We start from the raw sequence: 226,970 nt of genomic DNA, 5'->3' as shown, positions 1-226,970 counted from the left end.
GCAGCGCGCGCCGCAGAATCTTGCCGACGTTGGTCTTCGGCAGTTCGGTGCGGAACTCGACGATCCTGGGGCGCTTGTAGCCCGTCAGTTGCTCCTTGCAGAACGCGAAAACGTCCGCTTCGGTCAGCGCCGGATCTTTCTTCACGACGTAGAGCTTCACCACCTCGCCCGACTCCGCATCCGGCACGCCGAGCGCCACCACTTCGAATACGCCCGGATGCTTCGCGACCACGTCTTCCACTTCGTTCGGATAGACGTTGAAGCCCGACACCAGAATCATGTCCTTCTTGCGATCGACGATCTTCACGAAACCCGCTTCGGTCATCACGCCGATGTCGCCCGATTTGAAGAAGCCGTCGGGCGTCATCACTTTCGCGGTCTCGTCCGGACGGTTCCAGTAACCGGCCATCACTTGCGGGCCGCGAATGCAGATCTCGCCGCGCTCGCCGAGCGGCACTTCGTTGCCGGCGTCGTCGCGAATCGAAATGTCGGTGGACGGCAACGGCAAACCGACCGTGCCGGTGAAGGTGGTGGAAGTCGGCAGATTGGTGGTGGCGCACGGCGAGGTTTCCGACAGCCCGTAGCCTTCGACGATCGGCACGCCGGTCAGCGCCTGCCAGCGTTGCGCGACCGCTTGCTGCACGGCCATGCCGCCGCCGGTCGATTGCACCAGCTTCGAGAAGTCGAGGGTTCTGAAATCCGGTTCGTTCAACAGCGCGTTGTACATCGTATTGACGGCGGGGAACGAGTTGATCGCATAGCCTTGTAATGCCTTGATGAGGCCGGGCAGATCGCGCGGATTCGGAATCAGGATACCCATGCCGCCGCAACGCATCGTCAGCAAGCCGCAGACCGTCAGTCCGAAGATGTGGTACAGCGGCAGCGCGACGACCGTGATGTATTGCCTGATATCGGAACGCCCGCGATATGCCGGCTCGCGCCACAACTCCGATTGCAGGATATTGGCGATCAGATTGCTATGCAAAAGCGTCGCGCCTTTCGACACGCCGGTCGTGCCGCCGGTGTATTGCAGCGCCGCGATGTCGTCGCCGGTCAAGGCAACGGGCGTAAAAACCGCTGTCGCGCCGCGCGAAATCGCATCGTTCAACGCGATGCGCGACGACGGCGCGTCATCCGCAATCTCAGGGCTGCCCGCGCCCAGCATTTCACTGACGGACGTCAGCACGACATGCTTGATCGAGGTGTGCGCCTGCACGGCATCGAGCGTTTTGGCGAAGGTATCGAGCAACACGATCGCTTCGGCGCCGCTGTCGTTCAACTGATGTTCGAGTTCGCGCGGTGTGTACAGCGGATTGACGTTCACCACGACATAACCCGCACGCAGAATGGCGGCCATCGTCACCGGGTATTGCAGCACGTTCGGCAACATCACCGCGATGCGCGCCCCGCGCATCAAGCCTTGCGACTGAAACCACGCTGCCAGATGACGCGAGCGCGTATCGAGTTCGCCATAGGTCAACTCGCGTCCCATGCAAACGAACGCGCGCTCTGCCGCGTACTTCTGAAAACTCTGCTCCAGCAAATCCGCTACGGAGCTGAACTGCGCCGTATCGATCTCGGCCGGCACACCCGGCGGATACGACTTCAACCAGATTTTTTCCATGTCCCCTCCCTTGGTTTCGCATCTCGATGCGCTAGTGCATGACGTGCCGATGCGCCGGTGCGCCGACGCGCCACTGCAACCTCAATGCTTCTAGCGCACAGCCCGCGCGGGCCGGTCAAAGCATTCGAAGAATGTACGCAACTGATCGGCCGTGCCGAATGTCTCCTTGAAAAATCCGGTTGCGCCTCGCGAAAGCGCGCCGTCTGTCATTCATCCGAATAATCGGAAGCAGAATTCTCGTTCCGTTTTTTTGAGTAAAAAAATCAGCCATCCGGCAACCCGAGGCAGCGCCGCAGCCGGATTTTCAACCATGACGGCAGTTGCCGGCTGGAGAGCGACAAAGGACCCGGATCGTTCAGCACGCTATTGACCAGCATGCCCAGGATCATTTGCAGCGTTGCGCGCACTTCGAATTCGAGCGACCGGCGGGTATTTTCATCGGCCTTGACGCCGCGCGCTTGTGCCAATGCGCTGACGAAGCGCGGCACGATCAGCGCCAACACCTCGTGATTGGTGGCCTTCGCGGCGTCCCAGTTGGCTTTGCGCTGCGACGCGCGCAACAGCGACGCGTGATACAGCCCGCGATTGCGCCGAAACGTCTGCACATAGAACGAAATGACCGCATCGGCGAGCGTGGCCGCATCGTTCGAACGCCACGCCGGGTCGCGCTCGACCGTCTCACACACTTGCTCGAGCCCCTGCTTCATCGCCGCGTCCTGGACGACTTCGAAGAAGCTGTCCTTGTTATCGAAGCGCCGATAGAAAGCGCCGATCGAGGTGCCCGCCCGCTCGACGATATCGTTGATCGACAGATCGTCGAGATTGCCGCTCGCTTCGATCAACTCGCGCCCGGCTTGCAGCATGCGCGCGAGGCCCTGCTGGCTGCGCGTCTGACGCGGCGCCGCGATGCTGCTCGGCAACGGTTCGCGGCTGCGCGTTGAAATCGTCATACGGTGTTCAATCTCGGTTCGCTGCTCAGGATAAGTTGCAGATTCACCCAAAACCGGAATCTGGATTCCGGATCGTCGGCGATCAGAATCGCGTTGTCAATCGGACCCAGGGTAATTACCGGGCCACCTGTTTGACCACTCATCCGACCCGCTTAGCGGGCCGATGTAGCGGGATGCAGCAAACCGTGCGCGGTGCGATTGGCGTCTTCTATAACCCACTCGGCGAGCCCCAGCGCCGAATGCGCGGCCGGCGACGGCGTGTGCCCGGCCAGATACACCAGCGCGAATTCGAGACCGGGCGCGTTGGAGCGGGTGATCAAAACTGATGCCGCACGCCCGCCATCAGGCCGATCTGCGTTCCCTTCTGCGCAAGTCCGATGCCGTTGACGCCTTGCAGCTGAGCGCCGATCAGATCGCCCCGGTAAAGCGAGTAGTCGCCTTCCAGATAAACATCGGTGCGCCTGGACAGGTTGTAGTCGGCGACCAGCTGGTACTGCCATGCTGAGCCGTCCTGAACGGCTTTCTTGCCGTCTTGCAGCGTACGCCACACATTCGCGGCGAAGTGCCACGCGTTGCCGACCTGCTGCGTGATGCCGCCCATGATCATGCGACGCCGCGAAAAGTCGGTGTACTTGAGCGCGGCCAGCGCGGGCGCGGTGAACGGTCCGTTGGCGAAATTCGAAAAACCGGCGTCGTTCTGATTGACGATGTAACCGGCCGCGAAGCGCGTCTTGTCCCACGTGTACGAACCGCCGAAGCTCCACGCCTTCGAGGCTGCGCCGTTGACCGAGTCTTTCGACTCTTCGTACGCGCCGCCAATGGTGAACGGACCGCCGGTCGGCGCATACGCCGCGGCGGCGCCGATCTGGCTACCGTATGAATTTCCCGCGTTGCCGCCGAACGCGTAGCCGGCGGCGAACATCAAGCCGTTGTAGTGCGCCTGATACTGCACCTGGTTGCTAGTCCAGATGCCGCCGGTCATCGTCACTTCCGGCTGGAAGCTGAAATCGTATGGAATCCAGGGATTGCTGCCGTAGCCGCCGATCGTGACACCTTCGATCATCACGTTGTACTGACGGCCCAGGATCACCTGGCCATAAGAATTCGAGCGCACCCCCACTTGCGCTTCATTGAAGAACGGCAAGGTGGGATCGCTTTGTCCGCTATTGATGTAAATACGGTTTTCGAGCTTGAAGAACGTGGACCAGCCGCCGCCCAGATCCTCGACGCCCTTCAGTCCCCAACGGCTTTCGGTCATGCCGCCACTGCCGAGGCCAACCGATGAATCGCCGGCTTTGTTCGCGTGGGTCAGGTACCGCACGCTCTCGTCGACCACGCCGTACAGCGTCACGCTCGATTGCGCGTGCCCCATCTGACAGGCCAATGCCGCGAGCACCATCGCCACCGCCCACTTGCTCACGTTCTTCATAATGGCTCCTCATATGGGTTCCGCCTGTCGCGGATATGGGTCGTCGGCTTCGCTCTTCGGGCACGCATCAGTCAGGCTTTCAGGCGGGCGGCCCACCGCATGACGCGTAGGCATCCTGTCTTTTTAGCCGCCGTCTCGTGACGTCGACGCCGCCCGCCTGAAATAAAGTACCAGCGCCGCACAGGTTGGAACCCACGCCAATGGCCTGACGAAATATGCGTGAGTGGAACCATATCCTGAAATGGGCATGGCAAGAAAATAGACTGTGTCGGTGTTGCGCAGGTGTTGCGCCGGTACTGTTAAGTCAGCCAACTACTTGCAGTGCGTCAGAAGCACGCGTAGGCGGTGGGGTCATCGCATCGCAGCATGGACGGTTTTGTTATCGTATGACTTATGACTGCCGCGCTGTTAGCTTGCCGGCTTCGCCATTGGATTAGCCATCCGGCCGGCCATCGCCATGCGCGCACACGTCCGATACTGACCTGCATTTCGTCACTCCCACCACTCGTTCTCACAACCCCATCCGCCCATGAGCACCACTGCCCTGCCCACGCGCCGCGCCCCAGATAGCTTCGCCATCCTGTTGATGATCGGCTTGTGCGCGATCTGGGGTCTCCAGCAAGTCGCGATCAAGAGCACCAATGCGGCGCTGCCACCCGTATTCCAGGCGGGCTTGCGTTCGGCGATTGCGGCCTTGCTGGTATGGGGTTGGGCGCGCTCACGCGGCACGCCGCTGTTTCGCGACGACGGCACCCTGGGCGCCGGCTTGCTCGCGGGCGTGCTGTTCGCGGCCGAGTTCGTGTGTATTTTTCTCGGCCTGACGCTCACCAGCGCGTCGCGGATGGCGGTCTTCCTGTACACCGCGCCGTGCTTTACGGCGCTCGGCCTGCACTGGTTCGTGGATGGCGAGCGGATGCGGCGCATCCAGTGGCTCGGCATCCTGGTGGCGTTTGCGGGCATGGCGCTGGCGTTCGCGGACGGCTTCCTGCATCGCGGTGCAGCACACAGTTCGACGCTCGCGGGCGTCGCCGGCGACACGCTCGGCGTGCTCGCCGGCATCGCGTGGGCCGCGACCACCGTGGTGGTTCGCGGCACGCGGCTTGCCCATTCGAGCGCCAGCAAGACGCTGTTCTATCAGTTGACGGTGTCGGCGGTGGCGCTGCTCGCGCTGGCGCTGGGGCTCGGTCAGGCGCGGCTGGAAACCGTCACGCCGCTGGCGGTGATCAGCCTCGGGTATCAGGCGGTGATCGTCGCGTTCGTCAGCTATCTGGTGTGGTTCTGGCTGCTGACGCGTTACATTGCGTCGCGCCTGTCGGTGTTCTCGTTCCTGACGCCGTTGTTCGGCGTGACCTTCGGCGTGCTGCTGCTCGGCGAGTCGTTCAGCCTGCGTTTCCTGATGGCCGCGGTGCTGGTGCTGGCCGGCATTGCACTGGTCAATGCGCCGGCGAAGCGGGTTGCCGTTCAGCCAAGGTGATTTTCAAGCGCGCCGCAGGACGCAGCGCGCTTCCTTCAACGCTTAAGCCGTGAAACTCAGGCGTCGTTGCTCTTAGCGGCCGCGGCGCCGCGCGACGGCAACGCCGCCACGACCTGCGCCACGCGCACATATTCGGCGACCGGCACGTCTTCGGCGCGGCGTTGCAGATCGAAGCCGAGCGCGTCGAAATCCACCGAGTCACGATAGGCTGCCAACGTATTGCGCAGCATCTTGCGCCGTTGCGAGAACGCCGCCGTCACCACTTCGCCGAGTACGCGCTCGTCCACCGGCGGCAATTCGTGCAGCTCGTACGGGATCATCCGCACAATCGCCGAATCGACCTTCGGCGGCGGCTGGAATGCTTCGGGCGGCACGTCGAGTTGCTTGTCGATCACGTAGCGATATTGCAGCATCACCGAGAGCCGGCTGAACGCCTTGGTGCCAGGCTCCGCCACCATGCGCTCGACCACTTCGTTCTGCAGCATGAAGTGCTGATCGATCACGCGATGCGCGAACGACGTCAGATGAAACAGCAGCGGACTCGAAATGTTGTACGGCAGATTGCCGACAATGCGCAGCGACGCCTTGTCGCCCGGCGCCGCAAGCGAGCCGAAGTCGAACGCAAGTGCGTCGCCCGCATGCAGCTCGAGCAGGTCGCCGAATTTCTTCTTGAGCCGGCCGATCAGATCGCGATCCAGTTCGACCGCGTGCAGCGGCGCTTCCGGCGTCGCCAGACGTTCGATCAGCGGTTCGGTGAGCGCGCCCAGCCCCGGCCCGATCTCGACCATGCGCTCGCCGCGCTGCGGCCGGATCACGTCGACGATCGAATCGATCACGCCCATATCGACCAGAAAATTCTGGCCGAAACGCTTGCGTGCGGTATGACCCTGATGCTGGGCTCGTTGCTGTCTGCTGGTGGACATCGAAGAAACGCTAGGAAGAGAACTGCTTAAAAAAGGAAACGCCGGAAACGCGGGTAAAGCGATGCGGGTGAAACGCTGCTGGTGAAACGATAAGCAGCGTGAATCAGCCCCCGCGGCGATGCCGCGCCATCGACACAGCCGTATCGATCGCGGCGATCAGGCTGCCGGAATCGGCGCGGCCGGTGCCGGCCAGATCGAGTGCGGTGCCGTGATCGACCGAGGTGCGGATGATCGGCAAGCCGAGCGTGATATTGATGCCTTCGCCAAAAGTCGCGTACTTCAACACCGGCAGCCCCTGATCGTGGAACATCGCGAGCACGCAGTTGGCTTCGTTCAGATAACGCGGCTGGAACAGCGTGTCGGCCGGATAGGGACCGCGCGCGTCGATGCCCTGCTCGTTCGCGAGCTTCAGCGCCGGCGAAATCACGTCGATTTCTTCACGGCCCAAGTAGCCGTTTTCGCCCGCATGCGGGTTCAAACCGGTCACGAGGATGCGTGGCGCCGGCAGCCCGAAATGGTGGCGCAGATCGTGATCGATGATGCGCAGCGTCTCGCCGATGCCGTCGATCGACAACGCCGCCGACACGTCTTTCAGCGGCAGATGCGTGGTGGCGAGCGCGACGCGCAATGGGCGCTTGCCGGTGCCGGCCAGCATCATCACCACGCGCGGCGTGTGCGTGCGTTCGGCCAGGTATTCGGTGTGGCCGGTGAACGGCACACCGGCATCGTTGATCGTGCTTTTTTGCAGTGGCGCGGTGACGATTGCGTCGAACGTACCGGCCACCGCGCCGTCGATCGCGCTGTCGAGCAGATCGAGCACGTAACGGCCGTTCGCGGCGTCGAGCTTGCCTGCCTGGGACGGCGCGCCGAGCGGCCGGTGTTGCACCCGCACGCGCTTGCCGTCAGCCATCAGCGCGGTCCAGTCGACGCCCACCGCGCGGGCGCGTTCGGCGAGCAAGCCCGCATCGCCCAGCACGGTGAATTGCGCGCCGGGCCAATGCGCCGCCGCCCCGGCCAGCGCCTGCGCCGTCAACTCGGGGCCGACGCCGGCCGGTTCGCCGGTCGTGATTGCGATTTGCAACGGGGCGCTGGCGAACTGGGCGGCGGTTGTCATGACGTTTATGGCAAGCTTGCTTGAGCGGGTTTCACTTCGACATACGCAGTGTCGCGCAATTCACGCAGCCAGTCAGCGTAGGCCTGTTCCGCCTTGCGCTGACCGATTGCCTGACGCGCCAGATCCATCTGCTGCGAGACCGAGCCTTCCGATTCGCGGCGGCCCAGCACCTGGATCAGGTGATAGCCGTATTCGCTGCGCACCGGGTCGCTGATCTGACCGTCCTGCAGGCTGTTCATCGACCGCTCGAATTCCGGCACCGTCTCGCCCGGGCTAATCCAGCCCAGGTCGCCGCCTTGCGACGACGAACCGTCTTGCGAGTAGGTGTGGGCGAACTTCGCGAAGTCGCCGCCGGCGGCAATCTGGTTCTTGATTTCGAGCAGCTTCTGGCGTGCTTGCGGCTCCGACATGCCGTCGCCGACGCGCAACAGAATGTGGCGCACGTGCGTCTGCACAAGCTTTGTCGCATCTGCCGAACTCGCGCCTTGGCCCGCGCGACGATCGACGAGGCGCACGATTTCGAAGCCGTCGTTGGTGCGGACCAGATCCGGGTTGACCTGACCGGGGCGCAATGCTGCGGCGGCCTTGACGAACTCAGGCGGCAGTTTGGACGGCGGCACGAAACCCGTATCGCCGCCCTTCGAGGCATCCGGCGCTTGCGAATTCGACTTCGCGAGCTTTTCGAAGTTGGCGCCGCCCTTGGCTTCCGTCAGCAGCGCCTGGGCCTTTTTCTGTGCCGCTTCGATGTCGGTTTCCGACGCGTTCAGCGGCGCCTTCAGGAAAATGTGCTGGAAGTGCAGATCGCTCGTCAGGCCGGCGTTCGGGCCACGCTGACTGGCGATGTAGTTCGCGACTTCCGCGTCCGACACCGTGACCTTGCTGTCCACTTCCTTCTCGCGCAGACGCGAGAGCGTCAGTTCGGTACGGGCGTCGCTCGTGAACGTGCTCCAGGGCACGCCTTGCGCCTCGATCCGCGCGCGGTACATGTCGAGCGTCATGTTGTTCGCTTGCGCGAGCCGTTCGAGCGTTTTTTGCACGGCGGCGTCGTCGACATTGATGCCGTCTTCTTTCGCCTTCTGCAACTGGATGCGTTCCAGCACCATCTGGTTGAGCACCTGCTGGCGCAACTGGTCCATCGGCGGGACCGGCGCGTTCTGCTGGTTCAGCCGGCGGGTAATCAGGCTCATGCGCTCGTCGAGCTCGCGCCGCGTGATGACGCCGTTATTGACCACCGCGGCGATGGTGTCGACCGTCTGGCCGCTATTGCCGCGCAGCGCCTGCGCCTGAACCGGCGCGACCGACAGGAAAGACGCCACGGCGGCGAGACCGGCCGCAAGCGTTGCCAAGCGAAGCTTTTTCATGATTGCCACAGATACTCCAATGATGTCGGGCGCGCCTGGCCCGTCTTTTCGCATTCTATAAATGATCGGACGAGCGTCATTCGTAATTGGTGAAACGCGCTTCCGGCGGCGGTGGCGGCGGCAACGGCGTGTAGCCGGCCACACTGGTGCGGAACGCGGAGATCAGCCCGTTGTCGACGCTCGACAAGCCCTTGAACGTCAACTGCGCGAGAAACCGCGTGCTCGACTGATGCTGCCCCGATGTATTCAGACCGTTCGCATAACGCTGGATCCCGGCGCCGAGCGTCCAGCAGTCGGCGTCGTATTGCAGGCCGACCAGACCGTCGACAATCCGGTGCCCGCCCAGGTCGTAATTGAAACGGCCGACCCCGTACACGCGATGCGACAGCGGCCACTGCCCCGACACCAGCACCTGATTGATCGGCTGGTTGTCCAGCGTGGTGTTCGCGCGGGTGTAGCGATACGCGACATTGATCACTCTGCTGGTGCCCGGACTGAACCCGAAACCGACGCTCGTTTTCACCAACTGGTTGTTGTCGGCATTATATTGGAACGCCGTTTCCGAAGCGAAACCGGCCCCGAGCTTGATCGACGCACCCGCGATCAGGTCCGAATGGGTGGCTTGCGTGCTCGTCTGGGTAGGCAGCAGCGTGACACGCTGATCCTGGAAGTAGTACTGCTGCGCGAGCACGAAGCGCGCGCGCTCGTCGCCGGTAGCCGGATTGATGAAGCGCGTGGTGATGGCCGCGGTCAGCCGGTTCGCGTCGGCGATCCGGTCGTTGCCGACGAACGTGTTCGGCGTGAAGATTTCCGCCAGCCCGAAGTCGGAGTCGGCTGTATCGAACAGCGGCGCGGACGCCTGGTTCCGAAACGGCGTGTACACGTAGTAAAGCCGCGGCTCCAGCGTCTGGATGTAATCCTCGCCGAAGATGCGCACCGAACGGTCGAAAATCAACCCGGTGTCGAAGCTGAGCGTCGGGATCGATTCGGTGAAATTCTTCGGCGTGCCGACCGGCACATCGTTGCTGATATTGCGCAGGTTGTACGACGCAAAGTGCCACTGCACCTTCGGCGTGACGAAGTAGCCCGGCCCGACCACCGAATACGAGATGTACGGGTTGAACATCAGCCGCTGACCTTCGGTCTTGTCCGCGGTCGTGATGCGGAAATCCGTGTAGTCGGCTTCCGCGCCGAAGTCGAAGCCGCCGACGTTGTACTTTGCGTACTTCACGTTCAACTGCGGCTCGCGACCGTACGGCGCCACTGACGGCGTCAGCGTCTGCCAGTGCTGTTCGCGCGCGAGCACCGACCACGGCCCGTTGTTGTAGGTCAACCCTGCTTCCTGTTGATACAGGAGCTGGGTGCCGTTCATAAACTGACTGACCGACGACGACAGGTCTTCCGGATACGTGTTGTCCGAAACCTTGTTGTAGTAGATGTAGCCGCCGAACCCGTTGCCGAAGTTCTGGTTGTGCTGGATGTACAGCGCGTAGCGGTTGGTCTTCGTCAGGCGATCGTTCGGCAGGAACTCGCCGGTGATCGAGCCGGAATAGGTCGGCGACAGATAGCGGAAGGTCGACTGCAACTGCACGCCGCGCTTCGAGATCACCCGCGGCGTGACCGTCAGATCGCGATTCGGCGCGATGTTGAAGTAATACGGCACCGACAGTTCGAAGCCGTTGCCCGAACTGAGCGAGAACGTGGGCGGCAGCAGGCCGCTACGCCGTTCGCCCGACAGCGGGAACGACAGCCACGGCGAAGCGAACACCGGCACGCCCTGGAAGAACAGCACGCCGTTGTGCGCGATACCTTCGTCCGCGCCGGTGTCGAAGTCGAACTCGCTGCCTTTGATGTACCACGCCGGATCGTCCGCGCACGCGCAGGCCGTGTAGGTGCCGTGCGTGAAAACCGACCGCTCGTTGTCGAGCAGATCGACGCGTTCCGCGCTGCCCGAGCCTCCCGTCAGGTTGAAGCGGTACTTCGGCGAGGTCATGAAGCCTTCGCTCGAATCCACGCGCATATGCGCTTCGGGGCCGACGAACGTATTGCCGTTGTTGATCACGTGGACCTGGCCGTAGGCGTCGGCCATGTCCGTGTCCTGATCGTAATGCAACGCGTAGGCCTTGATCGCGACCGTATTGCGACGCACCTCGGCCGAGCCTTTGGCGGCCATGTCCTGATCGGTGGTGCCGCTGGTGGTGTCGCCGAGCACGAAGGTGGCCGGCTTCTGGCCAGGCTTCAACGGATGCTCTTCGAGTTGTGGGGCGAGTTGCATGCCCCAGGGGGCGTCGATAGGCTGCGGCTGCGCGGCTTCCCCCGTCAACTGGGCGTGCGCAAGCGCGGGCATCAGGCCCGGAACGGCGATCAACGCCGCGACGAGCCGCCTTTTGCGCGGCACAACAGCACAAGAGGGAGTCGTTTGGGAAAGCTGTCTAGGCGGCATGTATCGTTTGGCGAATCGGCTCGTCCGTCAGCTTCAGCAGTCACGGTCCACCGCCTGCACACCCCGACCGTGACAGTCGGCTGCACATCAATATTTACAATCTGTCGAACGATGAGGCGGGCGGTAAAGCGCAATACGCGAAAGCTGGCGTAAGTCGCGTCAAAAAAGTCGTGGGGTATTATATGGCAAGACGTTGCCCCTCTGAATTTGCCGCCGGTTTTCATGACGCTGCCCCCTTCCCAAGACACAACCGATACCCGCCTCGACCTGCTCACCGCCTGGCTGAACGGCCACGCAGCGCGCTACGCGCTCGAGCTCGCCACCCTTGCACCGGCCTCCTCCGACGCCAGTTTTCGCCGCTATTTCCGGCTCGCCGGTAAGGCGGCGGAAGGCGAAAGCATCGGCACGGTAATCGCCGTCGACGCCCCGCCGCCCGAAAAGTGCCGCGAATTTGTGCAGATCGCACAGTTGCTCGACGCAGCCGGCGTGCATGTGCCACGTGTGCTGGAGGTCGATTTCGACGCGGGTTTCATGCTCGTCACCGATCTGGGCACCGAGTCGTACCTCGGCGCGCTGAACGAAGCACAGAAGGACGACAAGCCCCGCGAGGCCCGCACGCTGATGCGCGACGCGCTCGACGCGTTGATCCGCTGGCAGCTTACTTCGCGCGAAGACATGTTGCCGCCGTTCGACGAAGCCTTCCTGCGCCGCGAGATGGAATTGATGCCGGAGTGGTTCATCGGCCGGCATCTGGGCCGCGAGGTCGACGACAAGACCCGCGGGCTGCTCGATCGCACCTTCGCGCTGCTGATCGCAAGCGCCCGGGCGCAGCCGCAAGTGTTCATGCTGCGCGATTTCATGCCGCGCAACCTGCTGATCGCCGCAGCGCCCAACCCCGCGAACCCCGGTGTGCTCGACTTCCAGGACGCGGTGTACGGCCCGATCACCTACGACGTCGCTTCGCTGCTGCGCGATGCGTTCCTCAGCTGGGACGAAGAGTTCGAGCTGGATTGCTTCGTGTACTACTGGGAGCGCGCGAAAAAAGCCGGCCTGCCGGTCGACCCGGACTTCGGCGAGTTCTACCGCCAACTCGAATGGATGGGTCTGCAACGACACATCAAGGTGCTGGGTCTGTTCTGCCGGATCAACTATCGCGACGGCAAACCGCATTACATGAAGGATCTGCCGCGCTTCATCGGCTACGCGCGCAAGGTCGCTGAACGCTACGCGCCACTGCGCCCGTTCGCGAAGCTGCTCGACGATCTCGAAGGCCGCGCGAATGAAGTCGGCTACACCTTCTGACCGATGACAATGTCCCTGAAGAGAGCGATGATTTTCGCCGCGGGCCGCGGCGAACGCATGCGTCCGTTGACCGACACGCGCCCGAAGCCCTTGCTCGAAGCGGGCGGCAAGCCGCTGATCGTGTGGCAGATCGAACGGCTTGCGCGCGCCGGCTTTCAAACCATTGTGATCAATCATGCCTGGCTAGGCGAGCAGATCGAAGCCGCGCTCGGCGACGGTTCGCGCTGGGGCGTGCGACTGCGCTACTCGACCGAGCACGAAGCGTTGGAAACGGCAGGCGGTATCGTGCAGGCGCTGCCGCTGCTGGAAGACGCCGGCCGCAGCGAGGTGTTCGTCGCGGTCAGCGGTGATGTTTACGCGGAGTTCGATTACGCGGCGCTGAATGCTCACGCCGGCAAGCTCTCGACACTGCCCGAGCCGGGCATGCATCTGGTGATGGTGCCGAACCCGGCGTTTCACCCGGACGGCGATTTTGCCTTGATCGACGGCGTACTGTCGCTCGACGCGCAACCTCGCTTCACGTTCGGCAATATCGGGCTGTACGACACGCGGATGTTTCGCGATCTGCCGCGCGGCACGCGGCGTGCGCTCAAGCCGTACTACCGCGACACGATTGCGCGCGGCCTTGCGAGCGGCGAGCTATACGAAGGTGTGTGGGAAAACGTCGGCACGCCGGCGCAATTACAGGCGCTGGATCAACGCCTGAGCGCACGCTAAGCGTCGAACGTGCATCGAACGTCCGCCGTGTTGGCAGACGCCGTGCGGTAACTCGCCGTTCAACGCTCAACGGGTCATACAACAGGCAAACGCGGCGCATTCCGCCGCCGCTTGCTTACTATCGCCCGCCGGCTCCACCCTCTCCACCATCGCCCGCGCCCACCGTTTCGGCGGCCTCGGGCGCCTCTGCCGCGCGTTGCTGCTGCAACGCCCACATCTGCGCGAACAGCCCGTTCGCGCTCAGCAATTCGGCGTGGGTACCGCGCTCGACGATGCGTCCTTTGTCCATCACGATGATCTGCTGAGCGTGCACCACGGTCGAAAGCCGGTGCGCGATGATCAGCGTCGTGCGCTCGCGAGCGATCTGATCGAGTTCGTGCTGGATCGCGCGCTCCGAACGCGAATCGAGCGCTGAGGTCGCTTCGTCGAACAGCAGGATCGGCGGATTCTTCAGGATGGTCCGCGCAATCGCGACGCGCTGCTTTTCACCGCCGGATAACTTCAAGCCACGCTCGCCGACAGGCGTGTCGTAACCCTTCGGCAAACCTTCGATGAAGTCGTGAATATGCGCGGCGCGCGCCGCCGCGATCACCTCGTCACGCGTGGCCGACGGCCGGCCATAAGCAATGTTGTAGTAGATCGAATCGTTGAACAGCACCGTGTCCTGCGGCACGATGCCGATCGACGCGCGCAGCGAATCCTGCGTGACATCGCGAATATCCTGGCCGTCGATAGTGATCGCGCCGCCGCTCGCCCGATCCAGATCGTAGAAGCGGAACATCAGCCGCGCAAGCGTCGATTTGCCCGAGCCGCTGTGGCCGACCACCGCCGTCGTGGTGCCCGCCGGAATCGTGAAACTCACATCGTGCAGAATCTTCCGCGCCGGTTCGTACGCGAAGTTCACGTGTTCGAAGCGGACCTGCGCGCCGCTCACTTGCAACGCGGGCGCATCCGGCACATCCGGCACTTCCTGCGACGCGCCGAGCAGCGTGAACATGCGGTCCATGTCGGTGAGACTCTGTTTCAACTCGCGATACACGACGCCGAGAAAATTCAGCGGAATGTAGAGCTGCAACATGAAGGTGTTGATCAGCACCAGATCGCCGAGCGTAAGGCGCCCGGCCATCACACCTTCTGTGGCGCGCCACAGAATGAACACCAGCCCCGTGCCGATGATCGCCTGCTGACCGAAATTCAGCGCCGACAACGAGCGCTGCGATTTGATCGCCGCCGTGCGATAGCGCTTGAGATTCTCGTCGTAGCGCTGCGCTTCCCACTCCTCGTTGCCGAAGTACTTGACGGTCTCGTAGTTGAGCAGCGAATCGATCGCGCGTGAGTTCGCCCGCGAGTCGAGATCGTTCATCGTGCGGCGAAAATGCGTGCGCCATTCGGTCACTTTGACGGTGAACGTGATGTACACGGCCAGCGCGATAAACGTGACGATCGCGTAATACGCTTCGTATTTGACGACGAAAAAGCCGAGTACGAGACCGACTTCGACGAGCGTCGGCAGAATGCTGTACAGCGAATACGAAATGAGCTGCGTGATGCCGCGCGTGCCGCGTTCGATATCGCGCGACATGCCGCCCGTCTGCCGCTCGAGGTGAAAGCGCAACGACAGCGCATGCAAATGGCGGAACACTTTCAACGCGAGTTGCCGCACCGCGCTCTCGGTCACTTTCGAAAACAGAATCTCGCGCAACTCGGTGAACAGCGACGTGGACAGCCGCACCACCGCATACGCAACCACCAGCAAACCAACGCCGCCCAGCAGCACGATGCCCGGCGAATCTTGCGCGCGGCCGAGCGCCGTCAGATGCTGCACGGCGGCGAGGTTGTCGACGATCCGCTTCATCACGACCGGCACGCCGAGGTTGGCGATCTTCGCGCCGATCAGGCAGCTCAGCGCGAAGACGACGCGCCATTTGTAGGTGGCGAGGTAGGGCAGCAACGACAGGATCGTCTGCCAGTCGTTGCGCGGCTGGGTCGAGATCGGCGAAGGTTCGGAGGCGGGCGTGCGGCGCATGGGATCGGCTGGGGGAGAGTGTGGAAGCGACGGAGTTCGCAGCGGCGCCGACAGGCAGTTGGCAAACTGCTTTTTGTCGCGCGACCCGGCTGGGCGCTTTCCCGTACAATTCCTGATCTTTGTATTGTCGCAGAAGCCGGCTGGCGCCGCTTTTCATGGGCTGTGCGGCCGTCGGCGACGCGCGTCGGTTACACGTGGCTTACACGCCGGTTACGCGCAGGTCATGCCGCTGTGCCGTGCAGTTGTCGTGAAATCGCCCGCCTGCCGGTCGAGCCGACCGAGCCAATACGTTTCTCAAGGGTGCCCCGATGACCAATCTTCTTCAACTCCCGCAAAAGTCATGTGCGCTGCGCGTCGTGCCGCAGCCGTCGGACGCGAACGTCCACGGCGATGTGTTCGGCGGCTGGATCATGGCGCAAGTGGATATCGCCGGCTCGATTCCGGCGAGCCGCCGCGCCAACGGGCGGGTGGCGACCATTGCGGTCAATTCGTTCGTCTTCAAGCAGCCGGTGTTCGTCGGCGATCTGCTGAGCTTTTACGCGGATATCGTGAAGACGGGCAACACCTCGGTGACGGTGTCGGTCGAGGTGTACGCGCAGCGCATGAGCCTGACCGAAGAAGTCGTGAAGGTGACCGAGGCGATCCTGACCTACGTCGCGACCGATAGCGACCGGCGCCCGCGGGCATTGCCGGTGCTGGACTGACCGGCAGCCACGCTCAACCATCGCCGCGCAAATATTCGTCGACCTGCGCTTCGATCCATTGCGCGAAGTGCGCCTGCTTCGCATTGAGGCTCTCGCGTTGAGGCCACACGAGCCAGTAGGAATACCGATACGGCACCCGGATATCGGTGATCTGCATCAATTCTCCTTTCGCCAACGCACGCGCGACCAGACTGCGCCGCTCGAGCGCAACACCCTGCCCGAGCAATACCGCGCCCAGCACGATGTTCGAATCGTTCGCCGACATGACGATGCCCTGGGCGGGCGGCTCCGCCACCTGCGCCGCCTGGCACCATTCGCTCAACGGTGTGTTCGGACTGGAGATCAGCGGGCACGCCACCACGTCTTCGGCGGTCACCGGAAAGCGGCCGTGAGGGCCGCCCGTGAAATGCGGCGCCGCGACCATCAGCATTTCGTCGTCGAACAGTTTCTGTTGCGCGACATCGGGCCAATGGCCCTGCCCCATGCGGATGCCGATGTCGCTCGCACCATGGCGCAAATCCTCGACCTGCAGCGTCGTCAGCAAACGGATCCGATAGTACGGATGCGCGTCGCGGAAGCTGGCAAGGCGCGGCACGAGCCAATGCTGCGCGAACGACGGCACGGTCGCGATGACCAGTTCGCTCTCGTGCGGGCGCGCCTGCGCACGGCGCGTTGCGTGCGTGATGTCGCGCAGCGCCGCCCGTATTTCAAGTGCGTAGAGCCGCCCGTCCTCGGTGAGCCGCAAACCGCGCGCTTCGCGCATAAATAGCGCGACGCCCATCGAATCTTCCAGCACCTTGATCTGCTGACTGACCGCCGAATGGGTCACATGCAACTCGCGCGCGGCCCGCGTCACGCCGCCGAGCCGGGCGACGGCTTCGAAGCAGCGGAGAGCGGCGAATGGCGGGATGGGCTTCATGTAAGAAATTCTGACGTAAATCGTCGATTAATGTCGCTTTTTTTGCTGTCGCGAGATGCTTAATCTATCGGTTGAATGCAATTGGAACACGCCCCGGCGAGCTTGAGCGCGCCATGATAGATCTTCTAACGGAAAAGCGATGAAACTGATTGGAATGCTCGACTCGCCCTATGTGCGCCGCGTCGCCATCTGCCTCAAGTTGCTGAAGCTCGACTTCGAGCACGAATCGATCTCCGTATTCAGCACCTACGACGAGTTCAAGAAGATCAACCCGGTCGTCAAGGCGCCCACGCTGGTGCTCGACGACGGCCAACGCGTGATGGACTCGACGGTGATCCTTCAATACGTTGCGACGCTCGCCGGCGCGGACGAGCGGATCTTCCCGTCGCAGCCGGCGCATTGGAAGCGCGCGGCGCGCCTGACGGGGCTGGCGCTGGCTGCTTACGAGAAGTCGGTGCAGATCGTCTACGAACGCAATCTGCGTCCGGCCGACAAGCAGCATGAGCCGTGGGTCGATCGCGTGAGCGAACAGTTGCTTGCCGCCTATCGCGAACTTGAACAGGACCTCGCGGCGGCACCGCTGCCGATCGAGCCGGACCACTTCGGCGCGGCGGACGTCACCGTGGCGGTCGCGTGGAATTTCACGCAGATGTTCGTGCCGGAGATCGTCGCGAAGGCGGCGCATCCCCATCTGCAGGCTTTTTCCGAGTCGGCCGAACAGTTGCCGGTTTTCGTCAGCACGCCGGCTGTTTGAGGCTGCGCGTCGCGGGACGGAGCGCGGCGAGAGCCCTCGCTAGCGCTCAGACTGTGGCGACCTCCCGGCCCACTCCGCCCTGGAACAACGCGGAGATCGCGTCCGTCGACAACGGTTTGGCGAAGTAAAAGCCTTGCATCTCGTCGCACGCGCGCTCTTTCAGGAAGTCGAGTTGAGCTGAGGTCTCCACGCCTTCTGCGATCACCTGCAACTTCAGCGAATGCGCGAGCGCGATGATCGCCGAGGTGATCGTTTCGTCGTCGCCGCAAACGCCGATATCCGACACGAACGAGCGGTCGATCTTCAGGCGGTCCACCGGGAAGCGTTTCAGATAGCTGAGGCTCGAATAGCCGGTGCCGAAGTCGTCGATGGCGAGACCGATACCCAGCGCGTGCAGTTCGTTGAGCATCGACACCGCTTCTTCGGCGTTGCGCATGATCGTGCTTTCGGTCAGTTCGAGTTCGAGGTATTGCGGCTCGAGGCCCGTCTCATCGAGCACCTGCATCACCAGCCTGGCAATATCGCGCTGCTGGAACACCCGCGCCGACAGATTCACCGACACCCGCGCCGGCGGCAAGCCCTGATCCTGCCAGGCCTTGTTCTGCCGGCACGCTTCGCGCAACACCCACTCCGACAGCGGCCCGATCAAGCCGCTTTCTTCCGCGACCGGAATGAACGACGACGGCGGGACCAAGCCGACTTCCGGATCGCGCCAGCGCACCAGCGCCTCGGTGCCGACAATCTGCCCGCTCTCGATATCCACCTGCGGCTGGTAGTGCAGCAGGAATTCGTTGTCGCGCAACGCACGGCGCAAACGCCGTTCGAGATTCAACCGCGCGCCCGCGCTCGCGTTCATCTCCGGCTGATAAAACTGGAACGTGTTGCGGCCCATGTCCTTCGCGCGATACATCGCGAGGTCGGCTTTTTTCATCAGCGTTTCCGCGTCGTCGCCGTCCTGCGGGAACAGGCTCGCGCCCATGCTGCAGCCGACATACAGCTCGGTACCGTCGAGCCACACCGGCTCGGAAATCGACGCGCGCACGCGCTCCATCCACGCGATCAGCGACTGTTCGTCGACGGTGTCGGTCATCACGATCACAAACTCGTCGCCACCATGACGGGCCACCGTGTCGCTGGTGCGCGTGCAGCGAGCGAGCCGCTCGGCGACCACGCTTAACAGACGGTCGCCGACGCTATGACCGAGACTGTCATTGACGTTCTTGAAGCCGTCCAGATCGATGAACACCACCGCGACGCCCTTGTGATGCCGCTGCGCGACGATCAGCGCATGCTGCAGGCGGTCACGCAGCAGGTTGCGATTGGGCAGCCGCGTCAGGCTGTCATAGTTGGCCTGATATTCGAGCTGCTCCTGATAGCGGATCAGATCGGTCACATCGTTGACGACGCCGATGTGATGCGTGATGACGCCCTCCGCGTTCGGCACCGGTGCGATGAAAAGTTGATTCCAGAACAGCGCGCCGTCCTTGCGATAGTTGCGCACCACGGCGCTGACCTCGCGGTTCGCCGCGAGCGCCTGACGAATCGCGGCGACGCCTTCCTGATCGCGGTCGTCGCGTTGCAGCACGCGGCAATCGTGGCCGATCAATTCGGCCGGATCGTAGCCGGTGATGCGCTTGAACGCAGGGTTCACGTATTCGATCAGATTGCCCGACGGCGACGGCGCGGTAATCAGAATCGCGTTGACGCTCGCATCGAGCGCGCGGCTTTGCAAACGCAAGGCCAGATCGGCGCGCTTGCGTTCGGTGATGTCCGTATAGGAACCGAGCACGCCGATGACGCGGCCGTCGCTATCGGTGAACGGCAGCTTGCTGGTGACCGTCGTACGGTGCACGCCGTCGATGACCATGTCGACTTCGAAGTTCATCTTCGGCACGCCGGTGCTCAACACCTCTTCGTCGTGCCCGCGCAGCTGGTCGGCGAACGCGCGCCACGGCATATCGGCATCGCTCTTGCCCACCACCTGCTCCGGATAAGCGAGCCCCGCGTCGCGCGCGAACGCCATGTTGCAGCCGAGATAGCGCGATTCCTGGTCCTTCCAGAAAATGCGCTGCGGAATGTTGTCGATCACCGTCTCGAGCATCTGGTTCGAGCGCTGCGCTTCGGCTTCGGCATTGATCTGCTCGGTGACATCGTCGGCCAGCACGAAGAAGGCGGCGCGCCCCATGAAGTTCAGCGCATGGTACGAAATATCCGCGCTGATGGTCGAGCCGTCCTTGCGCCGGTGATGCCAGACGCCTGCCATCGTGCGGCCGCGCGGCACCGCGTCGCTACGCTGCAGGTGCGATTCGAGGCGCCCGATCTCGGAATTTGGCCGGATCGCGCGGATCGTCATGCCGAGAAATTCGCTCTCCGTATAACCGTATTGCTGAACGGCGGCCGCGTTGACGGCCAGAAAGCGCAGCGTCTCGCGATCGAAGATATACATCGGCACCGGATGGTCGTCGAACAGGCCGCGAAAGCGGTCGTCGTGGCGGCCCAGCGCGCGAACCATGCGCAATTTCTCGCGAGCGCTGTTTTCGCGCGCGCCGAACGTATAGATCAGCAGCGCGCTGCCGGCCAGCATCGTCAGGATCAGGAACAGCATGGCATGGCGGGTTTCACGCGTGGAGGCCGCGAGCGACGCCTGCAACGCATGATTCTCCTGTGCCCGCAGCGCCGCGAGTCCGGCTTCGACGCGGTCCTGTCTCATGCCGAGACGCGTGTAGGCCGATGACGCCCAGCCGCGCGACTCGTTCAGCGTGGCGTTCGCGCCGCGCAACAGCGCAGCGTCGATGTCGCGTTGCAACGCGTGGCTATCCGCGCTCAGCTTGCCGAGCGCATCGAGCATGGCCGGCTCGCCGGCCAGATCGCTGCGCAACTCGCGCTCCAGCCGGGCCAGCGAAGCCGCCACGGTGGCAGTCTCATTGGCAGGCGGGGCCTCGCCCGACGCTTCGAAACGGCCGAGCGCGGCGAGGCCGCCGTCGAGCGCCATCTGGTAGGCGTCGAGGTCCTCACGCACGCTTGTCGAACGCAGCATGCGCGCGTCGGTGTCGCGCTGGCCGCAAATCTGCGTATAGGCGACGAACGCGTTCGCGCCGACCGCCGCCGCGACGACCGCCAGATTGATCAGCAGCCGCTTCGATAAAAAAGGAGTCATGGGTTCCGAACGTTTATCGTTCTGGGGGCGGGAGCGCGAGCTCGCGTCAATGCGAGTCTTTTTACGCGCCAACCCATGGATAACGGCAGGGTTCGGAACAGCTTGAGGGTATCGGGAGAAAAAATTAGCCGGCCGCACCTAGCCGGCCGCGCCAAATTCCTTCATCGCGGGGACGAAATCATGGTTCGCTTCCGGCTTGCGCGACAATTTGGCGAGCACGTAGCGCTTGAACGGCGCCAGATTGGCCCACTGGGCGACGTCAGGCGTGGGCAGGCCGGCGAGCCCCGCCTGGTGCGTGACGTCCTCCGGTACGCTATCCGTGCGGCGCCAGACAGGCGCTTCGTCGGGCGTGAACCACTCCGGTTCGACGTTCGCGTGGGTGCGCAGCATTTCGAACAGCGCGTGATCGAAATTCGGCTCGATTTCCGTGTCTTCCTCGACCGGAAAACGCGCCAGCAGCTTGCGGTCTTCGAGCGGCAGCGACTGCCACTGCGCAAGCGAGATACGCAGCCCGAAACGGTCCAGATTGAAGCGCACGGACATTGGAATGAAGGTGAAATTCTCCGAAGACTCGACTTCGAAGTTGAACAGAAGCGGTGCTTCGTTGAGTCCCATGACAGTATCCCTCTTTGACGACGGGCAACGCGCAAACCCGCCTTGGGGTATTTTAGAACCTTATTCGCGTCATAGCGGCGCGGACTGGGGCCGCTTTTCGGCGCCAGGCAAGGCTTGAAGCCGCTCGCGCGCAGCATGGCAAAGGAGTGAAGCAACTTGAACGAACTGGAAACGGCAGGACAGCCGGGCGCCGTGGCGCGCCAAGTGCACCGGCACCGCGGCGCGGCGGTCGAAACCGTCACCGATCACGTCGGTCAGGAGTGGCCGGTCGCGCTCGTCTTCAACGGCATTTCGCACGCGGTGATGATGTGCACGCCGCGCGATCTGGAAGCGTTCGCGGTAGGTTTTGCGATTTCGGAAGGGATCGTGGAGCGCGGCAGCGACATTCAGGACATCGAGGTCGAACTGCATGACGACGGCGAATTGCCGCATGCCGAAGTGCAATTGCAAGTGGTGCAACAGGCTTTCGTCGCGCTGAAGGAAAAGCGCCGCGCACTCGCCGGGCGTACCGGCTGCGGCGTATGCGGGATCGAAAGCATCGATCTGCTGGATCTGGAACCGGAACGCGTGCCGGACACCGGTTTTCTGCAACGGCTCGCGCCGGATGCGATCGCTCGGGCCGCGCGCGAATTGCCCGAGCACCAGGCGCTAACGCGCCTGACCGGCGGGTTGCACGCTGCCGCGTGGTGCGATGCGGCAGGCGCGATCCGCTACGCGTTCGAGGATGTCGGCCGTCACAACGCGCTCGACAAGCTGATCGGCCAACTGGTGCTCGATCGCGCCGATACCAAAGAGGGTTTTGTGTTTCTGTCGAGCCGCGCCAGCTACGAGCTGGTGCGCAAGGCGGCGCGCGTCGACGTGCCGATGGTCGCCACCATTTCGGCACCGTCGTCGCTGGCGATTGCGATTGCGCGCAAGGCCGGCGTGCGGCTCGTCAGCTTCTGCCGCGAAACCAGCTACGTCGACTACGATACGCTGCAGCCGACGCAGCCTTGAACGTCTGAACGCTGTTGATCAATCGAATTGCCGGAAGTCCGGCTTGCGCTTCTCGAAGAACGCCTTGAACGCCTCGCGCGCTTCGGGCGCGATCAGCATCTTGCCGAAGTGCACCGCTTCCTCGGTCATCTGCGTTTGCAACTCATGCTGACTCGCGCGCTTCATCAGACTCTTCGTCACACGCAACGATGAGGCCGGCAGCGCCGCCAGCCTGGCCGCTTGCGCTGCCGCGAACGCGTCGACTTCAGCCGCGGGCAGCACGCGATTCACGAAGCCCATGCGTTGCGCTTCGCGCGCGTCGAACGCTTCGCCGAGCAGCAGCTTTTCGGCCGCTGCCTGATAACCGGCGACGCGCTGCAACAAGAGGCTCGAGGCCGCTTCCGGGCACAACCCAAGCTGTGCAAACGGCAGCGAGAAGGTGGCTGTGTCGGCGGCGTAGACCAGATCGCAATGCAGCAGCAGCGTCGTGCCGATGCCGACAGCCGGGCCTGCCACCGACGCCACCACCGGCTTTTCCGCCGAGCTGATCGCACGCAGGAACTGGAATACCGGCGAATTTTCGTCGCCTGGCGGCTTCTTCATGAAGTCTTCGAGATCGTTGCCGGCGCTGAAAATGCCGACGCTGCCACGAATCAGGATCGCCCGGACCGACGCGTCGCTGTGCGCTTGAACCAGCGCATCGGCCATCGTCTGATACATCGCGGCCGTAATCGCGTTCTTCTTGTCCGGCCGGTTGAAGGCAATCGTCAGCACGCCGTCCGCGCGCTCGACCAGAATATCCATTGTCATCTCCTCACACTGCTGAATGGAAAAACGGTTCGCGAGCCAGTCGGCCTGCGAACCGTTCATGCGGTCCTTAAGGGATCATTGCGGGGATCACTGCGGAGACCAGAGCGAACACGCTTACAGACGTTCGATGATGCCCGCTGCGCCCATGCCAGTGCCGACGCACATCGTCACCATGCCGTACTTGTAGTTACGGCGGCGCAAGCCGTGCACCACTGTCGACGCACGGATCGCGCCGGTCGCACCCAGCGGGTGGCCGAGTGCGATCGCGCCGCCGAGCGGGTTGATCTTCGACGGATCGAGGCCGAGGTCCTGAATCACCGCCAGCGATTGCGCGGCGAACGCTTCGTTCAGTTCGATCCAGTCGAGGTCGTCCTGCTTCAGGCCAGCGGCCTTCAGCGCAGCCGGAATCGCTTCCTTCGGACCGATACCCATGATTTCCGGCGGCACGCCGCGCACGGCAAAGCTGACGAAACGCGCGAGCGGCGTCAGGTTGAACTGCTTGAGCATCTTCTCCGACACGACGATCAACGCGCCCGCGCCGTCCGACGTCTGCGAGCTGTTGCCCGCCGTTACCGAACCCTTGTTCGCGAACACCGCGCGCAGCTTGGCGAGGCCTTCCATCGACGTGTCCGCACGCGGACCTTCGTCGAGCGCGACCTCGCGCGTCTTGACCCGCACTTCACCGGTGGCGAGATCGGGGAAACGCTCGGTGATCGTGTACGCGGCGATTTCGTCGTTGAATTCGCCGGCTTGCTGCGCGGCGATGGCGCGGCGATGCGACTCGACCGAGAACTGGTCTTGTGCTTCGCGGCTGATCTTCCAGCGCTCGGCGACCTTCTCGGCCGTCAGGCCCATGCCGTAAGCGATGCCGATATCTTCATTACGATCGAAGATGTGCGGCGACATCGACGGCTTGTTGCCCATCATCGGCACCATGCTCATCGATTCGCAGCCGCCCGCGATCATCGCGTCCGATTCGCCGACGCGAATGCGGTCAGCGGCCATCGCCAGCGCGGTCAGGCCCGATGCGCAGAAGCGGTTCACCGTGACGCCGCCGACCGTGTTCGGCAGGCCGGCCAGCAGCGCGCCCATCCGCGCCACGTTCAGCCCTTGTTCGGCTTCCGGAATCGCACAGCCGATGATCGCGTCTTCGATCACCTTGGTGTCGAGACCCGGCACTTGCGCCACGGCCGACTTGATCGCGTGGACCAGCAGTTCGTCCGGGCGCGTGTTCCTGAACATCCCGCGCGGCGCCTTGCCGATCGGCGTGCGGCTCGCGGCGACGATGTATGCGTCTTGCAATTGCTTTGTCATTTAAAGCTCCTTTGTCGACCAGAGTTGGCGCTTCAGCGCCTTACTCTGGTCCCATGCAATGTTTGCGGTCGACCAGAGTTGGCGCTTTAGCGCTTACTCTGGTCCCGTGCATAGGGTTGCGGTCCGCTCGTCGCGCGTTAGTTACGCACCGGCTTGCCGGTTTGCAGCATGCCCATGATCCGTTCCTGCGTCTTTTGCGTGCCGAGCAGATCGACGAACGCGCGACGCTCGAGTTGCAGCAGCCATTCTTCGTCGACCAGGCTGCCCGCTTCGACATCGCCACCGCACACCGCTTCAGCAATGCGGCCGGCGATCAGGTAGTCGTGCTCGCTGATGAAGCGGCCATCGCGCATGTTGACGAGCGATGCCTTGATGGTCGCAATCGCCGAGCGGCCCGCGACCGGTACTTGCGTCACGCGCAGCGGCGGACGGTAACCCGCTGCGGACAGCGCACGCGCTTCCTTCTTCGCGACGTCGAGCAGTTCGAACACGTTGAAGACGATCGTGTCGGACGGCTTCAGATAGCCCATCGCGCGGGCGTCGAGTGCGGAGGCCGACACCTTCGCCGTCGCCGCGTTTTCGAACGACTTCTGCACGAACTTCAGCAGGTCGTTGGTCGCGCCGGCTTGCGTCGCGGCTTCCGCTGCGCGCAGTGCGGCTTCCTTCAGACCGCCGCCTGCGGGCACGAGACCCACGCCGACTTCAACCAGACCGATATAGCTTTCGATGTGCGCGACACGCTTCGCGCTATGCAGCGCCAGCTCGCAACCACCGCCAAGCGCAATACCCGACACCGCCGAGATGACCGGCACGCTCGCGTACTTCACGCGCAGCATCCCTTGCTGGAACTTCTTCACGAATGGCTCGATACCCTTCGCGCCGCCCATCATGAACGCCGGCATCGCTTCTTCGAGGTTCGCGCCCGCGGAGAACGGGCCACCCGGCGTGCCGAGTTTCAGCGACGTCGGCTGCCACACGACCAGACCCTTGTAGTCTTTTTCGGCCAGTTCGATGGCTTGCGTCAGGCCGTCGATCACCGACGGTCCGATCGTGTTCATCTTGCTCTTGAACGACACAATCAGGACGTCGTTCTCGCCTGCACGGTCGTCGACCCATGCGCGCACGGCGTCGGTTTCGAACAGCGTCCTGCCGTAGGTCTTCGGATCGGCTGCCGTTTCGCCGACCAGCGGCGCACGGAACACCTGTTTGTCGTAGACGCCAAGGGACGAGCGCGGCACGAACGTCTTCGAAGCCGGCGACCACGAACCTTCGTTCGTATGCACGCCGCCCTTCTCGGCGACGGGACCATCAAGGACCCACGACGGCAGCGGTGCATTCGACAGCGCCTTGCCTGCCGCGATGTCTTCCTGCACCCACTCGGCGACCTGCTTCCAGCCGGCCGTCTGCCAGCCTTCGAACGGACCTTCGTTCCAGCCGAAGCCCCAACGGATGGCCAGATCGACGTCGCGCGCGTTGTCGGCGATCGACTCCAGATGCACGCCGATGTAGTGGAACACGTCGCGGAAGATCGACCACAGGAACTGCGCCTGGCGGTGTTCCGATTCGCGCAGCAGCTTCAGACGCTCTGCCGGCGGGCGCTTCAGAATGCGGCCGACCAGTTCGTCCGCCTTCACGCCGCCGTCGACGTACTCGCCCGTCTTCGGGTCGAGCACCTTGATCGCCTTGCCTTCCTTCTTGTAGAAACCGCCGCCGGTCTTCTGGCCGAGCGCGCCCTTCTTCACCAGTTCGGCGAGCACGGCCGGCGTTTCGTAGACCGGGAAGAACGGATCGTCCTTCAGGTTGTCCTGCATCGTCTTGATGACGTGCGCCATCGTGTCGAGACCGACCACATCCGCGGTACGGAACGTCGCCGATTTCGCGCGGCCGAGGCGGCTGCCGGTCAGGTCGTCCACTTCGTCGAAACGCAGGCCGAACTTCGCGGCTTCGGCAATGACGGCGAGGATCGAGAAAATACCGACGCGGTTCGCGATGAAGTTCGGCGTATCTTTCGCCCGCACAACGCCCTTGCCGACCACGCTCGTCAGGAACGACTCGAGTTGATCGAGGATTTCCGGACGCGTCGTTGCGGTCGGAATCAGTTCGACCAGATGCATGTAGCGCGGCGGATTGAAGAAGTGCACGCCGCAAAAGCGCGACTTCAATTCATCCGGGAAACCATTCGACAGTTCGGTAATCGACAGACCCGACGTGTTGGTCGCGAAGATCGCGTTCGGCGCGATGTGCGGCGACACCTTCTTGTACAGGTCGTGCTTCCAGTCCATGCGCTCGGCGATCGCTTCGATCACCAGATCGCATTCCGCGAGCTTTTCGATATCGTCGTCGTAGTTGGCCGGCTGGATGTATTGCGCGTCGTCCTTGACGCCGAACGGTGCCGGCGACAGCTTCTTCAGATTCTCGATCGCCTTCAGCGCGATCGCGTTCTTCGGGCCTTCCTTGGCGGGCAGGTCGAACAGCAGCACGGGCACCTTGGCGTTGATCAGGTGCGCGGCGATCTGCGCGCCCATCACGCCGGCGCCGAGCACGGCTACCTTGCGAATGATCAGATTGCTCACGTCGTTCCTCCGGGGAGTTATGCGGGGGGTCGCGAATGTTTCATCAACTTTTCGCGATGTGTGTGGCTGGCGGAGCGCCACGCTCTTTTGTGAGCGTGGCGCTTGCCTTGATGTGTGTTTAGAACAGCGCTTCGTCGACTTCCATCAGTGACTTCGAACCAGCGCGTGCCTGACGGATCGTCATCGCCGTTTCCGGCAGCAGCTTCGCAAAGTAGAAACGTGCGGTGGCCAGCTTCGCCTTGTAGAACGCGTCGCCCGATGCTTCCTTGTCGAGCGCGATACGTGCCATGCGCGCCCAGAAGTACGAGAACACCAGGTGGCCGACGGTACGCAGATACGGCACAGACGCGGCGCCGACTTCGTCCGGGTTCTGCATCGCCTTCATGCCGATTTCCATCGTCAGCTTCTGCACCTTTTCACCAATGTCGGCAAGCGGGTTGATGAACTCCTGCATTTCCGGCTTCACGCCTTCGGCTTCGACGAAGTCCGACACCAGCTTGCCGAACTTCTTCATCTTCGCGCCCATGTCGCCGAGGATCTTGCGGCCCAGCAGGTCGAGCGCCTGAATCGCGTTGGTGCCTTCGTAGATCATGTTGATGCGCGCGTCGCGCACGTATTGCTCCATGCCCCATTCGGCGATGAAGCCGTGGCCGCCGTAGATCTGCATCGCGTGGTTGGTGCCTTCGAACGCGTTGTCCGACAGGAAGGCCTTCAGGATAGGCGTGAGCAGCGCGACCAGATCGGCGGCTTCTTTACGCACCGATTCGTCGGCGTGCGACAGTTCCTTGTCGATGTGCAGCGCGGACCAGTACGAGAAAGCGCGCGCGCCTTCGGCGTAGGCCTTTTGCGTGAGCAACATGCGGCGCACGTCCGGGTGCACGATGATCGGATCGGCGGCTTTTTCCGGCGCCTTCGGGCCGGTCAGCGAGCGCATTTGCAGACGCTCTTTCGCGTACGTCAGCGAGTTCTGGTAGGCGATTTCGGTCAGGCCCAGGCTCTGCATGCCGACGCCCAGACGCGCGGCGTTCATCATCACGAACATCGCGTTGAGGCCCTTGTTCGGCTCACCGACCAGCCAGCCCTTCGCGTTGTCGAGATTGATCACGGCGGTCGCATTGCCATGGATGCCCATCTTGTGTTCGATCGAGCCGCACTTCACTGTATTGCGTGCGCCCGGTTCACCCGCGTCGTTCGGCACGAATTTCGGCACGATGAAGAGCGAAATGCCTTTGGTGCCCATCGGCGCATCCGGCAGACGCGCGAGTACCAGGTGAACGATGTTCTCCGACAGGTCGTGTTCGCCGCTGGAGATGAAGATCTTCGTGCCGCTGATCGCGTACGAGCCATCGCCGTTCGGCTCGGCCTTCGTGCGCAGAATGCCGAGATCGGTGCCGCAGTGCGGCTCGGTCAGACACATCGTGCCCGTCCATACGCCCGACACGAGCTTCGGCAGATAGGTTTTCTGCTGCTCCGGCGTGCCGTGTGCATGCAGACATTCATACGCGCCGTGCGACAGCCCCGGATACATCGTCCAGGCCTGGTTCGCCGAGTTCAGCATTTCGTACAGCGCGTTGTTGACGAACGCGGGCAGGCCCTGGCCGCCGTATTCCGGATCGCAGCCGAGCGCGGGCCAGCCGGCTTCGACGTACTGTCGATACGCTTCCTTGAAGCCCTTCGGCGTGGTCACGACGCCGTCGCCGACGTACGTGCAGCCTTCCTGGTCGCCGCTCTGATTCAGCGGGAACAGGACTTCGGAGCAGAACTTGCCGGCTTCTTCGAGCACCTGGTTGATCGTGTCGGCATCGAGATCCGCATGCTTCGGCATCTGCTTGATCTCGGCTTCGACGTTAAGCAGCTCGTGCAACACGAATTGCATGTCGCGCAGCGGCGCGGCGTACTGTCCCATGACTCTCTCCAAAGTTTGACAAGAAGCCAGGCTGTCAGCTGGGTCCGTGGAAACGGACTTTCAGCGCCGCTGAATCTGCTTAAGTTCGGCGGCCCTGCTAACGGCTTTCGCTCTGATACGAAATAATCAATTTTTCCAGCGCGGCCCACGTGAGGCGCACCGCATCCGGCAAGTGCAGGAAGCGCGCGTCGTGATGCAGGCCGAGCGTGAAGCTGTACAGTTCGAACAGCATCAGCTGCGGATCGGTATCGGCACGCAGATGCCCTTCTTCCATCGCCTGCGAAATCGCGCGAGTGAGCGCCGCACGCCAGATCGTCACGCTCGACACCAGTTGCTCGCGCACCGGGTTGTCCGCGCGGTCGTCATACTCGACCGCGCCGCTGATATAGATGCACCCAGTGGTGACTTCCTGAATGCGCTTCTCGATCCAGCGGGAGATCATTGCGCGCAGACGCGGCAAGCCGCGGGGCTCGCGCAAACTCGGGAAAAACACCTCGTCTTCAAAACGACGGTGATATTCGCGCACGACTTCGACCTGCAAATCCTCGCGCGATCCGAAATGCGCAAACACCCCGCTTTTGCTCATCTGCATGCGCTCGGCCAGCAGCCCAATCGTCAGACCTTCCAGTCCGTCGCGGCTTGCCAGATCAAGTGCGGCTTCGAGAATCGCGGCTCGCGTTTGTTCGCCTTTTCGCATAGCTTTTTTACCGTTCTAATGTGACCGAAAGAAAATCGAACGGCCGTACTATTATTGAGTGCCGCCGTCCGCGAAACAAGGACTTTATTAGAAACCGGTTTCTAACCCGGTTTCAATTCTGCTGCATCCGTCATTCGGAGGAGGGAGATTTTTTAGAGGCGTTTGCCTCCTTTTTTTTCCTTACCTTGACGCCGCGCCCTTGCGCTTATGTGAGAGAGGAGGATGCGCTAGTCATAGCCGCCCACCGTCAGTAGCTTCATCACGGCCCGATAGGTCGTGTAAGCGAGCCAGTTGAGGAAGCGCTCGCCGGCCGGACGGGCATCGTAACGCGCCTCGTCGATCCGCCGTGAATCCTTGAACGCCACGAGGATCGCTTCGCGCAGCCCATTGATCTGTGGGTCGTTCACCAGCACCACGTTGGCTTCGTTGTTGAGCACGAGGCTAAGCGCGTCGAGGTTCGATGAGCCAACGGTGGCCCAGTTCGAATCCACCACCGCGACTTTGCCGTGCAGCATGGTTTTCTCGTACTCGGCGATCTCCACGCCTGCTTTGAGCAGCGCACGATACAGGAACGGCACCGCGTAATCGAGCGCGGCAAACTCCTTGCGCCCGATGATCAGCTTTACATCGACGCCGCGCCGGGCCGCAAACACCAGCGCACGCCGCAGCTTGCGGCCCGGCATGAAGTAGGGATTGGCCAGCAGCACTTCGCTGCGCGCCTGGCCAATCGCGGTCAAATAGGCTTTTTCGATGGCGCGCCGGTTGATCAGGTTGTCGCGCGCGACGAAGGCCACGCATGGCTGTCCGCCGGCCCATAGCTCCTCGTTGCGGTTGCGGCGGCGCCGCCGCAGGGTGCCGAGCGACTCGCCGGTCTTCGGCCCAGGATAGGACTCCATTGACTCCAGGGGCCGATGGCCAAGGCGAATCCGCTGCCATTGCAGTTCGAATGCCTGGCGGATATCGCCGACCACCGGCCCGTGCAACTCGACTGCGAAATCCCAGCGCCGGTACGGCAGCTTCTCACCGTTGTTCTCGTAATCGTCGACGATATTGATGCCACCGCAATACGCGAACCGATCGTCCACCACCGCCAGTTTGCGGTGCGTGCGCGAGAAGCCGAAGCGGCCGAACAGATGCGGGTTGTAGATGCGGTGCTCGATGCCGGCGAGTGTCCATTCGTTGAACAACGGCAGGCGCGCGGTGCCGATGCCGTCGGTGATCACGCGCACCTTCACGCCGCGCGCGACGGCGCGCAGCAGCGCCGCGCTAACGGCATGGCCGGCGCTGTCGTCGCAGAAGATATAGGTTTCGAGAACGACGTCGGTCTGCGCCGCGTCGATACGCCCGGTCAGCGCCTCGAAGAACTCGTCGCCGGAACGCAGCAGCTTGACGTCATTGCCGCTGGTAAAGCGGTAGCGCTGCAAATAGCGGCGGCCAAGCAGCGATTGACGGAGTCGCGCGAAACGGCGCGCGCCACCGACGCTCACCGGGCACGCTCCTTCAGGCGCTCATCGAGCCGCCCATTCAGCCTCCTGGGTAACTGCAAGATCGCATCGGCATTCGACGACGAAAAGCAGCGCGACGCCGCCTCTTCATACGGCAGCCACAGGAACGCGGTGTGCTCACGCGGCGCGAGCGTCACCTCGATCTGCTCGGGCACTTGCAGGCTGAACCAATGCTCGGTGTTATGGATCACGCCCTCGGCATAGCGATGGCGAAACTCCGGGTAAATCTCATACTCGATCTCGTATTGCCAATCGAATAGCGCGCTCTGCGGCACCAGCGTACTGCCGACCACGATGCCGGTTTCTTCCGCGACTTCGCGCGCGGCCGTTTCGGCGAGCGGCTCGTCGAGATGGTCTTTGGAACCTGTCACCGACTGCCAGAAGCCTTCATGGTCGGCGCGCTCGATCAGCAGCACCTCGAACGCGGGCGTATGGATGATGACGAGTACGGATTGTGGGATCTTCGGCGGTTTCGGCATGGCGTTAAAACTGGGCGCAACGCTCGCGCGGTACATGTCGGTGATCGGTCCTATGAGCGGTCGAGACCGGTTGCTTCGACTGTAACGCAAAAAACGAAAAAGGCGCATCACGCGCCTTTTTCGTTTGCTTCTTACCGTCGTTTTCAGATAGCTTTGGCTTAACCCGCTTCCGGTTACACCTTCGGTTCCGGCGTACGCAGACGGATGTGCAACTCGCGCAACTGGCGCTCGTCCACTTCGCTCGGCGCCTGCGTGAGCAGACACTGCGCGCGTTGCGTCTTCGGGAACGCGATCACGTCGCGGATCGAATCGGCGCCGGCCATCATCGTGACGATGCGGTCCAGACCGAAGGCGATACCACCGTGCGGCGGCGCGCCGTATTGCAGCGCGTCGAGCAGGAAGCCGAACTTGGCTTGCGCTTCTTCCGCGTTGATCTTCAGCGCGCGGAACACCTTGCTCTGCACTTCTTCACGGTGGATACGCACCGAACCGCCGCCGATTTCCCAGCCGTTCAGCACCATGTCGTAAGCCTTCGCGAGGCAGCGCGCCGGATCCGTTTCCAGATACTCGAGGTGCTCGTCCTTCGGGCTCGTGAACGGGTGATGCGCGGCGACATAGCGATTGTCTTCCTCGTCGTATTCGAACATCGGGAAGTCGACCACCCACAGCGGCTTCCAGCCGGACTCGACCAGACCGTTGGCCTTGCCGAATTCCGAATGACCGATCTTCAGACGCAGTGCGCCCAAGCTGTCGTTCACCACCTTCGCGCGATCCGCTGCGAAGAAAATGATGTCGCCGTCTTGCGCGCCGGTGCGCTCGATGATCGCCTTGACCGCTTCGTCGTGCAGGTTCTTGACGATCGGGCTTTGCAGACCGTCACGGCCCTTCGCGACTTCGTTGACCTTGATCCACGCCAGGCCCTTCGCGCCGTAGATGCGCACGAATTCCGTGTAGCTGTCGATGTCGCCACGCGAAAGCTCGCCGCCCTTCGGCACGCGGATTGCCGCGACGCGGCCGTCTTTCGTATTGGCCGGCGTGCTGAACACCTTGAAGTCGACGTCCTTCACTGCATCCGTCAGGTCCGTGAATTCGAGCTTCACGCGCAGGTCAGGCTTGTCCGACCCGAAGCGGCGCATCGCTTCCGAATACAGCATGACCGGGAATTTCTCGTCCAGCGAAACGCCGATCGTTTCCTTGAAGACGTGACGGATCATCGCTTCGAACAGATCGCGGATTTCCTGTTCCGACAGGAACGAGGTTTCGCAGTCGATCTGCGTGAATTCCGGCTGACGGTCGGCGCGCAGGTCTTCGTCGCGGAAGCACTTGACGATCTGGTAGTAGCGATCGAAGTTCGCCACCATCAGCAGTTGCTTGAACAGCTGCGGCGATTGCGGCAGCGCGAAGAACTGGCCCGCGTTGGTGCGCGACGGCACGAGGTAATCGCGCGCGCCTTCCGGCGTGCTCTTGGTGAGCATCGGCGTTTCGATGTCGATGAAGCCTTGCGCGTCCAGATACTTGCGCACTTCGATCGCGACGCGGTAACGCAGACGCAGGTTGTGCTGCATCTGCGGACGGCGCAGGTCGAGCACACGGTGCGTGAGACGCGTGGTTTCCGACAGGTTGTCGTCGTCGAGCTGGAACGGCGGCGTGATCGATGCGTTCAGCACGATCAGCTCATGGCACAGCACTTCGATCTTGCCGCTCTTCAGCGCGGCGTTCGTCGTGCCTTCCGGCCGGCTGCGCACCACGCCCTTGATCTGCAGGCAGAACTCGTTGCGCACGCCTTCGGCGGCTTTGAACATCTCCGCGCGATCCGGATCGCAGACGACCTGAACGAGGCCTTCGCGGTCGCGCAGGTCGATGAAGATGACGCCGCCATGGTCGCGGCGGCGGCTTACCCAGCCGCACAGCGAGACGGTTTGGCCCAGCAGTTCTTCGGTCACCAGACCGCAGTATTCAGATCTCATCGACATGATGTTTGTCTTTCGTTTTGCATTGGTTGAACGGCGCGCCGCAATGAAACACTGCGTGAAACGCTGCGCGCCGGAATTACAGCGGAGGCTCGACTGTCGTGCGGCGCACCGGCGCCGGCGGCGCGGACGGCGCCACGACGCCCATCGAGACGATGTACTTGAGCGCAGCGTCGACCGTCATGTCGAGCTCGATCACTTCGCTCCTGGGCACCATCAGGAAGAAGCCGGAGGTCGGATTCGGCGTAGTCGGCACATACACGCTGACGTAATCTTCTTTCAGGTGATTGACCACGTCGCCGCCCGGGATGCCGGTCAGAAACGCAATCGTATAGGAGCCGCGGCGCGGGTACTCGATCAGCAGCGCCTTGCGGAACGCATTGCCGCTGCTGGAGAGCAAGGTGTCCGACACCTGCTTGACGCTGGTGTAGATCGGGCCGACCACAGGAATGTGCGCGACCACGACTTCCCACCACTTCACGAGCTTCTGCCCGATGAAGTTCTGCGTCAACAGCCCGACGACAAAGATGAACGCCAGCGTCAGCACCGCGCCGAGGCCCGGCAGACGGAAGCCGAGCGCGCGCTCCGGCTGCCATGCGCTCGGCAGCAGCAACAGCGTCTGGTCCATCGTGCCGATGATCAGGCCGAGCACCCACAGTGTGATGGCCAGAGGCACCAGCACCAGCAGGCCAGTCAGGAACACCGATTTGAGCGTCGTTTTTTTCGTCGTCATGTGTACCGCCAGAAAGCCGCGCGAGCCAAGGCTCTAGACGCGGTGTGTGCGCCGCCCCAAGGGCGGCAGTCCTGCTAGGCGCTGCCCGAACCGCTCGATGTTGCTGAAGCGGCCGGTGCGGCTGAGGGCGCGGCCGGCGTTGCGGCTGCGCTCGAAGTACTGGCTGCGGCCGTGCTGCTGGCCGAACCGGAGTCTGATTTCGCGGCGCCGTTATTCGCGGACGCGCCGTTCTCGTCCGAGTTCGCATTTGAACCGGCATTCGCGTCGGGCTTCGCCGGCGCGCTCGTGCCGCCATTACCACCGCGAAAATCGGTGACGTACCAGCCGGAGCCCTTCAGCTGGAAGCCGGCGGCAGTCACCTGTTTGCGAAAGGTGTCTTTCCCGCATTCGGGACACTGCGTCAACGGGGAGTCGCTCATCTTCTGAAGCACATCCTTCCCGAAGCCGCACGATTCGCAACGATAAGCGTAGATCGGCATGATCTTTTCCCTACTGAAATCTTGTAAACGCTTGCAAAGCCTTGAATTATAGCCGCAAACGGCACCCCACCCCCGGATTTCCGGGACAAGCGCCCGACGCAGCCGCCGTCGCTCTAAATGAGGGCGGCCGATATCGAATCAAGTGCTATTTCAGCGGCGGCGCCAGGTCAGCCAGCGCTCGCGTCCGGCGAAGACAGCAATCGAATCGTTCACGGCTTCGTCCTCGATCAGATCGAAGTGTGGCGTGAGCAGCACGTCGAGTTCGGCGCGCTCGATACCGAACGGCGGCCCTTTGGGCGTCGCGCCGAGGAAGAAAACCCCCGCCAGCAGAGCGCCGCCGGGCAACAGTTCGGCCATCCGTTGCGCGTAGTCCGCGCGGCGTGCTATCGGCAGCGCGCAGAGGAACGCGCGCTCATAGACCCATGCGGGCGCAAACGGCGGCTGGTACGTAAAAAAGTCCGCCTGCTCGACCAGATCCGTATGCTGCGCACCCAATTGCTCACGTGCTGCGGCTACGGCGTTCGGTGAAAAGTCGATCGCACGGACCGGATTGCCGTGCTCGGCCAGCCAAAGCGCCTCGTAAGCACTGCCGCAGCCCGGAATCAGCACGGCCGCGCCGCTATGCCGCTCGGCGAACGACCGGAACGCCGCCGGCACCCCGGCCTGATCCCACGGCGTGTAATGGCGTTCGAAGCGCTCGTCCCAGAAGTCCGGAGTGTTCGGATCGCTGCTGGCGAAGTCAGGTGCGGAAGGTTCGTTCGGGTCGCTCATTGGATGCCTCGTGTGTATCAACCGCTGTAAGCGAACGCCAGGAACGCTCGCGCCAGCACCGCGCCGACACCGACCGCCACGCCGAACAGCAGCAGCCCTTGCAGCAACCGGTTGGTACGTCTTTGCTCGAGCAGGATCTGGTGAATCATGTCGTCGTTCGCGCCGCGGGTGTTGTCGTGACGCTCGGCCAGCACGTGATGGATCAGGCGCGGCAACTGCGGCAGCGTCTTGCTCCACTGCGGCGCCTCGATCTTCAGCCGCTCGTACCAGCCGCGCACACCGATCTGCTCGTTCATCCAGCGTTCGAGATACGGCTTGGCGGTCTTCCACAGATCCAGTTCAGGATCGAGCGAGCGGCCGAGCCCCTCCACGTTCAGCATGGTTTTTTGCAACAGCACCAGTTGCGGCTGGATCTCGACGTTAAAGCGGCGTGACGTCGAGAAAAGGCGCATCAGCACCTGCCCGAGCGAAATATCCTTCAGCGCGCGGTCGAAATACGGCTCGCAGACCGCGCGAATCGCGCTTTCCAGTTCTTCGACGCGGGTGGTCGGCGGCACCCAGCCGGACTCCAGATGCAGCGTGGCGACGCGATGATAGTCGCGCTTGAAGAACGCAAGGAAGTTTTGCGCGAGGTAGTTCTTATCGAAGTCCGACAGCGCGCCGATGATGCCGAAGTCAAGCGCGATATAGCGGCCGAAGTGCGCCGGATCGAGGCTCACCTGAATGTTGCCCGGGTGCATGTCGGCATGGAAAAAGCCGTCGCGGAACACCTGGGTGAAGAAGATCTCGACGCCTTCGCGCGCCAGCTTCGGGATATCGACGCCCGCCGCGCGCAGCGTGTCCATCTGGCTGATCGGCACGCCGACCATGCGCTCCATCACTAGCACGGTGGGTGTGCAGAACTCCCAGTACATTTCCGGCACCAGCAGCAGATCGAGGCCGGCGAAGTTACGGCGCAACTGGCTACCGTTGGCCGCCTCGCGCATCAGGTCGAGCTCGTCGTGCAGGTATTTGTCGAACTCGGCGACCACCTCGCGCGGCTTCAGACGCTTGCCGTCCGCCCACAGCCGCTCGGCCCACACGGCGATGTCGCGCAGCAGCGCCAGATCGGAATCGATCACCGGCAACATGTTCGGCCGCAGCACCTTCACCGCGACGTCCTTGCCCGCGTGCTGGCCGGCCTTCACCTTCGCAAAATGCACCTGCGCGATCGACGCGCTCGCCACCGGCACCCGCTCGAAGTCGTCGAACAGCACGTCGACCGGTGCGCCGAGCGACTTCTCGACCAGGCCGATCGCTACTGCCGAATCGAACGGCGGCACCTGATCCTGGAGCTTGGCAAGCTCGTTGGCGATATCGACCGGCAGCAGATCGCGCCGGGTGGACAGCACCTGGCCGAACTTGACGAAGATCGGCCCGAGGCTTTCGAGCGCGAGCCGCAGCCGCACGCCCGGCGGTTGTTCGAACTTGCGGCCGATGGTGGTGATACGCAGCAGCAAACGCACGCGCCGGTCGTTGACGCGGCTGAGCATCATCTCATCGAGACCGAAGCGGATGACCGTGAAAAAAATCTTGAGGAAACGCAGAAAACGCATAGTTGAGCCCGGTGACTAGCGCGTGCCGCGCAACGTGGCGGCGCCGCCCGACGCATCGGCGCCGCGGGCTTCGACCTTCTGTTCAAGACGTTCGAGACGCTTTTCAACGCGCGCCAAAGCATCGCGGGCACGTGCCAGTTCGACGTTGAAATCGTCGAGCGCGGCACGCCGCACCAACTGCGGATTCTCATCGAGCAGATATTCGGCGGCCGTATCGAGCAGATTGCGGCCGGTGCGCCGCGCATGTTCGCCGACCGTGCGCACGACCGACGCAACCCGCCATGCCGGACCATCGCCGATCAGTTTCGCCAGGTCCTCTTCCGGCTCCCATCGCAGATGCTCGGCGAGCTTCGCGATCACAGTGGCGAACTCGGCGTCGCCTTCGATCTTCACGTGCTTCATCACGCCGGCCTGGCCGCCTTGCACGAAGGCCGGCAGCGCGTCGGACGGCACCGCGATGGTCACATCGAACTGTTGCGCCTCGGTTTCGCCGACCGCGCTCAGGTAGCCATCGGGTTGCACCAGCAGCATCAGCACCACCGGCGGACATGACAGTCTGGCGGTTTTGCCCGCGTACGGGGCGAGGCGCTCACGAGCCCACGATTCGCGGGCGAGCAGGTGATTGACGGCAGCAGCGAAGGGCTTGGCGGCGAGGGTCATTGAAAGTGGCAAGAAAAAACCCGCGCGGGCGAGGTGCCCACGCGGGTTCCTATTGTAACGTCCGTTCGCTTCGCGGCTTGCTATGCCGAACGGCCAATGCTTTGTGCGAAGTCAGAACGAGCGGTGCTGCCTTAGCGTTGTCTTAGTGCTGTGCCACCTGCTGAATGCCGGCCAGCAGCCAGCCTTCGCCGGCGCGGTTCGACTTCGACAGGTTCCAGACTTCGACGAACGGCTCAGCCGCCGCACCCGCCGATTCGCGGATCAAACCGGAGAAGCGCACGCTGGCGAAGTACTCGTTCGCACGCTCTTCGACGCCCAGCAGCTCGGCGTTCAGTTGCACCACGTCCGTCTGATTCGACTCCGCACCGCGCGAGCTCAGGTCGACCTTCACTTCGGCGAACATTTCCGGCGTCGTGAATTCGCGGATGTCTTCCATGTTGCCGACGTCCCATGCGGCTTGCAACCGCACGAAGTACACCTTGGCGTTACGCAGGAACGCTTCCGAATCGAAGCCGGCCGGCACAGGGGGCGCGGTGTTGATGGACGGCGTGGTCAGCGGGTTGCCTTGCGGTTCGAGGTACGAGCCGGTGGGCGGCGCGCTGTAGCGCGGTTCCTGCGCGTAGCCGGTGCCGCCCGAGTTCAGCGACGGCGAGCCGCCCGCGTAAGCCGGTTGCGCCGCATCGCGCTTGCGGCCCATGAAGCGGCGGATCAGCCAGATACCGATCATCGCGATCACGGCGATCACGATGATGTTGGCCATGGCGCCGGCAAACGCGCCGCCAAGACCGAAGTGCGACAACAAGGCAGCGATGCCGAGACCGGCCGCAAGACCGGCGATCGGGCCGAGCCAGCGTGAGCGGTTAGGCTGTGCGGCCGGCGTAGGCGCGGGCGCCGGAGCCGTCTGCGCACGCTGCTGCATCGCCTGATTGCTTTGGGACGGTTGCGTCGGCGCAGATTGCTGCTGAACCGTATTCGACTGACGGCCAATGCTGCGGCCGCCGCCCATGCGGCGTGCTTCGGCATCGAGCGAGGCGAGAGAGCCGGCCATGATCAGACCGACCATCGCGATCAGTCCGATTCTTCTCACCAACGACCTCGAAACCTTACGGGGAGATAACACACCTGAATCGGACATTTTCGTACTTTCCTTTAAAAAACGATGGGTTAGGGACCCTAGTATTTGGTCCCCACGTGTAAAGCTACCACGCCAGCTGACAAATTGTAATATTTGACGCCGTCCAGGCCCGCTTGTTCCATCATTGTTTTTAAAGTTTCCTGGTCCGGATGCATCCGGATCGATTCCGCCAGGTAACGGTAGCTCTCGGCGTCTTTCGCAAAGCGGTCGCCGAGCCACGGCAACACCTTAAAAGAATAGACGTCGTAGACCTTTTTGAGCGGATCCCACACCTTCGAGAACTCCAGCACCAGCAGACGGCCGGCCGGTTTCAGCACGCGGCGCATTTCCGCCAGCGCGACATCTTTGTGCGTCATGTTGCGCAAGCCGAATGCCACGGTGACCACATCGAAGTAATTGTCCGGAAAGGGGATCTTTTCAGCGTCGCAGAGCAGCGCCGGCGTGATCACGCCCTTGTCCAGCAGGCGGTCGCGGCCCACGCGCAGCATCGATTCGTTGATGTCGGTGTGCCAGACTTCGCCGGTTCCGCCCGCCTGTTTGGCGAACGCCTTGGACAGATCGCCCGTGCCGCCAGCGATATCGAGCACCTTGAAGCCCGGCCGCACATTCGCCTGGGCGATCGTGAACATCTTCCACGCCCGGTGCAACCCGCCCGACATCAGGTCGTTCATCAAGTCATAGTTAGCGGCAACCGAGTGAAACACGCCCGCCACCTTCTGCGCTTTTTCCTGTTCGTCGACCGATTGAAAGCCGAAGTGGGTTTTGCTCATCGCGCTTGTCCTTTCGCGTATTCTGAAATGTTGCGCCGCATCAGTGCGGCGATCAGGGCGAATCGTATCAGTGACAGTGCCCGTGCGCAGCGCCGGATGGCGTCATGGGCGCATCGCGGTCGACGCCGGCCGCTTCCAGTTTGGCGAGATAGGCGCGCCAGAGTTCATCCTGACGGACTGCAAGGTCGTACAACAGGTCCCAGGAATAGAGACCGGTGGCATGGCCATCGGAGAAAGTCGGCTGCAACGCGTAGTTGCCGACGCCTTCGATCATCGTAATCGTCACGTCGCGCTTACCGGTCTGCAAAGTTTCCTGACCGGGCCCATGGCCCATCACTTCCGCCGACGGCGAATACACACGCAGCAGTTCGAACGGCACACGATACGTTTCGCCGTTGACGTATTGCAGTTCGAGCACGCGCGACTTGGAATGCACGACCACACCGGTCGGCACCGGGGTATCGGGAGTCAGTCCACTCATGATGACCTCATAAGAAAACGCCGGGCCGCCCCAAGTTTTCTTGCCCCCTCGGGGGGCCTGGCGCGAAGCGTCAGGTTTGGGGGCGCTCAACCAAGAGCTTGTTCGATTTCCTGGCGCACCGCATCGCGCAGCAAGGTAGCCTGCGCGCGGCGCGACGACAACAATGCTTCGGATACCGTGCGTTGCCGCGGCGCCCAGATTGGCAGGGGGAAATGCGCGTCGTTCGAAAAACGCGGAATCACATGCCAATGCACGTGCGGCACCTGGTTGCCGAGGCTCGCCAGATTCACTTTGACCGGCTGCATGATGCGCCGCATCGCACGTTCGACCGCATACACGGCCCGCATCACGCGATCGCGGTCGTTTCCGGCAAGATCGGAAAACTCGGCTACGTGCCTGTTCCAGATCACCCGGCAGAAGCCCGGGTAATCGTGTTCGTCGGCTAGGACGACACGCAGGGTGTCGTCCTGCCAGAGCACGTCGCCGCCTTCTTCGCGGCAAAAAACACAGTCCATCGTCGTCCTCAGGCAGAAATCGTCGGTGGTGCCATTAGACCAGCACGCGCTCGATTCCGCCATTGTTCGCCCGTTGGACGTAATCCGCCATCCAGTCTTCGCCGAGCACGTGACGCGCCATCTCGACGACGATGTAGTCCGCCTCGGTGTTCGTGTCTTCGTTATAGCGCGACAGACCTTGCAGGCAGGACGGGCAGCTCGTCAGGATCTTCACGTCGGTGGTGCCCTTCGGCTGCGAACCGTCGCCAGCCTTGAGCGCCGAACCGTTGTTCGACGCACCCGCCGCACCTTCGGCGACCAACGGAATGTCGCGCAACCTGGCAGCGCCCTTGCGGATTTCTTCTTCCTTGCGGAAACGGACTTGCGTCGAAATGTCCGGGCGCGTCACTGCGAGTGTGCCGGATTCGCCACAGCAGCGATCGTTCTTCTCGATCTTGTAGCCGTCTTTTTCCGAGCCCATCAGTTCATTAACGAGCTTGACCGGATCCATCGTCTTGATCGGCGTGTGGCACGGGTCGTGATACATGTAGCGCATGCCGCTCACGCCCTCGAGCTTGATGCCTTTCTCCAGCAGAAACTCGTGGATGTCGATGATCCGGCAACCCGGGAAGATCTTCTCGAATTCATAGCCCGCGAGCTGGTCGTAACACGTGCCGCACGACACCACCACCGTCTTGATGTCGAGGTAGTTCAGCGTATTCGCGACGCGGTGGAACAGCACGCGGTTATCGGTGACGATCTTCTCGGCCTTGTCGAACTGGCCCGAGCCGCGCTGTGGATAGCCGCAGCACAGATAGCCCGGCGGCAGCACGGTTTGCACGCCCGCTTCCCACAACATTGCTTGCGTAGCCAGACCCACTTGCGAGAAGAGCCGCTCCGAGCCGCAACCCGGGAAGTAGAACACCGCTTCCGTATCGGCGGTGGTCGTCTTCGGATTGCGGATGATCGGCACGATCTTGTTGTCTTCGATGTCGAGCAACGCGCGCGCCGTTTTCTTCGGCAGATTGCCCGGCATCTTCTTGTTCATGAAGTGGATCACCTGCTGCGTGACCGGCGGCTTGCCGACCGTCGCCGGCGGGTGCGCCGTCTGCTTCTTCGCGAACTTCTTCAGCACGTCGTTGCCGAGGCGCTGCGCCTTGTAGCCGATCCCCATCATCGCGGTGCGCGCGAGGTTGATGGTCTGCGGATTGGTGGCGTTCAGGAAGAACATGCCGGCTGCGTTGCCCGGATTGAACTTCTTCTTGCCCATCTTGCGCAGCAGGTTGCGCATGTTCATCGTCACGTCGCCGAAGTCGATCTTCACCGGGCACGGCGTCACGCATTTGTGACAGACGGTGCAGTGATCGGCGACGTCGTTGAACTCGTCCCAGTGCTTGATCGACACGCCGCGGCGGGTCTGCTCTTCGTACAGGAACGCCTCGACCAGCAAGGACGTTGCGAGAATCTTGTTGCGCGGGCTGTACAGCAGGTTCGCGCGCGGCACATGGGTCGCGCACACCGGCTTGCACTTGCCGCAACGCAAACAGTCCTTGATCGAATCGGAAATCGCGCCGATATCGGACTGCTGCATGATCAGCGATTCATAGCCCATCAGGCCGAAGCTAGGCGTGTAGGCGTTACGCAAGTCGGCACCTTCGAGCAGCTTGCCCGCGTTGAAGCGGCCATGCGGATCGACGCGCTGCTTGTAAGCGCGGAATTCGCCGATCTCGTCTTCGGTGAGGAATTCGAGTTTCGTAATACCGATGCCGTGCTCGCCGGAAATCACGCCGTCGAGCGAACGCGCCAGCTTCATGATGCGCGCGACCGCCGTGTGGGCGTCCTGCAGCATCTCGTAGTTGTCGGAGTTGACCGGCAGGTTCGTGTGCACGTTGCCGTCGCCCGCGTGCATGTGCAGCGCGACGAACACGCGGCCACGCAGCACCTGCTTGTGGATCGCCTGGGCTTCGTCGAGGATCGGCTTGAACTCGCCGCCGTTGAAGATCTGCCTCAGTTCGGCACGGATCTCCGCCTTCCACGACACGCGGATCGTACGGTCCTGCGTGACATGGAACACGGTTGCGTCCGGCTGCGCGTCCACGCGATCGGCGAACTTCTCCGCCAGCCCTTCGTAGCCGAGGCCGACCAGATAATGCTGCGCCTCGCGCAACGACAGGTCGAGCTTGTCGCGCAGGAATTCCCAACGCGCGCGCACCTTCTTCAGCAGATCGAGCGCCTGTTGGACGCGATCTTCGAGCAGCTCGGCGCTCGGGATTTCATTGGCGTCGTCGCTCTTGCCGAGCGGCAGCTTGCCGCCCTTGAAGAACGCTTCCAGCGCGTCGACCAGTTGCAGCTTGTTCTTGATCGACAGCTCGATGTTGATGCGCTCGATGCCGTCGGTGTACTCGCCCATCCGGTCGAGCGGGATCACCACGTCTTCGTTGATCTTGAACGCGTTGGTGTGCTTCGCGATCGCGGCGGTACGGCTGCGGTCGAGCCAGAAACGCTTGCGCGCCTCGGCGTTGACCGCGACGAAACCTTCGCCGCTCTTGCCGTTGGCCATCCGCACGACTTCCGAGGTGGCCTGCGCGACCGCATCGGCATCGTCGCCGACGATGTCGCCGATCAGCACCATCTTCGGAAACGCGTTGCGCTTGCTCTTGGTCGCGTAGCCGACCGCGCGCAGATAGCGCTCGTCGAGGTGTTCGAGGCCGGCGAGAATCGCGCCGCCCTGCTTCGACGTTTCGAACAGGTAATCCTTGATTTCGACGATGCTCGGAATCGCTTCGCGCGCCTGGCCGAAGAATTCGAGGCAGACCGTGCGCGTGTGCGCCGGCATCTTGTGCAGCACCCAGCGCGCCGACGTGATCAGACCGTCGCAGCCTTCCTTCTGCACGCCCGGCAGGCCGGCGAGGAATTTGTCGGTGACGTCCTTGCCGAGCCCTTCCTTGCGGAACACGCGGCCTTTGATGTCGAGCGCTTCCGTGCGCAGCAGCTTTTCGCCCGGTGCGTAGTTGCCGTCGAACCATTTCAGTTCGAAACGCGCGACTTCGATGTCGTGGATCTTGCCGAGGTTATGGTCCAGACGCGTGACTTCGAGCCAGTTCCCTTCCGGGTCGACCATGCGCCACCAGGCGAGGTTATCGAGCGCCGTGCCCCACAACACCGCCTTCTTGCCGCCCGCGTTCATCGCGACATTGCCGCCGACACACGATGCGTCGAGCGAAGTCGGATCGACCGCGAACACGTAGCCTGCCTGTTCGGCCGCTTCGGTCACACGGCGGGTGACGACGCCCGCGCCGGAGAAAATCGTCGGCACTTTGCGCTCGACGCCCGGCAGCACGGTCAATTCGACCGCGCCGAGCTGTTCGAGCTTTTCGGTGTTGATAACGGCCGAGAACGGCGTAAGCGGCACCGCGCCGCCCGTGTAGCCCGTGCCGCCTCCGCGCGGAATCACGGTCAGGCCAAGTTCGAAACACGCCTTGATCATGCCGGCGATCTCGGCTTCGGTATCCGGCGTCAGCACGACGAACGGGTACTCGACGCGCCAGTCGGTCGCGTCGGTCACATGCGACACCCGGGACAAACCGTCGAACTTGATGTTGTCTTTTTCCGTGACGCGGCCCAACACCTTGTTCGTGCGGCGGCGCAGATCGGTCGTCTTCTGGAATTCGGTCTCGAAATCGTCGACGGCGCGGCGCGCGGCCGTGACCAGCGTTTCGACCCGAGCGGCCCGGTCGACGCCTGCTGCATCGCCGTGCTCGACCAGATCGGCGCGACGGCGCTTCTCGATCTCTGAGAGACGATGATGCAGCGCCTCGATCAGCAGCGCGCGGCGCTTCGGATTGTCGAGCAGGTCGTCTTGCAGGTAAGGATTGCGGCGCACCACCCAGATGTCGCCGAGTACTTCGTACAGCATCCGCGCCGAGCGGCCGGTGCGGCGTTCCGCGCGCAGTTCGGCCAAAGCCGCCCAGGCTTCGTCGCCGAGCAGACGGATGACGATTTCGCGATCGGAAAACGACGTGTAGTTATAGGGGATTTCGCGCAGACGCGCTTCGGGATCGGCGGCCACCGCGGCGGCGGCCCCGTGCGGATCGAAACTTTGAGGTGCGTTCATGTTCGGACGACTCGGTGGGTCAACCCGGCGGGCTCATAGACGAGGCGCCGGCTGACGGTGCGCGTGGTGCGCAATGCTGGAAATTTTCTTGTGGAGCGAAGCACGACCGACGGTCTACCCACATCAGTCGCTTCGCGGCGCTCAGAGACAGCTACACGATCGTGCCTGGCGGACGTGACGCTCCGCCGCGGGGCGAGACTCACGCGGGGCGGGCATCAAATGGGCGATCCGAGGCTGCCAGTGCATCTTCCGATCCTTATTCCAAAATGGAATTCTACCGCATGATCCAGCTGCGCGTTGACGCGTGAAATCCGGGCTGTGGCGGGGCTTTGGGCGCTTTCCTGTCGGACGATGCCTGGCAGTGCCTGCGGCGAATTTTCCGACCGAACGGTCGGGCGGGTCTCCATCCGAGGCGCCGGGCGATGCGCTGAAGGTCAGGGAGCGCACCGTTGGCGCTATCATTGACGCTTTCCCGTCTCGCAAAGCGCACCGCGCCACCCGCATGGCTTCCCACGACTACCTGAAGAAAACCCTGACCGCGCGCGTCTACGACGTAGCCCGCGAGACCGAACTCGAACGTGCGCCGAATCTGTCGGCACGGTTGCGCAATCCCGTCTACCTGAAGCGCGAGGACAACCAGCCGGTGTTCTCCTTCAAGGTGCGCGGCGCGTACAACAAGATGGCGCATATTCCGGCCGGGGCGCTGGAGCGCGGGGTGATTACCGCGTCGGCGGGCAATCATGCGCAGGGCGTGGCGCTGTCGGCGGCGCGCCTGGGCGTGAAGGCGATCATCGTCGTGCCGGTGACCACTCCGCAGGTGAAGGTCGATGCGGTGCGCGCGCATGGCGGGCCGACTGTCGAAGTGGTGCAGTTCGGTGAGTCGTATAGCGATGCGTATGCGCACGCCGTCACGCTGCAGGACGCGCGCGGGCTGACCTTCGTGCATCCGTTCGACGATCCGTATGTGATCGCCGGCCAGGGCACGGTCGCGATGGAGATCCTCAGCCAGCATCAGGGACCGATCCACGCGATCTTCGTGCCGATCGGCGGCGGCGGACTGGCGGCAGGCGTGGCCGCGTATGTGAAATCGGTGCGCCCGGAGATCAAGGTGATCGGCGTGCAGACGGACGATTCGTGCGCGATGGCGGCGTCGCTGAAAGCCGGCGAGCGTGTCACGCTGAATGAAGTCGGTCTGTTTTCGGACGGCACGGCGGTGAAGCTGGTCGGCGAGGAAACCTTCCGCCTGTGCCGCGAATATCTCGACGACGTGCTGCTCGTGAATACCGATGCACTGTGCGCGGCGATCAAGGACGTGTTCCAGGACACCCGCAGCGTGCTGGAGCCCGCCGGCTCGCTCGCCGTAGCCGGCGCGAAGCAGTATGCCGAGCGCGAGGGCATCGAGAACCAGACGCTGATCGCGATCACGTCCGGCGCCAATATGAACTTCGACCGGATGCGTTTCGTCGCCGAGCGGGCCGAGGTCGGTGAAGCGCGCGAAGCGGTGTTCGCCGTGACGATCCCCGAAGAGCGCGGCAGCTTCCGGCGCTTCTGCGAGCTGGTCGGCACGCGCAGCGTGACCGAGTTCAACTACCGGATCGCGGACGCGAATTCCGCGCATATCTTCGTCGGCGTGCAGATCCGGAATCGCAGCGAATCCGCGCAGATCGCGGGCGCGTTCGAAGCGCACGGCTTTGCCACCGTCGATCTGACTTTCGATGAGCTCTCGAAGCAGCACATCCGCTATATGGTCGGCGGCCGTTCGCCGCTCGCGCACGATGAGCGGCTGTTCCGCTTCGAGTTTCCGGAGCGGCCGGGCGCGCTGATGAAGTTCCTGTCGTCGATGGCGCCGAACTGGAATATCAGCCTGTTCCACTACCGTAACCAGGGCGCGGACTACAGCTCGATTCTGGTCGGCATTCAGGTGCCGGAAAGCGGGAACGGCGAGTTCGAGCGCTTTCTTGCGACGCTCGGTTATCCGTACTGGGAAGAGACCGGCAACCCGGTGTATCGCTTGTTCCTCGCCTGATTTTTTGGACTGAAACGCGCAGATGGCTCTTTCGCTTGCCGACAAACTGGTGGTGGCAATCTCGTCGCGCGCGCTGTTCGACTTCGAGGAAGAGAACCGCGTGTACGAGGACGGCGACCTGCGCGCGTATGAAGCGTTGCAGCGCGACCGGCTGGCCGTGCCTGCGAAACCGGGCGTCGCGTTTCCGCTGATACGCAAGCTGCTGGCGTTGAACGCCGGCGGCCATCGCGTCGAAGTGGTGATCCTGTCGCGCAGCGATCCGATCAGCGGATTGCGCGCATTCCATTCGTGCCGCGAGCACGGGTTAGCGATCGAGCGAGGCGTCTTTACGCGTGGGCGGGCGCCGTTTGGCTATCTGAAGCCGCTGAACGCGTCGCTGTTTTTGTCTGCGAATCAGGACGATGTGCGTGACGCACTGGCCGCTGGTTTCCCGGCGGCGCGCGTGTTGCCCGAATCGGCGAAAATGGCGAGCAAGTATCCCGACGAAATCCGGATCGCATTCGACGGCGACGCCGTGTTGTTTTCCGACGAAGCCGAGCGCGTGTTTCAGAAGGATGGCCTGCGGGCGTTCGTCGGCCATGAGATTCACAACAAGGATTTGCCGCTGGCGGACGGGCCTTTGAAGCCGTTGCTCGAAGCGCTGCACCGGCTGCAGAAACTCGCGGACGAAGCCGCGCCGATGCATATTCGTACGGCATTGGTGACGGCGCGTTCCGCGCCCGCGCATGAACGCGCGATCCGCACATTGATGGCGTGGAACATCGAAATCGACGAAGCGATGTTCCTCGGCGGCCTCGACAAGAGCGCATTTCTGCGCGAGTTCGAGCCGGACTTTTTCTTCGACGACCAAATTGGCCACTGCGAATCGGCTCGCGTCGTGACGGCGACGGGGCACGTGCTGAGTGGCATTGTGAACGCATCATGACACCCGAACAATCACCGCTGGGTAAGCCTTCTGCTTACACCGAACAATATGACGCTTCGCTGCTCTTTCCGATTGCGCGCAAGAATGCGCGCGAAGCGATCGGCATCGGCGCGCAGTTGCCTTTTTTTGGCACGGACATCTGGAATGCTTACGAGCTTTCCTGGCTGAATGCGCGCGGCAAGCCGCAGATTGCCGTGGCTACTTTTTATGTGCCGGCTGAATCGCCCAATATTGTCGAGTCGAAGTCGTTCAAGTTGTATTTGGGGTCGTTTGCGCAGACGGCTTTTGAGTCGATGGACATTGTGCGGGAGACGATCAAACGGGATGTTTCCGCTTCTTGCGGCGCGTCTGTTTCTGTTCATCTGGCTGCGCCGTATGCGTTCGGCAAGTTGCAGATGGAAGAGTTTGAAGGGCTGTCGCTGGACCGGCTCGATCTGGATACCGATGTTTATCAGCCTGACGCTTCATTGCTGAAGGCCGCGCTCGATGAGGCGCCGGTTGAGGAGACTTTGATTTCTAATTTATTGAAGTCGAATTGTCCGGTGACTGGGCAACCTGACTGGGGTAGCGTACAGATTCATTACGTTGGACCGCAGATTGATCATGCAGGCTTGCTGAGGTACATCATCTCCTATCGGAATCACACCGGGTTTCATGAGCAGTGTGTCGAGAGGATTTTTATTGATGTTCTCAAGGCCTGCCGGCCGGTTAAGTTGGCTGTTTATGCCCGCTACACGCGGCGTGGTGGGCTTGATATTAATCCTTTCCGGACGAATTTTAATTTGCCTATGCCGGACAATATGCGGTTGGCCCGGCAGTAGTCTTTGTTTGTTCGCCTCAGGCGGTGATTAGGGTTTTTGTTTGCCTGCGCGGCGCTATTGTCTGTACGCCTGCGGCGTTGGCCTTTCCTTGAATTGTTAGTGGTCTATTAGCGTCGCCCCTGTGCGGGGCAGGCACTTACTTTCTTTGCCGCCGCAAAGAAAGTAAGCAAAGAAAGCGGCTTCACACCGCTAACTTTGAAGCGGGTCCCCTGGCTTGGAGGAGGTAGTGGAACATCTGGAATCGGTGTTCTCGCGCACTCCGCGCCGGTGACAAGGCAGTCATGCTTCCGGCGGCGCTGCGCGCGCCGTAGCGGTACTTCACCAAACCGGCCGGCGGTTTCGGCGCTTGGTGTTACTTCACTAAACCATCCGGTCGTTTCCGCGCCACGCTAAGGCGACCGCCGCGATACTCATCGAGCCGTAGCTTCTGCGTCCCGCCGAGTTAACAGCTGGGCGTTACTTTTCCAGCAAGCCGCAAATCACATCGGCGCCTCGCCGAGGCGAAGCCGATGGCCCCCACCGCGCACAAACAAAGCCACGGGTTTCTCTGGCAGACCATTCCGGCGAGCACGCAGTATGAAGCGGGAAGAATGATGCGGGAAACCCGTACGCCCCACTGGTTTTGAGAAGTACCGCCACGGCGCGCGCAGCGCCGCCGGAAGTATGACGGCCTTGTCACCAGCGCGGAGTGTGCGGGAACACCGATTCCAGATGTTCCACTCCCCCCTCCAAGCCAGGAAACCCGCTTAAGAATTAGCGGTGTGAAGCCGCTTTCTTTGCTTACTTTCTTTGCGGCGGCAAAGAAAGTAAGTGCCTGCCCCGCACAGGGGCGAAGCTAATAGACCACTAACAAATCAAGGAAAGGCCAACACCGCAGGCACACAGACCAAAGCGCCGCGAAGGCAAAAACCCTAATCACCGCCTACGGCGAACAAAGAAAACCTCAAACCGCAGGTTTCTTATAAGCCACGCAGTCAACCTCAACCCGACAATCAATCACCATGGAAGACACCACACAAGCTCTCGCCGGCGGATTCTCCCCAAAATACTCCCGAAAAACCTTATTAAAAGAAGCGAAATCGCGGGGATCATCGAGCCACACTCCACATCGGACGACATGCTCCGCCCCATACCCGGCTTCTTTCAGAATAGCGAAAACGTTCTGAATCGCCTTGTGCGATTGCTCAACAATCCCACCATTGATGACTTCGCCATTTTCCATCGGCGTCTGTCCGGAAACGAACAACCAGCCATCCGCTTCGACAGCCCGAGCAAAGGGCATATGCTGACCACCGGTCCCCTTCCCACCTTCAACACCATATCGCTTCATCATCAAACTCCTTAAAAAGTCCAGCATGCGCGAGCAACGCCGCTACCGCATGCCGTATCAATCAGAAAACAGAAAAGCCAAAAATCAGAACGCGCCGTGCGCATCACCCTTCGACGCCGCGCCACGCGCCACAAAATGCCCCGCGCGCTCGCCGGTCACCGCTCCATCGCGGTAAGACAACACGCCATTCACCCACACCGCATCAATCCCGTCAGCCGCTTGCTGCGGCTTCTCAAACGTCGCGGCATCGCGAACCCGCGCCGGGTCGAACAACACCAGATCCGCGTGATAGCCGATATGCACCTCGCCACGCTGCGCCAAACCAAACCGCCGCGCCGACAAACTGGTCATCTTGCGCACCGCCTCTTCCAGCGGCAACAAACCGGCATCGCGCACGTAATGCCCCAGCACGCGCGGAAACGCGCCCCATAACCGTGGATGCGGCAACGGATCGTTCGGCAAACCATCGGACCCGACCATCGTCGCGGGATGCGACAGAATCCGCCGCACGTCGTCCTCGGACATGTTGTGATACACCGCGCCCGCCGGCTGCAAGCGCTTGCCCGCCTCCTGCTGCGTGACGCCCCACTCGGCGGCAATCTCCTTCACCAGCTTGCCCGCCATCTCCGGATGGGGCTCCGACCACGTAATCGTGATGTCGATGTCGCCCGTCACCTGCTTCAGATCGAGCGTCGACGAACTGCGGTTATACGGATAACAGTCGCAACCAATCGGCTGCATGCGCCGCGCGCCCTCCAGCGACTTCAGCACCTCCTCGCTACGCCCCCAATTCGACGGCCCCGCGCACTTCAGATGCGATATCACCACCGGCACATGGGCGTGACGCCCGACCCGATACGCTTCGTCCATTGCGTCGAGAATCGCGTCGAACTCGGTGCGCATGTGCGTCGTGTATAGCGCGCCGGCGGCGGCGAGCGGCTCGGCCAGCGCCATCACTTCTTCGGTCGGCGCGGAAAACGCGGAACCGTATGCGAGCCCCGAGCTAAGGCCCAACGCGCCATTCGACAGCGCCTCTTCGAGTTGCGCGCGCATGCCTTCGATTTCCTGCGGCGTCGCCGCGCGATCCAGCCGGTCCATCTGGTTGCTGCGCAATGCCGTATGCCCAATCAGCGCGCCGACATTCACCGCGGGCCGCGCGGCGTTGACCGCTTTTACGTATTCAGCAAAGGTCGGATACCGGAACGCGTCGCGCTCGCCGAGCAGGTTCATCGGATCGGGCGGATCGCCCTTCAACGCAACCGGCGACGCACTGATCCCGCAGTTGCCGACGATCACCGTCGTCACGCCCTGGGTGATCTTCGGCAGCATTTGCGGCGAACGGATCACGTGCGTGTCGTCATGCGTATGAACGTCGATGAAACCCGGCGCCAGCGCGCGGCCATTGGCCTCGACCACCTCTTCGGCAAGCCAGTTCGACAGATTGCCGATCGCCGCGATGCGGCCGTCGCGGATCGCGACGTCGCGTTCGAGCGGCGGTGCGCCCGTGCCGTCATACAGCTGCGCGCCGACGATCAGCGTATCGGCGGCTTCGGGATGCGAATGCATGGATCAGTCTCCTAACGGTTGTCGATCGCCACCGCCACGGTGCGCGTCGAGCGCGTGCTTCATGCGGCGCAGCAATTCTCGGCTCTCGTCACCCTGACTGACGGCAAGTTCGGTGACGAGTACATCGAGCGCCATCATCATCGCGTAGCGCGACGACGACGGCTTGTAAATGAAATCGGTCTCAAACGCGACGATCGGAATCACCCAATCGGCCAGTTTTGCGAGCGATGAAGCTGGTGCAGTCAGCGCAATCACGGTCGCGCCGTAGCTGCGCGCGATCCGGCAGTTCTCGACCATCTCCGGCACACGGCCCGTTGTCGACAGCGCGATCACGACGCACTCGCGCGATACCGTGCTCGCCACCATACGCTGCAACAGGCCGTCCTGATAGGTCGCAACGGGCCGGCCAAGGCGTACCAGTCTGAAACGCATCTCGTCGGCGAGCGCGGTCGAACCGCCGCCCATGCCGAACACGTAGATCATCCGCGCGGCGCGTAATGCGGCTGCGGCTTCAGTGAGCGGCGCCTGGCGCAGCAATTGATGGTTATGAGTAAGCGCGGTCTGCACTTCGTCGAACACGCGGGTGGCAATCGGCTCGGGGGTGTCCGTGGGACCGCCCGCTTGCAGAAAGCGCTGGCCGACCGCGGCCGCCTGGGCGAGCCGCAGTTTCAGCTCCCGCACGTCGCGGCAACCTACCGCCTTGGCAAAGCGCGTCACGGTCGCCACGCTCACCTCCGCTTGCTGCGCGAGCGCGCCGATGCTGGCGCGCGATGCACCGGTCAGATCGTCGAGAATCAGCGCGGCGACCTTACGCTCGGCCGAGCGCAATTCCGGCGCGCATTCGGCAATGCGCGCGACGATGTCGAAAGCCAGCGGTTCGGCAGTAGAGTTCATTGCAGACGGTGCGATGCCCGCACGGCCGCCCGTGAGCATGGCCGCGCAAGTCGTGGTACTAAATAACATTTCTGCATCCATCGTACTTTCGGTAACATAGTAAAGTCAACTTTGATTCAATTTAACCGGACGATGGAGCAGGGAGACATGAAAGTTACAAACTATCAGGGCGCAACGATTGATCCTTATAGCAAGGGCTTGGGCATGGTTCCAGGCACCAGCATCCAACTGACGGATGCCGCGCGCCTCGAGTGGAATCTGCTGAACGAAGACGTGAGTCTGCCCGCCGCGGTACTGTACGCGGACCGCGTAGAACACAACTTGAAGTGGATGCAGGCATTCGTCGCCGAGTACGGCGTCAAACTCGCGCCGCACGGCAAAACGACGATGTCGCCGCAACTATTTCGCCGTCAGCTCGAAACCGGCGCATGGGGCATCACGCTCGCCACCGCGCATCAGGTGCGCGCGGCGTATCACGGCGGCGTTTCGCGGGTGTTGATGGCCAACCAGTTGGTCGGCCGCCACAACATGATGATGGTCGCCGAGTTGTTGAGCGATCCCGATTTCGAGTTCTTTTGCCTCGTCGATTCGGTTGAAGGCGTCGAGCAGTTGGGCAAGTTCTTCACGTCGGTGCGCAAATCGCTGCAGGTGCTACTCGAACTCGGCGTGCCGGGCGGCCGCACCGGCGTACGCGATGAAGCACAGCGCAACGCGGTGCTCGAAGCGATCGCGCGCTATCCGGACGTGTTGAAGCTGGCGGGCGTCGAGTTGTATGAAGGCGTGCTGAAAGAAGAACACGAAGTGCGCGAGTTTCTGCAGAGCGCCGTTGCCGTCACGCGCGCGCTCGTCGATGAAGGCCGTTTTGCCCGCACGCCGGCCGTCCTGTCAGGTGCGGGTTCGGCCTGGTACGACGTGGTCGCGGAAGAATTCGTGAAGGCGTCGGAAACCGGCAAGGTCGAAGTCGTACTGCGCCCCGGCTGCTATCTGACCCATGACGTCGGCATCTACCGCAAAGCGCAGACGGACATCTTCGCGCGCAATCCGGTCGCGAAGAAAATGGGCGAAGGCTTGCTGCCGGCGCTGCAACTGTGGGCGTATGTGCAATCGATTCCGGAACCGGATCGCGCGATCATCGGTCTAGGCAAGCGCGATTCCGCTTTCGACGCGGGCATGCCGGAACCGGCGCGCCACTATCGTCCGGGCACCGAGGCGCCGCGCGATATTGCCGCCAGCGAAGGCTGGGAGATTTTCGGCTTGATGGATCAGCACGCGTATTTGCGGATTCCCGCCGGCGCCGATCTGAAGGTGGGCGACATGATCGCGTTCGACATCTCCCACCCGTGCCTGACATTCGATAAGTGGCGTCAGGTGCTGGTGGTCGATCCGTCGTATCGCGTCACCGAGGTGATCGAAACGTTCTTCTGACGACGTTGAAAACGGCGCGCTCAACGCGCGGTGGCGCGCCGCTCGTCACGACGGCGTGCTCGCCTGGACCTGGCGCTCGGGGCCGGCGCCCGCCGCTTCGGGCGCTTGCGTAGCCGCGGCGCTGCCAGCGCCGGCGCTGGTCGTGGCCGCCACTTCGCCGATCCGCACTTCCAGCATCTTCAACGCGCCCGACAGCGCCGCCAGCGCGTCGTCCGGCAACCCGGCCATCGTGTCGTGCAGAAATGCATTACGACGCGGCATGCTGGCTTCGGTCGCCGAAAACCCCGCTTCGGTCAGACGCACATTGGTCACGCGGTTATCGCGCGTATCCATACTGCGGGCAATCCAGCCGAGCCCTTCCAGCGTTTTCAATTGCCGCGTGAGCGCGCCCGGATCGACACGCAAGCGCTCGACCAGCCGCTTCTGCGACGACTCGCCAGCCTGTTCGTGCAGCGCCAGCAGAATGCGCCAGCGCGGCAACGGATGGCCGACGTGCGCCTCGAATGCCGACATGAACGCCCGATAAGTGCGGCCGAATTGCTGCACGACGGCGACGCGGTCCTGTTCTTCCATGATGTGTCAGTAAAACGGTAAGTCGAAAAATTCAGTCCGCGTGAATCACCGGCTCGAGCTTGCGCTGGAGCTTGATCGGCGGCACACGGCGGCTTTGCCACACTGACACCACCGCGATGATCGCCGCCAGCGCCAGACCCAGATGAATCGCCGCGACCAGCGCCTCGCGCGCGGTTTCCAGCAGCATCGCACCGTTGTGGCCGGCATGCGTCAACTGACCGAGCAAGGTGGTTTGCGCATCGCGATTGATGAGGATTTGCGGGTCGCCCAGATCGGCGAACCACTGGGTCGCGTGATCGTTTTCCAGCGCGCTGCGCACGCCGCTCGCGTACATGTGGGTGACCAGCGTGCCGGTGAGCGCCGTGCCGATCATCCCGCCGATCATCCGCAGCGACTGCAGCAGCGCCGTAGCGATGCCGAGGTGCTCGCGGCCGGCCGTCTGCTGCGCGAAGATCGTCAGGTTCGGCATCACAAAACCGAGACCAAGGCCGCCGAGAACCATGAACGACATCAGCATCCATTGCGGCATCGAACGCGTGGCGACGACCACGCCGAGGCACGAAAGCGCCACTAGCGCGAAGCCAACGTACAGCATCAGATTCGGATTACGCACGCGCGAGACGATCCGCCCGTTCGCAATACTGCCGACCGTGATGAACACGACGAGCGGCGTAATGACGAGCCCCGCTTCTTTCGGCGACATACCGAAGCCGCCCTGGAACAGTAACGGCGCGTAGAACAGCAGCGAGAACATCGTGAAGCCGCCGAGCACCGCCAGCGTGAACAGCGCAGCGAGACTGCGGTTGCGGAACATATCGACCGGCAGAATCGCGGTCGGGCAGCGCTTTTCCCACTGCCACAGCGCGTACGCCGACGCGACGCTCAACGCCAGCAGCGCGAACGCGCCGAAGGTGACGCCATGTTTCGGCAACAACTCGACGAACAATTGCAACGAGCCGAGCGACACCGCAATCAGCAACGCGCCGGGCCAATCGAGCCGCATCTTGCCTTCGTGCTCGACGTGCCGCAAATGCGGCAGGAAGCGCCAGACGAAAAACAGCGACAGCAGGCCGACCGGCAGATTTACATAGAACACCGAGCGCCAGCCGTAGTACTGCGTGAGAAAACCGCCGAGCGACGGACCCACCGCATTCGCAATGCCGAACGCCGAACTCATCAGCACCTGCCAGCGCAGGCGCACAACCGAGTCGGGAAAGAGATCGGGAATGCTGGCGAACGCGGTGCCGACCAGCATGCCGCCGCCGATGCCCTGCAGACCGCGCGCGAGCACGAGAAACAGCATGTTGTTGGCGGCGCCGCATAACACCGACGCCGCGGTGAACACGATGATCGATGCGATCACGAACGGTTTGCGCCCGTAATAATCGCCGAGCCGGCCGAAGATCGGCACAGTGATCACCGAGGTGAGCAAGTACGACGTGGCGACCCACGCGTACAGCTCGAAACCTTTCAGCTCCGACACGATGGTGGGCAAAGCGGTGCCCACCACGGTCTGGTCGAGCGCGACCAGCATCGTGACGAAGGAAATGCCGAGCATCGCCAGCAACGATTCACGGAAGGGTAAAACTTGCCCACTCGAGTGGTGAGCAGCGGTATGGACAGCCATTTTTGATAGCGCAACAGTTGACTCGTCAATCAATGGGGAATCATACCACTGTGCGACGTTCTAAACTGGGACGTCGGCGAGGGTCAGCGCGCCGCCGAATCGATTCAAATCGACGGAAGAACGGAAAACACATGACGCCAGGGAGGCACATGGAGCCGAGTTCGCTCGCTGCACAAGCTTTATCGAACGAAGATCTGATCGCGCTGCGGCGCGCGAAACACCAACTGGAAAGCCCCGCTCTGGCGATGAAACTGGCCAGCATCGTCGGTTCGCCGCTGGAGAAGCTGATGTCGCGGATGCCGGCTTTCGCCAACGAAAAGGTCACGGATGCAACGGAACTGGCGTTGCGCAAGTGCCTGTCGATCGCGCTGCGCACGCTTGGACGGCAGGACGGCGCCGCGCCGCTGGCCGTGCCCGACAAGCCGAGCAACCTGCTGCATAAATTCGCCGTAGCGACCACCGGTGCGGCCGGCGGCGCATTCGGCCTGTTCGCGCTGCCAGTCGAGTTGCCGGTGACGACCACGCTGATGTTCCGCTCGATCTGCGACATCGCGCGCAGCGAGGGCGAGAATCTGTCGTCGATCGACACGCAGCTGCAGTGCCTGACGGTGCTGGGCATGGGCGGCACATCGAAAGCCGACGACGACGCCGACTTCGGCTACTTCATCATCCGCGGCGCGCTGGCGCAGGCGGTCTCGAAAGCTTCATCCGAAATCGCGACGAAGGGCTTCACCGCGCATGGCTCCGCCGCGTTGCTGCGCCTGCTCAACACGATTGCCGCGCGCTTCTCGGTGCAAGTGAGCGAGCAGATCGCTGCCAAATCGATTCCGGCAATCGGCGCGGTGCTCGGCGCGATGGTCAACACGGTGTTCATCGACCACTTCCAGCAGGTCGCGCACGGCCACTTCACCGTGCGGCGGCTGGAGCGCGAATACGATCAGGAAACGGTCGAGGCCGCCTATCAGACGATCGACATCGCGCTCGACGGTTGATCAGCGGCGCCGCGCCCGCTCGCTTCACCGGTTACGCGCCGCACGAAAGCCGCGGCGCGGTCGAGCGCGCGGTTCGCTTCCGGGATGAACGGCGTGAACAGCGGCCACACATGCGGCATCTTCTTCCACACTTCGAGCTCGCAGACCACGCCAGCGGCGCGCGCGTTGTCGGCGACGCGTTGCGAGTCGTCCAGCAGCACCTCGGTGCTGCCCGCCATGATGAAGAGCGGCGGCAGGCCGTGCAGATCGGCGTAGACCGGCGACGCGTACGGATGCGTGGCGGCCGCGCCGCCGAGATAGACCTGCGCCGCGAGAGCGATCGCGCTGCCGCTGAACATCGGATCGAGACCGTCATTGGTGCGGATCGTGGCGCCCGCAGCGGCCAGATCGGTCCAGGGCGAGAACAGCAGGCCTCCCGCCGGTAGAGGATCGCCGGCATCGCGCAAGGCGACGAGCGTGGCTAGCGCGAGACCGCCGCCCGCCGAATCGCCTGAGATCACGATCGACTCGGGCGGCGTGCCGTCGGCGATCAACTGGCGATAGGCCGCGGTCGCATCGTCGAGCGCCGCCGGGAAGCGATTCTCGGGCGCGAGCCGGTAGTCGAGCGAAAAGACCGGCGCATTGGCACGCGTCGCCAGACCAAACACAATCGAGCGATGCGTACGCGGCGAACAGAAGTAATAGCCGCCGCCGTGGAAATACAGCACCGTCGGCTGGTTCCTGACGCTGGACGCGCCATCGATGCGTTCGATCCACTCGCCGTGCAACGGTTGATCGTCCGGCCCGTACATTTCGCGCAGATTCCAGCCGGCAGGCACACGTGGCGACCAGACACGCTTGGCCGTCAGCGCCCGCGCTTTCTCGACATTGATGCGCGGCTTGAGAGTTTGCGGTAGAAACTGCCTGCGCAGATACCAGCACGCGAGCGCACTTTGCCAGCTCATCGGGACACGCTCCTTCGATAGTGTCCCGTCATGGTACGTGCGTTCGCCAAAACGTCGGTGGACGGCGGCTTCTAATCTTGAAAACCGCCTGTTCTACGACAGTGGTGTACACAACACCCTAGTTCGCCGGCAAAACCTGCCCACGAATCTCGCCCATCGGGTTCTGTCCCGTATGGACGTTGAAGTACCACTGCCCCGCCATCAGGTCCGTCACCTGCTGTTCGGTCAGCGCCGCCGATCCTTTGATCGGACTCGCGAGCGCGCCCTTCTCGATCGGCACCTGGGGTTTGGCGTTCTGCCCCACCGGCGCGGGACCGTGGAAATGTGCGGCGGTCGCCGGGCCGCTCAGCCCTTCATAGGTGATCGTCCATTGCAGGGTTTTGGTCGACGTATCGAACGTGGCGTTCAACATGCCGTGCCCGTGACTCACACGCGGCGGCACTTCGCTCGACGGCTCGAGGTCCGCCTTCAACGCCACCGTATCCGCGAAGGCGACGCCTGATGCCAACGCCCACAACACCACAGCGAGATTCAATTTTCGAAGTGCAATCATTGTCTTCTCCGGACTTGACACACCGCCGCACCGAAAACCCGGTCACACGCGGAGCCACCACATACTAGTGCAAATCCTTCGAACATGTTTGCGCCGAGGACCACATGACACGACAGTCTTAGCCGCGCGCATCCGTCAACGAAAAAAGCACCGCGAGCGGTGCTTGCCTTTCCACGGTGACGCGCTTCGCTTTAGAAGTGGTGACGGATACCCGTCGTCACCGCAACCTGGCTCTTGCTCGACGACGGCGCGCCGGTGCCGAACACTTGCGCGCCAACAAAGGTGCGGACAAGGACGTGTCGCGGATGTATTCCGGGCGCCGGCACGTGCCCGCCAAGACACGTTCGTTTGTCGAATTCACCGTTGAGTACTTTCGAAACAACGCTCAGTCGACGCTTTCATCGATATTTCCAAACAGTTAATTGCGCATTTCGTAATCAATCTTTTGCGTGAGCCCGGTTATGCTTCGGCTTGCGAGAAGTGACTCCTTCATCGAGGGATGTCTCCAAATCTTTAACGCGGCTTCGGCCGCGTTTTTTTCGCCCTCTTGTTTTGCCCCTCACTTTGCCGTCTCGTCTGCCGGCGCCGAAGCCACCGGCCGCGGACCGTACGACCGTACAACCGGTTCACTGCAGAACGACACATCATGCGAGCAACGCGGCTTGCTCCTCGATTCCATCCAGCATCGCATTGCATTTACGCACCAGCAGCAGTCCGTCGCTGCGCACGCGTTCCGGCGTCTTGATGGCGATGTCCCGGCGATAGTCTTCCAATGCGTTGAGCAGTGGCGGATATTGCAGCACGCTCACCGCCCCGGCCACCCGGTGATGCCACTCACGCAGACGCTCGACGTCAATACGCTCGAGGAGCGGCTCCAACGCCAGCACGTCTTTACGCACCGACGAAACAAACGAGTCGAGCAAGGCCTTGACGGTCGATTCGCTGCGCCACAGTTGCGTCATGTGACTCAGGTCGACCGGCACGAACGGCTCGGCACCGCTGCGCGGATCCGGTCCGGCGACCGGCGGCGCACTGACGGTTTCAGCAGGTGAGGCTTGCCACGCGCTGTCGCCGCCGAACCAGCGGCTCAGGTAGTCACGCAGCGTAGCGAGCCGGGTCGGCTTGACGAGGCAGTCGTCCATACCGGCGTCACGGCATTGATTCAGGTCCTCGGGCGCGGTGTTCGCCGTAATCCCAAGGATCGGCAGGTGATACGCGCCACCCTGCTCCCGCTCCCGGATGCGTCGCGCCAGTTCGTAGCCGGACAGGTTCGGCATGTGGCAGTCCGTGATCAGACAACCGTAGCTGGTTTGTTCGAGCGCCGCCAGTGCTTCGGCGCCGTCGTTCGCCACGTCGCAGGCAAAGCCGAGCAGAGTCAGTTGATGACGAATCAGCGCCTGATTGACCGGATGATCCTCCGCCACCAGGATCAGCCGGCCACTGGCGATCGCGCGCTCGCGGTCCGGTGGCACGGCGCCGCTCTCCGGCGTGCGCGGCATGCCCGCTGCACGCGGCGCCGCCGACGGCAAGCCGGTCATCGCGGCGGCGCACGCCACACCGAGACCGCGCCACGAAATGGGATTGACGCTGACTCGCACGTTGTCGTCGAGGATTCGATAGCCGGTCGGCTTCGGTTTCCCGGTAAGGCAGATGAGCCGCGAACTCGCCGGCACCCCTGCTGGCAATGGCAACGCCACATCTTCACCAACAAAGATCAGGTCTACGTTCGCTAGCGTGTCGGGCTCGGCCAGTTCCGCCGCATCGGGCGCTACATAGCGCAACTCGAGTCCAAGCGCCTCGCCGAAATGCATGAGCGCCTGCGCCACTCGCGTGTCGCCCGTTGCCACCACGCCGCGTTTGCCGCGCAAGCCGTTCACCGAGTAATGCGGCGACTCGACAGGCATGGTGAGGCGCACCGTTATGCGAGTGCCGACACCGGGCTCGCTGTGCAGCTCGAGTGCGCCGTTCATCAGATCGGTCAGCTTGCGGCAGATCGTCAGGCCCAGACCCGTGCCGCCGAAGCGGCGGGTGGTCGACGACTCCGCCTGCACGAACGGCTCGAACAGCTGCGCCTGCACCTCCGGTGCGATGCCGATGCCGGTGTCCTCGACGGTCATTTCGAGCGTCTGAGCGCCGCCGCTCCGCCCGGCGACCGCGACCCGCACGTCGACCTCGCCCTCCGGCGTGAACTTGATGGCGTTGCCCAGCAGGTTGAACAGAATCTGCCGCAATCGCACGCTGTCGCCTCGCAGCTTGGCGGCGACCTCAGGCGCAATATCCACGCGCACTTTCAGGCCCTTCTCATGAGCCTGGCCCGCCAGCAAACCGACCGCATTGTCGACCAGTTCGCGCATGTCGATGGGCTCGGCTTCGATCGTCAGCTGCCCTGCTTCGATTTTCGAATAATCGAGCAGGTCGTCCAGAATCTGCAGCAGCGCGCCAGCCGACTCGTGAATCATGCCGAGCATTTCCTTCTGATCCGCATTGAGCGGCGTGCGCTCCAGCACTTCGACGAGGCCAAGCACGCCGTTCATCGGCGTGCGGATTTCGTGACTCATCATGGCGAAAAAATCATCTTTGGCCCGCGACGCTGCTTCGGCCACATCGCGCGCTCGCGCCAGTTCTTCCGAGCGCGCGTGCTCCAGACTCGCGTCCACCCAGTAGCCGCTCCACACGACGCTGCCATCGTTCTCGCGGCGCGGTACCAACTCCGCGCGCGCCCACTTGAGGTCATGTTCGCCGTCGAAGCGAAACTCCATATGGACCGGTGTTTCGCAGCGAGCCGATCGTTCCAGCTCCGCCAGCACGAAAGGCCGGTCTTCCGCGCACACGCGTCGGAAATCGATCCCGTCGCCGCCCAGCAGATGCCGCGTGTCGCCGCCGATATACGGGAACGAGTACACACCGTCCGCTGTGCGCCGTAGTTGAAACACGACCGCCGGCAATGAGCGCGTCACATCGAACAAACGGCGCTCGGTTTCGCGCGCGAGCATTGCGGCGCGCCGGATATCGGTAATGTCGACCATGGTTCCGAGCACGCAACTCGCCTTACCGTCAGCGCCGTGACAGATCCGGGTCCAGAACAAGCCATGCCGCGCGTCGCCGGCGCCGTCTTCGAACTGAAGCTCCACCTTCGCCGGCTCGCTACTTGTCAGCATGTTGCGCGCCAGCTTTTCCAGGACGCGGCTGTTTGAGTCGCCCCATGCCTGGACATCCGAAGCAGTGCGCCCGATGACCGCTTCGCGGCGCAAGCCGCACGCCTCCTCATACGCCCGGTTGATCGCGATGTAACGGCCATCCAGATCTTTGGCGACGAGCGGATAGGGGACCATCTCCATCATGGTTTCCTGAAAGTTCAGCTGTAACGCGAGTTCGCGTTCGGTCTGCTTGCGCAGCCGCGCTTCGCGTTGCAGCAGCAGATAAGCCCGTAGCGTGACCAGCAGCACGACGCCGATGGCGATCAGCAATGGCAGCAGACGCACCGCAGTGACGCTCCAGGTTCCCTGCGCACCCATGCTGCCGGTCACCCACTTCTGCCGGATGCGCTGCTTTTCGGCGGGCGGCATGGCTAGCAAGGCGCGGTCGATCAGACCGGCGAGCGGACCGAGATCGGGGCGAACGGCAAAGCCGAGCGCGTCGGATTCGCTGACCGTTCCGAGGATCTTGAGGACGCTGGCGTAACGTTGCTTGAGCAGAACATCGACGGCGGCCACGTTGCCGACCACCACGTCTGCCTGGCCGTTCGCGGCCATCCTTAACGCTTCGTCGAGACTGGCCGCGACGACGACATGAGTTGCCGGAATATTCTCGACGAGCGGAATCGAACCGGCGATATGCGGCGAGACCACGATGCGGCGCGAGGCGAAATCGTTAAGTGCTCGTGCGGCCGGCTCATCTTCGCGTCCGACGATCACGAGCGGATAGCTTTCGTATGCACGCGTGTGTAGCGCGTTCTTCAGACGCGGATCATGGCCGGAGGAGGTGAGGATAGCCAGATCGCCGCGCTGGAAGGCTTCGATGGTCGCGGGCCAGGCGGCGGTATGGGCACGATTGAACACGATGCCCAACGTGCGGCTCAGGTAATCCAGATACTCGGCCGCGATGCCGGCAGGATGACCGGATTCGTCCACATAGCTAAAAGGCGGCCAGCCGTTGTCGAACCCCACCTGCAACGGCGGCAGCGAACGCAGCCAGGCCCGCTCCTGCGATGTCAGCACAAGGCGCCGCGCAGCGGAGGCCGCTCGCGCGTCGAAACTGCCGGATAGCCAGCGCACGCGGATCGCCGCGTCGTCGGCCGGATTCATCGACGTGAGCGCCCGGTCGAGCTGGTCGCGCAGCGCGGCGCGATTGCGGGGCACCGCAAAGCGCAGGCCGGAGATTTTGCTGTTTTCCTCGAACGCAACGTGCAGGCTGCGAAACTCCTCGGTGGCCAACGCGTACTGAACGGCCGGGGTAGAACCGAGATAGGCGTCGGCGTCGCCATGCGCGACCGCCGACAGCGCCGCATGGGTACTAGCGAAAGTTTCGATCTGCGCGCGCGGAAAGCGCACGTGCAGCAATCTTTCGAGCGCAAAACCTTTCTCTATTGCGAGGTGGGCACTGGTCAGCTGGGCGGGACCCGCATACGCTTCGCGGTCCCGCCTGACCGCCACCGAGGTTGTGGCACGAAAATACGGTGCCGTGAAACTGAAGCAGCGTTCGCGCTCGGGCGTCCGGGCGACGCTCATCACGAGGTCGACGTTGCCGGCACAGGCCGCGGCCAGCAGTTGCGGCATGTCCGGAAACGCTTTGCCTTCGATAACGACGTTCGGGCCCACCAGTGCGCGCAGGTAGTCGGCGCTCAAGCCCGCCGGCTGGCCGTCTTCGAGAGCGTCGAACGGCAGCCAGCCATTAGCCAGCACGCCAACGGTCAATTTCGCAGGAAAAGCGCCGGCGACTTGCGGATGAGATGAACCGGCAAACGGCTGAGCGAACGCTGCCGACATCTGCGCGACGAAAAACGCGAACACGACAATCAGCCACCGCGATACGCATCGCGGCGCCCGGCTCATGGCGACACCGTCTTGGCGCTTCATAAGGGATTCCAGGACACGCTGTGACGCGGCGCTCACACGGTCTCGCCGTGCTCGCTGGAGAGCGCCGCGGAGCGGCCGGCCGACTTGCCCCGCAGAAACGAGAACAGGGCACCTGCGGCGACGCCGCCAGACATAGGCGCGGCCCAGAACAACCAGAGCTGGTCGAGTGCCCAGTCGCCGACGAACAACGCCTGGCCGGTTGAGCGAGCGGGATTGATCGCACCATTGGTGATCGGAATCGACACCATATAGACGAGCATCAGACATGCGCCGACGACGAGCGGCGCGATCGGTTTCAAGCTGCGCCGGTAATTCACCATCAGACTTACACTGACGAAGACAAACGACAACGCAAGCTCAATCGCAAGCGCCGAGTGAAATTGATAGTCAGAAGGAGAGTGATCGCCAAAGCCATTCGCGCCGAACTCGCTCGCGGCCAGTTCGAAACCGGGTCGGCCGCTCGCCACGTAAGCCAGTAGGGCTGCACCGGCAATCGCCCCGAGAATCTGGGCGGCAAGGTAGGGCAACAGATCCCGAATCGGGAAGCGTTGCGCGATCGCGAAGCCGACCGTGACAGCCGGGTTGAAATGCGCGCCGCCGGAGATACCGCTGAACATGTAATTGGCCGTGGCCAGCGCCAAACCGAACGCCAGCGACACCTCGAGCACACCGTAACCCTGCTGGACGGCGCCACTGTTCAATACGATGCTGCCGCAACCGACGAACACTAGCCAAGCCGTTCCGGCGCCCTCCACCAACAACCCCTTACCTAGCGCTACCATCCCGCCTCCCAGTCCGATTATTTGCCCACAAGGCAGGCGGCGCCGCGTTAGAACCACGAGCCTTCTTCTTCGATTGGCTAGCAGCTCTGCGTCGTTCAGCATGACGAAATGACGCGTGTCGTCGGATGAGTGCGCAAGGAGCCGCCGTTAATCAGGAACTATGGAATGACGAGGCCGCGCGACCAATCAGACGACTCCCAAATTCTTAAGAACTATCGGCAGAAACGTGTTGGTTGTTCTCACAGGCCTGTCAGGTCAGCCCTATCTGTCTCGCGTATTCGATGAGGTCGTTTTCCGTTTCAAGGCCGAGCTTGCGCATCGCACTCCGCTTCTGCGTGCTGATGGTCTTGCCGCTGCGCTGCAGGCGCGCCGCGATCTCGTAGACCGCGAAGCCTTGCACATAGAGCTGGAAAACCTCCCATTCGCGCGCGCTCAGCACACCCATGCGCGGTTGCGGCGGAGTCTCGGCTGCTTCGATCGCGATGCGCGCTTGATCCGACAGATAGATGTCGCCGGCAACGACGGCGTTAATCGCATCGATCAACGCCGTCGTGGTGTCACGTTTGTCGACGATGCCGGCCACACCGATATGCAACAGGCCCGAAAGCATGTGCGCGTGGCAGATCATCGTCAGTACGACGACACAGGGATAGGGCCGAACCCGCAACAGCCGGCGCAGGAACGATACGGCGTTGTTGCCGCCATGAATGCCCGGCATGCCGATGTCCGACACGACGACGTCGCACGCATGCGCGTCGAGCAGCTCAGCCAAAGTTTCGGTATCGGTCGCCTCGCCGACTATTTCGACGTGCGGCACGGCTTGCAGCAGACGGATGACGCCAAGGCGAACGCTGGCATGATCGTCGGCCACGATGATGCGGATCTTCTGTGTCATTTTGTTGTTGTCGTATCAGCTGGCACGCCCTGCACACGATGTGCATCCCCGGGCCATACCAAGCGCATCTTTTGTTCATCGCACCGCCTGCGCGGCACGACGCCTCGCCGGCTCAGCGCCGGGTTTGCCCGCGATCGTCAGGCACTACGCCGTGTTCGACGGCAAAGCGGAACAATTCCGCGTCGCCGTGGAGGTCGAGCTTGCGCATCGCAGTACATTTCTGCGCGCTGATCGTCTTGACGCTGCGCCCCACCCGCGCAGCGATCTCCGTTACGCCGAGTCCGGAGGCGTATTGGGTGAACACCTCCAGTTCGCGGCGCGACAACATCTGCCGGACAAAATCGCGCCGCTGCGCCACCGTCGCGTCGTCGATCAGCGAGCGAACCGCTGGCCCGAGATAGCATTCGCGCGCGAGCGCCGTGACCACTGCGACGTGAATCAGATCGATCCGGTCTCGCTTGCTCACCAGCCCGTCCACGCCGAGCGCGATGACCTTTTTTAACGCGTCAGCTTCAGTTTCCATGGTGAGTACGACGAGCGCGACACCGGGGTACCGCACCTTGAACTGCCTGACGGATTCCAGCCCGTCGCCGTAGGAGCCTCCCGGCATGTAGAGGTCCATCAGAACGAGGTCGCACGGAATGCGGTCGACTGCCATGAACAGCTCCGTGGCGTCTGCCGCGCGACCGACGATCTGCATGTTCGGATAACCCACCATCAGATTTTCGATCGCCAGCAGAACAAGCGGATGGTCGTCCGCAATGATCGTACGAATAGGTGTACTTATGTCAACGTTGTCGTTCATCTTCTTTTTCTCCCCTGTACCTTGAATTCCCGTCGCTCTCTTCGGAGGAACGGGCCCTGTCGCGATCATTGAACATTCCACTGCCAATAGGAATAAGATCGCTCCGAATTAATCGATTTTTCTCAACCGGGTAATTACTTAGATATGCGATCTAACATTCGTGCAACCCATGCGCCCGGACATAAGCAAATAGACCGGGATCGTTGACGACACCAAGCTTGGCCATCGCGTCGCGCTTCTGTCGGCTAATGGTGCGGCGATGGCATCCGAGCGCTGCAGCAATTTCAGAGATCGACTGACCACGTACGAACATTCTTATGATTTCCGCCTGTCGTTGAGGCAAACGCGGAATCGGCGGCAGGTCGCACTCTTCGCGTTGGGGATGAGCAAGCGCTTCGGCGATCGAGCGGCCGATGTGGATCTCACCGTTGCCACTCGCCTGAATCGCCTGCCAGAGTTCATCCATTGCTTCGATTTTGCTTAGCGCGCTGACTGCGCCGTCTGACACGATGGAGCGCAAGATCGCGGTATTCGTCAGAGTCGTCATCACCACAATGCGCAGCGATGGCCAGCCATGCCGGATTCGCCTGATAAGCCCCAGGCCGTCTTCGACTGCACCGGATGCCTCGGGCATCGCGAGGTCGGTGACGAGCACATCGCATGGCGTACTCTGCAAAAGTTTGATCAATGAAGTTGGCGTGGCAGCCTCACCGACAATCGTGACGCCGGGATGCATGTCCAGCGCAGCACGAACGCCGAACAGGACAAAGGGATGATCGTCCGCCAGAATAACTCGAAGATTCACTATGATTTCTCCCGTTTGTTGTAGGCGTTTTCAGCACGCGCGTAGGCATAATGCAGCTCGCGCCGCACATGCTTCAGCGGCCCCTTAGCTTCGGACGGAAAGCCAAGGGATACCATAAAACCACCGCTACGAAATTGCGGAAATCGGAGTGTTCCGAATCCGGGAGAAAATCTGATAGACCATGACGGTTCTATCAGAATAGGAATACATAATCTATGCGCAATGGATTTTCGAGCGCTTTTTAGACTCTGCTTTTGGCTCGACGATCTACGGATAGACGCCCGGCCTATTCACCGTCCCAGCAAAACCGAAGCCGGCGAAAGGTTCTATCGCGCCATTGCGCTGCATCTCAAGCCCGCGCCGTCGCCACCCTGGCCATACGAGCCGCGCGCGGAAACACCGGCAACGCAATCAGCGCACATACACTGGCGAGCGCCCACACCGTCGGCCACGAACCCACCGACAACAGCGGCGGAATCGCCAGCGGCGTCAGGAATAGCGTGAGAAAGACGCAGGTATTGCCCATCGCCAGCGCGGTGCCGGCGCGACTCGTACCCGCGAGCGTCGCAAGCTCCGTGAAGGCGACGCCGTGCCATGCGGAAGCGCACACACCGCCCAGCGCGATCATCAGCGCGAACACCGCGGTCATCGCCGCGTGCTGCATGCCGGCTACCGCCGTCACCAGAGCGAGCGCCGCGAACAACCCTGCAGTCAACAAACTGCAAGCACGCATGTAAGCACGACGATTGCCGCGCCGGTCGGTCCAGCCGCCGCTCCAGACCCGCGCGATCGCAGCGCCGGTTTGCACCGCAGCCATTGTCGCGCTGATCGCCAGCACGCCGGCACGGCTGAAATCGTGGAGAAAGACTGTCCCGAACGTCACGACAGCGAGCTGCGGCACGCACAGCACACCGCTGCCGAGCGCTACGCGCCAGATGCCGATGTCGCGTAACGGAGAAACGCTCGCCGACGCTCCGCCCAAAACTGCTTTGCCATGAGGAGCGCCCGCGCCCTCCGCGTCCGCATGCGACGGTTCATGCAGCCAGCGCCATGCAAACGCAGCGGTCATCGCACACGCCAAAGCGAGCATGGCGTACACGCTCGCAAAGCCGAACCTCGACGCGAGCGCGGGCAACATCAGCGCGCCGAGCCCGCCGCCCGCCGGCACCGCGGTCTGGCGAATACTCATCGCGAGGCCACGTTCACCCTCGCGAAACCAGGCCATCACCGCCCGGCCACTCGAACCGTTGACGCTGCCGCCGAGCAGGCCGACCAGCAACGACCCGAGCGCGAGCATCGAAACGCCCGGCACATGAGTGCCGGCCGGCACCACGAACAATGCCATCGCCGCGAGCGCCGCAGCCGTCGCACCGAGTCCGAGCAACAGCACGCGACGGTCGCCCCAACGATCGGTAAGCAATCCCCAAGGCAATTCGCTGACTGCGATGCCCAGTCCGAGCATCCCGAGCACCAGCCCGAGGCCACCGTTGTTCAGGTGATAGCCCGAGCGCAAAAATACGGCAGTCGTCGGAATGCCTGAAAACGCCGCCGAGAAACTCGCGTTCGCCGCAAAGCCGACCCCCAGCACCTTCCACCGATGACTCGCCGCGCGCTCGCCCGGCGCCCGCACGGATGCAACCGATTCGTTTCCCATGACATCCCTCAGCAAGAATGAATTGGAGGTATCCTACGGCTGGGCTAACCATCGGAAAAGCCGGAAAATCAGATGACTTCTATCGGATATACCGAATCATGAGCCAACGCGGATTTGATCTGACCCAGTTACGGACATTCGTCGCCGTCGCTGAATCGGGCAGCGTCTCGGCGGGCGCGGAGCGGGTGTTCCTGTCGCAGTCGTCGGTGAGCGAGCAGTTGAAGAAACTGGAGGAGCGCGCCGGCCAGCCGCTCTTCGTACGCAGCAAACAGGGCGTCACCGCTACACCGGCGGGCGGGCGCCTGCTCGATCACGCGCGCCGCATTCTCGCAATGAGCGAGGCGGCGTTCGAAGACCTGCAAGGCCGCTCGCTCGACGGCGAACTGCGCATCGCCATCACGGACTATTACCGTCCGCACGATATCGCGCGCATTCTCAAGACCTTTTCGGAGCAGCATCCGCGCCTGAAACTGCACGTCACCGTGCTGCCGAGCGCAGTAATCGACAGCAGCGCCGCAGACGACGCGTCGTTCGACATCGGCCTGTCACTGCGGCTCGTTACGCCAGGCAACCGGCCCGCCCGACAGCGCGCCGGCGCCACCGCCAGTGCGCAAAGTACAGTTGTGCGCCGCGAGAAACTGTTGTGGGTCAGCGCCGCCGACGCCAGCCCGCGGCCGGCCGCGCCCTATCCGCTGGTGTTGCTGCCGTCGAGCTGCCAGTTGCAGCGCTTCGTCGTGAAGCTTCTCGACGAGCGCAAGGTACCGTATCTGGTGTCGCATTCCGCTTCGGGGGTCGCGGGTTTGCAACTGGCGCTGAAGGCAGGGCTGGGGATTTCCTGCCTGAACGAATCGTCGATCGGTGCGGGCGTGGTGGCATGTCCGCCGAGTGTCGGCCTGCCGCCACTGCCGGCGGTCGAGTTTCATCTGTTGCCGGGGCGAATCGGCGAAAGCGAATGTGTGAGCAACGCACGCACGGCGTTGATGCGGCTCTTCAGCTGACGCACACTGCGTTGCCACATGCGAGTCGACTCATGCAGTTCGACTTCTGTACCTCGACGCAGGTCGCGAACGGGTATCGATCGCATTTCGCGATGCTGCCCAAACTCAAACCATGCGCAATGGTCATGCTGAAAGCACTCCATGCGCCGCCTATGATGATCACGTACCCGACCGATTTACCCTTCGCTTTCTGTTGACGCGTCGGATAAATTCCTGCAACCTTCAACCCGCTGCCAGACGTAACAAACACTCAATCCCGCAGCCAGAAAACCGCCACCCACCGGCGTATTCAGGCAGATGATCGTTTTAATAAAGCAATTGCATCGCCGTATCGATTCAACGCCGCGCCCCCAATAAGTCTGTTTCGATTTGCTGTTTATGCAGTCGTTATAAAAGAAGAATTGGCAGGGTTGTCATGCATTAGTCATCGAATGCATGACAACCACGCCGACCGGCGAAAGAAGAAGAAGAAGAACCACTTCCTGTCTGAAAGACAGCCACCACCGAAGTCAACCTCCGAGCCTGCTCCTCAAGCGAACTAGCCGCCGCCGCGGCCTGCTCCACCAGCGCTGCATTCTGTTGCGTAACTTCATCCATCTGTGCGACAGCAAGATTGACCTGATCGATCCCAGTACTCTGCTCAATCGCGGCAGCGGCAATCTCACTCATAATCGAACTTACGCGAGCAATCGCGTCAACAATCTCGGTCATCGTCGATCCCGATCGTTCGACCAGTTGCGAGCCCGCCTGCACCCGCGCAGTCGATGCGTCGATCAACCCCTTGATCTCTTTGGCCGCCGCAGCACTTCGCTGCGCCAACGACCGCACCTCGCTCGCCACCACCGCAAACCCACGCCCCTGCTCGCCCGCGCGCGCCGCCTCAACCGCCGCGTTCAGCGCCAGAATATTGGTCTGGAAAGCGATCCCCTCGATCACGCCGACAATGTCGGCAATCCGCCGCGAGTCGTCGACGATGCCGTGCATCGTGCCCACCACCTGTTCCGTGAGGTCGCCGCCCTGAGCAGCCAGGCTCGACGCACCTTGCGCCAGCGAACTCGCCTGTTTCGCGTTGTCGGCGGTCTGCTTGACCGTCGAAGTCAGTTGTTCGATGCTGGCCGCCGTCTCCTCCAGCGATGCGGCTTGCTCCTCTGTACGTTGCGACAAATCGGCATTGCCCGCGGCAATCTCGCTTACGCCCGTATCGATGGATTCAGTCCCCTGACGCACGGTGTTCACCGTGGCGATCAACGAGTCCTGCATCTTCGACAATGCCGCGGCCAGCCGCCCCATTTCGTTGTTGCTGGTCACGACGATCTGGCTCGTCAGGTCACCGTCAGCAATCCGCTGAAACTGCGAAATGATCGCGTCAACGGGACTGACAATCGCACGCACCAGCACCGCACGTCCGACCCACGAACCCAGCAGCGACACCACCATGCCGATTGCAACCGCAATACAGATTGCGTAGAACAGGTCCTGTGCATCCTGATAGCGCTGCGCGCCATGATCGAGTTGCAATTGTTCGAGCGCGAGCATCGCCTTTTCGTACGCGCTGTAGAGCGAAGACAGTTTGTGCGCCTGCAATTGCTGAAATACGGTCCTATCGCCGGACTTCAAGGCGGCCAACGCCGGCTCGACGCCTTCGTGCAGGAACGTATCGCGCTTGTCCTGCATGTCCTTGATGAGACGCTGCTCATCGGCATCCGAACTCGCGTGGCTCATATAGTGGGCGAGGCGTTCATTGGATACTTTCTGGTACTGATCAAAGCGCTTGAGCACCGCGTTCGCACCGTCCTGATCATTCAGGTCGATCAGCGATGCGTATGTCGCCAGTGCCAGGCGCAATCGCAGCAGTTGTCCGGCGCTGCCTTCCAGGTCGGCAACGGCCGGCGTGTCCACGGTGTACATCTGCTGCAGCGACGCGTTGCTCGAGCGCAACGACAGTAGCCCAGCGGCGGCACCGACTAGCAGCACGACGAAAAAGAACACCACCATCACAGTGAGGCAGGTGCGAATCGACAGGTTTTTCAGCATTTGGGCTTGTCCCCGTTGGGCTGCCTGGACGAATGTCCAGAAAAACAGCCTCGGCCACGCGTGCTGCGCCCAAGCCCATTCGGCCAGGTCCGCAACTTGTTTGTCTAAAATTTAAGCGAACGCCACATAGATGGTCTACGGCGGGAATGCCGAAAACTTTATGGTTGATCGCGCGTACGTTTGCGATACATCAACATACAGGCAGCATTGGCAGCAGGCCGCTCAAGGCCCATTGGGGGACTTCCCGGGTTCTCCGCGCACATGAGTTGATAGAAAGTGACGAGGCACGCGTCTCCGGAGCATTTCTATATGTCGGAAATCGGTTCGGCTCTGCTGGTATTCGCTTTACTGCTTGTCTCGACCGGCGTAGGCGTGTGGGTGCGGCCGCTGTTGCCCGAAGAACATAAGGCGCACGAGACCGTGCAACTCATCCAGTTGGTCATCGGCATGCTGGTGACGTTTGCGGCGTTGGTGCTGGGATTGATGACGGCGTCCGCGAAATCCAGCTTCGATACCGCGTCTAACGACTTGCGTGCGTATGCGGCCGATCTGATCGAGCTCGACTCGACGTTGCGGGAATATGGGAGTGCTACGGATGAGCCTCGGCGGTTGTTGCGCATTTATACCGCTGCGGCGATCGCGTCGACCTGGCCTGGCGAGCCGGCTCCTGGCGGCGATTATCCGAAGGACATCGGATCGCAGGATTCTTCACAGAAGTTGGAGAATGTTCGGCTCGGCAATATGTTGAATGCGGCCGGCAAGCAGTTGCGGCAGTTGCAAGCGCATGATCCGTTACAGCAGCGTCTGCTGAATGACGGTTTGACGCAGTTCCGCCGCATAGTGGATGCTCGATGGAAGATCATCGAAGAGGCACATAGTTCTATTTCTCGACCTTTCTTCAAGACGCTTACTTTCTGGTTGTGTGTGATTTTTCTTAGCTTTGGGTTGATTGCTCCTCGCAATACCCTGGCGTTGGTCACAATCTCGCTTGGGGCTGTTTCTATTGCTTCTGCTGTTTATGTCATCGTTGATCTGGACACGCCGTTTACGGGGCCTATTGTGATTTCTAGTCAGCCCATGAGAGATGCTCTAGATCACCTTAGGCGGTGATGGACCTTTGTTGATCTGTTTGCCTTTCGCGGCACGCATTGTCTGTCTGCCTACGGCGGCGGCCTCCTTGTTCTGTTTGCCTGCTCGGCGCTTTTATGTCTGTGTGCGTGCGGTGTTGGCCTTTCCTTGCTTTCTTAGTGGTCTATTAGCGTCGCCCCTGTGCGGGGCAGGCACTTACTTTCTTTGCCGCCGCAAAGAAAGTAAGCAAAGAAAGCGGCTTCACACCGCTGACGCTTAAGCGGGTCCCCTGGCTTGGAGGAGGTAGTGGAGCATCTGGAATCGGTGCTCTCGCATACTCCGCGCCGGTGACAAGGCAGTCATACTTCCGGCGGCGTTGCGCGCGCCGCAGCGGTACTTCATAAAACCGCCAGGCGGTTTTGGCGCTTGCGCCTGGTTCAGCGTCGTGGCCCGCACTCAAGTCCCCGATGCCCCGCCAAGGCGCTGCCGTGTCGCTTGGAGCGGCGGCGCCCAAATGCGCACTTGGGCGCCTCGCCGAGGCGAAGCCGATGGCACCCACAGAAAGAGAACTACCCACGGGTTTCCCCGGCAAACCGTTCCGGCGAGCACGCAATGCGAGGCGGGAAGGATGACGCCGGAAGCGCATACGCCCCCTCGGTTTTGAGAAGTACCGCTCGGCGCGCGCAGCGCCGCCGGAAGCATGACTGCCTTGCCACCAGCGCGGAGTGCGCGGGAGCACCGATTCCAGATGCTCCACTGCCTCCTCCAAACCAGGGGACCCGCTTAAGAGCTAGCGGTGTGAGCCGCTTTCTTTTGCCTACTTTTCTTTGCGGCCGGCAAAGAAAAGTAGGTGCCGCCCCGCACAGGGGCGACGCTAATAAACCAATAAGAAAGCAAGGAAAGGCAACGCCGTAGGCAAACAGACATAAAGCGCCGCGCAGGCAAAAACCCCAACCTCAACCCGCAATAAAAAAACCCCGCTCAAAAGCGGGGCCTTTTGCGTTAACTCTTCCACCGCAAGAGTCAAAACGGAATATCGTCATCCATCTCATCAAACCCACCACCAGCCGGCGCGCTCGGACGGCTCGAACCGCCACCACCGCCGCTGCCGCCACGTGAGGCGCCACCGCCCGACGCCGCACGGCCACCGCCACGCTCCGACGGCTCACCGCGGCTGTAGCCGCCTTCGTCACCACCACCGCCGCCCATCGAGCCACCGCGGCCGCCCAGCATTTGCATCTGCTCGGCGACGATTTCCGTCGAGTAACGGTCGGTACCGTCCTGCGCCTGCCACTTACGGGTGCGGATGCGCCCTTCCAGATACACCGACGAGCCCTTCTTCAGATATTCGGACACGATTTCAGCAAGGCGGCCGAAAAACGACACGCGATGCCATTCGGTTGCTTCCTTGAATTCGCCGGACGCCTTGTCCTTGTACCGGTCCGTCGTCGCAAGGCGGATGTTCGCCACTGCGTCGCCGCTCGGAAGATAACGGACTTCCGGATCGGCTCCGAGGTTGCCGACGAGAATGACCTTGTTCACGGATGCCATGAGTTTCTCCTGTTGATTCCATTGCGGGCGGCGCGGCAACGCACGGTTCGCGTCTCATGGCCGGCAGGCCCGAGACCAGAACTGCGCCTCAGCCCGCCGCCGGGTGAGTTCTGGGGTGAGTCCGTAGACCCTGCTACGCCTTGCGCGGCGGCTGTTTCATCTTTGCGGCGATTATAAGCCAGCAGAAGACAAGCCCCGAGCAGGTGAAAAATACCGCGCTCTGACCATCCACTTTCAGCAGCCAGCCGCCGATCATCCCGCCCAGTGCCAGACCGATCGACTGCGTGGTGTTGTACACGCCGGCTGCCGCGCCCTTGCGGGTTCCCGGCGCCAGTTTCGACACCAGCGAAGGCTGCGATGCTTCAAGAATATTGAAGCCGAGAAAGTAGACAAAAAGAATCGCCGCCACACTCAGAATCGTATGCGGTGCGACGCCCAACAACAACTGTCCGATCAGGATAAGACCGATGGCGGACAGCAGCACGATTTTCATTTTCCCGCGTTTTTCAGCAGCGATGATCGCCGGGACCATCATCACGAATGAGAGGCCCATTACCGGCAAATACACTTTCCAGTGCGACGCGACCGGCAGGCCGCCGGCTTCGAGAATGCGCGGCACCACGAGGAACAACGCGGTTTGCGTCGCGTGCAGCACCAGCACGCCGAAGTTCAGGCGCAGCAGTTCGACGTTGTGCAGCACTTCGGCGAACGGCGCGCGCACGTGCACCGGCTTGGGCGCATCGGGCACGACCCACAGCACCACGCCGACCGCCAGAATCGAGAAGATGCCGACCAGCGTAAACAGCCCGCTCATGCCGAGCCACTGGAATACGATCGGCGCACCGACAATGGCTACCGCAAAGGAAACGCCAATGCTGCCGCCGACCATCGCCATTGCCTTGGTGCGATGCTCTTCAGCGGTGAGGTCGGCGATAAAGGCGATCACCGCCGACGACACCGCGCCCATCCCCTGAATCACCCGCCCGACAATAATCCAGGTCATGTCGTGCGCGCCCGCCGCGATGAAGCTGCCGAGCGCGAAGATCAACAACCCGGTCGCAATGACCGGCTTGCGGCCAACCTTGTCGGAAACCCAGCCATAGAAGATGTACAGCATCGACTGCGTCACGCCGTACGCGCCCAGCGCGATGCCGACCAGCAATACGTTGTCGCCGCCCGGGATGGTCTTCGCGTAAATCGAGAACACCGGCATGATCATGAAGAGACCGAGCATGCGCAGCGCGAAGATGGCGGCAAGCGACACGGTCGCGCGCAGTTCAGGCGCGCTCATGCGTGAGGATGTAGCGGACGGATTGGACATCGGGAGCGTTCTTTGAATGAGCTGGACTGCATACCGCAGGCGGCCCGCCCCGCGAGGCGGCTGCAGCCGGGCGGCGTACCGCAAGGCGGCGGAAAGCATGCGGCGCGGCGCTGGACCAGCGGCCTTGCCGCACTCCCGCTGGTGCCTCGCTGCGCCTTGTACTCGCGAAAAATGGCCCCAGTTAGAGCCATCTCCCGCAGCGCTGAACCGCAGCCTTGCAGCTTGCCTCGCGCCTTGTTCGGGCTGTCAGGAAGCCGTAACGGCGGTCTTGAAAAGTCGTTATAGTAGCAGGTTTAGCCTCTTCCTCTTTCCGCCAGGTCATGGAATAACGCGTGGAACAAATCCGTATCCGTGGGGCTCGTACCCACAACCTGAAGAACGTCAATCTCGACCTCCCACGTCACAAGCTCGTCGTGATAACGGGCCTATCCGGCTCGGGCAAATCGTCGCTTGCGTTCGACACGCTCTATGCGGAAGGACAGCGGCGTTACGTCGAAAGTCTCTCCGCCTACGCACGCCAATTCCTGCAATTGATGGAAAAGCCGGACGTCGATCTGATCGAAGGGCTGTCCCCAGCGATTTCGATCGAGCAGAAAGCGACCTCTCACAATCCGCGCTCCACAGTCGGCACCGTCACCGAAATTCACGACTATTTGCGGCTGCTGTTCGCACGGGTCGGCACGCCCTACTGTCCTGACCACGAAATTCCGCTGGAAGCACAAAGCGTCTCGCAGATGGTCGACGCGGCGCTCGCGTTGCCGGAAGAGACCAAATTGATGATCCTCGCGCCCGTGGTGGCGAACCGCAAAGGCGAGCACGTCGAACTGTTCGAGGAAATGCAGGCGCAGGGCTTTATCCGCTTTCGCGTCCGCTCGGGCGGCGGCACCGCGAACGAAGGCGTCGCGAAAATCCATGAAGTCGACTCGCTGCCGAAGCTCAAGAAAAACGACAAGCACACGATCGATGTCGTAGTCGACCGTCTGAAGGTGCGCGGCGATATGAAGCAGCGTCTCGCCGAATCGTTCGAAACGGCGCTGCGTCTCGCCGACGGCCGCGCGATCGCACTCGAAATGGAGTCGGACAAGGAGCATCTGTTCAGCTCGAAGTTCGCCTGTCCGATCTGCTCGTATTCGCTGCAGGAACTGGAGCCGCGCCTCTTCTCGTTCAACAACCCGATGGGCGCGTGCCCGGAGTGCGACGGCCTCGGCCAGATCACTTTCTTCGATCCGAAGCGGGTAGTCGCACATCCGTCGCTGTCGCTCGCGGCCGGCGCGGTGAAGGGCTGGGACCGGCGCAACCAGTTTTACTTCCAGATGCTGCAAAGTCTCGCGGCGTTCTACGAGTTCGACATCGACACGGCCGTCGAAGATCTGCCGGAAAAAGTCCGCAAGATCCTGCTGTTCGGTTCGGGCAAACAGGAGATTCCGTTCTCGTACATCAACGAACGCGGCCGCACTTCGGTGCGCGAACATGTCTTCGAAGGGATCATTCCGAATCTGGAACGGCGTTACCGCGAGACCGATTCAGTCGCGGTGCGCGAAGAACTCGCCAAGTACCAGAACAACCAGCCCTGCCCGGCATGCGCGGGCACCCGGCTGCGCCGCGAAGCGCGTTTCGTGCGGATCGGCGCGGACGGCGACGCGCGCGGCATCTTCGAAATTAGCGGCTGGCCGCTGCGCGATGCGCTCGGCTATTTCCAGACGCTGCGGCTCGAAGGCTCGAAGCGCGAGATCGCCGACAAGGTCGTCAAGGAAATCGTCGCGCGGCTGATGTTCCTGAATAACGTCGGGCTCGATTATCTGTCGCTCGAACGCAGCGCGGAAACGCTATCGGGCGGCGAGGCGCAGCGCATTCGCCTCGCCTCGCAGATCGGCTCGGGTCTGACCGGCGTGATGTACGTGCTGGACGAGCCATCGATCGGTCTGCATCAGCGCGACAACGACCGGCTGATCGCCACGCTCAAGCATCTGCGCGATCTGGGCAACTCGGTGATCGTCGTCGAACACGACGAAGACATGATCCGTATGGCCGATTACGTGGTCGACATGGGGCCGGGCGCCGGCGAACACGGCGGCATGGTGATCGCCGAAGGCACGCCCAGGCAGGTGGAGGCGAACGCGGCATCGATGACCGGACAGTACATGTCCGGCACCCGCAACATCGAATTTCCGGACGAACGCAAGGAACCGGACGAGCGGCGTCTGCGCATCGTCGAGGCTTATGGCAACAATCTGCAGCACGTGTCGCTCGATCTGCCGGTCGGTCTGCTGACCTGCGTGACCGGCGTGTCCGGTTCTGGCAAGTCGACGCTGATCAACGACACGCTGTATCACGCGGTCGCGCATCACCTGTACGGCTCGTCCACCGAGCCGGCGCCGTACGAATCGATCGAGGGCCTGGAGCACTTCGACAAGGTCATCAACGTCGACCAGTCGCCGATCGGCCGCACACCGCGCTCGAATCCGGCCACGTACACGGGTCTCTTCACGCCGATCCGCGAACTGTTCTCGGGCGTACCGGCGTCGAAGGAGCGCGGCTACGATCCGGGCCGTTTCTCGTTCAACGTGAAGGGCGGACGCTGCGAATCCTGCCAGGGCGACGGCGTGCTGAAAGTGGAGATGCACTTTTTGCCGGACGTGTACGTTCCCTGCGACGTCTGTCACGGCAAGCGCTACAACCGCGAAACGCTCGACGTGCAGTACAAGGGCAAGAACATCAGCGAAGTCCTCGATATGACAGTCGAGAACGCTTATGAGTTTTTCAAGCCGGTTCCGGTTGTCGCGCGCAAGCTGAAAACCTTGCTGGATGTGGGCTTGGGCTATATCCGGCTGGGCCAGTCGGCCACCACGTTGTCGGGCGGCGAAGCGCAGCGCGTCAAACTATCTTTGGAACTGAGCAAGCGCGACACCGGTCGCACTCTCTATATTCTTGACGAGCCGACCACCGGCCTGCACTTTCACGATATCGCGCTGCTGCTGGAAGTTATTCACCGGCTACGAGATCAGGGTAATACCGTCGTGATCATCGAGCATAATCTCGATGTAATCAAGACTGCCGACTGGGTCATCGATCTTGGCCCGGAAGGCGGAGCGGGCGGCGGTCAAATCATCGCGCAAGGTACGCCAGAGCAGGTTGCGAAGTCGAAGGCAAGTTTTACCGGTAAATATCTGGCGCCTTTGCTGAAACGCACTGCTAGTAGAAAGTAACGCTGCACAACAAAGGTTGGGGACGGGAATAAGCCATGGCCAAGCGGAATCAGGCGCGCGACGACGGGGAGGTGCAGGACCTACGCCCACGCCCGGTCAGGCTGACGAGCGATATGAGCCTGCCGAAGCTGTCGGCAGTCGAAATCGGCAGTTATGTGCTGATGCTGGTTGGAATGTGGGCGGTCATCGAACTGCGGCTGCTCGGCGCGCTGCTCGCGGGCCTGCTCGTGTTCCAGCTGGTGCATACGATCGCGCCGCGCATCGAACAGCATATGTCGAGTCAGCGCGCGCGCTGGCTCGCGGTGGTGCTGCTCTCGGTGGTGATCGTGGGTGCGCTGACGGGGCTGACGCTCGGCATCATCGAGCACTTCGAGAATGACGTGCCGAGCGTGCAGAAGCTGCTCGACCAGGCAATGCAGTTGATCGACCAGGCGCGCGGCAGGATTCCGCAATTCGTCGCCAACTATCTGCCGGTCGATACCGAGCAGATGAAGACGAAGGCGACCGAGTTGATGCAAACGCACGCCAACATGCTGCAGCAAAGCGGCAAGACGGCGGCGCGCGCGTTCACGCACATTCTGATCGGCATGATCATCGGCGCGATCATCGCGGTCGGCGCGCAGAAGCATATGCAGCGGCTGCCGCTGTCCACGGCCTTCGTCACGCGCGTGGCCCGTTTCGCCGACGCCTTCCGCCGCATCGTGTTCGCCCAGGTGAAGATTTCCGCGATCAATGCGGTCTTCACCGGCATCTTCCTGCTGGCGGTGCTGCCGATCTTTCACGATCAGCTGCCGCTGTCGAAAACGCTGGTGCTCGTGACGTTCATCGTCGGCTTGCTGCCGGTGATCGGCAATCTGATCTCGAACACGATCATCGTCGCGGTGGCGCTGTCGGTGAGCTTTCCGGCAGCGGTCATGTCGCTGGTGTTCCTGGTCCTGATTCACAAGCTGGAGTACTTCCTGAACGCGCGCATCGTCGGCGGACAGATCGAGGCGCGCGCCTGGGAACTGCTGATCGCCATGCTCGTGATGGAAGCGGCGTTCGGTCTCCCCGGCGTGGTGGCCGCACCGGTTTTCTATGCGTATATCAAGCGGGAATTGATTTATCTGCGGCTGGTGTAATCGCTGGGCGCGTAAGCAGGCAAAAAGGCGGCACTTCGGTGCCGTTTTTTTCGTCCGCCGTCTTCAGGCCTGGCGCAGAGCCGGCGCTTCCGGCCATCGTCACACTGACGGAAAACGTGCGGAAGAGTGCGCGATTCCACAAGATGCGAATATTTCCCATTTATATAACGCACCTTGCAGGTGCAATTTCCACTGCACTCGGGACGCATCCTTGGTCTCGGCGGGCGGATTCTGATTAGCGCGGTGGGGATTGCGGTCGCCGTGCTGAGCGCGACAGGACTGCTGATCTGGCTGAAGAAGCTGAATGCGCGCCGCCGTTCGGCGCAAAACGCGCAAAGCGCACATAGAGCACGGGATGCGGGAAGGTCGGCGGCGCGGTCCTGGCCGGAGATTGCGCCGGGCTCATCCGGCGCGCGCTTGCAGTTCGCGGCCTGCCCGTAGACCGGCCGACCGACAACTGCAAGCGCATCATGCACTTCTAGCGAAACACCACCGTCTTGCTGCCGTTCAACACAACGCGATGCTCGACGTGCCACTTCACCGCGCGCGCAAGCGTCACGCATTCGACGTCGCGGCCGATCGCCGTCAATTGCTCCGGCGTCATGCTGTGATCGACCCGTTCCACTTCCTGCTCGATGATCGGACCTTCGTCGAGATCCGTCGTCACGTAGTGGGCAGTCGCGCCGATCAGCTTCACGCCGCGGTCGAACGCCTGGTAATACGGCTTCGCGCCCTTGAAGCTCGGCAGGAACGAATGGTGAATATTGATCGCGCGGCCCGCCAGCGCTTCGCACAGCTTCGGCGACAGAATCTGCATGTAGCGCGCGAGCACCACCAGATCCGCTTGATGCTCGTCGATCACATCGAGTACGCGCGCTTCCTGTGCGGCCTTCGCGCCGGGCGTGCCGCCCATCAGCGGGAAGTGATGGAACGGGATGTCGTAGCTGGCGGCGAGCTGATAGAACTCCTTGTGGTTCGAGATGATCGCCGGAATCTCGATACCCAACTGACCGGTGCGGTAGCGGAACAGCAGATCGTTCAGGCAATGGCCGATCTTCGACACCATGATCACGACGCGCGGCTTCACCGACGCATCGTGCAATTCCCAGCGCATACCGAACTGTTCGGCGAGCGTCGCGAACGACGTGCGCAACGCACTCAGACCCGGATCGCCGCCCACCTGCTGAAAATGCACGCGCATGAAGAACTCGCCGGTGCCGCTGTCGCCGAATTGCGCGGAGTCGAGAATATTGCTGCCACGCTCGAACAGGAAGCCCGAAACCGCGTGGACGATGCCGGGCCGGTCGGCGCACGACAGTTTGAGGATAAAGCTGTGATCGGTCGACATGACCTGGGTGACTCCCTTCTTCAATGCGTGATTTGTTGGCGTGGTTTCTTCGGTACGGCGCCTGACGCGACGCGCAGCAGCGCGGTTGTTATACAAGCGGTAACGCGAGCGACATAAAGTTATGCGAGCACGGGCGGCGCAAACAATGTGTCGATTCCCGGACACGCGTCTTCGTCGATCCAGCGGCGGCGCAGCAGGCAATCCAACGTGGCGAGACTCGCGTCCACGGTCATCGCGCCTTCTTCGATCCAGCGCGCCACTTCGTCGATGCGCGCGAGCCGATGCTCACCCACTTCGCCGTCCTGATTGCGCGGCGCGAAATCGGCCGGCAACGCGAGGTCGTAGATGAAGATCTGTTCGGCCTGCGTGCCTTCCGGCAACGATTGCAGCACATGTGCGGTGCGGCCCGCCACGGCGCGCGCGGCGATCTCCTCGGGAATGCCGGCTTCTTCCCAGCACTCCTTGATGATCGTCGCCTCGATGCCGAAGCCCCAACCGATCCCGCCCGCCACGACGTTGTCGAGCATGCCCGGATCGGTCGCCTTGGTGTCGCTGCGGCGCGCGATCCACAATTGCGGCGCGCCATCCGCGTATTCTACGACGCCGTTCAGATGCACCGCGTAGGTCATCGTGCCGAAGAAGCGCGATGCCGCGCGTTCGATGTACGCGAGCGGCGGCGCATCGAAGGCATTGCGGATCGCGTAGGTCTCGTTGCGCCAGCCGGGAATCCGGCCTTCGGCGGCGAGCGCGCCGATCACGGAGCCAAGTGCCGCGCTGCGCAGAACGACGGTGTCGAAGGCAGGGGCCAGCGTCACGCGTGTACTGTCGATTTCAAATACATCGGGCCAACGCGTCAGCAGCGGTACATCGGTCGAGCGGATCCAGCCGACCTGCTGGGCGTCGATCCAGAACGCCAGATGCGCGTGAACGTCGAAACGGCGTGCGGCGGTGATGCAAGGCAAAGTCATTTAAAGCTCCAAACTGTTCTTCAGCCGCCGTCTTCAGTCGCGCAACGCCACGCGAATCCCGATCGCGATAAACGTTGCACCGGCGAGGCGATCGAGCCACACGCCGACTCGCGGCCGGCGCTTCAGCCAGCCGCCGATCATCCCCGCGCATACGCCGAATAGCGAGAACACCACCACCGTCTGCAGCATGAACAGCACGCCGAGTTCGAGCATCTGCACCGTCACGCTCTGCGCGCCGTGCGGCTGCACGAACTGCGGCAGGAACACGACGAAGAACAGCGTCACCTTCGGATTCAGCAGATTGCCGAGCACGCTTTGGCGAAATACCGCCATCAACGGTTGCGGCGCGCGCTCATGCGCGGTCGCGAGCCCTTGGCTACGCAGCGCCTTGATGCCGATCCAGATCAGGTATGCGGCGCCGGCCAGCTTGATCACCTCGAACGCCACCGGCGACGAGCGCAACAATGCGGCGACGCCGAGCGCGGCCAATGTAGTATGAAACGTGATGCCGGCAGCAAAGCCGAGCGCGGCGACGAGGCCGGCCGCGCGGCCTTGCGAAATACCGCGCGCGAGCACCTGCAGATTGTCGGGACCGGGCGCCATCGTGATGGCAATCGATGTGGCGAGAAACAACAGGAAGTTGGGCATCGTTCCGACCTTCTTTGTGTGCAGGTAGAAATTCGCGTCCGGCGCTCAATGCCCGCCGAATTCAGTCACCGTATAGAGCGGCAGGCCCGCCTTGCGCAGCAACGCCGAGCCGCCCAGTTCGGGCAGATCGATAATCGCCGCGCCTTCGACCACCACCGCGCCGATCCGCTCCAGCAGAATCTTGCCGGCCATCATCGTGCCGCCGGTGGCGATCAGGTCGTCGATGATGACGATGCGATCGCCGGGCTTGCAGGCGTCCTCGTGAATCTCGACGGTAGCGGTGCCGTATTCGAGTTCGTACGACTGCGACACGCGCTTGTACGGCAGCTTGCCCTGCTTGCGGATCGGGATAAAGCCGAGGTTCAGCTCGTGCGCGATGATCGGCCCGATGATGAAACCGCGCGCATCCAGACCGGCGACATAGTCGAGCTCCGCGTCGATATAGCGCTGCACGAACAGGTCGATCAACACGCGCAGCGACTTCGGGCATTGCAGCAGCGGCGTGATGTCGCGAAACTGCACGCCCGGCTGCGGCCAGTCGGGCACCGTGCGAATCTTGCTTTTGACGAACTCGGCCGCATCGAGCGGCGCGCCCGCGAGCGCGTTGGACATGATGACTCCGGATGGACCTCTCAGGTCCGATGAATCGGTCAATGAACTCACCGAGGCCAGGCCCGGCGCATGTCAGGCCGCGGCCGCCCCGGCCCGGCGATGCTTCGAGAGCCGCTCCTCTGCTTCGGCCAGTTGCTCGGGCAGACCGCGCAGCACCACGATATCGCTTGCGCGCAGCTTGGTGGACGGGTCGGGCTCGACGCCGCGAATGCCGTGCCGGCGGATTGCCGTCACTTCGACGCCCAGATCGAACAGCCCCAGTTCCGCCAGTGTGCGGCCCACCGCGTCCGAGTTTTCGTCGACCGGCACCGATTGTAGCCGCACCTGTTCGTGACCGTCGTCGTCTTCGACGTCGTCGGCGCCATGGAAATAGCCGCGCAGCAGCGCATAACGCTCGTCACGCATTTCCTCGACCCGCCGCACCACCCGCCGCATCGGCACGCCCATGACCACCAGCGTGTGCGAGGCCAGCATCAGACTGCCTTCGACGATTTCCGGAATCACTTCGGTCGCGCCGGCAGCCAGCAGCTTTTCCAGATCGGCATCGTCGACGGTACGCACGATCACCGGCAGCGTCGGTTCCAGTTCGTGGATGTTATGCAGCACGCGCAGCGCCGACGGCGTGTTCGCGTAGGTGATCGCGATCGCGGCGGCGCGATGAATACCGGCGGCGAGCAGCGATTCGCGCCGCCCCGCATCGCCGAACACGACCGATTCGCCGGCGGCCGCCGCTGCAGCCACACGGTCCGGGTCCAGGTCCAAAGCGACGTACGACAGACCTTCGTGCTCCAGCATCCGCGCCAGATTCTGCCCGGCCCGGCCGTAACCGCAGATGATCACGTGACCGCTTTGCTTCAGGCTCTGCGTCGCGATACGCGTCATCTGCAACGATTGCATCATCCATTCAGTCGACGACAGCCGCAGCACGATACGGTCTGCGTTCTGGATCAGGAACGGCGCGGCCAGCATCGACAGCAGCATCGCCGCGAGAATCGCCTGGAGCAGCGTTGCGTCCACCAGATGCTTGTCGAGAATCAGATTCAGCAGCACGAAACCGAATTCGCCGGCTTGCGCGAGGCCGATGCCGGTGCGCATCGCGACGCCCGGCGACGCGCCGAAGAGGCGCGAGAGCCCCGTCACCATCACCGCCTTCAGCAGGATCGGCCCGAGCAGGAAGCCGAGCACGATGAATGGGTGTTGCCACACCACGCGCGGGTTGAGCAGCATGCCGGTGGTCACGAAGAACAAACCCAGCAGCACGTCCCGAAACGGCTTGATGTCTTCTTCCACCTGATGCCGGTATGGCGTTTCGGCGATCAACATGCCGGCGATAAACGCGCCGAGCGCCAGCGAGAGGCCGAATTTGTCCGTGATAAACGCGGCGCCGAGCGTCACCAGCAGCAGATTGAGAATGAACAATTCCTGAGAACGGCGCCGCGCCACCACGTTGAACCAGCGCGTCATGAAGCGCTGACCCACGATCAACAGCAACGCCAACGCCACGACGATCTTGATCGCCGCCACCCCGAGCGCACTGACGAGGTCTTTCGAATCGCCGCCCAACGCCGAGATGACGATCAACAGCGGCACCACCGCCAGATCCTGGAACAGCAGCACGCCGAAGATATTGCGGCCGTGCTCGGTTTCGATTTCGAGCCGCTCCGCAAGCATCTTGCTGACGATCGCCGTCGACGACATTGCCAGCGCGCCGCCCAGCGCCACGCTCGCCTGCCACGTGATGTGCACCCAGCGCTCAAGCGCGAAGCCGAGCGACACCGCTACCGCGATCGTGCCGAGCACCTGCAACAGGCCGAGGCCGAATACCAGCGTACGCATCGAGCGCAGTTTGGACAGCGAAAACTCCAGCCCGATCGAGAACATCAGGAACACGACGCCGAATTCGGCGAGATTCTGCGCGCCGACCGAATCGGGAATCAGACCGAACGCGTGCGGACCCACGACGATGCCGACCGTCAGATAGCCGAGCATCGGCGGAAGATTCAGAAAGCGAAAGAGCACCACGCCCACCACTGAAGCCAGCAGCAGGAACAGCGTCATTTCGAGCGGGGAAATCATCGGAAAAAACGCATGGGTAAAACGTCCTCGTTCGTCAGCGGAACCGCGCACGCAAAGCGCCGTGCGACAAGGTTGAGGGGCCGGTAAAGGCAGCGACTTGGCACAGCAGGCCCGGCGCGGCGAACAAGCGCCTTTGCTATACTCCGCGCATGATAGCGAAAATCAATGGCGACCGGGCACTCGCGCTCGCTCGTGACGTGCTCGACATCGAAGCGGACGCCGTGCGCGCGCTTCGCGATCAACTCGACGATGGTTTCGTCGGGGCGGTCGATTTCATCCTGGGTTGCCGTGGACGCGTAGTCGTTTCCGGCATCGGCAAATCGGGGCACGTGGCCCGCAAGCTGGCGGCCACGCTCGCCAGCACCGGCACACCGGCATTCTTCGTCCACCCCGCGGAAGCCAGTCACGGCGACCTCGGCATGATCACCGCCGACGACGTCTTCGTCGCGTTGTCGAATTCCGGCGAAACCGAGGAACTGGTGTCCATTCTGCCGCTGATCAAGCGCATGGGCGCAAAACTGATCGCGATGACGGGTCGGCCGTCCTCGAGTCTCGCCCAACTGGCCGACGTGCATCTGAATTCCGGCGTGTCGAAAGAAGCATGTCCGCTGAATCTTGCGCCGACCGCCAGCACCACCGCCGCGCTCGCGCTCGGCGATGCGCTCGCGGTCGCCGTGCTGGATGCGCGCGGTTTCGGTTCGGACGACTTTGCCCGCTCGCATCCGGGCGGCGCGCTCGGCCGCCGCCTGCTCACTTACGTACGCGACGTGATGCGCACCGGCGACCAGGTGCCGAAGGTGACACCCGAGGCCACCGTACGCGACGCGCTGTTCCAGTTGACCGCCAAACGCATGGGCATGACGGCGATCATCGATCACGAAGGGCGCGTCGCCGGCATTTTCACCGACGGCGACTTGCGCCGCGTGCTCGAACGCAGCGGCGATTTCCGCGATTTGCCGATCGCCTCGGTGATGACCGCCGGCCCGCGCACCATCGGCCCGGACCAACTCGCCGTGGAAGCGGTGGAACTGATGGAGCGCCACCGGATCAATCAGATGCTGGTCGTCGACGAAGCAGGCAAGCTGATCGGCGCACTCAACATGCACGATCTGTTCTCGAAGAAGGTGATCTGATGGCCGCCGCGCCCCTTACCGCCACCGAACGCGCAAGCCGCGTCAAGCTGATGATTTTCGACGTCGACGGCGTGCTGACCGACGGCGGCCTGCTGTTTACGGCGGAAGGCGACACGATGAAGGCGTTCAACTCGATGGACGGCCACGGCATGAAGCTGCTGCGCGAGGCCGGCATCGAAACGGCGATCATCACCGGCCGCAAGTCGGGTATCGTCGCGGCGCGGGCGAAGGAAATGCACATCACCCATGTCTATCAGGGCGTGCAAGACAAACCCCAAGCGTTCGCGGACCTGCTGAAGCAAACCGGCATGACGCCGGAAGAATGCGGCTACATGGGCGACGACTGGGTCGATCTCGGCGTGATGCTGAAGGTCGGTTTCGCCGCGGCGCCGGCCAATTCGCATCCTGAAGTGATCGCCCGCGCCCACTGGGTGAGCGAAGCGCGTGGCGGTCACGGAGCGGCGCGCGAAGTCTGCGACACGTTGCTGCGCGCGCAGCACAAATACGAGGCGCTTCTCGCGGCTGCCTGCAGCGGCGAACAGCGAGGCCTCGTCGGATGAACCAGTTCCGCCTGACCTCACTGATTCCGCTCGTTGCAATGGCGGCGCTCGCCGGCATCACGTGGTGGCTGCTGCAAGCCACCATGCCGCGGCAAAACGAAGGCGTGGCGCGCCCGAAGGAGCACACGCCCGACTACTTCGCGGACAACTTCTCGGTTTCCGAACTCGACCAGTCGGGCTCGACGCAATACCGCCTGACCGCAACGCACCTGATCCATTACGAAGACGACGAACTGAGCGATCTGGTCAAGCCGGCCATGCGCGCCTTCCAGCCGGGCAAGCCGATCGTCACCGCGACCGGCGACACCGGCAAGGTGAACGGCGATGCCTCGATCGTGGATCTGTACGACAACGCGCGCATTCTGCGGGTGGCCGGCAACGGCGATCCGCAGATGCAAGCGGATTCGCAGCATTTCAGGGTGCTGGTCAACGACGATGTGATCGAGACCGAAAAGCCGGTTAAACTTCAGCGCGGCATGTCTGTGATGACAGCCAGCGGCATGAACTACAACAACGTCACCCGGGTTATGCAGCTGTTCGGCAACGTGCGCGGCGCGATCGCCGCGTCCGAAGGCTCCGCCAGCTCGCCCAGGCAACCCGGGTAATCCATTCCAGGCGTGACTGCATGAACGAATCGTTCCCCCGTTTTGATACCGGCCGCTCGCGTACCCTGTCCGCGTGCCGCGCCGGACTCGCTGCGCTCTTTGTCGCGTTGCCGCTCGCCGGCTTCGCGCCGCTTGCGCACGCGGATCGCGCCGACAAGGACAAGCCGCTGAATATCGAAGCGGACAACATGACTTACGACGACCTGAAGCAGGTCAACATCTTCACCGGCCACGTGGTTGCGACCAAGGGCACGATCGTGATCAAGGCCGATCGCGTCGAAGTCACGCAAGACCCGCAGGGCTATCAGTACGCCACCGGCACTTCGTCGGGCGGCAATCTGTCGTATTTCCGCCAGAAACGCGAAGGCCTCGACGAATACATTGACGGCACGGCAATCCGCATCGACTACGACGGCAAGCAGGATCTGACCACGCTGACCACCAACGCCACCGTGAAACGCCTGCAAGGCCTGTCCACGGTCATGGACCAGGTGCACGGCAGCGTCATCACGTATGACGGCCAGAGCGACTTCTACACTGCGAAGGCGGGCAAGGATGTCGCCGGCCCGGGCAATCCGAACGGCCGCGTGCGCGCCATGCTGTCGCCGCGCAACGGCGGCGCCGCGCCGCTGAACGGCGCATCGGCCACGCTCGCGCCGTCCACCACGATCCAGGGAGCGCCGAACCAGTGAGCACCTCCGCGTCCCTCCCCAATCGCAAGCCGGCCGGCACCAGCAGTTCGCTGGCGGTCCGTAACCTGAAAAAACGTTACGGCTCGCGCACTGTCGTCAAAGATGTATCGCTCGACGTCAAAAGCGGCGAAGTGGTCGGTCTGCTTGGCCCCAACGGCGCCGGCAAGACCACCTCGTTTTATATGATCGTCGGCCTCGTGCCGCTCGATGCGGGCGAAATCGATCTGGACGGCAAGTCGATCAGCTTGCTGCCGATTCATAAGCGCGCATCGCTGGGTTTGTCATATCTGCCGCAGGAAGCTTCGGTGTTCCGCAAGCTCACCGTCGAAGAAAACATTCGCGCGGTGCTGGAATTGCAGCACGAAGACAACGGCAAGCGGCTCTCGAAAGACGCCATTACCAGCCGCACCGAAGCGTTGCTCGACGAACTGCAGATCGCTCACCTACGCGAGAATCCGGCGTTGTCGCTGTCGGGCGGCGAGCGGCGCCGGGTTGAAATCGCGCGCGCGCTGGCCACCAATCCGAGTTTCATTCTGCTCGACGAACCGTTCGCGGGTGTCGATCCGATAGCGGTTCTGGAAATCCAGAAGATCGTCAAGTTCCTGAAACAGCGCAATATCGGCGTGCTCATCACCGACCACAACGTGCGCGAAACGCTCGGCATCTGCGATCACGCATACATCATCAGCGACGGCAGCGTGCTGGCTGCCGGTGCGCCAAGCGACATCATCGAAAATGAAAGCGTGCGGCGTGTCTATCTGGGCGAACACTTCCGCATGTAAGTACACAAAGGATTGCCGGCGGAGCGAACGCGCATCATCCGCCGGCCCCTTTGCGGCAGCCGCACATCCGCACTTTTGACCTGGGCCGTCCCGCGCCCGGCGCTGCCGAAAACCGGCGCACGCGTTATTGCGAATGTCGCAAGGTATCGCGGTCGTGGCAAACTCTCTACAATGAATCTCAACTTGCCATGAAAGCCAGCCTCCAACTCCGCCTATCGCAGCATCTTGCGCTGACCCCGCAACTGCAGCAGTCCATCCGGCTGCTTCAGCTGTCTACGCTCGAACTGCAGCAGGAAGTCGCAATGGCGATCTCGCAGAATCCGCTCCTCGAGAACGAGGACGACTGGATCGCGAGTCCCCTGCGCGTGGCGGCCGACGGCTCGCTGATCGCCCAGGCGCCCAACTCCTCGGCGCCGCCCGACCAGATGGGGGGCAATACGTCGTCCTCGTCCACCAGCAGCAGCGAGCGCGCCGAGAACGGCGAGCCGCAGGGCGTCGACGAATATAACGGCCTCGCGGGAGAGGGTAACGGCGACGCGTCGCAATGGAATCTCGACGACTACGGCCGCTCCGGCAACGCGTCGGACGACGACGATCTGCCGCCGCTGCAAATCCACGAATCGAGCACCTCGCTGCGCGATCACCTGATGGCGCAATTGCGCGTTACCCAGGCGGGCCAGCGCGACCGCGCGCTGATCACCTTCCTGATCGAATCGCTTGACGACGACGGCTACCTCACCGCCACGCTGGACGAAGTGCTGGCCGACATGCCCGAAGAGCTCGAAGTCGACCTCGACGAGTTGAACGCCGCACTCGCGCTGCTGCATAGTTTCGACCCGGCGGGTGTCGGCGCGCGCTCCGCGTCCGAATGTCTCAAGCTACAGCTGCTGAGGCTCGACGGCTCGCCTACCCGCACGCTCGCGCTCGACATCGTTGCCCATCATCTGGAACTGCTCGCGGCGCGCGATTTCACGCGCCTGCGCAAACATCTGAAGGCCAGCGACGACGACCTGCGCGATGCGCATCTGTTGATACGCTCGCTCGAGCCGTTTCCCGGCGCGGCCTACGGCAAGGCGGAAGCGGACTATGTCGTGCCGGACATCATGGTGCGCAAAACGGCACAGGGCTGGCAGGCGGAACTGAACCCGGAAGTCGTGCCGAAGCTGCGGATCAACCATCTTTACGCGAATATTCTGCGCAATAACCGGGGCGATCCGGGCAGCGGATCGTTGCGCCAGCAACTGCAGGAAGCGCGCTGGCTGATCAAGAATATCCAGCAGCGGTTCGAGACGATCCTGAGGGTCGCGCAAGCTATTGTCGAACGTCAAAAGAGCTTTTTTGTGCACGGCGAAATTGCCATGCGCCCCTTGGTTTTGCGGGAAATTGCTGATACGCTGGGCCTACACGAGTCGACTGTCTCGCGTGTGACAACCGGTAAATACATGCTGACCCCATTCGGGACGCTTGAATTTAAGTACTTCTTCGGGTCACACGTCTCAACCGACACGGGCGGCGCGGCCTCCTCCACGGCGATTCGCGCGCTCATCAAGCAACTGATAGGAGCGGAAAACCCGAAATCTCCTCTTTCAGACAGCCGCATAGCCGAACTGCTGGCGGAACAGGGCTTCGTGGTCGCACGGCGTACCGTTGCGAAGTACCGCGAAGCGCTCAAGATTCCGGCAGTCAACCTGCGCAAGTCTCTGTAGCCCGTCGCCTCCCGCGGCGGGCATTTACCGGCCGCTCCGCAGTTGGCGGACAGGCCGGCCGATGCGACCTGCCAGAAGTCAGTCACCGGGGGGCGACTCAGGCAAGCCGACGATCGACCGGACCTACGTCATTGTGCGGAACAAGCGGCATCTAGCTTGGAGAAGCACTATGAATCTGCAGATCAGTGGACACCACCTCGAAGTAACGCCTGCGTTGCGCGAATACGTGATCACCAAACTGGATAGGGTGCTAAGACATTTTGATCAGGTCATCGACGGCAGTGTGGTCCTCTCGGTCGACAACCACAAGGAAAAGGAAAAGCGGCAAAAGGTTGAAATCAACCTGCATTTGAAGGGTAAAGATATCTTTGTCGAGAGCTGTGACAGCGACCTCTACGCTGCGATCGATCTGATGATCGACAAGCTCGACCGGCAAGTGATACGCCACAAAGATCGTCTGCAGGGCCATCAGCATGAGGCGATCAAGTACCAGCCGCTGGCGCCGCAAGTTGACGTGCCGCCGCAATAAGGAAAATTGGAAGGTTTTCCTTACCCAGCTAAACCGCCCGAAACCGGGCGGTTTTTCGTTTCTGGGCCACTCCCGGGTTGATCTTGGGCCGCTTTTGAAGCCCGTGCGAGCCCCGTCTCGGGCTGCGGCGCCGCGATCGTTGTACCCATCGAACAAACCCATCACGCATCGATGGCGCGCCGCACCATCCGTGCCTACCCTGTTCTATAATGTTCCGGTTACCATCGGGGTCAAGCGAGCTCAAACGGAAGTCGGTCGGCCGGAGTCCTGCGCTGTCGGACTCCAATGCACATCGCCGTGAGCATCAAAACGAATGGAACACCACTCAAACGCCCCAGCGAGGAGAACCCAGGCCACGTTTTCGCCTGTCAACATGAATCGTTTAGCCAAATTTCTTCCCCTCGAGAACGTCGTCGTCGGACTATCGGTCACCAGCAAGAAACGCGTGTTCGAGCAAGCGGGCCTGATTTTCGAGAACCAGAACGGCATCGCCCGTAGCACGGTCACTGACAATCTGTTTGCGCGCGAGCGCCTCGGATCGACGGGGCTTGGTGAAGGCGTCGCGATTCCGCATGGCCGGATCAAAGGCTTGAAGCAGCCGCTCGCCGCGTTCGTCCGCCTCGCCGAAGCCATCCCCTTCGAATCGCCCGACGGTCAGCCGGTTTCGCTGCTGATCTTCCTGCTGGTGCCTGAACAGGCCACCCAGCAACACCTCGAAATTCTTTCGGAGATCGCCCAGTTGCTGTCCGATCGCGAAGCCCGCGAGCGGCTGCACACGGAAGAAAATCGCGAAGCGTTGCATCGCCTGCTCACTCAGTGGCAACCTTGATGCATCGGCGGTTATCCGCACGCCGGTTCCCCGCGAGCTTGCGGGTTCAGCCCTGCACGGTGCGCGGTCCGCGTTAGCGCGGCCATACCTTGCCGGGCAAGCGGCCCACACTGGAGTCACTGACTCATGGATACGTCCAGCATCAACGCCCAGAGCATTTTCGACGACAACGCCGCCACGCTGAAGCTGAGCTGGCTGACGGGGCATGAAGGCTGGGAGCGCGGCTTTTCTTCGGAATCGGTCGCCAATGCCACGTCGAGCGCCGATCTTGTCGGCCACTTGAACCTGATCCACCCGAACCGGATTCAGGTGCTCGGCGACGCCGAAATCGACTACTACAAGCGCCAGACCGACGAAGACCGCTCGCGCCATATGGCCGAACTGATCGCGCTGGAACCGCCGTTTCTCGTGGTGGCGGGCGGCGTCGCCGCGCCGCCGGAACTCGTGCTGCGCTGCACGCGTTCGTCGACACCGCTCTTCACCACGCCGATGTCCGCCGCTGCGGTGATCGACAGCCTGCGCCTCTACATGTCGCGCATTCTGGCGCCGCGCGCCACGCTGCACGGCGTATTCCTCGACATCCTCGGCATGGGCGTGTTGCTTACCGGCGATTCGGGCCTCGGCAAGAGCGAACTCGGGCTGGAACTGATCAGCCGCGGCCACGGCCTCGTGGCCGACGACGCGGTGGATTTCGTGCGCCTCGGTCCGGATTTCGTCGAAGGGCGCTGCCCGCCGCTGCTGCAAAACCTGCTCGAAGTGCGTGGCCTCGGGCTGCTCGACATCAAGACGATCTTCGGCGAAACCGCGGTACGCCGCAAAATGAAGCTGAAGCTGATCGTGCAACTGGTGCGCCGTCCTGACGGCGAATTCCAGCGGTTGCCGCTCGAAAGCCAAACCGTCGACGTGCTCGGCCTGCCGATCAGCAAAGTCACGATTCAGGTGGCAGCCGGCCGCAACCTCGCGGTGCTGGTCGAAGCGGCGGTGCGCAACACGATCCTGCAACTGCGCGGCATCGATACGTTGCGCGACTTCATGGATCGCCAGCGTCTGGCGATGCAGGATCCCGATAGCCAGTTTCCCGGCAAATTGATCTGAGTCCGTGTCACCGCGCCTTGCTTCGCGGCCAACGGCGGGCTGCGGGGCGCGCGCACGGAGACCAGATGCTATGATGAAATGTACGGATTTCACGACTCCATGCGCATAATCCTGATCACCGGTATTTCCGGCTCCGGCAAGTCAGTTGCCCTGAACGCGCTTGAAGACGCGGGCTATTACTGCGTCGACAATTTGCCGCCGCGTTTTCTGCCGCAACTGGCCAATTACCTTGCCGAAGACGGGCAAGACCGCCTCGCGGTCGCCATCGACGCGCGCTCGAGCGCTTCGCTCGACGAAATGCCCGCGATGATCCGCGACCTGTCGCGCGCCCACGACGTGCGCGTCCTGTTCCTCAACGCAAGCACGCAATCGCTGATTCAGCGCTTCTCCGAAACACGCCGCCGGCATCCGTTGTCCGGCTCGACCGCGCACGACGCGGACGTCGGCCTGCTGACGTCGCTCGCCGAAGCGATCGAGCGCGAACGCGAACTTGTGGCGGGTCTGGCCGAATTCGGCCACCAGATCGACACCAGCAATCTGCGCGCGAACGTGCTGCGCGCGTGGGTCAAACGCTTCATCGAGCAGGAGCATTCGGGTCTCGTGCTGATGTTCGAGTCGTTCGGCTTCAAACGCGGCGTGCCGCTCGATGCCGATTTCGTTTTCGACGTACGCACGCTGCCGAACCCGTACTACGATCATGAATTGCGACCGCTTACGGGCCTCGATAAGCCTGTGATGGATTTTCTCGATGCGCTGCCGGTCGTCCACGAAATGATCGACGACATCGAGAAGTTTCTCGCCAAATGGCTGCCGCATTTCCGCGACGACAACCGCAGTTATCTGACCGTCGCGATCGGTTGCACGGGCGGCCAGCACCGCTCGGTGTTCATTGCTGAGACGCTCGCCGCGCGTCTCGCAAGTCAGGCGAATGTGATTGTGCGGCACCGCGATGCGCCGGTCGACATCGGCGAATCATCGAAGTTAGTGGCTTAACCGGCCGCATCGCGCGGCCTCAACTCGAAGCGTTGCGCCATGTCTTCTTCTACTGTGCTTGCCGATGTGCCGCTGTTTCCGCTGCATACGGTGCTGTTCCCTGACGGGCTGCTGCCCCTGAAAATCTTCGAGGCGCGCTACCTCGATATGGCGCGCGACTGTCTGCGTGACAAAACGCCGTTCGGCGTGTGCCTGCTGAAAAGCGGCGCCGAAGTCGCGCGCGCCGAAGAGCCTTCGGTGCCCGAAGCAATCGGCTGTCTCGCCGAAATCGAAGAGTGCGATGTCGAAGCCTTCGGCATGCTGCTGATTCGCGCGCGCGGCACCAGGCGCTTCCGCCTCCTGTCGCATCGCGTGGAGAGCAGCGGCTTGCTGGTCGGCATGGCCGAGCCGCTCGGCGACGACATGCCGCTCGAAGGCAATCAGCATCTGGCCAAATTCGGCGCGTGCGCGGAAGTGCTTGAACGAATCATCGCGACGATTCGCGAACGCGATCCGGATAGCTTGCCGTTCGCCGAACCGTTCAGGCTCGAAGATCCGTCGTGGGTGTCGAACCGTCTCGCCGAAGTGCTGCCGATTGCGCTGCGCGCCCGCCAGAAGCTGATGGAATTGCAGGACGCCGGCGCGCGGATCGACGTGGTTCATCACTACATGCAGCAGCATCAACTGCTGTAGAAGCTGCAGCCTCTAAAGCAGCGAGCCTTGCAAACCATCCAGCAGTTTGCGCACCGGCGCGGGCACGCCGAACGAATCGAGATCGCTCAGCGCGACCCACGCGGTGTCCGCATCGCATAACGCGGCCAGCGCGCCCACAGCGCGGTCCAGGTCCGCAAGCCGCGGCTCGATATCCAGCCTGAAATGCGTAAATACATGCGTGAGCGGCGCAAGCGGCGAGACCGCTCCATCGCTACCGAAGGCACGCGCACGCTCCGCTAGCGCGGCTTCGTCGGCAGCTTCAGGCAGGCTCCACAAACCGCCCCAGATGCCCGACGGCGGGCGCTTTTCCAGCATCACGGCGTTGCCGTCGCGCAGCACCAGCATCCATGTGCGGCGCGTCGGCACCGTTTTCCTGGGCCGCGCCGTGGGTAGTTCGCGCTGCCGTCCCGTCACGTTCGCCACGCAATCGACCGCGAACGGGCAGCGTAAGCAGTCCGGCGTGCCGCGCACGCACAGCGTCGCCCCGAGGTCCATCAGACCTTGCGTGTAGGCGCTGACATCGTCGTCAGATGCATTCGACGGCAGCAGCGACTCCGCCAGCGTCCACATCGCGTTCTCAACTTTCTTCTCGCCGGGAAAACCTTCGACGCCGAATACGCGCGCCAGAACACGTTTCACGTTGCCGTCGAGAATCGTCGCGCGCGCGCCGAACGCGAACGACGCGATCGCCGCCGCCGTCGAACGGCCGATGCCAGGCAATTCAGCGAGTTCATCGACCGAAGCCGGAAACGCGCCGCCATGCTGCTCGACCACCGTCTGCGCGCAGCGATGCAGATTGCGCGCGCGCGAGTAGTAGCCGAGGCCGGCCCATAACGCCATCACGTCGTCGAGCGGTGCGGCGGCGAGCGCGGCGACATCCGGAAAACGCGCCAGGAACTTCGCGTAGTACGGAATCACCGTCGACACCTGGGTCTGTTGCAGCATGATTTCCGACAACCAGATGCGATAGGGGTCGCGGGTGTTCTGCCACGGCAGGTCGTGACGGCCATGCTGGCGCTGCCAGCCAATCAGGCGGGCGGAGAAATCGGACAAGGCCGGATAACTTGACGCGGCAGGCGCGGCGGACGGGGTTAAGCGAGAGGGCATTGAAAAATTAGCGCTGGCAGGTCGGACAGAAGTAGGTCGAACGCTGACCCTGCACGATCTGTTTGATCGGCGTTCCACACACGCGGCATGGCAGCCCCGCGCGATCATAAACGAAATAGTCGAGCTGAAAGTAACCGCTTTCACCATCGCTGCCGACGAAATCGCGCAGCGTACTGCCACCCTTCTCGATCGCGGCGGCGAGCGTCACGCGCACCGCGTCCGCCAGCAAATCGTATCGAACCAGCGAGACGCGGCCTGCCGCGGTGGTGGGCCGGATGCCGGCGCGAAACAGACTCTCGGACGCGTAAATATTGCCCACGCCGACCACGATCTCACCCGCCAGCAAGGCCTGCTTCACCGACACCTTGCGCTCACGCGTCAGCCGATGCATCAGCGCGCCGGTGAACGCCGGTGAAAACGGCTCCACGCCGAGGCTCGCGAGCAGCGGATGCTCGAGCACGTCGCCGGCTTCGCGCGGATGCCACAGCACCGCGCCGAAGCGGCGCGGATCGCGATAGCGCAGAATAAACTCGTCGAAAATCCAGTCGACGTGATCGTGCTTCGCCGCGGCCGGCGGGTGCGGCACGTGGCGCAGCACACGCAGCGTGCCAGTCATGCCCAGGTGCACAATGAACCATCCGGCGTCGATTTCGAACAGCAGGTACTTGCCGCGCCGCTCGACCTTGCGCACCACGCTGCCACGCAAGGTTTTCGCAAGGTCTGCCGGAATCGGCCAACGCAGTGCGGGCGTGCGCACATCGACGCGTTCAACCTTGCGCCCGGACACATACGGTTCGATTCCCCGTCGGGTAACCTCAACTTCTGGCAACTCTGGCATGTCTAACTGGTCTGCAACTTGCGTGAGTGGTTGTGCGCGTATTGTAGCGAGCGCGTTACAATCGTCCGAAACATTGAACGGATTTCCATGAACTTGTCCTTCGTGAAGCTGTTTTCGAAGCGCCCGGCAAACGCATCGCGTGTGCCGCGCGCTGTCTCCGCTCGCCGGATGCTCGGCGCTGCCGCCCTCGCCGTTTGGGCGCTGGCTGCCGCGCCCGCGCATGCGCAGGACCCCTCGCCGGACTCGGATGACACCTCCGTCACCTTGCCGGACCCGCTCGGCCCTGCGTCGGCAGAAGACCTGAAGTCTTTGCCGAACATCGCACTGTCGAGCCAGATCGTATTCCAGGTGCTCGCCGCCGAAGTCGCCTTGCAACGCGACCAGCCGGCGCCCGCCTACCAGACCTACCTCGCGCTCGCGCGCGACACGCACGATCCGCGCATGGCGCAACGCGCCACCGAAATCGCGCTGGCCGCGCAGAGCCCGTCGGACGCCCTGGCCGCCGCGCAATTGTGGCAGCAGTATGCGCCGAGTTCGGAACGCGCCGCACAACTCGATGCGTCGCTGCTCGTGCTGTCCGGCAAACCTGACGACGCCGCGCCGCTCCTCGCGAGCGAACTGGCGAAGGTGCCTGCCGACAATCGCGGCAGCGCGATTCTCGCGCTGCAACTGCTGCTCTCGCGCGGTCCGAACCGGATCGGCGGCTTGCATGTGCTGCAGGATCTGCTGAAGAACGACATGAACCGGCCCGAAGCTCAACTGGCCATCGCGCGTCAGCAGCTCGTTTCGGACGACGCGCCGGGCGCGCGCAAGTCGCTCGAACAGGCGCTTACGCTCAAGCCCGACTATCTGCCGGCCGCGCTGACGCTGTCGCAGATGGGCCCGGAGGAGCGCAAGGAAGGCATCGCGTCGCTCGAAAAGTACGTGCAGCAGAATCCGAAATCGCATGACGCGCGTCTCGCGCTCGCGCAGATGTATCTCGCGAGCGACCGTCTGGATGACGCGCAGAAGCAGTTCGAGATCATGCATAAGAACAACGCGAAGGACCTCACGCCGCTAATGGCGCTCGCGTTGATCAAGATCCAGCAAAAGAACTTGACCGAGGCGCAAACGTACCTCACCCAGTACGCGCAGCAAGCCGACAAAACGCCGGGCGCCGATCCGGGCCAGGCGTACATCTACCTTGCGCAACTGTCGCTCGAACAGAAGAACGAAGCGGCGGCGAGTGACTGGCTGAACAAGATTTCCCCGTCGAGCCAGCAGTACATGCCGGCGCAGATCACGCGTGCGCAATTGCTCGCCAAGCAGGGCAAGACCGAAGACGCCCGCAACCTGCTGGCCGGCCTGCAGGCGCCCGATCCGCGTGACCAGGCGCTGATCGCGCGTACTGATGCGGCGATTCTGTTCGATGCGAAACGCTACCCCGAGGCGGAAGCGAGCCTGCAAAAAGCCACCGCGAATTTCCCGGACGATCCCGATCTGACCTACGACTACGCGATGGCAGCCGAAAAGACCGGCCATTACGACATCATGGAAGCGCAGCTGCGCAAGCTGATCCAGACGCAGCCGGACAATCCTCAGGCGTATAACGCGCTCGGCTATTCGCTGGCCGATCGCAATCAGCGCCTGCCGGAAGCGAACAAGCTGGTCGAGAAGGCTTCGTCGCTGGCGCCGAACGACGCGTTCATCATGGACAGCGTCGGCTGGGTCAAATACCGGATGGGCAATACGTCGGACGCGATCAAGCTGCTGCGCAAAGCCTACGACATCCAGCCGAATGCCGAAATCGGCGCGCACCTCGGTGAAGTGTTGTGGAAAACGGGTGCGCAAGATCAGGCACGCGCCGCCTTCCGCGATGCTCGCAAGCTCGAACCGGACAACGACACGCTTGTTAAAACGCTGCAACGTCTCCAGGTAAACGATCTTTGATGCGTCTTTCCCGCTTGTTTTCTTATCCCCGGGCGCCGCGTAGCGCGGTGCTCGGACTTGCTGCGGCGGCTGTCGTCGTGTTGGCTGGTTGTGCATCGGTGAAGCCGCAAGGGCCGTCCATGTCGAATGCCGCGACATCCGTCACTGCGCAAACGAGCCGCGCTTATCAAGGGCGGTTCTCGATCCAGTACAACGATCAAAACGGCCAGCAGCGCAACGCGTACGGCAACTTCGCCTGGCAGGAAACCGGCGACACCGTCACTTTGCAATTACGCAATCCGCTCGGCCAGACGCTCGCGATCGTGACTTCATCGCCGGCTTCGGCCACGCTCGAGTTGCCGAACCGCCAGCCGCTCACCGCCGACAACGTCTCCACGCTGATGCAGAATGCGCTCGGTTTCGCGCTGCCGGTCGAAGGACTGCGCTATTGGCTGCAGCCGTCGCCCGCGCCGACTTCGCGTGCGAGCACCGAGAAGGACCCTGAACAGCCGTCGCGACTGAAACAGATTACGCAGGACGGCTGGACGATCGATTACCTGGCGTACGCGGACGCGCCGGCCACCGGCGTGAAACGCGTCAACCTGAGCCGCTCGGAACCGCCGCTCGACATCAAGCTCGTGCTGGATCAGTAGCCGCGCCTGTTCGCGCAACCTTGCCGCTTCTTTGGCGCCGCTTTGGCGCATGTAGCCCAGACTCATGATCGAAACAACCGACGCGCTGCGCGATTGCCTCGCGCCAGCGAAGCTGAACCTTTTCCTGCACATCACCGGCCGACGCCCGGACGGTTATCACACGCTGCAAACGGTCTTCCAGTTGCTCGACTGGGGCGACACACTCCATTTCACCCGGCGCAACGACGGCCTCATCACACGCAGCACCGAGATCGCCGACGTTCCGCCGGAGCACGACCTCACCGTTCGCGCAGCAACGCTCCTGAAGGCGCATACGGGCTCGCTGGAGGGCGTCGACATCGAAATCGAGAAGCGCCTGCCGATGGGTGCGGGCCTGGGCGGCGGCAGCTCCGACGCGGCCACCACGCTGCTTGCGCTGAACCGCCTGTGGAAGCTCAATCTCCCGCGCCTGGCGTTGCAGGAACTGGCGTTGAAGCTCGGCGCCGACGTGCCATTTTTTATTTTTGGGAAAAATGCGTTCGCACAGGGTGTCGGAGAAACATTAGACGTTGTACAATTGCCGCCGCGCCATTTCCTGGTAGTGACGCCGAGGGTTCATGTTCCGACTGCAGCGATTTTTTCCGACAAAGCGTTGACAAGAGATTCAAAACCCCTCACAATTACGGACTTTCCTGCAGAACTTAGCTGCAACACTGAATGGCCGGAAAGCTTCGGCCGGAATGACATGCAGCAGGTTGTCGTTGGGAAGTACGCGGAAGTAGCGCAAGTGCTGCGGTGGTTTGAAAACATCGCGCCAGCGCGGATGTCTGGATCAGGTGCAAGTGTATTTGCAGCGTTTCGTAGTAAAGCTGAAGCAGAAGCGGCACAAGCCAAGCTGCCAGCCGAATGGAACAGCGCAGTGGCTGCCGGCCTCGATCAGCATCCACTCTTTGCTTTCGCGTCATAAAGTTTTGCATCGTCGAACGAAACTCCACGTTCGGCGGAGCTTAAAGTTAGTGTAGGGGAGTCGCCAAGCTGGTTAAGGCACCGGATTTTGATTCCGGCATGCAAAGGTTCGAATCCTTTCTCCCCTGCCAAAAATTCTCGCATTTCCCCTCGCCCCCCAGCCTGAAGTAGGTGCACGATGAGCAGCCATGACGGCCTGATGGTTTTTACTGGCAACGCAAATCCCGCGCTTGCACAGGAAGTCGTCAAAATCCTCGGTATTCCCCTCGGCAAAGCAATGGTTAGCCGTTTCTCGGACGGTGAAATCCAGGTCGAGATTCAGGAAAACGTGCGTGGCAAGGATGTCTTCGTCCTGCAATCCACGTGCGCGCCGGCGAATGACAATCTGATGGAACTGATGATCATGGTCGATGCGCTCAAGCGCGCATCCGCTGGCCGGATCACCGCAGCCATCCCCTACTTCGGTTATGCCCGTCAAGATCGACGCCCGCGTTCGGCGCGCGTCGCCATCTCGGCGAAGATCGTGGCGAATATGCTGGAAATCGCCGGCGTCGAGCGGATCATCACGATGGATCTGCACGCCGACCAGATTCAAGGCTTCTTCGATATCCCGGTCGACAACATCTATGCTACGCCCGTGCTGCTCGGCGATCTGCGCAAGCAGAACTACGAGAACCTGCTGGTCGTGTCGCCGGACGTCGGCGGCGTGGTGCGTGCCCGGGCATTGGCCAAGCAACTGAATTGCGATCTCGCGATCATCGACAAGCGCCGCCCCAAGGCGAACGTTGCCGAAGTGATGAACATCATCGGTGAAGTCGAAGGCCGTACCTGCGTGATCATGGACGACATGGTCGACACCGCCGGCACGCTCTGCAAGGCAGCTCAGGTTTTGAAGGAACGCGGTGCGAAGCAGGTGTTCGCTTACGCTACCCACCCGGTTCTGTCGGGCGGTGCAGGCGAGCGTATCGCAGCTTCGGCACTCGACGAACTCGTTGTCACGGACACGATCCCGCTCGGCGAAGAGGCTCGCTCGTGTGCCAAGATCCGTTCGTTGACCAGCGCCGGCCTGCTTGCCGAAACGTTCTCGCGGATTCGCCGCGGCGATTCGGTGATGTCGCTGTTCGCTGAAAGTTAAGTATTTGCGAAGGCGCGGCGCGTTGTACTATCGCACGCTGCGCTTTTGCACAATCGGCATGAACGAACGAAGGTTCGTGCCGCCGTTCTGGGGCCTCAGCCATAATGGCTTGCGGGCCCCGTTTTTACTGCCTGGTCGCGGGCAGTGCATTGGAGATTCAAATGAAAGTAGTCGCTTTCGAGCGTAACCTGCAAGGTACGGGTGCGAGCCGCCGCCTGCGTAACTCGGGCAAGACCCCGGGCATCGTATATGGCGCTGGTGCTGAAACGCAATTGGTCGAACTGGACCACAACGCGCTGTGGCACGCGCTGAAGAAAGAAGTTTTCCACTCGTCGATTCTCGACCTGGAAGTCGGTGGCAAGTCGCAACAGGTTCTGCTGCGCGACGTGCAATACCACCCGTTCCGTCAGCTCGTGCTGCACGTGGACTTCCAACGTGTCGACGCGAAGAAGAAGCTGCACACCAAGGTGCCGCTGCACTTCATGAACCAGGAAACCAACCCGGCAGTGAAGCTGTCGAGCGCGGTGATCTCGCACGTCCTCAACGAAATCGAAATCGAGTGCCTGCCGTCGGCACTGCCGGAATTCCTCGAAGTCGACCTCGCGAAGATCGAAGCCGGTCACTCGCTGCACGCGAAGGACATCGTCCTGCCGGCAGGCGTCGCGCTGGTTGCTCACGTTGAAGCAGAAAACCCGGTCATCGCTGCTGCAACGATCCCGGCTGGTGCAATCGCTGAAGGCGACGCCGCTGCTGCAAGCGAAGGCGAAACGCCGGCTGCTTAAGCTGCACTGAGCGAGCAATCCTCTCGATCCGTTTCAATGAAACGGTCGATGTGACCCGCCGAGGTTCGCCCCGGCGGGTTTTTTTTCGGTTTTTTTCAGCTCGGTTGCGTTCGGCATCCGGGCCAGATGGACCCACGCAATCATGATCAAGCTGATCGTCGGGCTCGGCAATCCGGGCGCCGAATACACTGCGACGCGCCACAATGCCGGCTTCTGGCTGCTCGATCAACTGGCACGCGAAGCAGGCGCGACGCTGCGCGACGAGCGGCGCTTCCACGGTTTCTACGCGAAGGCGCGGCTTCACGGCGAAGAAGTGCACCTGCTGGAACCGCAGACGTATATGAACCGCTCGGGTCAGTCGGTCGTTGCGCTCGCGCAGTTCTTCAAGATTCTCCCTGACGAGATTCTGGTCGCTCACGACGAACTCGATATGCCGCCAGGCAGCGTCAAGCTGAAGCTCGGCGGCGGCAGCGGCGGTCATAATGGGCTGAAAGACATCACCGCCCACCTGTCGTCGCAACAGTATTGGCGGATGCGGATCGGTATCGGTCATCCGCGCGATCTGATTCCCGAAAGCGCGCGCGCCGGCGCCAAGCCGGATGTCGCCAATTACGTGCTGAAACCGCCGCGGCGGGAAGAACAGGACGCGATCGATGCGGCGATCGAACGGGCGCTTGCCGTGATGCCGCAGATAATCAAAGGCGAACTCGAACGCGCGATGATGCAGCTGCATCGCAATTCCTAAGGCCCTCACCCACCCGCATCCGTATCGCCGCATAGCTACCGACAGGAGATCCGCTTGAGCCGCTATTGGAGTGACATCGTTCACCGTCTGACGCCGTATGCGCCGGGCGAGCAACCCGCGCTCGCGCATCCAGTGAAGCTGAACACCAACGAGAACCCGTATCCGCCGTCGCCGCGCGTGGTCGAAGCGATTCGCCAGGAACTAGGCGATGCGGGCGAGTCGCTAAGGCGCTATCCCGATCCGACGGCGCGCAAGCTGCGCGAAACAGTCGCCGCGCATCACGGTATTCGCCCGGAGCAGGTGTTCGCGGGCAACGGTTCGGACGAAGTGCTGGCGCTCACCTTTCAGGCGTTGCTGAAGCACGATGAGCCGCTGCTGTTTCCGGATATCACGTACAGCTTCTATCCGACGTACGCGCGGCTGTTTGAGGTCAACTATCGGACGGTCGCGCTCGACGACGCCTTCGCGATCAATGTCGACGATTACGCGGCGCCTAACGGCGGCGTGCTGTTCCCGAATCCGAATGCACCGACGGGACGTCCTCTGCCGCTCGCCGATATCGAGCGTCTGGTGGCGAGAAACACCGATTCGGTTGTGGTGATCGACGAGGCCTATGTCGATTTCGGCGCCGAATCGGCCGTCAAGCTGATTGACCGCCATGCGCATCTGCTGGTGGTTCAAACGGCATCGAAGTCGCGTTCGCTCGCCGGGATGCGTGTCGGCTTCGCGTTCGGCAATCCGGAGTTGATCGACGCGCTAAACCGCGTGAAGGACAGTTTCAACTCGTATCCGCTCGACCGGCTAGCACAAGTTGCGGCGATCGCCGCGTATGAAGACGATGCCTGGTTTAAGGACAATTGCGCCAAGGTTGTGACGAGCCGTGAGCGGCTTGCCGCGGGGTTGACGGCGCTGGGCTTCGAGGTGGTGCCGTCGGCGGCGAATCTGCTGTTCGCGCGCCACAAAGGCTACGACGCAGCGACGCTCACGGCACGGCTAAGGGAAAAGGAAATTTTCGTGCGCCATTTCAAGGCGCCGCGAATCGACCAGCATTTGCGGATCTCGGTCGGCACCGACGCCGAATGCGGCCTCCTGCTGAACGCGTTGCGCGACATTTTCAGCGCCTACGTCGGGTAACAACGCACCGCCCGAACAAGGGCGAAGGGCAAAGCGCGACGCAAAAACCGCGGCGAGGCTAGCGCCTCGCCGTTCATCACGCGCCCTTCGCGGCCTGCAACGCGTGGTACTTCGCCATCAACCCTTGCGGCGTTTCCAGATGCTGCGGGTCGCGCGGAATGCACTCGACCGGACACACCTGAATACACTGCGGCTCGTCGAAATGGCCGACACACTCAGTGCATTTCTTCGGGTCGATCACGTAGATTTCCGGGCCCATCGAAATCGCGTCGTTCGGGCACTCGGGCTCGCAAACGTCGCAATTGATGCACTCGTCGGTAATCATCAAGGCCATACTTCTCTCACTTCGCACCGGCCGGAGCCGGCTTTCATCCGTCGAACCGACAGTTTACGCCGGTTACGGTTGCGCCGCCGAAGCGTCGTTATCCTGGTCCAGCGCGGCAACCTTTTCCTTCAGCCATTTTTCGACCGACGGGAACACGAATTTGCTGACATCGCCGCCCAGTTGCGCGATTTCACGCACGATCGTGCCCGAGATGAACTGGTATTGATCGGACGGGGTCATGAACATGGTTTCGACGTCCGGCAACAGATAACGATTCATGCCGGCCATCTGAAACTCGTATTCGAAGTCCGACACCGCGCGCAGGCCGCGCACGATCACCCGTGCGTTATTGCTGCGGACGAAATCCTTTAACAGACCCTTGAAGCTCATCACCTGAACATTCGGGTAGTGGCCGAGCACTTCATGGGCGATGTCGAGACGCTCTTCGAGCGTGAAGAACGGCTTTTTGTTACGGCTGTCGGCAACGCCCACCACCAGCGTGTCGAAAATGCTCGACGCGCGTCGAACGAGGTCTTCGTGACCGCGCGTCAGCGGGTCGAACGTGCCCGGGTACACGGCGACTACCATGAGACTTCTCCTCTCTTCAGACAAATGGGCACGTCAAAGCGTCCACGCGACGCATTTGGCACCGACCGCGCGCGTGACGGCAAACTGTCCGGCGCTTGTTTTGGAACGCGCATTATTCCTCATTTTCGCGCTGCAGCAAATGAAAGTGGACAGCACCCGCTTTGCCTTGCCGCACGATTTCCCATCCGGCGAGCGCCTCGTTCCCATCGAGCTCGAGCGCGGCGCCCGCTTCGACATACAGAAAGCCATGCGCGCTCAACAGCGGCACGGCCAACGCGAGCGCCTTGTCGAGCAGATCGTCGCCGAACGGCGGATCGAGAAATACTACGTCGAACGATCCGGGTGCGAGACTCGCGGCAAGCCGCAAGCCGTCTGCTTCCGCGATTTCGATCGTGCGCGCCGACAGGCGCTCCTGGTTCGCGCGCAGTTGGCTCGCGGCCCGCGCATTGCGCTCGACCATCAACACCCGTGTCGCGCCGCGCGAGGCCGCCTCGAAGCCCAGCGCGCCGCTGCCGGCGAACAGGTCGAGGCAGCGCTGGCCGTCCAGACGTTGACCGAGCCAGTTGAACAGCGTTTCGCGCACGCGGTCGGGCGTAGGCCGCAGACCGTCGAGGTCGAGTACGGGTAGCGGCGTGCGCTTCCAGTCACCGCCGATGATACGGATAGCGTGCGCTTTGCCGCCTTTGGATGAAGCGCCGTGGGCGCGTGAAGGTGCGGAACGGGGCATGCGGTTTCGATTACGTAAAAAGGCGCCCGCCACGTCGATGCGGGCGGGCCGGAGCGCCAACGTTACCACAGGGGCGCGCCGCGTCCAGCCCGGCCGTTCGGCCCATACGACGGGTAGCGGCGCGCCTGATAAAATGTGCGGCTTCCAGCGCCTTGCATCCCGCATCGCAACGCTGCCTGCCGCTCCTGCCGGTCTTGTGCCGGCTGCGCGCATCGGCGCGCGCTCTCACCACGCCAGATCATGTTCAGCTTTTTCAAACGATTCAAGGGTTCGAAAGAGTCCGATAACGCGCCAGAGGAATCGCAGACGGCGCCGGAAACCTTAGCGCCCGAGACCGCCGTAGAGGCGCCGGCAGCGCCCGCGGTGCCGCCGGCCGCCCCGCTTCGCATTGAAGCGCAGCCGGCAGCCACTGTGCCGGCAAACGAGCCGCAGCCCGACGAGCTCATACCGGAAACCGTCGAAATCGTCCCGCCGCCAGTACAGGACGCGGGTGCGAAGCGATCCTGGCTGACGCGCCTGAAAACCGGCCTGTCGAAGACGAGCTCGAGCCTGACCGGTATTTTCGTCGGCACGAAGATCGACGAGGAACTGTACGAAGAACTGGAAACCGCGCTGCTGATGTCGGACGCGGGTGTCGACGCTACCGAATTCCTGCTTGAATCGCTGCGTGAGAAAGTGCGCGCCGAGCGCCTCACCGACCCGCAACAGGTGAAAACGGCGCTGCGCACGCTGCTGGTCGATCTTCTCAAGCCGCTGGAAAGCTCGCTGATGCTCGGCCGCGCGCAACCGCTCGTGATGATGATCGCCGGCGTGAACGGCGCGGGCAAGACCACCAGCATCGGCAAACTCGCCAAGCATCTGCAGAGCTTCGATCAATCGGTGCTGCTGGCCGCGGGCGATACCTTTCGCGCCGCAGCGCGCGAGCAACTGGCGATCTGGGGACAGCGCAACAACGTGACGGTGGTGTCGCAGGAAAGCGGCGATCCGGCAGCGGTAATCTTCGACGCGGTCGGCGCCGCCCGTGCGCGCAAGATCGACGTGCTGATGGCCGACACCGCCGGCCGTCTGCCGACCCAACTGCATCTGATGGAAGAACTGCGCAAGGTGAAGCGCGTGATCGGCAAGGCACAAGACGGCGCGCCGCACGAAGTGCTGCTGGTGATCGACGCGAACACCGGCCAGAACGCGCTCGCCCAGGTGAAAGCATTCGACGACGCGCTCGGCCTCACCGGCCTGATCGTGACCAAGCTCGACGGCACGGCCAAGGGCGGCATTCTTGCGGCGATCGCACGGCAGCGTCCGATTCCGGTGTACTTCATCGGCGTCGGCGAAAAGGTCGAGGATTTGCAGCCGTTTAGCGCGGAAGAGTTTTCGGACGCGTTGCTGGGCGGTTGAACAACCGGGCAGCAAAAACCAGAAGGGCGCTCCACGGAGCGCCCTTTATTCATTCAGGCAACAACCTCATTCCGCGTCCGGCTGCGCACCAGGCGCCGCGCGCGCGAACGCATCGAGTTGCATCGCGTGATCGTAGATGCGCTGAATCGTCGGGAACCGCGCGGTGTCGATCTTGAAGCGCTGCGCGTTGAACACCTGCGGGATCAGGCAGGCGTCGGCCAACGTCGGCTGATCGCCGAAGCACAGTTTGCCGGTGCGCGAATCGCCCGCCAGATGCGCATCGAGCGTCGTAAAACCCGCCTCGACCCAATGCCGGTACCACGCGTCCTTCGCGTCGTCGTCGAGGCACAGCGTGTGCTTCAGGTACTTCAGCACGCGCAGGTTGTTCAGCGGATGAATCTCGCACGCGACCTGCAACGCCACCGAGCGCACATACGCACGATCGGCCGGCGCCGCCGGCAGCAGCGGCGGCTCAGGATGCGTTTCCTCCAGATACTCGATGATCGCGAGCGACTGCGGCATCACTTCGTTGCCGTCGACGAACGTCGGCACGATACCGTCCACATTCACCTTGCGATACTCGGGCTTCAACTGCTCGCCGCCGTCGCGCACGAGGTGCACGGGCACGTAGTCGTACGACAGGTTCTTCACGTTAAGCGCGATACGCACGCGATAGGACGCCGAGCTACGGAAATAGCTGTAAAGCTTCATGTTATGTGTCTCCTCCGCCCGTATTCAGACCACGCGTACGCTGAACTCGCCAATTCCGTCCACGCCACCCTTCATCAGGTCGCCCTGCACCACCGCGCCGACGCCTTCCGGCGTGCCGGTGAAAATCAGATCGCCCGGTTGCAGTTCAAACAGCGTCGACAGGTATGCGATCGTCTCGCCCACCGACCAGATCAACTGCGATACGTCCGAGCTTTGTTTTTCCTCGCCGTTCACCGACAACCAGATCGCGCCCTTGTCGACATGCCCGACTGCTGCCACCGGATGAATCGGACCGATCGGCGCCGAATGATCGAAACCCTTCGCGGTATCCCACGGACGACCCAGCTTCTTCGCCTCGGCCTGCAAATCGCGGCGCGTCATGTCGAGCCCCAGCGCATAGCCATAGACGTGGTCGAGCGCGCTCTCGGCGGGAATGTTCTTGCCGCCCTTGCCGATCGCCGCCACCAGTTCCATCTCGAAGTGCACGTTCTTCGATTGCGACGGATAGGGGAATTCGCCGGTCGCGCCGGGCGCCACGTACAGCACGGCATCGGCCGGCTTGGCGAAGAAGAACGGCGGTTCACGGTCGGGGTCATGTCCCATCTCACGCGCGTGCGCCTCGTAGTTGCGGCCCACACAGTAGATGCGACGTACCGCGAACTGCTCGCTGGACCCCACGACCGGCACCGCGACCACCGGTGCGGGTGCAAATACGTAACTCATCCCGTTCTCCGTTTTTTGAATTGTGCCGCCTGCGCGACGATAAAATGTTGAGTGTAACGCGCTGGCAAGCACGACGCGCATTGAGACGCACGGCCAGCAGCGCCGGCGCATCGTCTCGCGAGATCGCCATAGATGCGATACTCACACTGAATAGTGTCCTTTGAATACGGTGGCCGACCGCTCTGAAGCGGCACACCGCCACGTCCCATTGCGCCCGATGACCGACTCCGCCGATACCGCCATCCCCTTCCCCTGCGCCCGCTTCATCAAGGAAATCGGCCGCGGCCCGAACGGCGCCCGCGCACTGAGCGCCGAGGATACCCGCGCGCTCTATGGCGCAATGCTCGACGGCCGCGTGTCCGACCTCGAACTCGGCGCGGTGCTGCTCGCCTATCGCGTGAAGGGCGAAACAGCCGACGAACTCGCCGCGATGCTGGCCGGTGCGCACGCATCGTTTGAACCGATTCATTTGCCGCACGGCGCGTTCCGGCCCGTTTCGATCCCGACTTACAACGGCGCGCGCAAACAGCCCAATCTCGTGCCGCTGCTGGCGTTGCTGCTGGCGCGCGAGGGCGTGCCGGTGCTGGTGCACGGCGTCACCGAAGATCCGGGCCGCGTGACGAGCGCTGAAATCTTCACGCATCTGCAAATTCCGCACGCGCAAAACCACGCCGATATCGAAGATGGTCTCGCGGAACGGCGTCTCGCATTCGCGCCGATCGGCGTGCTCGCCCCCAGGCTCGCGCGACTCCTCGCTTTGCGTCGCCGTATGGGTGTGCGCAATTCGACGCATACGCTCGTAAAGATCTTGCAGCCGTTCGCGCCCGCCGGCCTGCGGCTCGTGAACTACACGCATCCGCCGTATCGGGACAGTCTTACGCAACTGTTCAGCGCGTATCCGGACGCCGCGGCAGGCGGCGCCCTGCTTGCGCGCGGCACCGAGGGCGAAGCGGTAGCCGACACGCGGCGTCAGGTGCAGGTCGACTGGCTGCACGATGGCATCTGCGAAACGCGCGTGCCGCACGAGCGTTCGTCGCCCGATGCGCCTGACGTCGAGTTGCCCGATGCACGCGACGCGCCGACCACGGCCGCGTGGATCGACGCCGTGCTGCGTGGCGAAGCGCCGGTGCCGAGCGCGATTTCGCGGCAAGTCGAACTGATCGTGGACGTCGCGAAAACGCCCGTGTGACGGGCGTTGCGCAATCACGACGTATTCTTTACAGCGGCGCTCGCTGCGCAAAACGTAAAGACCGCCGGTTGACACGGCGCTGCCCGCTGTCATACATTCAACGCATGCGTTCCCTTCCGAACACCCTCCGAATTACCTCCGGCCGCCTGGCGCGGCCCCTATCGCTACGTCTAGCGTAAGTCAGGCGTAGCGCCGCGCGTTGGCAGCTCAGGTTGCTCAAAGCGCGGTCTTCAAGGCAGTTCCTCGCAGTTACCGTTTCACCCCCGACCGTAGTTCTTCACAACCTGTAGTCGTTTGCATTCGTCCGTTTACCGCTCGGACGAATCGCGAGGGTCAAATGCACGTTGCATGGGCATCATCCACGTCCGTTTTCGTCGTCGCCATGAGGTTGTTCGTTGGCGCCCGTTCGTTGTTGCCGCTAGCAATCGGCTGGCGGACCGTGCACCTGTGGCAGCCCGCCAGCCGCTCGACGCCCCCCCCCTTTCGCATACGACAAATCGAACGAGGCTCATCATGTTGCGCAATCCCGCTGAAAAATACTGTCCCTTTCCCGCCGTGCGCCTGACCGGCCGAAAATGGCCCGGCCGCACGATCAACCAGGCGCCGATCTGGATGAGCACCGATCTGCGCGATGGCAATCAATCGCTGATCGAACCGATGAACGCCGCGCAGAAGCTCGAATTCTTCGACATGCTGGTGGCGATCGGCTTCAAGGAAATCGAAGTCGGCTTTCCGTCGGCCTCGCAAACCGACTTCGATTTCGTGCGCAAGCTGATCGACGAACAGATCATTCCCGACGATGTGACCATCGAAGTATTCGTGCCGGCGCGCGCCGAGTTGATCGCGCGGACTTTCGAATCGCTCGAAGGCGCACCACGCGCCATCGTGCATCTGTACAGCGCGATCTGTCCGTCGTTTCGCAAAATCGTCTTCAACCAGTCGAAGGACGAAATCAAGGCGCTCGCCGTCGAAGGCACGCGCGTCATCAAAGAGCACGCGCAGGCGCGGCCCGCCACGCGCTGGACGTTCCAGTATTCGCCGGAAACCTTCAACATGGCCGAGCTCGCCTTCGCGCGCGAAGTATGCGACGCGGTTGCGCAGACGTGGCGGCCCACGCGCGATCACAAGATGATCGTCAACCTGCCCGCGAGCGTCGAAGCCGCGACGCCGAACGTGTTCGCCGATCAGATCGAATGGATGGACCGCAACCTCGGCTACCGCGACAGCATCGTGCTGTCGGTGCATCCGCATAACGATCGGGGCACCGCGGTGGCCGCAGCGGAACTCGCACTGCTGGCGGGTGCGGACCGCATCGAAGGGTGTTTGTTCGGCAACGGCGAGCGCACCGGCAACGTAGATCTTGTGACGCTCGCAAAGAACCTCTATACGCAAGGCATCGACCCGGGCCTCGATTTCTCCGATATCGATGCAGTGCGGCGCATGGTCGAGCGCTGCAACCAGATTCCGGTGCATCCACGCCATCCGTATGCCGGCGATCAGTCAGGAAAAGCTGTCATGACGGGAGGCACGCCGGCCGTGCCCGATGCGGTGGACCAGGAGCAGGTGTTATCGACGGAAGTGGGCCACCGCGTGGCGGCCTGACACGGCCTCGCGTTGCGCCAGGCGCGGCACACCCCGCCCGCGCCTCGCTGCCGGCAGTTCACAAAGCGCAACCGGCGAAACGCGGCGAGCTCACGAGGCTCGCCCAACGGCTCACTCGATCGCGCAACGCGTCGCCTGCCAGGCAATCAGGCGCCATTGCCCATCTTCCTGCGTATGAATCGCCGTGTACGCGATCGGAAACAGCAACGCCCCGTTATTCGCTTCCATCTCGATCAGCGCCCGCCCAGTGACGACGCAGGTCTCCCGCCCGACCGGCAGCACCTCTTGCGACTGCACCTCGATCTGCCGATAGCGGCGGCGCCCCGCTGTAATGCCGTCGATGAACTGCCGCTTCGTTTCGCGCTTGCCGTTCGTGTGGACATAGCTCACGTTCTCAGCGAGCAGCGTATCGAGCGACGGCCCGTCGCCGTCGACCATCGCGCGAAAGCGCTCGCGCTCGAGCCCGCGAATCGCTTCGATCATTTTTGCCGCCATTGCTCAGCCCCTCGCACCGATGAGCCGAACGTGGCCACGGTCGTCAGAAGTTATATTGCAAATATAGCTGGCTGAAATTTATACCAGGATTCGGCTCTTTGATACCGCCATTGGAAATATGCTGGAACCGGTAGCCCGCCTGATACTGCTGGCGACTGCCGAATTGCACGCCGACGCCCGCCATGTCGGCGAACTCGAAAGCCGTCCCGAGGCTGAACGACGTAGAAATTCTGGGACTCGACAGCAACCGGATGCCGGCACCCGCTTCAATATAAGGGCGGATCGAGCCAGAACCCTTGATGAAACGGATGATCGGCGTCACACCGATTTCGCCGATGTTGCTGTGTACGTCCCCTTCGTTCGTATGCCACCAGGCCACGTGAGCCTCGCCGATCAGCGAGAAGTGCCAGTCGCCGATCTGCCACCACGTCAGATTCGGATCCCAGACGAAGCCGAGATCGAGCTTTTTGACGTGGTAATCCCCCACGCCCGCGGCGACTTGCACCCCGAACTGGTCGGCTGCGGCCAATCCCGATATCCCAAGCAACGCAGCCGCAGAAGCGACTTTTAGAGCCAGACCACGCAAAGCCTTTTTCTTGTTCTTCATCGAACACCCAAAGCTATGGTCAAACGTTGATGATGTTTTACCGTCTTGCCTATTCTAAATACAAATCGGATCTGGCGCTTCGTATGAAGAAACCAAAATTTTTGCAATTAGTCGCTTCAGTTTTAGAAAATATCGGTCACTTATAAGTACGAAAGCGGTCTGTCAGCTAAATCATACGGCCTGCACACGGTTAGCGGCGGAAGCGTATCATGGCTATTGAATTCTAATTTTCAATAGCAAAGACGGAACCTGGATGACCCTACAGCCTCTAAGTATTAGCACTCGGGAAATCAGAGTGCTAACATCCAACGCTGGAGTCGATCCCTGACCACGCTTTTGTCTGATTCCAAAGGAGTTTCCTACGTGAGCCATGCAATGACCCTTCCGAATACTCTGAGCCCGTTGTCGGCTAAGGCCGCTTCGGCAGGTGCACTGGCGCTCTCGCATTCCTCGCTGCTGCCCGGTCAACTGGGCAATATCGACGCCTACATCCAGGCCGTAAATCGGATTCCGATGCTGACGCCGGCGGAAGAACGCCAGTTCGCCACCGAATTTCGAGAGCAGGACAATCTCGAGTCCGCGCGCCGTCTCGTCCTGTCGCATCTGCGGCTGGTCGTGTCGATCGCGCGCAACTATCTCGGTTATGGCCTGCCGCATGCCGACCTGATCCAGGAAGGCAATATCGGCCTGATGAAGGCCGTGAAGCGCTTCGACCCGGAGCAGAACGTGCGCCTCGTGTCGTACGCGATGCACTGGATCAAGGCCGAGATCCACGAATACATTCTGCGCAACTGGCGCATGGTGAAGGTCGCCACCACCAAAGCGCAGCGCAAGCTGTTCTTCAACCTGCGCAGCCACAAGCAGGGCTTGGGCGCATTCACGCCGGACGAGATCGAAGGTCTCGCCAAAGAACTGAACGTGAAGCGCGAAGAAGTCGCTGAGATGGAAACGCGGCTGTCCGGCGGCGATATCGCGCTGGAAGGTCAGGTCGAAGACGGCGAAGAGTCGTACGCGCCGATCGCCTATCTGGCCGACTCGCATAGCGAGCCGACCGCCGTGCTGGCTTCGCGTCAGCGCGACAAGCTGCAAAGCGACGGCATCGCCAGCGCGCTGGAATCGCTGGACGCCCGCAGCCGTCGCATCATCGAGGCACGCTGGCTGCATGTGGAAGACGACGGCTCGGGTGGCTCGACGCTGCACGAACTGGCTGACGAATTTGGCGTGTCGGCGGAACGTATTCGCCAGATCGAGGCGAGCGCAATGAAGAAGATGCGCAGTGCACTGGCCGAATATTCGTAACACATAAAGACGTTCAGAGCGCCGGCTTGCCCGGCGCGATGTTGGGTCGCAAAGCCCTGCCCTCGCAAGACGGCAGGGCTTTTTTTCTGCCCGCGCACCGGAGCGCTCGTCCACGTGCGAACTCGCGCGCAAACTCACAACGAACACGCCCGCCAAGCGTGCTTTTCTTGACGTATCACAAACCGCATAGCAATACTGCTTCAACGGGGCGATGCTCGCGACCCAATGCCGCAGCGCTAACTTACGCGCGCAAGGTCACTGCTCCTAGAATCGGGATGCACTCGCCAGATCGCAGAAGCGGCCTGGTTCCAGCCGGAATCACCGGCGTGAAGTCGCCTTCGACCGATCATGACCATAGCCCTCAATCGCAATAACAGCCCCCGCCCGAGCCTGCGCAAGCGGCTTGCCGGCTGGGTGCGCGGTCCGACGCTGGCGCGGGATATCGCTATCGTCCTCGCCATCAAATTCGCCTTGCTGATGGCGCTCAAATACACGTTCTTCAATCATCCGCAGGCGGAGCATATGTCGCTGCCGCCTGAGCAAGTCGCGCAGGCGCTGCTGTCGGTGCCTGCCTCGCATCCGTCCCAAGGTGATCAACATGCCCGTTAGCGAAGTCGTAGAACTGTCGCGCCTCCAGTTCGCCATCACGGCGCTCTATCACTTTCTGTTCGTGCCGCTCACGCTCGGCCTGTCCTGGTTGCTGGTGATCATGGAATCGGTCTATGTGATGACCGGCAAGCAGATCTACAAGGACATGACCCAGTTCTGGGGCAAGCTCTTCGGCATCAACTTTGCGATGGGCGTCACCACGGGCCTGACGCTCGAATTCCAGTTCGGCACCAACTGGTCGTACTACTCGCACTACGTCGGCGATATTTTCGGCGTGCCGCTGGCTGTCGAAGGCCTGATGGCGTTCTTCCTCGAGTCGACGTTCGTCGGGCTGTTCTTCTTCGGCTGGAAGCGGCTCGCGAAAGTGCAGCACGTGATCGTCACATTCCTCGTCGCACTCGGCTCGAACCTGTCCGCGCTGTGGATTCTGGTGGCCAACGGCTGGATGAACAATCCGGTCGGCGCCGAATTCAACTATCAGACGATGCGCATGGAACTCGACAGCATCTTCTCGGTGCTGTTCAACCCGGTCGCGCAGGTCAAGTTCGTGCACACCGTATCGGCCGGCTATGTGACGGCGTCGATGTTCGTGCTCGGCGTGTCGTCGTGGTATCTGCTCAAACGCCGCGACACCGAATTCGCCTTGCGCTCGTTCGCGATCGCCGCGGGTTTTGGCCTCGCGTCGACGCTGTGCGTGATCGTGCTCGGCGACGAATCCGGCTACCGTACCGGTGAAGTTCAGCAAGTGAAACTGGCCGCGATCGAATCCGAATGGGAGACGGCGCCCGCCCCCGCGCCGTTCACGATCTTCGGCATTCCGAATCAGAAGGAAGAGCGCACCGACTACGCCATCCGGATTCCGTATGCACTCGGCCTCATCGCAACACGCTCGATCGACGAACCGGTGGTCGGCCTGAAAGAGCTGATGGCGCAGAACGAAGTGCGCATCAAGAACGGCATGCTGGCCTACACCGCGCTGCAAAAACTGAAGCAAGGCGACGCAACCGACGAAGCCAAAGCCGCCTTCGACGCGCACAAGAAAGACCTCGGCTACGGACTGATGCTCAAGCAGTTCACCGCGAACGTCAGCGATGCAACGCCGGATCAGATTGTCCAGGCCGCCAGGAAGACGATCCCGCCGGTGGCGCCCGTGTTCTTCTCGTTCCGCCTGATGGTCGGCCTCGGCATTCTGTTCCTCGCGACCTTCGTGCTGGCGTTCTGGTTCTGCGCGCAGCGCTCGCTGCTGCTGGACAAGCGCCGCTGGTTCCTGCGCTGGGCCGTATGGGCGATTCCGTTGCCGTGGCTCGCCGCTGAATTCGGCTGGATCGTCGCGGAAGTGGGCCGTCAACCGTGGACCATCGCCGGGATTCTGCCGACTGCGTTGTCCGCGTCGAGCCTGACGCCGACCGATCTGTATCTGAGTATCGCCGGCTTCGTGGTGTTCTACACAGTGCTGTTCATCATCGAAATCATGCTGATGTTCAAGTACGCGCGGCTCGGGCCTTCGTCGCTGCATACCGGGCGCTATCACCACGAACAACAGCCGCTGAATCAGCCGCTGCCGACCAACACGGCTGCATGATTCGCCGCCACGCCGTTTTAAGGGAAAAATCATCATCATGGATTACGCAACCCTCAAACTGATCTGGTGGGTGCTGATCGGCGTACTGCTGATCGGCTTCGCGCTCACCGATGGCTTCGACATGGGCGCGGCGATTCTGCTGCCGTTCATCGGCAAGACCGACGCCGAGCGGCGCATTGTCGTGAACACGGTCGGCGCGACGTGGGAAGGCAATCAGGTGTGGTTCATCACGGCGGGCGGCGCGATGTTCGCCGCGTGGCCACTGGTGTATGCGGCGTCGTTCTCCGGCTTTTACTTCGCGATGCTGCTGGTGCTTTTCTCGCTGTTCTTCCGGCCGGTCGGTTTCGACTACCGCAGCAAACGCGAAGACCCGCGCTGGCGCAGCGCATGGGACTGGGCGTTGTTCGTCGGCGGCTTCGTGCCGGCGCTGGTGTTCGGCGTCGCGTTCGGCAACCTGCTGCAAGGCGTGCCGTTCTCGTTCGACACCGATCTGCGCGTCACGTATCACGGCAGTTTCTTCGCGCTGCTCAACCCGTTTGCGGTGTTGTGCGGGCTCGTCAGCGTGTCGATGCTGGCCGCGCACGGCGCAGCGTTCGTGAAGATGAAGGCGGACGGCATTGTCGCGCAGCGCGCGTCGGTGGCGCTGCGGATTGCCTCACTCGTCTGCGTGGTGTTGTTCCTGATTGCCGGCGCACTGATCGCGACGATGATCGGCGGCTATCAGATCGTCGACGCGGCGCCGTTCGATACGGTCGCCAATCCGCTGCTGAAAAACGTGCTCGGCGCACCGGGTTTGTGGCTCACCAACTACGCGACCTATCCGTGGATGGCGATCGCGCCGGTGGCGGGTGTGGTCGGCGGCGCGCTGGCCTTGCTGCTGGCGCGCTCGCGCTTCGAAAAGAGTGCGTTCCTGTCGACCTCGCTGATGATTATCGGCGTGATTCTGACGGCCGGCTTCTCGATGTTCCCGTTCATCATGCCCTCCTCGCTCGACGGCCGCAGCAGTCTGACGGTATGGGATTCGACCTCGAGCCGAATGACGCTGCAGATCATGCTGATCGCCGTGGTCGTCTTCCTGCCGCTCATCCTGATCTATACGAGCTGGGTGTATCGCGTAATGCGCGGCAAGGTGACCGCTGCGGCGCTCGAAGAGAATAAACATTCGATGTACTGAACAGGAATACGATTAACAGGAGTTTGTGATGTGGTATTTCAGCTGGATTCTCGGTATTGGTGTGGCGCTCGCGTTCGGCGTCGTCAACGTGATGTGGCTCGAATCGCGCCGGCCTTCGGAAACGGGAAAACACAAGACGCACTGATATCCTGGCAATACGGGCATCGGTAAACGCAAAAGCGGCGCCTTGATTCAAGGTGCCGCTTTTTTTATTGCAGCGTTACCGGAAGGGAAGCGCCACAGGCCGCTCCCTTAGCACGGCATCACGCCGGCAAAGGCGTCGCACCGCCCACTGCCGGCAGACGCGTCGCCAACTGTTCGGCATAACGCGATGCAGCGTCGCCGACTACGATGTGGAACGTGTCGGCCGAGACCCATGCGGTATCGAGCGCAGCCAGGCGCTGACGATCGACCGCCGACGGATCGCGCACCACGACACGCAGACGCGTCGCCGCCACGGCGTCCAGCGACACCACGTTGCCCGCAGCGCCGAACACAGCGAGCCAACGCAACGGATCGGGGTCGAGCGGACCGCCTTGAGCGCCCGTTGCCGCCACAGGCGCGGCAGAGGCAACAGCGGCAGCCGGCTTCACGGCATCACCGCCACCTTGCGCGATCACCGTACGAATCTCATCGGCGATGATGTCCGCGTCCGGTCCGATGATCACCTGCACGTTGGTCGAGCCGCGCTTGAGCACACCACGCGCGCCGATCGTCTTCAGGTCGCTTTCCGAGACCTTGTTGGAATCGACCACAGACAGACGTAGACGCGTCGTGCAGGCATCCACCAGCGACAGGTTCGATGCGCCGCCCAGCGCAGCGATATAACGCTGTGCGCGCGGCACGGCCGCGCCGGCAGCCGGCGAGACGTAACCGCCGGTCGTGAACGATTCGACCTGTTCATCGGCGGCTGCGGGTTCGCGGCCCGGCGTCGCCATATTGAACTTGCGGATGAAGAAGCGGAACAGACCGTAGTACGCCACCGCATACGCGAGACCAATCGGAATCGCCCACCAGCCCTTGGTCGACAGGCCGTAGTTCAGTACGTAGTCGATCGCGCCTGCGGAGAACGTGAAGCCGAGGTGAATCCCGAGCGCCGAACAGATCGCGAGCGACAGACCGGTCAGCAATGCGTGAATCACGTACAGCACCGGCGCGAGGAACATGAAGCTGAATTCGATCGGCTCGGTCACGCCCGTCAGGAGCGACGTGAGCGCCATCGAGAACAGCAGGCCGCCGACGATCGCACGGCGTTCCTTCGGCGCTTCATGGAACATCGCCAGGCATGCAGCCGGCAGGCCGAACATCATGACTGGGAAGAAGCCCGTCATGAACGTGCCCGCGGTCGGGTCGCCGGCGAAGAAACGATGCAGGTCGCCCGTCACAGCCGCGCCGCCCGGCGGCGTGAAGGTGCCGAACACGAACCATGTCAGCGAGTTCAGGATGTGATGCAGCCCCGTCACGAGCAGCAAGCGGTTCAGCACGCCGAACACGAATGCACCGATCGCGCCCGCGGTCGTCAGCCAGTGTCCGGCGAGGTCGATGGCGGCCTGTACAGGCTGCCAGACATAGCCGAGCACGATGCCTATCGCCAGACACGCGACGCCCGTGACAATCGGCACGAAGCGTTTCCCTCCGAAGAATGCGAGGTAGTCGGGCAGCTTGATGTCCTTGTACCTGTTGTACAGCAAGCCCGCGACGATACCTGCCACGATCCCGGACAACACGCCCATGTTGAGCTTGTCGTTGATGTCCTTCATCACCGCGATTTCGATCAGGTAACCGATCGCGCCCGCGAGCGCCGCCACGCCGTTGTTGTCTTTCGCGAAACCGACCGCCACGCCGATCGCGAACAGGAGCGGCAGGTTGTCGAAAATCGCGCCGCCGGCGTCGGCGATCATCTTGATGTTGAACACATCGGGTTGGCCCAGTCGCAGGAGCAGGCCGGCAACCGGCAGCACCGCGATCGGCAGCATCAGCGCGCGTCCCAGGCGCTGAATCTTCAGAAACGGATTCCCATCCATTGATACCTCCAATCCTTTGTCTCGTCGTCGATCGTCGTCGAGTTCTAGCTTTACGTGGTTATTGGGCGAAGTTGGCTGCGGACCGTGTGGGGTTCAGTCCAGAAGCCAGGTTTCGCGGCTCACTGCTCTTACCGCCTGTGCCGACTCGAGCGCCAGCGCATCCTGCGCGCGTTGACGGCACAGCTGATAATCGAGATTGCGCACCCGCGCCTTGATGCCCGGCACCGACACCGGATCCACCGAGAGTTCGGTCACGCCGAGGCCGACCAGCAGCGGCATCGCAAGCGGATCGCCCGCCAGTGCGCCGCAGACGCCGACCCATTTGCCATGCTTGCCGGCGCCCTGCACGGTCGCCGCGATCAGCCGCAGCACCGCCGGATGCAAGCCGTCGGCTTGCGCGGCGAGATCGGCCTGGCAGCGGTCCATGGCGAGCGTGTATTGCGTCAGATCGTTGGTGCCGATCGACAGGAAGTCCGCGTGTTGCGACAGTTGATCGGCGAGCAAGGCCGCCGACGGCACTTCGATCATCACGCCGACTTCGATCGGCTCGGTACGGCCCAATTCGCGTGCGAGTTCGTCGATACGTTTGCGGATGCGGATCAGTTCGCCGACATCGGTCACCATCGGCAGCAGGATGCGCACGGCGCCGAGCGGTTGCACAGCGAGCAGGCCGCGCAGTTGATCGTCGAGCAGGTCCGGTCGCACTTGCGCGAGGCGGATGCCGCGCAGCCCAAGCGCCGGATTCGGTTCAGGCGGCAGCGTCAGGTAATCGACTTCCTTGTCGGCGCCGACGTCGAGCGTGCGAATGATCGCGGTGCGGCCGCTCAATGCGTCGACGATTGCCTGGTAGCTCTGACGATGTTCGTCGGTAGTCGGCGCCTGCGCGCGGTGAATGAACAGCAGTTCGGTACGCAGCAAGCCGACGGAATCGGCGCCGTTGTCGACGGCGGTTTTCGCGTCGTCGAGCGTGGCGATGTTGGCGGCGACTTCGATCGCGCGGCCATCGGATGTGACGGCGGCTTGTTGCGAAGTGCGGCGGTTCGCTTCGCGCACGCCGGCGAGGCGGCTACGCTCCAGACGCGCACGTTCGACGTCGAGTTCGGTCGGTGCGAATTCAAGGCGGCCGTTGGTGGCGTTCACCACCACTTGCGTGCCCTCGGGGATCGCGTGCAACGCATCGCCGACTGCCACCAGCGCAGGAATGCCCGCTTGACGCGCGAGAATCGCCGCATGCGAAGTCGCGCCGCCACGCGCCATCACCAGCGCGGTCACGCGCGAGCGATCCAGCGACGACAGATCCGACGGCGTAAATTCCCCGGCTGCCAGCACGGCTTCTTCGGGCAACGTGCGCGCCGCCGCGTTTGAATAACCCAACGCGCGCAGCACGCGCTTTTCGATGTCGCGCAGATCGGCGGCACGTTCGGCGAGCAACGCGTCTTCGATCTTCGTCAGGATGACGATCTGTGCGCGGATCGCTTCGCGCCATGCAAAGCCGGCGCTCTTGCCGAGGCTGATCAGATCGCGCGCGGCGTCGAGCAAGGTGGGGTCTTCGAGCAACACGCGATGCACCGCGAAAATGCCCGCCTCGCCGACCGCGCCGCGTTGCGACGCGTCGCGCACGGTCGTGCCGAGATCCGCATCGACAGTGGCGATGGCCTTGTCGAGCAGACGGCTCTCAGCCGCAGACGTGCTGTTCGCCTTCTCCGGCGGATCGATATCCGCGTCGTCCCAACGCACCAGCTTGCCCACCGCGACGCCCGGCGCCGCGCACACGCCGGCGAGCGTATTCGGCGCCAGCGGTTCGCCCACTGCGCGCGCGACCGGTTGCGGCGCCGGCGAGCTCTGGCGCGCCGGTTTTTCTTCGACTTCGCCGTGCGCTTCGCGCGTCAATTCGTCGGCAATCGCTTCGACTGCGGCTGCCGCTTGCGTGCCTACGCCGAGCAACTCGACGGTCGCGCCCTCACCCGCACCCAGACCGAGCAAACCGACCACGCTCTCGATCGCCGCTTTGCGCCCTTCGTAACGCACTTCGACACGCGCATCGAAACCACGCGCCGCTTCACGAGCACGCGCAGCCGGCCGCGCATGCAAACCGCCCGCATGGACCAGCGTGACTTGCTGACGCGCTTCTTCTGTCACGTTGGTGGCGCTCGCCTGCCGCGCTGCCTCGGCCGCCGTGCCGCTGCGTGCGCGCAGTACCAGCAACGGCGTTTCGCCCGCCTTCAGCATGCCGCCTTCGACGCGCTCGACGATCTCGAACACATCCGAATTGGCAATCGCGATCACCGACACGAGACTCGGCGCATTCAACGCAACCTGGTCCTGATCGAACTCGATCAACACGTCGCCGGTGCGCACGTGCGCGCCTTGCGCGACCATCGGTGCAAAACCCTTGCCGTTCAGCTCGACCGTATCGATACCGATGTGCAGCAAAATTTCCGCGCCCTCAGCAGTGGCCAGCGTCACAGCGTGACCGGTGCGCGCGAGATGGGTGATGGTGCCGTCGCATGGCGCGACGAGCCGGCCCTCGAGCGGATCGACGCCGATGCCGTCGCCGAACATACCGCCCGAGAACACAGGGTCGGGTACGTTCGCCAGCGGCACGACAGGACCGGTCATCGGCGCAAGCAAAACAATATGGCCTTCAGAATGGCTCATCAAGCGGGACTCCTCGACACGTCGCATCTGATTTCTCGATCAGTGAGTTTCGGTGACTTTGTTGAGATGGCGTGGCGCATCGGGATTGCGCCCGCGCGCGGCGGCTAGACCCGCGGCCATCACATAAAAGGACAGGATCGCGGCGATCGGATCGAGCGCCGCATGAGCGGTGGTGGCAAGCGGCAAGCTTGCTTCGGGCACGTCGTCCGGTGCGGCGAGCAGCACGCGGGCGCCGCGCGCCCGCATGTCGCGCGCGAGTTGCAGCAAGCCGGCCTGTTCCGGTCCGCGCGGTGCGAATACCAGCAGCGGATAGTCGCGGTCGATCAGTTCCATCGGACCATGACGCACTTCCGCGCTCGAAAACGCTTCCGCCTGGATGCCGGAGGTTTCCTTCAATTTCAGCGCGGCTTCCTGTGCAATCGCGAGGCCCAGACCACGGCCGATCACGATCATGCGTTCGATGCCGCGCAATTCGTCGATCGCTTCCGACCAGTCGAGCTTGCCCGCCGTCCGCAACGCATCGGGTAAGGTGCGCAGCGCGCCGAGCAATGCTTCGTCCTGCTGCCAGTGCGCGACCAGTTGTGCGGAAATCGACAGCATCGCGATATAGCTCTTGGTGGCCGCGACGCTCAGTTCAGGACCGGCGACGAGCGGCAGATGCCATTCGCACGCGTCGGCCAACGGCGAGCTGGGCGCATTCACCGCGGCGACGGTCAACGCGCCGGCATTGCGCAGCGCCTGCATCGTGCCGACCAGATCTGGGCTCTTGCCTGACTGCGAGAACGCCAGCGCGAGCTGATCGCGCACCTGCAACGGCGCCTGCTGCAAGGTCGCAACCGACATGGGCAGTGACGCCACCGGCACGCCGATGCGGCTCATCGTCAGGCTGGCGAAGTAACTCGCCGCATGGTCCGAGCTGCCCCGCGCGACCGTCAGCGCAACATGACGCGGCTGCTGGGCGAGCCTGGCCGCCAACGCCTCGACGCGCGAGGTATCCGTGAGTTGCGCGGCGACCGTTTCGGCGGACGCCAGCGCTTCGTTAAGCATATTCGACAATCGATTCTCCTTCGACGTAAGTCGCGGTCAACGCCAGTTCGCGGTCGAATACGACCACATCGGCCCACGCGCCACGCGCGATGCGACCGCGGTCTTCGATGCCGAGGTAGTCGGCGGCATAGCGCGACAAACGATTTGACACGTCGGCGATCGGCAGACCGATCGACACAAGATTGCGCAGCGCCTGATCCATCGTCAGGGTGCTGCCGGCGAGCGTGCCGTCGGCCAGACGTACGCCGCCGAGGCACTTCGTCACATGCTGGCTGCCGAGACGGTATTCGCCGTCCGGCATGCCGGTGGCCGAGGTGCTGTCCGTGACCACATACAAACGCGGAATCGCGCGCAGCGCAGCGCGGATCGCACCCGGATGGACGTGCAGCAAATCGGGAATGATTTCGGCGAACTCGGCGTGCGCGAGCGCTGCGCCGACGAGGCCGGGGTTACGGTGATGCAGCGGCGACATCGCGTTGAACAGATGGGTGAAGCCACAGGCGCCGTGCTTGAGCGCGGCGACGGCGTCGTCGTACGTGCCGAGCGAATGACCGAGTTGCACGCGCACGCCGCGCGCCGCCATCTCGGAGATGATCTCCATGTGGCCGGCGATTTCAGGCGCCAGCGTGACCACGCGAATCGGCGCGATCGACAGATACTTCAGCACTTCGTCCATCACCGCCGAAACCGCGGCGTCCGGTTGCGCACCGAGCTTGCCGGGATTGATGTACGGCCCTTCCAGATGCACGCCGAGCACGCGCGAACCGCCCGGCGTACGGATACGCGCCACGTCGCCGAGGCCCGCGACCACGCGCATCAACTCGTCGCGCGGCGCGGTCATCGTGGTGGCGAGCAGGCTGGTCGTGCCGTAACGCGCATGCGTGCGGGTAATGGTTTCGATCGCATCGCCGTCTTCCATCACGTCTGCGCCGCCACCGCCGTGCACGTGCAGATCGATGAAGCCGGGCAGGATGTACGGTGCGTCGTTCGTCGACGGATCGACGCGTTCGCCGGTCAGCGCCGTGATGCGGCCGTTTTCGTATTCGAGCGTGCCGTGAATCCACCCATCGGTGGTGAGTATGTTTCCGGTCAGCATGAGTCTCTCTGGTGAGGCGTGATACGGGGTGTGACTGAATCGCGGGGCCTCGCGCCGCGCCCTTGGCGCCTAGCCGCGCCCAAGCCGCATGGCCCGCTCAGGTGCGCAATTCAGCGACAAAATCGTAGTAGTCGTCGCGGCAATAGGTGTCGGTCAGTTCGATCGCGCGCTGGTCGGCGCTATAGCCGATACGGGTAATGACCAGCAGCGCCGAGCGCGGTTCGATGTCCATCAGCGAGGCGATCTCGCTCGACGCGTTGACTGCGCGAAAGTGTTGCAACGCGCGCACGACGGCGGCGCCGCGTTGTTCGAGATAGCTGTAAAGCGACACGCCGATCGCCAGCGGGTCGGGCACGATGGCCACCGGCAACGCGGAATGTTCAACCGCCATGACGATGCCGTCCGCGCGCCGCAGGCGCCGCAGACTCGCGACCGCCGCGCCGGGCGACAAACCGAGGTGCACCAGCTCGTCACGGTTGGCGGCGCGGATATCGCGCTCGAGCCACACCGAATCCGGCCGGAAACCGCGTTGCTGCATTTTCTTCGTGAAGCCGGTGAGCCGCGACAGGGGATCTTCGACACGCGGCGTAATGAAACTGCCCGCCCCGCGTGCGCGCCGGATCAGCCCTTGCTCGACCAGCAGTTCGATCGCCTTGCGCGCGGTGATGCGCGACACGCCGATCGCGTCCGACAGCGTGCGCTCCGACGGCAGCGCCTCGCCCGCCGACCACACGCCGCAGTGGATCGCCGTCGCAAGATTGCGCGCGAGCTGCAAATAGAGCGGCGTGACGTTGCGGGCGTCAGGCATCAGTGCGGACCAGCGAGTTTCCATGGGGCTCCGGCGGTCGTCTTGAGGAGTGCGGCCTACGAAAATGAGAGCCCATTATATAACCAACATAATACCAGTCAATCAACTGGTCCCATGTTGGTTCGCAGTACCGGAAAGCCTTGCTGGAGGGGCGTTAGACGGCGGTTTGGGGCCTTTGGGACGTGGGTTTCGGGGATCGGGATTTACCCGTATTCGAGATGCCGGAAGGCGCTGAAGCGGTCCGCACTGGTTCTCATCCCGAATGACGAAATCATCGGAAATCGATACCTTTCTGATACCAGTTTGACGCGCTCCCCTTGCCGGAGCGGCTTTTTTAATGGAAGACGTTCCCATATAGTTCTGGGTACCAAGCCAGAAAAAATCCCCGGGGAGCCGCATTTGACAGATTCCGAGGCGCTGCGGCGTGCTCAGGCCGTCCGCCATTTCAATCGCTTCTACACCCAGCACATTGGCGCGCTGCACGAGCGCTTGCAAAAGAGCGCCTTCTCGCTGACGGAAGTACGCGTACTGCACGAGCTATCTCGCGGACGCGCACAGACGGCCTCGGTGCTCGGACGCAATCTCGGACTCGACAGCGGTTATCTGAGCCGCCTTCTGACCAGCTTCGAGCGACGCAACCTGATTACGCGGCGGCCGTCCGACACGGACGCGCGTCAGTCGTTGATCGCCCTCACCGACGGCGGGCACGCCGCATACGCGCCACTCGATACGGCGGCAATCGAAGAGGTGTCGGTGGTGCTGAACGGCCTCACATGGCTCTCTCAGGAACAGTTGATCGCCGCGATGAAGCTGATCGAGCGGCTGCTCGGCCGCAGGCCGCAGCACGAACTCGTGACCCTGCGCCCGCCGCGCGCGGGCGAGTGCGGTTGGCTCGTGCACCGGCAGGCACAGTGGTTCGCCGCGGAATATGGCTGGGACCAATCGTTTGAAGGCTTGCTCGCGCGCGTCGTCGCCGATTACTCGCAACGTCGCGATCCGGTGCGCGAGAGGTGCTGGATTGCCGACCAGGACGGCATGGTGGTCGGTTCTGCGTGCATCGTCGGGGTCTCGACGACCGTAGCAGGCGTGCGGCTTCTGTGGGTCGAGCCGGACGTGCAGCGTCTGGGGATCGGCACGCAGCTGATGAGTGAATGCGTGCGGTTCGCCAGACACGCGGGTTACACCAAGCTCACGCTCACCACCGCCAGCACACTGAAGGAGCCGCGGCGGCTCTGCGAGCGCGCTGGTTTTCAGCTCGCCGGCACGAGCGCGGAGCGGCGTTTCGGCAAGGATCTGACGATCGAGCGATGGGAACTGGAGTTGTAGCCCCGGACTCGCCGGCGTATGCGACGTACGAGCGCGCGGAGATTCGGATGAAAAAAACGCCACGGTTTTCCGTGGCGTTTTTACCTGGCGGCGCAGGTTACGCGCAGTGGCTTAGAACGACGGCACCACCGAACCCTTGAACTGCGTCTTGATGAACTGACGCACGTCTTCCGACTGGTAAGCCGCGACCAGCTTCTTGACCCACGGCTTGTCCTTGTCCTGCGCGCGCACGGCGATCAGGTTCGCGTACGGGCTGCGGATATCTTCGAGCGCGATCGCGTCTTTGGTCGGTTGCAGACCGGCAGCCAAAGCGAAGTTCGTGTTGATCGCGGCAGCGTCGACGTCCGACAGCGAGCGCGGCAGTTGCGCGGCGTCGAGTTCGACCAGCTTGATCTTCTTCGGATTTTCAGCGACATCCAGCGCGGTAGCGTTATTGCCGTTCGTGCCTGCGCCAGCCTTCAGCTTGATCACGCCTTGCGCCTGCAACAGCAGCAGCGCGCGATTCTCATTCGACGGATCGTTCGGCACCGCGACCTTCGCGCCTTGTGGCAGGTCCTTCAGCGACTTCAGCTTCTTCGAGTAGATACCGAGCGGCGAGATGTACGTGAGACCGGCATTGACGATCTTGTAGCCACGTTGCTTGACCTGACTGTCAAGGTACGGCTGATGCTGGAAGCTGTTGGCGTCGAGGTCGCCCGCGTCGAGCGCGGCGTTCGGCTGCACGTAATCGTTGAATTCGACGACCTTCACGTTCAGGCCTTCGCGCTTCGCCACTTTGGTGACGACTTCCCAGATTTGCGCATCCGGACCGCCGATGGTACCGACCTTGACGACCTTATCGTCGGCGTGCGCGCCGAAGCTGGTGACGATCGCCGCGCTGGCGACCACTGCCGAGAGGGCTTTAAGGATGTTTCTGCGCTGCATGTGATTCTCGCTTTCTCTGATCGATGTCAGATTCGGGTGGAAGCCGGCGGCAGGTGTCCTGATTTCGCTGCGCCGCCAACTGGACCGCAAATGGTCTCATACGTCCCGCGAGATGGGAAATATCACGATTGCATATGGTTATGCACTGCATCGGCGCCGTTCACGCGGAACGCACTCACCGTGTCGCGCAGACGCCCCGCCTGATCCTGCAACGAAGCCGCCGCGGCCGCCGCCTGTTCGACCAGCGCGGCATTCTGCTGCGTCACTTCGTCCATCTGCGTGACCGCGCGGCCGACCTGTGAAATGCCACTGCTCTGCTCTTCCGACGCCGCGGCGATCTCGCCCATGATGTCGGTCACGCGCTGCACCGCTTGCAGGATCTCGCCCATCGTCGTGCCGGCCTGCTGCACCAGCGTCGAACCGTTGTTCACACGCTCCACCGACGCGCCGATCAACTGCTTGATCTCCTTGGCCGCGGTCCCCGAGCGCTGAGCGAGGCTGCGCACCTCGCCCGCCACGACCGCGAAGCCGCGGCCCTGCTCGCCGGCGCGGGCCGCTTCGACCGCCGCGTTCAACGCGAGGATGTTGGTCTGGAACGCAATCCCTTCGATCACGCCGATGATCTCGGCAATCTGCCGCGAGCTGTCGTTGATCTCACCCATCGTGCCGATCACGCGCTTGACCACGTCGTTGCCGCGCGTCGCGATTTCCGATGCGTTGTGCGCAAGGCCGCTCGCCTGACGCGCGTTGTCGGCGTTCTGCTTGACCGTCGCGGTGAGCTCTTCCATGCTCGCCGCGGTCTCCTGCAACGAGGCCGCCTGCTGCTCGGTACGCTGCGACAGATCGCCGTTGCCGGCGGCAATCTGCTGCGTCGCCGACGCAATCGATTCCGCCGAGCGGCGAATCTCGCCGATGGTCCGTTGCAAACGGTTCTGCATGTCGTGCATGGCCGCCATCATGCTGGTGGACTCGTGCGGCCGAACCTCGACGACTTGCGTCAGATCGCCCTTTGCGATGCTCGCCGCGAGCCTCGCCGCCTGATCCGGCTCGCCGCCGAGACTCGCGCGCACGTTGCGGATGATCAGCACCATCGCCAGCGAAATGACCGCGCCGATCACCAGCACGACGGCCAGGTGGCCAAGCAGCGTTTCATAGTAGACCGTGTCGATATCCTTGATGAACACGCCACTCGTGATGTTCCAGTCCCACGGCGCGAAACGCACCACGTAGCTGATTTTCGGCACCGCGGTTTCGCTGTGCGGCAGGCGTCCGCGATATTGCGCGAAGCCACGCCCGTTCGCTTTGGCGGCGTCGACGATCGACACGTACAGCAGCTTGCCGTCCGGGTCCTTGAAATCGCCGACCGGCTTGCCGTCCATTTGCGGCAGCGTCGGATGCATCAGCACGACCGGCTTCGAATCCATCACGAACAGATAGCCGGATTCGCCGTAGCGCATCGTCGCGAGGCGAGCGAGTGCTTCGCGCTGCGCGTCGGCCTCGCTGATCTTGCCGCCCTGCGACAACGTGTAATAGCCGTTCACGACGCCCTGCGCTGCTTCGACGAGGTTCACCATGCCCGCCTTGCGCTCGGCCAGCATCGTGCTGCGCGTCTCGACCGCGCTCCACAGCCCGACGCCGAGCAACCCCAGCCATACGAGCGCGAGCGACAGCCATAGCTTGCGATTCAAACTCATTCTGCTCATTGTTGTGGTCTCTTTCGTGTGGTTTGTTTCCTGTTCGCAGTCGGGCCGCGAGCGCGCTTCCGGCCTGATACGCAAACGATTGCCACAGTTATATCGGCATGACAGGCGTGCAACTTGAGGAAGCGGTAAGGAAACCGGCGACCCGGCGAGAAGGCCTTGCGCACGAATTGACCCCGCGCAACAAATCGTCCGCTGACCGATAATGGAAGGCCGTTGGCCGCAAGCACAGGCGGCCGCCTCAATCGTTCACGAGACCGCCCATGTACGTCATCAATCTCATCTACACCGCGCCGCTCGAGCGCATCGACGACGCGCTGGAAGCGCACCGCGCGTTTCTGACCAGACAGTTCGAAGCAGGCGTGTTCGTGGCCGCCGGCCCGAAGGTGCCGCGCGACGGCGGCATCATTCTGGCGGTGCGCATCGAGCGCGATAAGCTGGATGAGATTCTCGCCAGCGACCCGTTCGCCGAGCAGAAGCTCGCACGCTACGAGGTGACGGAGTTCAAGGCGACGCGGCTGGCGCCGGGGGTGAATTTGCCGATCCCGGCTTGAGGGTTATAGCGGCAGAGTTTTGAAACGGGCGCGCGGTTGACGCGCGCCCGAGTACATCAAAGCATCAACCCAGCAGCAGCTTGATATCGTGGACCCATGGCGTCGCGCCCTGGCCGTCGCGCGCGAAAAGTCGCAGCTTGCCGTCCGGGTCGAACACATAGCTCGCCGCGGTGTGATCCATGGTGTAGCTGTCGGGCGTCTTGCCCGGCACCTTCGCGTAATAGACGCGGAAGTCCTTAGTGATCCTGGTGAGTTGCGCCTGATCGGCCGGACGCAAACCGACGAACGTCGGGTTGAACGCCGGCACGTACTGCGCCAGCAAGGCCGGCGTGTCACGCTCCGGATCGACGGTGACGAACAGCACCTGCACGCGTTTCGCATCTTCGGGGCCGAGTTCCTTGAGCGCTTGCGAGAGCTCGGCCATCGTCGTGGGACAGACGTCCGGACAGTGCGTGTAGCCGAAGAACAGCACCACGACTTTGCCCTTGTAATCCGCCAACGTGCGGATTTTGCCGTCGGTGTCGGGCAGCGAGAAGTTGTTGGCGAATTGGCTATTGCCAGTGATATCGACGTTCTGGAACGCCGGCGGCTGCTTGCCGCAGGCGGCTACCAACAGCGCGCCGCCAAGCGCGCAAGCAATCACGGCAGCGCGCGCCGTGCGCGCGAAGCGGTCTTTGAGCATGGTGTTACGCGCCGATCACGACGCGCGCATAGTGGTCGATCAACAGTGCGGCGAACAGCAGCGACAGATAAACGATCGAGTAACGGAAGGTTTTACGCGCCAGGTCGTCGGAATATTCCCGATAAATCTTCCACGCATAGGCGAGGAACACGGCGCCAAGCAGCACCGCTGCCGCGAGGTACACCACGCCGCTCATGCCGGAGATAAACGGCATCATCGTGACCGCGAACAGGATCACGGTGTACAGCAGAATATGCAGCCGCGTGTACTTCTCGCCGTGCGTGTTCGGCAGCATCGGCAAACCGGCATTTTCGTAGTCTTTGCGGCGATACAGCGCAAGCGCCCAGAAGTGCGGCGGCGTCCACACGAAGATGATCAGCACGAGAATCCATGCGTCGCCCGGCACGTGACCTGTGACCGCGGCCCAGCCGAGCGCCGGCGGCATCGCGCCCGAAGCCCCGCCGATCACGATGTTCTGCGGCGTGGCCGGCTTCAGCAACAACGTGTAGACGACCGCATAGCCGACGAAAGTCGCAAGCGTGAGCCACATGGTCAGCGGATTGGCGAACGTATAGAGCGTCCACATGCCAAGCCCGCCGAGCACGGCCGAAAACAGCAGGATCTGCATGGTGGTGATTTCGCCGCGCGCGGAAGGCCGCCACGAGGTGCGACGCATCTTCGCGTCGATTTTCTGTTCGACCAGGCAATTGATCGCAAACGCCGCGCCGGCAAGCAGCCAGATGCCGACAGTACCACCGATCAGCACGGTCCACGGCACCATGCCCGGTGTCGCGAGGAACATGCCGATCACTGCGCAGAACACAGCGAGCTGCGTGACGCGCGGCTTCGTCAGGGCGATGTACTGGGAAACCCGGCTACCGGGCGTTTGGGAGAGTGTTGTGCTGTCCATGTGGGGTCACGCTGGCGCGGCATCGCGCGCAGGCAACACGGCGCGGCCGGGACGGCTATAAGCGATTCGAAAGTTTAACATAACGAGCAGAAGCAGCAGGATCGCGGCGCCACCGTTATGCGCGACCGCAATGGGCAACGGCCATTGCAGGACGATGTTCGACAAGCCGGTGATAAATTGAATCAGCACTACCAGCAGCACGCCGTTCGCCGGCCGCCGCAGCGACTCGAAACGGCGCAGTTTCAGCGCGAACCACACCAGATAGGCGACCACCACGATCGCGAACGTGCGATGGGTCCAGTGGATCGCCACTAGCGCGTCTTGCGTGATCATGTCGCCGTCGCCGGTCATACCGAGCGCGCGCCACAGGTGGAAGCCGTGCGCGAAGTCCATCGGCGGGAACCATTGGCCGTTGCAGGTCGGGAAATCCGTGCATGCGAGCACCGCGTAGTTCGTGCTGACCCAGCCGCCCAATGCGATCTGCACGACCAGCAGCACGAGGCCCGTCATCGCCGCCGCACGCCAGCGCGCGGCTTCGGGCTCGTAAGCGGGCAGCGGCGTCTGCCGGGCGGCCAGCCAGCCGAGCGTGCCGAGCAGCGCGAGACCGAGCAGCAGGTGGGTGGTCACGATGATCGGTTGCAACTTCATGGTCACGGTCCACGCGCCGAACGCGCCCTGTACGAGGATCAACAGCAACAGCGAAGTCGGCCACCAGGGCAACACATGCAGCGGGCGGCGGTTGATACGTGCGGTCCATGCGATCAGCGTCTGCGCAATGATCAGAACACCGATCGCCATTGCGAAGTAACGGTGGATCATCTCGATCCAGGCCTTCGTCATGCTGACCGGCCCGGTAGGCATCGCCTGATGCGCGGCGGTAATCGCCGCATGTGCGATGAACGGTGATGAAGTGCCGTAACAGCCCGGCCAGTCCGGGCAGCCGAGACCGGAATCGGTGAGGCGCGTGAAGCCGCCGAACATCACCAGATCCAGTGTCAGGAAGGTGGTGAGCCAGACCAGCTTGCGGAATTTGTTGTCGTCGGCCTTGACCCATACATAGGAAAGCGGCAACAACGCGATACACAAGCCGATCAGAGCCAGTTGCAGTACAAACATCTCTCTTACCCTTGTTGCGGCATCAGCCGATGCTCGACCATTTGAGCAGCTTCGTCACATCGCCCTTGATCTTGCTCGGGTTCGGATCTTTCGGAAAACGCATCATCAGGTTGCCGTTCGGATCGACCATATAGATGTGGTCGGTGATTTTGGTGCCGTTGTCGGTGGGCAGCCACGCGGACACCTGCGCCGGGTCGGCGATCAGCATGTCGGTGTCGGGATAGGCCTTTTGTATCACGTCGGCGACGTTCCCTGCATCGGTGCGCAACCACACCTCGACGACGCGCTCGCGCTCGGGACCCTGGGCTGCGCGGATTTGTCGCATGAAGTACAGCTTGGTGACGCAAGCTTTGTCGCACGCGCTGCCGTCGACAGAGATCAGCAGCCAGCGGCCGCGAAGCGAAGCGAGCTTGAGCGGCTTGCCGTCTTCGCCGGTCACGACGAGCGACTCGGGGATCGGCCGCTGCGGCTCGACCAGCTTGCCGTAGCTCGTGCTGCCGCCAGCGGGCTTGATCACGTAGTACGTGAAATACGACACGACGATCGGCGCGGCGCAGATGATCGCCAACAGCAGCAGCATCCAGCGGCCGCGCTTCCACGATCCCTCGCCATTCGGTTGGCCGGGAATCACTTTCGGAGCAGCGGGTTTGCCGGCTTGCGGCGAACGGGGAGATTGCGTCGACACTACAGGACCTCTTTCGATGATTGCGCGGTTTCGGCGGCGCATAGGCCGGGCAACCGCGTGCGATGCATTACACGCTCGGCGCGTGCTCTTTCTTTGCCGCGCGGCGCGCGGCGTACAGACCAAAAACCAGGGCCGCGATCGCCATGCCCCACCACTGGAACATATAGCCGTAGTTGCGCTCGACGCCGCTCGTCGGCGCCGGCCAGTCGCGCACCAGCTTGTCGCCGTCGTCGCTCAATTGCTGGATCACGAACGATTGCAGCGGCAAACCGGTTTCCGCGGCGTAGGCGGCAGTATCCAGATTCTGGCGGATCGGCTGATGTGCGGCCGAACCGCCCTGCCCCAACTCGAATGCGCGCGAGGCATCGGCCCGCGCTATGCCTTCGATTTCGATTTCGCCTTGCGGCGTGGTGTACGGCGCAATGGTCTCGCGATTGTTGATGTTGCGCGGCAGCCAGCCGCGATTGACCAGCACATATCCGCCGTCGGCCAGTTTAAAAGGCATCACGACGTAAAAGCCCGGCTGATCGTTATACGGACGATTATCGAGGTAGACGACTTTGTCCGTGACGAAGCTGCCGCGCGCCTTCACGCGATGGAATTCGATGTCCTTCAGTTCGACCGGCGCGGCGCCGACCGGCTGCGCCGGCGCGTTTTCGAACTGCGTGATGTGCGCTTCGAGCGCTTCCTTCTGATGCGCGCGGTCGCGCTGCCAGAAACCGAGTCGCACCGTCACCGCAATGACCAGCAGAATCAATAGCGCGGGAATCCAGCGGATCTTCATCGAAAGCACCCCACTACCGCTTGCGGCACCGCCTGGAACACACGGCAGACGTTGGCGCGCGGTGCGATAATAGCTGTCTTGCCTCTGCGCTTTCCCGTTTCAGTTGGTTCCATGCACATTCTCGTTCCCATCGCCTTTGTCCTGATCATCGCCAGCATGGTGTCGGCGCTGTACTTCATGATGCATGACAAGGGCAAAACCAAACGGATGGTTTGGTCGCTCGCCACGCGGGTGGGCCTGTCGATCTCGCTGTTCCTGTTCATCCTGTTCGCACACTGGATGGGCTGGATTCAGTCGACCGGTATCCCTTACGGGCGTTGAGCGCTGCGCAAATAATCCGCTTCATCAAGCAAAACGCCGCCCTGACAGGGTCGAGGGCGGCGCTGCATAGTCTTGCATACTGCTCGTGCGCAGCGCCCCTGAAGAGCTTTGCGCGAACGGCCTGCACATTCCAGGTAACCGATTCCCGGTAACCGGTACCGCGCAGGCCTGACTGCGTTACAGCCAGTACACGACGACGTACAACCCGAGCCACACGACGTCCACAAAGTGCCAGTACCAGGCAGCGCCTTCGAACGCGAAGTGATGCTCTGCAGTGAAATGTCCGCGGATCATCCGCACCAGCACCACCGCCAGCATCGTGCCGCCGAGGAACACGTGGAAACCGTGGAAGCCCGTCAGCAGGAAGAACGTCGAGCCATACACACCCGAGGCCAGCGTCAGGTTCAGTTCGTTGTACGCGTGGAAGTATTCGAAGCCTTGCAGGAACAGGAAGCAGACGCCGAGCACGAGCGTAGCAGCCAGCCAGGCGATTGCCTTCTTGCGATGATCTTCGCGCAGCGCATGGTGCGAAACCGTCAGCGTAGCGCCCGACGACAGCAGCAGCGCCGTGTTGATGGTCGGCACCGGCCACGGCTGCATCGACTTGAAGGTCGACACCAGCGCTGCCGGACCGTTGTTCGGCCACACCGCGGAGAAATCCGGCCAGATCAGCTTGTAGTCGAGGCTGCCGAGCTGATGCAGCGCGATCTCACGGGCATAGAACAGTGCACCGAAGAACGCGCCGAAGAACATCACTTCGGAGAAGATGAACCAGCTCATGCTCCAGCGGTACGACTTGTCGACATTTTTGCCGTACATGCCGCCTTCCGATTCCGCGATCGCGTCGCCGAACCAGTGCCACAACGTAAAGAGCAGCCACAACAGACCGACGACGACGCCGATCGGCGCCAGAGTATGGTCATTGATCCAGGCCGCAAGCGATCCGAGCATGACCAGCAATCCGACCGCGGCGCTGATCGGATGCCGCGACGGATGCGGTACGAAATAGTACGGGCTCTCGTTTTGACCGCTCATTCTTGATTCTCCACTTCAGTCCAGTTGTTCCGGAATCTCCGGCTGTATCTTCGGCGGCGCGTCGATACCGCACCGCTTCACTCTAATTCGTGGGCTTTGCTCCGCCCTGCACTACTCGCCTGCCTGCAGCCTCAACCCACTACGGCGTGCACGATCAGGATCAGCACGCCGATCAGGATGGCTACGCTGATCAGCGCTGCCGCAACCACATGCAGCGGGTTCAACTGCGTCGCGTCCGCTTCCAGATCGCGCCGCTTGCGCACCCCGAAAAACGACCAGAACACGGCTTTCATCGACTGGCCGAAACTGCTCTTGCGCGGACCACCGCTGTTATCGCTCATACGTCTTGTATTCCTTCGCCCGCGGCAACGCCGTCAGGCGGGATTGGCGGTGGTGGCCGACGTCTTGTTGGCCGCGGGTGCCGCGGTACCGGCCGCAGCCGGCGCCAGCGTGTTCAATTCAAAGAACGTGTACGACAACGTGATCGTTTTCACATCCTTCGGCAACTTCGGATCGACCACGAACACCACTGGCATCCGCTTTGTCTGATTCGCCGTCAAAGTTTGCTGCGTAAAGCAAAAACATTCGATCTTCTTGAAGTACTCGGTCGCCAGCTTCGGCGCGTAGCTCGGAATGGCCTGCGCCTGAATCGTGCGCGCCTGTTCGTTGCTGACCTCGTACATCACCGTCGTCACTTCGCCCGGATGCACGTCCAGACTACGGTGCTCTGGCTTGAAACCCAGCGGACCGCGCGCGTTCGCATCGAATTCGATCGAAATCGTGCGGCTCATGTCGACCTGCGTGTTCTTCGCCTCGCGCGCCGTTGCATCACGCTGCACAAGGTTATTGATGCCGGTGATCTGGCAGATCGCGCGGTACATCGGCACCAGAGCAAAACCAAACCCGAACATCATCAGCGCGACGACGAAGAGTTTGATCAGCATCGAACGGTTAAAAGAGCGGTCGGCCTGAGCCGGCGGTTGCGTCGACATCTCAATCCTCAACAAACCTGCACACCAGACTCGAGTGGCCGCGTCAGGAGAACCACCACTGCTTGATGATGACGCTCGCGAAAAAGACAGCAGCAATCGCGAGCATCACAAAACCTATCCGCTTGTTGCTCGCGCGAATCTGTTCCGGGGTACGTCTTTCCTGTGGATTGCGCGTCATGCTCGACTTTCTGAATACTTTCGTGACTACCGGGTTGCAGCCACCGCTGGGGCGGCTGCCCGGTTCCGGCGCACTGCTGCAGGAACCGGACACTTCACCGAATGCCGATTACTCGACGGTCGGCGGGTTTTCGAACGTGTGGAACGGAGCCGGGCTCGGCACAGTCCATTCGAGGCCCGTCGCGCCATCCCACGGCTTGTCGCCCGCTTTTTCAAGCTCGCCACCGCCACGATAGGCCGGCAGCGCGACCGCGAACAGGAAGTAGACCTGTGCGAGACCGAAGCCGAATGCGCCGATCGTGATGACCTGGTTCCAGTCGGTGAACTGCGCCGGATAGTCAGCGTAACGACGCGGCATACCTGCGAGACCGACAAAGTGCATCGGCAGGAACGCGAGGTTGAAGAAGAACATCGACGCCCAGAAGTGGATCTTGCCGCGCGTTTCGTTGTACATCCAGCCGGTCCACTTCGGCGCCCAGTAATACCAACCGGAGAACAGCGCGAACAGTGAACCCGCAACAAGCACGTAGTGGAAGTGCGCCACCACGAAATAAGTACCGTGATACTGGATATCGAGCGGCGCCATCGCGAGCATCAGGCCCGAGAGGCCACCGAACGTGAACACCAGCAGGAAGCCGACCGCGAACAACATAGGCGTTTCAAAGGACAGCGAACCGCGCCACATCGTTGCGACCCAGTTGAACACCTTCACGCCCGTCGGCACTGCGATCAGCATCGTCGCGTACATGAAGAACAGCTGGCCCGTCACCGGCATGCCGGTTGCGAACATGTGGTGCGCCCAGACCATGAACGACAGAATCGCGATCGACGACGTTGCGTACACCATCGAGCTATAGCCGAACAGCGGCTTGCGCGCGAACGCCGGGATCACCTGCGAAACGATCCCGAACGCCGGCAAGATCATGATGTACACCTCGGGGTGCCCGAAGAACCAGAAGATATGCTGGTACATCACCGGGTCGCCGCCGCCTGCCGCGTTGAAGAACGACGTGCCGAAGTGGCGATCGAACAGCACCATCGTGATCGCGCCTGCCAGAACCGGCATCACGGCGATCAGCAGGTAAGCGGTGATGAGCCACGTCCAGACGAACATCGGCATCTTCATCAGCGTGAGACCGGGCGCGCGCATGTTCAGGATCGTCACGACGATGTTGATCCCGCCCATGATCGACGAAGCACCCATCAAGTGGACCGCGAAAATCGCGAAGTCCATGCCCGGGCCCATCTGCGTCGACAGCGGTGCGTACAGCGTCCAGCCTGCGGCGGTCGCGCCGCCCGGCGAGAAGAACGAACCGACCAGCAGAACAGCAGCCACCGGCAGCAGCCAGAAGCTGAAGTTGTTCATCCGAGCGAAAGCCATGTCCGATGCGCCGATCTGCAGCGGCACCATCCAGTTCGCGAAGCCGACGAACGCCGGCATGATCGCGCCGAACACCATGATCAGGCCGTGCATGGTGGTCAACTGGTTGAAGAACTCGGGACGCATGATCTGCAGACCCGGCTCGAACAGCTCGGCACGGATCATCAGCGCCATCACGCCCCCGGAGAGGAACATGGTGAACGAGAAGATCAGGTACAGCGTACCGATGTCCTTGTGATTGGTTGCGAACAGCCAACGACGCCAGCCATGCGGCGTTTCGTGGGCATGTTCGCCGTGCACGTGCTCGTGGCCCGCGACTACATCGTGTCCGATGCTAGACATGACAATCTCCTAAAGCGAATACTGCGGTGCTGACCATGAACACGTCAGGCAGCCGGGCTGATCTGAACACGCCGGGCTTCTTTCGCGTCGGTGCCGCCCGTGATCGTTTCCGGCTTCTTCAAAATGATGTGGTCTTCGGCGATGCCGGCTGCTTTCAACGCGTCGCGCACGGCTTCGGCGCGGCTTTTCGCGAGATTCGCGTTGATATCGGCCGAACCGGTGGCGTCGGTGAAACCCGACAGCGTGAATTTCGCGTCCGGATGCGCCTTCGCGTAGGCCGCGGCGGCGTCGACGGCTGCTTTCGCGTCGGCCGGCAGCGTGCTCTTGCCGGTCTCGAAGTAGACGTTTGCCGGCAATGCCGCAGCGTTGTCCGAACCGGCCGAAGCCGTGTCGGCACCCGAGGCTGCCGCCGCGCCGCTAGCCGCAGCGCCCGCCTCGGCCAGATGGTTGCCGCCTTCCGGCAGCTTGCCGTTACGGGCGTCCAGCACTTGCTTCGGCTGGAGAAGGTCGCCGGTGTGGTTGCCCCACGAATTACGTTCGTACGTGATGACCGAGGCGATTTCGACGTCGTTCAACGTCGGCGCCCACGAAGGCATGGCGTTCTTGCCCTTCAGCACCAGGCTCACGTGCTCGGCGAGCGGGCCGTTGGCTATCTTGCTACCGTCGATCGCCGGGAATGCGCCTGCGCCCTTGCCGGTCGGCTGGTGGCAGACCGCGCAGTTGGCTGCATACACCTTGCCGCCGCGCTCCATCAATTCTGCGAGCGTATAGGTTTTGTTCGGATCGTCCTGGCCGGCGGCCATTTTCTTCTTCTGCGTGTCGACCCACTTCGCGTAGTCGTCGGCGGACAGCACCTCGACCACCACCGGCATGAACGCGTGTTCCTTGCCGCACAGTTCGGTACAGAAGCCGCGGAACGTGCCGACCTTGTCAGCCTTGAACCACGTGTCGCGCACGAAGCCCGGAATCGCATCCTGCTTCACGCCGAAAGCCGGCACGTACCAGGAGTGGACCACGTCGTTCGCGGTGGTGATGATGCGGATTTTCTTGTCGACCGGGACGACGAGTGGATTGTCGACTTCCTGCAGGTACGTGGTGGAAATCGGCTGGCGGCCATCGGTTTCCGCACGCGGCGTAGCCAGCGTGGACAGGAAGTTGATGCCCTCGCCCGGACCCTTCACGTAGTCGTAACCCCATTTCCACTGGTAGCCCGTGACCTTGATGGTGACGTCGGCGTTGGTGGTGTCCTTCATCGCGACGACGGTCTTGGTGGCGGGGAGCGCCATCAGCACGACGATGACGAACGGCACGATCGTCCAGATGATTTCGACGGTGGTGCTTTCGTGGAAGTTAGCAGCCTTGTGACCTTTCGATTTGCGGTGGGCAAAGATCGAATAGAACATCACAGCGAACACGCCGATGAAGATCACCGTGCAGAGAATCAGCATGAACGTGTGGAGGCTGTAGAGCTCCTCAGCGATTTTCGTCACAGGCGGCTGGAGATTGATCTCGTTGACGGCGGGGCCGCCCGGAACATCGCCCACTGCCAGGGCGGCACCGGCGAAAAGCAGTCCGCTCATCGCCAGCACACCCATGAGGGCTCGCTTGATTGTTTTCATAGCTTCCTTACCCAAAATTTCCATTCAAACCCTCGACCCCGCTGGCAGGCTGCCCCGCGCTCCCCGTGAACGCCGCGCGCCTCGACGCGTCTAACAACGCGTGAGCCACATACGCAATTCGCCTGCGAACTGCGCGCGCCGATACTGCGCGAGATGTTGCCCGATCATGATCGTCTGGCCGCGCGAGACTAGTTTGATCTGGTCACGCGGCGTTGCGCCCGCCTCGATCCGCACCCAGCGCGGATTGAATTCGAACTGCGTGAGCCGCTCCGCGCTGACCTGCTCGATGACGAGCCGGTTCTGAAACAACCGGATGCGCTCGTAATCGACAGCATGGCGCGCATAGATGGCAAACGCGATGCCCACCGCCAGCAATTCAATACCGGTGAACGGCAACACCAGCCAGGCGCCGACCAGAACCAGCATGAAAGCAATTGTCAGCGAGAACAATGCAAGCGACACGTAGAAACATACGAATTGCCGCGGCGATATCGAACAGTTGCGTTTCATCGTCCAGTCTTTGAGGACTGGTTCCGAATCCGCCAGCAGATCTGATGCATCCATCGCTGCCTCCCGCGAATCGCCGCTCGCGGCCACGCTTGCGACCACTGCTTCCGGTCACTCAATAATCGCCGCGTCACCTCATACTGCAGCCCTGCGCCTCGGGCCTGTCGCCCCAAATGTGGGAACTCCGGGCGACAAACTGACGCATTATAGGCGCGATCCATAGCATCCACAAGCAAGCCTCTATTGGCTCACAAGCCAGGCGCGACAAGCCTCCGCGCCGTTTTGACGCACCATCCCGGCGTCTTTTGAAGCGGTAATTTCAGACATAACAGATGTCCTCTTTACCGCTTCAACGATTCTTCGACGAACCTCGTCCGATATCCTCGATCCGCACGATCCCATAACCCTCCGCTGTGGTACGCGGCACGGCTTTCCATGCGTGCCCATAGATCACTTCGAAGGTCAGCGCAATCGTGCCGTCGGCACGCCGCCGGGCTTCGAGCGCCGCCAGCAAAGCCCGGTGCAGCCGGCGCGCAGACGAATTCGACAGCGCTTCGCGCTCGAACGGATACGCGCCCCAACGGCGCACGTCCGCGAGCAGCGACTCGGGCGACTTATAAGTAATAGTCAGCGTTTCCTGGTCCATTACGGGGATTTCGAAACCGCTCTCGACCAGCATGTCGCCGAGATCGTGCATGTCGACGAAGTCAATCACATGCGCGCGCGAGCTCACACCGTGCGCGGCCTCGACCTCGGCGTATGCGCCACGCAACTCTTTCAGCGTGTCGGGGCCGAGCGTGCTGAACATCAGCAGGCCGTTCACTTTCAGCACGCGCTGCCACTCGGGAAACACGAGATCCGGCCGCGAGTGCCAGTGCAGCGCGAGATTGGACCAGATGAATTCGAAGGCGCCGGCAGCGAATGGCAGCACGGAGAAGTCGGCCTGCGCAAATCGCGGACCGCGCGCGCCGAGCGCCTTGCCAAGCGTTGCCGGCAGAAAGCGGCGCCAGCTCGTGTCGCCGGAATCGTGCCGCAGCGCGCGGCTGAGCATGGCATGCGACAGATCGGTGCCGAACACGGGTGCCTCGGGGAAGCGTTCGCGCAACGAGGGAATGTCTTCGCCCGCGCCGCAGCCCGCGTCGAGCACGCTCGCCGGCGTGACCTTGATGTAGTCGAGACGCTCGCGCATGCGCTGCGCGATTTCGCGCGGCAGGAAGGCGACGTCGTCGAAGGTCGCTGCACGGCGGTCGAAAATCCGCCTGAGGCGCCGGGAATCATAGGCCGGACGGCCAGATTGAGCGGGAGTTGGGGACATGGGTGTCGTACTGGCGAAGAGCCCGAAGTATACTCGCTCGCTTCCTTCCCTTCAGCGTGAAAGGCCTTCGCGGGCGGTCCAATCATGCCATTTCGCATTTTTTCTTCGTCTTCCGGAAGCCCGACCGCGCGTTTTGCGCGTTTTGCGCGCGGCTTGCATTCGGCATGGCCGCACGTGGTGCACGCCGCGCTGCCGAACCTGTGCGCGCTATGCGGCAATTTGTCGCATAAGACGCTGTGCGCCGGTTGCGACGATGCGTATTGGAATGAAAGCAGATTGCGTTGCACGGTGTGCGCCGTTCCGTTGTCCGGCACGCGGCACGCGGGTCGCGCGCACTTTTGCTGTGCGGATTGCATCGGTGAGCCGCCGCCGTTCGACGCGACCTTCGCGCTCGCCGACTACCGCGCGCCGCTCGACGCCCTCGCGCTCGGCCTGAAATTTCGCGCTCGGCTCATGCTGGCGCGCGAATTTGCGCAACGCCTTACGTGTCTTGCGGAGGACTCGCTAACCGATGCGTCGGCATGGCCCGACGTGATCGCGCCCGTGCCGCTCGCGAACCAACGCCTGGCCGAACGCGGCTACAACCAGGCTTGGCAAATCGCCAAACCGCTGGCCCGCGCGCTGAACGTGCGCAGCGATGCGACCCTGCTGCATCGGCTCGTTCACACCGCGCCGCAATCGCGGCTCGACCTCGACGCGCGCCGGCTCAACGTAGGCCGCGCATTCCACGTCGCGAAACCGGTGCAGGGTCTGCACGTCGGCATCGTCGACGATGTAATGACGACCGGCGCCACACTCGAAGCGCTGGCGCGCACACTGAAGGCAGCCGGTGCGCGGCGCGTCACTAACTTCGTCGCGCTGCGCACGCCGAAAAACTAGTCTCCACCTGAAACCATCATGTTCAATGTCGTTCTCGTCGAACCGGAAATTCCGCCGAACACCGGCAACGTCATCCGCCTGTGTGCCAACACTGGCGCGCGGCTGCATCTGATCGAGCCGCTCGGCTTTCCACTCGACGACGCCAAACTGCGTCGCGCCGGCCTCGACTATCACGAGTACGCGCAAATGAACGTGCACGCCGATTGGGCAGCGTTCATCGCCAAGGAGTCGCCCGATCCGGCGCGCATGTTCGCGTTCACCACGCGCGGCTCCGGCCGCTTTCACGAGCACACATTTCAATCCGGCGACTGGTTCGTCTTCGGCGCGGAAACGCGCGGCCTGCCCGACACGGTGCTCGATCAATTCGCCAACGAGCAGCGGGTGCGTCTGCCGATGCGGCCGGACAACCGCAGTTTGAATCTGTCGAACACGGTCGCGATCGTGGTATTCGAAGCGTGGCGTCAGACCGGCTTCGAAGGCGGCGTCTGAGGGCGCTTCAATTCGCGCTTCAATTCTATTTCGTAGCGCGCGAGCATCGCGTCGTCGAAACAGGCGAACATCACGTGTTCGATGCCGGGCGTGCGCGGCAACGTTTCGAGTACGGTGTCGACCGCGATCTGCACGGCTTCGTTAGCGGGAAAATGGTAGATGCCGCAACTAATCGCGGGAAACGCAATGCTCCTGCACTGCGCCTGATGCGCCACTTCGAGCGAGCGCTGATAGCACGAGGCAAGCAGGTCCGCCTCGCCGCGCGCACCGCCCTGCCAGACCGGACCGACCGCGTGAATCACGTGCCTGGCCGGCAATCGATAGCCTCGGGTGATTTTGGCGTCGCCGGTCGCGCAGCCGCCGAGCATCTCGCATTCGCGCAACAATTCCTGGCCGGCCGCGCGATGAATCGCGCCATCCACGCCACCTCCACCCAGCAACGACGTATTCGCGGCGTTGACGATCGCATCGACGGCGAGCGTCGTGATGTTGACCACACGCGCCTCTAACGTGCAACGATTGAAAGTGAGCATGGGAACCTCGCTGGTCCGAAGCGTCGATAAGACGTGGACAGCAGCGGCGGGCAGCCGTTCAGCGCGTTTGCGCGCCAAACGGCTGAAAGACAGGACTTATTCGGCTTTCGAATCTCGCCGCAGCAGGGCGCTGACGGCGTCACGCGGGGCCACGCCGTCGAACAGCACGGCACAGACCGCCTGAGTGATCGGCATCTCGATCGCATGCGCACAAGCGATCGCCAGAACGGCTTGCGCACAACGCACACCCTCGGCTACGTGACCGAGGCCGCCGAGAATATCGTCGAGCGTACGGCCAGCGGCGAGTTGCACGCCGACCGTGCGATTGCGCGACAGATCGCCCGTCGCAGTCAGAATCAGATCGCCCAGCCCGGTCAAACCGGTGAACGTCTCCGCCCGTCCGCCGAGCGTCACGCCGAGACGCGACATTTCAGCCAGGCCGCGCGTGATCAGCGCCGCGCGTGCATTCAGACCGAGGCCGAGGCCGTCGGCAATGCCCGTCGCGATCGCCAGCACATTCTTCACCGCGCCGCCCACTTCCACGCCGACGACGTCGTCGCCGGTATAGATGCGCATGGCGCCATGATGGAACGCGGCGACCGTACGCTCGCGGCAAGCCGCCGACGCACTCGCGATCGTCAACGCAACCGGCAGGCCCTGCCCGACTTCGCGCGCGAAGCTCGGACCGGACAGCACGCCGTTGCTGCCGTGCCCCGGCAGTTCGGCGGCGACCACCTGATGCGGCAACAACTGCGAGTCGGCCTCGAAACCTTTGCACAACCACACCACATGCGCCGGCACCTTGCCCGCGTCGTGCATCGCCCGGAACAGACCGCGCAGACCGGCCACGGGCGTCGCCACGACGCACAGGGCGTCATCGGCGAGCGCGTGATCAAGCGCGGCGCTCAAGTCCGCTTCATAGCGCAGCGCCGGCGGCAAAGCAACGCCCGCCAGATAGCGGGCGTTTTCATGCGAAGCGGAGAGATCGGCAACGAGCGCGGGTTCGCGCGCCCACAACACCGTATCGTGCCGCACGGCCAGATGGCCGGCGAGCGCTGTGCCCCATGCGCCGGCGCCGAGAACGGCGACCTTCATAGCCGGCACCGCGTGCGACGCGTTAATGCGTGACGCCGTTTTGCGCCGCGCCGTCCTGGCTGCCCATCTGCGCGAGACGTTGCTCATACAGGGCCTGGAAGTTGATCTCGGCGAGGTGGATCGGCGGGAAACCTGCGCGGGTGATCGCGTCGGCGATGTTCGAGCGCAGGTACGGGAACAAGATCGTCGGGCAAGCAATGCCGACCAGCGGATCGATCTGCTCAGCCGGGATATTGCGGATGTCGAAAATGCCGGCTTGCTTGGCTTCGATCAGGAACGCAACCTTGTCCGACACCTTGGCCGTCACGGTACCCGTCACGAGGATTTCGAACACGGTGTCGGCGAGGCGCTCAGCCTTCACGTCGACTTCGACTTCGACCGACGGCATTTCCTGCTCGAGGAAAATGCCCGGCGAATTCGGCTGCTCGAGCGACATGTCCTTCAGGTAGATGCGCTGGATATTGAAGAACGGCTGGTTATTCTCGTCGGACATGATTGGATGATTCCCTGATTTATATACATGGCGGCGGCCCATTCATTCACGGACCGCCAGATCGTTGCAGCGCATCGCCGCCCTTGCAGGGGCGCCGATGCGCCGGCTTGTTTCGTTCCACCCAACTTGCGCGCCGGCTGGCGCGCAAGTTCAGGCGGCTTCAGGCAGCAGCTTCGAGCAGCGGCATCAAACCGCCCGCGCGATCGAGCGCGGACAGATCATCGTACCCGCCGACATGCGTCTCGCCGACGAACACCTGCGGGACCGTGCGACGGCCGGTCCGGCTCATCATTTCTTCGCGACGGGCCGGATCCTTGTCGATCAGTACCTTTTCGACGTGCTCGACGCCGCGCGACTTTAAAAGACGTTCGGCCATCTGGCAATACGGGCACACCTGGGTGCTGTACATGATCACTTTGTTCACTTCGCTGCTCCTTGTTTCACCACCGGCATGCCGGCCTTCTGCCAAGCGTCGACACCGCCTTCGAGAACGTGGACTTCGGCGAACCCTGCATCCTGAACGATACGCGCCGCCTTGTTCGACTGCTGGCCGGTCTGGCATACCAGCAGCACCGGGTTGCTCTTATTCTTCACGAGTTGCGCGACTTTCGCCTGCAACTCCGCAAATTCAAGATGCCGTGCCGCGGGTAGATGGCCCTTGGCAAAATCAGCCGACGGACGCAGATCGATGACCGCCGCATTGCGACGGTTGATCAGTTGGGTAGCTTCAGCGGCCGACAGGCCGCCGCGGCCACGCCGGCTGATCGTCGGCCACAGCAGCAATCCACCGGAGATGAGGACAATCGCGATCAGTACAAGGTTTGTGTAATCAGTGAAAAACTTCACGGAAAATCCGCCGAAAAAGAGAGAAATCGAAAAGGGCAATTCGCCCATTATAAAATAACCGTTTGACGCGATGGCGGCGCTCCTCAAGACGGGCCTCGCAGCGCTTTACCGCTTCCTTACTACCGACCGGCAATCTCATGTACAAACTCGTTCTCATCCGCCACGGCGAATCGACGTGGAACAAGGAAAACCGCTTCACGGGCTGGGTCGACGTCGACCTGACCGAGCAGGGCAATCGCGAAGCGCAGCAAGCCGGCCTGCTGCTGAAGGAGTCCGGCTACACGTTCGATATCGCCTATACGTCGGTGCTTAAGCGCGCGATCCGCACCTTGTGGCACGTGCAGGACCAGATGGATCTGATGTATCTGCCGGTGGTGCATTCATGGCGTCTGAACGAACGCCACTACGGCGCGCTGTCGGGACTGAACAAGGCCGAAACCGCCGCCAGGTTCGGCGACGAACAGGTGCTGGTCTGGCGCCGCAGCTACGACACGCCGCCGCCCGCGCTGGATCCGTCGGACGAACGCGCGCCCTATAACGATCCGCGCTACGCGAAGGTGCCGCGCGAGCAATTGCCGCTCACGGAGTGCCTGAAAGACACCGTTGCGCGCGTTCTGCCTTTGTGGAACGAGTCGATCGCGCCGGCCATCAAGTCGGGCCGCAAGGTGGTGATCGCCGCGCACGGCAACTCTATCCGCGCGCTGGTGAAGTATCTCGACAACATTTCGGACGACGACATCGTCGGCCTGAACATTCCGAACGGCGTGCCGCTCGTTTATGAACTCGACGAGAACCTGAAGCCGATCACGCACTATTATCTGGGCGACCAGGAAGCGATCGCGAAGGCGCAAGCCGCTGTCGCAAGCCAAGGCAAGGCGGGCTGATTCCGTCGAGCTGCCGCAGCCCTGCGCTGAACAATGCAGCAAGGCGCGGCAAACGGGCGGCGCCTGCCGGCAACACATACCGGTAAGCGCGGCCCGCATCGTGTCCAGCGCGCTTGCGGCCGCGATCCGCCTGTTACGGCACGTTACTTCGGCGTTGCAGCCCCAAACTCCCGAACCAGGCCCGGCCGGCGCGGTCGAATCATGATTGCCTGCGTCGCGCCCTGACTGGGCTGGTGTGCAGTTATACTTGTCCGTCCCCATCTCTATCGACGCTGCCACGCGCTTCCGACCGCAACAGACTCTATGCGAAAGAACCTGAAAAATATCGGCCTGATCGCCGCGGGCCTTGCTACCGGCGTATTTGCCACGCTGCAACTTTCCGCCTCGGCCCAGCAACCCGCCAGCACCAGCACGGCCACGCCGCTGCCGCTGGACCAGCTCCGGCTCTTCGCCGAAGTTTTCGGGCAAATCAAGCATGAGTACGTCGAACCGGTCGACGACAAGAAGCTGCTCACCGCCGCGATCAAGGGCATGGTGTCGAGCCTCGACCCGCACTCGTCGTACCTCGACAAGACCGATTACGACGAGCTGCAGGAGCAGACCAAGGGTCGCTTCGCGGGTCTGGGGATCGAAATTTCGTCTGAAGACGGCCTGATCAAGGTGATCTCGCCGATCGAAGACACCCCGGCGTTCCGCGCCGGCATCCGTCCGGGCGACCTGATCACCCGCATCAACGACAAACCCGTGCGCGGCATGACGCTCGACCAGGCGGTCAAGCAGATGCGCGGCGAACCGGGCACCAAGGTCACGCTGACCATCTTCCGCAAGACCGACGACCGCACGTTCCCGCTGACGGTGACGCGCGCGATCATCAAGGTCCAGTCGGTCAAGATGAAGATTCTCGCGCCGGGCTACGCATACGTGCGCATCACCAGCTTCCAGGAGCGCACCACGCCTGATCTGGCCGCAAAACTGCAAGACATCGCGCGTCAACAGCCGAATCTGAAGGGCCTCGTGCTCGACCTGCGCAATAACGGCGGCGGCCTGCTGCAAAGCGCGGTCGGCGTCGCGGGCGCGTTCCTGCCGCCGAATTCGGTAGTGGTGTCCACCAACGGCCAGATCCCGGATTCGAAACAGGTCTATCGCGATACGTACGACAACTACCGTCTGCAGTCTTTCGACGGCGATCCGCTGAAGGACGAAGCGCCGATCTTCAAGACGGTGCCGATGATCGTGCTGACCAACGCCTACTCGGCGTCGGCCTCGGAAATCGTCGCGGGCGCGCTGCAGGATCAGCATCGTGCGCTGATTGTCGGCAAGACCACGTTCGGCAAGGGTTCGGTGCAAACCGTCCGGCCGATGACGGCCGAGACCGCACTGCGCCTGACCACCGCGTACTACTACACGCCGAGCGGTCGTTCGATCCAGAACAAGGGCATCCGTCCTGACATCGCAGTGGATCAATACGCGGAAGGCGATCCGGACGACGCACTCGTAACCCGCGAAGTCGACTACTCGAATCACCTTGCGAACACGCAGGACCCGAACGAGAAGAAGGAAGCGGAACAGCGCGAACAGGAGCGCATGGACCAGCTGCGTCAGCTTGAAGAGCAGAACGACAAGAAGACGCCGGAACAACGCCAGAAGGATCGTGAGCGCAAGCCGGTCGAATTCGGTTCGACCGACGACTTCATGCTGCAGCAGGCGTTGAACAAGCTGGAGAGCAAGCCGGTGCAGGAATCGAAGTCGCTGACCGAGCGGCGTCTGGCGCAGAACAAGCCGGCTACGTCGGCCTCCGCGCCAGTCGCGGTGAAGCCGACGCAACCGGTGCCGGGCGCATCGGCGCCGGCTGGGGCCGCGGCGCCTGCCCCGGCCAAGTAAGCATCAAACCCGAGGTGTCTTCGCAGCGCTGAATGCTGCGAAGACACGCTCCCCGCGCGATTAAAATAACCACAACGAAAACGCGCGTTGCAGGCCATCGGTCCTGCCTTCCATCGCGCGATCCACCTCACGCGCCCCGCCATGAACGACGATCAACTCCTCCGCTATTCCCGCCATATCCTCATCGACGAAATCGGCATCGAGGCGCAGCAGCGCTTTCTCGACGCGCACGCGATCGTTATCGGCGCGGGCGGGCTAGGTTCGCCGGCTGCGATGTACCTGGCGGCCGCAGGCGTCGGCCGCCTGACGCTGGTCGACGCCGATACGGTCGATCTGACCAATCTGCAGCGGCAGATTCTGCATGTGACGGACTCGGTCGGGCGCAAGAAGGTGGAGTCGGGGCGCGACGCGATCGCGCGGATCAACCCTGACGTGGTGGTGAACGCGGTGGCCGAACGTGTCGACGACGCGTGGCTCGACCGCGAAGTGCCGCACGCCACCGTCGTGCTCGATTGCACCGATAACTTCGCGACGCGCCACGCGATCAACCGCGCCTGCGTGAAGCACGGCGTGCCACTGGTGTCTGGCGCGGCATTGCGCTTCGACGGCCAGATCAGCACCTTCGATTTCCGCGACGAAACGTCGCCCTGCTACGCGTGCGTATTCCCGGAAGACCAGCCGTTCGAGGAAGTCGCGTGCTCGACGATGGGCGTGTTCGCGCCGACGGTCGGCATCATCGGTTCGATGCAGGCCGCCGAGGCGCTACGGGTGATCGGGGGAATCGGTACGCCGCTGGTGGGCCGCCTGATGATGCTCGATTCGCTACGGATGGAATGGAACACGATGCGCATTGCGCGCCAGCCGGATTGCCCGGTGTGCGGGGGAAAGCACCTGAACTGAATGAAATTGACGAAAGCGCCGCGACCGCGCGGCGCTTCCTTAGCAACACCGCTTAGGCCAGCGCCACACGCTTGAGCGCCGCCTGCACTTCCTCCGGTTCGAACGAGGCCAGCACGTCGGCCACCGGCTTCTCCAGCGTCTTCAGATGCGAGCGCAGGACTTCCTGCTTGACGACCAGCAACTGACTCGGATGCATCGAAAACTCGGTGAGGCCCATGCCGAGCAAGAGACGCGTCAAGGCCGGGTCGCCCGCCATTTCGCCGCACACCGACACCGGCACCCCGGCCCGCTTCGCCTCGCGCAGCGTGAACGCGATCAGATGCAGCACCGCCGGATGCAGCGGGTCGTACAGATGCGCGACGGCGTTATCCGCGCGATCGATCGCCAGCGTGTACTGGATCAGATCGTTGGTACCGATCGACAGGAAATCGAGCCGCTTCAAAAAGAGCGGCAGCGCAATCGCGGCAGCCGGGATCTCGATCATCGCGCCGACCTGCACGTTCGGATCGTAGGCGATTCCGGCATCATCCAACTGGCGCTTGGCTTCGCGAATCAAATCGAGCGTCTGATCGATCTCCTGCGCGTGCGCGAGCATCGGAATCAGAACCTTCACCGTGCCGAAAGCCGACGCGCGCAGAATCGCCCGCAACTGCGTCAGGAACATCTGCGGCTCTGAAAGGCTCCAGCGGATCGCCCGCAGGCCCAAGGCAGGGTTCGCGGCGGTTTCATAGCCATCACCCCCACCCATCGAATCGAGCGGCTTGTCGGCGCCGACGTCGATCGTGCGGATCGTTACCGGCAAGCCGTTCATTAGCTCGACCGCGCGCCGGTAGGCACCGAATTGCTCCTCCTCTTCCGGCATCCGGTCCTTGTGATTCATGAACAGGAACTCGGTACGAAACAGGCCGACGCCGGTCGCACCGGCATCGATCGCCGCGCGCGCGTCGTCCGGCAACTCGATGTTCGCGCACAGCTCGATGCGTGTGCCACACAGCGTTTGCGTCGGCGAAAATTTCAGGCGCTGCAGCTTGCGCTGCTCGAGCTCTTTTTCGCTTTGACGGTATGAATACTCTTCAAGCACGATCGGCGCCGGATCGACGATCACGATGCCATGATCGCCGTCGACAATGATCAGGTCGTCCTGGCGGATCAGCGCGCTTGCGTGCTGCACGCCGACCGCAGCCGGAATGCCCAGACTGCGCGCGACGATCGCCGTATGCGAAGTGCGGCCGCCGAGATCCGTGACGAAACCCTGAAACGTTTGCGTTTTGAACTGCATCATGTCGGCCGGCGCGATGTCGTGCGCGACCACGATCATCTCGTCGCAAGCGCCGTGCACGCCGTCCACCAGCGCAACCGAAGCGCCGGCGAGCGCCTTCAGCACGCGCTCCACCACCTGCTGGATGTCGGCTTTGCGCTCCCGCAGGTATTCGTCTTCGATATCGTCGAAATGGCGCGACAGGCGCTCGAGTTGTTCGGTCAGCGCCCACTCGACGTTGTAGCGGCGCGTACGGATCAGATCGATGGTCTCCTGCACGAGCATCGCATCGTTCAGGATCATTGAATGAACGTTGATGAACGCCCCCATTTCGCTGGGCGCGTCCGCCGCGAGATCGGCGCGCAGCGCGTCGAGCTCGTGATGCACGAGTTGCTGGGCCGAGCGGAAGCGCTCGACCTCCCCTTCGATCTGGGCGGGTTCGATCAGATAGTGGTCTACGTCAAGTGCAGCCGGGGCGATCAGATAAGCCCGCCCGATGGCGATACCGCGTGACACGGGAATTCCATGCAGCGTGAATGACACGCGCACCTCCTCTAGTTGTGTAATGCCGCGGCAAACCGCTGCAATGCTCTCAGACTCTCTTGGCCATTATAAATTCCGCGCTCTTTGCAGGTACGACAGCACTGTGTGCAGCGCAGCACGAATTACCGTAAGCGACGGCGCCAAATCATCCACCGATCGTCGATTGTCACGCGCTAAAAAAAACGCCGCGGACAGCCGCGGCGTTTTGCTCCTAAGCAACGTGAACGCGCGAACTCACTGACCTTCGCCGAATTTATCGGCAATCAGTTTCAACAATGCGTCCATCGCGTCTTTTTCGTCGGCGCCTTCCGTTTCGATCACCACGGTGCTGCCGATACCCGCGGCCAGCATCATCACGCCCATGATGCTCTTGGCGTTGATGCGGCGGCCATTGCGGCTCATCCAGATTTCCGCCTGGTAGTTGCCTGCGAGTTGCGTCAACTTGGCCGACGCGCGCGCGTGCAGCCCCAGCTTGTTCACAATAGTCGTTTCCTGTTGCAGCATGTGATGGTCCGAAAGCGCGGGTAAATGTTGTTGTGAAAGGTGAAACTGCAAACCAGCTAAATCGTTTGAAGCCGCTCGCGATGCTTACAACCCAGTCGAGCCGGCTTTCTGCGTCGGGCAAGCCGCAGGCGGCACGGCGGGCAAACAGTCGCCGGAACCTGCAACTGGCGCGACCGGCGCCGGCGTGGCGGGCCCGATTGCATGCACGCCTTTGGTGGCGCCGTCGAGCGCTTTGTCGACCAGCGTGTCGAGCGGCGTGGCGCGGTAACAGACCGCGCGCACCAGCATCGGCAAATTGACGCCGCACAGGACGCGCACATTCGGCACCGAAGCGAGACGTCCAGCGATATTCGCCGGCGTCGCGCCGAACATGTCGGTGAGCACGAGCGCGCCGCTTTCCTCCTTGAGCCGCTCGATTTCGGCGTGCGCGAACGCGACCATCTGTGCGGGATCGCAATCCGGCGATACGTCGATCACGCCGATGCGAGCCGGCAAGCCACCGTAGATGTGCGAAATGCAATCGCGCAACGCGGTGGCGAGCGGAGCGTGCGCAATGATCAGAATGCCTGCCATGTCAGCCTTACAGCAAAAAAACGGCCCCGAACCGTGGACCGGGACACACTGCCCGGTTCGCAAGCGCCCTCGACCGGCCGTGGGTCGTGAGGGCCGGAACGCACCATTCGCCGAGCGGCCCGCAGCGCCTAAAGCACTGTGGGCAACTGCTCGCTCACTGTCCGCCATCCATGCCCATGGGGTCCTGGCGACACCGTGCAATCGGCCTGGACAGACTTGGATCGGAAGAGCGGGCATTGTAGCAGGGCCATTTTCGCGCTAAAGCCATCGTCTCGCTTGATGCGGATTTACTACACAGTTTGGGGACGCTGGCAGCCATTCAAGCGCCGCGCCGTCACCCTGCCGCGCGCTCCAATGCGTCGATGAACATTGCGGCAACGTCGAATCCAGTCTGCTCCATGATTTCGCGGAAGCAGGTCGGGCTGGTCACGTTGACTTCGGTGAGCCAGTCGCCAATCGCATCCAGCCCGACCAGCAGCAGGCCGCGCGCGGCGAGCACCGGTGCGAGCGTGTCGGCGATTTTGCGGTCATGCTCGGTGAGCGGCCGCGCCATGCCCAAGCCGCCCGCGGCCAGATTGCCGCGCACTTCATTGCCCTGAGGAATACGTGCGAGCGAAAACGGCACCGCCTCGCCACCAATCAGCAAAATACGCTTGTCACCGTCCTTGATCTCCGGGATGAATTTTTGCGCCATCACCGAGCGAGCGCCATCGTGGCTCAGCATCTCGATGATCGAGCCGAGATTCATGCCGTCGGCCTTCACGCGGAACACGCCCATGCCGCCCATGCCGTCGAGCGGCTTGAGGATCACGTCGCCGTGCTCTTCATGGAACGCGCGCAAGCGGGTAGCGTCGCGCGTGACCAGCGTGGGCGTGACGAACTGCACGAACTCGCCGATCGCCAGCTTCTCCGAGTGATCGCGAATCGCCTGCGGCTTGTTGAAGACGCGCGCGCCGCCACGCTCGGCTAGTTCCAGAAGCCATGTCGACGTCACGTATTCCATGTCGAACGGCGGGTCTTTGCGCATCACCACCGCGCTGAAGCGCTTAAGCGTTCGCGGCGCCGCCGTTTCGGCTGCATACCAGGTGTCGCGATGCAGGTCCGCCCCGTCGCCGACAATCGCAAAGCGCTGCACGTTCGCCTCGACGTCGCCGCCCGTCCACGCCAGATGCTTCGGCTCGCACGTGTATAGCGTGTGACCGCGGCGCGCGGCTTCAGCCATCATCGCGTAGGTCGAGTCTTTGTAGATCTTGAACTGCGTGAGCGGATCGGCGATGAAAAGAATGTCCATGGGAATTCCGGTGCGCCCTTATGGGCCTGGCATTGATCGTTTAAAGAGACGCGGCGGCATCCGCGCTGGGGTCTGAACGGCCGCAGCCGCTCAGACCTGAATCGCTTCCGGATCGGTCTTTTCCAGTTCGACCGATGCGGCCAGCAACCCCAGCCGCGCCACCACGCCGTACATATAGAAGCGGTTCGGCGGCGCCGCGCCAGGCTTGGCGTGCGCATCCGGCAGCGCCGTATGCTCGAAGCCGAGCGGCACGAAGTGCATGCCGGGCGCGTTGAGATTCTGATCGCGCTCACGGCTGCCGTGCACGCGGTAGAAGCCGCCCACCACATAGCGGTCGATCATATACACGACCGGCTCGGCGACTTCTTCGCCGATGCGCTCGAAGGTGTACACGCCTTCCTGCACGATTACGTCGTGCACTTCGAGGCCGTCTTTGGTGGCCGCCATCTTGGCGCGTTCGCGCTTGGTGAGCGCGGCCACTTCCGACGCATCGTGCACGGTCATCACACCCATGCCATAGGTGCCCGCATCCGACTTGATGACGACATACGGTTTTTCGGAGATGCCGTACTCGCGATACTTCCTGGCGATCTTCTTCAGCACGCCGTCGATCGCGTCTGCCAGCGCTTCTTCACCGGTGCGTTCCTGGAAGTCGACGCCTTCGACGTGCGCGAAGTACGGATTGATCATCCACGGGTCGATCTCGACCATCTTCGCGAATTTCTTCGCGACGTCGTCATAGCAGGAGAAATGTGTCGATTTGCGGCGCACCGCCCAGCCCGCGTGCAGCGGCGGCAGCAGATACTGTTCGTGCAGATTTTCCAGCACGGGCGGAATCCCGCCCGACAGATCGTTGTTCAGCAGAATCGAGCAAGGGTCGAAGTTCTTCAGACCGAGGCGCCGCGGCGTGCGCTCGAGCGGTTCGAGCACGAGCTTCTGCCCGTCCGACAGCGCGATCGTGACCGGCCCGACGATGCTTTCGTCGAGCGTGCCGAAACGCACGTTCAAACCCGCCTGGCGCATGATCGCGGCCAAACGGGCGACATTCTCAAGATAAAAGGCGTTGCGCGTATGGCGCTCGGGAATCACCAGCAGATTCTTCGCGTCCGGGCAGATCTTCTCGATCGATGCCATCGCGGCCTGCACGGCAAGCGGCAACACTTCCTGCGGCAGGTTGTTGAACGCGCCGGGAAACAGATTGGTATCGACCGGCGCGAGCTTGAAACCCGCGTTACGCAGATCGACAGAACAGTAGAACGGCGGCGTGTGCTCCTGCCATTCGAGCCGGAACCAGCGTTCGATGGCGGGTGTGGCGTCGAGGATCTTCCGCTCGAGATCGAGCAGCGGGCCGTTTAACGCCGTAACTAGGTGCGGAACCATTGATCACTCGCAGACTGGAGAAAAAAGATTGTAGAGCAAATGCTTTGTCCATTTGGGGACGGTTTCTCCATTCGCAAGCGGATGCGAATGCATTCTCGCTATCGCCATGATAGGCGCGAAAATCTGCGGTTAACAAGATACGCGGCAAGAAAAAAGCCCGCCATAAAGGCGGGCCAAAGTCGCTGCGCTTAATCCTGCGATCCGTCAAGCCTTGGAGCTTGACCTTCCGTAGAAGGAATCCTTATTCGACGTGTTCGCCATGCAGGCTCACGTCCAGACCTTCGCGTTCCTGTTCTTCCGTGACGCGCAGGCCCATCACCATGTCGATGATCTTCAGCAGGATGAAGCTCACCACGCCGCTGTAGATCAGCGTCGTCAGCACGCCCTTGGCTTGCAGAATGATGCTGCCGTCCGCGCCGCCGATGTCCTTGACCGCGAACACGCCGGTCAGGAGCGCACCCACGATACCGCCGATGCAGTGCACGCCGAACGCGTCGAGCGAGTCGTCATAGCCGAACTTGTGCTTGAGCCACGTTGCCGACCAGAAGCAGATCACGCCTGCCACGATACCGATCACCAGCGCGCCCGCCGTACCGACGAAGCCCGAAGCCGGCGTGATTGCCACGAGACCAGCAACCGCACCCGACACAATGCCGAGCACCGACGGCTTACCCTTGGCGGCCCATTCAGCGAACATCCATGCGAGTGCTGCTGCCGCGGTTGCCACTTGCGTTGCGAACATCGCGAAACCGGCACGGCCGTCAGCCGCCACGGCCGAACCCGCGTTGAAGCCGAACCAGCCCACCCACAGCATGGCGCCGCCGATCAGCGTGAGCGTGAGGTTGTGCGGCGCCATCACTTCCTTGCCGTAACCGACACGCTTGCCGAGCACCAGACAGCAGACCAGACCCGCGATACCGGCGTTGATGTGCACCACCGTGCCGCCCGCGAAGTCGAGGATGCCCGCACTAGCCAGCCAGCCGCTCGGTTCCCAGACCATGTGTGCGATCGGCGAGTAGACGATGATCGACCACAACGTCATGAACACCAGCATCGCCGAGAACTTCATACGGTCGGCAAACGCACCGGTGATCAGCGCCGGGGTGATGATCGCGAACGTCATCTGATAGACGAAGTAGACCGTTTCCGGGATCGTCGGGGCCAGGTGGCTGACGGTCAGCGTGGTCGCCTTGTCGCCATGGATGTAGTTCATCCCGGCCATGAAGACGCGCGAGAAGCCGCCGATGAACGAGCCGCCCGGCGTGAAGGCAAGGCTGTAGCCCACCACGGTCCAGATGATCGTCACGAGGCAGGTGATCGCGAAGCTTTGCATCAGCGTCGCGAGCACGCTCTTCTTGCGAACCATGCCGCCGTAGAACAGCGCCAGACCCGGGATCGTCATGAACAGCACGAGGGCGGTGGAGGTCAGCATCCAGGCGGTGTCGCCCGAATTAATCTTCGACGAATCGACCGAGAACGGCGCGGTCGGGGCTGCCGGCGCGGCGGCAGCGGATGCGGCCGATGCATCAGGTGCGGCTGCGGCGCTGGCAGCCGGTGCAGCGGACGCTTCCGCGGCCGGTGCCGAAGCCGCGGCAGCGGCAGGTGCCGCCGAAGCGTCAGGCGCCGGCGCGCTCGCCGCCGTATCGGAAGCAGCGGCCGAAGCGGCTGCGGGGGCGGAAGCGTCGTCCGCAAGGGCGGCGCCGATACCGCCCGCGAGCAGCGAACCGGCCATCAGCAAGGACATCAATAATTTGCGCATCTTTCGTTTCCTCTTGTCGCTATCTGTGTCGCTATCTTTTGGTATTACAGAGCGTCCGCGCCGGTCTCCCCGGTGCGAATCCGAATCACTTGCTCGATCGGCGTGACAAAAATCTTGCCGTCGCCGATCTTGCCGGTGCGTGCCGCGCGTTCGAGCGCTTCGATCGCCTGGTCGACGATGTCGTCCGAGACAGCTGCCTCGATCTTCACCTTCGGCAGGAAATCGACCACGTATTCAGCGCCCCGATACAGCTCCGTGTGGCCCTTCTGACGGCCGAAGCCTTTGACTTCCGTCACCGTGATGCCCGAGACGCCGATGGCCGACAAGGCTTCGCGCGCCTCATCGAGCTTGAACGGCTTGATGATTGCGGTAATGAGTTTCATGACATCCCTCGCTAAGTTGCGTAACCCGTTGCGTAACCTGTTTGCGTACCCGTAACCCGTTCGCGTGGTCTCGTTCCGCTGCCGGAAAACAGCTCCCGACAGTGCGCGCGGGGCAGTAACAGCAACTCGCATGCCAGTTGTGTCAGACTTCGCTCGCGGCGCGCTGCAAAAGGGGCGCAAGCGGCCCTGGCCGGATGGCCAACGTGGGCGGGGCACGCTGGCGCGGCACATGGATCGTTGCTAGAGTGTTCGCAGGCTTCGAGTACACGGCCGCGCACCAAAGGGGCTCATGCGGCGGCGGCAGGCGGCCGGTCATGCACCAGCATCGATCATTCGCCGTGACAAAGCACAGACGTAACGAAACATGCACATTTTTTGTGCACCAAGGGGAACACCATGAAACAACCGAACGATGTCTTTAACGATTTCCAGGCCCGCATGAGCGAGCTGTTCAAGAACTCGCCGGCCAAAGATGTCGAACGCAACGTCAAAGCCATGCTGTCGCAGGGTTTTTCGAAGCTCGACCTGGTCACGCGTGAGGAATTCGATACGCAGACCCAGGTGCTGGTGCGCACCCGCGCACGCCTCGAGGAACTGGAGCGCCGCGTCGCCGAACTCGAGCAGAAGCTGCCGGTGACGACGCAAACGCCGTAAGGCGAGGAACCAGCCGGTATATCGGCTGCATCTTTACTGCACATCACTGGCAAGCGAGCCGTGACGTCATCAGCGTTTTAGGGGACCGGTGCGCTTTTAGCGCGCTGTCCGACGGGAGAAAACATGTCGCTTGCCGTGGTGCGCAGTCGCGCGCCGGCCTCTGGCCGCGCGCCTGAAGTAACCGTCGAGGTTCATCTCGCGAACGGATTACCCTCTTTTTCGATCGTCGGCCTTCCTGATCTGGAAGTGCGCGAAAGCCGCGAGCGCGTGCGCGCGGCGCTGCAAAACTGCGGCTTCGACTTCCCTGTCCGGCGCATCACGGTCAATCTCGCTCCCGCCGATTTGCCGAAGGAGTCCGGCCGCTTCGACCTGCCGATCGCGCTGGGCATTCTCGCGGCAAGCGGGCAGATTCCGGCGGAATCGTTGCTGCACCGTGAATTTGCTGGCGAACTGTCGCTGACCGGCGCGCTGCGACCAATGCGCGGCGCCTTCGCGATGGCCTGCGGGACGGCACGCAGCGGCGCTTCTAACGGCGCCTCTATTACCGCCGGCGAGCAGTCGGCGGCTGGGACGCCAGCTCAGCACGCCGCGCAGCTTTATCTTCCGGCCGCCAGCGCCGCGGAAGCCGCGCTTGTACCCGGCGTCGATGTTTACGGCGCCGCCGATCTGCCGTCGCTGTGCGCCCATCTGGCTGAAGCACCCGACGCCCGGCTCGATCCTGTCGCCGCGCCGGACCTTACTGATAGCGCGCCCGTGGTGGTCCCGGACATGGCCGACGTGATCGGCCAGCGCGGCGCGCGCCGCGCACTCGAGGTCGCCGCTGCCGGCGGTCATCACGTCCTGATGGTGGGCCCGCCCGGTGCGGGCAAATCGATGCTCGCCGCGCGCCTGCCAAGCCTGCTCCCGCCGATGACCGACGACGAGGCGCTCAGCTCCGCCGCCTTGCTGTCCGCCAGCCGGTCCGGCTTTACGCCTTCCCAGTGGCGGCAACGGCCGTTTCGCGCGCCGCATCACTCATCGAGCGCGGCGGCGCTGGTCGGCGGACGCAATCCACCGCAACCCGGCGAAATCACGCTGGCGCATCTGGGCGTGCTGTTCCTCGACGAACTGCCAGAATTCGACCGTCATGTACTGGAAACGCTGCGTGAGCCGCTCGAAGCGGGCCGCATCACGATTTCGCGCGCGGCGTTGCAAGCGGACTTCCCGGCGGCCTGCCAATTGATAGCCGCCATGAATCCTTGTCCGTGCGGATGGCGCGGCGACCCCAACGGCCGTTGCCGTTGCACGCCGGAGATTGCGGCGCGCTATTTGCGCAAGCTGTCTGGGCCGCTGCTCGACCGGATCGATATCCAGATCGAGATTCCCGCGCTTGGCGCCGCAGAACTGTCCGCGCGCAAGACAGTCAGCGCAGAAGCGAGCGCGGCGATAGCGAAAAGGGTGGGCGCGGCGCGGGCGCGGCAATTGGCACGCCAGGGCAAAACCAATCGCGAGCTGGGCGGGCGTGAAGTAGACGACGTTTGCCGCCCCGACGCAGCCGGTGAAGCATTGTTGCGCGAAGCAGGCGAGCGCTTCGGATGGTCAGCGCGCGCTTACTACCGGGTCCTGAAGGTGGCCCGGACCATCGCCGACCTTGCAGGGGAAGCTACGCCAAGTGCTGCGCAGATCGGCGAAGCGATCCAATATCGGCGGGCTTTTGGCTCCGTATAAGGCGAAAAATCCGCTGTCAAGACTTGACTTATGCACATTCGCGCGTTTCAGATAGATTTGGATACATCTGAAAGGCGCGTGTGAGGTGAAGCGAAAAAGGCTTTGATTTTATTGTGTTTTTTTGAATGACCCGCGCGTGGGCAAACTGACGGAATGCCCACGGGATGGGCATCTGCGGCAATTGGCACAACGTTCTCAACAGAGTTATCCACAGCACCTGTGGGTAACTGGAAAACCTCCATGTAAACCATCAATTAGCGCGCGAAGCTGCGAAGGAACTTTCACTGTGCCCAGCCCGACTTCGCGCGCCGGATCGGCCCAAACCACCGCTGTCAATAAAGCTGGAACGACGAAAAAAACTGGTCGACCTGTTCCTGTGGCAGTGGCCTGGAAGCAATGATCGCCGCCTGATAGACATGCCGGCCGCGCGCCACCAGCCGCGCGTAGACCGTGCGCGCTTCGTGTTGCGAACCGGCTTCGCCGCTCAGTTTCATTTCCAGACCGAGCACCTTGCCGCCTGCGGCGAGCGGAATCTGTACGGCGTGCGCATCGGGCGCGGCGCCCACGTTGCGGGCAAGGCCGGTGCGCAGGAATTCGAGCGCGGCGCGTTGCGTCTCCTGATCGTCGTTCGGCAGCATCACTGTGCCAACCGCGAACACAGCGTCGCCGGCTTCGGCCGTCTGCATCGCCATTTGCATCGGCGTGCCGCCGATCTGCACCGAGCGCTGATCGTTGCCGGGTTTGGCCGGCAAGTCGACGGTATAGCCGTTGTCGTTGTTCATGATGGTGCGCCAGTCGAAGGTCGGCGAGCACGCTGTCAGCGCGCCGCCGAGCGCCAGCGCGCAGACCGCCGCGCCAAGCGCTGCGCGCGCACGCTGCAAGCGCAGAACTGCAGCAACTTGGCGGCCAGCCATCATGTGCTGGCCAGAGGGACGGCTATCGAAACGGCAAAGCGGACGGCGGACGAGAAAACGAAAGGCAGTTCGGAGCATGGACCAGAAGATCGGACTGACGAGAACGGAAACCTCCATTATCCGCTCCCGGCCCGCGTCCTGCCGCGCCCCCGGATTGGGGCTACAATAGCGGCACCAAGCAATCCGGGCTTAAAACCCAAGCCGACGCACTGTCCCGCGCGTTCTGCGCGACTCTCGAGGTTCCGTTCATGAGCTCCACCCCGTCCACCGCCGCCCGCCGCGCGAGTCCGCTTCGTTACATCATCATGGCCGTCGTAGCCGCCGCGATCGCCATTGCCGGTTATTTCGCCTTTGCCGGCCAGCAACGCGTGCCCGATGCGACCTTCACCTTGCTGTCCGGCCAGAAAGTCTCGACCGCCGATCTGAAGGGCAAGGTCTACCTCGTCAACTTCTGGGCGACCAGCTGCGACACCTGCATGAAGGAAATGCCGCAGATGGTCCAGACCTATAACCGCTTCAAGGGCAAAGGGCTCGAATTCGTCGCGGTCGCGATGAACTACGACGCGCCGATGTACGTGACGAACTACACGCAAACGCGCCAGTTGCCGTTCAAGGTTGCAATGGACGACGGCTCGGCCGCCAAGCAATTCGGCAACGTCCAGCTCACGCCGACCACCTTCGTGGTCGACAAGGACGGCAAGATTCTCAAGCGTTATGTCGGCGAGCCGCAATTCGCGGAACTCGACCAGTTGTTGGAAAAAGCGCTGAACGCAGCCTGACTGCATGGCGCGTCCTGATCCGGATCGATCCAGACGCGCCGGCGCGCATCGCCTCGCCGCCGGTGCTTCAAACCCTCACCGCTCCCCTTCCCCTTTGGCCGCCAGGCCATATCGCTTGATCTTCTCGTAAAGCGTCGCTTTCCCAAGCTGCAACTTGTCTGCCGCGACCGCGACCACACCGCCGGTCTGCTCCAACGCCTCCGCGATCACCGCGCGCTCGAATTGCTCGACACGCTCTTTGAGCGGTTGCGCCGCTGCATCGTCGTCGGCGAACGACATCACGGGATCGTCGGCGATGCCGAGCACGAAGCGGTCGGCGGCATTGCGCAGCTCGCGCACATTGCCCGGCCAGTCACGCTGCATCAGACTCGCGCGCTGCCGGTCGGTGAGAATCGGCGCGGGACGTTGGTAACGCACCGCTGCGTCCAGCAGGAAGTGCTCGAACAGCGGCACGATGTCCTCGCGCCGCTCGCCTAACGGCGGCAGCGCGATCGTCACCACGTTCAGCCGATACAGCAAGTCGCGCCGGAACGAGCCGTCCGCGACATGTTCGGCCATATCGCCCTTCGCGGCGGCGACCACGCGGCAATCCACGCGGATCGGCTGATTCGAGCCGAGCCGTTCCAGCACGCCGTCCTGCAGAACACGCAGCAGCTTGACCTGCAACGCGAGCGGCATGCTCTCGATTTCGTCGAGAAACAATGTGCCGCCCGACGCGTGTTCGAGCTTGCCGATGCGCCGTTTTGCCGCGCCCGTGAACGCACCCGGTTCGTAGCCGAACATTTCCGACTCGAACATCGGCTCCGGCAGCGCACCGCAATTGACCGCGATAAACGGCTTGTCACGCCGCGGCGACAGTTCGTGCAGGCTGCGCGCAATCAACTCTTTGCCCGCGCCGGTGTCGCCGTTGATCAGCACCGACGCATCGGTCGGTGCAACGTTCGCGATCAGCCGCCGCACCTGCTCGATCGCCGGACTGCGGCCGATGATGCGCGGCGCCACCGTGTTCTGTTCCGCCAGTTCACGGCGCAGCGCGAGGTTTTCCAGCACCAGCGTGCGGCGCTCCAAAGCCCGTCGCACGGTCTCGATCAAACGCTCTGACGCGAACGGCTTCTCGATGAAGTCATACGCGCCGTCGCGCATGGCCTGCACGGCCATCGAAATGTCGCCGTGGCCGGTGACCAGAATCACCGGCACGTCCGGCGCCCGCTCATGGCATTGCGCGAGCAGATCGAGACCGCTCGCGCCCGGCAAGCGGATATCGCTGACGATCACACCGGAGAAATCCGCGCTGATCATCCTGGCCGCGGATTCCGCCGACGCATGGCCGATTACGTCGAACCCCGCCAGTTGCAGGCTCTGCACGCTGGCGCGGCGCACCAGTTCGTCGTCCTCGATATACAGCACTTGCAAGCCGTGGTTCAGCATGTCGTTCTCATCTGATTCAGGAACCCGTCGTGAGCGGGTCCGATGTTTGGCTCGTCCGCACGCGCACGCGGCGCAGCGTCAACACGAATAGTGCACCGCCGCTGGGCGCATTGCGCGCAACCAGCGTGCCGCCGCAATCGCGCGCAATCGACGATGAAATCGCAAGGCCCAGCCCAAGCCCCTGGCCCATTTCCTTGGTCGTGAAGAACGGTTCGAACAGACGCGGCAGCACGTCTTCGGGAATGCCTGGACCGTTATCACGCACGGCGAACGACAAGGTCGTATCCGCGACTTCGACCTCGATCGAAATGCGCCGCGGCGTCATGCCCGCCGTCGAGTCGAGCGCGTTGCCAAGCAGGTTGATCAGCACCTGTTCGAGCCGCAGATCGTCGCAATTCGCGATCAGTTGCGGATGATCGTCGGCGAGAGTCAAAAGCGTGCGTGCGCCGGTCCCGGCATCGAGCAAAGCGAACTCGACTTCGACGCCCTGCAAACGCTGTTGCAGCAGCGCGATGACGTTGCGCAACGCCCGCACGATCGGCGCGCGCGCATTGCGGGGCCGTGCCCGGCCGACGAACAGCTTCAACTGATTGGTGATCTTGCCCATGCGCTCGGTGAGCGCCGCGATCGCTTCGAGATTTTCGCGCGCCGACGCCTGATCGCCGCGTTCAAGCAGCACGCGCGTATTGTCCGAGAAACCGCGCAACGCCGCGAGCGGCTGATTTAATTCGTGCGTGATGCCGGCCGCCATCTGACCGAGCGCGGCGAGCTTGCTGGCCTGAATCAGTTCATCGTGCGCGGCGCGCAGCTCCTGCTCGGCACGCGTGCGTTCAGCCACTTCCTTCTGCAACTGCTCGTTCGCCTGCGACAGATCCGCGGTGCGCTCAGCCACACGCCGGTTCAACTCCGCGTAGGCCTTTTGCAGCAGCGCACGGCTGCGCATGACCTCGCGCACGCGGGCGCGGCGCATTCTCCAGTAGAACGCGAGCAGCACCAGCGATACATAACCGAAACCGGTGACGATGGTCGCGTTGCGCGCGTCGGCGTCGACCGGATCGACAGGCGACATCGTGATCAGATGCCAGTCCGGCTCACCCATGCCGCGCCGCGACGCGAGGTAGCGCGGCGCATAGCGGCCGCCACCAATGCGCACGATCTGCGCATTGCCTTCGAGCGCGCGCTCGATCGTCACCGGCAGCGGCGCGATCGGCTGCTGCGCATACTGACGCGCCTGATAAATCGAGTCGGCCACTTGTCCGGACAGCGGCCGTATCGTGTGATATTTCCACGCCGGCATCGACGACAGAAAAATCACACCGTGATCGTCGGTGACGACGAGCGGCTCGGACGCATCCGCGCCCTGAAACCATTCGAGATCGAGTTTGACCACCGCCACGCCGACGATCTTGCCCGCGCGCCGCACCGGCTGCGAGATGTAGTAACCCGGCGCCTGCGAGATCGTGCCGATGCCGAAGAAGCGGCCCACGCCGCCCTTGATCGCATCGAGAAAATACGGCCGGAACTGATAGCCCGCGCCGATGAAACTGCCCGGCCCGTGCCAGTTGCTCGCGGCGACGCAATAGCCGTCAAGAGGAATGATGTAGGTAACCGTGGCCCGCGCGTGGAGATTGAGGTCTTCGAGATACAGATTGGCGCGCTCGACGTTGGCGGGCGTGGGATTGACCAGCACGTCCTGCACGATCGGATGCTCAGCGAGCAGATAAGGCAGCGACTCGTAGCGCTCCAGCGTGCTTTTCAGCGCGCTGGCAGTGCGATCGACGCGCACCGCGGCGTTGTGCCGCAAATTGTCGATCCCACGCTGCCACGCAATGCTGTAGGTGAGCCCGCACGCCGCCACGAGCCCGGCGACGAGCGCGAAGAGGATCAGCAGGCGGCGCGTCACGTTGGCAAATTCCGATCGATGATGATCGGCTATTGTGGCATAAGGCGAGGTGGCATAAGGCGACGCGCCGTCGGCGGGAGGTTCGGCCGACGGCGCGGTGTGTCGGCGCGCGGCCGCCGGTTTCATACGTTGGCGTCCGCGGCCGCGGTCATGACCCGGCTTAAACGCCAGCCGGCTCTTTGACCGCCACATCGCCGCGCAGCGCGGCGTTCAGCTTCGAGCGATCCAGTTCCTTTTCCCATGCCGACACCACCACCGTCGCCACGCCGTTGCCGACGATGTTGGTCAGCGCGCGGCATTCGCTCATGAAGCGGTCGATGCCGAGAATCAGCACCATGCCCGACAGCGGAATGGTCGGCACCACAGCGAGGGTTGCCGCCAGCGTGATGAAGCCCGCGCCGGTCACGCCGCTCGCGCCCTTCGAGGTCAGCATCGTCACCGCCAGCAGCGTGAGCTGCTGCGTCCACGTGAGGTCGGTGTTGGTGGCCTGGGCGATGAACAGCACGGCCATCGTCATATAGATGTTGGTGCCGTCGAGGTTGAACGAATAACCGGTCGGCACCACGAGGCCCACCACCGAGCGCGAGCAGCCGAGCTTTTCGAGCTTCAGCATCAGTTGCGGCAGCGCGGCTTCCGACGAACTCGTGCCGAGCACGATCAGCATCTCTTCCTTGATGTACGAGACAAAGCGCAGGATGTTGAAGCCCACCGCGCGCGCGATGAGGCCGAGCACAACCACCACGAACACGATCGAAGTCAGATAGAACGTGCCGATCAGCTTGAGCATCGGCAGCAGCGAGCCGATGCCGTACTTGCCGATCGTGAAGGCCATCGCGCCGAACGCGCCGATCGGCGCCAGCTTCGTGATGATGCGCACGATGCCGAACAGCACGTGCGAGAGGCCGTCGATGAAGTTCGTCACGACCTTGCCCTTCTCACCCGCCGTTGCCAGCACCGCGCCGAACAGCAACGCGACCAGCAGGATCTGCAGGATTTCGCCTTGCGCGAACGCCGACGAGATCGTGTCAGGAATGATGTGCATCAGGAAGTCGACCGTGGTCTGGCCGTGCGCCTTGGCGGCGTACGAAGCGACCGCCTTGCCGTCGAGCGTGGCCGGATCGATGTTGAAGCCGACACCCGGTTTGAGCACGTGCGTGGCGATCAGGCCGAGCACCAGCGCGAAGGTCGAAACGATTTCGAAGTACAGCAGCGCCTTGCCGCCGACGCGCCCGACCTTCTTCATGTCTTCCATGCCGGCGATGCCCGTCACCACCGTACAGAAGATGATCGGCCCGATCACCATCTTGATCAGCTTGATGAAGCCGTCGCCGAGCGGCTTCATGTCGACGGCGAGGTTCGGGTAGTAGTGTCCGAGCGCGATGCCGATGATGATCGCCACGATCACCTGGACGTACAGCACTTTGTGGATAGGTTTCTTCACGATGTTTCCTGCGATGTGGATGAGCTCATGGCCTGCCACGCTGCGCATCATGCGAACGAATGATCGTCACGCCTGTGCACGGCATTAGGCCGCGACAAGACGACGAATTCAGAGATACCGGGAAGGGAAATCAGACATCGTTGTCTCCTTGCTTTAGTTGTCGGACCGTTGCGGCCGCGCGATCTATTTCGCAAGGTCGATGCCAGCTTGAAGCGAGCTCGCACGCTTTGATTTATATAGGTTTTTTGGCTTATTACTACGCTCGCCGTCCGGAATTCCGGAAATCCGGACGAGGGCTGTCGGGGAATCCGGAATGCATCGAGGCAGCGACCTCGGGAAAACCCGGAGGGCTTTTCAGCAGCACCCTTCGCTCGAGAAAAGCGCCGTCTGTTGGTGTTTGCTGGTTCTTATGCGCCGCCTTCTTCAAGCACCAGCAGGTTCTCATGCGAGAAACCCAGCGACACCGGCTGACCCCGTTCCGGCAAACCGCGATTCGGGTCGTTGAACACGTCGAGTGAAATGACCGCGTCCTTCACGCGTGTTCGGATGCGCACCACAGCACCGAGGAAATTCACCTCTTCGACGGTTGCATTCAGCGTGTTGCGGCCGGGCGCGGCCGGCTCCAGCACGATCGCCTCGGGCCGCAGCGCGAGCAGACGCTTTTTGCCGGCGTCGTCCAGCGGCAGTTCCTGCGTGGTCGTCAGCTCCTGGCCGTCGACGGCCATCTTGCCGGTGGCCGGATCCACCACGTGTCCCGCCAGGATGTTCAGCGTGCCGACGAATGAAGCAACAAAGCGCGTACGCGGATAGTTATAGATCTCCGAAGGCGAGCCGATCTGTTCGACGCGGCCTTCGTTCATCACGACGATGCGGTCTGAAATCGACAACGCCTCTTCCTGATCGTGCGTGACGAAAATCGACGTGATGCCGAGTTCGCGTTGCAACGCGCGAATGTCCTGCCGCAGCGAAATGCGGATCTTCGCGTCGAGCGCGGAGAGCGGTTCGTCGAGCAGCAGCACCTGCGGCTTGCCAGCCAGCGCGCGCGCCAATGCCACGCGTTGCTGCTGACCGCCCGACAGTTGCCACGGATAACGCTCGCCGAGATGCGGCAGCTTGATCAGCTGCAGCATTTCTTCGACGCGCTTTTTGATCTCCGCCTGCGGACGATGCGTAATCTTCAGCCCAAAGCCGATGTTGTCGGCCACCGTCATATTCGGAAACAGCGCATACGACTGAAACACCATGCCGACCTTGCGCTGCCGCGTACGCAGATGCGTGACGTCCTTGCTATCTAACCGGATGATGCCGCGCGTCGGCGTTTCGAAGCCGGCGATCATCCGCAATACCGTGGTCTTGCCGCAACCGGACGGTCCAAGAAAGGTGATGAACTCGCCGCGTTCGATCTGCATGTCGAAGTGATGCAGCGCCGTGTTCGCCCCGAACGACTTATGCAGATTTTCGATCTCTAGAAAAGCCATGATTCGCTGCCTCAGTCCGTCAAATTTTCTGGCCGCTAAGCGCGCGGGCCGAGCCGAATACCTGGATCAAACCCATCGATGCCCACGTAATCACGAACGCGATGATCGCAAGCGCCGACGGTTCATACGCGCGGTTCGCACCGATCAATTGTAGATACGGTCCGAACGCGGGCCGGTCGAGCAGACTCGCCAGCGTGAATTCGCCGATCACCACGGCAAAGGTGAGAAACGCGCCGGACAGAATGCCGGAGCGGATATTCGGAAAAATCACCTTGAAGAGAATCGTCGGCCAGTTCGCACCGAGACACTCCGCGGCCTCGGTCAGCGAACGCACGTCGACCGCGCGCAAACCGGCATCCACCGCGCGGTACATGTACGGCAGCGATAGTGTCACGTAGCCGAGCACCAGCAATACGTCGGTCGCGCGTTCGTTGCTGGTGAGCGGCAGAATCGAACTGCTGTTATAAATGCGCAGATACCCGAACACGATCACGATCGCCGGAACCACCAGCGGCAACAGCGTGATGAATTCGACCACCGGCCGCAGCTTCGGCAGCCGCAATTGCACCCAGTACGCAGTCGGCACCACCAGCAGCACGCCGACGATGATCGTCAGCACCGCCATCAGGATCGAATAGCCGAACGAGGCCTGAAAACGCGAATCGGCCAGCACGACGCTATACGCCTCGAAGCTATACGTGCCGCGCTTCATCCGCAGGCTGAATTCGAACGTCGCGATCAACGGAATCAGGAAGTACAGCGAACCGACGATCATTGCGGTCCACGCACCCACACGCGATTGGCTTTTCATCGACGCCCCCTTTCCGCGCGTGAACGCAACCAGATATAGCCGCCGTTCGACAGGCCGGTCACGAGAACCATGCCGAGCGCGAGCGCGTAGCCGAGGTTCTGGTTGTGCATCACATCGCCGCGAATCTGCGCGTACAGCAGGATCGTGACGATGTTCAGCGAACTGCCGGTCAGCGCATAAGCGGTGGCGACCGCGCCGAACGAATTGGCGAACAGCAGCAAGGTGGCGCCGAGCACGCTCGGCCACAGCACCGGCAACGCAACGTAGCGCCAGTATTGATACGACGTGCCGCCGAGACAATCGCAGGCTTCGCGCCATTCGCGCTTCAGGCCGTCGAGCGCGGGCGTGACGATCAGCACCATTAACGGAATCTGGAAGTACAGGTAGGTCAGCGTCAAACCGGAGAAGCTCAACACGCTGAAGCCCGTCGAATACAGATTGAAGCCGAGGTATTTCTTCAGCAACACGGTGACGAGACCGACGCGCCCCAATGTGCAGATGAAGGCGAACGCGAGCGGCACGCCGGCAAAATTCGACGCGACGCCGGAGAACGTCATCAAGGTCGGACGAATCCAGCCGGGCAGCTTGCCTTGTACCGCCGCCCACGCGAGCAGCGAACCGATCACCGCGCCGCCGAGCGCGGAAGCGGCGCTCACCTTGAAGCTGATCCAGTAAGCGTCGAGTATGCCCGGCTGGAGCAGGTCGCGAAAATTGGCGAGCGTGAAGTGGCCTTGCGAATCCTGAAACGCGCCGACCATCAGAAAACCAGTCGGCAAAATCAGGAACAACAGCGCGAAGGTGAAGAACGGCAGCACGCCGATCCAGTTCAGGAACTGCGACGCGCGGCCCGGACCGTCGACGCGAGGCGTTGGCGTGGGCACAGGCGGAACCAGCAATTCCGGCTGCACCGATCCAGCATCCGATGAAGCGCTCATAGCTTACCCTTGGGGCTTTCTGGCTAACGCCGGGCGCGCCGCTCAACTGAAGCGGCGCGCCACCGGCAAAACTGCATGCGGCGGATTGAAGTAGCGTTGCCTCGTTTACTTCACGTTCGCGCCGACCGCTTCGTCCCAATGCTTCGTGATGGTGTCCTTGTAAGCATCCTGTTGGGACAGCGTCGGGAACACCACATTCTTGTATGCCGAAGGCGGCGGTAGTTTGTCGAGCACCGGTTGCGGGACCTTCTTCGCGGCAACCATTTCGTTATAGCGCATCGGATGGCAATAGCCAGTCAGCCAGCCGATCTGGCCTTCGTCCGAATACAGATATTCCATCCATAGCTTGGCTGCGTTCGGATGCGGTGCATAGGCGCTGATCGCCTGGACGTAGACGCCGCCGACGACACCCGTTTTCGGAATCACCACCTGCACCTTCGGATTGCCCTTCAGCGTGTCGCGATCGGCCAGCGCGTTGTAGTCCCAGCGCACGACGATCGGCGTGGTGCCCTGCGCGAGCGACGCGGCCTTGCCGATCACCGGCACGAAGTTGCCGCTCTTGTTCAGATCGGCAAAGAATTTGAGGCCGGCTTTGTCGGCCTTGCTCACATCGCCCTTGCTCTGTGAGAGGCCCGCGGCGAACACGCCCTGGATTGCCTGGTTGGCCGAGCGCGGATCGCCTGCCAGCGAAACGGCGTTCTTATAGTCTGACTTGAGCAGATCGCTCCAGTCGGCCGGCACCTTGTCGATCATGTCGGCATTTACTTCGAACGAAAGCACGCCATAGTAATCGCCGTACCAGTAGCCGTCGGCATCTTTCGAGTCATTGGGAATCGACTTCCACGTCGCCACCTTGTAGGGCTGCAGCAGACCTTCCGCCTTTGCGCTCGGACCGAAAGACAAACCCACGTCGATCACGTCAGGCGCTTGCGGGCCTTTATTGCCCTTGTTCGCCTTGATGGCTTCGATTTCGTCGCCCGAACCCGCATCCGGATTCAGTTCGTTGACTTTGATACCGTATTTCTTCTGAAAACCGGCGACCAGCTGACCGTAGTTGCACCAGTCGTGCGGCAAGGCGATCACAGTCAGTTGACCCTCCTGTTTGGCAGCTGCGATCAGTGTGTCGAGCGGCGCAGCCGAGGCGCTGCTTACGCCTGCTGCGGCAACACCCGCAGCGGCGGACATCGAAAGTAAACGTGCTAACGCGGTGCGGTTCATAGTCTTCCCCATCCTCTGCCGAAATTGCTACGTTTGGAAAATTTCTAATTCGAGTTTTGTGGGCGCGCGCTTGTGCTCCTGCTCGCTCGCCCCATGCTCAGCCCGGGTTCGCCGGTGCGGAAAACATGTCGTGTTCCAGTCTATCGATACGATCTGTACAAATCATGTCGACGCCCCACTGCGCGAGCAACCGCGCGCGCTCCGGGTCGTTCACCGTGTAGGCCAGCACGCGCAATCCGGCCGCATGGATCTCGGCGACCAACGGTTCGCTCAGATGCCGGTGACTCGCGTGCAACGACACGCAGTCCAACTCACGCACGATGCGCAGCCAGTCCGCCGGCACATCTTCGAACAGCATGCCGCGCCGCAATAAGGGCGCCGCATCGCGCGCAGCGGCTAGCGCGTCGAACGAAAACGATGAAAGCAGTGGCGGCGTCTGCGCTTGCCAAAGCGTCAGCGCGCCGCTTGCCACCAGACGCCCGGTGATCTCGTCGCGGCCCGGACACGGTTTGATTTCGATGTTGGCGGCGATGCCTTCGCGCGCACAACGCTCGGCCGCTTCGGCGAGCGTCGGCAGGCGCGTGCCCGCGAATTGCGGCCCGTACCAGGCGCCCGCGTCGAGCCCAGCCAGTGAGTGCCACGTGTGTTCTGCCGCGGCGCCGTGGCCGTTGGTGGTGCGCTTCAGCGTGTCGTCATGCAACAGAAAGGGCTGGTTGTCGGCGGAGAGCTTGGCGTCGAATTCAACCATCCGGTAGCCGTAGCGTACGCACGCGTCGAAACCGGCGAGCGTGTTCTCCGGCGCCAGCGTGCCGCCGCAGCGATGCGCGATCAGCCGCGGATACGGCCAGTCTGCGGATATAGCGCGATTAATCCCGTTTCCCACGTCTCGTTACCTTCAAGATAGAGCGCGTTAATGTGCTCTCGACACGCTTTTAACTGCCACCGCCGCCATCACGAACGCCGTTTCGCGCAGCCCTCACGCTCGAGCCCCGCGCGTAGTATCGCGCTAACGGGTGACGCTGCGATAGTACGCCGCACGGCCAATACTTCAATGGCGCGGGCATCCGCACTCATCGTCAGGATGACGAACCGTACAGCGTTCCAGCAGCGCCACGTGCACCGGCGAATCGTTCGTCCGAGGAATGCCACGATCCATTATGGCAACGAGGCGGGTCAATCAAATTGCCAAAAAACGCCGCAAAATGCTCGAAACAGGACATTTCAATTCCTTCTCGAACATTTCGCGTTCGAAATAGGCGCGGCGCTTCGATTTGCGAAGGCTAAAGTTAAATACACAAACTTGCAAGCTGCCAAAAAAATACAACAAAATCGGCTAAAGTAGTACGCTTGACATCGTCCGGACACACATCCGTGCCAACGATGTCGCAGTCAAAACAAAGCCGTGTGAACGCGCGTTCGCCTCCAAGGAAAAATGCATGTGGCAGGAAGACCGTCATCAGAGAATTCGCGCGTTGCTGTCGACGCTTCAACGCGTGTCGACCGAACGCATCATGGCGGACCTCGGCGTGTCGCGCGAAACAGTGCGGCGCGACCTGCTCGATCTGGAAGCACTCGGTGAGTTGCGGCGCGTGCACGGCGGCGCGATCAAACCCGCGGACGAAGCGCCGATCGCCGAGCGTGCGCACACGCGCGTCAAATCGAAGACAGCGATCGCCAAGGCGGCCACCGGGTTGATTACCAGTGGCCAGACGCTTTTTATCGACGCCGGCACCACCACCGCGGCGCTAGCCGAGGAACTGGCGAAACTGGCGAACCTGACGATCGTCACCAATTCGATCGACGTCGCACTGAAAATGCGCGGCGCCGTCGAGCAAACCGAAGCGGCCAACGAAGTCATCCTGCTGGGCGGCTCGATCAGCGATCGCGCGATGGCGACCACCGGCGCCACCACCGTGCTCGACATCCAGCGCTATCGTGCGGACATAGCGCTGCTCTCGCCGGTAGGAATCGATCACCGGCACGGCGCGACCAACTACGATCACGGCGAAACCGAAGTGGCGCGCGCCATGGTCGCCAACGCGGACCGCGTCGTGATCCTCGCCGACTACAGCAAGATCGGCCAGCGCAGCCGGATTTCGTACTGTCCGGTCGATCGCATAGACGTGCTGATCACCAACAAAAAGGCGGCCGAAGCCGCCGACTTTGCATCGCTGAAGAGGAAGCTGGAAGAGATCGTTCTGGCTTAGTGCTTCGTGTAAGTTGCGTGTGGTTCGCTCATAAACGGCGCTTGCGACCCATAGCCGGGCAGCCGCCTATTCCTTCACGTGCATCGTGTCGAGCACGCGCTTGCGCAAGCGCGTGGCGTGCAGCGCGCCGGCTGCGTCGAGTACCGGATAGGCCGTCGCGCAGAACAGCGAATTGAGCCGCTTCATGTCGCTGATCAGATCCAGATGCAGCGCGCTGGTCTCGATGCTGCGCAAGCTTTGCCCCGCGAGCCGGTCCAGATGCTTGTACGAATACGCGCGCTCCAGATCGCGAAAACGTTCCTTCTCCGCCAGCAAGCGCTCCGCGCAACGCAGATCGTTGTTCAGAAACACGGATAGCCCGAGTTGCAGATTGGTGACGAGACGCGTCTGCAAATCGTCCAGTTCGCCGAGCCCTTCCTCGGAGAACGACAAACGATGCGCGATCTTCTTCTCCTCGATATCGCTCACGATCCGCTCGATGATGTCGCCCGCATGCTCCAGGTTGATCGTCAGCGAAATGATGTCGGTCCAGCGGCGGCTATCGGCCTCGTCGAGCTGCTCTCGGGAGATCAGCGTCAGATAGCTTTTGACCGCGGCGTAGAGTTCGTCCACGTCGTCGTCCATGCGAACCGTTTCGCGCGCTGTGTCGAGATTGTTGTGATGGATCAGCTCCGCGACGTTGTTGAGCATGGAGCTCACGATGTCACCGATGCGCAGCACCTCGCGAGCGGCATGCGCGAGCGCGAGAGTCGGCGTGGAAAGCGCGGCGGCATCCAGATGCAGTGGCCGCAGTTCGCCGTTCGGCTGCGGCCGGTCCGACAACATGCGCGTGCAAATGCGTGCCACCGGATCGATCAGCGACAGGCACGCACAGCAACGCAGCGTGTTGTAGATCAGGTGAAAACCGACCACCGCTTCGCGCGGATTCGCGATCAGCACCGGCAGAGCGCGCGCGAGCAGCGGTGCGAACGGCAGGATCAGCAGCGCACCGGCCAGCTTGAACGCAAGACTGCCCAACGCCAGACGCCGCGCCGCCGCGTTCTGCGCGACAGTACCGATCAGCGCCAGCAAGCCGCTGCCGAGGTTCGCGCCGATCACAAGACACAACGCCACCTTCAACGAGATCACGCCGGACGACGCGAGCGTCGCGGTCAGCAATACCGCCGCGAGGCTCGAATAGGAGAGCATGGCGAACGCCGCGCCGACCAGCGCATCGAGCATCGTGTCGCCGGTCAGCGCGCCGAACATCACGCGCACGCCGGCGGCTTGCATCATCGGCTGGGCGGCTTCGACGATCAGATGCAGCGCCAGCAGGATCAAGCCAAGCCCGATTAGCGTGCGGCCGACCTGGCCGAGGCGGGTCTGCTTGCGCGATAGAAAGAGTGGCACACCGAACAGAATCAGGATCGGCGACAGCCATGACAAATCGAGTGTCAGCAGCCGCGCCATCAACGCGGTGCCGACGTCGGCGCCGAGCATGATCGCAAGGCCGCTGGTAAGCGGCAAGAGACCCTGCGCCGCAAACGACGTGACGATCACCGCGGTTGCATTGCTGCTTTGCACGAGGCTCGTTACGCCGACACCCGAGAGAAAGGCCCGCCAGCGGCTGCTGGTGCTGCGCCCGAGCGCGCTGCGCAGGTCGGTGCCGAGTACCCGCAGGATGCCGGTGCGGACGATGTGCGACCCCCATACGAGCAGCGCCACACCGGCCAGAAGGTTAAGGAGAATCAGCATAAAGCACTACGCATTCCGTTCCTGCTGCCATGACCCGAACCGCATGCCGCGCGAACCGGCACCCGGGGCGTATGACCGTAGTGTTGCACATTTTTGCCTTATTGTAATTTTGTGCTTTTAAATATACGCTCGCGCAAAGCTGTGGACTGCTGTGCCCTAGCGGAATCGTTAGCCCAGCAGTCCGCTCTATCACTTGATGCCGAGGAATTTCAATGAGCCGCAACCTTGCGCTGTTCGATTTGGACCACACGCTGCTGCCGCTCGACAGCGATCAGGCGTGGGCGCATTTCATCGCTGGATTGGGTATAGAAGGCGCTGCGCGGCACGCTGGGGAAATCGACAGCTACTACCGGCAGTATGTGGCTGGCACGCTCGATATGACTGCCTATCTGAACTACACGTTAGCGCCACTCGCCCGCCATTCGCGCGAACAGCTCGACGCGTGGCATGCCCAGTTCATGCAGGATGTGATTACGCCGGCAATCCTGCCGGCAGCGCGCGAGTTGGTGCAACGTCATGTCGAAGCAGGCGACTTGTGCTGTATCGTCACCGCCACCAACGTCTTCATCACGACGCCGATCGGCCGGGCGCTCGGCTTCGAACATCTGCTCGGGATCGAACTCGGCACTGAAGGCGACGATCCTCTGGCGCGCTATACGGGGACCGCAGTCGGCGTGCCCACTTTTCGCGAAGGCAAGATCACGCGCACCGAGAATTGGCTGGCCTCGCTCGGCCATCGCTTGCAGGATTTTCCGCAAAGTTACTTCTATAGCGACTCGATCAACGACATACCCTTAATGGAATGTGTCACGCATCCGGTCGCGACCAATCCCGACCCGCGCTTGCGCGCCATCGCCACGGAACGGGGCTGGCCGGTGATAGACCTGTTTGCCTGAGTCTCCCTAAGGTGATTTGCCTGAGCGCGTGCCGTGGGCCGCGCTTAGGCCACGCTACGGTTAAACCCGTCCTTTCCACGGCACCAGCCGCCGCTCCAGCGCCCGCATGCCGAGATCGAACAGCCACGCGATCAGTCCGATCAGCACGATGCCCATCACCACCACATCGGTACGCAGAAAGCTCGATGCGTTGAGCACCATCTGACCGAGTCCCGCGGTAGCGGCGACCATCTCGGCAGCGACCAGGGTGGTCCAGCCGAAGCCGATCGCGATACGCAGGCCGGTCAGAATCTCCGGCAACGCCGCCGGCAAGACCACGTAGCGCACGATCTGCGCGAAGCGGCCACCGAGAGAATACGCCGCATGAATCTGCTCGATGGTCGCACTGCGTACACCGGCACGCGCGGCCATCGCGATCGGCGCGAAGCAGGCGAGATAGATCACGACGATCTTCGCCGTCTCGTCGATCCCGAACCAGATCACCACCAGCGGCAGATACGCGAGCGGCGGCAGCGGCCGGTAGAACTCCAGCGGCGGATCGAGCAAGCCGCGCGCGACCCGGCTCACGCCCATCAGGATGCCGATCGGCACTGCGGTGAGCGCAGCCAGTGCGAACGCGCCGAACACGCGCAGCGCGCTCCATGCGAGGTGCTGGGCGAGCGGCAAGCCGCCTTGAATACGTCCGTGCCACGCGTCCAGAAACGCGGCCCAAACGGCCTCCGGCGTCGGCAGAAACAACGGCGGCAGCCAGTGCAGATGCGTGGCGAGCCACCACAGCGCCGCGAGCGTGGTCACCGAGACTGCGCTCAATGCCGCGGTTGGGCCTTCGCCCGGCAAGCGCCAGCCGCTTACCGGCCGCGCCTTTTTCCGTGGCGGCTCGTCCGCCTGGGCCAGCGGCAGATTGCCTAATGATTCACGCGAAGCCGTCATGACGCCACCTCTTCCTGATTCCGTTCATGCAGGCGTCGCACCAGCCGCTCCCGCCATTCGATGAAATCCGGCGACGACTTCACCGCGCGGGCATCGCGTGTCTCGAGAAAACGTTGCGCGAACGGCAGGTCGAAGCTGTCGGCGATGCGTCCTGGGCCCGGCGTCATCACGACGAGACGAGTCGCCAGAAACAGCGCCTCTTCGACGCTGTGCGTAATGAAAAACACCGTCTTACGCGTGCGCCCCCAGACGTCCAGCACGAGCTCCTGCATCGACTCGCGCGTCATTGCGTCGAGTGCGCCCATCGGCTCATCCATCAACAGGACTTGTGGATCGCTCGCCAGCGCGCGTGCAATGCCGACGCGCTGCTGCATACCGCCGGACAGCGCGTAGACCCGCGAGCGCGCGTGCTGTTCGAGCCCGACAAGCGCCAGCATCCGCCGTGCAATGCGCTCGCGCTCCGCCTTCGGCACGCGCTGAAAGCGCAATCCGAGCGCCACGTTTTCGAGCACGTCGAGCCACGGCATCAACGCGTACTTCTGAAATACGACGCCGCGATCCGCGTCCGGCCCGCGCACCGGTTCGCCGTTCAGCCGCACTTCGCCCCCGGTCGGCTGAATAAAGCCTGCGATGCAGTTCAGCAAGGTCGTCTTGCCGCATCCCGATGCACCCAGCGCGACGACGAACTCGCCCGGTTCGATGCGCAGATCGACATCGGCGAGCGCGCGGTGCGGCGCCGCACCGCGCACACCTTCGTAAGCAACCTGCAATCGCCGGATCTCAAGACCGCTCATCGCCGAACCTCATGATGCTGGTGGAAGACCTTGCGAAGCGATCAATGTGCCGCGCGCTGCACGAACTGTGGATCGACACCGGTCGAGTAGTCGGCCAGCACGTTCTGAATCGTGCCCTGCGTCTTCAGAAACGCAGCGGTGGCAGCCAGCGATTTCGCCGCGCCAGATTGCGCGCCGCCACCCAGCCATGTATTCGAAGCCTGCTGCGCCGGCGTCGGGAACGCGTACAACGCGAGGCTCGCCGGCACCTCCTGCGCGGTGGCGCCGGACTCCTTCGCAACGGCTTCGACCTGCGGCGAAGTCGCGGTCCATGCCGACGCGTGATCGCGATAGTTCGCATCGGTCGCGGCCAGCACCTTCACGAAACGCGCGACAAACTCTGCGTTCTGACTGGCGAACTTACGGTCGACGACGAAGCCATCGAAGGTCGCCTTGCCGGTTTGCTGTGCAACCTGCCCCGACGTGATCAGTACCTTGCCGGTCTTCTTCACCTTCGCCAGCACCGGGTCCCAGATGTAGGTCGCGTCGATGTCGCCGCGCTCCCACGCGGCCGCGACTTCAGGCGGGCGCAGGTTGACGATCTTCACGTCGGACGGATTCACGCCGGCATTCCGCAGCGCGACCAGCGTATGAAAGTGCGAGGTCGACACGAACGGCACGCCGATCTTTTTGCCCTTCAGACCTGCGACGCTCGTCACGTTGGAACCGTCGCGCGCAACCAGCGCTTCCGCGTCGTTGATGTTGTCGAGAATCCAGAACAGCGAAATATCGACGCCTTGCGACAGCCCTGCCGCGATCGGGCTCGACCCAGCCTCGCCGAGTTGCACCGAACCGGAGGCCAGGGCGCGGATCACGTCGGCGCCGCTGCCGAGCTTGCGATAGGTGACCTTATAGCCAGTGGCTTTCTCGACTTCGCCGGTAGCCTGCGCATAGCGCCAGGGCACGACCATGTCCTGATACGCGATCACGACTTCTTTGGTATCGGCATGTGCGGTGCCGGCAAACGGCGCGGACAGTGCGAGCAGCGCAGTGAATGCGGCGAGCGGGCGGAGGAAGCGATTCATCGAGAAGCCCCTTTAGTGTGTGTTGTCTGGGAGGCTTTCGACTATAGGGAGTTTGTCCGCGCCCGGTTCTAATTAATCCGCGTTTGCTAATCACGCTGTTCGAGCATTGCTTTTCGCGTTGAGTTGGGTAGGTGCGACTGTTGCTGCGTGCAGCGGATTGGCTCTAGCGGATGATCGGGGTGCAACTCCACCGCCCCAACGCGGCACCTCGCCCTAAAAAAACAAAACCCGCAACAAGTGCGGGCTTTGCATTTTCAAACTACCAGCTAGCCAATCCGTTCAGACCACCCCAGCTCCATGCGCCTGCAAATCAGCGTGGTAGCTCGAGCGAACCATCGCGCCAACGGCGGCGTGCGTGAAGCCCATCTTGTACGCTTCTTCTTCGTACATCTTGAACGTGTCAGGATGCACATAGGAGCGCACCGGCAGATGATGCTCCGACGGTTGCAGATATTGGCCGATCGTCAGCATATCCACGTCGTGCTCGCGCAGATCGCGCATCACCTGCAAAATTTCTTCTTCGATTTCGCCAAGGCCGACCATCAAGCCGGACTTCGTTGCAACGTTCGGATGAAGCGCCTTGAAGTCCTTCAGCAGCTTCAGCGAATGCGCGTAATCCGAACCCGGACGCGCTTCCTTGTACAGACGCGGCACCGTTTCGAGGTTGTGATTCATTACGTCAGGCGGTGCGGCGTTCAGAATGCCGATCGCGCGATCCAGGCGGCCGCGGAAATCCGGCGTCAGAATTTCGATGCGCGTCTCAGGCGACAGTTCACGGGTCTGACGAATACATTCCACGAAGTGAGCCGCGCCGCCGTCGCGCAGATCGTCACGGTCCACGCTCGTGATCACCACATACTTCAGCTTCAACGCTGCGATGGTGCGAGCGAGGTTGCCCGGCTCGTCCACATCGAGCGGATCGGGGCGGCCGTGGCCGACGTCGCAGAACGGGCAGCGGCGCGTGCACTTGTCGCCCATGATCATGAAGGTCGCGGTGCCCTTGCCGAAGCATTCGCCGATGTTCGGGCAGCTCGCTTCCTCGCACACCGTGTGCAGGTTGTGCTCGCGCAAAATCTGCTTGATCTCGTAGAAGCGCGAATTGCCGGTGGCCGCTTTGACGCGGATCCAGTCCGGTTTCTTCAGCTTTTCGATCGGGACGATCTTGATCGGAATGCGGGCGGTCTTCGCTTGCGCTTTCTGCTTGGCGGTAGCGTCGTAAGCCGTGGCAGCAGCCGGCACGGTATCAGGAGCGGGAGAGGCTGCGAGGTTCGCGGTAACGTCAGTCATTCTTTCGGTCCAGTCAGGCGGTGAGAGCACCGGCCTGCGGTTGGGCGACGGCCGCAGGACTGCCGTCGAGGTTTGCGGTGAGGCATGCAGCAAAGGTTCGGGCCACTTCGTCCCAGCCGGCAGCGACGCCCAGCGTCGCCATATCGACTGTTTCGAGCCCCGCGTAGCCGCATGGATTGATAGCCAGAAACGGCCGCAGATCCATCTTCACATTCAGGCTGACGCCGTGATAGCTGCAGCCGTTGCGGATTTTCAGACCCAGCGCGGCGATCTTGGCGCCAGCGTGCAGCCGGGCGTCCGGCCCGGGCGCCACATAGATGCCAGGGGCGCCCGCCTTGCGTTCTCCGGCGAGATTATACGCCGCAAGGGTGTCGATCACGGCCTGCTCGATCCGCGAGACCATCTCGCGCACCATCAGCTTGCGGCGGCGCAGATCGAGCAGCAGATAGGCAACCACCTGGCCGGGCCCGTGATACGTGATCTGCCCGCCGCGATCGACTTTGACAAGCGGAATGCCGCTGTCGGCGGCCAGCAGATGCGCCGGATCGCCGGCCTGGCCGAGCGTGAAGACGGGGGGGTGTTCGACCAGCCAGATTTCGTCGGGGGTGTCGGCGGTGCGCTCGTCGGTGAACGCGCGCATCGCGTCGAAACTGGCTTCATAAGGTTCGCTGCCCCGCCAGCGCAGCGTGAGCGGCGCCGTGGCGGGCAGTGGAGACGGGGAAACCGGGGTGGCACACATGATGGCGCCAGTTTACCGAAATCCGGCCATCCCCGCCGGAAGCGCTCACGGCGCCGTGCCCGCCACCGTGGCGCCGCCTGTGCTCAAACTGTGCGCCAGCCGCCGCGCATCCGCGCCGCCAGCCGTTCGCCGACCCGCGCGAACCAGTTCAGCGCACGCTCGTCGCAACGCGTCGGTACCGAAAACGCCACCCTCGCCTGCGTGTTGCCCTCGGCGCTCAGCCACAGGCGCTCGCCGCGCCGCAGCCGCAGTGTGTGGCCGGGCTGCAGCCAGTAGTCTTCGGTATCGTCGCTGCGTGTTACCCATACGGCGCCGCCGTGCACGACCAGCTTGGTGCTACGGGCCACTTTCATCGGAATAGTTTCGCCGGTGCGGATTTCAAACGCGATGCTAGAGGAAATTTCTCGCATGATGCCCTCGCCAAAATTCGTTTCATGGCTACAATCGTAGGCGTAGCAAGGGTTTACGCAAAACGATCTATTTTCACCTCTATGTGAGAAATATTGCGATGGACCTCCGGCAATTGCCCCCACTGAACGCCATCAAGGCTTTCGAAGCCGCCGCCCGTCACGAGAGCTTCTCGCGCGCGGCCGACGAACTGTTCGTCACGCACGGCGCCGTCAGCCACCAGATCCGGGCGCTGGAGGCGGAGCTGGGTGTCGCGCTGTTCGCCCGCGACGGCAAACGCGTGCGGCTCACCGAGACCGGCCGGCGCTATGCGACGCACGTCCGCACCGCGCTGATGGCGCTCGCCGACGCCACCCGCGAAATCCGCGCCGGCGACCGCGAGCGGCGCCTGGTCGTGTCGATGCTGTCGTCGTTCGCGGCGCGCTGGGTGACGCCGCGGATCGGCAGCTTTATCGAGGCGCATCCGCAGTGGGACCTCGAACTGCTGTCCACCAACGCGCTAACGGACTTCGCGCGCGACGACGTCGACGTGGCGATCCGCTTCGGCTTTGGCAAATATTCGGGGTTGCACGCGGAGTTACTGCTGGAGGAGATCTTCTTTCCGGCCTGCGCGCCGAATTTCAACGGCGGCAAGCTGCCGCAAACTCCCGCCGATCTGGCCAAAGTCCCGCTGCTGCGTTCCGACGACGAACTCTGGCGCCCCTGGTTCGACGCTGCCGGCCTCACCGACTGGCCGGAGCCGAAGCGCGGGGTGCTGTATCAGGACTCGTCGAATTTGCTGCAGGCGGCCATCGACGGCCAAGGGGTCGCGCTCACGCGCCGCTCGCTGGCAATGCACGAGATCGCGGCGGGCCGCCTCGTGCGGCTATTCGACGTGGACGGTCCAAGCCCGTGGCAGTACTACTTCATCTGCCCGCCGCAAATGCTCGAAACCGCGCGGGTCAAAGCATTCCACGACTGGGTATTCGACGAAGTGGGACGGTTCAAACAGCTTTTCGACCGGGCTTGCGCGGCGGGACCCGCGGCAAGCGCCGATCGTACGGCGGACGCATTGCGCGCCACGCCTTGAGTGCAATCAAAATCGTCCGACCTCAAAGCACCACTTTCACCATCGGATGCCCGGTGAGGGCGCGATAGATGTCGTCGAGATGCGCGCGGCTCGTTGCGCGCACCGTTACCGTCAAACCGGTGTAATTGCCGCCGCTGGACGGCCGCGTTTCGACCCGCGTGCCGTCGACTTCGTTATCGAACTGCCGAACCACCGAGACAATCGTTTCGGCGAACTCGGGATGCGATTTGCCCATGATCTTGATCGGGAACTCGCAGGGAAACTCAAACAGTGACTCGTTCTCGGGACTCATTCTCTACTCCTTGCTGCGCCTCTTGCGCTTCCTTCGCCTTGGCACGCTGATAGGCGGCGTATAGCGCCGCATACACCGCGCCCGGCTTGCCGTCGCCAACCGGCTGGCCATCGAGTTGCGTGACCGGCAGCACTTCCTTGGTGGCTGAGCTGACCAGAATCTCATCGGCCGCGCGCAGTTCGGCTTCGGCGATCTCCCGCGCCTCGAAGCGGATGCCGCATTCGCTCGTCAATTCCTCGATCAAGCCGTAGCGAATACCTTCGAGAATCTTGTGGCTGCGCGGCGGCGCGGACAACACGCCATCCTTCACCATCCAGATATTCGACGACGAACCTTCAGTCAGCATGCCGTCGCGAAACTGGATCGTTTCGAACGCGCCATTTTCAGCCGCGTACTGCGCCATCAGCACATTGCCGAGCAGCGACACCGATTTGATGTCGCAATTCAGCCAGCGACGGTCTTCGGCGCTCACACAACGCACGCCTTGTGCGCGCTGCGCGGCGCCCGGCAAAGTCAGCGGGCTGATCATCACGAATACGGTCGGCTGGATGCCGACCGGAAACGCATGACCGCGTTTCGCGACCCCGCGTGTCACCTGAACGTAAGCGATCGCGTCCTGATCGGCGCGCAAGCCGGCATCCGCCTCGTTGGCCGCGACTACACGCTCGATCAACGCGCGCCAGCCGGCGTCGTCGAACGGATTGACGATGCCGATCTTGTCGAGCGAACGCGCGAGACGCGCCAGATGCTGCGCGAAGCGAAACGGCGTGCGGCCGCCGGCGTGCGCATACAGCGGCGCGACTTCGTAAATGCCGTCGCCGAAGATAAAGCCGCGGTCGAGAACCGGCACGCGCGCTTCGGACACCGGCACCAGCTCGCCGTTCAGATAGACAATCGGGTCGTGCGGAACATCGGAAACAGCGGTCATCGGTGTCAGGCTCTTACTTCTTCTTGTTGAACATCAGCATCAGCGAATCCCACACGCGGCCCACCACGCCGGCTTGCTGCACGGCTTGCAACGCGACCACCGGGAATTGCGCCAGCACCTTGCCGTCGGCGACCAGCTTCACGGTGCCGACCTGCTGACCGTTGGCGATCGGTGCGATCAGCGGATCGATCTGCTCGACCTGCGGCTTCACCTTGTCGCCCATGCCCTTCGGCACGGTGATGTACTGATCGCCCTTCACGCCGATCTGCACGGTGTCCTGCGCGCCCTTGTAGACACGCGGCGTGCCGACCACCTGTGCCGCCTTGTACAGACGCACCGTGTCATACGCGGTGTAGCCGTAGTTCAGCATCTTCAGGCTGTCCTGCACGCGGTCGTGTTCCTTGACCTCGCCCATCATCACCGAGACGAGACGGCGCGACGCGTCGTTCGCGCCCGGCAGCGGACGCTTGGCGCTCGCGATCAGGCAGTAACCGGCGGCTTGCGTGTGGCCGGTCTTCAGACCGTCCACCGACGGATCGATCCACAGCAGACGATTGCGGTTCGGCTGCTTGATCTTGTTGTACGTGAATTCCTTGACCGAGAAGATGTTGTAGTAGTCGGGGAAATCACGAATCAGACGCGCCGACAGGATCGCGAGGTCGCCCGCGGTCGTGTAATGCTGCGGGTCGGGCATGCCGTTCACATCGGCGAAATGCGTGTTCTTCATGCCGAGACGCTGGGCTTCGGTGTTCATCATGCTGACGAACTGCGCCTCGCTGCCGCCGACCAGTTCCGCCAGTGCGATCGCCGCGTCGTTACCCGACTGGACGATCATGCCGTAGACCAGATCGTGCACGGTCACCGGCTTGTTCGCCTCGATGAACATGCGCGATTCGTCCGTGCGCACGCGGCGTACCCCTTCGCTCGGCATCACCGTCTGTTCCATCGTGATCTTCTTCGTCTGCAGTGCTTCGAAGACGAGGTACGCGGTCATCAGCTTGGTCAGCGATGCCGGTTCGACGCGCTCGTCGGCATTGCCGGACGCGAGCACCTGATTGCTGGTCGCGTCGACGAGCACCCACGAACGCGCGTTCACCGCCGGCGACGGCACTTGCGCGAACGCCGTGCTGGCAACGAGTGTTGCCGGCAACACGATGCCGAGGGTCACGGCACGGCTAAGCGTATGGGGAACGAAGGAAGCAACTGAGGGGAATAACGTGCGGCCGGAGGTGGAAAAACGCATAGGGTCGATTCGTGCAGAAAAATGCATCGCGCGCAGGGCGCATAGTTTGGAAGAGCCGGTCGGCGAGCGCCTGGCCGTGTAAAACACGGCGCGGCGCCCGTTGGACCTCCGGCCACGCGATCGGTTCGCGCAGCACGACCGCATCCGGCACCGCTGCGCGCGCATGGTGCTACGCGTCGCGCGAACCGCCGGGTGGGCTGTGCTGCGCCCAAAAAAGAGCGCTCATTATACGCGCGCTATCCTGGTAACTTTGCCCAATGGGCGGCGATTAATTTCCGTTTGCGCGTACCTGTACCCCGGAAAACACGCGCCGCGCACCGCTCATCGCCACGCGTCGACGATGATCCGCTTCAGAATATGCAGCTTGCGATGCAGAAAATGCTCCGCTCCCGGAATCACGACAACCGGCAATTCCTGCGGCCGCGCCCAGTCGTAGACCGATTGAATGGGAACCGTCTCGTCGGTTTCGCCGTGAATCACCAGCGTGTTTTCCGGCACGGGCGCGACTTCCCAGCGGCTCGCCGCGGTGCCGACAAACACCATCCGCTCGATCTCCTGACCTTCTTCGCGCAGCTTCGCAGCCACATGCGACAACACGAAGGTGCCGAACGAGAAGCCCGCGAGTACAAGGGGCAGATCGCCCTGCCCCGCTTCAGCACGCATATGGTCGAGCACCGCGCGCAGATCATCGCGCTCGCCGATGCCGTTGTCATGCTCGCCTTGGGTTTCGCCCACGCCGCGAAAATTCGCGCGATAGGTCACGTAATTCAACTGCACAAGCGTGCGCGCCAGCGTTTGCGCGACCTTGTTGTCCATCGTGCCGCCGAACAGCGGATGCGGGTGCGCGACCAGCGCGATGCCGCGCGGCGCGGCGCTGTTCTCGCGGGTTGCGTCGGGCAGGTCCAGCGCAACCTCGATTTTGCCGACCGGGCCGTCGATCAGATATTTCTTCGTATGTACGTTCATGGTTCGGCTTATTGATCGATCTTCAGACGCTCGACAATCTTGCCGTTCGCAAGATGCGAATCGACGATTTCGTCGATGTCGCTCTCGTCGACATACGTGTACCAGACGCCTTCCGGATAAACGACGACCGTCGGACCGAGCTCGCAGCGATCCAGACAGCCGGCCTTGTTGATCCGCACCTGGCCGGGGCCGGCGAGGCCGAGTTGCTTCACGCGTTTTTTTGCATGCTCCTGCATCGCCTGCGCGTTGCAGTTCGCGCAGCTCGGGCGCTCCGCGCCGGGTTCGCGCTGATTGAGGCAGAAGAAGACGTGGTACTTGTAGAAGGAGTCCATGGTGTCCGGAGGCGAGGCTTTAAGAGTGGGGAACGGCGCTGGACGCGCTGCGGCGCGCCTGTTGTGCGGTCGATTATAGCGAGCGGTGCTCGGGGGCGCGCATCGGCGGCCGCTCAGCGGCTCACCGGTTGAATGGCGCGTTCGGGGTATGGGTCGCGACGGCTCACTCCCTGCGCATCGCATCACGGCCTAAGGCTCAAGCACCGCTCACGCGCCGCTTGAGCCACACACGCTCGACCAGAAACGCCAGCCACACCAGCGCCGCATAGGACCAGACCCACGCAAGCCATTGCGCAAGACCGTTGAAGTGCAGATAACGCCCTTGCCGCCAGTCGGCCAGCACGACATCGAAGTACGGATTCACCGGCAGCAGATTGACGAACACCAGCGCGATCGTCAGCGCAGCGGCCGCGAGCGCCGCGCGCGTGCGGCGCCGCAGCCGCAGTGTGAGCAACGCCGCGGCCGTGCCGCATGCGAGACCGGCTAGCGCGCCGGGTGCCGCCCAATTGAACGCGAGACCCGATTGCGATTGCAGAAACGTCGCACCGGCCTTGACGCACAAGGTCGTCACGACAAATGCGATCAACAGGCGCACGCGCGGCGCGTGGCGGCGGATCGACAGCGACGCCAGCGCGAGCGCGGCGAACAGATTGAGCGTCGTGATAACGGCTTCCCAGCCGTCGTCGGGCAGCCAGGCGGCTGCCATCATCGGCCACGCGCCGACGTGCCAGCCGGCCGGCGTCCATGCGCGCAACGCATCCTGCGTGGTCGAATCGAAGCTTAGCCACAGCGCGCGCGGCCAGTTGCCGAGGCCGAAGAGGCGCGGCGCCGGGTACATAGTCGCGAACGGCCACAACGCGACGAGACACCCGAGCGCCGCGCTATCGCGCTCGAACCACAGCAGCCGCGCGCGGCGCAGCAAGCCGCGATCGAGCAGCGCGCCGGTGGCCGGCGAGACGATCGCCGCGCCGAGCAGCGCGCCGAGCGCATTGGCGGCCAGATCGAGGTTGGAGGCGACGCGCGTCGGCAGATAGGTCTGCACGGCTTCCATCACGCCCGACAGCAAGCCGCCGAGCACAAACGCGAGCGCGACCGCCAACGTGCCGCGCCAGCGCGGATAGAGCGCGAGCACCACCAGCGCGCCGAACGGCATGTAGCCGAGCACGTTGGTGACGACGTCGAACGCCGTCAGATACTGCGGCATGGGATCGAACAGATAGTCGAACGGACCGAGGCCGAGCGAACGCCAGCCGGAAAACGGGTACCACGAACCGTAGACGATCAGCGCGGCGTACAGCCCCAGCGCCTGCCGGGCAAGCGCCGACGGACGGCGCGCCCACGGTTTTATGCTCATGCAGCGCTCCATCGCGTGCGCTGCGAGCCCGTCATTGCTCGGCGACCAGCGCCTGCACGCCGAGCCATGCGCTGATCTGCGCGACGAGGTCGTCGCTGGCGGTGGCGAGCGCCTGCGCGCCGCCGGCAGCGTCGGCCGAACTGGACGGCGCGCGCGCAATAAACGTGCGCTGGCCGATCACCTTGCCGCTTTGGGTCAGCGTAGCGCGCGCGGTGACCGCGGCGTGACTTTGCGACTGGCTATCGAAGACCTGCTCGAACTCGCTCAAATCGACTTTCAGCACCGGCGCGCGTACGCCGTCCGCCCCCGTTAGCACGGTGCCGCGCGAACTGAGCGCGCTGCGCAGACGCTGGGTGAGCAACTGCGATGGCGCCATGGTCCAGTGGCTATTCGCGTACGACGCCGTCTGCTGCGCATCGGCGTAGCTGAGCCGGTAGATCAGCTTGTCCGACTCGAGCGTGTCGGGCGCGCTCACATCGAGGACTTTTACCGGCGGCAGCGTGCCTGCCGAAGCAGCCGGGTTCGGCGGCCCGAGGTCGTAGCGGATATCCGCGATCGCAGCGGACGTGCCCGCGCAGCCCGCAGCCAGCACACCGAACGCGAGCAGCACCGCAAGCGCGGCGCGCGAGGAAAACAATCGGTGAATCGAGCGTGACATAACCATGTTCCTTCTTCAAAACCTTCAATTCATTTGGCGGCGGGCACAGCGGCGCGGGCGGCGGGCCACGCAAAACCGGCTTCGCCTGGGCCAGGCGCCGCCTGCGGCGCGCCGAACAGCACGCTGCGCGGATTGGTGCTGAACGTGTCAGCCGCGCGGTCCACCGAACGCGCTGCGGAGCGCACGTCTTCGGCAAGCGAATTGACGCGCGGCAGCGTGTCGTAACCGACGCGCGCCGACAACTCCTGTATCGAACTATCCATCGACACCAGCGCGTCACCCGCCTGCTGCGCCGCCGTGCCGACCTTGTTCAGATTGGTCTCGAACGGCCCGTCCGGGCGGTTCAGACTGGTGATCAACTGATTGGTCGACGCCAGCGTGCGATCCAGCTGGTTGAGCGTGGCGGGCAGCTTGCCGGCCGCCGGCGCCATCTGCTGCGTCAGCGTGGCGACGCCGTCGGCGGCCTTCTGGATGCTGGCCGTCGTGCCCTGCAACTGGCGGACCATTTCCGGCGACAACAGATTGTCGACGTCGTCGGTGACTTTTTCGAGTTTGCGCAGCAGCACGTCGCCGCGTTGCTGCAACTGATCGAGCAAGCCCGGGTGCATCGGCAATTGCGCCACCTGCCTGGGCGATGACGACAGCGGCGACGGATCGCGCCCGCTGTCATCCAGCTGGATGAACGCAATGCCCGTGACGCCCTGGAAGCCGAGGCTGCCGAAAGTCGAATGGGTAATCGGCGCGTGCGTGTCGACGAGGATGCGAATCACGATCTGACCCGGATGCGCCGGATCGAATTTGATCGACTGCACCTTGCCGACGTCGAGCCCGCGATAACGCACCGCGGCGTCGGTATAGAGCCCGGTCACGTTGGTGCGCGCAATCAGATCGTACGGCACCCGCACCGAACGGTCGACGTTGAACAAAAAAGCCGCCAACGCTATAGCGCCCAGCAAGATCACTGTGAAGAGCCCTGCCCAGAAGGCATGTGATTTGTTTTCCATTCTCAGGTTCCCTGGTTCACAGCGGCAATTCGGACGATGCCGGTTCGAGCGCCGCGCGCGGCAGCTTCGCGCGGCGTTCCGGCGGCAGCGCCTGCAGCGCGCGACGCCCGCGCAGGCCGAGGAAATATTCGCGGATAAACGGATGATCGACACCCGCCGCTTCTTCGACCGGCGCGGCGACCAGTACCTTGCGATCGGCCAGCACGGCCACACGGGTGGACAGCGCGACCATCGTGTCGAGATCGTGCGTGACCATCACCACCGTCAGTCCGAGCGCGCGATGCAGCGCGGCGATCAGTTCGACGAATTCATCGGACGCCTGCGGATCGAGACCGGCGGTAGGCTCGTCGAGGAACAGCAGTTCGGGTTCGAGCGCGATCGCGCGCGCAATGCCCACCCGCTTGATCATCCCGCCCGACAGCGCCGACGGCATCTTCGACGCGTGCTTGCACGGCAGGCCGACCATCTCGAGCTTGAGCATCACGATGTCGCGCAGCAGGTCTTCGGGCACCTTGCCGAGTTCGCGCAACGGCTGCGCGATGTTGTCGAACACCGATAGCGACGAGAACAGCGCGCCGCGCTGAAACAGCATGCCGGAGCGGCTGCGCATCAGGAGCGCGGTTTCGGGAGAAATCGTCGCGAGGTCTTCGCCGAACAGTTTGATCGTGCCGGACGACGGCTTTTCGAGCCCGAGAATCTGCCGCACCAACGTGGTCTTGCCCGAGCCCGAGCCGCCGACAACCGACACGATCTCGCCGCGCCGCACGTCGAAGTTCAGATGCTGGTGCACGATATTGCGGCCGTAGCGCTTGGTGATGTCGATGACCTCGATCACCGGCTCGGCGATCTCGGGCATCGGTTGGCCGCGCACGGCCTGGGTGAGTGGCGCGATCATCCGAGCCCCACGTTCTGGAAGAGGATCGCGAACACCGCGTCCGCGAGAATCACGATGGTGATCGAAGTCACCACCGAGGTCGTCGTGCCTTCGCCGAGACTTTGCGAATTGGCTTTGATGCGAAAACCGAAGTGACAGCCGACGATCGCGATCAGCATGCCGAACGCGACCCCCTTGCCGAGGCCGATCCACAAGTTCGCGACCGGCACCACGCTCGGCAATGCGCGCGCGAAGTAGTTCATGTCGATGCCGAGCACGATCTTCGCCGCGAGCGCGCCGCCGGTCAACGCGATGATGTTGGTCCACATCACGAGGAGCGGCATCGCCACGCCGAGCGCGACCACCCGCGGCAAGATCAGTCGCAGTCCGTGCGGGATGCCCATCACGCGCATCGCGTCGAGTTCTTCGGTGACGCGCATCACGCCGATCTGCGCGGTGATCGCCGAGCCCGAGCGGCCCGCCACCAGAATTGCCGACAACACCGGTCCTAGTTCGCGAATCACCGATAAGCCAAGAATGTTGACGATGTACTGGTTCGCGCCAAAAAGCCGCAGTTGCTGCGCGGACAGATAGCTGAGGACGATGCCGATCAGGAACGCGACCAGCGCGGTGATCGGCAGTGCCTTGCTGCCGGCGTTGTAAACGTTCGCGGAGATTTCGGTCCACGGCGTGATCTTCGGGTTGCGCAGGATCGCCAACAGATCCAGCACGACGCGCCCAAACATCGCGACGCCGCCGTACAGATGCTCGAAGAAGGAGAAGATCGCCAGACCGAGGCGCGTGAACGGATCGAACTTGACCACCGGCTCGACCTTTTCGCGAGCGGTATCGAGCAGGGCGATGCGTTCGAAGATGTCGCGTTGCGTAGCGGTGAGCGTGGTGTCGGCGGGCATCTTGTGGCCCCACACGCGCCACAGCGCCTGGCCGCCGACGTGGTCCATCCGGTCGACGCGCGACAGGTCCCACTGGCCGATGCCTTCGGCGCCGATTAGCGAGCGCAACTGCGGAATCACGTGGCCAGTGGAGCGGTCGCGCGCGAGCGCGAGCGCCGTCCACTGGCCCGAGAGCCGGACGATCTTGCCTTGGCTGCCTGCCGCGACTTCAAGGCCGGGCGGAGTGTCGTAGTTCAAGGATCGCTGGAATCTGGTTATCGGATTAAGGGCCATTGTAGCGAAGGCGCGGGCGATGGACCGTCCTCGCGGGCCCGCAGTGTTCGCTATCGCTACAATATGGACATGAACGTTTCCAAGACCCCACCCCAAACCGCTGCGACGAACGAGTGGCGCATCGACCGTGAGCGTGCCGTTGCGTTGTTCGGCCCGCAAGCGCATGACTGGCCGATCGAAATCGTCGAGGAAACCGGCTCGACCAACGCCGACCTGATGACGCGCGCCAAAGCGCTGCCGCGCAAAGCCGGCGCGCTGCCGCGGCCGATCGTGCGGGTCGCGTATCTGCAAACCGCCGGCCGCGGCCGCCGTGGCCGGCCCTGGTACGCCGAGCCGGGCAATGCGCTGCTGTTTTCGGTGGCTTGCGTGCTGCCGCGTCCGCTGGAAGGGCTGGCAGGCTTGAGCCTTGCCGTTGGCGTGGCGCTGGTCGACGGGCTGCGCTCGTTGCCGGTCGCGGGACCCGGCCAGATCGCGCTGAAGTGGCCCAACGACGTGCTGCTCGAAGGCGACAAGCTGGCCGGCATCCTGATCGAAACCGCGTGGAGCACCAACGAAGCGAGCGCGGTGGTGATCGGTATCGGCACCAACGTGAAAGGCGCTGATGAGCTCGCCGCCAAGGTCGGCGCGCTGAACGCCGACGTGCCGCCGCAGGCGCGCGGCACGGTACCGACCGCGCTGCAACGCGCGCTGCCTAACGCGAACCTCACCGACACGCTGGCCGCGGAACTGAACGCGCTCGAACCGGCGTTGCAGCGCTTCGGCGCTGAAGGCTTCGCACCGTTCCAGCCGCGCTGGAACGCGGTGCATGCTTACGCGGGCCGCGAAGTGGTGCTGCTCGAGCAGGGCGAAGAACTTGCGCGCGGCGTGGCAGCTGGCGTCGACGAACGCGGTCAGTTGCTGCTCGACACGGCTTCGGGCGGCCGTCAGACCATCGCGACCGGCGACGTCTCGCTGCGTCTGGCCGACGGTGCTGCATGACGAGCGGCGCGCCTTATCTGCTGATCGACGCCGGCAATAGCCGCATCAAATGGGCACTGGTGCAGCAGGACGGCACGCAGAGCGCGGCCGGCGCCCTCGCGCATGGCGGCGCGGATCAACCCGGCTGGTCGAATTTGCCGACGCCGGGCGGCGCATGGTTATCGAACGTCGCGGGTGAGACCGTGGCAGCGCGAATCGGCGCGTTGCTGGACGCTCATTGGCCGCAGCTGCCGCTTACGACGATCCGTGCGTGCGCGCAGCAATGCGGCGTGACCAATAGCTACACGACGTCAGATGCGCTCGGCAGCGACCGCTGGGCCGGCCTGATTGGCGCGCATGCGGCATTTCCGGGCGAGCATCTGTTGATTGCGACTTTCGGCACGGCGACCACGCTGGAAGCGTTGCGTGCGGACGGCTGCTTTGTCGGCGGATTGATTGCGCCGGGCTGGACGCTGATGATGCGTTCATTGGGCGAGCACACAGCGCAACTGCCGACGCTCGACGCCAACGCCGCGCGCGGCCTGCTCAACGATGGCGACGCGCCTGCCGGCGAGCGTCGCGGCCCGTTCTTCGCGACCGACACTCCGCGTTCGTTGTCTGCGGGCTGCACGTTGGCGCAAGCGGGTTTGATCGAGCGGATGTGGCGCGACTTGCAGGACGAGTGGCGCGTGCCGGTGCGGCTGGTGGTGAGCGGAGGGGCGGCTGACGAAGTGACAGGTGCGCTGAAAGTGCCGCATACTCGCCACGATTCGCTGGTGCTGTCTGGGCTTGCGCTGATTGCTGCCGAGAGCGCGACGGTGCGGGACGCCTGAACTGCGGCCATAGAAATGGCGGCTCAACTTCTGGACGGGGAATATTAACGATGCTGCGCTGGCTGATAGCCATATTGTTTCTTGCCAACATGCTGGCATTCGTCGCGATGCGCGGCGTATTCGGCCCGACGCCTACAGCCGGCGGACGCGAGCCGAACCACCTGAACCGCCAGGTTCATCCGGAGTGGTTGAAGATAAAACCCGTGACGCCAGCCGAAGCCGCCGACCAGCCGATAGTGGGCGGCCCGGCGCCCACGGCGCCGATTGCGGCGTCGGCGTTGCTGCAGTAAAGATACAAAGAAAAAGCTGGAGACGCACCACAGACGGTGTTGGAAGTACCGCTGCGGCGCGCGCAGCGCCGCCGGAAGGATGACTGCCTTGTCACCGGCGTTGAATGTGCGAGGACACTGATTCCAGATGCTCCACTACCGTGATTGCGCGAGGGACCCGCTTAAGAGTTGGCGGTTTGAGCCGCTTTCTTTTGCCTACTTTTCTTTGCGGCAGGCAAAGAAAAGTAGGTGCCGCCCCGCACAGAGGGGCAACGCTAATAAACCAATAACAAAGCAAGGAAAGGCCAACGCCGTAGGCAAACAACCAATGCCGCCGCCAAAGGCAAAAACCAAACCTCACCCTTGTGCCCGAACCTTCTTCAAAAGCGCAGTAGTGGAGCGCTCATGCTCGAAGGGAATAGCCAAAGCCTTCCCACCCCATCCCCGAACAATCGCCGACTCCGGCAAAGCATCCATATCGTAATCACCGCCTTTAACGAGCACATCCGGCCGCAGCGCCGAAATCAACTCAACGGGCGTCTGCTCACCAAAGCAAACCACATAATCGACGCTCTCGAGAGCGGCGAGCAAAACCATCCGATCGGCCTCGTTATTGATAGGCCGATCATCCCCTTTCCCGAGCATGCGAACAGAAGCATCACTATTCACACCAACGATAAGACAAGCGCCGAGAGCCTTAGCATCGGCAAGATAAGTCACATGCCCGCGATGCAGAATATCGAACACCCCGTTGGTAAAAACAACCGGCGCTGGCATAGAAGTACGAAGCCCAACAAGCGCATCGCGCGTAAAAATTTTGCGTTCGAAAGTAGCAGCCATGACGGAGTCAGAAAGAAAAAAGAAGTGTCGCCACGATACACGCCGAACGGCATGAAGCAAAACAGCCCAGCAAGCTCACGCCTGCCGGGCCGTTCTTAAAACCAACCAGCCCGCGGCGTAACCGCCAACGAACCGGAATACCGTCAAGCCGGCTGTTCGGCCGACTTCTGATCAGCCTGCAACCTCGCGACCACTTCCTTGCGATAGCGGTTCAATTCCTGCGCCGTATTGAACGTGCGTTCGAACAGAATCGACAGATTGTGCAGAATCCGTTCGACCACCTTCTTTTCCCAGCCGTCGTCGAAACGGATCTGCTCGTCGAGCCAGCGCTCCAGCCATTCCGGATCCGGCAGACGCGATTGAATCGTGTCGCGCGGGAACAGCGCTTGATTCACGTGCAGGTTAGTGGGATGCAGCGGCTTTTCAGTGCGGCGCGCCGATGCCATCAAGACGCCGATCTTCGCGAACGCAGCACGCGCGATGTCGCCGGTTTGCGTCATCGCTTTCTTCATGTAGCGCAGATAGGCGCCGCCATGTCGCGCTTCGTCGCGCGAAATGGTTTCGTAGATGGCCTTAATGACGGGCTCGGTATGCCATTCGGCTGCGCGGCGATACCAGTGATTCAGGCGGATTTCGCCGCAGAAGTGCAGCATCAGCGTTTCGAGCGGCGGCGCCGGATCGAATTCGAAGCGCACGGCGTGCAGCTCTTCTTCGGTCGGGCACATTTCCGGCTTGAAGCGGCGCAGATACTCCATCAGCACCAGCGAGTGCTTCTGTTCTTCGAAGAACCACACGCTCATGAATGCGGAGAAATCGCTGTCGTGATGGTTGTCACGCAGGAACATTTCCGTGGCGGGCAACGCCGACCATTCGGTGATCGCGTTCATCTTGATCGTCGCGGCCTGCTCGTCGGTCAATAGCGATCCATCGAACTTGTCCCAGGGAATGTCTTTCTCCATGTCCCATCGAACGGATTCGAGCGATTTATAAAGTTCCGGATAAAGCATGGTGTTCATAGTCCCACCCCTGTTCTGCGCATACTGTCTGTGTCTGTTACTACTTACGTGTAGCACTTTTGCTTACGACGAACGAAACGCACCGTTTGTCGGCCAAGCATTCAATTTTACGCGGTAATCGGCCGCCTAGATGCACCGGGCAGCAAAGAAGTCCTGGGCGTTTGCACAGCGGCGACAACCATAAGTTATGCGCTGTGCGGCCAACCGTGGGTGAGGGATACCCTGTGCCTGAGGTCGAGCCAGTTTGCGATGAAAACCGCACCGTTCAGCCCTACGCCGGTTGTGCCGGCGGCGAATGGAGCAAGGGCGGCTGGATTGGTTGTTTTTCAGCGCACGCCCAAAAGCCAAATAAAGCTTACACAATGATAGCACGCTGACTTTACGGAACCCGCGCGGTTAGCGTCGCAATCCCTGTGCCAGATTGACCAGTCTCAATAAAACCGGCAATTAAGAGAGTGTGACCGGCGATCATGGTCAAAATCGTGACAGGCGGCGAATTCACGTTCGTTTGCGCCGCCTGTGCATGGCTCCTGCCGGCCCGTTTCATTCCTGCTGTTAAATAGACCTTTTTGTCGCTCGCGGGCTGGCAGTCGAACTGCTTGCGCGCCTGGCGGACGACGGCGCCCGTTTCGCCGCGGGACGTTTTGCCGCAGCTTCGGCCTCGCCACCCGCCTTCGCCGACGCCGCTTGCTGGTTCGCTTCCGCTTCGTCCGGCGACGCCGCGGCGGTCCCGCTCGCCGCGCCCGCGCTTGCGGCGCCCGGCTGCGTCACCGCGAACTGGGCAATCTGGTTGAATTGCGATTGCAGCAGATCCCACCAGGCGGAGGTGTCGAAGGGTGGCGTTGCGGCGGTATCGGCAGTGTCGGTGTCGGATTCGGCGCTTCCCGACGACCCTGCGCTCGCCGCACCCGATGCGCTCGACGACTCCGAATGCGGCCAGCCTGTCGCCGGCGACGGGTCCGGCGCAGCCGCCGCCGAAGCCGGCTGCGACATCGACGCCTGCGCGAACGCGCCGAACGCACGCAGGGTAGCGAGCGTCGCGCGCTGCACTTCGAGCGCCTGAATGGCGGACTGCAGCATGCTCAGATTCAGCTTGAGCCATTGCTCGACCGCGCGCATATCGGTGATGCGCTTGTCGAGTTCTTCGACGTTGGTGAGCGGCGCCATCATGTCGGACATCATCGACAGCGACGGCCCGAGGCCGCCGGCAGGCTGCGCGCCAGAGAAGGCCGAGCCGAACGGCGAAAGACGCATCATGCCCCACATGCGCTCGAGCATTTCAGCGGGCGGAAAACCGGGAAAGCCGGGAAAGGGCGGCGTGGAGTCAGGTGTATCGGTCATGCTTGTCGCCTCGCTGCAAAAAGGGAAGGAAGTAGCGCCATCCCGCGCTCGTCTGATTCGATCATATACCGCGCGTAGCGCTGCGCCCGCGCTTCGTTTGGGCCGTTGTCCGGCCGGTTTTGGCCGGTTTTGGCCGGTTTTGGCCGGTTTTGGCCGGTTTTGGCCCGTTGTCCAGCCTATTGTTCGGCCCGTTCCACGCAGTACCTCGCGTGCTGACTGGCCTGACTTCATGCGATACGAGCCGACATCCTGCATCAGGAGCGCTCACCGCCCGATGTGCCGCCGCGCGGCGCCTGTGGCGAATGCCCGCTCCACGGATCCGCGCCGCCGAAATCCGGCGCGCGCCGCTCACGCAGCGAGCTCACCCCTTCACGCACATCCGGCCCGGCAAAGCCCATGAATTCCAACGCCAGCGACGTATCGAACGCCGGCCCTGCCGAGCGCAGCCAGTTGTTCAACGCGTACTTGGTCCAGCGAATCGCCGTTTGCGAACCGCTGGCCAGTTTCTGCGCGACTTCGAATGCCTTCGGCCGCAGTTCGTTTTCGTCGACGGCCAGCGACACCAGCCCGATTCGCTCCGCCTCTTCGCCGCTCACCGGCTCGCACAGCAGCAGGTAATACTTCGCCTTCGCCATGCCGCACAACAACGGCCAGACGATTGCCGCGTGATCGCCGGCGGCGACGCCCAACCGCGTATGACCGTCGATGATGCGCGCCGTCTTTGTCGCGATCGAAATATCGGCGAGCAGGCCGGCCACGAGCCCAGCGCCAACCGCCGGTCCATGCATCGCCGACACAATCGGCTTGCTGCAATTGATCACGTTGTAGACAAGATCCCGCGCCTCGCGCCAGACCCGCGCGCGCACCTCGAAATCGGTCGCCATGTCTTCGACCAGTTGCAGGTCGCCACCCGCCGAAAAGCCTTTGCCCTCGCCGCGAATGATCGCGACGCGCGTGTCGGGGTCCCGATCGATATCGCGCCAGATTTCGGCGAGTTCGAAGTGCATGCGCGCGTTGGCCGTCGCGAGCCCGCTCTTGTTCGCGCCCTCGCCGCTCATCACGACCTCGAGCACGCCGTGCGGATGGCGATGCAATTGCAGCGACCTGTAGTGCGCGTAAAAAGGATCGTTGCTGTGTGGTGCTTGAGACATGGTGAGCAATCCGTCTATCGGTATGTCTGTTAAAAAGCCGCGCTCGTTAGGCGCAACGTCAGCGCGGCTGATAAACCCACTTGGCATTCAGAATCTCGACCATGACGCGCGCCCGCTGATCGAGCCCGAGGTGATCGGTTGCGCTCATGTTGACCACGCCGTTGGTGTTCGCGAGCGCGCGCGTGGCTTCGAGCGCATCGCGCAGCGCGCGGCGAAATTCCGCCGTGCCGGGCGCGGCCTGTGTCAGGGCGATCGGCACCGCGTTGCCGAGCAGCATGCCCGCGTCCCACGTATACGAGCCGAACGCCGACACGCTGCCCGCCCCGCGCAGTGCCTCGAAGCGCGCGATGTAATCGAGCGCGAGGCGCTTGGCCGGATGGTCCGTCGGCAATTGCGCGGCGACCAGCACCGGGCTGGCGGGCAGGAAAGTGCCGTTGCAATCGGCGCCGCACACGCGCAGGAAGTCGTTATTGCCGACTCCGTGATTGTGATAAATCAGTCCTTTGAAGCCGCGCTCCCTGAGCGTCTTCGGCGGCAACGCGGCGGGCGTGCCGGCCGCGCCCACCACCACTGCATCGGGTTTGGCCGCGAGGATCTTGAGGACCTGACCGGTGACGCTCGGATCGGTGCGATTGAAACGCTCGCTCGCCACCACGTTGACGTGGTGCAGTTGCGCGAATTTCGCGACCTCGGTGTAGAACGTCTCGCCGAGCGCGTCGGCCTGGCCGATGAATGCGATCGTTTTGACGCCGTGCGCGCTGGCATGTTCGGCAATCGCCGAAGCCATCATCGCGTCGGTTTGCGGAGTCTTGAATACCCAGTGGCGTTTCGCATCGACCGGGTCGATGATTTTCGCCGACGACGCCAGCGAGATCATCGGCGTTTCGCCGTCAGCGACCACGTCGATCATAGCCAGCGAATTCGGCGTGATCGACGAACCGATGATCACGTCGACGTGATCTTCGGAAATCAGCTTCTTGGTGTCCTGCACGGCCTGGGTGGTGTCGGACGCATCGTCGAGCACGATGTATTCGACTTTCTGACCGCCGAGCTGTTTGGGCAGCAGTGTGGCGGTGTCGCGCGCGGGAATGCCGAGCGAAGCAGCCGGCCCGGTCAGCGACAGCACGAGGCCGATCTTCACCTGCGCGAGTGCGATGCCCGGCAACGCCGCGCCCAGCACGGCCGCAAGACGGGCGAGCCGATGCCGCGGTTTCGTTGCATGCAAGCTCGATGCGCGAGCACGCCGGGTCGCCGGCTCAGTCGACTCAAATCGCGGCATGCTGCATCCTCCCGTTGGTTTTTCGTTTTGACGTACTGCCGATGCGCTGCTTATCTGCTGCTCCGCTTCTGTCCTGCAATGGACCGGCGGCCAGCTACCGCCGGGCCGCCGCCGCGCCAGTCAGTGTAGCGGCGCGCTCTTGCGGCGGCATCGGGCGAAACCCTTTCGTGTGCGGAGAACCTTGCGCGGATGGCGGCCCGACACCGCATTCCGCACAAATCCGGTGCGTCAATCCAGCGGTGCGATGCCCTGGTCGATCGCACCGAAAATCGACTTGCCCGCTTCGTCGAACATCTCGATCTTCACCGTATCGCCGTATTTCATGAACTCGGTCTGCGGCGCGCCGTGCTCGATGGTTTCGAGGCAGCGCTTCTCGGCGATGCAGCAATAGCCGCGCTTCGCGTCCTTGTTCGACACCGTGCCCGACCCGACGATCGCGCCGGCGCGCAGATTGCGCGTTTTCGCCGCGTGCGAGATCAACTGGCCGAAGTGGAACACCATGTCGGTGCCGGCGTCCGGCTGGCCGACCTTCTTGCCGTTCCAGTGGACGATCATCGGCCGGTGCACGCGGCCTTCGCGCCAATGTTCGCCGAGTTCGTCGGGCGTCACGGCGACCGGCGCGAACGAGCTCGCCGGCTTACTCTGGAAAAAGCCAAAGCCCTTCGCAAGTTCGGCAGGGATCAGATTGCGCAACGAGACGTCGTTGACCAGCGTGATCAGGCGCACGCCTTTGAGCGCCTGCTCGGGCGTGGCGCCCATCGGCACGTCGGCGGTGATCACGGCGACTTCCGCTTCGAAGTCGATGCCGAATTCTTCCGATGCGCACAGCACGTCGTCTTTCGGGCCGATGAAGTCGTCGCTGCCGCCCTGATACATCAGCGGATCGGTCCAGAATTCCGGCGGCATTTCCGCGCCGCGCGCGCGCCGCACCAGTTCGACATGGTTCACGTACGATGAACCGTCGGCCCACTGGAATGCGCGCGGCAGCGGCGCCATGCATTCCTTCGCGTCGAACGGGAAGGCGTTGCGGGCGCGCCCCTGATTGAGCGAGTCGTACAGGTCCTGCAGTTGCGGCGCATAAAAGGCCCAGTCGTCGAGCGCGCGCTGCAGCGTGGGCGCGATCGCGTCGGCGATCGCCGCGGTGTGCAGGTCGCGGGACACGACGATCAGTTGGCCGTCGCGCGTGCCGTCCTTCAGCGTGGCAAGTTTCATAGGGGAATGAGCCGTGTTAGTGACGATAGAGGGAATCTATTCTACGATGGTGAATCGTTGCGGCCCAAGCGCCGCTGCCCGGCCGCCGCTTGCGGGCCGCGGCGGCTCTGCTGTTCTGCTCGTTTTCCGACCGTCTTTTGAACGCGCTCCGTGCGCCCCGCTCATGCCTCCAATTGCCCGCCCCGGCGCGATCCGTACCGACGCCGACCCAGCTGAACCGCTCGAGCACGCTGAATCCGCGGATTCCGCCGACGACGAAACCGTCGAGGCCGGCGAGGAAAAGCTGCGCTCGGGCATTCAGTCGATCGAAGTCGGTTTCAGGCTGCTCGACGTGCTGACCCATGAGCCGCGCGCGATGATGCTACGCGATCTGGCGCAGCGCGCCGGCATGAGTCCGGCCAAGGCGCATCGCTATCTGGTGAGTTTTCTGCGTCTCGGCGTGGTCGCGCAGGATCCGCTTTCGGGCCGCTACGAGCTGGGCGGTTTCGCATTGCAATTGGGACTCGCGCGGCTCGCGCGTGTCGACGGCGTGAAGCTGGCGCGCATTGCGCTTGCCGAACTGCGCGACCGGCTCGATCTGACGGTAGGCATCGCGGTGTGGGGCAATCAGGGGCCAACGATGGTTCACTGGATGGAATCGAGCCACCCGGCTAAGGCGTCGCTCAAGCTCGGCGACGTGATGCCGCTGCTCAGTTCCGCCACCGGCTTGCTGTTTGCCGCCTATCTGCCGCCCAGCAAGACCGCCGCGATGCTGGAGCGCGAGCTGGCCGATTCGCGCCGCTCATCGCACACCAGCGGACCACGCACGCGGGAAGAAGTCGAACGGGTATTGGCTGACGTGCGCCAACACGAAGCGGCACGCGTCGAAGGCATGTTGCTGCCGACTATCCATGCATTCTGCATGCCGGTGTTCGACTCGACCGGCGATCTCGCGCTCGGCCTGATCGCGCTCGGCCATGAAGGTGCGTTCGATATCAGCTGGGGCGGCGAGATCGATACGGCGATGCGCGAGTGTGCGCAAAAGCTGTCGTATGAGCTGGGGTATAGTGCGGCGCCGCGCTGAAGCACTGCGATCACCTTCTATCTGCCAAAACTCACTCGCCGATGTCCTCACCGTCCCTCACACGCCGCTCCGACCGCACGCAGCCCGTCGCCGCGCGCCGCGGTGCGCGCGCGTGGCGCTGGATTGCGGTACTGGTGGTAGTAGCCGTCCTGCACTGGATCGCCGCGCAGTGGGTCGAGCGCAACAGCGCCACGCTGAATGCATCGGACAAGGAGCATATTCCCGTACAGATCGCGCTGCTGACGCCCGAGCGCATCGAGCGCAAACCCGCTGGCGCCGCACCGCAACCGCAGCCGGCGGCACCTGCGCATAAGGCCGCCGCCAGCAAGCCGCGCGAACATGTGCTAACCGCTACGCAGCCGGGAACAGAAGCGCCCGCTTCCCCTAAGGCCGCGTCGGAGGCCGCGTCGGAGGCTGCGGCGAGCGCATCGGCCGCCGCAAGTAGCGCCAATGCAAGCGCAGCCGGCACGGCCAGCGCGCCCGCCGCCGCCAGTGCGCCCCAAGCGCCACCTGGCGTGAAATTCTCCGTCCCGCCTTCGGGCGAACTGCAATACGACTCGTTTTACAACGGCGTGCGCAACCAGCCCGGCACGATCCACTGGACCAGCAACGCCCAGAGCTACGAAATGGTCGTATCCGTGCCGCTACCGTTCATCGGCACATTTGTTTATTCGAGCCACGGCCGCATTGACGCATTTGGCCTCGCCCCCGAGCAGTATGTCGAGAAGCGCGGCCGCCGGGCCGAAGACGTGTCGATCTTCAATCGCGCCGCCAAACAGATCGCGTTCACGCGCACCCCGGCGACGCTGCCGCTGCCCGACGGCGCGCAAGACCGCTTCAGCATGGTGATGCAGCTCGCCAGCCTGGTGCGCGGCGATCCCGGCGCGTATCAGCCTGGCGTGACGCGGCAGTTCTTCGTCGTCGATAGCGACAGCGGTGAGAACTGGCCGGTCGAGACCATCGGCGATGAGACCATCCGCACCGCGCAGGGCTACCTCGATACGCGCCATTTCAAACGGCTGCCCCGCCACGACGGCGATCGCCGCCGCATCGACGTGTGGCTCGCGCCGTCGCTCGGCTGGTTGCCTGCGCGAATCATGCAGACCGAACCGAACGGCACGCAATTCGAACTGGTGTGGCGCGGCAAGCTCGATGCTGCGAGCGTCGGCGGCTCAGCCGGCAACACGGACAACAGCGGCAACGGTTCGCCTGACAATTCGGCAAACCCCACGCCATCTGCTGCACCGGCGGATACGCCCGAGGCCCCGCCCACTTCGCCGATCAATTCGACCGATTCCAGCAATCCGCCCGACAAGCCCTGAACCCCTGCAGGGTCTTGAAACGGTCGAGCACATTCGCGACGTGCTCACGCATACGTTGTCAGAAGGCGACGCTCTCGCGTGCGAAGCACTGCGCGATTTCGATGTACGCAGTAAGCTGGGGGCGTTGCATCTTCCCACCCTCGCGGTGGCGGGCCGCCACGACACGGGCACGCCGCCGGCTGCTACGCGGGCAATAGCAGACGCCATCGAGGGCGCACGGTTCGAACGGCTCGAAGCCGCTTATCTTGCGCCGATCGAGCCATCTCACCGTTTTGCTGCACTGCTTGAAACGTTTTTTGCAAGGCCGGTCTAACCGGTAGGTTCGGGACTTTTACAAGCATCAATCCGGACCCACCCCTTGAATTCCACACCATACGCTCCACTTATGGCGCAGGAACGGCCAGGAGCCAACGGAAATAAGGAGTGTCGCCATGCAAATGATCTACAACAGCCCCAACTATTGTGTCGTCGAGTTTCCGCCGCAGGAAGGTCCGCTGGCCATGAAGTCCGGTGGCTACGAGATCGTCGACAAGAACATGCAGCGCGAAATCTACATTGACGGTGCAATGGCGGCGCGCTTTCGCGAGCACGTGCAAAAACTGATCGAAGAGGAGCCGTCGCTGGACGAAGTAGACGAATTCCTCGGCCAGTTCGACAGTCTGATGCATCAACCGGTGATTCTTCACTAACCTCGAGGTTTGGCGTAACGGTTTGGCGACATACATCGACCGCGCCGTCCGGCCCACCCGGCGGCCTTAACAAGGCGGTCAGCTTCGATAGAACGGCCCAGCAGGCTTTTGCCTCGCTGGGCCGTTTTCTTGCCTCGTATTGTTTCGTTTCCCTGTGTTGTCGGGCCTGTTCGTGCGTTCTGGCGCGTTTTCGTTGCCAGGCAGACGAACCCGCCGCACCCAGTGCGGTTGCACCGCCCGCGCCCGGCGGAACCGCCCCGTAGCGGCTACAATGACAGGTTTCCCGAAAAAGCCGGCGCAAGCCCACGTCCGCCATGAACCAGCCTGCTCAAACCGCCACGCCAATCCGTCCTGACGCCGCCTATACGCGCGGCACGGCGCTGCCCGCGCTGCTCAAGTCGCGCATCCTGATCCTGGACGGCGCGATGGGCACAATGATCCAGCGCTACAAGCTCGACGAAGCGCGCTACCGCGGCGAACGCTTCAAGGACTACGGCCGCGACATCAAGGGCAACAACGAGTTGCTGTCGATCACGCAGCCGCAGATCATCGGCGAGATCCACGCGCAATATCTCGCGGCGGGCGCGGACATCATCGAGACCAATACCTTCGGCGCCACCACGGTCGCGCAGGCCGACTACGGGATGGAAGACCTCGCGATCGAAATGAACCTCGAATCGGCGAAGCTGGCGCGCACCGCCTGCGACAAGTATTCGACGCCGGACAAGCCACGCTTTGTCGCCGGCGCGATTGGACCGACGCCGAAAACGGCGAGCATTTCTCCTGATGTGAACGATCCGGGCGCGCGCAACGTGACTTTCGACGAACTGCGCGCGGCGTACTACGAACAGGCGAAAGCGCTGCTCGACGGCGGCGCCGATCTGTTTCTCGTCGAAACGATCTTCGACACGCTCAATGCGAAAGCCGCGCTGTTCGCGCTGGATGAACTCTTCGAAGACACCGGCGAGCGTCTGCCGATCATGATCTCGGGCACCGTCACGGACGCATCGGGCCGCATTCTGTCGGGGCAGACTGTCGAAGCGTTCTGGAATTCGCTGCGTCACGCCAAGCCGCTCACGTTCGGCCTGAACTGCGCGTTGGGCGCGGCGTTGATGCGTCCATACATCGCCGAACTGGCGAAGCTGTGCGACACCTACGTGTCGTGCTACCCGAACGCCGGTTTGCCGAATCCGATGAGCGATACGGGCTTCGACGAATTGCCGGCGGATACGTCGGGATTGCTGAAGGAGTTCGCACAGGCAGGTCTCGTGAATATCGCCGGTGGCTGCTGCGGTACGACGCCGGAGCATATTGCGGCGATTGCCAAGGCGCTGGCCGACGTCAAGCCACGCCAATGGCCGACTCAGTATCGCGACGCAGCCTGAGTCCGGCGGCTCTACCCTGATCCGCCGCTCTTCCGCTAACGAAACAGACGCACCTAATCGCACCTAATCGCACGCAATCCCGCACGCAATCGAACCGCACACATGCCATGACCGATCACACCATGCGCCTTTCCGGCCTCGAGCCATTCAACGTCACGTCCGGGACGCTCTTCATCAACGTCGGTGAACGCACCAACGTGACCGGCTCGAAGGCGTTCGCGCGAATGATCCTGAACAACCAGTTCGACGAGGCGCTCGCCGTCGCGCGCCAGCAGGTCGAGAACGGCGCGCAGGTCATCGACGTCAACATGGACGAGGCGATGCTCGATTCGAAAGCGGCAATGGTGCGCTTCATGAATCTGATCGCATCGGAGCCGGACATCGCGCGCGTGCCGATCATGATCGACTCGTCGAAGTGGGAAGTGATCGAAGCGGGCCTGAAGTGCGTGCAAGGCAAGGCGATCGTCAACTCGATCTCGCTGAAGGAAGGCGAAGAGGCGTTCCGTCATCACGCGAACCTGATTCGCCGCTACGGCGCGGCAGCTGTGGTGATGGCGTTCGACGAACAAGGCCAGGCCGACACGTTCGAACGCAAGACGCAGATCTGCAAGCGCTCGTACGATTTCCTCGTGAACGAAGTCGGCTTCCCGCCGGAAGACATCATTTTCGATCCGAACATCTTCGCCATTGCGACCGGTATCGAAGAACACAACAACTACGCCGTCGACTTCATCAACGCGACGCGCTGGATCAAGGAAAACCTGCCGTACGCGAAGATCAGCGGCGGCGTGTCGAACGTGTCGTTCTCGTTCCGCGGCAACGATCCGGTGCGCGAAGCGATTCACACCGTGTTTCTCTATCACGCGATCCAGGCGGGGATGGACATGGGCATCGTCAACGCTGGCCAGCTCGGCGTGTATGCCGATCTCGATCCCGAACTGCGCGAGCGCGTCGAAGACGTGGTGTTGAATCGCCGCGAGGATGGCACCGACCGTCTGCTGGAAATCGCCGACAAGTTCAAGACCGGCGCCGCGAAGAAGGAAGAGAACCTCGAGTGGCGCAACCAGCCGGTCGAGAAGCGCCTGTCGCATGCGCTGGTGCACGGCATTACGAACTTCATCGTTGAAGACACGGAGGAAGTGCGCGCGACGATCGCCGCGGCCGGCGGCCGTCCGATCAACGTGATCGAAGGTCCGCTGATGGACGGCATGAATATCGTCGGCGACCTGTTCGGTCAGGGCAAGATGTTCCTGCCGCAGGTCGTGAAGTCGGCCCGCGTGATGAAGCAGGCGGTCGCGCATCTGATCCCGTACATCGAAGAAGAAAAGAAGCTGCTCGCCGAAGCCGGCGCCGACGTGCGCGCGAAGGGCAAGATCGTCATCGCCACGGTGAAGGGCGACGTGCACGACATCGGCAAGAACATCGTGTCGGTGGTGCTTCAGTGCAATAACTTCGAAGTGGTCAACATGGGCGTGATGGTCTCGTGTAACGACATTCTCGCGAAGGCGAAGGTCGAAGGCGCGGACATCATCGGCTTGTCCGGTCTGATTACGCCTAGCCTGGAAGAGATGGCCTACGTCGCGTCGGAAATGCAGCGCGACGACTACTTCCGTATCAAGAAGATTCCGCTGCTGATCGGCGGCGCGACCACCTCGCGCGTGCACACCGCAGTGAAGATCGCGCCGCACTACGAAGGCCCGGTGGTGTACGTGCCCGACGCGTCGCGCTCGGTCTCCGTGGCGTCGAGCCTGCTGTCCGACGAAGGCGCGGCCAGGTACGTGGACGACCTGAAAGCCGACTACGACCGCATCCGCGATCAGCACGCGAACAAGAAAGCCCAGCCGATGGTCACGCTCGCCGAAGCCCGGGCGAACAAGACCAAGGTCGATTGGGCGAGCTACCAGCCGGTCAAGCCGAAGTTCATCGGCCGCCGCGTGTTCAGGAACTTCGATCTGAACGAACTGGCGAACTACATCGACTGGGGTCCGTTCTTCCAGACCTGGGATCTGGCCGGTCCCTATCCGGCGATCCTGAACGACGAGATCGTCGGCGAATCGGCGCGGCGCGTGTTTTCCGACGGCAAGTCGATGCTCGCGCGCCTGATCCAGGGCCGCTGGCTGCAGGCTAACGGCGTGATCGCGCTGTTGCCGGCCAACACGGTGAACGACGACGACATCGAAATCTATACCGACGAATCCCGCTCTGAAGTCGCACTGACATGGCGCAACCTGCGCCAGCAAAGCGTGCGGCCAGTGGTGGACGGCGTGATGCGGCCGAACCGGTCGCTCGCCGACTTCATCGCGCCGAAGGATTCGGGCGTGGCCGACTACATCGGCATGTTCGCGGTCACGGCGGGTCTGGGCGTCGACGTGAAGGAAAAGCAGTTCGAGAAAGATCACGACGACTACAGCGCGATCATGCTGAAGGCGCTCGCCGACCGCTTCGCCGAGGCCTTCGCCGAAGCGATGCACGCCCGCGTGCGGCGCGACCTGTGGGGCTACGCGAACACCGAAACCCTCTCCAACGACGACCTGATCGCCGAAAAGTACGCCGGCATCCGCCCGGCGCCAGGCTACCCGGCCTGCCCGGACCACCTGGTCAAGCGCGACATGTTCGACGTGCTGCAGGCCACCGAAATCGGCATGAGTGTGACCGAATCGCTGGCGATGCTGCCGGCGGCGAGCGTCTCCGGCTTCTATCTGGCGCACCCGGACAGCACCTATTTCTCGGTCGGCAAGATCGGCCAGGATCAGTTGGAAGACTACGCAAAACGCATGTCGCTGTCGAAAACGGACGCCGAACGGGCGCTGGCGCCATTGCTGTAAGCCTTGCGTGGCGGGAAACCCACTATATCGGGCGTGAAAGGCTGAATATTTGCGGCAGTGTAATTTTCGGCTTTGTAGACTGAAATAGCTTTACCCCGCCAGACGCAGCCAAAACGCGTCGGCTGATCTAATTGCAATCGTCAACGGAGAAAATCGTATGAAGAAGCTGACGCTGTTATTGACTGCTGTTTCGCTTGCCGCAGGCGCTTCTGTGGCGCTGGCTCAACCCGCCGCTCCGAACGGCTCCAGCGCGGTCAGTTCGTATTCACCACCCACAGAGAAGCACGTCAAGAAACCCAAGAAACAGAAAATGAAGAAGGGTGCGTCGGCGCCTATGGCCGCACCGGCGGACGCCGCCAGCCAGTAATCAGCACAGCGCGAACAGCCCGCTCGTTCAGGCCTGTGAAAAGCAAAGAGCCCGCACGAAGCGGGCTCTTTGTCTTGACACATAATTTATCGGCACATCAGGGTCTGCGGCGTGAGGCGTGCCGCACGCCGCGACCGGCGGGCAGGCCCGGACTCAGAGGCCCCAGACGATATCCGCGTTTTCCTTCTGCGCCGCACGCAGCATGTCGAGAAACGGATACGCGCGCTGCGCGAGTCCCGGCGGAATCTCATGAGGCTCGTGGCCTTCTTCGCCTTCGTGAAAATGTCCGTCGTGCTCGGCGCGCTCCTGCTTGTCGGTACTGATGGCCGATTCGAGTTTCGTGATCGCAATACCCAGTTCGTCGTGGGTAATGACGCCACGCTCACCCAGTCGCTTGCCGACGATGCCGACGAGGTACTGAGCGAGATTCTCCAGCATCACCACGTCCGGAGCAGCGCGACATTTGAAAGTAATCAGCATGACTGTTCCCTTTTTCGTTATGTTGGATCGACGCGCGAGCGGCTGTACGGCCACCGCCGGCGCGCGTTTCGTTGACTCGCCGATCAGGCACGGCGGCCACGGCCCTTAGTGGGCATGTCATTGAACATATTAGCACCTGCTAAAATCCGTCTGGACGGAAAAGCGCGCCGCCCTATGCCGCGCGGCTTGACGAAGGTGGCATGGCTGGGCCTGCTGGCCACGGTCTGCTTGCAGCCGCTGCATGCCGCCGCGCACCGTGCCAGCAGCGGCGCAGGTAATGTGCCTGATACCGCGCCCGACCGGCCTACCCGACGTATCCTGTCGGGCGCGTCGCCGCTTTCCACGCCTTTGACGAATCGGCTGCGCCTGCCGCGGCGGCCGGCGCCTCTTCCGCATCACCGGATTGCCTCACTGGACTCGCAACAAGCATGCTGCCTGCACATAAACATACCCTCGAAACACTGCTCGCCGACACGGTGAAGCAAGTAGCGCAAGCGTCCCAGGACGCAAGCGAAGCCACGTTCGTTGCGCCCGCGATCACGTTGGAGCGACCCAAAGTCGCCGCGCACGGCGACGTCGCCTGCAACGTGGCGATGCAACTCGCCAAGCCGCTGCGCGCCAACCCGCGCCAGCTGGCCCAACAGATCGTCGACGCGCTGCTCGCGCAGCCGCAAGCCAAGGGGCTCGTGGAAGCCGCCGAAGTGGCCGGCCCCGGCTTCATCAACCTGCGCCTCGCGGCCGCCGCCAAGCAGGCGGTGATCGCCGCCGTATTCGCCGAAAAGAACGCGTTCGGCCGGTCGCAGCGCGACGCCGGCAAGCATGTGCTGATCGAATTCGTGTCGGCCAACCCGACCGGCCCGCTGCACGTCGGCCATGGCCGTCAGGCGGCGCTCGGCGATGCGCTTTCGAACGTGCTGGCCTCGCAAGGCTATGACGTGCACCGCGAGTTCTATTACAACGACGCCGGCGTGCAGATCCACACGCTCGCCGTGTCGACCCAGGCGCGCGCCCGCGGCCTCGCTCCCGGCGACGCCGGCTGGCCGGCATCGGCGTACAACGGCGAGTACATCGCCGAGATCGCGCAAGACTATCTGAACGGCGTCACGGTTGCCGCGAGCGACGGCGAGCCGGTCACGGGCGCTCGCGACATCGAAGACCTGGACGCGATCCGCCGCTTTGCGGTCGCGTACCTGCGCCGCGAGCAGGACATGGACTTGCAGGCGTTCGGCGTGAAGTTCGACCAGTACTATCTGGAGTCTTCGCTGTACAAGGAAGGCCGCGTCGAGAAGACGGTCGAGGCGCTGATCGCCGCCGGCAAGACCTATGAACAGGAAGGCGCGCTATGGCTGCGCACCACCGACGACGGCGACGACAAAGACCGCGTGATGCGCAAGACCGACGGCACCTACACGTACTTCGTGCCGGACGTCGCCTATCACGTCGCCAAGTGGGAACGCGGCTTCACCAAGGTCATCAACATCCAGGGCTCGGACCACCACGGCACGATCGCGCGCGTGCGCGCCGGCCTGCAAGGCCTCGGCATCGGCATTCCGAAGGGCTATCCGGACTACATCCTGCACAAGATGGTCACGGTGATGCGCAACGGCGAAGAAGTGAAGATCTCGAAGCGCGCCGGCAGCTATGTGACGGTGCGCGACCTGATCGAATGGTCGGGCGGCGCGACGCCGGGCTCGGAAGCCGCCGTCGATCTGATCGACGAAGAGACCATTCGCCGCGGCCGCGACGCCGTGCGCTTCTTCCTGATCTCGCGCAAGGCCGACACCGAATTCGTGTTCGACATCGACCTCGCGCTGAAGCAGAACGACGAAAATCCGGTGCATTACGTGCAGTATGCGCATGCGCGGATCTGCTCGGTCATCGCCGAGTGCAAGGTGCGCTACAACACCGACGAGAGCACGCTGGCCGGGGTGGACGTGTCGCCGCTCACCAGCGAACGCGCCATGGCCTTGCTGAACAAGCTCGCCGAATTCCCGGACATGCTGCAGCATGCCGCCGACGAACTCGCGCCGCACGCGGTCGCGTTCTACTTGCGCGATCTCGCCGGGGAATTCCACTCGTTCTACAATGACAAAGCCGAGCGCGTGCTGGTCGACGATGCAGCCGAACGCAATGCACGCGTCGCACTGCTCGCGGCCACGCGCCAGGTGCTGGCCAACGGTCTTGCAACGATCGGCGTCTCCGCTCCCGTCAAGATGTAAGTCCTCCGGCGCGTACCGACACGATTCGCACGCGGCCGTCGTTATAATCGACGGCCGTTCCAGGATTCTTTTTGCAGGTGATTTATACGATGGCAAAACCACGCCGCACAACAAAGCAATCGAAACAAACCGGGGGCACTTTTCTCGGCATCGTGCTGGGCCTGATCGTCGGCCTTGCGATCGCGGTAGTGGTGGCGCTGTATATCACCCGTGCGCCCACGCCGTTCGTCTCGAAGGTAGCGCCGCCCGCGGCGTCCGATTCCGGCGCAAGCCAGCCGCAATACGATCCGAACCGTCCGCTGCAAGGCAAGACGCCGGGCCAGCCGGTGCCGCAATCCGCGCAGCCTGCGCCGCCGAACACCGCACCGGGCCAGACCACCTCGCAGACGCAGTCGGGCATGCTGGAAGAACCGCAGATCGTCGAGGTGCCGCCGTCGAACGGTAGTGCAAACGGCAATGCGAACGGCACCGCGGTCGCGCCGAAGCCCGCGCAGGAAAACGGCACCGCCGCGCCGGCGAAAAAGCCGCAAGTCAGCAGCGCGCCGCCCGCCACCGCGGCTACGTCGGCACCGAAGGGCTCGTCGTCCACGACGGTTGCCAACGTCAAACCGGGTTCGAATGGGGCGCCCGCGCCTGGCGATGCCAATACCGGCTACTTCCTGCAAGTGGGTGCTTACAAGACCGCGGCCGATGCCGAGCAGCAGCGCGCGCGCCTCGCCTTCCAGGGCTTCGAATCGAAGGTCACGCAGCGCGATGCGGGCGGCGTCACGTACTACCGCGTGCGCATCGGGCCGTTCTCGAAGTTCGAAGACATGAATTCGAGCCGCCAGCGCCTGTCTGACGCGGGTGTGGACACCGCCGTGATCCGCTTTACGAAACAATGAGCAAACAATAATCAAACCGTGATTAGCTGTACCGCGCTGCCGCCGAACTATCGGCGCGCGGCGCGAGTCACAAGCACAACAGACGACTGATACGTCTAACGCCGAATTTGAAAGCAGTGGCGGGCATTTGCGTGGCGCCATCGCTTTACCGCCTACCTGGGTCAACACGACATGAAAAAACTGCTGAGCATTCTGTTCCTCTCGCTGGGCCTCGTCGCCGCCACAGCGCACGCATCGCCGACCGCTCCGGTGTCCGGCAAAGACTTCACCGTGCTGTCGGCGCCGCAGACCACCGATGCGCCGGCCGGCAAGATCGAAGTCACCGAATTCTTCTGGTACGGCTGCCCGCACTGCAACGAATTCGACCCGTACCTGGAAGCCTGGGTCAAGAAGCAAGGTCCGGACGTCGTGTTCAAGCGCGTGCCGGTCGCCTTCCGCGACGACTTCATTCCGCACTCGAAGCTGTACCACGCTGTCGACGCACTCGGCCTCGCGCAACAGCTCACGCCGAAGATCTTCAACGAAATCCACGTCAACAAGAACTACCTTCTGACGCCGGAAGATCAGGCCAAATTCCTCGCGAAGAACGGCGTCGATTCGAAGAAGTTCATGGACGCGTACAACTCGTTCTCGACGCAAAGCGCGCTGCAAAAAGACAAGAAGCTGATGGAAGACTACAAGATCGACGGCGTACCGACCCTGGCTGTGCAAGGCAAGTATGAAACCGGTCCGGCCGCGACCAACAGCCTGCCGGGCACGATCCAGGTGCTCGACTACCTGGTGCAGCAAGTCCGCTCCAAGAAGATGTAACGTCAAAGGCGCCGGAATGAGCTCCCCTCTGAAGGTTTTCATTACCGGCGCATCGAGTGGCATCGGCCTCGCGCTCGCCGCCGAATATGCGCGGCGCGGCGCGATTCTCGGCCTCGTTGCCCGTCGCGGCGACGCACTCGCCGCCTTCAAGCAGTCCCATCCGCAAAACGCCGTCTCCACCTATTCCGTCGACGTCCGCGACGCCGAGGCGCTCGCCGAAGCGGCTGAACAGTTCATCGCGCAGCACGGTTTGCCGGACGTCGTGATCGCCAATGCCGGCATCAGCCGCGGCGCGGTCACCGGCCACGGCGATCTGCGCACCTTCCGCGAAGTGATGGACGTCAATTACTTCGGCATGGTCGCCACCTTCGAGCCGTTCGCCGCTGCGATGGTCGCCGCGAAGAAAGGCACGCTGGTCGGTATCGCCAGCGTGGCCGGCGTGCGCGGCTTGCCGGGGTCCGGCGCGTACAGCGCGTCGAAGTCGGCGGCGCTCAAGTATCTCGAGGCGTTGCGTGTCGAAATGCGGCCGTTGGGCGTCGGCGTGGTCACCATCGCGCCCGGCTATATCCGCACACCGATGACCGAGCATAACCCGTACGCCATGCCGTTTCTAATGGATGCCGACCGCTTCGCGGTCAAGGTCGCGCAGGCAATCGAACGGCAAACCGCCTTCGCGGTGTTCCCGTGGCAGATGCGCATCGGGGCCATGCTGCTGCACGTACTGCCGCACTGGCTCTACGACCGCGTCTTTGAACGCGCGCCGCGCAAGCCCCGCGCCGTCACCAAGTAAAACATGCAGCCGCGTGCGCTCGATGCAGCCGGCGTCGCGCACGAATTGGCCAGTGCCGACGCGCGCATCGTCTCGCTGGTGCCGAGCATCACCGAATTGCTGTTCGCGCTGGGGCTCGACAGGCAGATCGTCGGGCGCACCGGCTTTTGCGTGCATCCGCACGACAAGGTGCGGCGGGTGCGCAAAGTCGGCGGCACCAAGGCCGTGAATATCGACGCGATTCGCGCGTTGCGTCCCACCCATCTGATCGTCAATATCGACGAAAACGAGCGCGATACCGTCGATCAGTTGCGCGCGTTCGTGCCGCATATCGTCGTCACCCATCCGCAGACGCCGCAAGACAATCTCTCGCTGTACACGCTGTTCGGCGCGATCTTCGAGCGCGAGCAGGAAGCCCGGCGCTTGAGCGCGGCGCTCGAAGCGCGCCTGCGCGAAGCCGCGGCGCATGCGTTCCCCGCTCAGAACGTGCTGTATCTGATCTGGCGCGAACCATGGATGACAGTCGCGCGCGACACCTACATCGCCGCGATGCTGCGGCTCGTGAACTGGCGGACCCTGCCTGACGTGTACGGCGGAGCGGCAGGCGCCGCGCGCTACCCCACACTCGACTTCGACCGTGCGCCGTGGCTTGCCGAGGTCGACCGCATACTGCTTTCCAGCGAGCCGTATCGCTTCACGCAGGCCCATTGCGACACGCTGAAACGCGATCCGCGGCTGGCCGGCAAGCGCATCGAGTTGATCGATGGCGAGCTGGTGTCGTGGTACGGCGTGCGCGCGATCGACGGCATCGGCTATCTGCTGCGCCGCGCCGCTGCGGCATGAGGTGCGGCATTGAGGGCGCGCACCGAGCGGCGGCATGGCACGGCCGCGCTGAGCACCCGTACCCTAAGTCCATATGGATATGCGGATTAAGTTGTTGTCGCCGCAACCACCCTTCGATAAGCTTTCGCGAAGGCCGAGGCGCGCGGGGATTGGCCGGTATTGCAGCACCCAAACCATGCGCCAGCGCCGGAAACGTATCACAATAAAGACGACGGCCACCGGTTGCCGGCTGCCCGTCGCCCGTCACCGGAACATAACCACACAACCAGACGCACTGCCTGACTGCGCTCGTTATGGGAGATCCTATGCGCTTCAAACTGCTCGCAGCCGCCGTACTGTTCACGGCGCCCGCGCTCGTGCTCGCCAAACCGCTGACCGTCTGTACCGAGTCGAGCCCGGATGGCTTCGATGTCGTGCAGTTCAACTCGCTAGTGACGACCAATGCGTCGGCCGACGTAATCTTCAATTCGCTGGTCTCGTACGACGAGGCCGCGAAGAAAGTGGTGCCGGCGCTCGCCGACAAATGGGACGTGAGCGCCGACGGCCTCGGCTACACGTTCCACCTGCGCCCGAACGTGCAGTTCCAGACCACCGACTATTTCAAACCCACCCGCGCACTGAACGCCGACGACGTCGTCTTCACGTTCGACCGCATGCTGAACGACAGCAATCCGTGGCACAAGGTGGCGGGCGCGAGCGGCTTCCCGCATGCGCAATCGATGGGTCTGCCGAAGCTGATCAAGGCCATCAGCAAGATCGACGACAACACCGTCAAGTTCGAACTGAACGCGCCGGACGCAACCTTCGTGTCGATCCTGACGATGGGTTTTGCGTCGATTTATTCCGCCGAATACGCCGACCAGTTGCTCAAGGCCGGCAAGCAGGCCGACCTGAACGCGAAGCCGGTCGGCACGGGTCCGTTCGAGCTGAAGAGCTACACGAAAGACGCGGTGATCCGCTACGACGTGAATCCGGCCTACTGGGGTCCGAAGCCGAAGATCGACCGCCTGATCTATGCAATCACGCCCGACGCCACCGTGCGCGCGCAGAAGGTAAAGGCGGGTGAATGCCAGATCGCGTTGTCGCCGAAACCGCAGGATCTCGCCGAAGCGAAGAGCGACAAGTCGCTCGCCATCGTGCAAACGCCCGCCTTCATGACCGCATTCGTCGCGCTGAATACGCAGAAGAAGCCGCTCGACAACCAGAAGGTCCGTGCGGCGCTGAACATGGCGTTCGACCGCACGACGTACCTGAAGGCGATCTTCGACAACACCGCGACGGCGGCCGTCAATCCGTATCCGCCGAACACGTGGAGCTACGACAAAGGCGTGAAGGCGTGGCCGTACGATCCCGCGAAGGCGAAGAAACTGCTCGCGGACGCGGGCTATCCGAACGGCTTCGAAACGACGATCTGGGTGCGTCCGAACGGCAGCGTGCTGAATCCGAATCCGAAGGCCGGCGCCGAACTGCTGCAAGCCGACTTCGCGAAGATCGGCGTGAAGGCCGACGTGAAGGTGATCGAATGGGGCGAGCTGATCAAGCAGGCCAAGCTTGGCCAGCATGACACGCTGTTCATGGGCTGGGCCGGCGACAACGGTGATCCGGATAACTACCTGTCGCCGCTCTTCAGCTGCAACGCGGTGAAGTCGGGCATCAACTTCGCGCGCTTCTGCGATCAGGATCTGGACAAGCTGATCGCCGACGGCAAGGCCACGCCGGATCAAGCCAAACGCGCGAAGGCGTATGAACAGGCGCAACAGATCATTCACGATCAGGCGCTGTGGATTCCGCTGGGCTATCCGACCGCCGCGGCGATCACGCGTACGAACGTGAGCGGCTATCACGTGAGTCCGTTTGGACGGCAAAGCTTTGCGACGGTGGCGGTGCAGTAAAGCGGTGCATTAAGCGTCAGCCACACCACAAAAAAAGCCCGGTTGCGAAAGCACCGGGCTTTTTTTATCTACTGACGAACGTGATCACGCCGAAAACCGGATCACGCCATCCGCATCATGCGTGCGCTTCAATTCACCCGCGAGCCACAGCAGATGCAAGTGAGCCAACGCCTCGCCCATCGCAAACGTCATCTGGTGAATATCGAGTTCGCGCTTGAACATCAGCGGCACGATGTCCGCCGCGCTCCGCGGCTTCTGCGCACACGCCTCGCGCACTTCGGCCAGACGCGCGTCGTGATGCTCGCGCAATTGCGTAATGCGCGTGCGCACGCCGCGAAACGGCTTGCCGTGCGACGGCAGCACGAGCGTGTCCTCCGGCATCGTTTCATAGCGGTCGAGCGATTCGAGGTACAGCGCGAGCGGCGAGCCTTCCGGTTCCATGTCGAACACCGACACGTTGGTCGAAATGCGCGGCAGCACCATGTCGCCGGAAATCAGCACGCCTGTCTCTTCGCAGTACAGCGCGCAGTGTTCCGGCGCATGGCCATAACCGGTCACCACATGCCACGTTTTACCGCCGATCTTCACCGCATCCGCTTCGCGCAGCCGCCGATACTGGCTGGGAATCGCCGGCACGAGGCTCGCGTAGTAGCTCTTGCGATTGCGCAGCTTCTCGAGCGACGCCTCATCGTTCACGCCATGCCGCGCGAAGTGGCGCGCCGCGCCCTCGCCGCCCGCATTGGAGCCGTCGCCGGCCGCCATCACGCGGGCCTGCATGTATTCGCCAAGCGTCATCCACAGCCGCACGTCCCAGCGCTGCTTGTCGCCGCCCGCGCAGATCCAGTGCGCGAGGCCGATGTGATCCGGATGACAATGCGTGACGATCACGCGCAACACCGGCAGGCCGTCGAGCACCGAGTCGAACACTTTCTCCCAGTTCTCCTTGATCGTGTCCGACGTAATGCCGCAATCGACCACCGTCCAGCCTTGCTGACCGTCGATTTCATCGCGTAGCAGCCAGAGGTTGATGTGGTCGAGCGCGAATGGCAGCGGCATGCGCAGCCAGAACACTCCTTGCGCGACTTCCATCGCGTGGCCCGGTTCGGGCAAGGTGTCTTTGAACGGATAGTCGAGTTGATGTTCGAGGGCATTCATTGTGAGTGTCTTCCTCCGTCGGCCGTCCGGCATGACGAGGTATGCGATGCCGGGCGGCGTGGTTGCGGCACGGTTGGGGCACATTCAAGTGCCGTAGTTGCGCCGTGGTTGCGTTCTGCTCAAGTTGACGATAACGTAAACGTCGATTCTATCGTTCAATCCGATTTTCTGCCCGGCCACGGGATGCCCCGATGAATACGCAATACACGATCACCGAGCTTGCGCGGGAATTCGACGTGACGCCGCGCGCGATCCGCTTCTATGAAGATCAGGGTTTACTCTCACCGAGCCGCGAGGGATCGAGCGGCTTGCGGCGCGTCTATTCGGGCCGCGACAGAACCCGCCTGAAGCTGACGTTGCGTGGCAAACGGCTCGGCTTCACGCTGTCGGAAATCCGCGATCTGCTGGACGTTTACGAATCGCCGACCGACACCGTGCCGCAATTGCACGCGTTCCTCGCAACGGTGGCCCGGCATCGCGAGATACTCGAACGTCAGCTGGAAGACCTGAACGCGACGCTCGAAGACCTCGCGCAATACGAAGCACAAGCGCGTGCACTACTCGAAAACGGCGCACGCCAGGCCAAGCCTGCATGAGCAGGCACGAGCCGAATATTTTTTGCCGAAAGTTAAGCCGGTTAAGGCATGCCAAACTGCAGCATTGAGCGGAGATAGTCTGAAAGTCGGCGAACGCCGGACAACGCGCGGGATGCGCGACGGCGCGAGCCGAGCGGCGCGATGCGTCGCAGGCCCACCCGGGCGATACAATCCCGGGTGTCTTCACGACATGGGACGAATGCACGGTCGACATGAATCACTTCCCCAAACTGCTGTCGTCGCAGATCGGCTTTGACGTCGCGCAGACGATGCTCGAAGGCTTCGATCGGCACTACCGGATCTTCCGCGACGCCGCGATCCATGCCAAGACACTCTTCGAAGCCGCCGACTGGCACGGCCTGCAAAAGCTCGCGCGCGAGCGCATCACCTCGTATGACGAACGCGTCGAGGAATGCGTCGAACTGCTCGAAGACGAATACGACGCGGAAAACATCGACGATGAAATCTGGCAGCAAATCAAGCTGCACTACATCGGCCTCCTGACCACGCACCGGCAACCCGAGTGCGCGGAGACGTTTTTCAATTCGGTGTGCTGCAAGATTCTGCACCGCTCGTATTTCAACAACGACTTCATTTTCGTGCGCCCGGCGATCTCGACCGAATACATCGAGAACGACGAGCCGGCCGCGAAGCCGACCTATCGTGCGTATTACCCCGGCAAGGACGGTCTTGCCGCGACGCTCGAGCGCATCGTCACGAACTTCCAGCTGGAGCCGCCGTTCGAAGACCTGACGCGCGACGTCGGTTGCGTGATGCAGGCGATCCACGACGCGTTCGGCGTCTTCGACGAAGCGCCCAACTTCCAGATTCACGTGCTGTCGTCGCTGTTCTATCGGAACAAATCGGCGTATATCGTCGGACGGATCATCAACGGCGACCTGCTGCTGCCGTTCGCGGTGCCGCTGCGTCATGTGAAGCCGGGCTTGCTCGCACTCGATACGGTGCTGCTCAAACGCGAGCAGTTGCTGATCATCTTCAGCTTCTCGCATTCGTACTTCCTCGTGGATATGGAAGTGCCGTCCGCGTACGTCGAGTTTCTCGGCACGATCATGCAGGGCAAACCGAAGGCGGAAATCTACACGTCGGTCGGCTTGCAGAAACAGGGCAAGAATCTGTTCTATCGCGATCTGCTGCACCACCTGTCGCATTCGAGCGATCAGTTCATCATCGCGCCCGGCATCAAGGGGCTCGTGATGCTGGTGTTCACGCTGCCGTCGTTTCCGTACGTGTTCAAGCTGATCAAAGACAGCTTCCCGCCGCCGAAGGAAACCACCCGCGCGCAGATCAAGGAAAAGTATCAGCTCGTCAAACGGCACGACCGCTTGGGCCGCATGGCCGACACGCTCGAATATTCGAGCGTCGCGTTGCCGGTCTCGCGCCTCGATGAGGCGCTGGTGCGCGAACTCAAAAAGGAAGTGCCCTCGCTGATCGAATACGACGGCGGCAATCTGGTGATTCGCCATATGTATATCGAACGCCGGATGGTGCCGCTCAATCTGTTCCTGCAAAACGGCACCGAGGAAGACATCGATCACGGCATCAAGGAATACGGCAACGCGGTGAAGGAGCTGATGCAGGCAAACATCTTCCCCGGCGACATGCTGTACAAGAATTTCGGCGTGACGCGTCACGGGCGCGTCGTGTTCTACGACTACGATGAAATCGAATATCTGACCGACTGCAACGTGCGCGCGGTGCCGGCGCCACGTCACGAGGAAGACGAAATGTCAGGCGAGCCGTGGTACTCGGTCGGCCCGCACGATATCTTCCCGGAAACGTACGGCACGTTTTTGCTCGGCGACCCACGCGTGCGCCATTCCTTCATGCAGCATCACGCGGACTTTTTCGATCCTGCGTTGTGGCAACGGCACAAGGATCATTTACTAAAAGGCGAACTGCCCGACTTTTTCCCGTACGAAAGCAGCGTGCGCTTTTGCATCCGCTATCCGGAACGCTTCACCGACGCGGTTTCCGCGCTATCGGATACGTCGGATACCTCGGGTATGCAAGCAGATCGGCGCACCGTGCGCGTGGCGTGAACATCACGCGCCGCGAGCATCTTTGAATGCATCGTCCGAACCTTATGTAACGACACCGACCGGTCAATCGGTCGAGCCACCGCCCAGACGCACCATGAACACAAACGCTTCTCCCCTTCCCAATCCGCTCGCGCATCTGTTCGACAACAACGACGCGTGGGTGGCCCGCAAGCTGTCCGAAGACCCGGAATACTTCTCGCGTCTCGCGCACCAGCAAACGCCAGAATACCTGTGGATCGGCTGCTCCGATTCGCGCGTGCCGGCCAATCAGATCATCGGCCTGCCGCCGGGCGAAGTGTTCGTGCACAGAAACATCGCCAACGTGGTGGTGCATACGGATCTGAACTGCCTGTCGGTGATCCAGTTCGCCGTCGACCTGCTGAAGGTCAAGCACATCATGGTGGTCGGCCACTATGGCTGCTCCGGCGTCGGGGCGGCGCTGCACGGCCGTCGCGTGGGTCTGGCCGATAACTGGCTGCATCACGTGCAGGACGTGCGCACCAAGCATGCCGCGCTGCTCGAGGAATGGCCGCTCGGCGAAGCGCGCCATCGGCGTCTGGTCGAGCTGAACACGATCGAGCAGGTGGTCAACGTGTGCCGCACCACCATCGTCAACGACGCGTGGGCGCGCGGCCAGGAACTGACCGTGCACGGTTGGGTGTATGGCGTGCACGACGGCAAGGTGCGCAATCTCGGCATGACGATCGGCGAACCGGGCGCGCTCGATCCGACCTATCGGAATTGCGTCGCGGCAGTGTCGGCAAGCCGCGCGCACAAAGCGGACAACGACGTGGTCGCGGCCGACGCGGCCCAGCTCGGCGATGTGCCGGCGATCGTCGAAGGTGTGTTCAAGGAGTTTAGAAATGAGTGAGACAAACATGAGCGAGACTAAGTCCGATCCGATCGTGATCGTTTCCGTAGCCCGCACGCCGATGGCGGCATTTCAGGGCGATTTCGCTTCGCTGACGGCGCCGCAGTTGGGTTCGGTCGCGATCGAAGCCGCGGTGCAACGCGCGGGCCTGAAGCCCGAGCAGATCGACGAAGTGGTGATGGGCTGCGTGCTGCCCGCCGGTCTCGGCCAGGCGCCCGCACGTCAGGCCGCATTGGGCGCAGGCTTGCCGTTGAGCACCGGCAGCACCACCGTCAACAAGATGTGCGGTTCCGGCATGCGCGCGGCGATGTTCGCGCACGACATGCTGGCCGCGGGTTCGGTCGACGTGATTGTCGCGGGCGGTATGGAGAGCATGACGAACGCGCCGTACCTGCTGCCGAAAGCGCGTGGCGGCATGCGCATGGGCCACGCTCAGGTGATCGACCACATGTTCTACGACGGTCTCGAAGATGCGTACGAGAAAGGCCGCTTGATGGGCACCTTCGCCGAGGAATGCGCGACGTCGTTCGATTTCACGCGTGAAGCGCAGGATGCGTTCGCCGTCGAGTCGTTGAATCGTGCGAAGCGCGCGAACGAAGACGGCTCGTTCGCGTGGGAAATCGCACCGGTGAAAATCGAAAGCCGCAAAGGCGCAGTCACCATCGATCACGACGAGCAGCCGTTCAAAGCGAATCTCGAGAAAATTCCCACGCTCAAGCCCGCGTTCAGCAAAACCGGCACGGTGACGGCGGCGAATTCGTCGTCGATTTCGGACGGCGCCGCGGCGCTCGTGATGATGCGCGAATCGACGGCGAAGCGCCTGGGCGTCGAGCCGATCGCGCGCGTGGTCGGCCATTCGACCTTCGCGCAGGAGCCGGCGAAGTTCACTACTGCGCCGGTCGGCGCGATCCGCAAGCTGTTCGAGAAGAACGGCTGGCGCGCGGACGAAGTCGATCTGTATGAGGTCAACGAAGCGTTCGCGGTGGTGACGATGGCCGCGATGAAGGAACACCATCTGCCGCACGACAAGGTCAACGTGAACGGTGGCGCATGTGCGCTCGGCCATCCGATCGGCGCATCGGGCGCGCGGATTCTCGTCACGCTGATCGGCGCGCTGAAACAGCGCGGCGGCAAGCGCGGTGTCGCCACGCTGTGCATCGGCGGCGGCGAAGCGACCGCGATGGGTATCGAACTGGTTTGACGCGTTGTTGGACACGATGAAGGCTTGAGGTGATTCGATGAAGACAGTGTTGATCGTCGGTGCGTCACGCGGCATCGGCCGGGAATTTGTGCGGCAGTACAAGAAGAGTGGCTGGCGCGTGCTGGCCACCGCGCGCGATGGCGCCGCGCTCGACGCGCTGACCGGGCTCGGCGCGGAAACCTTCCCGGTCGACGTCACCGTGCCCGAAGAAATCGCCGCGCTCGGCTGGAAGCTCGACGGCGAACGGCTCGACGCGGCGGTGCTGGTCTCGGGCGTGTACGGCCCGCGCACCGAAGGCGTCGAGACAATCAGCGCCGAAGACTTCGATCACGTGATGAGCACCAACGTGCGCGGTCCGATGCAATTGATGCCGATCCTCTTGCCGCTCGTCGAGGAAGCCGGTGGCGTGTTCGCGGTGGTCTCGAGCAAGATGGGCAGCATCGGCGATGCAAGCGGCACGAGCGGCTGGCTGTATCGCGCGAGCAAGGCGGCGCTGAACGACGCGCTGAAGATCGCATCGCTGGAAGCGAAGCGCGCAACCTGTATCTCGCTGCATCCAGGCTGGGTACGCACCGACATGGGCGGCGCCCAGGCCGCGATCGATCCGGCGCGCAGCGTGACCGGCATGCGTGAAGTGCTCGCGCAGGCCGCGGCCGGGCACGAATCGTTCAACGGCCGCTTCTACCAATATGACGGCACACCGCTCGACTGGTGAGGAGACAAGACGATGGTGCTTGATCAGGACCACCTGATGGTCCGCGACGCGGTGCGCACTTTCGTGCGCGACGCGGTGACGCCGCACGCAGCGCTTTGGGACCGCGAGCGCACCTTCCCGAAGGACGTGCATCGCCAGCTCGCCGAACTTGGCGCGTACGGCGTGCTGGTGCCCGAAGCGTACGGCGGCGCCGGCATGGACGCGCTGGCGCTCGCGCTGATCCTCGAAGAAATCGCCGCGGGCGACGGCGGCACGTCGACGGCGATCTCCGTCAACAACTGTCCGGTATGCAGCATCCTGCTGACCTACGGCAACGACGCGCAGAAGCGCGACTGGCTCACGCCGCTCGCACGCGGCGAGATGCTCGGCGCGTTTTGTCTGACCGAACCGCAAGCGGGCTCGGACGCGTCCGCGCTGCGCACCACGGCCACCCGCGACGGCGACGCATACGTGCTGAACGGCGTCAAACAGTTCATTACGAGCGGCAAGAACGGCAACGTCGCGATCGTGATGGCGGTGACCGACAAGGCGGCGGGCAAGCGCGGCATCAGTGCGTTTATCGTGCCGACCGATACCAACGGTTACGTCGTCGCGCGCGTCGAGGACAAGCTCGGCCAGCATTCGTCGGACACCGCGCAAATCATCTTCGAAGATTGCCGTGTGCCGGCGGCGAATCTGATCGGCGCGGAAGGTGAAGGCTATCGGATTGCGCTGTCGGGGCTCGAAGGCGGGCGCATCGGCATCGCTGCGCAAAGCGTCGGTATGGCGCGCGCCGCGTTCGAAGCGGCGTTGAGCTATGCGAAGGAACGCGAAAGCTTCGGCCAGCCGCTGTTTTCGCACCAGGCTGTGCAGTTCCGTCTCGCCGATATGGCGACGCAACTCGAAGCGGCGCGCCAGTTGATCTGGCACGCGGCTTCCCTGAAAGACGCCGGTCTGCCGTGTTTAACCGAAGCCGCCATGGCCAAGCTGTTCGCGTCGGAAGCGGCCGAGCGTATCTGTTCGGCGGCGCTGCAGATTCACGGCGGCTATGGCTATCTGAGCGATTTCCCTGTCGAACGTATTTACCGCGATGTGCGCGTGTGCCAGATCTACGAAGGCACCAGCGACATCCAGAAGATCCTGATCGCACGCGGTCTTGACTGAACGTCTGATGAATAAGCCATTGTTGCCGGTACAACGACCTTCCGACTGTCCCTGCGGCGGCGCTGCCCCCGATCAGCGCAGCACGCTCAAGGCGCCCCGCTTCGCAGCATGCTGTGGCCGGTACATCGACGGCGGCGAAGCGGCGCCGCGCGCGCTCGAACTGATGCGCTCGCGTTACAGCGCCTATGTGGTGGGCGCAACGGATTACCTGCGCGCGACCTGGGCACCGCACACCTGCCCGGCCGACCTCGACACCGACCCTGCCGCACCCGACGCGCCGCGTTGGCTCGGACTCCAGATCAAGGCGTTCGCCGAAAGCGATGCTGAGCACGCCACGGTGGAATTTGTCGCACGCTATAAGGTGGGTGGCCGCGCGCATCGGCTGCACGAGTTGAGCCGCTTTGTACGCGGCGAGGACGGACGCTGGCGTTATGTCGATGGCGACGTGAGCGAATAGCACAAATCCTTTCTGCGCCTTACAGCGCAACATGAGGACCAGCGCGAAGGACACCTTAAAGCACATTATGTGCAGACTTAATAGCGACGTCACATATGGCCCTCAAACGAGGGCCTTTTTTCATGTTGGCTCTACGCCACAGCGCGTTCGTGCGCCGAGTGGCGCAGCGATTCCTTCGTGGAGCCAATCACCGCCGGAGCGCCGGTCCGGCGGCCCCATCCCCCCGTTCCCCACACGGCAATTATTTCGTCGCGGGTTCTCCTTGATTGCACAAAACAAAATTGTCGTGCCAGGATGAGGCCGTAGGTTTGTGACGCCACGTTGCGAGGGCCGGTCGATATCGGTTCCGCAAAATGCGCCGGCGCCCTGCCGATAACCCGGTGTCCCGGTTCGGCGGCGGTTCCAGGCAGCATGATGTGGCGCTCATCATCGACGCGTGGGGTCGCGTCGGCCGTTTGGGTTCATCCCGTGCGATCTCGATTAGCGTGCGTGCGCTTGACGCACTACGTACGCGAGTGTGTTTTTGTCTGTCGAAAATGCCGACGAAAGGCAAATGTCAGCAATGGCTTTCGACAGACAGACACCACGGCGTTCAGGACAGATTTTTGAAGCAGGTACGTTAATGGTGTTCAGCAAGGTTCTGACGAAGTGTGCGGTGATCTGTGCAACGGCGACGTGCGCTGTCGCACTCGCGCATGCCGACCCGCTCGCCGACACCCAGGCGGGACCGCTGACCCGCGCTCACGTACCGCGCATTGCGCTGGACGACGACGTCTATCTGCCGAGCGCCGGCCTCAACGAACAGATTGTGCGAGTACCGGTCAACGCTGCCGGCTCGATCACGCTCGAAACGACGATCTACAAACCGGACGGCGCAGGCCCGTTCCCGATGATCGTCTTCAACCACGGCAAGATCCCTGGCGACCCGCGCACACAGGAACGCAGCGACCCGCGGCCGTTCGCGCGTGAATTCGTGCGGCGCGGCTACGTGGTGGTGGCGCCGAACCGCCAGGGCTTCGGCCATTCGGACGGCGTCTATCAGCAGGATGGCTGCGATGTCGAGCGCAACGGCATCAGCCAGGCCGGCGACGTGGCCGCGACGATCGACTACATGTCGAAGCAGCCGTACGTGGATGCGACGCACATCGTGGTGGCCGGAACCTCGCACGGCGGGCTGGCGACGATGGCTTACGGCACCGAGGCTGCACCGGGCGTTCGGGCATTGATCAATTTCTCCGGCGGTTTGCGGCAGGACGCGTGCGCCGACTGGCAGGGCAACTTGACGCGCGCCTTCGGCGCATATGGTGAGAAGACCAGGGTGCCGTCGCTGTGGTTGTACGGCGAAAACGATTCGGTCTGGACGCAGTCTTTGGTGGCCGGCATGTATGCCGCTTTTGCCGAGCATGGTGCGAGCGCCAAGATGGTGGATTTCGGCAATTACAAGAACGACGCGCACCGGTTGGTCGGCGATCGCGATGGCGTGCAGGTTTGGTGGCCTGCAGTCGAGGCATTCCTCGCACGGGCGGGGATGCCTACCGGCGTGCAATATCGCGTGTCTGATCCTTCTTTGCCGAAGGCTAGCGGGTTTGCTGCTGTCGATGCGGTCGATGCCGTGCCGTTTGTCGACGAAACTGGACGCAATGGGTATCGGAATTTCTTGCATCAGTATCCTAGCCGGGCTTTTGCGGTTTCGGATTCGGGCGCCTGGTCCTGGGCCGAGGGCGGCGATGATCCTATGACGGTGGCAATTGCTAATTGCCAGAAGCAGAGTTCGGCGCCTTGCCGGTTATATGCGGTAAACAACTCCGTTGTGTGGGGGACCCAGTCTTCGCAGACGGCTAGTGGCGGTGATGGTTCTTCTTCTGGCGCTGCCGAGGGGCGTAGGGCTATTGCTAGCCGGGAGTAGGTTTTTTGCCTGCTCGGCGCTTTGGGTTGTACGCCTGCGGTGTTGGCCTTTCCTCGATTTCTTAGTGGTCTGTTAGCTTCGCCCCCGTGCTGTTTGCCTGCTCGGCGCTTTTTGGCTGTGTGCCTGCGGTGTTGGCCTTTCCTTGATTTCTTAATGGTCTGTTAGCTTCGCCCCTGTGCTGTTTGCCTTCGCAGCGCTTATTGTCTGTGTGCCTGCGGTGTTGGCCTTTCCTTGATTTCTTAATGGTCTATTAGCGTCGCCCCTGTGCGGGGCAGGCACTTACTTTCTTTGCCACCGCAAAGAAAGTAAGCAAAGAAAGCGGCTTTACACCGCTGCTAAGCGGGTCCCCTGGCTTGGAGGAGGCAGTGGAGCATCTGGAATCGGTGCCCTCGCACATTCAGCCCTGGTGACAAGGCAGTCATACTTCCGGCGACGCTGCGCGCGCCGACGCGGTACTTCTCAAAACCGCCAGGCGCCGGTGGCGCCTTATTGGCGCATCTTCTCCGCATGTAGCTCCCCTGCGCCGAGGCACAGCCGACGGCCCCCACCACACCCAAAAAACGCTACCACTTTCAGCGCACGCCCTCGACACGCGCGCGCAGTGCCGTGCTCCGAACCCGACCAATGGTTTTCGGAAGCACCCTTCGGCGCGCGAAGCGCTGCTGGAAGAATGACGGCCTTGTCACCCGCGCGGAGTGTGCGAGAACACTGATTCCAGATGTTCCACTGCCTCCTCCAAGCCAGGGGACCCGCTTAAGCGTTAGCGGTGTGAAGCCGCTTTCTTTGCTTACTTTCTTTGCGGCGGCAAAGAAAGTAAGTGCCTGCCCCGCACAGGGGCGACGCTAATAGACCACTAAGAATTCAAGGAAAGGCCAACGCCGTAGGCACACACCCATAGCGCCGCGTAGGCAAAAACCCTCCATTTCCCGCCCACAAGGACCCACTACTTTGCCGTCGTTAACTGCACCGATCAGCAACCTTCACAAACAAACTGAAATCAGTTGCATCGAACAGCCCCGAACCCCAAGCGCCGCAGGCAAAACCCCCATCCAACCCCTAATGCAGAACGAGAAATAAAGCGCTAATCTCGACCCCGCGAAACCGCCAGAGCCGCGCCCAGCGCAAACAAACCTGCAAAGAAAAGCCAGCCCGCAGCGGCAAAAAAGCACCACTCGGAGTACCCCTTTGGAAAAGTCAGCAGCAAAACCTGAAGACTGGATCACCCGCAGCCTGCGTGCCGTCTGGCATCCCTGCACCCAGATGAAGCACCACGAGCGCCTGCCGCTGATCCCGGTAGCACGAGGTCGAGGCGCGTGGCTCTACGACCGCGCCAATCATCGATATCTCGATGCGATCAGCTCCTGGTGGGTCAACCTGTTCGGTCACGCCAACCCTCGCATCAACGCGGCGCTAAAAGACCAGCTCGACACGCTGGAACACGCGATGCTCGCCGGTTGCACGCACGAACCCGCGATCGAACTCGCCGAACGGCTCGGCGCGCTCACCCAAGACACGCTCGGCCACGCGTTCTTCGCGTCCGATGGCGCGTCCGCCGTCGAAATCGCGCTGAAGATGAGCTTCCACTCGTGGCGCAATCGCGGCTTTGCGGACAAGCAGGAATTCGTCTGCATCGCCAATAGCTATCACGGCGAAACCATCGGTGCGCTCGGCGTCACCGACGTCGCCCTCTTCAAGGACGCCTACGATCCGTTGATCCGCCACGCGCACGTCGTCGCGTCGCCCGATGCGCGCCTCGCGCAACCCGGCGAAACCGCAGCCGACGTCGCTCGCCGCGCACTCGATCACGTTCGCGCGCTGTTCGAAGCCCGCGCCACCAAAATCGCCGCGCTGATCGTCGAACCGCTCGTACAATGCGCCGCCGGCATGGCCATGCACGACGCGTCGTATATCGCCGGATTGCGCGCGCTGTGCGATCAGTACGGCGTGCATCTGATCGCCGATGAAATCGCCGTCGGTTGCGGACGC

The 226,970-nt window shown here is 62.7% G+C and carries 204 protein-coding genes, 1 tRNA gene and 3 pseudogenes (2 of these 208 running past the window's edge); 82 read left to right on the top strand and 126 right to left on the bottom strand.

The genetic code is table 11. From position 1 onward, the window contains the following. The 4 genes from AC3WOG_RS02525 to AC3WOG_RS02510 form a co-directional block, all read right to left on the bottom strand. Positions 1–1,624, bottom strand: the 5' portion of a protein-coding gene (locus AC3WOG_RS02525; protein WP_492576511.1) for a long-chain-fatty-acid--CoA ligase. The gene continues 26 nt to the left of window position 1, outside the view; only the first 1,624 of its 1,650 coding nucleotides appear in the window; its start codon is at positions 1,622–1,624; its stop codon lies beyond the left edge, outside the window. 263 nt (positions 1,625–1,887) lie between these two features. Then, entirely contained in the window at positions 1,888–2,574 is a 687-nt protein-coding gene (locus AC3WOG_RS02520) for a TetR/AcrR family transcriptional regulator (RefSeq protein WP_492576510.1), read from the bottom strand. Between the two features lie 152 nt (positions 2,575–2,726). Further along, complete coding sequence (locus AC3WOG_RS02515; protein WP_492576509.1) at positions 2,727–2,894, bottom strand: hypothetical protein; 168 nt, start codon at positions 2,892–2,894, stop codon at positions 2,727–2,729. Beyond that, positions 2,891–4,003, bottom strand: coding sequence for a porin (locus AC3WOG_RS02510; protein WP_492576508.1), 1,113 nt, complete (start codon positions 4,001–4,003; stop codon positions 2,891–2,893). The genes AC3WOG_RS02515 and AC3WOG_RS02510 overlap by 4 nt, the downstream gene beginning before the upstream one ends. Positions 4,004–4,532: 529 nt before the next feature. On the opposite strand from AC3WOG_RS02510, the gene AC3WOG_RS02505 reads away from it, so the two are divergent. After that, a complete protein-coding gene (locus AC3WOG_RS02505) occupies positions 4,533–5,477 on the top strand; it encodes a DMT family transporter (RefSeq protein ID WP_492576507.1) in 945 nt (314 codons plus the stop codon). 56 nt (positions 5,478–5,533) lie between these two features. Here the strand turns inward: AC3WOG_RS02505 and rsmA are convergent, their stop codons facing one another. From rsmA to AC3WOG_RS02485, 4 genes are all read right to left on the bottom strand, one after another. Then, positions 5,534–6,400, bottom strand: coding sequence for a 16S rRNA (adenine(1518)-N(6)/adenine(1519)-N(6))-dimethyltransferase RsmA (rsmA, locus tag AC3WOG_RS02500; protein ID WP_492576506.1), 867 nt, complete (start codon positions 6,398–6,400; stop codon positions 5,534–5,536). Between the two features lie 103 nt (positions 6,401–6,503). Continuing rightward, a complete protein-coding gene (gene pdxA / locus AC3WOG_RS02495; RefSeq protein WP_492576505.1) occupies positions 6,504–7,514 on the bottom strand; it encodes a 4-hydroxythreonine-4-phosphate dehydrogenase PdxA in 1,011 nt (336 codons plus the stop codon). A gap of 5 nt (positions 7,515–7,519) precedes the next feature. Beyond that, complete coding sequence (locus AC3WOG_RS02490; RefSeq protein ID WP_492576504.1) at positions 7,520–8,884, bottom strand: peptidylprolyl isomerase; 1,365 nt, start codon at positions 8,882–8,884, stop codon at positions 7,520–7,522. A gap of 67 nt (positions 8,885–8,951) precedes the next feature. Continuing rightward, the gene (locus AC3WOG_RS02485; protein ID WP_492576503.1) at positions 8,952–11,318 is read right to left on the bottom strand and encodes an LPS-assembly protein LptD; all 2,367 of its coding nucleotides are present in this window, start codon (positions 11,316–11,318) and stop codon (positions 8,952–8,954) included. Positions 11,319–11,540: 222 nt separating this feature from the next. On the opposite strand from AC3WOG_RS02485, the gene AC3WOG_RS02480 reads away from it, so the two are divergent. Both AC3WOG_RS02480 and murU read left to right on the top strand, forming a co-directional pair. Further along, positions 11,541–12,620 carry an aminoglycoside phosphotransferase family protein gene (locus tag AC3WOG_RS02480; protein WP_492576502.1) on the top strand — a complete coding sequence of 360 codons (1,080 nt, stop codon included), beginning with the start codon at positions 11,541–11,543 and terminating at the stop codon, positions 12,618–12,620. Positions 12,621–12,623: 3 nt separating this feature from the next. Continuing rightward, positions 12,624–13,337 carry an N-acetylmuramate alpha-1-phosphate uridylyltransferase MurU gene (gene murU / locus AC3WOG_RS02475; RefSeq protein WP_492576501.1) on the top strand — a complete coding sequence of 238 codons (714 nt, stop codon included), beginning with the start codon at positions 12,624–12,626 and terminating at the stop codon, positions 13,335–13,337. A 118-nt stretch (positions 13,338–13,455) separates the two neighbouring features. Here murU and AC3WOG_RS02470 read toward each other — a convergent pair whose 3' ends face one another. After that, the gene (locus AC3WOG_RS02470; protein ID WP_492576500.1) at positions 13,456–15,363 is read right to left on the bottom strand and encodes an ABCB family ABC transporter ATP-binding protein/permease; all 1,908 of its coding nucleotides are present in this window, start codon (positions 15,361–15,363) and stop codon (positions 13,456–13,458) included. 308 nt (positions 15,364–15,671) lie between these two features. Between AC3WOG_RS02470 and AC3WOG_RS02465 the strand changes: the two genes are divergently transcribed. Continuing rightward, entirely contained in the window at positions 15,672–16,067 is a 396-nt protein-coding gene (locus tag AC3WOG_RS02465) for an acyl-CoA thioesterase (RefSeq protein ID WP_492576499.1), read from the top strand. A gap of 13 nt (positions 16,068–16,080) precedes the next feature. Here the strand turns inward: AC3WOG_RS02465 and AC3WOG_RS02460 are convergent, their stop codons facing one another. Then, positions 16,081–16,986 (bottom strand): LysR substrate-binding domain-containing protein, encoded by a 906-nt coding sequence (locus AC3WOG_RS02460; protein WP_492576498.1) that lies wholly within the window; start codon positions 16,984–16,986, stop codon positions 16,081–16,083. Positions 16,987–17,125: 139 nt separating this feature from the next. On the opposite strand from AC3WOG_RS02460, the gene AC3WOG_RS02455 reads away from it, so the two are divergent. Next, positions 17,126–17,740, top strand: coding sequence for a glutathione S-transferase (locus AC3WOG_RS02455; RefSeq protein ID WP_492576497.1), 615 nt, complete (start codon positions 17,126–17,128; stop codon positions 17,738–17,740). A 46-nt stretch (positions 17,741–17,786) separates the two neighbouring features. Here AC3WOG_RS02455 and AC3WOG_RS02450 read toward each other — a convergent pair whose 3' ends face one another. Together AC3WOG_RS02450 and AC3WOG_RS02445 are read right to left on the bottom strand one after the other, a co-directional pair. Further along, positions 17,787–20,897 carry a sensor domain-containing protein gene (locus AC3WOG_RS02450; protein ID WP_492576496.1) on the bottom strand — a complete coding sequence of 1,037 codons (3,111 nt, stop codon included), beginning with the start codon at positions 20,895–20,897 and terminating at the stop codon, positions 17,787–17,789. A 138-nt stretch (positions 20,898–21,035) separates the two neighbouring features. Beyond that, entirely contained in the window at positions 21,036–21,512 is a 477-nt protein-coding gene (locus AC3WOG_RS02445; protein WP_492576495.1) for a nitrate reductase associated protein, read from the bottom strand. Between the two features lie 156 nt (positions 21,513–21,668). On the opposite strand from AC3WOG_RS02445, the gene fdhD reads away from it, so the two are divergent. Beyond that, positions 21,669–22,508, top strand: coding sequence for a formate dehydrogenase accessory sulfurtransferase FdhD (gene fdhD, locus AC3WOG_RS02440; protein WP_492576494.1), 840 nt, complete (start codon positions 21,669–21,671; stop codon positions 22,506–22,508). Positions 22,509–22,526: 18 nt separating this feature from the next. Here the strand turns inward: fdhD and AC3WOG_RS02435 are convergent, their stop codons facing one another. The 18 genes from AC3WOG_RS02435 to AC3WOG_RS02350 all read right to left on the bottom strand — a co-directional run bounded on the left by AC3WOG_RS02435 (position 22,527) and on the right by AC3WOG_RS02350 (position 44,973). Beyond that, positions 22,527–23,297 (bottom strand): enoyl-CoA hydratase, encoded by a 771-nt coding sequence (locus AC3WOG_RS02435; RefSeq protein ID WP_492579691.1) that lies wholly within the window; start codon positions 23,295–23,297, stop codon positions 22,527–22,529. A gap of 114 nt (positions 23,298–23,411) precedes the next feature. Continuing rightward, positions 23,412–24,611 carry an acetyl-CoA C-acyltransferase gene (locus AC3WOG_RS02430; RefSeq protein WP_492576493.1) on the bottom strand — a complete coding sequence of 400 codons (1,200 nt, stop codon included), beginning with the start codon at positions 24,609–24,611 and terminating at the stop codon, positions 23,412–23,414. Between the two features lie 137 nt (positions 24,612–24,748). Next, positions 24,749–27,184, bottom strand: a complete 2,436-nt coding sequence (locus AC3WOG_RS02425; RefSeq protein WP_492576492.1) for a 3-hydroxyacyl-CoA dehydrogenase/enoyl-CoA hydratase family protein — start codon at positions 27,182–27,184, stop codon at positions 24,749–24,751. Between the two features lie 118 nt (positions 27,185–27,302). Next, positions 27,303–29,090: an acyl-CoA dehydrogenase C-terminal domain-containing protein gene (locus tag AC3WOG_RS02420; protein WP_492576491.1), complete on the bottom strand. Its 1,788-nt coding sequence runs from the start codon at positions 29,088–29,090 to the stop codon at positions 27,303–27,305. A gap of 97 nt (positions 29,091–29,187) precedes the next feature. Beyond that, a complete protein-coding gene (locus AC3WOG_RS02415) occupies positions 29,188–29,787 on the bottom strand; it encodes a TetR/AcrR family transcriptional regulator (RefSeq protein ID WP_179736094.1) in 600 nt (199 codons plus the stop codon). 227 nt (positions 29,788–30,014) lie between these two features. Continuing rightward, positions 30,015–31,274 carry a cardiolipin synthase ClsB gene (gene clsB, locus AC3WOG_RS02410; protein WP_492576490.1) on the bottom strand — a complete coding sequence of 420 codons (1,260 nt, stop codon included), beginning with the start codon at positions 31,272–31,274 and terminating at the stop codon, positions 30,015–30,017. After that, positions 31,271–31,771: a dihydroneopterin triphosphate diphosphatase gene (gene nudB / locus AC3WOG_RS02405; protein WP_492576489.1), complete on the bottom strand. Its 501-nt coding sequence runs from the start codon at positions 31,769–31,771 to the stop codon at positions 31,271–31,273. Before nudB ends, clsB begins: the two co-directional genes overlap by 4 nt. Before the next feature lie 173 nt (positions 31,772–31,944). Further along, entirely contained in the window at positions 31,945–33,744 is a 1,800-nt protein-coding gene (aspS, locus tag AC3WOG_RS02400; protein ID WP_492576488.1) for an aspartate--tRNA ligase, read from the bottom strand. A 76-nt stretch (positions 33,745–33,820) separates the two neighbouring features. Further along, the gene (locus AC3WOG_RS02395) at positions 33,821–34,474 is read right to left on the bottom strand and encodes a DUF502 domain-containing protein (RefSeq protein ID WP_492576487.1); all 654 of its coding nucleotides are present in this window, start codon (positions 34,472–34,474) and stop codon (positions 33,821–33,823) included. Positions 34,475–34,548: 74 nt separating this feature from the next. Continuing rightward, on the bottom strand, positions 34,549–34,953 hold the full coding sequence (locus tag AC3WOG_RS02390; protein WP_492576486.1) for an FmdB family zinc ribbon protein: 405 nt from the start codon (positions 34,951–34,953) through the stop codon (positions 34,549–34,551). Between the two features lie 150 nt (positions 34,954–35,103). Beyond that, the gene (locus tag AC3WOG_RS02385; protein ID WP_492576485.1) at positions 35,104–35,724 is read right to left on the bottom strand and encodes a methyltransferase domain-containing protein; all 621 of its coding nucleotides are present in this window, start codon (positions 35,722–35,724) and stop codon (positions 35,104–35,106) included. A 17-nt stretch (positions 35,725–35,741) separates the two neighbouring features. Next, positions 35,742–37,319 carry a ubiquinone biosynthesis regulatory protein kinase UbiB gene (gene ubiB, locus AC3WOG_RS02380; protein WP_492576484.1) on the bottom strand — a complete coding sequence of 526 codons (1,578 nt, stop codon included), beginning with the start codon at positions 37,317–37,319 and terminating at the stop codon, positions 35,742–35,744. Positions 37,320–37,334: 15 nt separating this feature from the next. Further along, positions 37,335–37,979 carry a ubiquinone biosynthesis accessory factor UbiJ gene (locus AC3WOG_RS02375; protein ID WP_492576483.1) on the bottom strand — a complete coding sequence of 215 codons (645 nt, stop codon included), beginning with the start codon at positions 37,977–37,979 and terminating at the stop codon, positions 37,335–37,337. Positions 37,980–38,121: 142 nt separating this feature from the next. Continuing rightward, positions 38,122–39,114, bottom strand: a complete 993-nt coding sequence (locus tag AC3WOG_RS02370; RefSeq protein WP_492576482.1) for a Tim44 domain-containing protein — start codon at positions 39,112–39,114, stop codon at positions 38,122–38,124. 38 nt (positions 39,115–39,152) lie between these two features. Further along, the gene (ubiE, locus tag AC3WOG_RS02365) at positions 39,153–39,884 is read right to left on the bottom strand and encodes a bifunctional demethylmenaquinone methyltransferase/2-methoxy-6-polyprenyl-1,4-benzoquinol methylase UbiE (protein ID WP_492576481.1); all 732 of its coding nucleotides are present in this window, start codon (positions 39,882–39,884) and stop codon (positions 39,153–39,155) included. Between the two features lie 67 nt (positions 39,885–39,951). Then, complete coding sequence (locus AC3WOG_RS02360) at positions 39,952–40,365, bottom strand: gamma-butyrobetaine hydroxylase family protein (RefSeq protein WP_492576480.1); 414 nt, start codon at positions 40,363–40,365, stop codon at positions 39,952–39,954. 86 nt (positions 40,366–40,451) lie between these two features. Continuing rightward, positions 40,452–40,880: an HIT family protein gene (locus AC3WOG_RS02355; protein ID WP_492576479.1), complete on the bottom strand. Its 429-nt coding sequence runs from the start codon at positions 40,878–40,880 to the stop codon at positions 40,452–40,454. Between the two features lie 34 nt (positions 40,881–40,914). After that, entirely contained in the window at positions 40,915–44,973 is a 4,059-nt protein-coding gene (locus tag AC3WOG_RS02350; RefSeq protein WP_492576478.1) for a DUF3683 domain-containing protein, read from the bottom strand. Between the two features lie 502 nt (positions 44,974–45,475). Here AC3WOG_RS02350 and ilvA point away from each other — a divergent pair. The 3 genes from ilvA to queF are packed head-to-tail and all read left to right on the top strand — an operon-like array spanning position 45,476 to position 48,745. Beyond that, positions 45,476–46,999 carry a threonine ammonia-lyase, biosynthetic gene (gene ilvA / locus AC3WOG_RS02345; protein ID WP_492576477.1) on the top strand — a complete coding sequence of 508 codons (1,524 nt, stop codon included), beginning with the start codon at positions 45,476–45,478 and terminating at the stop codon, positions 46,997–46,999. A 22-nt stretch (positions 47,000–47,021) separates the two neighbouring features. Further along, positions 47,022–47,924 (top strand): 5'-nucleotidase, encoded by a 903-nt coding sequence (locus AC3WOG_RS02340; RefSeq protein WP_492576476.1) that lies wholly within the window; start codon positions 47,022–47,024, stop codon positions 47,922–47,924. Beyond that, on the top strand, positions 47,921–48,745 hold the full coding sequence (queF, locus tag AC3WOG_RS02335; RefSeq protein ID WP_492576475.1) for an NADPH-dependent 7-cyano-7-deazaguanine reductase QueF: 825 nt from the start codon (positions 47,921–47,923) through the stop codon (positions 48,743–48,745). The genes AC3WOG_RS02340 and queF overlap by 4 nt, the downstream gene beginning before the upstream one ends. Before the next feature lie 943 nt (positions 48,746–49,688). Here queF and AC3WOG_RS02330 read toward each other — a convergent pair. The 3 genes from AC3WOG_RS02330 to AC3WOG_RS02320 form a co-directional block, all read right to left on the bottom strand. Next, positions 49,689–50,075 carry a RidA family protein gene (locus AC3WOG_RS02330; RefSeq protein ID WP_410838300.1) on the bottom strand — a complete coding sequence of 129 codons (387 nt, stop codon included), beginning with the start codon at positions 50,073–50,075 and terminating at the stop codon, positions 49,689–49,691. Positions 50,076–50,159: 84 nt separating this feature from the next. After that, positions 50,160–51,641, bottom strand: a complete 1,482-nt coding sequence (locus AC3WOG_RS02325; protein WP_492576474.1) for an N-acyl-D-amino-acid deacylase family protein — start codon at positions 51,639–51,641, stop codon at positions 50,160–50,162. A gap of 3 nt (positions 51,642–51,644) precedes the next feature. After that, the gene (locus AC3WOG_RS02320) at positions 51,645–52,535 is read right to left on the bottom strand and encodes a MurR/RpiR family transcriptional regulator (RefSeq protein WP_492579690.1); all 891 of its coding nucleotides are present in this window, start codon (positions 52,533–52,535) and stop codon (positions 51,645–51,647) included. 147 nt (positions 52,536–52,682) lie between these two features. On the opposite strand from AC3WOG_RS02320, the gene AC3WOG_RS02315 reads away from it, so the two are divergent. Next, entirely contained in the window at positions 52,683–53,960 is a 1,278-nt protein-coding gene (locus tag AC3WOG_RS02315; RefSeq protein WP_492576473.1) for an amino acid deaminase, read from the top strand. 45 nt (positions 53,961–54,005) lie between these two features. Here the strand turns inward: AC3WOG_RS02315 and AC3WOG_RS02310 are convergent, their stop codons facing one another. Together AC3WOG_RS02310 and AC3WOG_RS02305 are read right to left on the bottom strand one after the other, a co-directional pair. After that, positions 54,006–54,533 (bottom strand): MarR family winged helix-turn-helix transcriptional regulator, encoded by a 528-nt coding sequence (locus tag AC3WOG_RS02310; RefSeq protein ID WP_492576472.1) that lies wholly within the window; start codon positions 54,531–54,533, stop codon positions 54,006–54,008. A gap of 31 nt (positions 54,534–54,564) precedes the next feature. After that, the gene (locus tag AC3WOG_RS02305; RefSeq protein WP_492576471.1) at positions 54,565–56,160 is read right to left on the bottom strand and encodes an MDR family MFS transporter; all 1,596 of its coding nucleotides are present in this window, start codon (positions 56,158–56,160) and stop codon (positions 54,565–54,567) included. Between the two features lie 149 nt (positions 56,161–56,309). Here AC3WOG_RS02305 and AC3WOG_RS02300 point away from each other — a divergent pair, with 149 nt between their 5' ends. Continuing rightward, positions 56,310–57,152: an EcsC family protein gene (locus AC3WOG_RS02300; protein ID WP_492579689.1), complete on the top strand. Its 843-nt coding sequence runs from the start codon at positions 56,310–56,312 to the stop codon at positions 57,150–57,152. On the opposite strand, the gene AC3WOG_RS02295 is transcribed toward AC3WOG_RS02300, so the two are convergent. The 8 genes from AC3WOG_RS02295 to AC3WOG_RS02260 all read right to left on the bottom strand — a co-directional run bounded on the left by AC3WOG_RS02295 (position 57,122) and on the right by AC3WOG_RS02260 (position 68,665). After that, entirely contained in the window at positions 57,122–58,096 is a 975-nt protein-coding gene (locus AC3WOG_RS02295) for an alpha/beta hydrolase (RefSeq protein ID WP_492576470.1), read from the bottom strand. The genes AC3WOG_RS02300 and AC3WOG_RS02295 overlap by 31 nt on opposite strands. A 118-nt stretch (positions 58,097–58,214) precedes the next feature. Then, complete coding sequence (locus AC3WOG_RS02290; RefSeq protein WP_492576469.1) at positions 58,215–58,649, bottom strand: CHRD domain-containing protein; 435 nt, start codon at positions 58,647–58,649, stop codon at positions 58,215–58,217. Positions 58,650–59,293: 644 nt separating this feature from the next. Further along, complete coding sequence (locus AC3WOG_RS02285; protein WP_492576468.1) at positions 59,294–63,724, bottom strand: ATP-binding protein; 4,431 nt, start codon at positions 63,722–63,724, stop codon at positions 59,294–59,296. A gap of 32 nt (positions 63,725–63,756) precedes the next feature. Next, complete coding sequence (locus AC3WOG_RS02280) at positions 63,757–64,506, bottom strand: aquaporin (RefSeq protein ID WP_492576467.1); 750 nt, start codon at positions 64,504–64,506, stop codon at positions 63,757–63,759. A gap of 250 nt (positions 64,507–64,756) precedes the next feature. Further along, positions 64,757–65,401, bottom strand: a complete 645-nt coding sequence (locus AC3WOG_RS02275; protein WP_492576466.1) for a response regulator — start codon at positions 65,399–65,401, stop codon at positions 64,757–64,759. Between the two features lie 112 nt (positions 65,402–65,513). Further along, positions 65,514–66,206: a response regulator gene (locus AC3WOG_RS02270; RefSeq protein WP_492576465.1), complete on the bottom strand. Its 693-nt coding sequence runs from the start codon at positions 66,204–66,206 to the stop codon at positions 65,514–65,516. A gap of 151 nt (positions 66,207–66,357) precedes the next feature. Continuing rightward, on the bottom strand, positions 66,358–67,011 hold the full coding sequence (locus AC3WOG_RS02265; RefSeq protein ID WP_492576464.1) for a response regulator: 654 nt from the start codon (positions 67,009–67,011) through the stop codon (positions 66,358–66,360). 349 nt (positions 67,012–67,360) lie between these two features. Next, positions 67,361–68,665, bottom strand: a complete 1,305-nt coding sequence (locus AC3WOG_RS02260; RefSeq protein ID WP_492576463.1) for an MFS transporter — start codon at positions 68,663–68,665, stop codon at positions 67,361–67,363. 98 nt (positions 68,666–68,763) lie between these two features. Here AC3WOG_RS02260 and AC3WOG_RS02255 point away from each other — a divergent pair, with 98 nt between their 5' ends. Then, entirely contained in the window at positions 68,764–69,663 is a 900-nt protein-coding gene (locus AC3WOG_RS02255) for a LysR family transcriptional regulator (RefSeq protein ID WP_492576462.1), read from the top strand. Between the two features lie 420 nt (positions 69,664–70,083). On the opposite strand, the gene AC3WOG_RS02250 is transcribed toward AC3WOG_RS02255, so the two are convergent. Then, positions 70,084–71,697, bottom strand: coding sequence for a methyl-accepting chemotaxis protein (locus AC3WOG_RS02250; RefSeq protein WP_492576461.1), 1,614 nt, complete (start codon positions 71,695–71,697; stop codon positions 70,084–70,086). A 309-nt stretch (positions 71,698–72,006) separates the two neighbouring features. On the opposite strand from AC3WOG_RS02250, the gene AC3WOG_RS02245 reads away from it, so the two are divergent. Continuing rightward, positions 72,007–72,807: a bestrophin-like domain gene (locus AC3WOG_RS02245; protein ID WP_492576460.1), complete on the top strand. Its 801-nt coding sequence runs from the start codon at positions 72,007–72,009 to the stop codon at positions 72,805–72,807. A gap of 981 nt (positions 72,808–73,788) precedes the next feature. Here AC3WOG_RS02245 and AC3WOG_RS02240 read toward each other — a convergent pair. Beyond that, the gene (locus tag AC3WOG_RS02240) at positions 73,789–74,316 is read right to left on the bottom strand and encodes a single-stranded DNA-binding protein (protein WP_492576459.1); all 528 of its coding nucleotides are present in this window, start codon (positions 74,314–74,316) and stop codon (positions 73,789–73,791) included. Positions 74,317–74,449: 133 nt separating this feature from the next. After that, positions 74,450–75,637 (bottom strand): MFS transporter, encoded by a 1,188-nt coding sequence (locus AC3WOG_RS02235; RefSeq protein WP_492576458.1) that lies wholly within the window; start codon positions 75,635–75,637, stop codon positions 74,450–74,452. A 332-nt stretch (positions 75,638–75,969) separates the two neighbouring features. Between AC3WOG_RS02235 and uvrA the strand changes: the two genes are divergently transcribed. From uvrA to AC3WOG_RS02220, 3 genes and pseudogenes are all read left to right on the top strand, one after another. Continuing rightward, positions 75,970–78,843, top strand: a complete 2,874-nt coding sequence (gene uvrA / locus AC3WOG_RS02230) for an excinuclease ABC subunit UvrA (RefSeq protein ID WP_492576457.1) — start codon at positions 75,970–75,972, stop codon at positions 78,841–78,843. Between the two features lie 35 nt (positions 78,844–78,878). Then, positions 78,879–79,964: an AI-2E family transporter gene (locus tag AC3WOG_RS02225; protein ID WP_492576456.1), complete on the top strand. Its 1,086-nt coding sequence runs from the start codon at positions 78,879–78,881 to the stop codon at positions 79,962–79,964. A gap of 174 nt (positions 79,965–80,138) precedes the next feature. After that, a pseudogene (locus AC3WOG_RS02220) lies at positions 80,139–80,405 on the top strand (PepSY domain-containing protein); the annotation flags it as partial. A gap of 37 nt (positions 80,406–80,442) precedes the next feature. Here AC3WOG_RS02220 and purU read toward each other — a convergent pair. From purU to AC3WOG_RS02195, 5 genes are all read right to left on the bottom strand, one after another. Next, entirely contained in the window at positions 80,443–81,312 is an 870-nt protein-coding gene (purU, locus tag AC3WOG_RS02215) for a formyltetrahydrofolate deformylase (protein ID WP_492576455.1), read from the bottom strand. A 119-nt stretch (positions 81,313–81,431) separates the two neighbouring features. Then, positions 81,432–82,280 (bottom strand): NUDIX hydrolase, encoded by an 849-nt coding sequence (locus AC3WOG_RS02210; protein ID WP_492576454.1) that lies wholly within the window; start codon positions 82,278–82,280, stop codon positions 81,432–81,434. 33 nt (positions 82,281–82,313) lie between these two features. Next, positions 82,314–82,928, bottom strand: a complete 615-nt coding sequence (locus AC3WOG_RS02205) for a LysE family translocator (protein ID WP_492576453.1) — start codon at positions 82,926–82,928, stop codon at positions 82,314–82,316. Between the two features lie 45 nt (positions 82,929–82,973). Continuing rightward, positions 82,974–83,540, bottom strand: a complete 567-nt coding sequence (locus tag AC3WOG_RS02200) for an adenine phosphoribosyltransferase (RefSeq protein ID WP_492576452.1) — start codon at positions 83,538–83,540, stop codon at positions 82,974–82,976. A gap of 72 nt (positions 83,541–83,612) precedes the next feature. Beyond that, positions 83,613–85,616 carry a monovalent cation:proton antiporter family protein gene (locus AC3WOG_RS02195; protein ID WP_492576451.1) on the bottom strand — a complete coding sequence of 668 codons (2,004 nt, stop codon included), beginning with the start codon at positions 85,614–85,616 and terminating at the stop codon, positions 83,613–83,615. A gap of 149 nt (positions 85,617–85,765) precedes the next feature. On the opposite strand from AC3WOG_RS02195, the gene kdsD reads away from it, so the two are divergent. The 11 genes from kdsD to AC3WOG_RS02140 all read left to right on the top strand — a co-directional run bounded on the left by kdsD (position 85,766) and on the right by AC3WOG_RS02140 (position 95,212). Further along, a complete protein-coding gene (gene kdsD / locus AC3WOG_RS02190) occupies positions 85,766–86,749 on the top strand; it encodes an arabinose 5-phosphate isomerase KdsD (RefSeq protein WP_492576450.1) in 984 nt (327 codons plus the stop codon). Continuing rightward, the gene (locus AC3WOG_RS02185) at positions 86,749–87,309 is read left to right on the top strand and encodes a KdsC family phosphatase (RefSeq protein ID WP_410837082.1); all 561 of its coding nucleotides are present in this window, start codon (positions 86,749–86,751) and stop codon (positions 87,307–87,309) included. The genes kdsD and AC3WOG_RS02185 overlap by 1 nt, the downstream gene beginning before the upstream one ends. Then, the gene (gene lptC, locus AC3WOG_RS02180) at positions 87,306–87,914 is read left to right on the top strand and encodes an LPS export ABC transporter periplasmic protein LptC (protein ID WP_492576449.1); all 609 of its coding nucleotides are present in this window, start codon (positions 87,306–87,308) and stop codon (positions 87,912–87,914) included. The genes AC3WOG_RS02185 and lptC overlap by 4 nt, the downstream gene beginning before the upstream one ends. A 20-nt stretch (positions 87,915–87,934) precedes the next feature. Beyond that, positions 87,935–88,606, top strand: coding sequence for a lipopolysaccharide transport periplasmic protein LptA (gene lptA / locus AC3WOG_RS02175; protein ID WP_492576448.1), 672 nt, complete (start codon positions 87,935–87,937; stop codon positions 88,604–88,606). Continuing rightward, positions 88,603–89,388 carry an LPS export ABC transporter ATP-binding protein gene (gene lptB / locus AC3WOG_RS02170; protein ID WP_492576447.1) on the top strand — a complete coding sequence of 262 codons (786 nt, stop codon included), beginning with the start codon at positions 88,603–88,605 and terminating at the stop codon, positions 89,386–89,388. The genes lptA and lptB overlap by 4 nt, the downstream gene beginning before the upstream one ends. 188 nt (positions 89,389–89,576) lie before the next feature. Continuing rightward, positions 89,577–91,094 (top strand): RNA polymerase factor sigma-54, encoded by a 1,518-nt coding sequence (locus tag AC3WOG_RS02165; protein WP_492576446.1) that lies wholly within the window; start codon positions 89,577–89,579, stop codon positions 91,092–91,094. A 169-nt stretch (positions 91,095–91,263) separates the two neighbouring features. Beyond that, positions 91,264–91,623, top strand: a complete 360-nt coding sequence (gene hpf / locus AC3WOG_RS02160) for a ribosome hibernation-promoting factor, HPF/YfiA family (RefSeq protein WP_115099572.1) — start codon at positions 91,264–91,266, stop codon at positions 91,621–91,623. Between the two features lie 313 nt (positions 91,624–91,936). Further along, positions 91,937–92,452, top strand: a complete 516-nt coding sequence (locus AC3WOG_RS02155; protein WP_341313300.1) for a PTS sugar transporter subunit IIA — start codon at positions 91,937–91,939, stop codon at positions 92,450–92,452. 126 nt (positions 92,453–92,578) lie between these two features. Continuing rightward, on the top strand, positions 92,579–93,547 hold the full coding sequence (gene hprK / locus AC3WOG_RS02150; RefSeq protein WP_007179412.1) for an HPr(Ser) kinase/phosphatase: 969 nt from the start codon (positions 92,579–92,581) through the stop codon (positions 93,545–93,547). A gap of 99 nt (positions 93,548–93,646) precedes the next feature. Beyond that, positions 93,647–94,540 (top strand): RNase adapter RapZ, encoded by an 894-nt coding sequence (gene rapZ / locus AC3WOG_RS02145; RefSeq protein WP_492576445.1) that lies wholly within the window; start codon positions 93,647–93,649, stop codon positions 94,538–94,540. Between the two features lie 39 nt (positions 94,541–94,579). Continuing rightward, entirely contained in the window at positions 94,580–95,212 is a 633-nt protein-coding gene (locus AC3WOG_RS02140; protein ID WP_492576444.1) for an LON peptidase substrate-binding domain-containing protein, read from the top strand. Positions 95,213–95,224: 12 nt separating this feature from the next. On the opposite strand, the gene mutY is transcribed toward AC3WOG_RS02140, so the two are convergent. Both mutY and mutM read right to left on the bottom strand, forming a co-directional pair. Then, entirely contained in the window at positions 95,225–96,340 is a 1,116-nt protein-coding gene (gene mutY, locus AC3WOG_RS02135; RefSeq protein ID WP_492576443.1) for an A/G-specific adenine glycosylase, read from the bottom strand. 7 nt (positions 96,341–96,347) lie between these two features. Further along, positions 96,348–97,178: a bifunctional DNA-formamidopyrimidine glycosylase/DNA-(apurinic or apyrimidinic site) lyase gene (gene mutM / locus AC3WOG_RS02130; protein WP_492576442.1), complete on the bottom strand. Its 831-nt coding sequence runs from the start codon at positions 97,176–97,178 to the stop codon at positions 96,348–96,350. 87 nt (positions 97,179–97,265) lie between these two features. Here mutM and AC3WOG_RS02125 point away from each other — a divergent pair, with 87 nt between their 5' ends. The 8 genes from AC3WOG_RS02125 (at position 97,266) to hisC (ending at position 104,480) form a co-directional block, all read left to right on the top strand. Beyond that, complete coding sequence (locus tag AC3WOG_RS02125) at positions 97,266–99,107, top strand: tetratricopeptide repeat protein (RefSeq protein ID WP_492576441.1); 1,842 nt, start codon at positions 97,266–97,268, stop codon at positions 99,105–99,107. After that, positions 99,107–99,739 carry a lipoprotein insertase outer membrane protein LolB gene (lolB, locus tag AC3WOG_RS02120; RefSeq protein WP_492576440.1) on the top strand — a complete coding sequence of 211 codons (633 nt, stop codon included), beginning with the start codon at positions 99,107–99,109 and terminating at the stop codon, positions 99,737–99,739. The genes AC3WOG_RS02125 and lolB overlap by 1 nt, the downstream gene beginning before the upstream one ends. 64 nt (positions 99,740–99,803) lie before the next feature. Then, entirely contained in the window at positions 99,804–100,685 is an 882-nt protein-coding gene (ispE, locus tag AC3WOG_RS02115; RefSeq protein WP_492576439.1) for a 4-(cytidine 5'-diphospho)-2-C-methyl-D-erythritol kinase, read from the top strand. A gap of 53 nt (positions 100,686–100,738) precedes the next feature. Further along, a tRNA-Gln gene (locus AC3WOG_RS02110) sits at positions 100,739–100,815 on the top strand. A gap of 47 nt (positions 100,816–100,862) precedes the next feature. Then, positions 100,863–101,819 (top strand): ribose-phosphate pyrophosphokinase, encoded by a 957-nt coding sequence (locus tag AC3WOG_RS02105; RefSeq protein WP_006048037.1) that lies wholly within the window; start codon positions 100,863–100,865, stop codon positions 101,817–101,819. A 161-nt stretch (positions 101,820–101,980) separates the two neighbouring features. Further along, positions 101,981–102,601: a 50S ribosomal protein L25/general stress protein Ctc gene (locus AC3WOG_RS02100; RefSeq protein ID WP_492576438.1), complete on the top strand. Its 621-nt coding sequence runs from the start codon at positions 101,981–101,983 to the stop codon at positions 102,599–102,601. Positions 102,602–102,743: 142 nt separating this feature from the next. Then, on the top strand, positions 102,744–103,346 hold the full coding sequence (pth, locus tag AC3WOG_RS02095) for an aminoacyl-tRNA hydrolase (protein WP_492576437.1): 603 nt from the start codon (positions 102,744–102,746) through the stop codon (positions 103,344–103,346). Between the two features lie 54 nt (positions 103,347–103,400). After that, on the top strand, positions 103,401–104,480 hold the full coding sequence (gene hisC / locus AC3WOG_RS02090) for a histidinol-phosphate transaminase (RefSeq protein WP_492576436.1): 1,080 nt from the start codon (positions 103,401–103,403) through the stop codon (positions 104,478–104,480). 76 nt (positions 104,481–104,556) lie between these two features. On the opposite strand, the gene AC3WOG_RS02085 is transcribed toward hisC, so the two are convergent. From AC3WOG_RS02085 to rsmD, 3 genes are all read right to left on the bottom strand, one after another. Further along, a complete protein-coding gene (locus AC3WOG_RS02085; RefSeq protein ID WP_341313311.1) occupies positions 104,557–104,814 on the bottom strand; it encodes a YfhL family 4Fe-4S dicluster ferredoxin in 258 nt (85 codons plus the stop codon). A gap of 63 nt (positions 104,815–104,877) precedes the next feature. After that, positions 104,878–105,393 carry a pantetheine-phosphate adenylyltransferase gene (gene coaD, locus AC3WOG_RS02080; RefSeq protein WP_492576435.1) on the bottom strand — a complete coding sequence of 172 codons (516 nt, stop codon included), beginning with the start codon at positions 105,391–105,393 and terminating at the stop codon, positions 104,878–104,880. A 112-nt stretch (positions 105,394–105,505) separates the two neighbouring features. Next, positions 105,506–106,120, bottom strand: a complete 615-nt coding sequence (gene rsmD / locus AC3WOG_RS02075) for a 16S rRNA (guanine(966)-N(2))-methyltransferase RsmD (protein WP_492576434.1) — start codon at positions 106,118–106,120, stop codon at positions 105,506–105,508. Between the two features lie 240 nt (positions 106,121–106,360). On the opposite strand from rsmD, the gene ftsY reads away from it, so the two are divergent. Then, on the top strand, positions 106,361–107,515 hold the full coding sequence (gene ftsY, locus AC3WOG_RS02070) for a signal recognition particle-docking protein FtsY (protein WP_492576433.1): 1,155 nt from the start codon (positions 106,361–106,363) through the stop codon (positions 107,513–107,515). A 66-nt stretch (positions 107,516–107,581) separates the two neighbouring features. On the opposite strand, the gene maiA is transcribed toward ftsY, so the two are convergent. Beyond that, complete coding sequence (gene maiA / locus AC3WOG_RS02065; RefSeq protein WP_492576432.1) at positions 107,582–108,226, bottom strand: maleylacetoacetate isomerase; 645 nt, start codon at positions 108,224–108,226, stop codon at positions 107,582–107,584. 24 nt (positions 108,227–108,250) lie between these two features. Next, positions 108,251–108,949: a fumarylacetoacetate hydrolase family protein gene (locus AC3WOG_RS02060; RefSeq protein ID WP_492576431.1), complete on the bottom strand. Its 699-nt coding sequence runs from the start codon at positions 108,947–108,949 to the stop codon at positions 108,251–108,253. Between the two features lie 217 nt (positions 108,950–109,166). On the opposite strand from AC3WOG_RS02060, the gene ybiB reads away from it, so the two are divergent. After that, the gene (gene ybiB, locus AC3WOG_RS02055) at positions 109,167–110,138 is read left to right on the top strand and encodes a DNA-binding protein YbiB (RefSeq protein WP_492576430.1); all 972 of its coding nucleotides are present in this window, start codon (positions 109,167–109,169) and stop codon (positions 110,136–110,138) included. A gap of 513 nt (positions 110,139–110,651) precedes the next feature. Further along, positions 110,652–111,635: pseudogene (locus AC3WOG_RS02050) on the top strand (2-isopropylmalate synthase); the annotation flags it as partial. A gap of 216 nt (positions 111,636–111,851) precedes the next feature. On the opposite strand, the gene AC3WOG_RS02045 reads toward AC3WOG_RS02050, so the two are convergent. Next, a complete protein-coding gene (locus AC3WOG_RS02045; protein WP_341313317.1) occupies positions 111,852–112,235 on the bottom strand; it encodes a nuclear transport factor 2 family protein in 384 nt (127 codons plus the stop codon). 43 nt (positions 112,236–112,278) lie between these two features. Beyond that, entirely contained in the window at positions 112,279–112,842 is a 564-nt protein-coding gene (locus AC3WOG_RS02040; RefSeq protein ID WP_492576429.1) for an acyloxyacyl hydrolase, read from the bottom strand. A gap of 363 nt (positions 112,843–113,205) precedes the next feature. On the opposite strand from AC3WOG_RS02040, the gene rpoH reads away from it, so the two are divergent. From rpoH to cydX, 5 genes are all read left to right on the top strand, one after another. Further along, positions 113,206–114,141 (top strand): RNA polymerase sigma factor RpoH, encoded by a 936-nt coding sequence (gene rpoH, locus AC3WOG_RS02035; RefSeq protein WP_341313319.1) that lies wholly within the window; start codon positions 113,206–113,208, stop codon positions 114,139–114,141. 348 nt (positions 114,142–114,489) lie between these two features. After that, positions 114,490–114,750, top strand: coding sequence for a cytochrome oxidase putative small subunit CydP (cydP, locus tag AC3WOG_RS02030; protein WP_492576428.1), 261 nt, complete (start codon positions 114,490–114,492; stop codon positions 114,748–114,750). Continuing rightward, positions 114,740–116,332 carry a cytochrome ubiquinol oxidase subunit I gene (locus AC3WOG_RS02025; RefSeq protein WP_492576427.1) on the top strand — a complete coding sequence of 531 codons (1,593 nt, stop codon included), beginning with the start codon at positions 114,740–114,742 and terminating at the stop codon, positions 116,330–116,332. The genes cydP and AC3WOG_RS02025 overlap by 11 nt, the downstream gene beginning before the upstream one ends. Positions 116,333–116,369: 37 nt before the next feature. Beyond that, positions 116,370–117,506 (top strand): cytochrome d ubiquinol oxidase subunit II, encoded by a 1,137-nt coding sequence (gene cydB / locus AC3WOG_RS02020; protein WP_492576426.1) that lies wholly within the window; start codon positions 116,370–116,372, stop codon positions 117,504–117,506. 28 nt (positions 117,507–117,534) lie between these two features. Continuing rightward, positions 117,535–117,651, top strand: coding sequence for a cytochrome bd-I oxidase subunit CydX (gene cydX, locus AC3WOG_RS02015; protein ID WP_492576425.1), 117 nt, complete (start codon positions 117,535–117,537; stop codon positions 117,649–117,651). A 118-nt stretch (positions 117,652–117,769) separates the two neighbouring features. On the opposite strand, the gene nagE is transcribed toward cydX, so the two are convergent. The 5 genes from nagE to AC3WOG_RS01990 all read right to left on the bottom strand — a co-directional run bounded on the left by nagE (position 117,770) and on the right by AC3WOG_RS01990 (position 125,163). Next, positions 117,770–119,530: an N-acetylglucosamine-specific PTS transporter subunit IIBC gene (gene nagE, locus AC3WOG_RS02010; RefSeq protein ID WP_492576424.1), complete on the bottom strand. Its 1,761-nt coding sequence runs from the start codon at positions 119,528–119,530 to the stop codon at positions 117,770–117,772. A gap of 93 nt (positions 119,531–119,623) precedes the next feature. Beyond that, entirely contained in the window at positions 119,624–122,188 is a 2,565-nt protein-coding gene (ptsP, locus tag AC3WOG_RS02005; RefSeq protein WP_492576423.1) for a phosphoenolpyruvate--protein phosphotransferase, read from the bottom strand. 39 nt (positions 122,189–122,227) lie between these two features. Further along, positions 122,228–123,235: an SIS domain-containing protein gene (locus tag AC3WOG_RS02000; protein ID WP_492579688.1), complete on the bottom strand. Its 1,008-nt coding sequence runs from the start codon at positions 123,233–123,235 to the stop codon at positions 122,228–122,230. Continuing rightward, positions 123,228–124,331 carry an N-acetylglucosamine-6-phosphate deacetylase gene (gene nagA / locus AC3WOG_RS01995; RefSeq protein ID WP_492576422.1) on the bottom strand — a complete coding sequence of 368 codons (1,104 nt, stop codon included), beginning with the start codon at positions 124,329–124,331 and terminating at the stop codon, positions 123,228–123,230. The genes AC3WOG_RS02000 and nagA overlap by 8 nt, the downstream gene beginning before the upstream one ends. A 97-nt stretch (positions 124,332–124,428) precedes the next feature. Beyond that, positions 124,429–125,163 carry a GntR family transcriptional regulator gene (locus AC3WOG_RS01990; protein ID WP_410837049.1) on the bottom strand — a complete coding sequence of 245 codons (735 nt, stop codon included), beginning with the start codon at positions 125,161–125,163 and terminating at the stop codon, positions 124,429–124,431. A 375-nt stretch (positions 125,164–125,538) separates the two neighbouring features. Between AC3WOG_RS01990 and AC3WOG_RS01985 the strand changes: the two genes are divergently transcribed. Continuing rightward, positions 125,539–126,465 carry a bifunctional helix-turn-helix transcriptional regulator/GNAT family N-acetyltransferase gene (locus AC3WOG_RS01985; RefSeq protein WP_492576421.1) on the top strand — a complete coding sequence of 309 codons (927 nt, stop codon included), beginning with the start codon at positions 125,539–125,541 and terminating at the stop codon, positions 126,463–126,465. A 111-nt stretch (positions 126,466–126,576) separates the two neighbouring features. Here the strand turns inward: AC3WOG_RS01985 and AC3WOG_RS01980 are convergent, their stop codons facing one another. Continuing rightward, positions 126,577–127,389: a MetQ/NlpA family ABC transporter substrate-binding protein gene (locus tag AC3WOG_RS01980; protein ID WP_492576420.1), complete on the bottom strand. Its 813-nt coding sequence runs from the start codon at positions 127,387–127,389 to the stop codon at positions 126,577–126,579. Positions 127,390–127,511: 122 nt separating this feature from the next. Then, complete coding sequence (locus AC3WOG_RS01975; RefSeq protein WP_492576419.1) at positions 127,512–129,092, bottom strand: methyl-accepting chemotaxis protein; 1,581 nt, start codon at positions 129,090–129,092, stop codon at positions 127,512–127,514. A gap of 260 nt (positions 129,093–129,352) precedes the next feature. On the opposite strand from AC3WOG_RS01975, the gene AC3WOG_RS01970 reads away from it, so the two are divergent. Further along, positions 129,353–129,643, top strand: coding sequence for a YciI family protein (locus AC3WOG_RS01970; protein WP_492576418.1), 291 nt, complete (start codon positions 129,353–129,355; stop codon positions 129,641–129,643). 64 nt (positions 129,644–129,707) lie between these two features. Here AC3WOG_RS01970 and AC3WOG_RS01965 read toward each other — a convergent pair whose 3' ends face one another. From AC3WOG_RS01965 to AC3WOG_RS01945, 5 genes are all read right to left on the bottom strand, one after another. After that, positions 129,708–130,325, bottom strand: a complete 618-nt coding sequence (locus tag AC3WOG_RS01965; RefSeq protein ID WP_492576417.1) for an SCO family protein — start codon at positions 130,323–130,325, stop codon at positions 129,708–129,710. 4 nt (positions 130,326–130,329) lie between these two features. Then, a complete protein-coding gene (cyoE, locus tag AC3WOG_RS01960; protein ID WP_492576416.1) occupies positions 130,330–131,235 on the bottom strand; it encodes a heme o synthase in 906 nt (301 codons plus the stop codon). 6 nt (positions 131,236–131,241) lie between these two features. Then, on the bottom strand, positions 131,242–132,351 hold the full coding sequence (locus AC3WOG_RS01955) for a COX15/CtaA family protein (protein WP_492576415.1): 1,110 nt from the start codon (positions 132,349–132,351) through the stop codon (positions 131,242–131,244). A 22-nt stretch (positions 132,352–132,373) separates the two neighbouring features. Beyond that, complete coding sequence (locus AC3WOG_RS01950; protein ID WP_492576414.1) at positions 132,374–133,036, bottom strand: SCO family protein; 663 nt, start codon at positions 133,034–133,036, stop codon at positions 132,374–132,376. 67 nt (positions 133,037–133,103) lie between these two features. Beyond that, a complete protein-coding gene (locus tag AC3WOG_RS01945; protein ID WP_492576413.1) occupies positions 133,104–133,820 on the bottom strand; it encodes an SURF1 family protein in 717 nt (238 codons plus the stop codon). 111 nt (positions 133,821–133,931) lie between these two features. On the opposite strand from AC3WOG_RS01945, the gene AC3WOG_RS01940 reads away from it, so the two are divergent. Continuing rightward, complete coding sequence (locus tag AC3WOG_RS01940) at positions 133,932–134,141, top strand: twin transmembrane helix small protein (protein WP_007179452.1); 210 nt, start codon at positions 133,932–133,934, stop codon at positions 134,139–134,141. A 177-nt stretch (positions 134,142–134,318) separates the two neighbouring features. On the opposite strand, the gene AC3WOG_RS01935 is transcribed toward AC3WOG_RS01940, so the two are convergent. The 8 genes from AC3WOG_RS01935 to AC3WOG_RS01900 all read right to left on the bottom strand — a co-directional run bounded on the left by AC3WOG_RS01935 (position 134,319) and on the right by AC3WOG_RS01900 (position 141,509). Next, positions 134,319–135,176 carry a cytochrome c oxidase subunit 3 gene (locus AC3WOG_RS01935; protein ID WP_492576412.1) on the bottom strand — a complete coding sequence of 286 codons (858 nt, stop codon included), beginning with the start codon at positions 135,174–135,176 and terminating at the stop codon, positions 134,319–134,321. 131 nt (positions 135,177–135,307) lie between these two features. Further along, entirely contained in the window at positions 135,308–135,517 is a 210-nt protein-coding gene (locus AC3WOG_RS01930; RefSeq protein WP_341313338.1) for a DUF2970 domain-containing protein, read from the bottom strand. Between the two features lie 33 nt (positions 135,518–135,550). Further along, positions 135,551–136,168, bottom strand: a complete 618-nt coding sequence (locus tag AC3WOG_RS01925) for a cytochrome c oxidase assembly protein (RefSeq protein WP_492576411.1) — start codon at positions 136,166–136,168, stop codon at positions 135,551–135,553. Positions 136,169–136,211: 43 nt separating this feature from the next. Then, entirely contained in the window at positions 136,212–136,346 is a 135-nt protein-coding gene (locus AC3WOG_RS01920; RefSeq protein WP_341313340.1) for a cytochrome oxidase small assembly protein, read from the bottom strand. Between the two features lie 108 nt (positions 136,347–136,454). Continuing rightward, entirely contained in the window at positions 136,455–138,068 is a 1,614-nt protein-coding gene (gene ctaD / locus AC3WOG_RS01915; protein WP_492576410.1) for a cytochrome c oxidase subunit I, read from the bottom strand. 44 nt (positions 138,069–138,112) lie between these two features. Next, a complete protein-coding gene (coxB, locus tag AC3WOG_RS01910) occupies positions 138,113–139,711 on the bottom strand; it encodes a cytochrome c oxidase subunit II (RefSeq protein WP_492576409.1) in 1,599 nt (532 codons plus the stop codon). Between the two features lie 66 nt (positions 139,712–139,777). Beyond that, positions 139,778–140,251, bottom strand: coding sequence for a DUF2244 domain-containing protein (locus AC3WOG_RS01905; protein WP_492576408.1), 474 nt, complete (start codon positions 140,249–140,251; stop codon positions 139,778–139,780). Positions 140,252–140,543: 292 nt separating this feature from the next. Then, positions 140,544–141,509, bottom strand: coding sequence for a methyltransferase domain-containing protein (locus AC3WOG_RS01900; protein ID WP_492576407.1), 966 nt, complete (start codon positions 141,507–141,509; stop codon positions 140,544–140,546). Between the two features lie 84 nt (positions 141,510–141,593). Between AC3WOG_RS01900 and AC3WOG_RS01895 the strand changes: the two genes are divergently transcribed. Next, positions 141,594–142,388, top strand: a complete 795-nt coding sequence (locus AC3WOG_RS01895; protein WP_492576406.1) for a phosphoribosyltransferase family protein — start codon at positions 141,594–141,596, stop codon at positions 142,386–142,388. Positions 142,389–142,406: 18 nt separating this feature from the next. Beyond that, entirely contained in the window at positions 142,407–142,877 is a 471-nt protein-coding gene (trmL, locus tag AC3WOG_RS01890) for a tRNA (uridine(34)/cytosine(34)/5-carboxymethylaminomethyluridine(34)-2'-O)-methyltransferase TrmL (RefSeq protein ID WP_492576405.1), read from the top strand. Here trmL and AC3WOG_RS01885 read toward each other — a convergent pair. The 5 genes from AC3WOG_RS01885 to AC3WOG_RS01865 form a co-directional block, all read right to left on the bottom strand. After that, entirely contained in the window at positions 142,850–143,410 is a 561-nt protein-coding gene (locus AC3WOG_RS01885) for an O-acetyl-ADP-ribose deacetylase (protein WP_492576404.1), read from the bottom strand. The genes trmL and AC3WOG_RS01885 overlap by 28 nt on opposite strands. A gap of 96 nt (positions 143,411–143,506) precedes the next feature. Then, complete coding sequence (locus AC3WOG_RS01880; RefSeq protein WP_492576403.1) at positions 143,507–144,505, bottom strand: NAD(P)H-dependent glycerol-3-phosphate dehydrogenase; 999 nt, start codon at positions 144,503–144,505, stop codon at positions 143,507–143,509. Positions 144,506–144,527: 22 nt separating this feature from the next. Further along, a complete protein-coding gene (gene secB / locus AC3WOG_RS01875; protein ID WP_492576402.1) occupies positions 144,528–144,998 on the bottom strand; it encodes a protein-export chaperone SecB in 471 nt (156 codons plus the stop codon). A gap of 160 nt (positions 144,999–145,158) precedes the next feature. Then, positions 145,159–145,422 (bottom strand): glutaredoxin 3, encoded by a 264-nt coding sequence (gene grxC, locus AC3WOG_RS01870; protein WP_492576400.1) that lies wholly within the window; start codon positions 145,420–145,422, stop codon positions 145,159–145,161. Then, complete coding sequence (locus tag AC3WOG_RS01865) at positions 145,419–145,844, bottom strand: rhodanese-like domain-containing protein (RefSeq protein ID WP_341313351.1); 426 nt, start codon at positions 145,842–145,844, stop codon at positions 145,419–145,421. The genes grxC and AC3WOG_RS01865 overlap by 4 nt, the downstream gene beginning before the upstream one ends. A gap of 137 nt (positions 145,845–145,981) precedes the next feature. On the opposite strand from AC3WOG_RS01865, the gene gpmA reads away from it, so the two are divergent. The 3 genes from gpmA to AC3WOG_RS01850 all read left to right on the top strand — a co-directional run bounded on the left by gpmA (position 145,982) and on the right by AC3WOG_RS01850 (position 149,509). Then, a complete protein-coding gene (gpmA, locus tag AC3WOG_RS01860; RefSeq protein WP_492576398.1) occupies positions 145,982–146,728 on the top strand; it encodes a 2,3-diphosphoglycerate-dependent phosphoglycerate mutase in 747 nt (248 codons plus the stop codon). 303 nt (positions 146,729–147,031) lie between these two features. Next, positions 147,032–148,609 (top strand): S41 family peptidase, encoded by a 1,578-nt coding sequence (locus AC3WOG_RS01855; RefSeq protein ID WP_492576396.1) that lies wholly within the window; start codon positions 147,032–147,034, stop codon positions 148,607–148,609. A 141-nt stretch (positions 148,610–148,750) separates the two neighbouring features. Continuing rightward, positions 148,751–149,509 carry a HesA/MoeB/ThiF family protein gene (locus tag AC3WOG_RS01850; protein ID WP_492576394.1) on the top strand — a complete coding sequence of 253 codons (759 nt, stop codon included), beginning with the start codon at positions 148,751–148,753 and terminating at the stop codon, positions 149,507–149,509. A gap of 52 nt (positions 149,510–149,561) precedes the next feature. Here the strand turns inward: AC3WOG_RS01850 and ptsP (AC3WOG_RS01845) are convergent, their stop codons facing one another. The 7 genes from ptsP (AC3WOG_RS01845) to AC3WOG_RS01815 all read right to left on the bottom strand — a co-directional run bounded on the left by ptsP (AC3WOG_RS01845) (position 149,562) and on the right by AC3WOG_RS01815 (position 157,200). Continuing rightward, positions 149,562–151,310 carry a phosphoenolpyruvate--protein phosphotransferase gene (gene ptsP, locus AC3WOG_RS01845; protein ID WP_492576393.1) on the bottom strand — a complete coding sequence of 583 codons (1,749 nt, stop codon included), beginning with the start codon at positions 151,308–151,310 and terminating at the stop codon, positions 149,562–149,564. Positions 151,311–151,544: 234 nt separating this feature from the next. Next, complete coding sequence (locus tag AC3WOG_RS01840) at positions 151,545–151,814, bottom strand: HPr family phosphocarrier protein (RefSeq protein WP_492576391.1); 270 nt, start codon at positions 151,812–151,814, stop codon at positions 151,545–151,547. Positions 151,815–151,898: 84 nt separating this feature from the next. Then, the gene (locus AC3WOG_RS01835) at positions 151,899–152,387 is read right to left on the bottom strand and encodes a PTS sugar transporter subunit IIA (RefSeq protein ID WP_492576390.1); all 489 of its coding nucleotides are present in this window, start codon (positions 152,385–152,387) and stop codon (positions 151,899–151,901) included. A 334-nt stretch (positions 152,388–152,721) separates the two neighbouring features. Then, positions 152,722–153,678: a glutathione synthase gene (gene gshB, locus AC3WOG_RS01830; RefSeq protein ID WP_492576388.1), complete on the bottom strand. Its 957-nt coding sequence runs from the start codon at positions 153,676–153,678 to the stop codon at positions 152,722–152,724. Positions 153,679–153,768: 90 nt separating this feature from the next. Beyond that, complete coding sequence (gshA, locus tag AC3WOG_RS01825; RefSeq protein ID WP_492576387.1) at positions 153,769–155,058, bottom strand: glutamate--cysteine ligase; 1,290 nt, start codon at positions 155,056–155,058, stop codon at positions 153,769–153,771. A 241-nt stretch (positions 155,059–155,299) separates the two neighbouring features. Then, the gene (locus AC3WOG_RS01820) at positions 155,300–156,817 is read right to left on the bottom strand and encodes an ammonium transporter (protein ID WP_492576386.1); all 1,518 of its coding nucleotides are present in this window, start codon (positions 156,815–156,817) and stop codon (positions 155,300–155,302) included. Positions 156,818–156,861: 44 nt separating this feature from the next. Further along, positions 156,862–157,200: a P-II family nitrogen regulator gene (locus AC3WOG_RS01815; RefSeq protein ID WP_006048089.1), complete on the bottom strand. Its 339-nt coding sequence runs from the start codon at positions 157,198–157,200 to the stop codon at positions 156,862–156,864. Between the two features lie 396 nt (positions 157,201–157,596). Between AC3WOG_RS01815 and AC3WOG_RS01810 the strand changes: the two genes are divergently transcribed. Further along, a complete protein-coding gene (locus tag AC3WOG_RS01810) occupies positions 157,597–157,854 on the top strand; it encodes an accessory factor UbiK family protein (RefSeq protein WP_154564624.1) in 258 nt (85 codons plus the stop codon). A gap of 123 nt (positions 157,855–157,977) precedes the next feature. Beyond that, positions 157,978–159,561 (top strand): YifB family Mg chelatase-like AAA ATPase, encoded by a 1,584-nt coding sequence (locus AC3WOG_RS01805; RefSeq protein WP_492576382.1) that lies wholly within the window; start codon positions 157,978–157,980, stop codon positions 159,559–159,561. Between the two features lie 332 nt (positions 159,562–159,893). Here the strand turns inward: AC3WOG_RS01805 and AC3WOG_RS01800 are convergent, their stop codons facing one another. After that, on the bottom strand, positions 159,894–160,475 hold the full coding sequence (locus AC3WOG_RS01800) for a hypothetical protein (protein ID WP_492579687.1): 582 nt from the start codon (positions 160,473–160,475) through the stop codon (positions 159,894–159,896). Between the two features lie 248 nt (positions 160,476–160,723). Here AC3WOG_RS01800 and AC3WOG_RS01795 point away from each other — a divergent pair, with 248 nt between their 5' ends. Beyond that, positions 160,724–161,254, top strand: coding sequence for a TlpA disulfide reductase family protein (locus tag AC3WOG_RS01795; protein ID WP_341313362.1), 531 nt, complete (start codon positions 160,724–160,726; stop codon positions 161,252–161,254). Between the two features lie 75 nt (positions 161,255–161,329). Here AC3WOG_RS01795 and AC3WOG_RS01790 read toward each other — a convergent pair whose 3' ends face one another. The 8 genes from AC3WOG_RS01790 to ugpQ all read right to left on the bottom strand — a co-directional run bounded on the left by AC3WOG_RS01790 (position 161,330) and on the right by ugpQ (position 171,351). Continuing rightward, positions 161,330–162,682, bottom strand: coding sequence for a sigma-54-dependent transcriptional regulator (locus AC3WOG_RS01790; protein ID WP_492576381.1), 1,353 nt, complete (start codon positions 162,680–162,682; stop codon positions 161,330–161,332). 16 nt (positions 162,683–162,698) lie between these two features. Further along, positions 162,699–164,711, bottom strand: coding sequence for a sensor histidine kinase (locus AC3WOG_RS01785; RefSeq protein ID WP_492576380.1), 2,013 nt, complete (start codon positions 164,709–164,711; stop codon positions 162,699–162,701). Between the two features lie 34 nt (positions 164,712–164,745). Further along, positions 164,746–166,026, bottom strand: coding sequence for a dicarboxylate/amino acid:cation symporter (locus tag AC3WOG_RS01780; RefSeq protein ID WP_492576379.1), 1,281 nt, complete (start codon positions 166,024–166,026; stop codon positions 164,746–164,748). 407 nt (positions 166,027–166,433) lie between these two features. Continuing rightward, entirely contained in the window at positions 166,434–167,504 is a 1,071-nt protein-coding gene (locus tag AC3WOG_RS01775) for an ABC transporter ATP-binding protein (protein WP_492576377.1), read from the bottom strand. A gap of 19 nt (positions 167,505–167,523) precedes the next feature. Further along, positions 167,524–168,315, bottom strand: a complete 792-nt coding sequence (locus AC3WOG_RS01770; protein WP_492576376.1) for an ABC transporter permease — start codon at positions 168,313–168,315, stop codon at positions 167,524–167,526. After that, the gene (locus AC3WOG_RS01765; RefSeq protein ID WP_492576375.1) at positions 168,312–169,250 is read right to left on the bottom strand and encodes an ABC transporter permease; all 939 of its coding nucleotides are present in this window, start codon (positions 169,248–169,250) and stop codon (positions 168,312–168,314) included. Before AC3WOG_RS01765 ends, AC3WOG_RS01770 begins: the two co-directional genes overlap by 4 nt. Before the next feature lie 105 nt (positions 169,251–169,355). Further along, positions 169,356–170,468 carry an ABC transporter substrate-binding protein gene (locus AC3WOG_RS01760; RefSeq protein WP_492576374.1) on the bottom strand — a complete coding sequence of 371 codons (1,113 nt, stop codon included), beginning with the start codon at positions 170,466–170,468 and terminating at the stop codon, positions 169,356–169,358. Positions 170,469–170,565: 97 nt separating this feature from the next. After that, positions 170,566–171,351, bottom strand: coding sequence for a glycerophosphodiester phosphodiesterase (ugpQ, locus tag AC3WOG_RS01755; protein WP_492576373.1), 786 nt, complete (start codon positions 171,349–171,351; stop codon positions 170,566–170,568). 553 nt (positions 171,352–171,904) lie between these two features. On the opposite strand from ugpQ, the gene AC3WOG_RS01750 reads away from it, so the two are divergent. Next, a complete protein-coding gene (locus tag AC3WOG_RS01750; protein WP_492576372.1) occupies positions 171,905–172,675 on the top strand; it encodes a DeoR/GlpR family DNA-binding transcription regulator in 771 nt (256 codons plus the stop codon). A 66-nt stretch (positions 172,676–172,741) separates the two neighbouring features. On the opposite strand, the gene AC3WOG_RS01745 is transcribed toward AC3WOG_RS01750, so the two are convergent. Further along, positions 172,742–174,409 (bottom strand): Na/Pi cotransporter family protein, encoded by a 1,668-nt coding sequence (locus AC3WOG_RS01745; protein ID WP_492576371.1) that lies wholly within the window; start codon positions 174,407–174,409, stop codon positions 172,742–172,744. 212 nt (positions 174,410–174,621) lie between these two features. Here AC3WOG_RS01745 and AC3WOG_RS01740 point away from each other — a divergent pair, with 212 nt between their 5' ends. Next, positions 174,622–175,305 carry a histidinol-phosphatase gene (locus tag AC3WOG_RS01740; RefSeq protein WP_492576370.1) on the top strand — a complete coding sequence of 228 codons (684 nt, stop codon included), beginning with the start codon at positions 174,622–174,624 and terminating at the stop codon, positions 175,303–175,305. 60 nt (positions 175,306–175,365) lie between these two features. On the opposite strand, the gene AC3WOG_RS01735 is transcribed toward AC3WOG_RS01740, so the two are convergent. The 6 genes from AC3WOG_RS01735 to AC3WOG_RS01710 all read right to left on the bottom strand — a co-directional run bounded on the left by AC3WOG_RS01735 (position 175,366) and on the right by AC3WOG_RS01710 (position 180,529). Continuing rightward, a complete protein-coding gene (locus AC3WOG_RS01735; protein ID WP_492576369.1) occupies positions 175,366–176,235 on the bottom strand; it encodes an ABC transporter permease subunit in 870 nt (289 codons plus the stop codon). Then, on the bottom strand, positions 176,232–177,029 hold the full coding sequence (locus tag AC3WOG_RS01730; RefSeq protein ID WP_492576368.1) for a taurine ABC transporter ATP-binding protein: 798 nt from the start codon (positions 177,027–177,029) through the stop codon (positions 176,232–176,234). Before AC3WOG_RS01730 ends, AC3WOG_RS01735 begins: the two co-directional genes overlap by 4 nt. A gap of 41 nt (positions 177,030–177,070) precedes the next feature. After that, positions 177,071–178,093, bottom strand: a complete 1,023-nt coding sequence (gene tauA / locus AC3WOG_RS01725; protein WP_492576367.1) for a taurine ABC transporter substrate-binding protein — start codon at positions 178,091–178,093, stop codon at positions 177,071–177,073. Between the two features lie 279 nt (positions 178,094–178,372). Continuing rightward, positions 178,373–179,380, bottom strand: coding sequence for a lipoyl synthase (gene lipA, locus AC3WOG_RS01720; RefSeq protein WP_492576366.1), 1,008 nt, complete (start codon positions 179,378–179,380; stop codon positions 178,373–178,375). A gap of 13 nt (positions 179,381–179,393) precedes the next feature. Continuing rightward, entirely contained in the window at positions 179,394–180,119 is a 726-nt protein-coding gene (gene lipB / locus AC3WOG_RS01715) for a lipoyl(octanoyl) transferase LipB (protein WP_492576365.1), read from the bottom strand. A gap of 83 nt (positions 180,120–180,202) precedes the next feature. Continuing rightward, positions 180,203–180,529 (bottom strand): DUF2917 domain-containing protein, encoded by a 327-nt coding sequence (locus AC3WOG_RS01710; RefSeq protein ID WP_492576364.1) that lies wholly within the window; start codon positions 180,527–180,529, stop codon positions 180,203–180,205. Between the two features lie 98 nt (positions 180,530–180,627). Between AC3WOG_RS01710 and AC3WOG_RS01705 the strand changes: the two genes are divergently transcribed. Then, on the top strand, positions 180,628–181,596 hold the full coding sequence (locus AC3WOG_RS01705; protein ID WP_492576362.1) for a transcriptional regulator GcvA: 969 nt from the start codon (positions 180,628–180,630) through the stop codon (positions 181,594–181,596). Between the two features lie 22 nt (positions 181,597–181,618). On the opposite strand, the gene AC3WOG_RS01700 is transcribed toward AC3WOG_RS01705, so the two are convergent. The 10 genes from AC3WOG_RS01700 to AC3WOG_RS01655 all read right to left on the bottom strand — a co-directional run bounded on the left by AC3WOG_RS01700 (position 181,619) and on the right by AC3WOG_RS01655 (position 190,398). Continuing rightward, entirely contained in the window at positions 181,619–181,888 is a 270-nt protein-coding gene (locus AC3WOG_RS01700) for a DUF493 family protein (protein WP_492576360.1), read from the bottom strand. Continuing rightward, a complete protein-coding gene (locus AC3WOG_RS01695; protein ID WP_492576359.1) occupies positions 181,860–182,816 on the bottom strand; it encodes a D-amino acid aminotransferase in 957 nt (318 codons plus the stop codon). The genes AC3WOG_RS01700 and AC3WOG_RS01695 overlap by 29 nt, the downstream gene beginning before the upstream one ends. A gap of 13 nt (positions 182,817–182,829) precedes the next feature. Continuing rightward, entirely contained in the window at positions 182,830–184,059 is a 1,230-nt protein-coding gene (locus AC3WOG_RS01690) for a D-alanyl-D-alanine carboxypeptidase family protein (protein WP_492576358.1), read from the bottom strand. A gap of 321 nt (positions 184,060–184,380) precedes the next feature. Further along, positions 184,381–185,025 carry an alpha/beta hydrolase gene (locus AC3WOG_RS01685; RefSeq protein WP_492576357.1) on the bottom strand — a complete coding sequence of 215 codons (645 nt, stop codon included), beginning with the start codon at positions 185,023–185,025 and terminating at the stop codon, positions 184,381–184,383. An 8-nt stretch (positions 185,026–185,033) separates the two neighbouring features. After that, complete coding sequence (locus AC3WOG_RS01680) at positions 185,034–185,357, bottom strand: (2Fe-2S) ferredoxin domain-containing protein (RefSeq protein WP_115099488.1); 324 nt, start codon at positions 185,355–185,357, stop codon at positions 185,034–185,036. A 196-nt stretch (positions 185,358–185,553) separates the two neighbouring features. Further along, positions 185,554–186,711, bottom strand: coding sequence for a VanZ family protein (locus AC3WOG_RS01675; RefSeq protein ID WP_492576356.1), 1,158 nt, complete (start codon positions 186,709–186,711; stop codon positions 185,554–185,556). 31 nt (positions 186,712–186,742) lie between these two features. Beyond that, entirely contained in the window at positions 186,743–187,369 is a 627-nt protein-coding gene (locus AC3WOG_RS01670; RefSeq protein ID WP_492576355.1) for an ABC-type transport auxiliary lipoprotein family protein, read from the bottom strand. A 29-nt stretch (positions 187,370–187,398) separates the two neighbouring features. Continuing rightward, positions 187,399–188,373 carry an MlaD family protein gene (locus AC3WOG_RS01665; RefSeq protein WP_492576353.1) on the bottom strand — a complete coding sequence of 325 codons (975 nt, stop codon included), beginning with the start codon at positions 188,371–188,373 and terminating at the stop codon, positions 187,399–187,401. A 16-nt stretch (positions 188,374–188,389) separates the two neighbouring features. Further along, complete coding sequence (locus AC3WOG_RS01660; RefSeq protein WP_492576352.1) at positions 188,390–189,268, bottom strand: ABC transporter ATP-binding protein; 879 nt, start codon at positions 189,266–189,268, stop codon at positions 188,390–188,392. Next, positions 189,265–190,398, bottom strand: a complete 1,134-nt coding sequence (locus AC3WOG_RS01655) for an MlaE family ABC transporter permease (protein ID WP_492576351.1) — start codon at positions 190,396–190,398, stop codon at positions 189,265–189,267. The genes AC3WOG_RS01660 and AC3WOG_RS01655 overlap by 4 nt, the downstream gene beginning before the upstream one ends. 105 nt (positions 190,399–190,503) lie before the next feature. Here AC3WOG_RS01655 and AC3WOG_RS01650 point away from each other — a divergent pair, with 105 nt between their 5' ends. From AC3WOG_RS01650 to AC3WOG_RS01640, 3 genes are read left to right on the top strand one after another with little or no spacing between them, the layout of a single operon-like run. Continuing rightward, complete coding sequence (locus AC3WOG_RS01650; protein WP_492576349.1) at positions 190,504–191,412, top strand: biotin--[acetyl-CoA-carboxylase] ligase; 909 nt, start codon at positions 190,504–190,506, stop codon at positions 191,410–191,412. Continuing rightward, a complete protein-coding gene (locus AC3WOG_RS01645) occupies positions 191,409–192,224 on the top strand; it encodes a type III pantothenate kinase (RefSeq protein WP_492576348.1) in 816 nt (271 codons plus the stop codon). The genes AC3WOG_RS01650 and AC3WOG_RS01645 overlap by 4 nt, the downstream gene beginning before the upstream one ends. Before the next feature lie 50 nt (positions 192,225–192,274). Then, entirely contained in the window at positions 192,275–192,514 is a 240-nt protein-coding gene (locus AC3WOG_RS01640) for a hypothetical protein (RefSeq protein ID WP_492576347.1), read from the top strand. Positions 192,515–192,850: 336 nt separating this feature from the next. Here AC3WOG_RS01640 and rfaE2 read toward each other — a convergent pair whose 3' ends face one another. The 6 genes from rfaE2 to AC3WOG_RS01610 all read right to left on the bottom strand — a co-directional run bounded on the left by rfaE2 (position 192,851) and on the right by AC3WOG_RS01610 (position 199,332). After that, positions 192,851–193,333, bottom strand: a complete 483-nt coding sequence (gene rfaE2 / locus AC3WOG_RS01635) for a D-glycero-beta-D-manno-heptose 1-phosphate adenylyltransferase (protein WP_492576346.1) — start codon at positions 193,331–193,333, stop codon at positions 192,851–192,853. A gap of 143 nt (positions 193,334–193,476) precedes the next feature. Further along, a complete protein-coding gene (locus AC3WOG_RS01630) occupies positions 193,477–194,349 on the bottom strand; it encodes a ferritin family protein (RefSeq protein ID WP_492576345.1) in 873 nt (290 codons plus the stop codon). Between the two features lie 555 nt (positions 194,350–194,904). Further along, positions 194,905–195,690, bottom strand: a complete 786-nt coding sequence (locus AC3WOG_RS01625) for a PhaM family polyhydroxyalkanoate granule multifunctional regulatory protein (protein ID WP_492576344.1) — start codon at positions 195,688–195,690, stop codon at positions 194,905–194,907. Positions 195,691–195,944: 254 nt separating this feature from the next. Continuing rightward, positions 195,945–196,841: an enoyl-CoA hydratase/isomerase family protein gene (locus AC3WOG_RS01620; protein ID WP_492576343.1), complete on the bottom strand. Its 897-nt coding sequence runs from the start codon at positions 196,839–196,841 to the stop codon at positions 195,945–195,947. 58 nt (positions 196,842–196,899) lie between these two features. Then, positions 196,900–198,120 carry an ABC transporter substrate-binding protein gene (locus AC3WOG_RS01615; protein WP_492576342.1) on the bottom strand — a complete coding sequence of 407 codons (1,221 nt, stop codon included), beginning with the start codon at positions 198,118–198,120 and terminating at the stop codon, positions 196,900–196,902. Between the two features lie 228 nt (positions 198,121–198,348). Next, the gene (locus tag AC3WOG_RS01610; RefSeq protein ID WP_492576341.1) at positions 198,349–199,332 is read right to left on the bottom strand and encodes a fumarylacetoacetate hydrolase family protein; all 984 of its coding nucleotides are present in this window, start codon (positions 199,330–199,332) and stop codon (positions 198,349–198,351) included. 163 nt (positions 199,333–199,495) lie between these two features. On the opposite strand from AC3WOG_RS01610, the gene AC3WOG_RS01605 reads away from it, so the two are divergent. The 7 genes and pseudogenes from AC3WOG_RS01605 to AC3WOG_RS01575 all read left to right on the top strand — a co-directional run bounded on the left by AC3WOG_RS01605 (position 199,496) and on the right by AC3WOG_RS01575 (position 206,983). Then, on the top strand, positions 199,496–200,395 hold the full coding sequence (locus AC3WOG_RS01605; protein ID WP_492576340.1) for an IclR family transcriptional regulator: 900 nt from the start codon (positions 199,496–199,498) through the stop codon (positions 200,393–200,395). A 41-nt stretch (positions 200,396–200,436) separates the two neighbouring features. After that, positions 200,437–201,717: a DUF3108 domain-containing protein gene (locus AC3WOG_RS01600; protein ID WP_492576339.1), complete on the top strand. Its 1,281-nt coding sequence runs from the start codon at positions 200,437–200,439 to the stop codon at positions 201,715–201,717. Positions 201,718–201,733: 16 nt separating this feature from the next. Continuing rightward, positions 201,734–202,030: pseudogene (locus AC3WOG_RS01595) on the top strand (alpha/beta hydrolase); the annotation flags it as partial. 118 nt (positions 202,031–202,148) lie between these two features. Continuing rightward, the gene (locus tag AC3WOG_RS01590) at positions 202,149–202,406 is read left to right on the top strand and encodes a BTH_I0359 family protein (RefSeq protein WP_007179533.1); all 258 of its coding nucleotides are present in this window, start codon (positions 202,149–202,151) and stop codon (positions 202,404–202,406) included. A gap of 314 nt (positions 202,407–202,720) precedes the next feature. Beyond that, positions 202,721–203,791, top strand: coding sequence for a homocysteine S-methyltransferase family protein (locus AC3WOG_RS01585; RefSeq protein WP_492576337.1), 1,071 nt, complete (start codon positions 202,721–202,723; stop codon positions 203,789–203,791). Positions 203,792–203,847: 56 nt separating this feature from the next. After that, positions 203,848–206,616, top strand: a complete 2,769-nt coding sequence (metH, locus tag AC3WOG_RS01580; protein ID WP_492579686.1) for a methionine synthase — start codon at positions 203,848–203,850, stop codon at positions 206,614–206,616. A 157-nt stretch (positions 206,617–206,773) separates the two neighbouring features. Further along, positions 206,774–206,983 carry an acid-shock protein gene (locus tag AC3WOG_RS01575; protein WP_341313403.1) on the top strand — a complete coding sequence of 70 codons (210 nt, stop codon included), beginning with the start codon at positions 206,774–206,776 and terminating at the stop codon, positions 206,981–206,983. Between the two features lie 153 nt (positions 206,984–207,136). Here AC3WOG_RS01575 and AC3WOG_RS01570 read toward each other — a convergent pair whose 3' ends face one another. Continuing rightward, a complete protein-coding gene (locus tag AC3WOG_RS01570) occupies positions 207,137–207,463 on the bottom strand; it encodes a DUF1840 domain-containing protein (RefSeq protein WP_492576336.1) in 327 nt (108 codons plus the stop codon). A 428-nt stretch (positions 207,464–207,891) separates the two neighbouring features. Between AC3WOG_RS01570 and argS the strand changes: the two genes are divergently transcribed. From argS to AC3WOG_RS01540, 6 genes are all read left to right on the top strand, one after another. Beyond that, a complete protein-coding gene (argS, locus tag AC3WOG_RS01565) occupies positions 207,892–209,682 on the top strand; it encodes an arginine--tRNA ligase (protein WP_492576335.1) in 1,791 nt (596 codons plus the stop codon). A gap of 71 nt (positions 209,683–209,753) precedes the next feature. After that, on the top strand, positions 209,754–210,566 hold the full coding sequence (locus AC3WOG_RS01560; RefSeq protein ID WP_492576334.1) for an SPOR domain-containing protein: 813 nt from the start codon (positions 209,754–209,756) through the stop codon (positions 210,564–210,566). Between the two features lie 171 nt (positions 210,567–210,737). Continuing rightward, on the top strand, positions 210,738–211,376 hold the full coding sequence (locus AC3WOG_RS01555) for a thiol:disulfide interchange protein DsbA/DsbL (RefSeq protein ID WP_492576333.1): 639 nt from the start codon (positions 210,738–210,740) through the stop codon (positions 211,374–211,376). A gap of 16 nt (positions 211,377–211,392) precedes the next feature. Then, positions 211,393–212,166, top strand: a complete 774-nt coding sequence (locus tag AC3WOG_RS01550) for an SDR family oxidoreductase (RefSeq protein WP_492576332.1) — start codon at positions 211,393–211,395, stop codon at positions 212,164–212,166. Positions 212,167–212,169: 3 nt separating this feature from the next. Then, positions 212,170–212,988, top strand: a complete 819-nt coding sequence (locus tag AC3WOG_RS01545) for a helical backbone metal receptor (RefSeq protein WP_492576331.1) — start codon at positions 212,170–212,172, stop codon at positions 212,986–212,988. A 305-nt stretch (positions 212,989–213,293) separates the two neighbouring features. After that, complete coding sequence (locus AC3WOG_RS01540; protein ID WP_492576330.1) at positions 213,294–214,880, top strand: ABC transporter substrate-binding protein; 1,587 nt, start codon at positions 213,294–213,296, stop codon at positions 214,878–214,880. Between the two features lie 84 nt (positions 214,881–214,964). Here AC3WOG_RS01540 and AC3WOG_RS01535 read toward each other — a convergent pair whose 3' ends face one another. Further along, positions 214,965–216,035, bottom strand: a complete 1,071-nt coding sequence (locus AC3WOG_RS01535) for an MBL fold metallo-hydrolase (RefSeq protein WP_492576329.1) — start codon at positions 216,033–216,035, stop codon at positions 214,965–214,967. A gap of 191 nt (positions 216,036–216,226) precedes the next feature. Here AC3WOG_RS01535 and AC3WOG_RS01530 point away from each other — a divergent pair, with 191 nt between their 5' ends. The 9 genes from AC3WOG_RS01530 to bioA form a co-directional block, all read left to right on the top strand. Beyond that, positions 216,227–216,631, top strand: coding sequence for a MerR family transcriptional regulator (locus AC3WOG_RS01530; protein ID WP_492576328.1), 405 nt, complete (start codon positions 216,227–216,229; stop codon positions 216,629–216,631). Between the two features lie 212 nt (positions 216,632–216,843). Beyond that, complete coding sequence (gene aceK / locus AC3WOG_RS01525; RefSeq protein ID WP_492576327.1) at positions 216,844–218,691, top strand: bifunctional isocitrate dehydrogenase kinase/phosphatase; 1,848 nt, start codon at positions 216,844–216,846, stop codon at positions 218,689–218,691. A 94-nt stretch (positions 218,692–218,785) separates the two neighbouring features. Then, positions 218,786–219,562, top strand: a complete 777-nt coding sequence (gene can / locus AC3WOG_RS01520; RefSeq protein ID WP_492576326.1) for a carbonate dehydratase — start codon at positions 218,786–218,788, stop codon at positions 219,560–219,562. After that, positions 219,555–220,763: an acetyl-CoA C-acetyltransferase gene (locus tag AC3WOG_RS01515; protein ID WP_492576325.1), complete on the top strand. Its 1,209-nt coding sequence runs from the start codon at positions 219,555–219,557 to the stop codon at positions 220,761–220,763. The genes can and AC3WOG_RS01515 overlap by 8 nt, the downstream gene beginning before the upstream one ends. A gap of 37 nt (positions 220,764–220,800) precedes the next feature. Then, positions 220,801–221,478, top strand: a complete 678-nt coding sequence (locus tag AC3WOG_RS01510; protein WP_492576324.1) for an SDR family oxidoreductase — start codon at positions 220,801–220,803, stop codon at positions 221,476–221,478. Between the two features lie 12 nt (positions 221,479–221,490). Continuing rightward, entirely contained in the window at positions 221,491–222,621 is a 1,131-nt protein-coding gene (locus AC3WOG_RS01505; RefSeq protein WP_492576323.1) for an acyl-CoA dehydrogenase family protein, read from the top strand. Between the two features lie 7 nt (positions 222,622–222,628). Continuing rightward, the gene (locus AC3WOG_RS01500) at positions 222,629–223,078 is read left to right on the top strand and encodes a YchJ family protein (protein ID WP_492576322.1); all 450 of its coding nucleotides are present in this window, start codon (positions 222,629–222,631) and stop codon (positions 223,076–223,078) included. Between the two features lie 622 nt (positions 223,079–223,700). Then, positions 223,701–224,984 (top strand): dienelactone hydrolase family protein, encoded by a 1,284-nt coding sequence (locus tag AC3WOG_RS01495; RefSeq protein ID WP_492579685.1) that lies wholly within the window; start codon positions 223,701–223,703, stop codon positions 224,982–224,984. Between the two features lie 1,185 nt (positions 224,985–226,169). After that, positions 226,170–226,970, top strand: partial view of an adenosylmethionine--8-amino-7-oxononanoate transaminase gene (gene bioA, locus AC3WOG_RS01490; protein WP_492576321.1) — the 5' portion only. 552 nt of this gene lie beyond the right edge of the window; 801 of the gene's 1,353 nt are visible here — the first part of the coding sequence; its start codon is at positions 226,170–226,172; the stop codon falls past the right edge of the window.

This window comes from Paraburkholderia sp. FW306-02-B, from assembly GCF_058782725.1.
This window is presented reverse-complemented; position numbering and strand designations above follow the sequence as displayed.

What these genes read in the sequence shown, in the direction of transcription:
- AC3WOG_RS01980 (WP_492576420.1), bottom strand. Translation starts at nt 127,389, where the DNA reads ATGCAGCGCAGAAACATCCTTAAAGCCCTCTCGGCAGTGGTCGCCAGC.
- AC3WOG_RS01925 (WP_492576411.1), bottom strand. Translation starts at nt 136,168, where the DNA reads ATGTCGACGCAACCGCCGGCTCAGGCCGACCGCTCTTTTAACCGTTCG.
- cyoE (WP_492576416.1), bottom strand. Translation starts at nt 131,235, where the DNA reads ATGGACAGCACAACACTCTCCCAAACGCCCGGTAGCCGGGTTTCCCAG.
- AC3WOG_RS02185 (WP_410837082.1), top strand. Translation starts at nt 86,749, where the DNA reads ATGGCCGCCGCGCCCCTTACCGCCACCGAACGCGCAAGCCGCGTCAAG.
- AC3WOG_RS02285 (WP_492576468.1), bottom strand. Translation starts at nt 63,724, where the DNA reads ATGAAGCGCCAAGACGGTGTCGCCATGAGCCGGGCGCCGCGATGCGTA.
- AC3WOG_RS02320 (WP_492579690.1), bottom strand. Translation starts at nt 52,535, where the DNA reads ATGAACTCTACTGCCGAACCGCTGGCTTTCGACATCGTCGCGCGCATT.
- AC3WOG_RS02445 (WP_492576495.1), bottom strand. Translation starts at nt 21,512, where the DNA reads ATGGGACTCAACGAAGCACCGCTTCTGTTCAACTTCGAAGTCGAGTCT.
- cydB (WP_492576426.1), top strand. Translation starts at nt 116,370, where the DNA reads ATGGATTACGCAACCCTCAAACTGATCTGGTGGGTGCTGATCGGCGTA.
- AC3WOG_RS02415 (WP_179736094.1), bottom strand. Translation starts at nt 29,787, where the DNA reads ATGCGAAAAGGCGAACAAACGCGAGCCGCGATTCTCGAAGCCGCACTT.
- AC3WOG_RS01650 (WP_492576349.1), top strand. Translation starts at nt 190,504, where the DNA reads ATGAACGTTTCCAAGACCCCACCCCAAACCGCTGCGACGAACGAGTGG.
- AC3WOG_RS01765 (WP_492576375.1), bottom strand. Translation starts at nt 169,250, where the DNA reads ATGAGCGCTTCATCGGATGCTGGATCGGTGCAGCCGGAATTGCTGGTT.
- secB (WP_492576402.1), bottom strand. Translation starts at nt 144,998, where the DNA reads ATGTCCGACGAGAATAACCAGCCGTTCTTCAATATCCAGCGCATCTAC.
- pdxA (WP_492576505.1), bottom strand. Translation starts at nt 7,514, where the DNA reads ATGACAACCGCCGCCCAGTTCGCCAGCGCCCCGTTGCAAATCGCAATC.
- AC3WOG_RS01795 (WP_341313362.1), top strand. Translation starts at nt 160,724, where the DNA reads ATGAGCTCCACCCCGTCCACCGCCGCCCGCCGCGCGAGTCCGCTTCGT.
- AC3WOG_RS02455 (WP_492576497.1), top strand. Translation starts at nt 17,126, where the DNA reads ATGAAACTGATTGGAATGCTCGACTCGCCCTATGTGCGCCGCGTCGCC.
- AC3WOG_RS02420 (WP_492576491.1), bottom strand. Translation starts at nt 29,090, where the DNA reads ATGGGACAGTACGCCGCGCCGCTGCGCGACATGCAATTCGTGTTGCAC.
- purU (WP_492576455.1), bottom strand. Translation starts at nt 81,312, where the DNA reads ATGTCGACCGATCACAGCTTTATCCTCAAACTGTCGTGCGCCGACCGG.
- AC3WOG_RS02505 (WP_492576507.1), top strand. Translation starts at nt 4,533, where the DNA reads ATGAGCACCACTGCCCTGCCCACGCGCCGCGCCCCAGATAGCTTCGCC.
- AC3WOG_RS01680 (WP_115099488.1), bottom strand. Translation starts at nt 185,357, where the DNA reads ATGGACTCCTTCTACAAGTACCACGTCTTCTTCTGCCTCAATCAGCGC.
- AC3WOG_RS01880 (WP_492576403.1), bottom strand. Translation starts at nt 144,505, where the DNA reads ATGAAGGTCGCCGTTCTCGGCGCCGGCGCATGGGGCACAGCGCTCGCC.
- AC3WOG_RS01540 (WP_492576330.1), top strand. Translation starts at nt 213,294, where the DNA reads ATGCGCTTCAAACTGCTCGCAGCCGCCGTACTGTTCACGGCGCCCGCG.
- AC3WOG_RS02260 (WP_492576463.1), bottom strand. Translation starts at nt 68,665, where the DNA reads ATGGGAAACGAATCGGTTGCATCCGTGCGGGCGCCGGGCGAGCGCGCG.
- AC3WOG_RS01790 (WP_492576381.1), bottom strand. Translation starts at nt 162,682, where the DNA reads ATGCTGAACCACGGCTTGCAAGTGCTGTATATCGAGGACGACGAACTG.
- AC3WOG_RS01700 (WP_492576360.1), bottom strand. Translation starts at nt 181,888, where the DNA reads ATGAGTCCCGAGAACGAGTCACTGTTTGAGTTTCCCTGCGAGTTCCCG.
- rsmD (WP_492576434.1), bottom strand. Translation starts at nt 106,120, where the DNA reads ATGCCCCGTTCCGCACCTTCACGCGCCCACGGCGCTTCATCCAAAGGC.
- AC3WOG_RS02140 (WP_492576444.1), top strand. Translation starts at nt 94,580, where the DNA reads ATGTCTTCTTCTACTGTGCTTGCCGATGTGCCGCTGTTTCCGCTGCAT.
- AC3WOG_RS02370 (WP_492576482.1), bottom strand. Translation starts at nt 39,114, where the DNA reads ATGTCCGATTCAGGTGTGTTATCTCCCCGTAAGGTTTCGAGGTCGTTG.
- ftsY (WP_492576433.1), top strand. Translation starts at nt 106,361, where the DNA reads ATGTTCAGCTTTTTCAAACGATTCAAGGGTTCGAAAGAGTCCGATAAC.
- AC3WOG_RS01535 (WP_492576329.1), bottom strand. Translation starts at nt 216,035, where the DNA reads ATGAATGCCCTCGAACATCAACTCGACTATCCGTTCAAAGACACCTTG.
- AC3WOG_RS01620 (WP_492576343.1), bottom strand. Translation starts at nt 196,841, where the DNA reads ATGTCTCAAGCACCACACAGCAACGATCCTTTTTACGCGCACTACAGG.
- AC3WOG_RS02205 (WP_492576453.1), bottom strand. Translation starts at nt 82,928, where the DNA reads ATGCCCAACTTCCTGTTGTTTCTCGCCACATCGATTGCCATCACGATG.
- ctaD (WP_492576410.1), bottom strand. Translation starts at nt 138,068, where the DNA reads ATGTCTAGCATCGGACACGATGTAGTCGCGGGCCACGAGCACGTGCAC.
- AC3WOG_RS01550 (WP_492576332.1), top strand. Translation starts at nt 211,393, where the DNA reads ATGAGCTCCCCTCTGAAGGTTTTCATTACCGGCGCATCGAGTGGCATC.
- AC3WOG_RS02355 (WP_492576479.1), bottom strand. Translation starts at nt 40,880, where the DNA reads ATGGACTGTGTTTTTTGCCGCGAAGAAGGCGGCGACGTGCTCTGGCAG.
- AC3WOG_RS01665 (WP_492576353.1), bottom strand. Translation starts at nt 188,373, where the DNA reads ATGGAAAACAAATCACATGCCTTCTGGGCAGGGCTCTTCACAGTGATC.
- AC3WOG_RS01935 (WP_492576412.1), bottom strand. Translation starts at nt 135,176, where the DNA reads ATGAGCGGTCAAAACGAGAGCCCGTACTATTTCGTACCGCATCCGTCG.
- AC3WOG_RS02470 (WP_492576500.1), bottom strand. Translation starts at nt 15,363, where the DNA reads ATGCGCCGCACGCCCGCCTCCGAACCTTCGCCGATCTCGACCCAGCCG.
- nagE (WP_492576424.1), bottom strand. Translation starts at nt 119,530, where the DNA reads ATGGATGGGAATCCGTTTCTGAAGATTCAGCGCCTGGGACGCGCGCTG.
- AC3WOG_RS01805 (WP_492576382.1), top strand. Translation starts at nt 157,978, where the DNA reads ATGTCGCTTGCCGTGGTGCGCAGTCGCGCGCCGGCCTCTGGCCGCGCG.
- AC3WOG_RS01785 (WP_492576380.1), bottom strand. Translation starts at nt 164,711, where the DNA reads ATGAAACCGGCGGCCGCGCGCCGACACACCGCGCCGTCGGCCGAACCT.
- rapZ (WP_492576445.1), top strand. Translation starts at nt 93,647, where the DNA reads ATGCGCATAATCCTGATCACCGGTATTTCCGGCTCCGGCAAGTCAGTT.
- aceK (WP_492576327.1), top strand. Translation starts at nt 216,844, where the DNA reads ATGAATCACTTCCCCAAACTGCTGTCGTCGCAGATCGGCTTTGACGTC.
- AC3WOG_RS02085 (WP_341313311.1), bottom strand. Translation starts at nt 104,814, where the DNA reads ATGGCCTTGATGATTACCGACGAGTGCATCAATTGCGACGTTTGCGAG.
- ispE (WP_492576439.1), top strand. Translation starts at nt 99,804, where the DNA reads ATGATCGAAACAACCGACGCGCTGCGCGATTGCCTCGCGCCAGCGAAG.
- AC3WOG_RS01730 (WP_492576368.1), bottom strand. Translation starts at nt 177,029, where the DNA reads ATGAGCGGTCTTGAGATCCGGCGATTGCAGGTTGCTTACGAAGGTGTG.
- AC3WOG_RS01775 (WP_492576377.1), bottom strand. Translation starts at nt 167,504, where the DNA reads ATGGCTTTTCTAGAGATCGAAAATCTGCATAAGTCGTTCGGGGCGAAC.
- AC3WOG_RS02105 (WP_006048037.1), top strand. Translation starts at nt 100,863, where the DNA reads ATGAGCAGCCATGACGGCCTGATGGTTTTTACTGGCAACGCAAATCCC.
- AC3WOG_RS01820 (WP_492576386.1), bottom strand. Translation starts at nt 156,817, where the DNA reads ATGCGCAAATTATTGATGTCCTTGCTGATGGCCGGTTCGCTGCTCGCG.
- AC3WOG_RS02450 (WP_492576496.1), bottom strand. Translation starts at nt 20,897, where the DNA reads ATGACTCCTTTTTTATCGAAGCGGCTGCTGATCAATCTGGCGGTCGTC.
- AC3WOG_RS01760 (WP_492576374.1), bottom strand. Translation starts at nt 170,468, where the DNA reads ATGAACCGCACCGCGTTAGCACGTTTACTTTCGATGTCCGCCGCTGCG.
- rsmA (WP_492576506.1), bottom strand. Translation starts at nt 6,400, where the DNA reads ATGTCCACCAGCAGACAGCAACGAGCCCAGCATCAGGGTCATACCGCA.
- AC3WOG_RS02390 (WP_492576486.1), bottom strand. Translation starts at nt 34,953, where the DNA reads ATGCCGATCTACGCTTATCGTTGCGAATCGTGCGGCTTCGGGAAGGAT.
- AC3WOG_RS01920 (WP_341313340.1), bottom strand. Translation starts at nt 136,346, where the DNA reads ATGACGCGCAATCCACAGGAAAGACGTACCCCGGAACAGATTCGCGCG.
- AC3WOG_RS02460 (WP_492576498.1), bottom strand. Translation starts at nt 16,986, where the DNA reads ATGAAGCCCATCCCGCCATTCGCCGCTCTCCGCTGCTTCGAAGCCGTC.
- ptsP (WP_492576423.1), bottom strand. Translation starts at nt 122,188, where the DNA reads ATGAGCCATTCTGAAGGCCATATTGTTTTGCTTGCGCCGATGACCGGT.
- maiA (WP_492576432.1), bottom strand. Translation starts at nt 108,226, where the DNA reads ATGAAGCTTTACAGCTATTTCCGTAGCTCGGCGTCCTATCGCGTGCGT.
- AC3WOG_RS01930 (WP_341313338.1), bottom strand. Translation starts at nt 135,517, where the DNA reads ATGAGCGATAACAGCGGTGGTCCGCGCAAGAGCAGTTTCGGCCAGTCG.
- AC3WOG_RS01745 (WP_492576371.1), bottom strand. Translation starts at nt 174,409, where the DNA reads ATGCTGATTCTCCTTAACCTTCTGGCCGGTGTGGCGCTGCTCGTATGG.
- AC3WOG_RS02235 (WP_492576458.1), bottom strand. Translation starts at nt 75,637, where the DNA reads ATGTCCAATCCGTCCGCTACATCCTCACGCATGAGCGCGCCTGAACTG.
- AC3WOG_RS01685 (WP_492576357.1), bottom strand. Translation starts at nt 185,025, where the DNA reads ATGAACGTACATACGAAGAAATATCTGATCGACGGCCCGGTCGGCAAA.
- AC3WOG_RS01900 (WP_492576407.1), bottom strand. Translation starts at nt 141,509, where the DNA reads ATGTCCCCAACTCCCGCTCAATCTGGCCGTCCGGCCTATGATTCCCGG.
- hpf (WP_115099572.1), top strand. Translation starts at nt 91,264, where the DNA reads ATGAATCTGCAGATCAGTGGACACCACCTCGAAGTAACGCCTGCGTTG.
- AC3WOG_RS01905 (WP_492576408.1), bottom strand. Translation starts at nt 140,251, where the DNA reads ATGGATGCATCAGATCTGCTGGCGGATTCGGAACCAGTCCTCAAAGAC.
- pth (WP_492576437.1), top strand. Translation starts at nt 102,744, where the DNA reads ATGATCAAGCTGATCGTCGGGCTCGGCAATCCGGGCGCCGAATACACT.
- AC3WOG_RS02430 (WP_492576493.1), bottom strand. Translation starts at nt 24,611, where the DNA reads ATGACAAAGCAATTGCAAGACGCATACATCGTCGCCGCGAGCCGCACG.
- AC3WOG_RS02300 (WP_492579689.1), top strand. Translation starts at nt 56,310, where the DNA reads ATGGAGCCGAGTTCGCTCGCTGCACAAGCTTTATCGAACGAAGATCTG.
- AC3WOG_RS02100 (WP_492576438.1), top strand. Translation starts at nt 101,981, where the DNA reads ATGAAAGTAGTCGCTTTCGAGCGTAACCTGCAAGGTACGGGTGCGAGC.
- AC3WOG_RS01670 (WP_492576355.1), bottom strand. Translation starts at nt 187,369, where the DNA reads ATGTCACGCTCGATTCACCGATTGTTTTCCTCGCGCGCCGCGCTTGCG.
- AC3WOG_RS01810 (WP_154564624.1), top strand. Translation starts at nt 157,597, where the DNA reads ATGAAACAACCGAACGATGTCTTTAACGATTTCCAGGCCCGCATGAGC.
- AC3WOG_RS01840 (WP_492576391.1), bottom strand. Translation starts at nt 151,814, where the DNA reads ATGCTGCAACAGGAAACGACTATTGTGAACAAGCTGGGGCTGCACGCG.
- AC3WOG_RS02000 (WP_492579688.1), bottom strand. Translation starts at nt 123,235, where the DNA reads ATGCTTAACGAAGCGCTGGCGTCCGCCGAAACGGTCGCCGCGCAACTC.
- AC3WOG_RS02040 (WP_492576429.1), bottom strand. Translation starts at nt 112,842, where the DNA reads ATGAAGAACAAGAAAAAGGCTTTGCGTGGTCTGGCTCTAAAAGTCGCT.
- AC3WOG_RS01660 (WP_492576352.1), bottom strand. Translation starts at nt 189,268, where the DNA reads ATGATCGCGCCACTCACCCAGGCCGTGCGCGGCCAACCGATGCCCGAG.
- rfaE2 (WP_492576346.1), bottom strand. Translation starts at nt 193,333, where the DNA reads ATGGCTGCTACTTTCGAACGCAAAATTTTTACGCGCGATGCGCTTGTT.
- AC3WOG_RS02255 (WP_492576462.1), top strand. Translation starts at nt 68,764, where the DNA reads ATGAGCCAACGCGGATTTGATCTGACCCAGTTACGGACATTCGTCGCC.
- AC3WOG_RS01955 (WP_492576415.1), bottom strand. Translation starts at nt 132,351, where the DNA reads ATGTTTGTACTGCAACTGGCTCTGATCGGCTTGTGTATCGCGTTGTTG.
- AC3WOG_RS01800 (WP_492579687.1), bottom strand. Translation starts at nt 160,475, where the DNA reads ATGGCTGGCCGCCAAGTTGCTGCAGTTCTGCGCTTGCAGCGTGCGCGC.
- AC3WOG_RS01555 (WP_492576333.1), top strand. Translation starts at nt 210,738, where the DNA reads ATGAAAAAACTGCTGAGCATTCTGTTCCTCTCGCTGGGCCTCGTCGCC.
- AC3WOG_RS02125 (WP_492576441.1), top strand. Translation starts at nt 97,266, where the DNA reads ATGAACTTGTCCTTCGTGAAGCTGTTTTCGAAGCGCCCGGCAAACGCA.
- nagA (WP_492576422.1), bottom strand. Translation starts at nt 124,331, where the DNA reads ATGCTGACCGGAAACATACTCACCACCGATGGGTGGATTCACGGCACG.
- AC3WOG_RS02280 (WP_492576467.1), bottom strand. Translation starts at nt 64,506, where the DNA reads ATGGTAGCGCTAGGTAAGGGGTTGTTGGTGGAGGGCGCCGGAACGGCT.
- lptA (WP_492576448.1), top strand. Translation starts at nt 87,935, where the DNA reads ATGAACGAATCGTTCCCCCGTTTTGATACCGGCCGCTCGCGTACCCTG.
- coxB (WP_492576409.1), bottom strand. Translation starts at nt 139,711, where the DNA reads ATGGAAATTTTGGGTAAGGAAGCTATGAAAACAATCAAGCGAGCCCTC.
- AC3WOG_RS01740 (WP_492576370.1), top strand. Translation starts at nt 174,622, where the DNA reads ATGAGCCGCAACCTTGCGCTGTTCGATTTGGACCACACGCTGCTGCCG.
- AC3WOG_RS01615 (WP_492576342.1), bottom strand. Translation starts at nt 198,120, where the DNA reads ATGCCGCGATTTGAGTCGACTGAGCCGGCGACCCGGCGTGCTCGCGCA.
- AC3WOG_RS01710 (WP_492576364.1), bottom strand. Translation starts at nt 180,529, where the DNA reads ATGCGAGAAATTTCCTCTAGCATCGCGTTTGAAATCCGCACCGGCGAA.
- AC3WOG_RS01855 (WP_492576396.1), top strand. Translation starts at nt 147,032, where the DNA reads ATGCGAAAGAACCTGAAAAATATCGGCCTGATCGCCGCGGGCCTTGCT.
- AC3WOG_RS02360 (WP_492576480.1), bottom strand. Translation starts at nt 40,365, where the DNA reads ATGAGTGGACTGACTCCCGATACCCCGGTGCCGACCGGTGTGGTCGTG.
- ubiE (WP_492576481.1), bottom strand. Translation starts at nt 39,884, where the DNA reads ATGAGCAAAACCCACTTCGGCTTTCAATCGGTCGACGAACAGGAAAAA.
- AC3WOG_RS01815 (WP_006048089.1), bottom strand. Translation starts at nt 157,200, where the DNA reads ATGAAACTCATTACCGCAATCATCAAGCCGTTCAAGCTCGATGAGGCG.
- AC3WOG_RS01975 (WP_492576419.1), bottom strand. Translation starts at nt 129,092, where the DNA reads ATGAGCAGAATGAGTTTGAATCGCAAGCTATGGCTGTCGCTCGCGCTC.
- AC3WOG_RS01640 (WP_492576347.1), top strand. Translation starts at nt 192,275, where the DNA reads ATGCTGCGCTGGCTGATAGCCATATTGTTTCTTGCCAACATGCTGGCA.
- AC3WOG_RS02060 (WP_492576431.1), bottom strand. Translation starts at nt 108,949, where the DNA reads ATGAGTTACGTATTTGCACCCGCACCGGTGGTCGCGGTGCCGGTCGTG.
- AC3WOG_RS02375 (WP_492576483.1), bottom strand. Translation starts at nt 37,979, where the DNA reads ATGACCCTCGCCGCCAAGCCCTTCGCTGCTGCCGTCAATCACCTGCTC.
- AC3WOG_RS01600 (WP_492576339.1), top strand. Translation starts at nt 200,437, where the DNA reads ATGTCCTCACCGTCCCTCACACGCCGCTCCGACCGCACGCAGCCCGTC.
- AC3WOG_RS01675 (WP_492576356.1), bottom strand. Translation starts at nt 186,711, where the DNA reads ATGAGCATAAAACCGTGGGCGCGCCGTCCGTCGGCGCTTGCCCGGCAG.
- AC3WOG_RS02520 (WP_492576510.1), bottom strand. Translation starts at nt 2,574, where the DNA reads ATGACGATTTCAACGCGCAGCCGCGAACCGTTGCCGAGCAGCATCGCG.
- AC3WOG_RS02435 (WP_492579691.1), bottom strand. Translation starts at nt 23,297, where the DNA reads ATGACAATGGATATTCTGGTCGAGCGCGCGGACGGCGTGCTGACGATT.
- AC3WOG_RS01895 (WP_492576406.1), top strand. Translation starts at nt 141,594, where the DNA reads ATGCCATTTCGCATTTTTTCTTCGTCTTCCGGAAGCCCGACCGCGCGT.
- AC3WOG_RS01750 (WP_492576372.1), top strand. Translation starts at nt 171,905, where the DNA reads ATGTGGCAGGAAGACCGTCATCAGAGAATTCGCGCGTTGCTGTCGACG.
- AC3WOG_RS02200 (WP_492576452.1), bottom strand. Translation starts at nt 83,540, where the DNA reads ATGTCCAACGCGCTCGCGGGCGCGCCGCTCGATGCGGCCGAGTTCGTC.
- AC3WOG_RS01605 (WP_492576340.1), top strand. Translation starts at nt 199,496, where the DNA reads ATGCCTCCAATTGCCCGCCCCGGCGCGATCCGTACCGACGCCGACCCA.
- AC3WOG_RS01495 (WP_492579685.1), top strand. Translation starts at nt 223,701, where the DNA reads ATGGTGTTCAGCAAGGTTCTGACGAAGTGTGCGGTGATCTGTGCAACG.
- AC3WOG_RS02340 (WP_492576476.1), top strand. Translation starts at nt 47,022, where the DNA reads ATGGCTCTTTCGCTTGCCGACAAACTGGTGGTGGCAATCTCGTCGCGC.
- AC3WOG_RS01770 (WP_492576376.1), bottom strand. Translation starts at nt 168,315, where the DNA reads ATGAAAAGCCAATCGCGTGTGGGTGCGTGGACCGCAATGATCGTCGGT.
- AC3WOG_RS02250 (WP_492576461.1), bottom strand. Translation starts at nt 71,697, where the DNA reads ATGCTGAAAAACCTGTCGATTCGCACCTGCCTCACTGTGATGGTGGTG.
- AC3WOG_RS01530 (WP_492576328.1), top strand. Translation starts at nt 216,227, where the DNA reads ATGAATACGCAATACACGATCACCGAGCTTGCGCGGGAATTCGACGTG.
- AC3WOG_RS01940 (WP_007179452.1), top strand. Translation starts at nt 133,932, where the DNA reads ATGCACATTCTCGTTCCCATCGCCTTTGTCCTGATCATCGCCAGCATG.
- AC3WOG_RS02165 (WP_492576446.1), top strand. Translation starts at nt 89,577, where the DNA reads ATGAAAGCCAGCCTCCAACTCCGCCTATCGCAGCATCTTGCGCTGACC.
- nudB (WP_492576489.1), bottom strand. Translation starts at nt 31,771, where the DNA reads ATGCCGAAACCGCCGAAGATCCCACAATCCGTACTCGTCATCATCCAT.
- gshB (WP_492576388.1), bottom strand. Translation starts at nt 153,678, where the DNA reads ATGGACATTCTTTTCATCGCCGATCCGCTCACGCAGTTCAAGATCTAC.
- AC3WOG_RS02465 (WP_492576499.1), top strand. Translation starts at nt 15,672, where the DNA reads ATGACCAATCTTCTTCAACTCCCGCAAAAGTCATGTGCGCTGCGCGTC.
- AC3WOG_RS02195 (WP_492576451.1), bottom strand. Translation starts at nt 85,616, where the DNA reads ATGATTTCCCCGCTCGAAATGACGCTGTTCCTGCTGCTGGCTTCAGTG.
- AC3WOG_RS01510 (WP_492576324.1), top strand. Translation starts at nt 220,801, where the DNA reads ATGAAGACAGTGTTGATCGTCGGTGCGTCACGCGGCATCGGCCGGGAA.
- kdsD (WP_492576450.1), top strand. Translation starts at nt 85,766, where the DNA reads ATGATAGCGAAAATCAATGGCGACCGGGCACTCGCGCTCGCTCGTGAC.
- AC3WOG_RS02385 (WP_492576485.1), bottom strand. Translation starts at nt 35,724, where the DNA reads ATGAGCGACCCGAACGAACCTTCCGCACCTGACTTCGCCAGCAGCGAT.
- AC3WOG_RS01970 (WP_492576418.1), top strand. Translation starts at nt 129,353, where the DNA reads ATGTACGTCATCAATCTCATCTACACCGCGCCGCTCGAGCGCATCGAC.
- lptC (WP_492576449.1), top strand. Translation starts at nt 87,306, where the DNA reads ATGAACCAGTTCCGCCTGACCTCACTGATTCCGCTCGTTGCAATGGCG.
- hprK (WP_007179412.1), top strand. Translation starts at nt 92,579, where the DNA reads ATGGATACGTCCAGCATCAACGCCCAGAGCATTTTCGACGACAACGCC.
- AC3WOG_RS01515 (WP_492576325.1), top strand. Translation starts at nt 219,555, where the DNA reads ATGAGTGAGACAAACATGAGCGAGACTAAGTCCGATCCGATCGTGATC.
- aspS (WP_492576488.1), bottom strand. Translation starts at nt 33,744, where the DNA reads ATGTCGATGAGATCTGAATACTGCGGTCTGGTGACCGAAGAACTGCTG.
- AC3WOG_RS02290 (WP_492576469.1), bottom strand. Translation starts at nt 58,649, where the DNA reads ATGATTGCACTTCGAAAATTGAATCTCGCTGTGGTGTTGTGGGCGTTG.
- AC3WOG_RS01885 (WP_492576404.1), bottom strand. Translation starts at nt 143,410, where the DNA reads ATGCTCACTTTCAATCGTTGCACGTTAGAGGCGCGTGTGGTCAACATC.
- AC3WOG_RS01625 (WP_492576344.1), bottom strand. Translation starts at nt 195,690, where the DNA reads ATGACCGATACACCTGACTCCACGCCGCCCTTTCCCGGCTTTCCCGGT.
- AC3WOG_RS02155 (WP_341313300.1), top strand. Translation starts at nt 91,937, where the DNA reads ATGGAACACCACTCAAACGCCCCAGCGAGGAGAACCCAGGCCACGTTT.
- AC3WOG_RS02310 (WP_492576472.1), bottom strand. Translation starts at nt 54,533, where the DNA reads ATGGAAGAACAGGACCGCGTCGCCGTCGTGCAGCAATTCGGCCGCACT.
- AC3WOG_RS01500 (WP_492576322.1), top strand. Translation starts at nt 222,629, where the DNA reads ATGAATAAGCCATTGTTGCCGGTACAACGACCTTCCGACTGTCCCTGC.
- AC3WOG_RS02270 (WP_492576465.1), bottom strand. Translation starts at nt 66,206, where the DNA reads ATGAACGACAACGTTGACATAAGTACACCTATTCGTACGATCATTGCG.
- can (WP_492576326.1), top strand. Translation starts at nt 218,786, where the DNA reads ATGAACACAAACGCTTCTCCCCTTCCCAATCCGCTCGCGCATCTGTTC.
- queF (WP_492576475.1), top strand. Translation starts at nt 47,921, where the DNA reads ATGACACCCGAACAATCACCGCTGGGTAAGCCTTCTGCTTACACCGAA.
- AC3WOG_RS01835 (WP_492576390.1), bottom strand. Translation starts at nt 152,387, where the DNA reads ATGGCAGGCATTCTGATCATTGCGCACGCTCCGCTCGCCACCGCGTTG.
- ybiB (WP_492576430.1), top strand. Translation starts at nt 109,167, where the DNA reads ATGACCGACTCCGCCGATACCGCCATCCCCTTCCCCTGCGCCCGCTTC.
- AC3WOG_RS01695 (WP_492576359.1), bottom strand. Translation starts at nt 182,816, where the DNA reads ATGACCGCTGTTTCCGATGTTCCGCACGACCCGATTGTCTATCTGAAC.
- AC3WOG_RS02395 (WP_492576487.1), bottom strand. Translation starts at nt 34,474, where the DNA reads ATGACGACGAAAAAAACGACGCTCAAATCGGTGTTCCTGACTGGCCTG.
- AC3WOG_RS01630 (WP_492576345.1), bottom strand. Translation starts at nt 194,349, where the DNA reads ATGAACACCATGCTTTATCCGGAACTTTATAAATCGCTCGAATCCGTT.
- AC3WOG_RS01850 (WP_492576394.1), top strand. Translation starts at nt 148,751, where the DNA reads ATGAACGACGATCAACTCCTCCGCTATTCCCGCCATATCCTCATCGAC.
- lolB (WP_492576440.1), top strand. Translation starts at nt 99,107, where the DNA reads ATGCGTCTTTCCCGCTTGTTTTCTTATCCCCGGGCGCCGCGTAGCGCG.
- coaD (WP_492576435.1), bottom strand. Translation starts at nt 105,393, where the DNA reads ATGGTAGTCGCCGTGTACCCGGGCACGTTCGACCCGCTGACGCGCGGT.
- AC3WOG_RS02045 (WP_341313317.1), bottom strand. Translation starts at nt 112,235, where the DNA reads ATGGCGGCAAAAATGATCGAAGCGATTCGCGGGCTCGAGCGCGAGCGC.
- murU (WP_492576501.1), top strand. Translation starts at nt 12,624, where the DNA reads ATGACAATGTCCCTGAAGAGAGCGATGATTTTCGCCGCGGGCCGCGGC.
- AC3WOG_RS02245 (WP_492576460.1), top strand. Translation starts at nt 72,007, where the DNA reads ATGTCGGAAATCGGTTCGGCTCTGCTGGTATTCGCTTTACTGCTTGTC.
- AC3WOG_RS01545 (WP_492576331.1), top strand. Translation starts at nt 212,170, where the DNA reads ATGCAGCCGCGTGCGCTCGATGCAGCCGGCGTCGCGCACGAATTGGCC.
- AC3WOG_RS02330 (WP_410838300.1), bottom strand. Translation starts at nt 50,075, where the DNA reads ATGAAGCGATATGGTGTTGAAGGTGGGAAGGGGACCGGTGGTCAGCAT.
- cydP (WP_492576428.1), top strand. Translation starts at nt 114,490, where the DNA reads ATGACCATAGCCCTCAATCGCAATAACAGCCCCCGCCCGAGCCTGCGC.
- AC3WOG_RS02485 (WP_492576503.1), bottom strand. Translation starts at nt 11,318, where the DNA reads ATGCCGCCTAGACAGCTTTCCCAAACGACTCCCTCTTGTGCTGTTGTG.
- ubiB (WP_492576484.1), bottom strand. Translation starts at nt 37,319, where the DNA reads ATGCGTTTTCTGCGTTTCCTCAAGATTTTTTTCACGGTCATCCGCTTC.
- AC3WOG_RS01610 (WP_492576341.1), bottom strand. Translation starts at nt 199,332, where the DNA reads ATGAAACTTGCCACGCTGAAGGACGGCACGCGCGACGGCCAACTGATC.
- AC3WOG_RS01590 (WP_007179533.1), top strand. Translation starts at nt 202,149, where the DNA reads ATGCAAATGATCTACAACAGCCCCAACTATTGTGTCGTCGAGTTTCCG.
- AC3WOG_RS02350 (WP_492576478.1), bottom strand. Translation starts at nt 44,973, where the DNA reads ATGAACGCACCTCAAAGTTTCGATCCGCACGGGGCCGCCGCCGCGGTG.
- cydX (WP_492576425.1), top strand. Translation starts at nt 117,535, where the DNA reads ATGTGGTATTTCAGCTGGATTCTCGGTATTGGTGTGGCGCTCGCGTTC.
- AC3WOG_RS01965 (WP_492576417.1), bottom strand. Translation starts at nt 130,325, where the DNA reads ATGCTCAAAGACCGCTTCGCGCGCACGGCGCGCGCTGCCGTGATTGCT.
- AC3WOG_RS02315 (WP_492576473.1), top strand. Translation starts at nt 52,683, where the DNA reads ATGAAAGTTACAAACTATCAGGGCGCAACGATTGATCCTTATAGCAAG.
- AC3WOG_RS02295 (WP_492576470.1), bottom strand. Translation starts at nt 58,096, where the DNA reads ATGAGCTGGCAAAGTGCGCTCGCGTGCTGGTATCTGCGCAGGCAGTTT.
- AC3WOG_RS02480 (WP_492576502.1), top strand. Translation starts at nt 11,541, where the DNA reads ATGACGCTGCCCCCTTCCCAAGACACAACCGATACCCGCCTCGACCTG.
- AC3WOG_RS02025 (WP_492576427.1), top strand. Translation starts at nt 114,740, where the DNA reads ATGCCCGTTAGCGAAGTCGTAGAACTGTCGCGCCTCCAGTTCGCCATC.
- AC3WOG_RS02275 (WP_492576466.1), bottom strand. Translation starts at nt 65,401, where the DNA reads ATGACACAGAAGATCCGCATCATCGTGGCCGACGATCATGCCAGCGTT.
- AC3WOG_RS02510 (WP_492576508.1), bottom strand. Translation starts at nt 4,003, where the DNA reads ATGAAGAACGTGAGCAAGTGGGCGGTGGCGATGGTGCTCGCGGCATTG.
- AC3WOG_RS01505 (WP_492576323.1), top strand. Translation starts at nt 221,491, where the DNA reads ATGGTGCTTGATCAGGACCACCTGATGGTCCGCGACGCGGTGCGCACT.
- AC3WOG_RS01575 (WP_341313403.1), top strand. Translation starts at nt 206,774, where the DNA reads ATGAAGAAGCTGACGCTGTTATTGACTGCTGTTTCGCTTGCCGCAGGC.
- AC3WOG_RS01990 (WP_410837049.1), bottom strand. Translation starts at nt 125,163, where the DNA reads ATGGAAACTCGCTGGTCCGCACTGATGCCTGACGCCCGCAACGTCACG.
- AC3WOG_RS02305 (WP_492576471.1), bottom strand. Translation starts at nt 56,160, where the DNA reads ATGGCTGTCCATACCGCTGCTCACCACTCGAGTGGGCAAGTTTTACCC.
- argS (WP_492576335.1), top strand. Translation starts at nt 207,892, where the DNA reads ATGCTGCCTGCACATAAACATACCCTCGAAACACTGCTCGCCGACACG.
- AC3WOG_RS01705 (WP_492576362.1), top strand. Translation starts at nt 180,628, where the DNA reads ATGGACCTCCGGCAATTGCCCCCACTGAACGCCATCAAGGCTTTCGAA.
- AC3WOG_RS01945 (WP_492576413.1), bottom strand. Translation starts at nt 133,820, where the DNA reads ATGAAGATCCGCTGGATTCCCGCGCTATTGATTCTGCTGGTCATTGCG.
- mutM (WP_492576442.1), bottom strand. Translation starts at nt 97,178, where the DNA reads ATGCCAGAGTTGCCAGAAGTTGAGGTTACCCGACGGGGAATCGAACCG.
- AC3WOG_RS01690 (WP_492576358.1), bottom strand. Translation starts at nt 184,059, where the DNA reads ATGCGTTTTTCCACCTCCGGCCGCACGTTATTCCCCTCAGTTGCTTCC.
- AC3WOG_RS01645 (WP_492576348.1), top strand. Translation starts at nt 191,409, where the DNA reads ATGACGAGCGGCGCGCCTTATCTGCTGATCGACGCCGGCAATAGCCGC.
- AC3WOG_RS02225 (WP_492576456.1), top strand. Translation starts at nt 78,879, where the DNA reads ATGGCCAAGCGGAATCAGGCGCGCGACGACGGGGAGGTGCAGGACCTA.
- gshA (WP_492576387.1), bottom strand. Translation starts at nt 155,058, where the DNA reads ATGGTTCCGCACCTAGTTACGGCGTTAAACGGCCCGCTGCTCGATCTC.
- gpmA (WP_492576398.1), top strand. Translation starts at nt 145,982, where the DNA reads ATGTACAAACTCGTTCTCATCCGCCACGGCGAATCGACGTGGAACAAG.
- AC3WOG_RS02210 (WP_492576454.1), bottom strand. Translation starts at nt 82,280, where the DNA reads ATGACTTTGCCTTGCATCACCGCCGCACGCCGTTTCGACGTTCACGCG.
- AC3WOG_RS01735 (WP_492576369.1), bottom strand. Translation starts at nt 176,235, where the DNA reads ATGACGGCTTCGCGTGAATCATTAGGCAATCTGCCGCTGGCCCAGGCG.
- AC3WOG_RS01585 (WP_492576337.1), top strand. Translation starts at nt 202,721, where the DNA reads ATGAACCAGCCTGCTCAAACCGCCACGCCAATCCGTCCTGACGCCGCC.
- AC3WOG_RS01570 (WP_492576336.1), bottom strand. Translation starts at nt 207,463, where the DNA reads ATGCTGATTACTTTCAAATGTCGCGCTGCTCCGGACGTGGTGATGCTG.
- trmL (WP_492576405.1), top strand. Translation starts at nt 142,407, where the DNA reads ATGTTCAATGTCGTTCTCGTCGAACCGGAAATTCCGCCGAACACCGGC.
- AC3WOG_RS02240 (WP_492576459.1), bottom strand. Translation starts at nt 74,316, where the DNA reads ATGGCATCCGTGAACAAGGTCATTCTCGTCGGCAACCTCGGAGCCGAT.
- tauA (WP_492576367.1), bottom strand. Translation starts at nt 178,093, where the DNA reads ATGAATCGCTTCCTCCGCCCGCTCGCCGCATTCACTGCGCTGCTCGCA.
- AC3WOG_RS02325 (WP_492576474.1), bottom strand. Translation starts at nt 51,641, where the DNA reads ATGCATTCGCATCCCGAAGCCGCCGATACGCTGATCGTCGGCGCGCAG.
- lipB (WP_492576365.1), bottom strand. Translation starts at nt 180,119, where the DNA reads ATGTGTGCCACCCCGGTTTCCCCGTCTCCACTGCCCGCCACGGCGCCG.
- mutY (WP_492576443.1), bottom strand. Translation starts at nt 96,340, where the DNA reads ATGCCCTCTCGCTTAACCCCGTCCGCCGCGCCTGCCGCGTCAAGTTAT.
- ilvA (WP_492576477.1), top strand. Translation starts at nt 45,476, where the DNA reads ATGGCTTCCCACGACTACCTGAAGAAAACCCTGACCGCGCGCGTCTAC.
- lipA (WP_492576366.1), bottom strand. Translation starts at nt 179,380, where the DNA reads ATGACTGACGTTACCGCGAACCTCGCAGCCTCTCCCGCTCCTGATACC.